Origin of the sequence: Lichenicola sp., assembly GCF_965198575.1 — a bacterium.
GTDB lineage: Bacteria > Pseudomonadota > Alphaproteobacteria > Acetobacterales > Acetobacteraceae > Lichenicola.
In genome coordinates this window covers 92,501-321,139 of the sequence record NZ_OZ240671.1, presented here as the reverse complement: position 1 = coordinate 321,139, position 228,639 = coordinate 92,501, and the positions used below count along the sequence as shown (strand labels likewise).

At 67.1% G+C, this 228,639-nt stretch carries 199 protein-coding genes, 6 tRNA genes, 2 rRNA genes and 1 pseudogene (2 of these 208 only partly in view); 118 read left to right on the top strand and 90 right to left on the bottom strand.

Annotated features, from left to right (window positions below):
- Positions 1-715 carry the end of a phytoene desaturase family protein gene (gene crtI / locus ACOEQ2_RS01645; protein ID WP_419729657.1) on the top strand. The gene continues 782 nt to the left of window position 1, outside the view, so only the last 715 of its 1,497 coding nucleotides appear in the window; its start codon lies off the left edge, out of view; it ends in the stop codon at positions 713-715.
- Entirely contained in the window at positions 712-1,623 is a 912-nt protein-coding gene (locus tag ACOEQ2_RS01640; RefSeq protein WP_419729656.1) for a phytoene/squalene synthase family protein, read from the top strand. The genes crtI and ACOEQ2_RS01640 overlap by 4 nt, the downstream gene beginning before the upstream one ends.
- 135 nt (positions 1,624-1,758) lie before the next feature.
- On the opposite strand, the gene ACOEQ2_RS01635 is transcribed toward ACOEQ2_RS01640, so the two are convergent.
- From ACOEQ2_RS01635 to ACOEQ2_RS01625, 3 genes are read right to left on the bottom strand one after another with little or no spacing between them, the layout of a single operon-like run.
- A complete protein-coding gene (locus ACOEQ2_RS01635; RefSeq protein WP_419729655.1) occupies positions 1,759-2,808 on the bottom strand; it encodes a methyltransferase domain-containing protein in 1,050 nt (349 codons plus the stop codon).
- A 22-nt stretch (positions 2,809-2,830) separates the two neighbouring features.
- A complete protein-coding gene (locus ACOEQ2_RS01630; protein ID WP_419729654.1) occupies positions 2,831-3,520 on the bottom strand; it encodes an aquaporin in 690 nt (229 codons plus the stop codon).
- Between the two features lie 15 nt (positions 3,521-3,535).
- Positions 3,536-4,288 (bottom strand): sterol desaturase family protein, encoded by a 753-nt coding sequence (locus ACOEQ2_RS01625; protein WP_419729653.1) that lies wholly within the window; start codon positions 4,286-4,288, stop codon positions 3,536-3,538.
- Between the two features lie 143 nt (positions 4,289-4,431).
- Between ACOEQ2_RS01625 and ACOEQ2_RS01620 the strand changes: the two genes are divergently transcribed.
- Genes ACOEQ2_RS01620 through ACOEQ2_RS01605 form a run of 4 tightly spaced genes read left to right on the top strand, consistent with a single transcriptional unit; the run spans position 4,432 to position 8,170 of the window.
- On the top strand, positions 4,432-5,007 hold the full coding sequence (locus ACOEQ2_RS01620; protein ID WP_419729652.1) for a TIGR04282 family arsenosugar biosynthesis glycosyltransferase: 576 nt from the start codon (positions 4,432-4,434) through the stop codon (positions 5,005-5,007).
- Positions 5,004-5,729 (top strand): glycosyltransferase, encoded by a 726-nt coding sequence (locus ACOEQ2_RS01615; protein ID WP_419729651.1) that lies wholly within the window; start codon positions 5,004-5,006, stop codon positions 5,727-5,729. Before ACOEQ2_RS01620 ends, ACOEQ2_RS01615 begins: the two co-directional genes overlap by 4 nt.
- A 48-nt stretch (positions 5,730-5,777) precedes the next feature.
- Positions 5,778-7,190 carry a dihydrolipoyl dehydrogenase family protein gene (locus ACOEQ2_RS01610; RefSeq protein ID WP_419729650.1) on the top strand — a complete coding sequence of 471 codons (1,413 nt, stop codon included), beginning with the start codon at positions 5,778-5,780 and terminating at the stop codon, positions 7,188-7,190.
- Positions 7,178-8,170, top strand: a complete 993-nt coding sequence (locus ACOEQ2_RS01605; RefSeq protein ID WP_419729649.1) for a radical SAM protein — start codon at positions 7,178-7,180, stop codon at positions 8,168-8,170. The genes ACOEQ2_RS01610 and ACOEQ2_RS01605 overlap by 13 nt, the downstream gene beginning before the upstream one ends.
- A gap of 216 nt (positions 8,171-8,386) precedes the next feature.
- Here the strand turns inward: ACOEQ2_RS01605 and ACOEQ2_RS01600 are convergent, their stop codons facing one another.
- Together ACOEQ2_RS01600 and ACOEQ2_RS01595 are read right to left on the bottom strand one after the other, a co-directional pair.
- Positions 8,387-8,626, bottom strand: coding sequence for a hypothetical protein (locus ACOEQ2_RS01600; protein ID WP_419729648.1), 240 nt, complete (start codon positions 8,624-8,626; stop codon positions 8,387-8,389).
- 171 nt (positions 8,627-8,797) lie between these two features.
- A complete protein-coding gene (locus ACOEQ2_RS01595; protein WP_419729647.1) occupies positions 8,798-9,103 on the bottom strand; it encodes a hypothetical protein in 306 nt (101 codons plus the stop codon).
- 217 nt (positions 9,104-9,320) lie between these two features.
- Here ACOEQ2_RS01595 and ACOEQ2_RS01590 point away from each other — a divergent pair, with 217 nt between their 5' ends.
- The gene (locus ACOEQ2_RS01590) at positions 9,321-10,583 is read left to right on the top strand and encodes a cation:proton antiporter (RefSeq protein ID WP_419729646.1); all 1,263 of its coding nucleotides are present in this window, start codon (positions 9,321-9,323) and stop codon (positions 10,581-10,583) included.
- Positions 10,580-11,638, top strand: a complete 1,059-nt coding sequence (gene cax, locus ACOEQ2_RS01585; RefSeq protein ID WP_419729645.1) for a calcium/proton exchanger — start codon at positions 10,580-10,582, stop codon at positions 11,636-11,638. Before ACOEQ2_RS01590 ends, cax begins: the two co-directional genes overlap by 4 nt.
- A gap of 306 nt (positions 11,639-11,944) precedes the next feature.
- Here the strand turns inward: cax and ACOEQ2_RS01580 are convergent, their stop codons facing one another.
- From ACOEQ2_RS01580 to ACOEQ2_RS01570, 3 genes are all read right to left on the bottom strand, one after another.
- A complete protein-coding gene (locus tag ACOEQ2_RS01580) occupies positions 11,945-12,319 on the bottom strand; it encodes a hypothetical protein (RefSeq protein WP_419729644.1) in 375 nt (124 codons plus the stop codon).
- A 201-nt stretch (positions 12,320-12,520) separates the two neighbouring features.
- Complete coding sequence (locus tag ACOEQ2_RS01575; protein ID WP_419729643.1) at positions 12,521-13,279, bottom strand: DUF4422 domain-containing protein; 759 nt, start codon at positions 13,277-13,279, stop codon at positions 12,521-12,523.
- Positions 13,280-13,329: 50 nt separating this feature from the next.
- Positions 13,330-14,754, bottom strand: coding sequence for a hypothetical protein (locus tag ACOEQ2_RS01570; RefSeq protein ID WP_419729642.1), 1,425 nt, complete (start codon positions 14,752-14,754; stop codon positions 13,330-13,332).
- A gap of 595 nt (positions 14,755-15,349) precedes the next feature.
- Here ACOEQ2_RS01570 and rfbF point away from each other — a divergent pair.
- The 5 genes from rfbF to ACOEQ2_RS01545 are packed head-to-tail and all read left to right on the top strand — an operon-like array spanning position 15,350 to position 19,835.
- Positions 15,350-16,126 (top strand): glucose-1-phosphate cytidylyltransferase, encoded by a 777-nt coding sequence (gene rfbF, locus ACOEQ2_RS01565; RefSeq protein ID WP_419729641.1) that lies wholly within the window; start codon positions 15,350-15,352, stop codon positions 16,124-16,126.
- 28 nt (positions 16,127-16,154) lie between these two features.
- Positions 16,155-17,261 carry a CDP-glucose 4,6-dehydratase gene (rfbG, locus tag ACOEQ2_RS01560; RefSeq protein WP_419729640.1) on the top strand — a complete coding sequence of 369 codons (1,107 nt, stop codon included), beginning with the start codon at positions 16,155-16,157 and terminating at the stop codon, positions 17,259-17,261.
- A complete protein-coding gene (locus tag ACOEQ2_RS01555; RefSeq protein ID WP_419729639.1) occupies positions 17,246-17,701 on the top strand; it encodes a dTDP-4-dehydrorhamnose 3,5-epimerase in 456 nt (151 codons plus the stop codon). Before rfbG ends, ACOEQ2_RS01555 begins: the two co-directional genes overlap by 16 nt.
- Positions 17,698-18,549 carry an SDR family oxidoreductase gene (locus ACOEQ2_RS01550; RefSeq protein WP_419729638.1) on the top strand — a complete coding sequence of 284 codons (852 nt, stop codon included), beginning with the start codon at positions 17,698-17,700 and terminating at the stop codon, positions 18,547-18,549. Before ACOEQ2_RS01555 ends, ACOEQ2_RS01550 begins: the two co-directional genes overlap by 4 nt.
- On the top strand, positions 18,546-19,835 hold the full coding sequence (locus ACOEQ2_RS01545; RefSeq protein ID WP_419729637.1) for a protoporphyrinogen/coproporphyrinogen oxidase: 1,290 nt from the start codon (positions 18,546-18,548) through the stop codon (positions 19,833-19,835). The genes ACOEQ2_RS01550 and ACOEQ2_RS01545 overlap by 4 nt, the downstream gene beginning before the upstream one ends.
- A 508-nt stretch (positions 19,836-20,343) precedes the next feature.
- Here the strand turns inward: ACOEQ2_RS01545 and ACOEQ2_RS01540 are convergent.
- Positions 20,344-20,412, bottom strand: a tRNA-OTHER gene (locus ACOEQ2_RS01540).
- Between the two features lie 1,724 nt (positions 20,413-22,136).
- On the opposite strand from ACOEQ2_RS01540, the gene ACOEQ2_RS01535 reads away from it, so the two are divergent.
- The 5 genes from ACOEQ2_RS01535 to ACOEQ2_RS01515 all read left to right on the top strand — a co-directional run bounded on the left by ACOEQ2_RS01535 (position 22,137) and on the right by ACOEQ2_RS01515 (position 28,180).
- Positions 22,137-22,667: a hypothetical protein gene (locus ACOEQ2_RS01535; RefSeq protein ID WP_419729636.1), complete on the top strand. Its 531-nt coding sequence runs from the start codon at positions 22,137-22,139 to the stop codon at positions 22,665-22,667.
- 696 nt (positions 22,668-23,363) lie between these two features.
- Positions 23,364-23,522, top strand: a complete 159-nt coding sequence (locus tag ACOEQ2_RS01530) for a hypothetical protein (RefSeq protein ID WP_419729635.1) — start codon at positions 23,364-23,366, stop codon at positions 23,520-23,522.
- Positions 23,523-23,565: 43 nt separating this feature from the next.
- Positions 23,566-24,231 (top strand): sigma-70 family RNA polymerase sigma factor, encoded by a 666-nt coding sequence (locus ACOEQ2_RS01525; protein WP_419729634.1) that lies wholly within the window; start codon positions 23,566-23,568, stop codon positions 24,229-24,231.
- On the top strand, positions 24,225-24,845 hold the full coding sequence (locus tag ACOEQ2_RS01520) for a hypothetical protein (RefSeq protein WP_419729633.1): 621 nt from the start codon (positions 24,225-24,227) through the stop codon (positions 24,843-24,845). Before ACOEQ2_RS01525 ends, ACOEQ2_RS01520 begins: the two co-directional genes overlap by 7 nt.
- The gene (locus ACOEQ2_RS01515; protein ID WP_419729632.1) at positions 24,845-28,180 is read left to right on the top strand and encodes a UvrD-helicase domain-containing protein; all 3,336 of its coding nucleotides are present in this window, start codon (positions 24,845-24,847) and stop codon (positions 28,178-28,180) included. Before ACOEQ2_RS01520 ends, ACOEQ2_RS01515 begins: the two co-directional genes overlap by 1 nt.
- Before the next feature lie 537 nt (positions 28,181-28,717).
- Here the strand turns inward: ACOEQ2_RS01515 and ACOEQ2_RS01510 are convergent.
- The 12 genes from ACOEQ2_RS01510 to ACOEQ2_RS01455 form a co-directional block, all read right to left on the bottom strand.
- Entirely contained in the window at positions 28,718-30,097 is a 1,380-nt protein-coding gene (locus ACOEQ2_RS01510) for a hypothetical protein (protein WP_419729631.1), read from the bottom strand.
- Positions 30,094-30,624 carry a Mov34/MPN/PAD-1 family protein gene (locus tag ACOEQ2_RS01505; protein ID WP_419729630.1) on the bottom strand — a complete coding sequence of 177 codons (531 nt, stop codon included), beginning with the start codon at positions 30,622-30,624 and terminating at the stop codon, positions 30,094-30,096. The genes ACOEQ2_RS01510 and ACOEQ2_RS01505 overlap by 4 nt, the downstream gene beginning before the upstream one ends.
- Positions 30,578-31,063, bottom strand: a complete 486-nt coding sequence (locus ACOEQ2_RS01500; protein WP_419729629.1) for a DUF7665 family protein — start codon at positions 31,061-31,063, stop codon at positions 30,578-30,580. The genes ACOEQ2_RS01505 and ACOEQ2_RS01500 overlap by 47 nt, the downstream gene beginning before the upstream one ends.
- 1 nt (position 31,064) lies before the next feature.
- Positions 31,065-31,553 carry a hypothetical protein gene (locus tag ACOEQ2_RS01495; RefSeq protein WP_419729628.1) on the bottom strand — a complete coding sequence of 163 codons (489 nt, stop codon included), beginning with the start codon at positions 31,551-31,553 and terminating at the stop codon, positions 31,065-31,067.
- A gap of 344 nt (positions 31,554-31,897) precedes the next feature.
- Positions 31,898-32,458 (bottom strand): hypothetical protein, encoded by a 561-nt coding sequence (locus ACOEQ2_RS01490; RefSeq protein ID WP_419729627.1) that lies wholly within the window; start codon positions 32,456-32,458, stop codon positions 31,898-31,900.
- Positions 32,459-32,766: 308 nt separating this feature from the next.
- Positions 32,767-33,552 carry an N-acyl homoserine lactonase family protein gene (locus ACOEQ2_RS01485; protein WP_419729626.1) on the bottom strand — a complete coding sequence of 262 codons (786 nt, stop codon included), beginning with the start codon at positions 33,550-33,552 and terminating at the stop codon, positions 32,767-32,769.
- On the bottom strand, positions 33,549-34,973 hold the full coding sequence (locus ACOEQ2_RS01480) for an MFS transporter (RefSeq protein WP_419729625.1): 1,425 nt from the start codon (positions 34,971-34,973) through the stop codon (positions 33,549-33,551). Before ACOEQ2_RS01480 ends, ACOEQ2_RS01485 begins: the two co-directional genes overlap by 4 nt.
- A 58-nt stretch (positions 34,974-35,031) precedes the next feature.
- Positions 35,032-36,030 (bottom strand): sugar-binding transcriptional regulator, encoded by a 999-nt coding sequence (locus tag ACOEQ2_RS01475; RefSeq protein WP_419729624.1) that lies wholly within the window; start codon positions 36,028-36,030, stop codon positions 35,032-35,034.
- The gene (locus ACOEQ2_RS01470; protein WP_419729623.1) at positions 36,023-36,745 is read right to left on the bottom strand and encodes an amidohydrolase family protein; all 723 of its coding nucleotides are present in this window, start codon (positions 36,743-36,745) and stop codon (positions 36,023-36,025) included. The genes ACOEQ2_RS01475 and ACOEQ2_RS01470 overlap by 8 nt, the downstream gene beginning before the upstream one ends.
- Positions 36,746-36,860: 115 nt before the next feature.
- The gene (locus ACOEQ2_RS01465) at positions 36,861-37,403 is read right to left on the bottom strand and encodes an OB-fold nucleic acid binding domain-containing protein (protein WP_419729622.1); all 543 of its coding nucleotides are present in this window, start codon (positions 37,401-37,403) and stop codon (positions 36,861-36,863) included.
- Between the two features lie 621 nt (positions 37,404-38,024).
- The gene (locus ACOEQ2_RS01460; protein WP_419729621.1) at positions 38,025-38,543 is read right to left on the bottom strand and encodes a hypothetical protein; all 519 of its coding nucleotides are present in this window, start codon (positions 38,541-38,543) and stop codon (positions 38,025-38,027) included.
- A gap of 1,774 nt (positions 38,544-40,317) precedes the next feature.
- Positions 40,318-40,932, bottom strand: coding sequence for a hypothetical protein (locus tag ACOEQ2_RS01455; protein WP_419729620.1), 615 nt, complete (start codon positions 40,930-40,932; stop codon positions 40,318-40,320).
- Positions 40,933-41,559: 627 nt separating this feature from the next.
- Here ACOEQ2_RS01455 and ACOEQ2_RS01450 point away from each other — a divergent pair.
- The gene (locus ACOEQ2_RS01450) at positions 41,560-42,591 is read left to right on the top strand and encodes a hypothetical protein (protein WP_419729619.1); all 1,032 of its coding nucleotides are present in this window, start codon (positions 41,560-41,562) and stop codon (positions 42,589-42,591) included.
- Between the two features lie 68 nt (positions 42,592-42,659).
- Here ACOEQ2_RS01450 and ACOEQ2_RS01445 read toward each other — a convergent pair whose 3' ends face one another.
- On the bottom strand, positions 42,660-43,712 hold the full coding sequence (locus ACOEQ2_RS01445; RefSeq protein WP_419729618.1) for a sugar-binding transcriptional regulator: 1,053 nt from the start codon (positions 43,710-43,712) through the stop codon (positions 42,660-42,662).
- 103 nt (positions 43,713-43,815) lie between these two features.
- On the opposite strand from ACOEQ2_RS01445, the gene ACOEQ2_RS01440 reads away from it, so the two are divergent.
- The 9 genes from ACOEQ2_RS01440 to ACOEQ2_RS01400 are packed head-to-tail and all read left to right on the top strand — an operon-like array spanning position 43,816 to position 53,839.
- The gene (locus tag ACOEQ2_RS01440; protein ID WP_419729617.1) at positions 43,816-45,318 is read left to right on the top strand and encodes an FGGY-family carbohydrate kinase; all 1,503 of its coding nucleotides are present in this window, start codon (positions 43,816-43,818) and stop codon (positions 45,316-45,318) included.
- On the top strand, positions 45,315-46,331 hold the full coding sequence (locus ACOEQ2_RS01435; protein WP_419729616.1) for a thiamine pyrophosphate-dependent dehydrogenase E1 component subunit alpha: 1,017 nt from the start codon (positions 45,315-45,317) through the stop codon (positions 46,329-46,331). Before ACOEQ2_RS01440 ends, ACOEQ2_RS01435 begins: the two co-directional genes overlap by 4 nt.
- 13 nt (positions 46,332-46,344) lie before the next feature.
- Positions 46,345-47,328 (top strand): alpha-ketoacid dehydrogenase subunit beta, encoded by a 984-nt coding sequence (locus tag ACOEQ2_RS01430; RefSeq protein WP_419729615.1) that lies wholly within the window; start codon positions 46,345-46,347, stop codon positions 47,326-47,328.
- Positions 47,325-48,569, top strand: coding sequence for an acetoin dehydrogenase dihydrolipoyllysine-residue acetyltransferase subunit (locus tag ACOEQ2_RS01425; RefSeq protein WP_419729614.1), 1,245 nt, complete (start codon positions 47,325-47,327; stop codon positions 48,567-48,569). Before ACOEQ2_RS01430 ends, ACOEQ2_RS01425 begins: the two co-directional genes overlap by 4 nt.
- Positions 48,570-48,604: 35 nt before the next feature.
- Complete coding sequence (locus tag ACOEQ2_RS01420) at positions 48,605-49,711, top strand: sugar ABC transporter substrate-binding protein (protein ID WP_419729613.1); 1,107 nt, start codon at positions 48,605-48,607, stop codon at positions 49,709-49,711.
- A gap of 5 nt (positions 49,712-49,716) precedes the next feature.
- Positions 49,717-51,279, top strand: coding sequence for a sugar ABC transporter ATP-binding protein (locus tag ACOEQ2_RS01415; protein ID WP_419729612.1), 1,563 nt, complete (start codon positions 49,717-49,719; stop codon positions 51,277-51,279).
- On the top strand, positions 51,279-52,265 hold the full coding sequence (locus ACOEQ2_RS01410) for an ABC transporter permease (RefSeq protein ID WP_419729611.1): 987 nt from the start codon (positions 51,279-51,281) through the stop codon (positions 52,263-52,265). Before ACOEQ2_RS01415 ends, ACOEQ2_RS01410 begins: the two co-directional genes overlap by 1 nt.
- 17 nt (positions 52,266-52,282) lie before the next feature.
- Positions 52,283-53,044, top strand: coding sequence for an SDR family NAD(P)-dependent oxidoreductase (locus ACOEQ2_RS01405; protein WP_419729610.1), 762 nt, complete (start codon positions 52,283-52,285; stop codon positions 53,042-53,044).
- Positions 53,045-53,065: 21 nt separating this feature from the next.
- Complete coding sequence (locus ACOEQ2_RS01400; RefSeq protein ID WP_419729609.1) at positions 53,066-53,839, top strand: SDR family NAD(P)-dependent oxidoreductase; 774 nt, start codon at positions 53,066-53,068, stop codon at positions 53,837-53,839.
- A 111-nt stretch (positions 53,840-53,950) separates the two neighbouring features.
- Here ACOEQ2_RS01400 and ACOEQ2_RS01395 read toward each other — a convergent pair whose 3' ends face one another.
- The 3 genes from ACOEQ2_RS01395 to ACOEQ2_RS01385 form a co-directional block, all read right to left on the bottom strand.
- Positions 53,951-55,327, bottom strand: a complete 1,377-nt coding sequence (locus ACOEQ2_RS01395; protein WP_419729608.1) for a DNA cytosine methyltransferase — start codon at positions 55,325-55,327, stop codon at positions 53,951-53,953.
- Between the two features lie 390 nt (positions 55,328-55,717).
- Positions 55,718-56,242: a hypothetical protein gene (locus ACOEQ2_RS01390; protein WP_419729607.1), complete on the bottom strand. Its 525-nt coding sequence runs from the start codon at positions 56,240-56,242 to the stop codon at positions 55,718-55,720.
- Positions 56,243-56,521: 279 nt separating this feature from the next.
- Positions 56,522-56,830: a hypothetical protein gene (locus ACOEQ2_RS01385; protein ID WP_419729606.1), complete on the bottom strand. Its 309-nt coding sequence runs from the start codon at positions 56,828-56,830 to the stop codon at positions 56,522-56,524.
- 515 nt (positions 56,831-57,345) lie between these two features.
- Here ACOEQ2_RS01385 and ACOEQ2_RS01380 point away from each other — a divergent pair.
- On the top strand, positions 57,346-59,205 hold the full coding sequence (locus ACOEQ2_RS01380; RefSeq protein WP_419729605.1) for a hypothetical protein: 1,860 nt from the start codon (positions 57,346-57,348) through the stop codon (positions 59,203-59,205).
- On the opposite strand, the gene ACOEQ2_RS01375 is transcribed toward ACOEQ2_RS01380, so the two are convergent.
- Positions 59,117-59,449 (bottom strand): hypothetical protein, encoded by a 333-nt coding sequence (locus tag ACOEQ2_RS01375; RefSeq protein ID WP_419729604.1) that lies wholly within the window; start codon positions 59,447-59,449, stop codon positions 59,117-59,119. The two genes, ACOEQ2_RS01380 and ACOEQ2_RS01375, sit on opposite strands and share 89 nt — an antisense overlap.
- On the bottom strand, positions 59,446-64,167 hold the full coding sequence (locus ACOEQ2_RS01370; RefSeq protein ID WP_419729603.1) for a DUF6531 domain-containing protein: 4,722 nt from the start codon (positions 64,165-64,167) through the stop codon (positions 59,446-59,448). Before ACOEQ2_RS01370 ends, ACOEQ2_RS01375 begins: the two co-directional genes overlap by 4 nt.
- A gap of 856 nt (positions 64,168-65,023) precedes the next feature.
- Between ACOEQ2_RS01370 and ACOEQ2_RS01365 the strand changes: the two genes are divergently transcribed.
- On the top strand, positions 65,024-66,574 hold the full coding sequence (locus ACOEQ2_RS01365) for a hypothetical protein (protein WP_419729602.1): 1,551 nt from the start codon (positions 65,024-65,026) through the stop codon (positions 66,572-66,574).
- A gap of 468 nt (positions 66,575-67,042) precedes the next feature.
- On the opposite strand, the gene ACOEQ2_RS01360 is transcribed toward ACOEQ2_RS01365, so the two are convergent.
- The 9 genes from ACOEQ2_RS01360 to ACOEQ2_RS01320 form a co-directional block, all read right to left on the bottom strand.
- On the bottom strand, positions 67,043-69,523 hold the full coding sequence (locus ACOEQ2_RS01360; protein WP_419729601.1) for a S8 family peptidase: 2,481 nt from the start codon (positions 69,521-69,523) through the stop codon (positions 67,043-67,045).
- Between the two features lie 3 nt (positions 69,524-69,526).
- Complete coding sequence (locus ACOEQ2_RS01355; protein WP_419729600.1) at positions 69,527-70,513, bottom strand: AAA family ATPase; 987 nt, start codon at positions 70,511-70,513, stop codon at positions 69,527-69,529.
- A gap of 128 nt (positions 70,514-70,641) precedes the next feature.
- The gene (locus ACOEQ2_RS01350; RefSeq protein ID WP_419729599.1) at positions 70,642-72,024 is read right to left on the bottom strand and encodes a restriction endonuclease subunit S; all 1,383 of its coding nucleotides are present in this window, start codon (positions 72,022-72,024) and stop codon (positions 70,642-70,644) included.
- Positions 72,021-73,502: an N-6 DNA methylase gene (locus tag ACOEQ2_RS01345; protein ID WP_419729598.1), complete on the bottom strand. Its 1,482-nt coding sequence runs from the start codon at positions 73,500-73,502 to the stop codon at positions 72,021-72,023. Before ACOEQ2_RS01345 ends, ACOEQ2_RS01350 begins: the two co-directional genes overlap by 4 nt.
- Positions 73,499-76,951 carry a type I restriction-modification system endonuclease gene (gene hsdR, locus ACOEQ2_RS01340; RefSeq protein ID WP_419729597.1) on the bottom strand — a complete coding sequence of 1,151 codons (3,453 nt, stop codon included), beginning with the start codon at positions 76,949-76,951 and terminating at the stop codon, positions 73,499-73,501. The genes ACOEQ2_RS01345 and hsdR overlap by 4 nt, the downstream gene beginning before the upstream one ends.
- Before the next feature lie 2,036 nt (positions 76,952-78,987).
- The gene (gene tnpC / locus ACOEQ2_RS01335) at positions 78,988-80,547 is read right to left on the bottom strand and encodes an IS66 family transposase (protein WP_419729596.1); all 1,560 of its coding nucleotides are present in this window, start codon (positions 80,545-80,547) and stop codon (positions 78,988-78,990) included.
- A gap of 50 nt (positions 80,548-80,597) precedes the next feature.
- Positions 80,598-80,879: an IS66 family insertion sequence element accessory protein TnpB gene (tnpB, locus tag ACOEQ2_RS01330; protein ID WP_419729595.1), complete on the bottom strand. Its 282-nt coding sequence runs from the start codon at positions 80,877-80,879 to the stop codon at positions 80,598-80,600.
- A gap of 101 nt (positions 80,880-80,980) precedes the next feature.
- Positions 80,981-81,394 (bottom strand): IS66-like element accessory protein TnpA, encoded by a 414-nt coding sequence (gene tnpA / locus ACOEQ2_RS01325; RefSeq protein ID WP_419731106.1) that lies wholly within the window; start codon positions 81,392-81,394, stop codon positions 80,981-80,983.
- 344 nt (positions 81,395-81,738) lie between these two features.
- On the bottom strand, positions 81,739-82,221 hold the full coding sequence (locus ACOEQ2_RS01320; RefSeq protein ID WP_419729594.1) for a hypothetical protein: 483 nt from the start codon (positions 82,219-82,221) through the stop codon (positions 81,739-81,741).
- A gap of 182 nt (positions 82,222-82,403) precedes the next feature.
- Here ACOEQ2_RS01320 and ACOEQ2_RS01315 point away from each other — a divergent pair, with 182 nt between their 5' ends.
- The 3 genes from ACOEQ2_RS01315 (at position 82,404) to ACOEQ2_RS01305 (ending at position 86,484) form a co-directional block, all read left to right on the top strand.
- Positions 82,404-84,581: an AAA family ATPase gene (locus ACOEQ2_RS01315; RefSeq protein ID WP_419729593.1), complete on the top strand. Its 2,178-nt coding sequence runs from the start codon at positions 82,404-82,406 to the stop codon at positions 84,579-84,581.
- Positions 84,578-85,111, top strand: coding sequence for a metallophosphoesterase (locus ACOEQ2_RS01310; protein WP_419729592.1), 534 nt, complete (start codon positions 84,578-84,580; stop codon positions 85,109-85,111). The genes ACOEQ2_RS01315 and ACOEQ2_RS01310 overlap by 4 nt, the downstream gene beginning before the upstream one ends.
- A gap of 677 nt (positions 85,112-85,788) precedes the next feature.
- Complete coding sequence (locus tag ACOEQ2_RS01305; protein WP_419729591.1) at positions 85,789-86,484, top strand: hypothetical protein; 696 nt, start codon at positions 85,789-85,791, stop codon at positions 86,482-86,484.
- A gap of 72 nt (positions 86,485-86,556) precedes the next feature.
- Here ACOEQ2_RS01305 and ACOEQ2_RS01300 read toward each other — a convergent pair whose 3' ends face one another.
- The 3 genes from ACOEQ2_RS01300 to ACOEQ2_RS01290 form a co-directional block, all read right to left on the bottom strand.
- Complete coding sequence (locus ACOEQ2_RS01300) at positions 86,557-86,898, bottom strand: hypothetical protein (RefSeq protein WP_419729590.1); 342 nt, start codon at positions 86,896-86,898, stop codon at positions 86,557-86,559.
- 246 nt (positions 86,899-87,144) lie between these two features.
- Positions 87,145-88,326: a tyrosine-type recombinase/integrase gene (locus ACOEQ2_RS01295; protein WP_419729589.1), complete on the bottom strand. Its 1,182-nt coding sequence runs from the start codon at positions 88,324-88,326 to the stop codon at positions 87,145-87,147.
- A 67-nt stretch (positions 88,327-88,393) separates the two neighbouring features.
- A tRNA-Glu gene (locus tag ACOEQ2_RS01290) sits at positions 88,394-88,469 on the bottom strand.
- 256 nt (positions 88,470-88,725) lie between these two features.
- On the opposite strand from ACOEQ2_RS01290, the gene ACOEQ2_RS01285 reads away from it, so the two are divergent.
- Positions 88,726-89,493, top strand: coding sequence for a MarC family protein (locus tag ACOEQ2_RS01285; RefSeq protein ID WP_419729588.1), 768 nt, complete (start codon positions 88,726-88,728; stop codon positions 89,491-89,493).
- Between the two features lie 27 nt (positions 89,494-89,520).
- Here ACOEQ2_RS01285 and ACOEQ2_RS01280 read toward each other — a convergent pair whose 3' ends face one another.
- Both ACOEQ2_RS01280 and ACOEQ2_RS01275 read right to left on the bottom strand, forming a co-directional pair.
- The gene (locus ACOEQ2_RS01280) at positions 89,521-90,525 is read right to left on the bottom strand and encodes an EthD domain-containing protein (RefSeq protein ID WP_419729587.1); all 1,005 of its coding nucleotides are present in this window, start codon (positions 90,523-90,525) and stop codon (positions 89,521-89,523) included.
- Positions 90,526-90,538: 13 nt separating this feature from the next.
- Entirely contained in the window at positions 90,539-91,600 is a 1,062-nt protein-coding gene (locus ACOEQ2_RS01275) for an SDR family oxidoreductase (RefSeq protein ID WP_419731105.1), read from the bottom strand.
- Between the two features lie 100 nt (positions 91,601-91,700).
- On the opposite strand from ACOEQ2_RS01275, the gene ACOEQ2_RS01270 reads away from it, so the two are divergent.
- Positions 91,701-92,081, top strand: a complete 381-nt coding sequence (locus ACOEQ2_RS01270; RefSeq protein WP_419729586.1) for a winged helix-turn-helix transcriptional regulator — start codon at positions 91,701-91,703, stop codon at positions 92,079-92,081.
- Positions 92,082-92,109: 28 nt separating this feature from the next.
- Here ACOEQ2_RS01270 and ACOEQ2_RS01265 read toward each other — a convergent pair whose 3' ends face one another.
- Positions 92,110-92,670: an HNH endonuclease gene (locus ACOEQ2_RS01265; RefSeq protein ID WP_419729585.1), complete on the bottom strand. Its 561-nt coding sequence runs from the start codon at positions 92,668-92,670 to the stop codon at positions 92,110-92,112.
- A 161-nt stretch (positions 92,671-92,831) separates the two neighbouring features.
- Here ACOEQ2_RS01265 and gluQRS point away from each other — a divergent pair, with 161 nt between their 5' ends.
- The 4 genes from gluQRS to ACOEQ2_RS01245 all read left to right on the top strand — a co-directional run bounded on the left by gluQRS (position 92,832) and on the right by ACOEQ2_RS01245 (position 97,755).
- Positions 92,832-93,719, top strand: a complete 888-nt coding sequence (gluQRS, locus tag ACOEQ2_RS01260; protein ID WP_419729584.1) for a tRNA glutamyl-Q(34) synthetase GluQRS — start codon at positions 92,832-92,834, stop codon at positions 93,717-93,719.
- Positions 93,720-93,751: 32 nt separating this feature from the next.
- Complete coding sequence (locus ACOEQ2_RS01255; protein ID WP_419729583.1) at positions 93,752-95,221, top strand: alpha-amylase family glycosyl hydrolase; 1,470 nt, start codon at positions 93,752-93,754, stop codon at positions 95,219-95,221.
- Positions 95,222-95,330: 109 nt separating this feature from the next.
- A complete protein-coding gene (locus tag ACOEQ2_RS01250) occupies positions 95,331-96,533 on the top strand; it encodes a pyridoxal phosphate-dependent aminotransferase (protein ID WP_419729582.1) in 1,203 nt (400 codons plus the stop codon).
- A gap of 19 nt (positions 96,534-96,552) precedes the next feature.
- The gene (locus ACOEQ2_RS01245; protein WP_419729581.1) at positions 96,553-97,755 is read left to right on the top strand and encodes a pyridoxal phosphate-dependent aminotransferase; all 1,203 of its coding nucleotides are present in this window, start codon (positions 96,553-96,555) and stop codon (positions 97,753-97,755) included.
- 103 nt (positions 97,756-97,858) lie between these two features.
- Here ACOEQ2_RS01245 and ACOEQ2_RS01240 read toward each other — a convergent pair whose 3' ends face one another.
- Both ACOEQ2_RS01240 and ACOEQ2_RS01235 read right to left on the bottom strand, forming a co-directional pair.
- Entirely contained in the window at positions 97,859-99,403 is a 1,545-nt protein-coding gene (locus tag ACOEQ2_RS01240; RefSeq protein WP_419729580.1) for a hypothetical protein, read from the bottom strand.
- An 843-nt stretch (positions 99,404-100,246) separates the two neighbouring features.
- A tRNA-Gln gene (locus ACOEQ2_RS01235) sits at positions 100,247-100,320 on the bottom strand.
- Positions 100,321-100,584: 264 nt separating this feature from the next.
- On the opposite strand from ACOEQ2_RS01235, the gene ACOEQ2_RS01230 reads away from it, so the two are divergent.
- The 3 genes from ACOEQ2_RS01230 (at position 100,585) to ACOEQ2_RS01220 (ending at position 105,339) form a co-directional block, all read left to right on the top strand.
- On the top strand, positions 100,585-101,781 hold the full coding sequence (locus ACOEQ2_RS01230; RefSeq protein ID WP_419729579.1) for a Ppx/GppA phosphatase family protein: 1,197 nt from the start codon (positions 100,585-100,587) through the stop codon (positions 101,779-101,781).
- A gap of 83 nt (positions 101,782-101,864) precedes the next feature.
- A complete protein-coding gene (locus tag ACOEQ2_RS01225) occupies positions 101,865-102,668 on the top strand; it encodes an RlmE family RNA methyltransferase (RefSeq protein WP_419731104.1) in 804 nt (267 codons plus the stop codon).
- 1 nt (position 102,669) lies between these two features.
- Positions 102,670-105,339 (top strand): MGH1-like glycoside hydrolase domain-containing protein, encoded by a 2,670-nt coding sequence (locus ACOEQ2_RS01220; protein ID WP_419729578.1) that lies wholly within the window; start codon positions 102,670-102,672, stop codon positions 105,337-105,339.
- A gap of 188 nt (positions 105,340-105,527) precedes the next feature.
- Here ACOEQ2_RS01220 and ACOEQ2_RS01215 read toward each other — a convergent pair whose 3' ends face one another.
- The gene (locus tag ACOEQ2_RS01215; RefSeq protein WP_419729577.1) at positions 105,528-106,328 is read right to left on the bottom strand and encodes an SDR family NAD(P)-dependent oxidoreductase; all 801 of its coding nucleotides are present in this window, start codon (positions 106,326-106,328) and stop codon (positions 105,528-105,530) included.
- Positions 106,329-106,450: 122 nt separating this feature from the next.
- On the opposite strand from ACOEQ2_RS01215, the gene guaB reads away from it, so the two are divergent.
- Both guaB and ACOEQ2_RS01205 read left to right on the top strand, forming a co-directional pair.
- Positions 106,451-107,959 carry an IMP dehydrogenase gene (gene guaB, locus ACOEQ2_RS01210; protein WP_419729576.1) on the top strand — a complete coding sequence of 503 codons (1,509 nt, stop codon included), beginning with the start codon at positions 106,451-106,453 and terminating at the stop codon, positions 107,957-107,959.
- Between the two features lie 124 nt (positions 107,960-108,083).
- Positions 108,084-109,394, top strand: a complete 1,311-nt coding sequence (locus tag ACOEQ2_RS01205; RefSeq protein ID WP_419729575.1) for an RsmB/NOP family class I SAM-dependent RNA methyltransferase — start codon at positions 108,084-108,086, stop codon at positions 109,392-109,394.
- Position 109,395: 1 nt separating this feature from the next.
- On the opposite strand, the gene ACOEQ2_RS01200 is transcribed toward ACOEQ2_RS01205, so the two are convergent.
- On the bottom strand, positions 109,396-109,851 hold the full coding sequence (locus tag ACOEQ2_RS01200) for a L,D-transpeptidase family protein (protein ID WP_419729574.1): 456 nt from the start codon (positions 109,849-109,851) through the stop codon (positions 109,396-109,398).
- Positions 109,852-110,135: 284 nt separating this feature from the next.
- Here ACOEQ2_RS01200 and ACOEQ2_RS01195 point away from each other — a divergent pair, with 284 nt between their 5' ends.
- Positions 110,136-110,852, top strand: a complete 717-nt coding sequence (locus ACOEQ2_RS01195; RefSeq protein WP_419729573.1) for a response regulator transcription factor — start codon at positions 110,136-110,138, stop codon at positions 110,850-110,852.
- Between the two features lie 201 nt (positions 110,853-111,053).
- Here the strand turns inward: ACOEQ2_RS01195 and ACOEQ2_RS01190 are convergent, their stop codons facing one another.
- A complete protein-coding gene (locus tag ACOEQ2_RS01190; protein ID WP_419729572.1) occupies positions 111,054-111,863 on the bottom strand; it encodes an exodeoxyribonuclease III in 810 nt (269 codons plus the stop codon).
- A 98-nt stretch (positions 111,864-111,961) separates the two neighbouring features.
- Between ACOEQ2_RS01190 and ACOEQ2_RS01185 the strand changes: the two genes are divergently transcribed.
- From ACOEQ2_RS01185 to ACOEQ2_RS01150, 8 genes are all read left to right on the top strand, one after another.
- Positions 111,962-113,023, top strand: a complete 1,062-nt coding sequence (locus ACOEQ2_RS01185) for a dipeptidase (RefSeq protein ID WP_419729571.1) — start codon at positions 111,962-111,964, stop codon at positions 113,021-113,023.
- 208 nt (positions 113,024-113,231) lie between these two features.
- Positions 113,232-114,575 (top strand): Hint domain-containing protein, encoded by a 1,344-nt coding sequence (locus ACOEQ2_RS01180; protein ID WP_419729570.1) that lies wholly within the window; start codon positions 113,232-113,234, stop codon positions 114,573-114,575.
- Between the two features lie 486 nt (positions 114,576-115,061).
- Positions 115,062-116,978 (top strand): excinuclease ABC subunit UvrC, encoded by a 1,917-nt coding sequence (gene uvrC, locus ACOEQ2_RS01175; protein ID WP_419731103.1) that lies wholly within the window; start codon positions 115,062-115,064, stop codon positions 116,976-116,978.
- 81 nt (positions 116,979-117,059) lie between these two features.
- The gene (gene pgsA / locus ACOEQ2_RS01170) at positions 117,060-117,668 is read left to right on the top strand and encodes a CDP-diacylglycerol--glycerol-3-phosphate 3-phosphatidyltransferase (RefSeq protein ID WP_419729569.1); all 609 of its coding nucleotides are present in this window, start codon (positions 117,060-117,062) and stop codon (positions 117,666-117,668) included.
- A complete protein-coding gene (gene mobB, locus ACOEQ2_RS01165) occupies positions 117,554-118,195 on the top strand; it encodes a molybdopterin-guanine dinucleotide biosynthesis protein B (protein ID WP_419729568.1) in 642 nt (213 codons plus the stop codon). The genes pgsA and mobB overlap by 115 nt, the downstream gene beginning before the upstream one ends.
- 176 nt (positions 118,196-118,371) lie before the next feature.
- Entirely contained in the window at positions 118,372-118,839 is a 468-nt protein-coding gene (locus tag ACOEQ2_RS01160; RefSeq protein ID WP_419729567.1) for a hypothetical protein, read from the top strand.
- Positions 118,840-118,863: 24 nt separating this feature from the next.
- A complete protein-coding gene (gene moaD / locus ACOEQ2_RS01155) occupies positions 118,864-119,124 on the top strand; it encodes a molybdopterin converting factor subunit 1 (protein ID WP_419729566.1) in 261 nt (86 codons plus the stop codon).
- Positions 119,124-119,594, top strand: coding sequence for a molybdenum cofactor biosynthesis protein MoaE (locus ACOEQ2_RS01150; protein WP_419729565.1), 471 nt, complete (start codon positions 119,124-119,126; stop codon positions 119,592-119,594). Before moaD ends, ACOEQ2_RS01150 begins: the two co-directional genes overlap by 1 nt.
- Here ACOEQ2_RS01150 and ACOEQ2_RS01145 read toward each other — a convergent pair.
- Positions 119,591-120,832, bottom strand: coding sequence for an adenosylmethionine--8-amino-7-oxononanoate transaminase (locus ACOEQ2_RS01145; RefSeq protein WP_419729564.1), 1,242 nt, complete (start codon positions 120,830-120,832; stop codon positions 119,591-119,593). The genes ACOEQ2_RS01150 and ACOEQ2_RS01145 overlap by 4 nt on opposite strands.
- Before the next feature lie 90 nt (positions 120,833-120,922).
- Between ACOEQ2_RS01145 and ACOEQ2_RS01140 the strand changes: the two genes are divergently transcribed.
- The 5 genes from ACOEQ2_RS01140 to ACOEQ2_RS01120 all read left to right on the top strand — a co-directional run bounded on the left by ACOEQ2_RS01140 (position 120,923) and on the right by ACOEQ2_RS01120 (position 125,642).
- Positions 120,923-122,128 (top strand): aminotransferase class I/II-fold pyridoxal phosphate-dependent enzyme, encoded by a 1,206-nt coding sequence (locus ACOEQ2_RS01140; RefSeq protein WP_419729563.1) that lies wholly within the window; start codon positions 120,923-120,925, stop codon positions 122,126-122,128.
- A complete protein-coding gene (locus tag ACOEQ2_RS01135) occupies positions 122,125-122,787 on the top strand; it encodes an alpha/beta hydrolase (RefSeq protein WP_419729562.1) in 663 nt (220 codons plus the stop codon). Before ACOEQ2_RS01140 ends, ACOEQ2_RS01135 begins: the two co-directional genes overlap by 4 nt.
- Positions 122,784-124,220 (top strand): dethiobiotin synthase, encoded by a 1,437-nt coding sequence (bioD, locus tag ACOEQ2_RS01130; RefSeq protein ID WP_419729561.1) that lies wholly within the window; start codon positions 122,784-122,786, stop codon positions 124,218-124,220. The genes ACOEQ2_RS01135 and bioD overlap by 4 nt, the downstream gene beginning before the upstream one ends.
- Positions 124,217-124,726 (top strand): peptide-methionine (S)-S-oxide reductase MsrA, encoded by a 510-nt coding sequence (gene msrA / locus ACOEQ2_RS01125; RefSeq protein ID WP_419729560.1) that lies wholly within the window; start codon positions 124,217-124,219, stop codon positions 124,724-124,726. Before bioD ends, msrA begins: the two co-directional genes overlap by 4 nt.
- A 70-nt stretch (positions 124,727-124,796) precedes the next feature.
- Entirely contained in the window at positions 124,797-125,642 is an 846-nt protein-coding gene (locus tag ACOEQ2_RS01120) for a hypothetical protein (protein ID WP_419729559.1), read from the top strand.
- Here ACOEQ2_RS01120 and lexA read toward each other — a convergent pair.
- Both lexA and glp read right to left on the bottom strand, forming a co-directional pair.
- Complete coding sequence (gene lexA, locus ACOEQ2_RS01115) at positions 125,639-126,412, bottom strand: transcriptional repressor LexA (RefSeq protein ID WP_419729558.1); 774 nt, start codon at positions 126,410-126,412, stop codon at positions 125,639-125,641. The two genes, ACOEQ2_RS01120 and lexA, sit on opposite strands and share 4 nt — an antisense overlap.
- A gap of 106 nt (positions 126,413-126,518) precedes the next feature.
- Positions 126,519-127,760 carry a gephyrin-like molybdotransferase Glp gene (gene glp / locus ACOEQ2_RS01110; RefSeq protein WP_419729557.1) on the bottom strand — a complete coding sequence of 414 codons (1,242 nt, stop codon included), beginning with the start codon at positions 127,758-127,760 and terminating at the stop codon, positions 126,519-126,521.
- A gap of 271 nt (positions 127,761-128,031) precedes the next feature.
- On the opposite strand from glp, the gene rpmG reads away from it, so the two are divergent.
- Positions 128,032-128,199 (top strand): 50S ribosomal protein L33, encoded by a 168-nt coding sequence (rpmG, locus tag ACOEQ2_RS01105; protein WP_171834051.1) that lies wholly within the window; start codon positions 128,032-128,034, stop codon positions 128,197-128,199.
- 107 nt (positions 128,200-128,306) lie between these two features.
- Here the strand turns inward: rpmG and ACOEQ2_RS01100 are convergent, their stop codons facing one another.
- Complete coding sequence (locus tag ACOEQ2_RS01100; protein ID WP_419729556.1) at positions 128,307-128,633, bottom strand: FtsB family cell division protein; 327 nt, start codon at positions 128,631-128,633, stop codon at positions 128,307-128,309.
- A 219-nt stretch (positions 128,634-128,852) separates the two neighbouring features.
- Here ACOEQ2_RS01100 and ACOEQ2_RS01095 point away from each other — a divergent pair, with 219 nt between their 5' ends.
- Positions 128,853-129,746, top strand: coding sequence for a dimethylarginine dimethylaminohydrolase family protein (locus ACOEQ2_RS01095; RefSeq protein ID WP_419729555.1), 894 nt, complete (start codon positions 128,853-128,855; stop codon positions 129,744-129,746).
- 30 nt (positions 129,747-129,776) lie between these two features.
- On the opposite strand, the gene eno is transcribed toward ACOEQ2_RS01095, so the two are convergent.
- Positions 129,777-131,054, bottom strand: coding sequence for a phosphopyruvate hydratase (gene eno, locus ACOEQ2_RS01090; RefSeq protein ID WP_419729554.1), 1,278 nt, complete (start codon positions 131,052-131,054; stop codon positions 129,777-129,779).
- 198 nt (positions 131,055-131,252) lie between these two features.
- Here eno and ACOEQ2_RS01085 point away from each other — a divergent pair, with 198 nt between their 5' ends.
- Together ACOEQ2_RS01085 and ACOEQ2_RS01080 are read left to right on the top strand one after the other, a co-directional pair.
- The gene (locus ACOEQ2_RS01085) at positions 131,253-131,723 is read left to right on the top strand and encodes a DUF3429 domain-containing protein (protein WP_419729553.1); all 471 of its coding nucleotides are present in this window, start codon (positions 131,253-131,255) and stop codon (positions 131,721-131,723) included.
- Complete coding sequence (locus ACOEQ2_RS01080) at positions 131,720-133,225, top strand: carboxylesterase/lipase family protein (protein WP_419729552.1); 1,506 nt, start codon at positions 131,720-131,722, stop codon at positions 133,223-133,225. Before ACOEQ2_RS01085 ends, ACOEQ2_RS01080 begins: the two co-directional genes overlap by 4 nt.
- A gap of 14 nt (positions 133,226-133,239) precedes the next feature.
- Here ACOEQ2_RS01080 and ACOEQ2_RS01075 read toward each other — a convergent pair whose 3' ends face one another.
- From ACOEQ2_RS01075 to ACOEQ2_RS01055, 5 genes are all read right to left on the bottom strand, one after another.
- Complete coding sequence (locus tag ACOEQ2_RS01075) at positions 133,240-134,616, bottom strand: deoxyguanosinetriphosphate triphosphohydrolase (protein WP_419729551.1); 1,377 nt, start codon at positions 134,614-134,616, stop codon at positions 133,240-133,242.
- Positions 134,617-134,665: 49 nt separating this feature from the next.
- Positions 134,666-135,256 carry a nicotinamidase gene (locus ACOEQ2_RS01070; protein ID WP_419729550.1) on the bottom strand — a complete coding sequence of 197 codons (591 nt, stop codon included), beginning with the start codon at positions 135,254-135,256 and terminating at the stop codon, positions 134,666-134,668.
- Positions 135,257-135,331: 75 nt separating this feature from the next.
- Positions 135,332-137,281, bottom strand: a complete 1,950-nt coding sequence (gene htpG / locus ACOEQ2_RS01065) for a molecular chaperone HtpG (RefSeq protein WP_419729549.1) — start codon at positions 137,279-137,281, stop codon at positions 135,332-135,334.
- A 120-nt stretch (positions 137,282-137,401) separates the two neighbouring features.
- Positions 137,402-138,256: a lytic transglycosylase domain-containing protein gene (locus ACOEQ2_RS01060; protein WP_419729548.1), complete on the bottom strand. Its 855-nt coding sequence runs from the start codon at positions 138,254-138,256 to the stop codon at positions 137,402-137,404.
- 243 nt (positions 138,257-138,499) lie between these two features.
- Positions 138,500-139,453, bottom strand: a complete 954-nt coding sequence (locus ACOEQ2_RS01055) for an N-formylglutamate amidohydrolase (protein ID WP_419729547.1) — start codon at positions 139,451-139,453, stop codon at positions 138,500-138,502.
- Positions 139,454-139,559: 106 nt separating this feature from the next.
- On the opposite strand from ACOEQ2_RS01055, the gene ACOEQ2_RS01050 reads away from it, so the two are divergent.
- Positions 139,560-139,635: transfer RNA gene (locus ACOEQ2_RS01050), tRNA-Val, on the top strand.
- Here the strand turns inward: ACOEQ2_RS01050 and ACOEQ2_RS01045 are convergent.
- Positions 139,614-140,225, bottom strand: coding sequence for a biliverdin-producing heme oxygenase (locus ACOEQ2_RS01045; RefSeq protein WP_419729546.1), 612 nt, complete (start codon positions 140,223-140,225; stop codon positions 139,614-139,616). The two genes, ACOEQ2_RS01050 and ACOEQ2_RS01045, sit on opposite strands and share 22 nt — an antisense overlap.
- On the bottom strand, positions 140,222-140,692 hold the full coding sequence (ruvX, locus tag ACOEQ2_RS01040; protein ID WP_419729545.1) for a Holliday junction resolvase RuvX: 471 nt from the start codon (positions 140,690-140,692) through the stop codon (positions 140,222-140,224). Before ruvX ends, ACOEQ2_RS01045 begins: the two co-directional genes overlap by 4 nt.
- Before the next feature lie 132 nt (positions 140,693-140,824).
- Here ruvX and gatC point away from each other — a divergent pair, with 132 nt between their 5' ends.
- From gatC to ACOEQ2_RS00895, 29 genes are all read left to right on the top strand, one after another.
- On the top strand, positions 140,825-141,112 hold the full coding sequence (gene gatC, locus ACOEQ2_RS01035) for an Asp-tRNA(Asn)/Glu-tRNA(Gln) amidotransferase subunit GatC (RefSeq protein ID WP_419729544.1): 288 nt from the start codon (positions 140,825-140,827) through the stop codon (positions 141,110-141,112).
- Positions 141,112-142,593, top strand: a complete 1,482-nt coding sequence (gene gatA, locus ACOEQ2_RS01030) for an Asp-tRNA(Asn)/Glu-tRNA(Gln) amidotransferase subunit GatA (protein ID WP_419729543.1) — start codon at positions 141,112-141,114, stop codon at positions 142,591-142,593. The genes gatC and gatA overlap by 1 nt, the downstream gene beginning before the upstream one ends.
- Positions 142,590-144,044: an Asp-tRNA(Asn)/Glu-tRNA(Gln) amidotransferase subunit GatB gene (gatB, locus tag ACOEQ2_RS01025; RefSeq protein WP_419729542.1), complete on the top strand. Its 1,455-nt coding sequence runs from the start codon at positions 142,590-142,592 to the stop codon at positions 144,042-144,044. The genes gatA and gatB overlap by 4 nt, the downstream gene beginning before the upstream one ends.
- Before the next feature lie 88 nt (positions 144,045-144,132).
- Positions 144,133-144,225, top strand: a tRNA-Ser gene (locus ACOEQ2_RS01020).
- A gap of 133 nt (positions 144,226-144,358) precedes the next feature.
- Complete coding sequence (locus tag ACOEQ2_RS01015) at positions 144,359-144,742, top strand: hypothetical protein (RefSeq protein WP_419729541.1); 384 nt, start codon at positions 144,359-144,361, stop codon at positions 144,740-144,742.
- 644 nt (positions 144,743-145,386) lie between these two features.
- Positions 145,387-145,932 (top strand): hypothetical protein, encoded by a 546-nt coding sequence (locus ACOEQ2_RS01010; protein WP_419729540.1) that lies wholly within the window; start codon positions 145,387-145,389, stop codon positions 145,930-145,932.
- 127 nt (positions 145,933-146,059) lie between these two features.
- Positions 146,060-146,467, top strand: a complete 408-nt coding sequence (locus ACOEQ2_RS01005) for a hypothetical protein (protein ID WP_419729539.1) — start codon at positions 146,060-146,062, stop codon at positions 146,465-146,467.
- Between the two features lie 9 nt (positions 146,468-146,476).
- Entirely contained in the window at positions 146,477-146,965 is a 489-nt protein-coding gene (locus ACOEQ2_RS01000; RefSeq protein ID WP_419729538.1) for a hypothetical protein, read from the top strand.
- Entirely contained in the window at positions 146,937-148,703 is a 1,767-nt protein-coding gene (locus ACOEQ2_RS00995; protein ID WP_419729537.1) for a hypothetical protein, read from the top strand. The genes ACOEQ2_RS01000 and ACOEQ2_RS00995 overlap by 29 nt, the downstream gene beginning before the upstream one ends.
- Before the next feature lie 4 nt (positions 148,704-148,707).
- Positions 148,708-150,129, top strand: coding sequence for a portal protein (locus ACOEQ2_RS00990; RefSeq protein ID WP_419729536.1), 1,422 nt, complete (start codon positions 148,708-148,710; stop codon positions 150,127-150,129).
- Positions 150,130-150,173: 44 nt separating this feature from the next.
- Positions 150,174-150,803, top strand: a complete 630-nt coding sequence (locus tag ACOEQ2_RS00985) for a hypothetical protein (protein ID WP_419729535.1) — start codon at positions 150,174-150,176, stop codon at positions 150,801-150,803.
- A 125-nt stretch (positions 150,804-150,928) separates the two neighbouring features.
- Positions 150,929-152,302 (top strand): DUF4043 domain-containing protein, encoded by a 1,374-nt coding sequence (locus tag ACOEQ2_RS00980; protein ID WP_419729534.1) that lies wholly within the window; start codon positions 150,929-150,931, stop codon positions 152,300-152,302.
- 84 nt (positions 152,303-152,386) lie between these two features.
- On the top strand, positions 152,387-152,788 hold the full coding sequence (locus ACOEQ2_RS00975; RefSeq protein ID WP_419729533.1) for a hypothetical protein: 402 nt from the start codon (positions 152,387-152,389) through the stop codon (positions 152,786-152,788).
- A gap of 31 nt (positions 152,789-152,819) precedes the next feature.
- The gene (locus ACOEQ2_RS00970) at positions 152,820-153,371 is read left to right on the top strand and encodes a phage tail fiber protein (protein ID WP_419729532.1); all 552 of its coding nucleotides are present in this window, start codon (positions 152,820-152,822) and stop codon (positions 153,369-153,371) included.
- A 26-nt stretch (positions 153,372-153,397) separates the two neighbouring features.
- Positions 153,398-154,039 carry a hypothetical protein gene (locus ACOEQ2_RS00965; protein ID WP_419729531.1) on the top strand — a complete coding sequence of 214 codons (642 nt, stop codon included), beginning with the start codon at positions 153,398-153,400 and terminating at the stop codon, positions 154,037-154,039.
- 36 nt (positions 154,040-154,075) lie between these two features.
- A complete protein-coding gene (locus ACOEQ2_RS00960) occupies positions 154,076-155,983 on the top strand; it encodes a hypothetical protein (RefSeq protein WP_419729530.1) in 1,908 nt (635 codons plus the stop codon).
- 10 nt (positions 155,984-155,993) lie between these two features.
- A complete protein-coding gene (locus ACOEQ2_RS00955; RefSeq protein ID WP_419729529.1) occupies positions 155,994-156,212 on the top strand; it encodes a hypothetical protein in 219 nt (72 codons plus the stop codon).
- 3 nt (positions 156,213-156,215) lie between these two features.
- The gene (locus ACOEQ2_RS00950) at positions 156,216-157,790 is read left to right on the top strand and encodes a phage tail protein (protein WP_419729528.1); all 1,575 of its coding nucleotides are present in this window, start codon (positions 156,216-156,218) and stop codon (positions 157,788-157,790) included.
- A 50-nt stretch (positions 157,791-157,840) separates the two neighbouring features.
- Positions 157,841-158,266 (top strand): hypothetical protein, encoded by a 426-nt coding sequence (locus ACOEQ2_RS00945; RefSeq protein WP_419729527.1) that lies wholly within the window; start codon positions 157,841-157,843, stop codon positions 158,264-158,266.
- Positions 158,266-158,589, top strand: a complete 324-nt coding sequence (locus ACOEQ2_RS00940) for a hypothetical protein (RefSeq protein ID WP_419729526.1) — start codon at positions 158,266-158,268, stop codon at positions 158,587-158,589. The genes ACOEQ2_RS00945 and ACOEQ2_RS00940 overlap by 1 nt, the downstream gene beginning before the upstream one ends.
- A 1,503-nt stretch (positions 158,590-160,092) precedes the next feature.
- Positions 160,093-160,983 (top strand): hypothetical protein, encoded by an 891-nt coding sequence (locus ACOEQ2_RS00935; protein WP_419729525.1) that lies wholly within the window; start codon positions 160,093-160,095, stop codon positions 160,981-160,983.
- A gap of 5 nt (positions 160,984-160,988) precedes the next feature.
- The gene (locus tag ACOEQ2_RS00930) at positions 160,989-161,177 is read left to right on the top strand and encodes a hypothetical protein (RefSeq protein WP_419729524.1); all 189 of its coding nucleotides are present in this window, start codon (positions 160,989-160,991) and stop codon (positions 161,175-161,177) included.
- Between the two features lie 32 nt (positions 161,178-161,209).
- Positions 161,210-162,268 (top strand): hypothetical protein, encoded by a 1,059-nt coding sequence (locus ACOEQ2_RS00925; protein WP_419729523.1) that lies wholly within the window; start codon positions 161,210-161,212, stop codon positions 162,266-162,268.
- Positions 162,261-162,797: a phage baseplate assembly protein V gene (locus ACOEQ2_RS00920; RefSeq protein WP_419729522.1), complete on the top strand. Its 537-nt coding sequence runs from the start codon at positions 162,261-162,263 to the stop codon at positions 162,795-162,797. The genes ACOEQ2_RS00925 and ACOEQ2_RS00920 overlap by 8 nt, the downstream gene beginning before the upstream one ends.
- Positions 162,790-163,158 (top strand): hypothetical protein, encoded by a 369-nt coding sequence (locus ACOEQ2_RS00915; protein ID WP_419729521.1) that lies wholly within the window; start codon positions 162,790-162,792, stop codon positions 163,156-163,158. The genes ACOEQ2_RS00920 and ACOEQ2_RS00915 overlap by 8 nt, the downstream gene beginning before the upstream one ends.
- Complete coding sequence (locus ACOEQ2_RS00910; RefSeq protein ID WP_419729520.1) at positions 163,159-164,265, top strand: baseplate J/gp47 family protein; 1,107 nt, start codon at positions 163,159-163,161, stop codon at positions 164,263-164,265.
- Positions 164,262-165,581 (top strand): phage head spike fiber domain-containing protein, encoded by a 1,320-nt coding sequence (locus ACOEQ2_RS00905; protein ID WP_419729519.1) that lies wholly within the window; start codon positions 164,262-164,264, stop codon positions 165,579-165,581. The genes ACOEQ2_RS00910 and ACOEQ2_RS00905 overlap by 4 nt, the downstream gene beginning before the upstream one ends.
- Positions 165,582-165,671: 90 nt before the next feature.
- A complete protein-coding gene (locus ACOEQ2_RS00900) occupies positions 165,672-166,955 on the top strand; it encodes a hypothetical protein (protein WP_419729518.1) in 1,284 nt (427 codons plus the stop codon).
- A 71-nt stretch (positions 166,956-167,026) separates the two neighbouring features.
- Positions 167,027-167,614 carry a glycoside hydrolase family 108 protein gene (locus tag ACOEQ2_RS00895; protein ID WP_419729517.1) on the top strand — a complete coding sequence of 196 codons (588 nt, stop codon included), beginning with the start codon at positions 167,027-167,029 and terminating at the stop codon, positions 167,612-167,614.
- 30 nt (positions 167,615-167,644) lie between these two features.
- On the opposite strand, the gene ACOEQ2_RS00890 is transcribed toward ACOEQ2_RS00895, so the two are convergent.
- The 3 genes from ACOEQ2_RS00890 to ACOEQ2_RS00880 form a co-directional block, all read right to left on the bottom strand.
- Complete coding sequence (locus ACOEQ2_RS00890) at positions 167,645-168,421, bottom strand: hypothetical protein (RefSeq protein ID WP_419729516.1); 777 nt, start codon at positions 168,419-168,421, stop codon at positions 167,645-167,647.
- Between the two features lie 62 nt (positions 168,422-168,483).
- On the bottom strand, positions 168,484-169,260 hold the full coding sequence (locus ACOEQ2_RS00885; protein ID WP_419729515.1) for a GDSL-type esterase/lipase family protein: 777 nt from the start codon (positions 169,258-169,260) through the stop codon (positions 168,484-168,486).
- Between the two features lie 2 nt (positions 169,261-169,262).
- The gene (locus tag ACOEQ2_RS00880; RefSeq protein WP_419729514.1) at positions 169,263-170,108 is read right to left on the bottom strand and encodes an undecaprenyl-diphosphate phosphatase; all 846 of its coding nucleotides are present in this window, start codon (positions 170,106-170,108) and stop codon (positions 169,263-169,265) included.
- Between the two features lie 119 nt (positions 170,109-170,227).
- On the opposite strand from ACOEQ2_RS00880, the gene ACOEQ2_RS00875 reads away from it, so the two are divergent.
- A complete protein-coding gene (locus tag ACOEQ2_RS00875; protein ID WP_419729513.1) occupies positions 170,228-170,722 on the top strand; it encodes an MlaD family protein in 495 nt (164 codons plus the stop codon).
- Positions 170,723-170,732: 10 nt separating this feature from the next.
- Here the strand turns inward: ACOEQ2_RS00875 and ACOEQ2_RS00870 are convergent, their stop codons facing one another.
- From ACOEQ2_RS00870 to ACOEQ2_RS00860, 3 genes are all read right to left on the bottom strand, one after another.
- On the bottom strand, positions 170,733-171,815 hold the full coding sequence (locus ACOEQ2_RS00870; RefSeq protein WP_419729512.1) for a D-alanine--D-alanine ligase: 1,083 nt from the start codon (positions 171,813-171,815) through the stop codon (positions 170,733-170,735).
- Positions 171,812-172,390 (bottom strand): DedA family protein, encoded by a 579-nt coding sequence (locus ACOEQ2_RS00865; protein WP_419729511.1) that lies wholly within the window; start codon positions 172,388-172,390, stop codon positions 171,812-171,814. Before ACOEQ2_RS00865 ends, ACOEQ2_RS00870 begins: the two co-directional genes overlap by 4 nt.
- 198 nt (positions 172,391-172,588) lie before the next feature.
- The gene (locus ACOEQ2_RS00860; RefSeq protein ID WP_419729510.1) at positions 172,589-174,547 is read right to left on the bottom strand and encodes an AsmA family protein; all 1,959 of its coding nucleotides are present in this window, start codon (positions 174,545-174,547) and stop codon (positions 172,589-172,591) included.
- Between the two features lie 481 nt (positions 174,548-175,028).
- Here ACOEQ2_RS00860 and ACOEQ2_RS00855 point away from each other — a divergent pair, with 481 nt between their 5' ends.
- The 12 genes from ACOEQ2_RS00855 to ACOEQ2_RS00800 all read left to right on the top strand — a co-directional run bounded on the left by ACOEQ2_RS00855 (position 175,029) and on the right by ACOEQ2_RS00800 (position 188,703).
- Entirely contained in the window at positions 175,029-175,448 is a 420-nt protein-coding gene (locus ACOEQ2_RS00855; protein ID WP_419729509.1) for a hypothetical protein, read from the top strand.
- 90 nt (positions 175,449-175,538) lie between these two features.
- Positions 175,539-176,543: a lytic murein transglycosylase gene (locus ACOEQ2_RS00850; protein WP_419729508.1), complete on the top strand. Its 1,005-nt coding sequence runs from the start codon at positions 175,539-175,541 to the stop codon at positions 176,541-176,543.
- The gene (locus ACOEQ2_RS00845; protein ID WP_419729507.1) at positions 176,540-177,454 is read left to right on the top strand and encodes an RlpA-like double-psi beta-barrel domain-containing protein; all 915 of its coding nucleotides are present in this window, start codon (positions 176,540-176,542) and stop codon (positions 177,452-177,454) included. The genes ACOEQ2_RS00850 and ACOEQ2_RS00845 overlap by 4 nt, the downstream gene beginning before the upstream one ends.
- Positions 177,455-177,456: 2 nt before the next feature.
- Positions 177,457-178,725, top strand: a complete 1,269-nt coding sequence (locus ACOEQ2_RS00840) for a D-alanyl-D-alanine carboxypeptidase family protein (RefSeq protein ID WP_419731102.1) — start codon at positions 177,457-177,459, stop codon at positions 178,723-178,725.
- Positions 178,722-179,366, top strand: a complete 645-nt coding sequence (gene tmk, locus ACOEQ2_RS00835) for a dTMP kinase (protein ID WP_419729506.1) — start codon at positions 178,722-178,724, stop codon at positions 179,364-179,366. Before ACOEQ2_RS00840 ends, tmk begins: the two co-directional genes overlap by 4 nt.
- Entirely contained in the window at positions 179,363-180,370 is a 1,008-nt protein-coding gene (locus tag ACOEQ2_RS00830) for a DNA polymerase III subunit delta' (protein ID WP_419729505.1), read from the top strand. Before tmk ends, ACOEQ2_RS00830 begins: the two co-directional genes overlap by 4 nt.
- A gap of 25 nt (positions 180,371-180,395) precedes the next feature.
- Positions 180,396-181,943, top strand: a complete 1,548-nt coding sequence (gene metG / locus ACOEQ2_RS00825) for a methionine--tRNA ligase (protein ID WP_419729504.1) — start codon at positions 180,396-180,398, stop codon at positions 181,941-181,943.
- Between the two features lie 6 nt (positions 181,944-181,949).
- Complete coding sequence (locus ACOEQ2_RS00820; protein WP_419729503.1) at positions 181,950-182,735, top strand: TatD family hydrolase; 786 nt, start codon at positions 181,950-181,952, stop codon at positions 182,733-182,735.
- Between the two features lie 2 nt (positions 182,736-182,737).
- Entirely contained in the window at positions 182,738-183,523 is a 786-nt protein-coding gene (locus tag ACOEQ2_RS00815) for an MBL fold metallo-hydrolase (protein ID WP_419729502.1), read from the top strand.
- A gap of 337 nt (positions 183,524-183,860) precedes the next feature.
- Positions 183,861-185,807, top strand: a complete 1,947-nt coding sequence (locus ACOEQ2_RS00810) for a PrkA family serine protein kinase (protein WP_419729501.1) — start codon at positions 183,861-183,863, stop codon at positions 185,805-185,807.
- 20 nt (positions 185,808-185,827) lie between these two features.
- Positions 185,828-187,123 (top strand): YeaH/YhbH family protein, encoded by a 1,296-nt coding sequence (locus ACOEQ2_RS00805; protein WP_419729500.1) that lies wholly within the window; start codon positions 185,828-185,830, stop codon positions 187,121-187,123.
- Positions 187,120-188,703, top strand: coding sequence for a SpoVR family protein (locus ACOEQ2_RS00800; protein ID WP_419729499.1), 1,584 nt, complete (start codon positions 187,120-187,122; stop codon positions 188,701-188,703). The genes ACOEQ2_RS00805 and ACOEQ2_RS00800 overlap by 4 nt, the downstream gene beginning before the upstream one ends.
- 59 nt (positions 188,704-188,762) lie before the next feature.
- Here the strand turns inward: ACOEQ2_RS00800 and ACOEQ2_RS00795 are convergent, their stop codons facing one another.
- Positions 188,763-189,443, bottom strand: a complete 681-nt coding sequence (locus tag ACOEQ2_RS00795; protein ID WP_419729498.1) for a GntR family transcriptional regulator — start codon at positions 189,441-189,443, stop codon at positions 188,763-188,765.
- A gap of 151 nt (positions 189,444-189,594) precedes the next feature.
- Here ACOEQ2_RS00795 and ACOEQ2_RS00790 point away from each other — a divergent pair, with 151 nt between their 5' ends.
- The 3 genes from ACOEQ2_RS00790 (at position 189,595) to mazG (ending at position 192,731) form a co-directional block, all read left to right on the top strand.
- Positions 189,595-190,539 (top strand): 3-hydroxyacyl-CoA dehydrogenase, encoded by a 945-nt coding sequence (locus tag ACOEQ2_RS00790; protein WP_419729497.1) that lies wholly within the window; start codon positions 189,595-189,597, stop codon positions 190,537-190,539.
- Positions 190,540-190,542: 3 nt separating this feature from the next.
- Positions 190,543-191,865, top strand: coding sequence for an MFS transporter (locus ACOEQ2_RS00785; RefSeq protein ID WP_419729496.1), 1,323 nt, complete (start codon positions 190,543-190,545; stop codon positions 191,863-191,865).
- 62 nt (positions 191,866-191,927) lie between these two features.
- On the top strand, positions 191,928-192,731 hold the full coding sequence (gene mazG, locus ACOEQ2_RS00780) for a nucleoside triphosphate pyrophosphohydrolase (RefSeq protein WP_419729495.1): 804 nt from the start codon (positions 191,928-191,930) through the stop codon (positions 192,729-192,731).
- On the opposite strand, the gene hflX is transcribed toward mazG, so the two are convergent.
- The 7 genes from hflX to dusB form a co-directional block, all read right to left on the bottom strand.
- The gene (gene hflX, locus ACOEQ2_RS00775; protein WP_419729494.1) at positions 192,732-194,096 is read right to left on the bottom strand and encodes a GTPase HflX; all 1,365 of its coding nucleotides are present in this window, start codon (positions 194,094-194,096) and stop codon (positions 192,732-192,734) included.
- A 16-nt stretch (positions 194,097-194,112) separates the two neighbouring features.
- Positions 194,113-194,412: an RNA chaperone Hfq gene (hfq, locus tag ACOEQ2_RS00770; RefSeq protein WP_419729493.1), complete on the bottom strand. Its 300-nt coding sequence runs from the start codon at positions 194,410-194,412 to the stop codon at positions 194,113-194,115.
- Positions 194,413-194,561: 149 nt separating this feature from the next.
- Entirely contained in the window at positions 194,562-195,956 is a 1,395-nt protein-coding gene (locus ACOEQ2_RS00765) for a sigma-54-dependent transcriptional regulator (RefSeq protein ID WP_419729492.1), read from the bottom strand.
- On the bottom strand, positions 195,946-198,141 hold the full coding sequence (locus ACOEQ2_RS00760) for an ATP-binding protein (RefSeq protein WP_419731101.1): 2,196 nt from the start codon (positions 198,139-198,141) through the stop codon (positions 195,946-195,948). Before ACOEQ2_RS00760 ends, ACOEQ2_RS00765 begins: the two co-directional genes overlap by 11 nt.
- 130 nt (positions 198,142-198,271) lie before the next feature.
- Complete coding sequence (gene ntrC, locus ACOEQ2_RS00755) at positions 198,272-199,720, bottom strand: nitrogen regulation protein NR(I) (RefSeq protein WP_419729491.1); 1,449 nt, start codon at positions 199,718-199,720, stop codon at positions 198,272-198,274.
- 71 nt (positions 199,721-199,791) lie between these two features.
- Positions 199,792-200,823, bottom strand: a complete 1,032-nt coding sequence (locus tag ACOEQ2_RS00750; protein ID WP_419731100.1) for a two-component system sensor histidine kinase NtrB — start codon at positions 200,821-200,823, stop codon at positions 199,792-199,794.
- Between the two features lie 167 nt (positions 200,824-200,990).
- Positions 200,991-201,998 carry a tRNA dihydrouridine synthase DusB gene (dusB, locus tag ACOEQ2_RS00745; RefSeq protein WP_419731099.1) on the bottom strand — a complete coding sequence of 336 codons (1,008 nt, stop codon included), beginning with the start codon at positions 201,996-201,998 and terminating at the stop codon, positions 200,991-200,993.
- A 263-nt stretch (positions 201,999-202,261) separates the two neighbouring features.
- Here dusB and ACOEQ2_RS00740 point away from each other — a divergent pair, with 263 nt between their 5' ends.
- Positions 202,262-203,437: a bifunctional 2-C-methyl-D-erythritol 4-phosphate cytidylyltransferase/2-C-methyl-D-erythritol 2,4-cyclodiphosphate synthase gene (locus tag ACOEQ2_RS00740; RefSeq protein WP_419729490.1), complete on the top strand. Its 1,176-nt coding sequence runs from the start codon at positions 202,262-202,264 to the stop codon at positions 203,435-203,437.
- Between the two features lie 714 nt (positions 203,438-204,151).
- Here ACOEQ2_RS00740 and ACOEQ2_RS00735 read toward each other — a convergent pair.
- The 6 genes from ACOEQ2_RS00735 to ACOEQ2_RS00710 all read right to left on the bottom strand — a co-directional run bounded on the left by ACOEQ2_RS00735 (position 204,152) and on the right by ACOEQ2_RS00710 (position 211,202).
- The gene (locus tag ACOEQ2_RS00735; protein ID WP_419729489.1) at positions 204,152-204,754 is read right to left on the bottom strand and encodes a nitroreductase family protein; all 603 of its coding nucleotides are present in this window, start codon (positions 204,752-204,754) and stop codon (positions 204,152-204,154) included.
- A gap of 117 nt (positions 204,755-204,871) precedes the next feature.
- Positions 204,872-205,036, bottom strand: coding sequence for a hypothetical protein (locus ACOEQ2_RS00730; protein ID WP_419729488.1), 165 nt, complete (start codon positions 205,034-205,036; stop codon positions 204,872-204,874).
- Positions 205,037-205,177: 141 nt separating this feature from the next.
- A complete protein-coding gene (locus ACOEQ2_RS00725; protein WP_419729487.1) occupies positions 205,178-206,314 on the bottom strand; it encodes an ATP12 family protein in 1,137 nt (378 codons plus the stop codon).
- Positions 206,311-208,869 (bottom strand): AsmA family protein, encoded by a 2,559-nt coding sequence (locus tag ACOEQ2_RS00720; protein ID WP_419729486.1) that lies wholly within the window; start codon positions 208,867-208,869, stop codon positions 206,311-206,313. The genes ACOEQ2_RS00725 and ACOEQ2_RS00720 overlap by 4 nt, the downstream gene beginning before the upstream one ends.
- Positions 208,870-208,875: 6 nt before the next feature.
- Entirely contained in the window at positions 208,876-209,847 is a 972-nt protein-coding gene (locus ACOEQ2_RS00715) for an RluA family pseudouridine synthase (protein ID WP_419729485.1), read from the bottom strand.
- Positions 209,844-211,202, bottom strand: a complete 1,359-nt coding sequence (locus tag ACOEQ2_RS00710; RefSeq protein ID WP_419729484.1) for a replication-associated recombination protein A — start codon at positions 211,200-211,202, stop codon at positions 209,844-209,846. The genes ACOEQ2_RS00715 and ACOEQ2_RS00710 overlap by 4 nt, the downstream gene beginning before the upstream one ends.
- Positions 211,203-211,329: 127 nt before the next feature.
- Here ACOEQ2_RS00710 and ACOEQ2_RS00705 point away from each other — a divergent pair, with 127 nt between their 5' ends.
- On the top strand, positions 211,330-212,649 hold the full coding sequence (locus tag ACOEQ2_RS00705) for a WD40/YVTN/BNR-like repeat-containing protein (protein WP_419729483.1): 1,320 nt from the start codon (positions 211,330-211,332) through the stop codon (positions 212,647-212,649).
- A 48-nt stretch (positions 212,650-212,697) separates the two neighbouring features.
- On the opposite strand, the gene ACOEQ2_RS00700 is transcribed toward ACOEQ2_RS00705, so the two are convergent.
- The gene (locus tag ACOEQ2_RS00700; RefSeq protein WP_419729482.1) at positions 212,698-212,982 is read right to left on the bottom strand and encodes a hypothetical protein; all 285 of its coding nucleotides are present in this window, start codon (positions 212,980-212,982) and stop codon (positions 212,698-212,700) included.
- A gap of 97 nt (positions 212,983-213,079) precedes the next feature.
- Here ACOEQ2_RS00700 and ACOEQ2_RS00695 point away from each other — a divergent pair, with 97 nt between their 5' ends.
- A complete protein-coding gene (locus ACOEQ2_RS00695; protein ID WP_419729481.1) occupies positions 213,080-214,678 on the top strand; it encodes a glycosyltransferase family 39 protein in 1,599 nt (532 codons plus the stop codon).
- Positions 214,679-214,732: 54 nt separating this feature from the next.
- Here the strand turns inward: ACOEQ2_RS00695 and ACOEQ2_RS00690 are convergent, their stop codons facing one another.
- Together ACOEQ2_RS00690 and ACOEQ2_RS00685 are read right to left on the bottom strand one after the other, a co-directional pair.
- Positions 214,733-214,906 carry a hypothetical protein gene (locus ACOEQ2_RS00690; protein WP_419729480.1) on the bottom strand — a complete coding sequence of 58 codons (174 nt, stop codon included), beginning with the start codon at positions 214,904-214,906 and terminating at the stop codon, positions 214,733-214,735.
- A gap of 150 nt (positions 214,907-215,056) precedes the next feature.
- Positions 215,057-216,439, bottom strand: coding sequence for an NAD-dependent succinate-semialdehyde dehydrogenase (locus ACOEQ2_RS00685; protein WP_419729479.1), 1,383 nt, complete (start codon positions 216,437-216,439; stop codon positions 215,057-215,059).
- 191 nt (positions 216,440-216,630) lie between these two features.
- On the opposite strand from ACOEQ2_RS00685, the gene ACOEQ2_RS00680 reads away from it, so the two are divergent.
- The gene (locus ACOEQ2_RS00680) at positions 216,631-217,287 is read left to right on the top strand and encodes an SCO family protein (protein WP_419729478.1); all 657 of its coding nucleotides are present in this window, start codon (positions 216,631-216,633) and stop codon (positions 217,285-217,287) included.
- The gene (locus ACOEQ2_RS00675) at positions 217,284-217,799 is read left to right on the top strand and encodes a copper chaperone PCu(A)C (protein ID WP_419729477.1); all 516 of its coding nucleotides are present in this window, start codon (positions 217,284-217,286) and stop codon (positions 217,797-217,799) included. Before ACOEQ2_RS00680 ends, ACOEQ2_RS00675 begins: the two co-directional genes overlap by 4 nt.
- Before the next feature lie 103 nt (positions 217,800-217,902).
- Here ACOEQ2_RS00675 and ACOEQ2_RS00670 read toward each other — a convergent pair whose 3' ends face one another.
- From ACOEQ2_RS00670 to ACOEQ2_RS00655, 4 genes are all read right to left on the bottom strand, one after another.
- A complete protein-coding gene (locus ACOEQ2_RS00670; protein WP_419729476.1) occupies positions 217,903-219,828 on the bottom strand; it encodes a CopD family protein in 1,926 nt (641 codons plus the stop codon).
- A gap of 18 nt (positions 219,829-219,846) precedes the next feature.
- Entirely contained in the window at positions 219,847-220,215 is a 369-nt protein-coding gene (locus ACOEQ2_RS00665; protein WP_419729475.1) for a copper resistance CopC family protein, read from the bottom strand.
- A 33-nt stretch (positions 220,216-220,248) separates the two neighbouring features.
- On the bottom strand, positions 220,249-221,220 hold the full coding sequence (locus ACOEQ2_RS00660; protein WP_419729474.1) for a hypothetical protein: 972 nt from the start codon (positions 221,218-221,220) through the stop codon (positions 220,249-220,251).
- A 68-nt stretch (positions 221,221-221,288) separates the two neighbouring features.
- Complete coding sequence (locus tag ACOEQ2_RS00655) at positions 221,289-221,663, bottom strand: hypothetical protein (protein ID WP_419729473.1); 375 nt, start codon at positions 221,661-221,663, stop codon at positions 221,289-221,291.
- 462 nt (positions 221,664-222,125) lie between these two features.
- Here ACOEQ2_RS00655 and ACOEQ2_RS00650 point away from each other — a divergent pair, with 462 nt between their 5' ends.
- The 5 genes from ACOEQ2_RS00650 (at position 222,126) to ACOEQ2_RS00630 (ending at position 225,812) form a co-directional block, all read left to right on the top strand.
- On the top strand, positions 222,126-223,100 hold the full coding sequence (locus ACOEQ2_RS00650; RefSeq protein WP_419729472.1) for a ferritin-like domain-containing protein: 975 nt from the start codon (positions 222,126-222,128) through the stop codon (positions 223,098-223,100).
- Entirely contained in the window at positions 223,097-223,975 is an 879-nt protein-coding gene (locus ACOEQ2_RS00645) for a hypothetical protein (RefSeq protein ID WP_419729471.1), read from the top strand. Before ACOEQ2_RS00650 ends, ACOEQ2_RS00645 begins: the two co-directional genes overlap by 4 nt.
- Complete coding sequence (locus ACOEQ2_RS00640) at positions 223,972-224,457, top strand: copper chaperone PCu(A)C (RefSeq protein ID WP_419729470.1); 486 nt, start codon at positions 223,972-223,974, stop codon at positions 224,455-224,457. Before ACOEQ2_RS00645 ends, ACOEQ2_RS00640 begins: the two co-directional genes overlap by 4 nt.
- Before the next feature lie 413 nt (positions 224,458-224,870).
- Entirely contained in the window at positions 224,871-225,377 is a 507-nt protein-coding gene (locus ACOEQ2_RS00635; protein ID WP_419729469.1) for an SCO family protein, read from the top strand.
- Positions 225,378-225,602: 225 nt separating this feature from the next.
- Positions 225,603-225,812: a hypothetical protein gene (locus ACOEQ2_RS00630; protein WP_419729468.1), complete on the top strand. Its 210-nt coding sequence runs from the start codon at positions 225,603-225,605 to the stop codon at positions 225,810-225,812.
- 467 nt (positions 225,813-226,279) lie between these two features.
- Here the strand turns inward: ACOEQ2_RS00630 and tnpC (ACOEQ2_RS00625) are convergent.
- From tnpC (ACOEQ2_RS00625) to ACOEQ2_RS00610, 4 genes and pseudogenes are all read right to left on the bottom strand, one after another.
- A pseudogene (gene tnpC, locus ACOEQ2_RS00625) lies at positions 226,280-226,924 on the bottom strand (IS66 family transposase); the annotation flags it as partial.
- A 324-nt stretch (positions 226,925-227,248) separates the two neighbouring features.
- Positions 227,249-227,325 (bottom strand) — tRNA-Met (locus ACOEQ2_RS00620).
- Positions 227,326-227,356: 31 nt separating this feature from the next.
- Positions 227,357-227,472: ribosomal RNA gene (rrf, locus tag ACOEQ2_RS00615) — 5S ribosomal RNA — on the bottom strand.
- 138 nt (positions 227,473-227,610) lie between these two features.
- Positions 227,611-228,639: ribosomal RNA gene (locus tag ACOEQ2_RS00610) — 23S ribosomal RNA — on the bottom strand (it continues 1,714 nt past the right edge of the window).

The following is a 228,639-nucleotide window of genomic DNA, read 5'->3' as shown; positions in this document are numbered from 1 at the left end:
CTCCGATGGTCGGCGTCTTGCGGCCGATATCGTGATTGCCAATGCCGATGCGCCGGCGATCTATGCGGAGTTGCTGCCGAAGCTTGCCAGGAAAGTCTGGACCGATCGACGGCTGGCCAGGCTGCATTATTCCATGGGACTGTTCGTGCTCTATTTCGGCACCAACCGCCGTTTCCCCGGGACGGTGCATCACACCATCCTGCTCGGCACGCGGTGGAAGTCGCTGCTCGACGAGGTCTTCGGCCGCGAGGCGAGGTTGCCGGAAGATGCCAGCGTCTATCTGCATCGTCCGAGTGCGACCGATCCGACGATCGCGCCGCCCGGATGCGACGCGTTCTATGTGCTGGCGCCGGTGCCGAACCTGCAGGCGCCGATCGACTGGGCGAAGGCGGCGCCGGTGATGCGCGATCGTGTGCTGCAACTCCTGAGCGAGCGCGAACTGCCTGGACTGCAAAGTTCCATCACAACGAGTTTCTGGATGACCCCGCAGGATTTCGCCACCGACTATCGGAGCATGCATGGCAGCGGCTTTTCGATAGCACCGAGGCTGATGCAGTCAGCCTGGTTCAGGTTCCACAACCGCTCGGAAGAGGTCGACGGCCTGTATCTCGTCGGTGCCGGGACGCATCCGGGCGCTGGCCTGCCGGGGGTGCTCACGTCGGCAAAGCTGGTCGAGGGGCTGCTCCGTGAAAAGCAGCGTGTGTCGCAGCCATGACGCCACTCGCGACCATGACCCGGCATGGCCGGACCTTCAGGCTGGCGGTCCGCGTGCTGCAGCCGTCGCTCTTGCGGGACGTCGCCGAGCTCTATGCATTCTGCAGGACAGTCGATGACCTTGCAGATCAGACAACAGAACATGCCGATGCCAGGATCAAGCTGCTCGCCCTGCGCCGGGCCATACTCGACGGTGAGATGGCGCATCCGGTTGCGGCAGGCTTCCTCGGGGTTGCGCTGCGTCACCAGCTCGACGCAGCCCATGCGGTGCACCTCATCGATACGATGATCGGCGACCTCGGGCCGGTCCGGATGGCCGATGCCGGGGCGTTGCTCCGATACGCCCACGGCGCTGCAGGCACGGTCGGGCTGCTGATGTGCAGAATGCTGGGGGCGACGGACCCGAGGGCGGCCCCGCACGCGCTCGATCTCGGCATTGCCATGCAGTTGACCAATATCGCGCGGGATGTCGCGGCTGATGCGCAATCGGATCGGTTCTATGTACCGGCGAGCTGGTTGCCGTCTGCCCGGTTGGGCGATCCGGAGCACGTTTACAGGGCGGTCATCCAGGTCCTCGATCTTGCAGAGCTGTATTACCGGAGCGGCAGGAAGGGGCTCGGATATCTCCCCTGGCGATCACGCCTCGCGGTTGGCGCGGCAGCATCGGTCTATCGCGAGATCGGCCAGACCATCAGGCGGACGGGACCGGCCTTCCTCAACCTGCCGCGCTGTGTCGTTCCGCAGCGGACGCGTCTGTGGCTTCTCGCCGGAAGCTTTCCGGTGTCGGCGATCAGCCTCCGATGCGCGCGCCATGATCCTTATCTGCATGCGGCGATAAGTCGCGGACCCATAGGCGGATCGGGTTTGCAAGAACCGGCCTACTCCGGAACGGACGCCGCCATGGCGTAGTGGTTGCGGAGCGCTGCCGCGACCTCGAAATCCGCCGGCTGGGTCTCGGCATTTCTCAGGCCGGGCGAGGCCCCATTGGACCGGCGACGGGTCCCGTTCTTGCGCCGCGCAGTCGGCATATTCGGCAAGTCCGGATCAGCAACACGCGCCGGACGCGACGGCCACGGCGTCCCGGCGGAACGGGCTCGACGTGCCGCATCCGGGAAAGATGCCGAAATGGCGCGATGCATCGCCATGGAAATCGAAGTGGGCGGCGAACCGGGTTTCGCGCAGCATCTTCCAGGTGTTTCCGCAGACCGGAAACATGCGGCCGGCCTCGATCGCATGATGGCCGTCGAGCTCGAACACCCGCGGACAACCCGGAACGGTGCCGCGATACACCACGGCCTGGCCATAATCCTCGCACTGCGGCTCGAGCGCCTCCAGCTTGAACAGCCGGTAGGTCGCGGAATGGAAGCCGATGCCGTCGAGCAGCTCCGCGATCCGCTCGTCGCCGATGCCGAGCGGACGGTCGGACACCAGGCGCGGATCGGTGAAGCCGGCAGCCTTTGCAAGACGGTCGAAATCGCCCCAGTAGAGCGCGCCGGACAGGCACTCGCCATGCAGCACCGGATCGGCCAGCAACGCCGGCGACACGCGGCGGTCGGCATAGACGTCGGAGAAATACAGCTCGCCGCCGGGCTTCAGCAGCCGGTATGCAGCGGCGAACACGGCGGCCTTGTCGGCGACCAGGTTGATCACGCAGTTGGAGACGATGACGTCGAAACCGGCCTCCGGGAGGTCGAGATCACCCAGCCGCTCGATGTCGCCGGTGATGAAGGCGACGTTGGAGCGGGCGTAACCGAAGCGGTCGCGGTGCCACTCGAGGTGACGCTCGGCGACCGCCAGCTGCTCCGGCGTGGCGTCGATGCCGGTGACGCGGCCGGTCTCGCCGACCAGCTGCGCCAGGAGGTATGCGTCCTGGCCGGATCCGCAGCCGAGATCGAGAATGTGGGCGCCCGCGATCGCCTGGGGCACCACCAGGCCGCAGCCGTAATAGCGCGCCTTGACCTCATCATGAATGTTGGCGAGTGCGGACCGGATCGCGGCCGATGGCGGCTCCAGGGTGCAGCAGGCATCGGTGCGCAGATCGGTCGACCGCTCCAGCACCTGGCCATAGTAGCTGCGGCTGTTCTCGATGTTCATCGGATGCGGCCTTTGTCGCCAGTCAGACGGGAGCGTCCGGAAACAGATAGGAGGCGAGGGCGGACCCTGCCAGCGCTCCCGCGAGCTGCGCCAGCACGAAGCCGGGCACATCGGCGGGAGCGATGCCGGCGAAGCTGTCGGTGAGCGAGCGGGCGATGGTGATGGCCGGGTTGGCGAAGCTGGTCGATGCGGTGAACCAGTACGCCGCGGTGATGTAGGCAGCGACCGACGGCGCGATCCAGTCCGGCCGGAACCGCGCGGTGCCGATGATGGTCAGGATCAGGCCGAAGGTGGCGACGAATTCGCCGGCCCACTGGCCGATCCCGGTGCGCGGCTTTGGCGAGACCTCGAGGATCGGCATGCCGAACATCAGGTGCGCCGCCCACACCCCGAGGATGCCGGCGCCGAGCTGCACCAGCGCGAACGCGGCCGCCTCGCGCCATCGCAGATCGTGCCGCAACGCCGCGACCAGGCTGACCGCCGGGTTCATCTGCGCGCCGGAAATCGGCGCCAGCATGGTGATGAGCACGAACAGGATCGCGCCGGTGGCGATCGCATTGGCCAGCAATGCGACGCCATCGTTCCCGCCGGACAGGCGCTGCGCCATGACGCCGGACCCGACCACCGCGGCGAACAGCAGGAACGACCCGGTCGCCTCGGCTGCGAGCTGTCGGGCGAAAGGGGCGCGTCGGGTCGTGTCGAGCTCGGGCATATGTCCTGTCCCGCGTCAGGCGTGACGTTCGGGGGAAGGCATCGGCCTGAACGGCGCCAGCAAAGCCTGCCCCAAGGTCACGTCGGACAGCGCTGCCGGGTCATCGATGCCGATGATGATCGCGGTCGGCGGCACGTCCTGCCGGAGCGTGCGATGCAGACGGTCCCACACGCTGAACCCGCTCGACCAGTTGCTGTCGCGTTGCGCGGCGCGCACCGAGTGGTGGATCCCGTGCATGCGCGGCGTCGTCAGCACCCATGACAGGCGGCGGTCCCAATCCGGCGGCAGGCCGAGGTTGCTGTGGTGGAACAGGATCGAGAGGGTGAAGAAGCGCTGCCAGGCCGCCAGCGTGGAGGGCCCGATCCCGCTCGCCCGTACCTGCAGCATGCGCCATGGCAGCGAGACCAGCATGTCGAGCAGGTGGAAGCGGATCGCGGTGGACATGTCCATGTCGGGATCCACGTGGTGCACGCGGTGGAAGCGCCACAGGAAGGTCAGCCGGTGGGTTGCGACGTGCCAGAGGTAGAAGCCGTAATCCATCGCCAGGAACGACGCGACGACACCGAGCCGGCCCGGCAGATGCTGTCCAAGGCCGCGCCGGTGGGCGATGTTGCCGCGGGCGATCCACCGGGTGACAGGGGTCTCGACAAGCGCCACGACGGCCGCCGACGCAGCCCCCATCGCGGCGTTGCGCAGGGTGCGCGGCAAGCCGGGATGGGTGCGGTGACGCAGCGGATGCCGGCGCTCGCCGACGAGGATGCCGATCATGGCAAGAACCCCCGCAACGGCGATCGGAATGCGGGCGCGGCACTGCATCGGTTCGAACGATGCCCGATGGTCGGCCGGACGTCGAGCGCCTATGCGCGGCGTCCAATAGGCGGCGGGCCGTCGAGCGACTATGCTGCAGCGTGATGATCCCGCGTCTCGCCATCTTCGCCCGGTATCCGACCCCGGGCATGGCCAAGACCCGGCTGATCCCGGCGATCGGCGCGGACGCGGCGGCGCGGCTGCATCGCCGGCTGGTGGAGCGAACGGTCATGGCAGCGCGGCAGAGCGGCCTGGCATTCGAGTTGCGGGCGACCGGCGCGTCGATCGAGGCGTTCACCGACTGGCTCGGAGGCGATGTGGCGCTGGTCGAGCAGGGCGAGGGGGATCTCGGCGCGCGGCTCGCACGGGTGCCGGCGCCGGCGATCGTGATCGGCAGCGACGCGCCCGGCCTCACCGCCGACCTGCTGGCGGAGGCGGCGGCAGCTCTGCGGATGCATGCGGCGGTGATCGGGCCGGCGCTCGATGGCGGCTACACCCTGCTCGGATTCCGTGAGCCGGTACCGTTCGCCTTCGAGGGCATGGCCTGGAGTACCGACACGGTGTTTGCCGAAACCATGCACCGGTTGCGGACGCATGGCATCGCGCCGCTGGTGCTGCCGATGCTGGCCGATATCGACAGGCCCGAGGATCTGCTGGACTGGCCAGAGCTGCTGGCGTGAGCGATGTCACGATCGTGGTGCCGATGCTGGAGGAGGAAGCCGTCCTGCCGCGCCTGATCCGGACGCTGGCGGCGCTGCATCCGGCGCCTGCGGAGATCGTCGCGGTCGATGGCGGCAGCACCGATCGGAGCGTGGCACTGGCGCTGGCGGCAGGCTGGCGGGTGATCGGCGCACCGGCCGGGCGCGGCATCCAGATCAATGCCGGGGTGGCGGCGGCGGCATCGCGGATCGTGTGCGTGCTGCATGCCGACACCATCCCCCCGGACGACATGGTCGCGGTGATCGAGCGGACGCTTGCGGACCGCCGTGTGGCGCTGGCCGGCTTCACGCCCCTGATCTGCGGGCCCGACCGGACCCGGTGGGGGACGAGTTTCCATAACTGGATCAAGACCTGGTATGCGCCGCTGCTGATGCGTCCGGACCTGTTCCTGCGCGGCGCCAGGCTGCTGTTCGGCGATCACGCGATGTTCTTCCGGCGCGACGATTTCCTCGGCGTGGGCGGCTGCGATCCGGGCATCCCGGTGATGGAGGAGGCGGACCTGTGCATCAAGCTTTCTAAGCTCGGCCGGGTGCGGCTGCTCGACCGGACGGTGCAGACGTCGGATCGGAGGATCGCCGCCTGGGGACCGATCCGGGCGAACTGGATCTACTTCAAGGTCGGCATGATGTGGGGGCTCGGCGCGCGCGGCCGGCTGGCGCGGCATTATCCGGACGTCCGCTAGCATCCGCTGCCGGCGCAACCGGCCGGCCCGGGCCCGCGTAAGGTCGGCGTGACGGAGCGCTTCGACCTCGTGGTGATCGGTGCCGGCGCGGCGGGGCTGACCGCTGCCGGCGGTGCAGCACTATTCGGGCTGAAGGTCGCGCTGGTCGAGGCGGGCGACATGGGCGGCGAGTGCCTCAATACCGGCTGCGTGCCATCGAAGGCGCTGATCGCTGCCGCAGCGCGGGCCAGTACCGGCCGCTCGGGAGCAAGGCTGGGAGTGGCGCTGGGTGAGCCGGTGGTCGATTTCGCAGCCGTGCGTGCGCATGTCGACCAGGCGATCGCCCGGATCGCGCCGGAGGACAGCCAGGAGCGGTTCGAGGCGATGGGCGTCGCGGTGATCCGCGCGCGGGCGCGCTTCCTGGATCGCTCCACCATACTGGCAGGCAACCGCAGGCTGAAGGCCGGCCGCTTCGTGATCGCCACCGGGTCGCGGCCGACGCTGCCGCCGATCGAGGGTCTGGCCGAAGCGGCACCACTCACCAACGAGACGCTGTTCGGGCTGGAGACCCTGCCGTCGCACCTGATCGTGCTCGGCGGCGGCCCCGTGGGGATCGAGATGGCGCAGGCGTTTCGCCGGCTGGGTGCGGCGGTGACGCTGATCGGCGCAGCACCCTGGCTCGGCCGCGAGGACCGGGAGGCGGTGGCGCTGGTGGTGGAGCAGCTGGGGATGGAGGGGGTGGTGCTGCTGGCCACGCAGGCGATCCGGGTCGAGCGGGACCACGAGGTGAGGGTGCATTGCGCGAACGGCGAGGTCGCGGCCGGAAGCCATCTGCTGGTGGCGACCGGGCGGACGGCCAATATCGAGACGCTGGACCTGGCGGCGGCCGGCGTCGAGACCGGCGCGGACGGGATCGTGGTGGATGCAGGCCGCCGCACCAGCAACCGGCGCATCCTTGCGATCGGCGACTGCCGGGCCGGCCCACGTTTCACCCATGTCGCCGGCTACGAAGGCGCGCTGGTGGCCGCCCGGGTGGCGCTGGGGGTGCGCGGCAAGGTCGACTGGCGGGCATTGCCCCGCGTCACCTACACCGACCCAGAGCTCGCCCAGATCGGGCCCACGCAGGCCGAGGCGGAGGCGCGATACGGCCGCATCGAGGTCACCCGCGAGGCATTCGCGCACAACCACCGGGCGGTGACGGAGGGCGACACGCGCGGCTTCCTGAAGCTGGTGCGGCACCGGGGCAGGGTGGTGGGCGTCACCATCGTCGGCGCGCATGCGGGCGAGTTGCTGCTGCCCTGGGCGCAGGTGATCACCGGCCGCTCGTCCAGCTTCGCGCTCGGTTCCGCGGTGATCGCCTATCCGACCCGCAGCGAGATCGCCAAGGCGGCGGCGTTCGCGACCTGGCAGCCGGCGCTGTTCGGGCGCTGGCCGAAGCGCTGGGCACGGCTGCGCGCGAGGGCGAGATCATGGCGCGTGTGAGCGGCGTGCGCATGATGCCGGCCGGGCCGTCGCCGTTCCGTGTCGAGGCGCGTTCGTTGCCGGCAGCCAAGTTCGTCGATCCGGTGCGGACGGCGGCGGGCGAGGCGCGGGCGATGGTCCCGCTGGTGGGGCTCGAGACGCTCTGGTTCAACACCGGCACGCTCTGCAACCTGGCCTGCGCCAACTGCTACATCGAGAGCACGCCGACCAACGACGCGCTGGTCTATCTGACCGCCGGGGAAGTGGCGCGGTTCATCGACGAGATCGCACGGAACAGGCGAGGCACCCGCGAGATCGGCTTCACCGGCGGCGAGCCGTTCATGAACCCGGACATCATCGCGATGCTGGAGCTTGCGCTGGAGCGCGGCCACGCGGTGCTGGTGCTGACCAACGCGATGAAGCCGATGCGGCGGCGCGAAACCGCGTTGCTGGCGCTGCTGGCCCGATACCACGAGCGGCTGACGCTGCGGGTCAGCCTCGACCATCACAGCCAGGCCATCCATGAGGCGGAACGCGGTCCGGGCAGCTGGGCGGTGGCACTTGACGGTCTGCGCTGGCTGTCGGCGGGCGGCTTCCGGGTGTCGGTGGCCGGCCGGCATCTCGCGCGCGAGCATGAGGCCGACGTACGGGCCGGCTATGCGGCGTTGTTCGCGGCACAGGGGATCCCGGTCGATGCCAGCGACCCGGCCGGCCTGGTGCTGTTTCCGGAAATGGATGCGGCGGCCGACGTGCCCGAGATCACGACGGCCTGCTGGGGCATCCTCGACCGGTCACCGGCCTCGGTCATGTGCGCCGGCAGCCGCATGGTGGTGCACAGGCGGGGCGAAGCGGCGGCGCGCGTGGTCGCCTGTACGCTGATCCCGCACCATCGCGACTTCGACCTCGGCGCCACGCTGGCGGAGGCGGCCGGGCCGGTGGCACTCAACCATCCCCATTGCGCACGCTTCTGCGTGCTTGGCGGGGCCAGCTGCTCCGGCTGAAGCGGCGCATTGATGCATGGGGCATCCTGGCGCCTTGGTTCGATCTGCACGATGGCGGGATGTTGTTGCCCGCGTCTCGGAAGCGGGACGTAGAGGACGGCGACGCTGTAGAGCCAGCCGTGCGGCATGGCGCCCTCCAGGGAGCCGGTACCGGGCGCGTTCCTGGCGGGTCCCGATCGATATGAGCTCGCAGCGGCAATCGCCGGCTTCGGGTCTCTACAGGTTCGACGTCGTCGGAGTGCGCCTGGCCGACGCGGAGGTAGCGGGACCAACGACATCATGCGCGACATCCGCATCGTACAGCACCGGGTCCTGCGCCTGCCTCAGGGCCTGGCTCGCGCCGTGACGGTTCCTGCTCGACAGCAGCCTTGAGGCCTGGGCGATGTCGGTGTCGCTCCGCGTCAGCGGCGTCACTGCCTGCGTGTCGTTGGCGGTGACCGAGGCGGTCTTCAGCAAGCCGTGCGCCTTTGTCGAATTCGCCGTCGATCGGGATCCGCGTGATCCTGGCGGTTGAACCGGAGCCGGTGGGCTTGGTCGGGTCGCTATTGGTCAAGCCCTGCATCGGCTTTGGATCGGCCGCGGCGATCACGCCGCCCGTGTTGTCGTTCTTCAAGCGGCCGTGCGTTGTTACGTAAGAAATACGATGTGTCTTGCCACGCCGGGATTGCCATTCAACATCCCCGGTCGGGCGAGGCCGATAGTCTGGATTTCACGCGCGCCGTCGATCGAGAGCCTGGCAAAAACCCTGGCCGGCGGACCGGCGATGGCGCCCTTCGAGGACGCCGACGATCGCGTCGCCGCGATCGCAGCCGGAAAACCTGCCGTGCGGGCGTGGCAACTTGCGGCGCGTACCGGAAATCTTTCGCATGAAAAGTTTCTGGCTGGATCCCAATGATGGTCGGCCGAGTGCGCCGCACCGTCGATCTGGACCATGAACTGGAGTCCTGATTGCCGCCGCTGTTTCTTGGCATCTGCGCCAGTCCACGGACAGCTCGCGTCCGTTCTGCTGCAGCTGCTGCAGAGGAAGATGCAATCTCGCAGCGACACCATCCCGCTCGTGATGGTCTTGTCGCGGAAGTCATGTTTTGTTTTATCCGGGCACCATCGCGCACCCTGGTTGCCCGACGGCGATCCGCGCTACCACACAGGCATGACGATCCCGGATCCCTGGTTGCTCGCCTTTTCCGTCGCCGTGCTGCTGCTGCTGCTCGGGGCCACCTCCGGTCTGGTGAACTCCGAGCTCTGGATGTCCGAACCGCTGGTCTGCGCGATGGCGGGCATCCTGCTGGGGCCGTTGGTGCTCGGTTTCATCCGGATCGATCCGGGGCAGGATCCGGCGGCGCGCGCGGTGTTCCGGGAGGCCGCGCGGGTGACGCTGGGGGTTGCCGTGCTGGCGTCCGCGATCAGGCTGCCACGCGGCTGGTTGCGCCGCCGGTGGCGCGGCCTGGCGGTGGCGCTCGGGCCCGGCATGCTGCTCATGTGGGCGGCCGGCGCCGCGGTCGCGTGGCTCTGCCTCGGACTGCCGTTCCTGCAGTGCGCCCTCATCGGGGCCATCCTGGCACCCACCGATCCTGTGCTGTCGGCGCCGGTGGTCAGTGGCCCGCTCGCCCAGCGCACCGTGCCATACGACCTCCGCCACGCCATCAATGCCGAGAGCGGCATAAATGACGGGCTGGCGCAGCCCTTCGTCATGATCCCGCTTTTCATCATCCTGGCGCTGCGGCCCGGGGATCATGGCCACGGCATCGGCGACTGGCTGCTGCATGTACTGGTGATCGAGGTCGGCAGCGCCGTCGTGCTGGGTGCGGCGGCCGGCTACGGCGCCTGCCTGTGCATGCGCCGGGCGGCCCGCCATCCCGACACCGAACGCTCCTCGCTGCTGACCATCGCCCTGGCATTGGCGCTGGCGACCCTTGCCGGGCTGCAGGCGATCGGCGGCAACGGCGTGCTGGGCGCCTTCGTGGCCGGTGCGGTGCTGAACGAGAGCTTCAGCACCGAGCATGAGGAGCACCAGGAGCATTTCAACGAGGCCGTCGCCCGTTTCTTCGACCTGCCGATCATGCTCCTGTTCGGCGCAGCACTACCCTGGGCGGCCTGGGTCCAGATGGGGTGGCGCGCGCCCGTGTTCGTCGTGTGCATCCTGCTGTTCCGCCGGCTGCCGGCCTGGATTGCGCTCGGCGGCCTGATGGCCTGGACGCGCCCGCTGTCGCACCGGCTGTTCGCAGGCTGGTTCGGCCCGGTCGGTGCCGCCGCCCTGTTCTACGCCTGCGATGCGCAGGACAGGACCGGGATCGGGTCGTTGTGGCCGGTGGTAAGCCTCGCCGCCGCAGCCTCGGTCGTGGCACACGGCATCACCGCGACTCACCTGTCGGTGTTCCTTCGCCGCAGCCGGGAGCGTGCAGACACGCCATGATCCGCCTCGGCCTGCTCCTGTTGGTGCCGTTGGCGCCGATGCTCGAATACGGGCTCCATGTCCCGCCGATCTGGGTCTTCGTCTGCGGCATTCTCGGCGTGGCGGTGCTGGCCGACTGGATCCGCGCCGCGACCGATCAGCTCGCCGGCCATACCGGCGCGGCGGTCGGCGGCCTGCTGACCATCAGCCTCGGCAGCATCGCCGAACTGTTGCTGGCACTGTTCGTGCTGATGCGCGGGCAGGCGGATGTCGTCCACGCGCAGATCACCGGCTCGATCCTCGGCACCAGCCTGCTCGGGCTCGGGTTGGCGATCGTCGTCGGCGGCTGGGGACGCGAGCGGCAGACCTTCAAGCGCGAGCGGGCCGGGCTGTTGTCGAGCCTGCTGATCCTGGTGGTGATCGCGCTGCTGCTGCCCGCGGTGTTCGACTACACCGGCCGCCGCTTCACCCACGTGGCCGGGATCGGCGCCCGTGACGAATCACTCAGCCTCGCGGTCTCGGTCGTGCTGCTGCTGATCTATGCCGGCAATCTCGGCTACACGCTGGTCACCCATCGCGACGTGTTCGCGTCGGGCGAGCAGGAGGAACGGCCGGACTGGTCGATCGGCCGCAGCCTCGCCGTGCTGGTCGCTGCCACGATCGGCGCCGCGCTGGAAAGCGAGCTGGTCTCCGGCGCGCTGGCCCAGGCGGCCTCGACGCTGCATCTGACGCAGATCTTTCTCGGCGTCATCGTGATCGCCCTGGTCGGCACGATCTCCGACCTGTTCGCCGCGGTCTGGTTCGCGCGCCAGGACCGGATGGGGCTGGTGATGAGCATCTGCATCGGGTCGGCGATCCAGATGGCGCTGGTGGTGGCGCCGCTGCTGGTGATCCTGTCCTGGCTGCTTGGCCGGCCGATGACCCTGGTGTTCGAGGACCCGCTCGACCTGTTCGCGATCGCCGGCACCGCCTTCATCGTCAACGCGATCGCCGGCGACGGCGAGACCACCTGGTTCGAGGGCGTGCTGCTGATCGGCATCTACCTGGTGTTCGGACTGGCGTTCTTTTTCATCTGATCCGGAGCGATCGACGACCAGTCTGTCGTAGAGACATCCAGCCTACCGAGGCGTGACCTGCCGGTATGGGCAGATGCGATCAGTCGAGACGGCTATGGAATTTGCGCAGCCGGCCAGGGTCGGGACACATGGCTTGAATCCCCCCCTTGGCGACGCGGATGTAATTCAGGCTTGGCAACAGCAGGAGCCTGCGTTTGCGCCTGTCGATGACCAACGGGTGACCAGCAACATCATTCATGTGGTGAAGTCGGGTGGCCGGTGGGTAGATGCCCCCGCCTGCTATGGTCCGAGACAGGGACTTTGTAATCAATTCGTACAATGGGCGGCCAAAAGCATCTTGCAGGAGATGTTCATCGCGCCGGCAGCAGCGGGCGAACCGCCTGCCAAAGTCCCGATCGGTAGCACGCACATGAAAGCCCACCGATTGGCGGGCGGCGGAAACGGGGGGCGCTCCTCCAGGCGATCGGGATCAGCCAAGGTGACCGCAATAGCGAACTCCACGCGCTCACCGACGGCGAAGGTCGCAAGCTCCGTTTCGTGCTGATCGGCGGCACCATTGCCGATCGTCGTGCCGCCGAAATCCTGCTCGACGATCTTGCACCGCGCACCATCGTGCTGGCCGACGAGGCCCATGACACCGATGCGATGCGCGACCTGATCCAGCACCTCGGTGCCGTGCAAGACATCCCCTCCACGCCCGACCGCCGCTGGAAAAGCTGATTCTCGCACACGCTCGACAAGAGCCGGATCGCGGTCGAGCGCATGTTCTGCCGCCTCAAGGATGATCGCCGCATCGCCACCCGCTACGACACGCTCGCGACCGACTTTATCAGCGCGGACTTCCTTGTGTCCGCCATCAACTGGTGGTTCTGAGTCCCGGCCCTAGAAGATCCCGGCCTCGGTCCTGACGATGAACCTGTATAGTATCCGGTATCTGCGCCGGTTCTTGGCGAGCCAGACATTGAACAGGCGTTCCGCCAGATAACCGAAGACGCGGATCTGATACCCGTCATAGAACGAGTAGGGTATGATTTTTTCCAGGGCGAACAGGATCGGGAACAGCCAGCTGCAATACTCGTCGATGGCAGCCTTCCTGGCGACGAACATGTTGTGGTGCGACAGAACGTTCGTCTGCATGACGTAATCGAACGCGTCGAGATAGTCGGGCGCCTGGAGTGCCAGCTCCTCCCTCGCGAGAAACAGGTCATGCGGGTGATGCACTTCGGCGTATTGCTGCAGTCCCGACTGCGGGATCTGGGTGTGCGGGATGAGCCACTTCACCGGACTGGGAACGAGGATGTCGCATCCCTGCTTCAGTTCCCAGAAATCATCTACAGAAGCGACATGATGTTCGCCGAATCTGAGCGAGTGGTGCGTGGGCGCGAAATACCGCCGGTGATGTGTCAGGGAAACGAATTCGGAGCGATCGTTCTTCCAGATCCAGTAGAGCGCCGTCAGCTCACAGAAGCTCGGGTTGAGGGCGGAAATCGAATCGCCGGTGTCGTCGCAGACCTGCCCGAACCGAACCGGCGAAAGAGCGGTGCCGGTTTGCAGCGTCAGATATCCAGGTCCCTCGGGGTAATCGCGCCGCGCATTCGTTGCGATATAAATCCGGAGTCCCGGGGTCCCGACGTCTGGCACACTCTTTGTCTCCGGCTACGCTCACGCTACGCTGAAACGGTGTGCGTCATCTAAGTGCTTTTCCCCGACAGCGCAAAGATGCTGCCATGCTCCAACAGGCCGGGGCCCGAGAGCGGCTCCGGTGCAGACCAGGTGACGCCGTCGGTCGAGCAGCTGCGCCGGTAGCCATTGCCCAACGGGTCGAGATAAACGCAGCGGCCAAACGGCGCGATGTCCGCCACGATCGGGCCTTCGAAGGGCTGCCCCCAGGCTGCCCAGTCACCGGTATGCGCCGGCACCCACGGTCCACGCACGGAGTGGGCGGTCAGTGTCTCGATATAGCGCGCACCGCTGCCGAGACGGGCGCCGTACAGGGTGTAAACGCCACCATCGCGCCTGACCGTGGGATCGATCATGTTGCGTGTTGCCGTGCCATCGAGACGCGTCGGGCCCGCGGGGGTGGCGTCGATCGGGGCGGATGCGGGCCAGCTTAAATCGTATAATTCAAAGCCGCGCAGGGCCGTGGCGTTTCTGGACCCTGCGAAGATGGCATGCAGTGAGCCATCGGTGTCGACGAACAGGTCGGGAGCCCAGGCGCCCTCATGGCCGTCGGTTCCGGTCACCGACGCGCAGTCGACGGACTGGATGAAGGTCCAGCTCCACAATCCGCCATTCGATCGGTCCGGGCCGGACGACGTATAGACGTCGAACGATGCGGACGGCGCCAGTCCGTCGACGAGCGTCAGGTTGCTCGCAACCATCACGTACGATCCGCCCCAGCGCAGGACGGACGGATCGCGCAGCACGTGACCGGGTGGCGGCAGCAGATGCGACGGCGTCTCGGTCCAGGACAACCCGTCATCGCTCCGGGCCATCACGAGGTTCTCGTTGCCGGTCCGGTAGGTGCCCTGGAAGCCTGCGAACATCAGGCGTCCCACCGGCCGGACGGTATATTTGGCATCCAGTGCCGAGGCGGCCGCTGCGACCAGCGCGGGCGACGACCCGGATGCAAGCTCGACGAGTGCGGCGATCTCGCCGGTGAACCAGTTCTGGCCCGCCCGGCCGTAGAACGACCCGCCGAGGATGCACCCCTCCGGGCCCAGATCCATCGGACGCAGGAGGCCCGCCTTGGGCTCCGGCAGCGTGGCGGCTTGCCCCGCATCCTTGAGCAGCGCCAGGCTGATCCCGTCCGAGCGCCAGCCGGTGACCTCCCAGGCGCCGTAGGTCGGGTTGCTGGCGACGTCGAGGGCGAGGGCCGGCCCCGCGCTGTCGGCGTAGGTGGTGCGGTTGATCTCGAGTTTTCGCTGCCTGCCGCCGTCGGTGTAGTTCGTGAAGGCGGACAGGTAGGCCGAACCCAGCGCCGAGGCGTGATCGGAGCTGTCGCAGCCCACCAGGTCCCGGGTGACAGAGCTGTCCGCGCCGGCGGCGGGATTGCGGTAGGCGACCAGGACCGCACCAGGTTCTGCAGGCACGCCGGGAAGCTGCAGGAAGCTCATCGAGGCGCCTTGGAAAGACCATGCCGGGTGACCTCGCGGGGTCGTGCCCGCCGCTGCGGATCCGGCTCCAAAGATCGGTCGATCGGCCGCATGGTCCTGGGTGAGGGGCCCGATGGCTCCGGGGCCGGTGCACTGGTTTGCGACGCCTGCCACGCCCGTGCCGTCCGTCGCAGGCATGCCCGCGCTACCGAGGCTGCCGGTATCAGCCTCCCACCAGCCCAGGCAGTCCGGATCCTTTAGCAGGGAGGCCTTGCTCGCAGCACCCGCTCCGGCATCGGGACGGCTCTGTGCTTGCACCGGCTGCGCCTGCGTCACCGGCGATCGGGCCATGAAGAGCAGGGCGGAGACGGCCACGATCGTGCGATGCATCAGGGTCCACTCCGGCGTCCGGGCTGCAAGCCTGTTCGCACCGCCTCGTGCTGGCGGGTCGGTCGTGCCGCCACAAGGCGCGCCGGCGCCGGGGGCGAAATGCGGCAGCGGGCATCCGCTGCACGGGAAGGCCGGCACGTCGCGATGCATGCACCCAAATGACCGGTTTGCATCGCATCCCTGCATTGGTTACGCATGACGTCCGACATTCGGGCGGAGCACTGGCATGAAGGCGGTCATCCTGGCGGGTGGACTGGGAACGCGCCTTGCCGAGGAGACCGGCACCAAGCCCAAGCCGATGGTCGAGATCGGTGGCCGCCCGATCCTGTGGCACATCATGAAGATCTATAGCGCGCACGGCGTTAACGAATTCATCATCTGCCTGGGCTACAAGGGCTACGTCATCAAGGAGTACTTCTCCAACTACTTCCTGCACATGTCGGACGTCACGTTCGACATGGCGAGCAACAGCATGGAAGTCCACAACGCGAAGTCGGAGCCCTGGCGGGTGACGCTGATCGACACCGGCGAAACGACCCTGACCGGCGGCCGGCTGAAGCGCGTCATCCCCTATGTGCAGGATGACGAGATGTTCTGCATGACCTACGGCGACGGCGTCGGTGACATCGACATCACCACGCTGCTGGCGGCTCACCGGTCATCGGGCCTGCTCGCGACGGTTACCGGCACGCAGCCGCCGGGACGGTTCGGCGCGCTGAGCACGTCGCAGGATCTGGTCACCGGGTTCCACGAGAAGCCCGTGGGTGACGGCGGCTGGATCAATGGCGGCTTCTTCGTGCTGTCGCCGAAGGTCGCCGCGTATATCGATGGCGACCAGACCACGTGGGAACAGCAGCCGATGGAGGCACTCGCAAAGAGCGGCCAGCTCGGCCTGTTCCGTCATGAAGGCTTCTGGCAGCCGATGGACTCGCTCCGCGACAAGACGCACCTGGAGCAGCTGTGGGCGTCCGGAAAGGCGCCCTGGCGGGTGTGGACCGCGTGACCGCGGACAATCGACGCGAGGAATGCACATGATCCTGGGTGAGAGCTATAGCGGCCGGCGTGTGCTCGTGACCGGCCATACCGGCTTCAAGGGCAGCTGGCTCTCGGCGTGGCTCCTGTCTCTCGGGGCGGATGTCTGCGGCTACTCGCAGGACATCCCGACCTCGCCGTCGCTGTTCGAGCTCGCATCGCTGTCGAACCGGCTGGAGCACCGCATTGCCGACATCCGCGAAATCGATGCGGTTCGTGACGCGGTGATGTCGTTCCGGCCCGATTTCGTGTTCCACCTGGCGGCCCAGCCGATCGTGCGCACGTCGTACACCGACCCGCTCGAGACCATCACCAGCAACGTCGTCGGCACGGCGAACCTCCTCGAGGCGCTGCGCAGCGTCGACTGGCCGGTCACCGCGATCATCATCACCAGCGACAAATGCTACGACAACGTCGAGTGGGTGTGGGGCTACCGCGAAACCGACGGGCTCGGCGGCAAGGACATCTACAGCGGCTCCAAGGCAGCCGCCGAAATCGTGTTCAAGTCATACTGGCACTCGTTCTTCGGCAAACCGGAGAGCAAGGTCCGGCTCGCGACGGCACGTGCGGGCAACGTGATCGGCGGCGGCGACTGGGCGGCCGATCGCATCGTCGCCGACTGCGTGCGGGCCTGGGGCCGCGGCGAGCGGGTGCAGATCCGCAGCCCGTCCGCAACCAGGCCGTGGCAGCATGTGCTCGAGCCACTCAGCGGTTACCTGGCGCTCGGGGCGCACATCGCCCGGACCGGGCGCGCCGATGGCGAGAGCTACAATTTCGGACCACGCAGCGAGCAGAACCACACGGTCGTGCAGCTGCTCGGCGATCTCGGCCGCATCTGGGGCTTCGAGGGTGCCGACCAGGCATACGAGATCACCGGCAACGTCCCGTTCCACGAGGCCGGGCTGCTGAAACTGAACTGCGACAAGGCACTGCTCGAGCTCGGCTGGGAGGCGAACCTTTCCTACGAGGAATGCATGAGCATGACCGGCCTTTGGTACAAGCAGGTTCTCAAGGATGGCGTGGCGGCAGGCGAACTGATGTTCGACCAGATCGCCGAGTACGAGCGCATCGCAGCCGAGCGGGGGCGGGTTTGGACGCAGGCCTGAAGCTACCGCTGCTGACGACGCTGCGCCGGATCGCGACCCCGAATGGTGACGTGCTGCATGGCATGAAGGCGTCCGACCCGGGCTATAACGGCTTCGCGGAAGCGTATTTCTCGATGGTCCTGCAGGGGGCCGTGAAGGGCTGGAAGCGCCATTTCGAGATGACGCTCAACCTGGTCTGCATCGTCGGCGGGGTGCGGTTCGTGATCTATGGCGACGGCTGGAGCGAGGGAGACGCGCCGGTGCTGGATGCGGTGCTGTCGCCCGGGGAGCCCGAGCTCTATCGGCGCCTGACCGTGCCTCCCGGCTTCTGGGTCGGCTTCCAGGGCCTCAGCGTCGGCGACAACATGATCCTCAATGCTGCGAACCTGCAGCACGATCCGGCCGAGGCGGAGACGGTGCCGCTCGACAGGTTCCCGTGGCCTCCGGAACCCGGGCCATGAGCACCCGCCCGACCGTCCTGGTCGGCGCCGGGGGGATGCTGGGGAGCGCGTTCCGGCGGAACATGCTGCCGGATCCGGTCTGCCTCGGACGCGACCAGCTCGACGTGTCGCAGCCTGGCGTCCTCGTGGACAGGATCGCCTCGCTCGGCCCGTCGCTCGTGATCAACTGCGCCGCCGACACGGATGTGGAACGCGCCGAAAGCGATCCCGGGCCGGCCTACGCCGCCAACGCGCTCCTGCCCGAGCTGCTGGCACAGGCCTGCCGGAAGGCTGGCTCGCGCCTGGTACACTTCTCCTCGACAGGCTGCTACGGCGACTGGAAACGGACGCCCTACAGCGACTGGGATCCGCTCCGGCCCACCACGGCGCACCATGCCTCGAAGGCAGCCGGCGAGGCGGCGGTGCGTGAAGCCTGGCCGGACAGCCTGATCCTGCGTCTTGGCTGGCTGTACGGCGGCGACCCGGGGCACCGGAAGAACTTCGTGTGGGCGCGCATGAACGAGGCCCGGAGCGCGCCGGAGATGTTTTCGGACCCGCACCAGACCGGGACACCGACCTGGGTCGGCGATATCGTCGCACAGACCCTGCGGATCCTCGATGCGGGCCTTTCGGGCACCTACAACTGCGTGGCGGGGGGTGCCGTGACCCGCTTCGACTATGTCCAGCGGATCCTCGAACTGGCCGGGCACGACACGCGGTTGCGGCCGCGGCGGTTCGAGCGGAAGGCGCCGGTGTCGCCGAACGAGGCGGCGGTGAACACCAAGCTCGGCCTGCTGCATCTGGACATCATGCCGCGCTGGGACGAGGCGCTCGCACGCTACGTGGCCTCCCTGGCGGCCGCTGCATGAGTGGCAACATCGTGCTTGGCGCCGGGATTGCTGGCCTGGCCGCGGCGTGGCGCGCGCGCGAGCTCGGTGCCGCGATGACGCTCTACGAGGCGGCGCAGACCGCCGGCGGGCTGCTCGACAGTTTCGAGGTCGAGGGCTGGCGGTTCGATAACGGCGTCCACCTGTCCTTCGCAACGGAGCCCGAAGTCCGCGCCGTCTTCGACCTCACGCCCTACATCGAGCACGACGCCGTCTCGCTGAACTGGGACCGCGAGCGCTGGCTGCGTCACCCGGTCCAGAACAACATGTTCCCGCTGCCCGCCGCCGAGAAGACCGCCCTCATCGCGGGCCTGGTCGAGCGTCCGGAGCTCGAGGTCCGCACCTACCGGGACTGGCTGCTCTACCAGTACGGCGAGGCGATCGCGGAACGCTGGCCGCTCGAGTACACGCGGAAATACTGGACGGTGGACGCGCAGGATCTCGGGATCGACTGGATCGGCAATCGGATGCGCCGTGCCGACATCCGCGAGGTGCTGTTCGGCGCGATGAGCCCGGAGCCCACGAACACCTACTACATCAGCAAGATGCGCTACCCGGTCCGGGGCGGCTATCGCGGCTTCATCGAGCCGCTGATCGAGGGCGCCGACATCCGGGCCGGGCACCGTGCCGTGTCGGTCGATTGGCGGCAGCGGGTGGTCCGGTTCAGCACCGGGGACGAGGTGTCCTACGACACGATGATCAACACCATCCCGCTGCCGGCGCTGGTCGGGATGATGACGGACGTGCCCGCGGATGTGCGCGACGCAGCCGCCACCCTGTTCGCGACCCGGCTCGACCTGATCTCCGTCGGCATCGCACGGCCGGACGTGTCGCCCAGCCTGTGGTTCTACATCTACGACCCGGACATCCTTGCGGCGCGGGTCTATTCGCCGAGCTGGAAGGCCCCTGCGAACGCGCCGGAGGGGCACAGCTCGTTGCAGTTCGAGATCTATTCGTCACCGCGCGCGCCGCAGACCGCAACCGTCGAGGAGATGAAACAGAACTGCCTCGACGCGATGGAGAAGATGGGTCTGGCCCGCCGCGACGAGGTCGTGCTCCTGCACCACAAGTCGTTGCCATACGGCAACGTTGTCTTCGACACGGGCATGGAGGCGCGGCGCGACCTGGTGGTGTCCTGGGTACGCAGCTGCGGCATCGAGCTCGCCGGCCGCTTCGGGGAATGGGCGTATCTCTGGAGCAACCAGAGTTTCATGTCGGGACGCCGGGCCGCGGAGGCAGCGCTGGGGCGTGGTGCCGGAACCGCCTAAAGCGGCAGGTCGAGGTCGATAACACCTGCTCGTCTGCAAGCAGGGAACGCGGCGATCCGGATTAGCGCCAGGCCTGGGCGCACAAGGCTTCCTGTCGAAGCGACATCGCATTCGAAGTAGGATGCGGTAGCGCGGCACCGCTTCGATCTGCAGCTTGGCACGCAGCATGGCCCGGAACGGCAGGCCTTTCTACCCGCAGCACGGGCAGAGACCTGAAGGCTGAGCTCCTGCTCGCCTCAGGTAAGGGCCGGCGGCACCGAGCTACTTGTGACCACACCAAGTCCGTATGTTCGGGAAGTACAAGTAGAAACGGGACTGTCCACAGGGTTCGCTACGCCGTATCGCCCGGGTTTACCGTCAGCCCATGCGGCAATTGGCCATGGATATCAACTGTAGCTGTATGTGTTCTTGGACCCTGGAGCACTCCCTCAACAAGGGAATGCGCGCTGAGGGTCCGCAAGGACCTTTACAAGGTCCAGTGCACGACCAATAAACTCAGTAGAGTCGATGGCGTCCCGTAGGGGATTCGAACCCCTGTTACCGCCGTGAGAGGGCGGTTAAGGATCCAGCTGGCACGGGCGCTTGCCGATAACCCATTGTTCTTAAAGCCTTAGAGTGTCACGGAAGATCATCCTGCATCACAGGGCATCACACGCCTATTGGTCCAGAATTGGACCATTGGACCATGCTGTCGCAGGTGCGCTCTGAGGATTGGCAGCCCGTAGCTTTTTCGGCTTTGGGCACGATTTGCCCCTTGCGCCCCTGGAAATCAGTGGGACCATCATTGGCAGAGGCTCCGGCCCCCCAATGGCGACATCGGCGGGCAGGCAGGCTCCGAAACAACACACGGAGTCCGTCGATGCCTGTTCCACCCAATCCGCCCAGACCTCCTGCGGTGCTGTCGTACACGCAGGCAGCTCATTACCTTGGGCTTTCGTCGGTCGGCGCACTCCGCAATCTGGTCTATCGGAGGTCGGGGCCGCCGTCTATCAAGTTCGGAGTGCGGGCACGCCACTTCCGGGTTAGGGATATCGAGGCTTGGCTCGAGAGCAAGGCGTGCGGCAAGGTTGCCTCAGTGGTCAAAGAGGCGGGTCCTCCGCAGGCGCCGAAACGTCGTGGACGGCCTACAAAAGCCGAGGCGATCGCGCGCCGGATGTAGCGACCTTCAGGAAGGTCGCGCTTTCGATCCACCCCAGAGCTGCCGCCCAGAAGATCAGCGGCCAACCAACCAAACTGCCGTTTTGGATCCAAGGCCTTCTGGCACCGTTGCGATGCGGATGAGTCCATGAAACCAGAGACGGGTGAAGTCGACGCTCTACCCGATCATGCGACCATCCACTCCCAGCGCCCGACCACTCTCCCTACAACCTGCGTCCGTGGGCTGGCGACCGCGACCAGCCGGTGCCTGCCACCTGCCCAAACCACAGCTGCTCCAGTCGTTGCCCGCCGCGCTGCGTCACCAACATCCACCAGCAGCCGATCTCCCGAGTGAATCCCGCACGCCTCACACGCCGCGGGTGCCCGCACCACGACGAGGTCGTCTGCCTGCAGAGATCGGCCCTTGAGCAGGTCGACAGGCACCACCCAGGTCTCCGCCACAGGCCGATTGCGGATTTCTGCTGCACTCGCCGGCGCCCCCGGCCGGAGGTCGATCTCAGGTAGAGATAGATGTTTGCTTGCCCGCCGCCGCTGGGTTGGTTCGGCCGCCGGGGCACGGCGCAGCCGCCGTTTGGGCCAGGGCCCGTCTCCGACCAGCGTCGCCGGGCTGATACCGAGGACGGCAGCAATTCTGTCGAGGCGATCCCCGCGTAGTGTATGAGAGACACCCCGAGTGGCATTACGGACCCCGTCGATACCGAGGCCCGCCGCCACGGACAGGCCTCTGGCGCTCCAGCCGGTCTCATCGAGCGCGCGGAGGAGGCCGTCGGCCAGGCTGGCGACCTTGTCGATCTTGAGTCGCGGCAGGTGCGGTATCCTTCAGGTGATCTAGACGTCGTGCGGGGAAGCACCCGAAACGGAACGGGCATTTCAGCCCTGCCACCGACGTAGCGCAGCGCCAAGTCGTCGATTGCGCGACTTTGCGAGGGAAGCAAGGCCTTTTCAAGGGCTGCGTGCAACGAGCATATGGCGACATGCTGCGAAGGGGCATCCTGTCCCGACGGGCAGACGCAGGCATCGCTGACCGCTCTGGTAGTCCAGGCGGCTATGCTTGTTGACCGCTTCCGAGAAGCGGGTCGCTTGCTTCCGGCCTGAGTATTCTGAGAAGCACTTCTTAGAAACCTGCACACAGGGGCCCAGGTCATGTCCGAGACGATCTCCGTCGGTGCCGACCTCGCATTTTGGCGCGGCCGCATGGGCTGGTCGGTCAAACGTGCGGCGGGCGAGCTGCGGATCCTACAACCGTCAATGAGGAACCTCGAGTCCGGCCGGAAGGCCGCCAGCTCGACGCTCCTCCGGCTGGCAGAGCTCCTGGAGCAACTGGAGGCCGCGCAAGAGCCGTCGGCTGCTCCGGCCGCGCAGAATGCGGTGCGCCCTGTGAAGTCTCGGGTCCCGAAAATGTCGCAGGCTGTGCCGCAGGATCCGTTTGATGCCGCGTTGGCGCGAACCTGCGTGCGGGACCTGCGGCCCGAAGCCCTGGAACTCCTGAAAGCGGCGGTCGAGCGGCGGAACCGCGGCTATAGGGGCGGCCAGTTCGGCGGTCCGGGGGAGGGAGAGAATGTTGCCGAATGGCGGGCACGCGAAACCGCCTGGGACCGAGCAACAAGCAACAGGGCGTTCGGGTCACGCCTGGATATGGTCGCAGAACTCGTTGAGCGTCAGCTTTGGTCATGATCACGCGGCAAGATGCGGCCGCAGGTGTGTATCCGTCTGCATCCTGGGGTGCCACTTTGGTCTGCTTTGCGCTCATCTCGGACGTTCAAGTGCCTCGGACCGTGCCCCGATAGCGGACATGAGCTGAAGCATGATGGCTACCTGTCATGTGGATGATCCGGACCCAAAAGCGGCTGACGAGGCGCCATGTCGTGACGCTTGAAAACGACTCCCGTGACGTCCACACTCTCGGCATGGTTGGGGGGCCAACCCGCGAAGACTGCCCCCCCTCCCAGGTCTAGGCTACAGGTCGGCAGGTACTTCAGGACGGTCGCCACCGCCTGGAGTACCCCGGCCACCGCGCCAAGAAGCGCGATGATCTGCTTGACTGTAAGCCTTCGCGGTTTGCCCATATGGACAATCCCGAGGCGCAGACCCCGCTCGAGGAGCCCTACGGCCCCGAAGGGCGCAGGGCTGCTACGAGAGCGGCGGGATCAGTATGGCAGTCTGCCAAGCCCTTAAACAACCAGAACCAGTTCTGACGCAGAGCTTCCTCCGTCCACCGATCTCGGTGGAGAAGGGGCCGTGCAATCCACCATTGGGTTGACCGCTCCATCTCCCTGGGAGCCGCAATCATGCGGACAAGAGATGTGCCGTGTATAACAAGAGAGAAAAAACGGCCCTGCCGGCGAATCTGCCAACAACGACGCTACCGTCATGTTCAATTTCGACCCACGCTTCCCGTTTGACAACTGCGAAGCGATCGGTGCCCGGCTGATAGCGACGGGTTGTGGTAAAGGGATGGCCGTTGGGCGTCGTGTCGACGAGATCGACCCCGCGTCCGTGATTCACTTTTTTCCGGATTTCTCGCGCTAGGATTCGCTGGTCACCTTGAGGTCCAGATTTGAAGGAGATCCTCATGAGTGACGCGGACGATGAGCCTCCACTGCTGGACGACCACCGCACATGGCGACGGATCGTCAAGCAGGGTCAGCTAACCCGGCTTCCCGAAGGGGTTATCGTCGGTGCGATACGCGCCAATTACCGCTGCGAGGGGGTCGATCAGGATTTCGTCCGCGAGATGATCGTCTTCATTTCCGACCGCATGCTGTCGATCCTGCGGAGCGAGATCTCGACCAAGACATTCCCGGACGGAGGGAACGACATCGTCGAGGCGGTGCATGACGCGATGCTCAAGGCGTTGCTGTCGCCGACGGCGGCCGATGGTGAGGGGTTGCGCAAGTGGTTCAAGCCGACGCTTCGCAATCGGGCGATCGATCACGTGCGTCGGGCGCGCGCGAAGATGAAGCTCATGCCCGACATGGTCGACGACCCTGGCGGCATGGTGGATCCGCGGACCGAGAACTTTTCGGAAGCGGAGCAGGAAGCCGATGTGCAACGCATCCTGAATTGCCTCCGCGGCAAGGGCGTGCGCGACGTGTTCGAGCTCCACATGCAGGGCTACCGTTGCAGCAGCATCAAGGGTGAGTCGATCTCGAGCATCCTCGAGATCGATCCGGACACCGCCTCGAAGAGGCTGGCGTCCGCCAAGCAACAGTTAGAGAAGCTGATCGGAAGATGGTGATGGAAAACAGTCAGCTAGAGGCAGATGAAGTGCTGATCGCGTTCCACAAGGAGTGCGACATCCCAACGCGTGCGGATATTAAGCGTTGGACGCAGGCGCACCCTAGTTTCGCCCGGGACATCCGCGAACACGCGGCCGCCCGGCTGTCGATGATCGCGGACTTGGTTGAGCAGCCCGCCCAACTGGACGACAACATGATCGCGCGCGGCCGTAGCCGGGTCCAGGCCGCCATGTTCGCGGCGGAGTCTGGGGATCGGATCGTCGAGGCAACCGCCGCGTCAGGCCCGACCCTAGACGCCATGCTGAAGTCGGCGGCCCTGTCTCAACCTGAACTCGCCCGCAGGCTGCCGATAAAGCGCGTCGTGGTGGCGGACCTCTTTGCTGGCCGCATGCGCGCCCTACGGCCACGCTTCTCTACGGCGATTTCGCGCGAGCTCGGTGTCTCGGTGGCGGCATTCAATGTCGCCCATGCGCACGCCGCCCGCGTTCCGGCGCTTGGCGGCCGCGCTAAGTCCGTTGGTCAGCCGGTGGCGATCCAGCGGACCTTCGAAGAGATCATACGGTCGTCCGGAATGAGCGAAGAAGAGATCGCCTATTGGCTGGCTGACGACTGATGGACGCTTGGAGCGACATCCGGCTCGCCGCGCGCGACTGCCGCGCCGCCGCGCTAACCAAAACGGGTGCCGCACCGACCGCCCGCGAGCTGGTCGACGGGATGGCCGAACTGCACGACCTGGAGATCGTCGAGTTCGATCCGGGCACGCGGGCCGGCGACAACGTCCTAGGCTTCTTCGAGCGTGGTCCCGGAATCGTCCACGTTGCCAGCGGTCAGGCCAAGGAGAACGAGGTCGTCGTCATTGCCCACGAGCTCGGCCACTTCCGGCTTCACTCCGATCCCAAGAGCGATGTCACCGATGTGTCCATGAGGCTCTCAGGTGAACCGGTGGAAAGTGGCGGCGCCCGCGTCGACGGCTACTCCTCGCGCGAGCGCAAGGAAGTCCAGGCCGACGTCTTCGCGTGCGAGTTCCTGTGCCCTTCGGACCGGCTGAGGGACGAGCTCCTCGCCGGCGCCCGGCCGTCGGCGATCGCGGCCCAGCTTGGCCTGCCGCACAACCTGGTCCTGCAGCAGGCGATCCGGGCCCTGCTGCTTCCACCCCTCTTCCGGCACAAGGTCAAGGAAGACGTGAAGGTCGTCTACGAGCTGGATGCCGATCAGCAGGCGGCCGTCGATTGGTCTGACGGACCCCTCCTGGTCCACGCCGGTCCCGGGACCGGCAAGACGCGCACCCTAGTCGAACGCGTCGCGCGCATTCTGAAAGGGGATACGGCGTCCTCGATCCTCGCGCTCACCTTCTCCAACAGGGCGGCGGAGGAGATGCGCGAGCGCCTGTCGGCGGTCGATGCCGACGCCGCGATCGAAATGTGGGTCGGGACCTTCCACAAATTCGGGCTCGAGCTGGTCACCTGCTACGCGGGCCGTATCGACCGGACCGAGAAGGTCAGGATTTTCGATCCGACGGCGAGCCTTGCACTGCTCGAAGCCAACCTCGAGGTGCTTCCGCTGCGCCACTACCAGAACCTCTTCGAGCCGGCGCTCGAACTCGCCTTCGTGGTGAGCGCGATTTCGAGAGCCAAGGACGAGCTGATCGGTCCGGAGGAATACCTCGCGGCGGCCGAGGCGGACCTCGCGGCGGCGGGCACCGATGAGGCCGCGCGGGAAGTTGCGGAGAAGGCGGTCGAGGTCGGCGAGGTCTACACGATCTACGAGCGCCTTCTCGAGGAGGCGGACGCGGTCGACTTCGGCGACCTAATCCGGCACGCCGTCACACTGCTCAAGGATCCCCAAGTCCGAACGGAGGTGCTAGGACGCTACCGCCATCTGCTCGTCGACGAATACCAGGACGTGAACTTCGCTAGCTCGGCGCTCCTGCGCGCGTTCGCTGACGACTGCCGCGACATCTGGGTGGTCGCCGACCATCGTCAGTCGATCTACCGGTTTCGGGGGGCCGAGCCCTCAAACGTCGAGCGCTTCACCACGGAGTTTGACGGGAAGCGCCTCAGGCTCGGGATCAACTACCGCTCGGGCACGCCGGTGGTCCGCGCCTTCGCCGCCTTCACCGGTGGCATGGCCGGCGGCGCGGCGGCGGAGTGGCAGGCCAACCGAGGCCCGGTCGGCGCGGTCACGCTTGAGGTCTGCGCGACAGTCGAAGACGAGGCCTGCGCGATCCGCGACCGGGTCGAGCGCCTGCGGGCCGCAGGCGTGCCTTACCGCGACCAAGCGATCCTGGCCCGCAGTCATCTGACGCTTGGCCGCCTGACGGCGTTGCTCGAAAGGCTCAACGTCCCCCTCCTGTATCTCGGCGATCTGTTCGAGCGCGGCGAGATCCGCGATCTGCTGTCGCTGGTCGCGCTCGACGCCGAGTTCGGCGGGCTCGGACTCGTCCGGGTCGCGCAGCTTCCCGCATACGGTGCGACCGAGAAGGACGCCCTCGCGGTGATCGCCTGGGCCGGGACGGAGAAGCTGCCGGTCATCCAGGCGTTGCCCAGGGTCGCGGAGATCGGCGGCCTTTCCGACGCGGGGCGTGGCGGTCTCATGAAATTGGGCGCGGAGCTCGCGTTCGTCGGGCCAGGCACGTCGCCCTGGTCGATGCTGACCGGCTGGCTGTTCGAGACCGGCTGCTACCTCGATCCCCTCGTCCGCAGCTCGGGCCCGGCAGACCGTCAGAAGCTTATCGCGATCTACCACCTACTCAAAGTGTGCGGCGAGCACGACGCCGTCAGCAACAGGAGTCGGAAGCGCCTGCTGGAGCGCATCCGCCGCATCGAGCTGTTGAACCAGGACAGCGTCTACCGGACGATATCGGCAGAGGCGACCGACATCGACGCCGTGCGCGTCCTCACCATCCACGGTAGCAAGGGTTTGGAGTTCCCGGCGGTCCATCTGCCCGCGTTGGCGACGAGATACATGCCGGCGGGTCGGAAAGGATCGAGGGCGCCTGCCTTGGCGAAGTATCCTCAGCTGAACATGGCGAAGGACGACCACGACGCCGAGGAGGAATGCCTCTTCTTCGTCGGCCTGTCCCGCGCGCGCGACCACCTGTCACTGACGCGAGCGGTAAAATATACCACGCAGAACGCGTCGGCGTCGAAATTCCTGGACTCAGTCTCGTCGATACCGGCGACGACCCGCACGTTACCCTGCAGTGTACCGCAGCCGGTCGCCCGCCCGCCCGTGGTCGTCGGGAGGCGGACCGGCTATTCTGCCAGCGAGCTCGAAACTTACCTCCGCTGTCCCGCAAGATATCGTTACGAGCAGCTGATGGGTTTGCGCGGCGGCGCAGACGGCACCGCATTCCTAGATTTCCACCGCTGCGTGCGCGGGACGTTGGCATGGATCCAGGACCGTCGCGCCGAGGGCGTCGCGACTAGCGGGGCCGAGGCCTTGACGTATCTCGATGCAGTCTGGACCGAGCGCGGTCCTGTCGGCCACGGTTTCGAGGGATACTACCGACAGGCGGCTAACCGCATGGTCGCAAATGGGGCGGCCTTCATCGCTACCGAGCAGGGCGCATCCGTCGACAGGGAACTCGACATCACGATCGCCGGGCGGACCGTCACGGTGATGCCTGACCGCTTGGTTGACGCCGGCAGTGTGGTCCGCTTACAGCGCATCCGGACCGGCCGGCAGACGAAGGGCGAGGGTGACAAGCCGATTTACGGTGCGTTGCGCCGGGCGGCGCAGCGGCAGTTTCCGGGCAGGACGATCACCATAGGGGCCTATTATCCCAGTGACGGCGAGACGCGGGAGTTCCCGGCTGGCAAGGAGGACAAGGCCGTCAAAGTCTTCGAGGATGCGATCAACGGCATCGAGGCCGGGCAGTTTCCCGCCAAGCCGGACGATCCGCGTTTCTGCCCGAACTGCCAGTGCTACTTTATCTGCGGAATATAGCCTGTCGACGCAGCACCATCGATTACTTGCCTTAGTTCGCGATACGTTTTGGCATAAGCGGTCGTCCGGACCACGTGCCGGTTGAGGTCGGGGGTGCCGTCGTCCCACCACACCAGTCCGCGCTCACCCAACGCGCGCTTAGCATTCGTGGGCGGCGGACCCGCCTTGCTCATCGGCCGCCTAACGCGTCGTGGCCACCTTCCGGCGGGTGGCCATCAACTCCTTGACGAGCCGATCGCGCTCGTCGGTCGGCAGCTCCGGGTCGGATATGCGCTACAGCCTGCCGCGGACCACGAAGTATCGGCCGTCCGCCTCGCGGGGTGGTTCAGTTTCCTCGCCGTCACTCCACCCGCCGGATGACCAGCTTCTCGGCACAGCAAATCAAGCAGATGTCCTTGCGCCGTTCGAACTCGTTGGGGTCCGACAGTTCGTGCGTCTTCTGGCTCGGCGTAAGGCGGTCGATAAGAACGCGGACGTCGTCTTACACAGTCATCCGGCGAAACCAGCCGATGAGCCAGCCGCCTGAACCCTCGTCGGTCAGGCCGCCTCCGCTAGGTTGGCAGGGTCGACGTCGACATGGCCATGGGCGTAGGGCTCGGGCGCGCCAACGAAGGCGACGGTGTCCTCGAGCGCCATCAGCGACCCCGACACCACCTCCATCGCGCCGCCGCCGTGTAGCCGCCGCAGCAGTTCGCCGACTGCGAGCATCGCCGCGGTTAGTCCGACGAAGGGCACGCCGATCGTGCGGGACGCGATCAGTGTCAGGCCACATCCCTCGACCCCTTTGTCCTTCATCGCCTGGTAGGCCGGCATGGTCGAGACGTCGGGGGCGGTCGCCGTTGCCGCGGCGCCTCCCCAGATCATCCCAGCGCGCTTGGGACCGGGGAAGCAGTGCAGCGAGAAATTGCGGAACCCCTGCGTCCCGCCGCCGAGGCCGGCTTCCACCACTAGATTGAAACCCGCGTCTTCCAGCGCCGCGCGGGCAACCGCGTTGTCCACGCCGCATAGTGCGGCGCCGGGCTCGAAGTGGTGGCGCCGGGTCCATTCACCGAACCGCCGCTCCTCGTGCCGGACGTCGAAACCGCGGCGTTCGAGCCAGTCGCCGACCCAGCGGGTCTTCAGCGCGGTAGGCTGCTGGGGCACCGCCAGCAGCGAGGTGCTGTCATTGGCTTCCGACATCCGGTCGAAGTCTTGAAGCATCAGCGTTGTCTGCGCCCCTGCGGGGTATGGCAACGAGGCGAGGCACCAGGCGAAGGCCTGGCCGAGGTTGCCCAGGCCGATCAGCCAGAGCTTGGCGGGAAGGTGGGTCAGCGGCGGTTCGGTAGGATCAGCGTCGGTCCAGGGCGCGCCCGGGTTCCAGATCGATAGGCCCGACGCGCGTCGACCCGCCATGTCATGGTCGCCGGCGTGCCAGGCGAAGACCTCGCCTATGCAGGCGGCTGCGGCCATTGCCGGCGCGAGCGGGATCGCGTTGCAGGCGGCAACCGGGGTCCACGATGCGGGAACGACGCCGCCGCGCCAGCCCGCCCACTGCAAGCGCCAAGCGGGTGCGGGACCGGCCGGCGGCGCGGCGTCGCCGATGATCGCGCAGGGCCAATCGTTGCGTGCGCACCCGACGCAGGTTCCGCCAAAAGCCGCGATCGCGGCGCCTAAGGTCGTCTGGGTCGAAAGGGCCGTCACAATGGGCTGATCGCTGACTCCCTCGACCTCGATGCCGCCGAGCATCGTGCGCCGGGCGGCATTGACCAAAGTAAGCAGCGCGGTCTGGCCGTTCCGGGTTGTTGCGTTCGCCGCGTCCACGATGATCGTCATGCCGAAGCGGGAGAGCATGTCGAGCGCGCCCTCGGCGGTCGCCGCCCGCCCGCTATCCATGAAGTATTTTGCCGTGCGGTGCAGGCGATCGGGATCAGTCGTCATAGGAACTTGCTCCATAAGTCGTTGTGCAGAAAGCGACGCGCGCGGGCGCCAGAGTGGTCGGTCCAGGCGTGGTTACCCCGGTACTCGAAGACGCCGAGCGTCTTGCGCGCCGGCCGACCCGTAGCGAAGTTCGGCACGATGATTGCGATGTGGCCATCGCGCGCGACCATTGGGTTGGTGCGGTCGGCCTCGCTCTGGAAAGCGCTTTTAGGGTGGGTGTGGACGTCGCCGACGACGGTCAGGCCGCGCGCACGGCACATGGACCACAGCGCCGCGAACGCTGGCGCGTGGAGAATGCAGACGCCGGAGCTATAGGCCTCCGGGTCCAGGTCGTCGTAGAAGACGACATCCTGCACCTCGCGGAGGTGGCCTGTGCGGGCGCCGAGAAGGAACGCGCCGGCCTCGTGCCGGCGCCCACCGCGGCGGTCGAGTTCGGCCAGTAGGCTGACCCAGCGTTCGGGCCCGAAGTGAATGCCGCGGTCACGCCGCGACAGTGCCCGTATAATCGCCCTGATTGAGAAGGTCATGGACTTGCTCCAAGTAGCAGATGATGCCGCGGGCTGGTTGCCACAGGCGGTTTGGGTGCTGGTGCACCCAGATGTCGTGCCCGTTCATGGAGGCGCGATCGCACGGGAGGTAGAGGCAAGTACCGCCCCGCCACCCAGGCCGGAAGACCGAGGGCAGGATCAGCTTGCCGCGCGGCCACAGGTGCGCCGCGAGCGGCCCGTCGGTCGCAAGGTTCCAGGGCTGCGCGGTGACAGCGACCTGGGGATAGCCGCTGCATTCGAAGCGCAGTCCGAACTCGGCCGGCGAGTTCGGGCGCGGCGCGGCCGACAGGGCGATAACCAGGTAGGGCCAAGCTTGACAGACGAGGCGCCACCGCCCGTCGAACTGGCCACACCGGAACTCAGGTGCGGCCAGATCGCGCGAGAGCAGCAGTTGGCAGGGGCCGACGGGCGGATTCACCTCAGCCCTCGACGCGGATGTCGGGGACTAGGTCGAAAGACACCTCGCATTGGCAGGGCTTGACCAGCTTATGCAGCGGCATGTCGGTCGGCGGGCGGTCGGTGCCGCCGTAGACCTGCAGGACGTGCTCGGCGGCGTCGCGCTCGGCCAGCTTGAAATGATCGACCGCCCACGCCTTGACGTGGCGCACGCGGACGCCGGGGGCGAAGCTGTGGCGCTTAGTCTGCTCGAGGTAGTGGATGGTGACGTCGATCTTGCGGCAGCGGGTGAGGTGCAGCTTCGCGCCGTGCTTCATGTGGTGCTGGCGCTTAGAGCCGTGCCAGTCGATCGGCTCGTCGTCCTCGTCGTGGAAGAGAATGAACTCCTCGTCGATTTCAATGCCCGCCGCCTTGACAGTGGCGTGGACGATCTCGAGAGAGGCGTTCTCGGGCATGTCGACCTCGACGAGATGGTCGTGACCCTGGACGGTGATAAAGACGGTATGGGACATGGAACTTGGCTCCTGATCAGGCGGCGAACCGGCCGCTTTCAGAAGCTCAAGCGAAGTGGCGCCCCGAAAATGGGGAATGAGTCTTCAGTCAGAGTGCGAAATGCTCTGCGCGCGGTAGTGGATCTCCATCCTCTTCTCATAACCTCGGTCGAGCTCAGCGGTAGCCGCGGCCGTCGGCATCGGGCAGGCGGGATCCGAGCTAGCGAAGGCGACCGAATGCCCGCTGTTCCAGGTTTAAATTCGAAGCAGACATTCCTCCTTCGGCCAACCTACCCACCTATATGCGTGCCGTTGGTGGAGTAAATGTATCGTAGCCAAGTAAAGGGCAAAATTTGCATAATTTTTCAAATTGGCGTTACCGTAGCAGGCCCTTGATATCCCCCTAAAATTATGAGGACGCCGTCTCCAGATCTAAAGAATATCCTCTTTTTATTATGGATTTGTAAGTGAGATACTAAGTCCTGAGCCTTCACTTCAATCCTACATAGGCCGTGTAATCCCTTTACGCGCAATGCTTGCGCATCAAGTCTGATTTGATCAGGTTCTCCTACAAAGAAGTATGTGTATTCTTGATTGATTTGCGTCCAATGTGAAGGTTTGAGCCAGTTACGAAATTGCAAATCTACGTTCCGGAAATCTCTACCAAACAACCGAACAAAGTTTATTGGGTTGTTCAGTTTTAACTTTGGAGCAAGAAGATTTACGCTAGTAGAACCAGATGCGCCATTACAAATTACTGGTGTACTAAACTGTGAGAGATTTTGATAGCTGCTGTAGTGGAACAGATTCTGAGGGCTTAGCAGTCTTTTGGAAAGCCAATCGATTTGCTTTTCTAAGCCAACCGTGAACGCCATTTCGTTCATACGCCAAGACTTTTTCAAAGCACGACTAACAAAGTTCGTCATCAAACTACTTTTCCTTCTCAACATGTTATCAAACAATGGCTTCAGGCAGAAACTAAACTGCCGGCAGGTTGAGCTGCAAATTGGTGTCGCTCATTATCAGACACAGGCGTCTGCACTGGGTCGACAGCAGGGAAAAACGGCGATTGGCGGCTTATGTCTGCTTTCCTTCGCTTTCTGCTCTAAAGCGGACAGGCCGCTTTCGGCCAAGTTCGGTCTTTCGAAGGCTACAAGTCTGCCCCAACTTTTGATGACAGCCAGCCCAGAGCTCAGCTAGACAGAGCTGCCTCCGCAGGAAGGGTTCCGGGCCCCTACTCGTAGAAATCCGGGGCGTGCCTGTATTCCGCCCAATCCTCGGGATCGTGCAGGATCCAGACCATCGCATCGTGGCTCCTCGCGATCTGGCGGAGACGGCGCAGCGACTGCACGGACTGCAGCGTGTTCCAGTCCGACGGCATCGGCAGGTCCGACAGGTAGCCGGACCGCAGATGCGCGCTGTCGGCGGCGAGCAGGATGGTGCGGCTCTGCAGGCGCACCAGCAGGCTCGCATTGCCAGGGCTGTGACCCGGCATGTGCAGGATCACCAGGCTGCCGTCGCCGAAGAAGTCGAGTTCCGGCCCCTCGATCTCGTTCCATTTGAAGCCCCGCGTCGGGGTAATGTCCTCCAGGCGATAGAGCGGCCCGGCCGGGAGCGGCCAGTGCGCGTACTGGAGCTCACCGCTCATGACGTGGAACTCAGCGTGCGGGAACAGATACATCCCGCCGGTGTGGTCCCAGTGCAGGTGGCTCATGATGACGTGCTTCACGTCGCTGACGGCAAAACCCAGCGCCTCGATCTGCCTGTCGACGCGCTGCGCCTGCGTGAGCGATACGCTCAGCTTCCTGCCCATCTCGCCATAGACGGCGATCGGGTCTTCGGCAGCGCCGGGCACCAGGCCGGTATCCATCAGCACGAGGCCGCGCTCGTGTTCGATCAGGAAGCTCGGGCAGGGCAGGGTGATGGCCCCGGACTCGCCGACCACCAGCGCACCGCGGTCGTCCTGCAGCGTGCCACCTTCCAACGCCCAGAGGCGCTTCACGAAACCTGTGGAATTCATGGGACATCGCCTCTGTTACTGTTGTGGACATACTTGTTGCGCAGGCAGGACTCGCGCGACACCAGGGCGCGGTCGAGGTGCATGAAGCGCCCGTTGGTTTCCCGCGTGAACAGCGCAAGCATCACGGCCGACAGGGCCATCGCGCCGGCCAGGACGTACAGGCTTAGCGCGAAGCCGGCCGGGGAGGAATAACCACCGCCCCACTGGATCAAGGCGCCGACCACGATGGTGCCGCAGCCGCCTAGGATCACGCCGCCGATGTTCAGGCCGTTGGCAATCGTGATGGTGCCGCGCTCACAGGAGTCCGAGCCCATCGAGTAGAGCACGGGGTAGATCCCGTTCGTGGCCATGCCTGCGAACAGCTGGATGGCGATCAGGGCAGCGAGGCCGGCGCCTGCGAAGCGGAACAGCAGGAAGGCGACGGTCAGCCAGAGGAACATCAGCACGAGGCTGAACTTGCGGCCATAGAAGTCGGAAATCGACCCCCAGACGATCTGGCCGATGCCGCCGGTGATGGTGAACAGGACGGAATAGGCCGCGACCTTGGCGATCGGGTAATGCACGATGAAGGCGAGATAGGCTGGGAGCCAGAAGCCGAGCCCGTAGAGACTGAAATTGCCGAAACCGGACGCGATGGCGGTGACCAGCACGTTCGGATTGCGGACCGTCCGCCAGAAGGCGCCTGGTGGCGCGCGGTAGGTCTGCTCGTCATCGGCGAGAGGCGGCGCCAGGTTGCGGGCGCGGGTGTCGGTGACGAAGCGCGTGTAATTCTCCGAGGTCGAGAAGCGCCAGAAGAGGAACAGCACCGGCAGCAGGGCGAACGGCAGGATCAGGAAGATGTAGCGCCAGTGGGTGCTGCCGAAGATGCCGAGGACGGCCGAGATCGCGAGGCCGCCGATCAACGAGCCCCAGGGGAACGCCGTGTGGTGCAGCCCCTGCGCGAAGCCGCGCCGCTCGAGCGGCCACCATTCGGCGATGGTGGTGACCTCCGCGACTTCGCCGACGCCGCTTGCCAGGTTCTTGATGAGCTGGAAGACGAAGATGACGGCAAAACTGGTGGTCAGCATGCCGATCCCGGTCAGCACGGAGAAGAAGCCGTAGCAGAGCGCGATCGGCAGATGCCGATATTTGCGTGCCCATCCGCGTCCGCCGCCGACGAGCAGCGGCGAGAACGCGATGCCGGACACGCCGACGGCTGCGGTGAGCAGTCCGGAATAGAGCCCCATCGTCGCAGGTGTCAGGTGGAACTCCTCGACCAGCGAGGGCTGCACGATCGAGAACCATTGGCGCATGTTCGAATTGAGCATGTAGATGACCCAGAGATAGGCCATTGCCACCCAGGATACCCGGGCGCCGATCCGGGTGAATAATCCGGCGGTGCCGGGTGCTCGGGTCGTGGCGACGAGCCCTTCGCTGTTCATGATACTTCTCCCCCTGATGGCCGCTTTGCGGCTCTTTCATGTCGTTGTTCGAGTAGTGCTATGGCTCGAGCAGCAGCTGTGCCGTCTCCTCGTCGGTGATTAGGCCGTTGGCCAAGCTGCCCTGCAGGGCGGCGCGCAAGGCCGGCACCCGCCGCGCGCCGCACTGCACGATGATGGTGCGCGCGGCAGCCGGCACGGTCAGCGGGAACGATGTCAGGCGCGCGTGATGCGGGGCGTCGACGATGCGGCCCTCGGCATCGAAGCAGTAGCCGCGGATCTCGCCGACTGCGCCGAGCTGCAACGCGCGCATGAGCTCTGGCTCGGTCACGAAGCCGTCACGCAGCAGCGGCGCCGCGCCGTCGAAATAGCCGATGCCGGTCATCAGCAGATCGGCATCGCCGACGAGCGCCGCGCAAAGGCGATAGGCAGGCTGGGCCTGCAGAACCCTCTTCGCCTCGATGCTTTCCGCCACGACCGGCATCGGCAGCGGGTAGCACTGCGCTCCGACGCGATTGGCCAGGCCCATGATGCTGTCATAGTGGCTGGCACGCCCCTCCCGGGTCATGTTTCCCATCAGCGACACCAGGCGATGCATCGGCCGGTACATCGAGGCTACGCGCAGGGTCGCGTCGCGGATGACGCGCTGACCGCCGATCCCGACGATCACCGGGTCGGTCTTCAGCAGCAGCGTCTCGAGGCTGCAGGCGGCGGCATCGGCGATCGAGGAGACGTTCTCTCGGCGGTCATCGACGCTCGGCACCACTTCGACGGACGCCAGGTGGAAGCGGTCGGTCAGCTGGTCGGCGAGCGCGATGCACGATGCCAGCGGATGCAGCAGCTGGAACCGGATGAGTTTCTCTGCGGCAGCGGTGGTGATCAGGCGCTGGACCACCTGACGCGACAGGCCGAGGGTGCGCGCGATGTCCTCCTGGCGTTGTCCCTTGGCGTGGTAGAGCCAGGCGGCACGGGCCGCGAGTTCGAGACGCTTGTCGCTCAGGATCTCCGGCGCGCCGGCGCCTGCGATGGAGGTCGGTAGCGGGCCGGGCCTGTCAGCCAAGGCCGAGCATCTCGGCCATCGTCTCGCCGAGGACCCGTCGTCGCACGCCCGGATCCGGGCTGCATCGCTCCATCTTGCGATACTCCCACTCGTAATCGACGAAGGGCGAGTCGGTACCCCAGACGACCTTGTCGGGACCCAGTGCCGCCACCGCGGTGGTGATCTCGAAGATGGGGGCGCGCGAGGTCTCGAGATACAAATTGGGGAGGGCGGCCGCGTAGGCGATGGCCTGCTCCACCGACCAGAAGAAGCCCATGTGCGCCATCAGCAGGCGGACCTTCGGGAAGCGTCGGGCCATCTCGGCGAACTCGGGCGGGCTGTTGTAGAGGTCGCTGGCGCCGTGCGCGATGACCGGGATGCCGAGCGACTGGGCTTCCTCGAAGAGCGGATCGACGAGTTTCGGATCCGACAGATGGAAGCCGTTGAGCGTCGGGTGCAGCTTGAGGCCGCGGAAACCCCAATCTCGCACGCACCGCCGGACCTCGTCAGCGGCGCCCGGTTGCCATGGATTGACCGCGCAATAGGGGATCAGCCTGTCGGGGCAGGTGTCCACGGCGACCTTGATCGCGTCGTTGGTAAAGTTGCCCTCGACGAACGGGAAGATCACGGCGCGATCGATGCCGGCCTGGTCCATCTTCGCAACTAGGTCGGGCCCGGTCTGACGCGCGCCGGGGCGGTCTCCGACGTGATTATGGGCATCGAGGACGAGTGGCATCTGGACACTCCCGCCCCGCTCGTTTGCTCGAGCATGGGCAATTATTCGCTTGGTGGGCAGCCTGCTCCCACCGCCGGAGGGTGTAAAGTCCGACACCGCACTGAGGGCGTCCAGATCAGGAAGAGCACGCCTCCGAGGCTCCATTGCTTGGCTGGCCGCCGTCTCGCTCGAACTCGTTCGGCTTGGGTAGGACCGTGATGCGACTGTATCCCGGGGAAGCCTCGCGTCCGCACCTTGATGCCGCACCCGATCCGCAGGTCCGGCACGTAGTTGTTGCGGACTGGCCATCCGCCGATCCAGCCCCAGGCCCGTCTTGTGGAGCCCGCAACGCCGAATGCGTCGCGCCATCCCCCGGTCTGTGCTGGATCCGGAACGGGTCGTCCTTGTTGCCGATCGACCGCAGCAATGCCGTCAGGTCCTCGAGCCTGCCCGTGACGACATGGACCACCTCGCCCTCGCGTTGGACTTTGCCGTGGCAGGCGATCATCCCGGACAGCAGAACCATGCGGCGATGTTTCTCGAAGCAGTTCGGCCACAGGACGAGGCTGGCGACGCCCGTCTCGTCCTCGATGGTGATGAACATCACGCCCTTGGCGGCGCCCGGCTTCTGCCGCACCAGCATGATGCGGGGCACGCCGATCCGGCGTCCGTCAGGCACGTGCTGCGGCGCTGCGCACGTGATCATCCGACGTGCCTGTAGAACCGGCCGCAGGAATCACACAGGTGACGGCGGAAGCTCAGCCCGATGCTTCGGTAGTCCTTGACTACCGCGCAGCCGTCCCGCATCGGCCGCACCCGGTCTCGATCATGCGATGGCATAGTGCCAGAGTTCCATGATCAGGCATTAGCTATGGCGCGGTGCAACCCTGCTCTGGTTTGCCTCTGCTCTCGTCGGGGGCGTCCTGTAGGCGGCCCTGTCGTCAACAGGGGATGTCATCGACAATTCGTGGCGGAGGCTCTTCAACGTCGTCGTAAACCTCTCCTCGGCCGAGCTTGGACTCGGCAGCATGTTCGCTAGATGCGGGTGCTGAGCCCAATGCCGCGAGCTATGCCGACAGCGTCGACGGCCTGAAACGTCGAGAACCCAGTCTGTTCCGCCACAGTCGGCTCTGTGGACGCAGGGCGCTGCCTTCCCATTGTAGTCAGAGCGCGGGGTATAAACTCCTCCATAGATTAGCTAGGGCGGGTAAAATTGTAGCTGGCGTCCGTACATCAGCGGGGCGGCGGCCCGAGCAGGAGGCGCAGCCTGGCCCGGCAGTGCCGAGCTCACGCGATCGGGTTACGGCAGCACCTCCTCGCACCCATTGGCAAATCGTGCGGGCCCAGTCGAGAGCGCGCACGAAAAGCGGGCGAGTATGCGAGACGCGTTGTTAGCAATTTCCTGCAGGGCTGTCCTCTCGACCACGGAGAGGCTTCTTCCGTGCTCCCAGAACGTACGTCCGCCTCCATCGCGCGAGAGGATCGCACCCCGGCTTGCCGAGATAACTGGTCTGCCCCGATAGGACAGTGCATAGGCGACACTTACATCGTCGCCATGTGAGCGGCACAGGTAGCCCTCGCGAAACCGGCCGCAGTCGCCGTTTGTATCAAACTCAACCCAGAGGGTACTGCTTTTACTGATCCGCGCGAGTGCGACGGCTGGATGCTCGGCATGCGTGGTGGACTCGACCAGACTCACAACGATCGGCGGGAGATACAGGCGCCGTGCTGATTGCAGGCCAGCAACAAACTCGAGCATGTCGGACGTCATTGCGCGAAGAGGCATCCGCAAAATATCGGACGAGAGAAATTGGTTCATTTCCTGGGTGCCTAATTTGTCTCAGAACTGCCTGTGTGGTGGGGATTGCCGACTGGTATGCAGCGCACTCAGCGCCGCTCCTCGCGTAGGTGAAGATCGCGGTGCGCCGAAGGCGTTTCGGCAATCCTAGTGCCTCAAGGGTTTTCTTTGCGCGGGCTGGTAGGCTCAGCAGGCGAGCTAGGCCGAGATGATCCTGGCCACGGTCGGTCTGGACTCTCCTGAGAGCACCCTGGAGCCGCTCGGAGTTCCTCGCCTCGAGGCGGACGTGGAAGGGGTCTGCAATGGTCGTCACGGCTGTCTCCTGTCGCAGGAACACGACGCACTGTCCTGCATCATTATTATAAGGAATTCACGACCTAAAGGAGGACACTCTATTTATTATTGTCAATCCCGAATTCCAATTGATTTCCATATAGACGGAGTCTGCATAGATTCAGACGGATTTCCGGTCGCAGTCTCTAGAAGGGACTGGATATCCAGTGCAGGATGCGCAATGCGGTAGCGCTCTCAACTCCGCATTCCACCCGCCGCTCGAAACTAATTCTCCTCATCAACTCCCACCACATTGATCTCCTCCAGTCGGGAGAGTCAATCGGTTTCGGAGATCCCAGAAAACGATCCAGATGAACTGCGATTACAGTTTTCCTAGTCAGCGTCAAAATGCTTCGCAAGGAAAACCGCTTTTGCTTGTCGCATGATGCCCTGGCGGCGAGACGCCAATTGCGACAGAGCCATGAGTGTTGACAAAAAAGAACGCGAACTCTTTCCTTGTCGCGCGGTGCCCTGGCGGGGGCGCCGAATTACGCCAAGGCCCTGAACATAGACACGAATAGAGTAATCGTTTCCTTGTGGGCGATACCCTGGCAAGGAGATGCCCCCGGCGCTGCAAGCCACTCCGTGTCGAGGATAAAATGGAGTCTTCTTTTCCTTGCAGGGCGATGCCCTGGAGGGGAGACGCGGGATTGCTGCGACGTCCTGGGGGTTGACAAAGATTCTCTCGTTGCAAGTAAAACAGCTGTTACTAAGACAGGCTTCAACCGTGGTCGGCGTGGCGTTGAACCCCATCCGACGCGAAGCCGTTTGCTGGATCAGCCGAGAGATGGCGGCGCGACGCAATCTGGGGCGATACACGGCTGCGATCGAGACAAAGGTGACAAGGATGCGCGCGTATCCGGTTGGGGTGTGTGTCGACAATCGTGGAACGGCTCAGCCCGACCAAGGTGGCTCCGGCGCATCATGCCGCCCCACCCACCCCGGCGGCGGCGCAATTGTTGGATAACCCGGCTCTCGGCTTGTCGCCGCTCGAACTCGCTTGACGCTGTCTCTCGCCGATCCTGTCCCCGCGGGCGATCTCCGGCATCGTCTTCATCGTGGCGGTTTTTGCCCTGCTGCAGCAGGAGGATCTGCGCGCCCGGCTGAGTTACTGGCGGTTGAGCAAAAAATCTTTGGTTCAGTCGACCATCCCATTCCTCAGAACCTGTTCCAAGTGTCAGCGATGGCATCCGGAAACCGACGACATTGGCCGGGACCGGTAGCAGGGTTCACCAACCCGGCGCCGAAATCGCATGAGCCTGGAGCAGTCGCATCAACGGGAGTCCATAACCGCCTGACAAGCCCCACTTCCAGGTCGCACCGTCAAGGGACCGCGACAACCTACTCGAACCCCGGGGCCACCTACGGTTGTGCCCGGTCCAGCGGGTTCCGGCGAGGTTCGGGTGCATCGCGCGATCCCGCCGCAGGCGAAAGTCTGGCTGTTATCCGCCCCTGCGAGCCCCTATGCCGGGTCGTAGCTCTCGACATCCATTGGCCGCTGCCCGACCAGCCACTCCGGCGGCGGCGAGCCTCTCGGCGCGCGGATCACCAGCTTCTCACTGCGGCCACCCTCCATCTCGACCTGCGCCTGCGCGTAGCCGGAGATGAAGGGCTGCACGCTGCTGCAACCCGTGATTCGAGGCTGGCCCCGCCTGATCAGGTGCCCGGTTTCGTCGAGGAGACCGAGTTCCACGCCACGTGCCCGGCTGACAGGGCGCGAGATGTCGTCGAGGAGCTCGTGGAGCGCGTAACTTTCCTTGCTAGAGTGGCGTATTGCGAAACCCAGGACAGGCAGGAAATCCCAGCCCTGGTCGGTGACACCGCTACGGTCATGATCCCATCCCAGGACGCGGTGCGCCGACGTCAGGCTCCCATCCTCGAGCGCGAGGTTGCTCGGAGTGGAGATCATCACAGCCGGCGGCGCGGGAAGGGCTGCTGCATCGGCGATTGCCTTCGCGCGGCCCGCAGTCATTTCGCTGATCTTGCCTATGGGACGACAGATACCGACCACGTGATGCGTGTCGCCGATCTCGAGGTCGATGATACGTCGATCAAGGATAAAAAGCTCGACACCCAAAGGCTTCTCCTGTGTTCGCCGAGCGTTGTGCTCGATCTACCGTGACGGTTATCAGCAGCCCGGCGTTTGATCGCTCGGGTTCCGCTTGTCGCGGTTTGGACTTGTGCATGCTGCTCCAAGCTTGCTGCTGCGCTGTGGGATTACCAACAGCCTGCGCGCATCCGGGCCTGCCGCGCTAGCATCATGGCGTCGGCCTCCACATGCCGGGACAGGTCGACCGACGGACGAACAGAAGGCGCCCGTCCTGGGACATTCGAGCAGGGAACTCCCGGCCGCGGGGAATGGACCTCCTTTATGAGCTGTTGCCATCCGATCCCTGCAGGTTGCTGCGCCGGTGCAGGATACTGCTGGCCGCTCATTTTGCCACGGCGTCGATTTTTGCACGATGTGGTTCAACGACCGGGTCACGTCAGTCACCCGGGTGCGCGCTCAGCGTGATCTGCCTGATCATGAGGAGCGCCTTGCGTTTACCTTACGGTATTTCCCCGGCAACGTCGCGGCGTGGCGACCGTATCGCCGACCTTGAGAGTCTTGATTCCGCAATACCCGATGAGTGTTGCACGGGTTCCGTGCAGTTGCTTGCAAGCGTTAATCCTACCATGGCCTACGGCAAAAAGGAGGCTCAAAATGCTGCGAAATGACGCTCACGACCTGCTGCGGCGCGCTGCATCGGTTCTGGCCTCCGCGCAGTTCGGCCCGCTCCGCCGGAGCACAGCACTTGAATACCGGACTGTTGCTGCGCGCCTCGTAATCGAGCGATCGGCAGCAGGCAGCGGTTGGGCTGGCCCCACGGCCGGGATCGAGAACGGCAACTCCTCGTCTGTCAGGCGAGCCGCATGGTGCCGTCGATGTCACGTCGAGGTTGCCAGCGCGCTGCAGGACCTGCGCCTGCGGACCGGCACTGTCGCTGACGCAGTCGAGCGGATTGCTCTGTGGGTGCCCGAGGCGGAACGTTGGCCGCCACTGCCTCGCGGCGATATTGCGCTGCTGCATCGAGGTCCATCGCCAAGGACGCGGAACGCGAAATCCAAGCGCCGGCATCTTCATGAGCTCCCGCATGCCTGGCTGCAGCAGCTGTGGGACGCTGCTGCCGACGGGCAGCATCGACACCTGAATATTTTGGCGGTCATCCTGGCAACCGGATGCCGACCACTGGAAGCATGCTGGGGGGTTGCCGTGCGTCGGACGGACGCGGGTATCGAGATTCTGATCGCGGGTGCGAAGGTTTCCCCCGGAGCAGGGCAGGCGTGGCGGCGACTGACCGTTGCAGACGACGGCAACGGACCGACTGGGCACCTGCTCCAGATGGCTGACGCGTCAGTGGGCAATCTGGTCCGGTTGAGCGCTGGATGCTCGCCTGCTGCCGCAAGCATGGCCGTGACCGCTTTGGGTCAGGCCCTGGGATTCCCGCGGCGCATCTCGGCCTACGATATCAGGCATCAGCGTTGTGCTGATGTCCGCGCGACGTTTGTCGGTAACCAAGCTCTGGTGGCGGGCTGGTTGGGGCATGCGGGGACTGGGACCTCTCGACACTATGCCGTGGCGACCACAGGAGGCTGCCGCGGCGCCCGGCCAGTCGCGGTCGAGACGTCGGCGCCGGTGGCGGTCCGAGAGCGGCGTCGTCCGGTTGCCGAATGCGCTGCCCCGGAGGTGACCTGACCTGCTGATGCTCCACAGCAGACGCACATGCCGCCACAACAGCATCAGTGTGGTGGGGCCAGAGCGGTTCAGCCGGATCCTGATGGGGGCAAGGCGGCCAGGGCCTGTGCGGCGTCACCGTCGATCACCAGCCCACGAACGATCCCGGTCCGGAGCAGTGCCTGGATCGCCGGGACCTTGTTCATGCCGCCTGCTGCAAGCACCACATCACGTCCACGCAGCTGATCGAAGTCCACGGCCAGGGTGCGCCGGGACAGTTCATGATCTATAGGGTTGCCGTCACGACCGAAAAGCCGACCGAGCGAGTCCGCGACAGCGCCCCTGGCACGCACGCTCTTCAGCTCGGCGGCAGAGAGCATCCCGTGCAGGCGCAGGAAGGCCGTGTCGCGCAGCTCACCCACGCTGATCATGTAGAAATCCGCCGACAGTGCCAGTTCCAGTGCCTCCGCCACCGTCCGTTGCGAGATCAGGACGGCGTGGTCGGCTTCGGAATCGGCGATGAACGGCACCGGCAGGAAATGGCCCTCGCCACCGGTCCGTGCCGCCAGCGCCTGCACCACCTCGAAAGGGTTGGATGCGGAGTTGCGGGTCAGCGAGCCCATCAGCGACACGAAACGTGCCTGCGGGTTCTGCACCCCTGAGAGATGCAGCGTCATCTGTTCCAGCGTGCGTCCCCAGCTCACGCCTACGGTCACCGGGGATCCGCCGGCGAGTTTCCCCTTCAGGAAGTTGGCCGCGGCACCCCCAACTGCACGGCGCGCGATCATCTCCTGGGCGGCCACCAGCCTCGGCTCGCCGTGTCTCTCCTCGAAGCCCATCGTTGGCGTGGCGAGGCAGAAGTCGAGACCGTAACGGCGCGCGATGGCGTCCTCGATGTCGAGGTCGCGGATCGTCTCGTGGTTGATGGTTACGCTGACCAGGCCGCGTTCCCGGGCATCGCTGAGCAGCCGCACAACCCGGGTGCGATGCAATCCGAGCCGACGCGCGACCTCCTCCTGGGTCATGCCGCCGACGTGGTACAGCCACGCCGCCCGCACCATGATGTCGGCATCCGGCTCGTGCGCCAGGTTCAGGGTCATCGTCGGGGATCGTGCCATCGCCGCCAGATTACCGATTGACATCCGTCGCGCCAAACGACGAATGTGCTTTCAAGATCAAATGTCGCCTGTCGCATCAGATGTGCAGAGCATCGGGTGGCTACCGGGCGCGGGTGGATGCGGCTGAATGGCCTATGTGATCGGCATCGATGGCGGGACGGAGAGCGTGCGGGCGACGGTTTTCGACCTTTCTGGTCGCCGCGTCGCCTCGGCCGCCGCACCGTATGCCACGCAGTTCTCTTCCGGCGCGCGCGCCGAGCAGGATCCCGAAACGTGGTGGTCGGCGCTCGGTGTCGCGGTGCGCCGAAGCGTCGAGGAGGCGGGAGTCGGCGTCTACGACATAGACGCACTCTGCGCGACCACCACCTGCTGCACCGTCGTGGCACTGGACGAGGCGGCCCGGCCGTTGCGACCGGCGATCATCTGGATGGACGTGCGCGCCGGAAATGAGGCGAATGCGGTGCTGGCGACAGCCGATGCGGCGCTTTGCATCAACGGCGCCGGTGCCGGGCCGGTCTCCGCCGAGTGGATGATCCCGAAGGCGCTCTGGCTGGCACGGCACGAGCCGAAGATCTTCCGGACCGCCCACACCATCTGCGAATACCAGGACTTCATCACCTGGCGGCTGACCGGTCGTCGCGCCGCCAGCCTGAACAACGCGTCGATCCGCTGGCACTACCGCGCCGATGCGGGTGGGTGGCCGAACAGCCTGCTCGCTGCCCTCGATCTCGGTGAGTTGCGGGCGAAGTGGCCGCAGGAGGTATTGGCGCCCGGCACCGTGATCGGCCGGCTGACCGCGCGCGCCGCCGACCATCTCGGCCTCGCCGAAACCGTGCAGGTGGTGCAGGGCGGCGCAGATGCGTTGATCGGCATGATCGGCTTGGCTGTCGCGAAGCCGGGCCAGCTCGCGCTCATCACCGGATCCTCGCATCTGCAATTCGCGGTGGGCAGCACTGCCGCCCACGTGCCGGGACTGTGGGGCAGCTACGCCGATGCGGTGTATCCCGACCGCACGATCCTGGAAGGCGGCCAGACCTCGACCGGCTCGATCATCGCCTGGTTGCGGCGGCTGACCGGCGACGCGCTCGATCTCGATGCGCTGAACCAGGAGGCGGCCAGGCTTGAGCCCGGCGCCGATGGCCTTCTGGTGCTGGACCATTTCCAGGGCAACCGCACACCGTACACCGACCCGCTGTCACGCGGCGCCATCACCGGATTATCGCTGCACCACACTGCGGCGCATCTGTTTCGCGCCATGCTGGAGGGGATCGGTTTCGGCACCCGGGCGATCATCGACCGTATGGCTGAGGCTGGTTGCGGTGCTGCCGAAATCACTGCCGGCGGTGGCGCCACGCGGTCGCCGCTTTGGCTGCAGATCCACGCCGACACCTCCGGCCTGCCGGTGGTGGTGCCCGAGGTCGCAGAGGCGCCGTCGCTGGGCGCGGCGGTATTGGCGGCGCACGGTGCCGGGCATTTCGCCAGCATCGATGACGGCATTTCCGCGATGGTCCGCCCGGGCCGACGGATCGAGCCGATCCCGGCCAACGTTGACCGCTACGACACGATCTATCGCCGATACTCCGAACTCTATTCTGCCCTGAAGCCGCTCCGCGAGGTCGTTCCGTCATGACGCTTCCGAATACGATGCTGCCGGAGCTCTACCGCACGATGCGGCGCATCCGCACCTTCGAGGAACGCGTGGCCGAGCTGTATGCGCGCGGGCTGTCGGCGGGGTCGATGCTGCATCTGTCGATCGGCGAGGAGGGCGCGGCTGCCGGTGTGGCGGCGGCGATGCGGCCGCAGGACAGCTTCACCACCCATCACCGCGGCCACGGCATATTTCTGGCGCGCGGTGCCGATCCGGGCCGCATGATGGCGGAGATCGGGGGCAAGGAGGCTGGATATTGCCGCGGCAAGGGCGGCTCGATGCACATCGCGGACATGGCGCTGGGTCATCTTGGCGCGAACGCGATCGTCGGGGGCGGCATCCCGCACGTTGTCGGTGCAGGCCTTAGCTACAAGAACCTGAAGCGCGATGCGATCTCGGTGGGCTTCTTCGGCGACGGCGCGATGCAGCAGGGTGTGCTGTACGAGAGCATGAACATGGCGGCACTCTGGGATCTGCCGGTGCTGTTCGTATGCATCAACAACCAGTATGGCATGGGCACGCGCATCGACCGCGCTACCCGGTCGATCGAGTTCGATCGGCGCGCGGAGGCCTTCGGGCTGGCGGCCGCGATGGTCGATGGTGAGGATGTCGAGGCGGTGCGCGAAACTGCGCAGACGCTGGCCGACGGAGCCAGGAACGGCCGCCCCGGTTTCATGGCCGTGTCCTGCTTCCGCTTCTTCGGGCATGGCCGCATGGACAAGTCGCCCTACCGCACGGCCGAGGAGGAAAGCATCGGTCGCAAGCGCGATCCGGTGACCCGAGCGCGCGACACGCTGCTGTCGAGCGGGCAGAGCGACACGGCCACGCTCGATGCCCTGGATGCCGAGGTGGCGCGCGAAATGGACGCGACCATCGATTTCACTGCGGCCGCGGAAGCGCCGGCGAGCCACAGCATGTTCCGCGATGTGTATGGGCCCGGCGAGGCGGAGCCCGAGCCGCTCGCCCATCGCCTCGACCGCATCCTCGCGTCCTGAACGGATCACCAGCATGGCCAGCACCGAGATCACCTATCGCGATGCGCTCCGAAAGGCGCTGCAGGATTCGATGCGTGCGGATGAGACGGTTGTCGTCATCGGCGAGGAGGTGGGCGCCTATGGAGGCGCCTACGGGGTCACCAAGGACCTGATCGCCGAGTTCGGCGCTGCCCGGCTGATCGACACGCCGATCAGCGAGCCGGCGATCGTCGGCGTCGCGGTGGGGGCGGCAATGACCGGGCTGCGTCCGGTTGTCGAGCTGATGTATGTCGATTTCCTGGGGCTGGTGATGGACCAGCTCGCCAACCAGGCCGCGAAGATCCGTTACATGTTCGGCGGCCAGATCGGCGTGCCGATGGTGTTGCGCACGCAAGGCGGCACGGGCCGATCCGCCGGCGCACAGCACTCCCAAAGCCTCGAAGCCTGGATCATGCACACCCCCGGGCTTCGGCTGGCGATGCCGGCGACCGCCGAGGACGCCTACCATCTGCTGCGTCATAGCCTGACTCTGCCGGATCCTGTGGTGTTCATCGAGCACAAGTCGCTCTACACGCGGAAGGAGATGGCAGACCTGGACGCGCCGGGCGTCCCCTGGGGTCAGGCGGTTGTCCGGCGGCCCGGCTCGCACGCGACGCTCGTGACGTATTCGCGCATGGTGCATGTGGCCCTCGCGGCGGCGGAGACGCTGACAAAATCCGGCGTGGAGCTCGAAGTGATCGACCTTCGCACGCTCAATCCGCTCGACATGGACACGGTCATCGCCTCCGTGGAGCGCACCGGCCGTGCCGTGGTGGTGAGCGAGGGGCCGCTGACCGCTGGCGTGGCGGCGGAACTGGCGGCGCGCATTTCTGAAGAGTGCTTCGATTATCTTGAGGATCCGGTGGTCCGCCTAGCGGGGGAGGACATCCCGATCCCGGTGGCGCCGTCGCTCGAAGCGTCCAGCATACCGACGCCGGAGCTGATCGTCTCGACCGTGCAGCGGATGCTGCGCCGATGATCGCCGAATTCACCCTGCCGCGCCTCGGCGAGACTATGGAGACCGGTCGTGTCAGCGCCTGGCTGAAGCAGCCGGGCGAGGCGTTCCGGCGTGGCGAGACCTTGGTCGAGATCGAGAGCGACAAGACCGTGGTCGAGATGCCGGCGCTGGCTGACGGTGTGCTGGCCGAGATCCTCGTCGATGCCGGCGAGGATGCCGATGTCGGTGCCGTGCTGTGCCGATACGAGGATGGCCGCGAGGGTGCCGCAGCCACCCCGCCGGAACCGGAACCGGAACCGGAAGCAGCGCCAGCGACCGCCTCCTTCCCGGCCGCCGCGGCGGTTGCGGTTGAGGTCCACGAGGCGGCTCACCAGGCCGCGCCGCTTGGCTCTGTGCGCGCAACCCCGCTGGCCCGGCGCTTGGCGCGGCAGCAGGGCATCGAGCTGGCTGGCCTGGTCGGCAGCGGGCGGCGTGGCCGGATCGAGGCTGTGGATGTGCAGCCGACGACGTCCGCGGCCGCACCGGGAGGTCGCCTCGAGCGGCGCGACTGGGGGCCAGCGAACGCCTCGAACACGCGTATCGTGCTGCTGCATGGGCTTGCCGCCGATGTGCAGAGCTGGTCGGTCCTTGCCTCCAGCCTTGCCCGTGCCGGCCGGACGTTGACCGCCATCGACCTGCCTGGTCACGGCAATACCACGATGGCCGTGTCCGGGATCGACGACGCCGCCGATGCGGTCTCAAAGTTCCTTGAAACTCTGGGTGACGAGCCGGTCGAGCTGGTCGGGCATTCCCTTGGCGGTGCGATCGCCGTGCGGGCGGCACGGCGCGTTCCGGCCCGGGTACGGCGGCTGACGCTGCTGGCACCGGCGGGTCTCGACCGCGCCATCGACGTCGACTTCATCCGCAGCACCGTCCGGGCGCGCACAGGTGGCGCCCTGCAACACCTGCTGCGCCGCCTGGTTGTGCGCCCGACGGCCCTCACGCCGGTGCAGCTCGACGCGCTCGCCGCCGAGCTTTCGCGTGGGCGGCTGATAGCACTTGCCGACGCGCTGGTCGATGACGGCGGCCAGCAGATCGACATCACCGGGGACCTGCGGGCGCTCGACGTGCCGGTGCGCATCGTCTGGGGGGTGCAGGACCGCATCATCCCGTGGACCCAGGTGGTCCAGGCCGGCAGCCGTTGCGCCATCCACCTGATCCAGGATGCCGGGCATGTGCCGCACTGGGATCAGCCGGGGGAGGTCGCAGCCTTGTTCACCTGACTGAGCAAAACGAAGATCGAGGGAGGAACACAACGATGAGCAACGACTCACGAATTCTGCAACCGACCAGACGCAGCCTGCTGCAGGGCATCGGCTTCGGCGCCGCCGCGGTCGGCGGAGCGCAGCTGGCGCAGTTCGCGTTCGGCAGTACTGCCGCCCAGGCGCAAAGCAACACCAAGCCGGTGAAGCTTGCGGTCGTGGCGCAGCAGATGTCGGCGCAGTCCGATCAGCGCAGCTGGGCCGGCTTCCAGCAATGGCTGCAGGCGACCGGGCTCGACAAGAGCTGGGAGGTCAACATGACCGACGCCAAGGGCGATCCGGGCGCGCTGGTCAGCCAGGTCGAGAACGCCATCACCGCCAAGTCCGACGCGATCCTGGTGATGTACGGCACGCTGACCGCGGCGCACAGCGCGCTCGACGACCTCACCAGCTCGAAGATCCCGTTCTTCAGCCTGGATAGCGGCTGGCAGTCGCCGGCGATCGCCGACATCACCAGCAACAACTGGGTGATGGGCGGCCAGTACACCCAGTACATGGTCGACAGGCTGCTCGGCGAGGGCAAGCAGAAGGCCAACATCTGCGCGGTGATCGCGAATTTCCATCATGGCACACGGAAGCGCGGCAAGGTAATGCGCGCGGTGCTGACCGAGAACGAATGGATCAACCTCGAGGCGGACCGGGTGATCCAGTATTCCGCGTTCTACGAGACGACGCAGAACGTGGTGAATGACTGGCTTGCACGGTATGGCAACGACCTGGACGCCATCTGGTGCCCGTGGGACGAGCCCGGCATGGCGGCGGCCGAGGTCATCAAGTCGCGAAACATGCAGGACAAGGTGTTCGTCGTGTCGGCGGACGGCCAGTCGACCGCGGTAGAGCGCATGCGCGATCCGGCATATCCTCTGAAGGCCACGACTGCACAGGCGTTCGAGGTTTGGGGCGCCTATACCGGCTGGCTGATCAACGAGATCGTCGGCAAGGGACGCAACGCCAAGGAGGTGGTGCCGGTGCCGACGGTCGAGTTCCCTGCACCGCTGCTGGTGAACGGCATCAACATGCCGCCCGAAGGCAAGCCGACTTACGAGGCGACAGACCTCTACTACATCTACCGTGATCGGGCGCTCGCCGGCATGAAGGCCTGACGAGCATGTCGGGGAGTGCTGCGCAACGGACCGCGGAGCTGGCGCCCGCGTCGGCTGCGGCGCCGGGCCGCACGCTGCTGAGGGCGCGCGGCATCGGCAAGAGCTACGCCGACACCGCAGCACTTACCGATGTGGATATGGAGCTGTCTGCGGGCGAGATGCTGGCTTTGGTCGGAGCCAATGGCGCCGGCAAGTCGACGCTGGTGAAGATCGTCTGCGGCGCGGTGCAGCCCGATACCGGCAGTCTTGAGGTCAATGGCAGGGCGGTGCAGTTCCGCCGCGTCGCCGATGCGCTCGGTGCCGGGATCGCCGTCGCGCACCAGCAGGTGGCGATCATCCGGCCGCTGACTGGCGCCGAGAACATCATGCTCGGGCGTGAGCCGTTGCGCGGCGGCCTGATCGACCGCCGGGCGCTGGCTGCGGCGGCGCAAACGCTGGCCGATCGCTTCGGCGTGCAGATCGACCTCTCGGTCGAGTGCGACACGCTGAGCCTGGGCGAGCTCAAGATCCTCGACATCCTGAAGGCGATGGCGTCCGAACCGCGCATCCTCATTCTCGATGAGCCGACCGCCTCGCTCACCCTGGCGGAGACTCAGCGGCTGTTCGCCTTCCTCGCCGAACTGAAACGGCGAGGCCTCGGCATCCTGTTCATCTCGCATCACATGAACGAGGTGTTCGCCCAGTGCGACCGCGTCGTCGTGCTCAAGGACGGCCGCAAGGTACATGACGGCAGCCTGTCCGAGACGACGCTGCCGGCGGTCATCCGGCTGATGGTCGGCCGGGTGATCGAGGAGACCGACTGGACAAGCCACGCGGTGGCCGGGGAGGGGGCGTCGGATGCTCCGGTCTCGATCCGCGGCCTGCGCATCGGCCGCCTGGAGGTGCCGGAACTCGCCGTGCGGCGCGGCGAGGTGGTGGGTGTCGCCGGAGTGCTCGGTGCCGGACAGACCGAACTGCTGGAGTGCCTGGCCGGTGCCACCCGGCCGGCCGAGGCGGGAACGGTGCATCTGGCCGACCTCTCGCGCCTGCCGCGCACTGTCGGCGAGGCGATCGATCACGGCATCTACCTCGTCGCCGATGACCGGCTGCGCAAGGCGATCTTCCGCGGGCTCTCGGTCGAGGAGAACGTGCTGACGGGCTCGCTCGCGCAGATCAGCCGGTATGGTTTCGTGCAGACGACATCGGCGCTGGCGGCGGTGCGCGACATCGTCGCCAGGCTGCGCGTGAAATGCAGCGACCCGGGGCAGGAGATTCTGCAACTTTCCGGCGGCAACCAGCAGAAGGTGGTCTTCGGTCGCTGGCTGGCGCGCATCGGCACGACTGCAGACCCGCCGGTGCTGCTGCTCGACAATCCGACCGAGGGTGTCGATGTCGGCAGCAAGGCCGAGCTCTACGCGCTGATCCGTGATCTCGCGCGACAGGGTGCTGCGGTGCTGATCGCGTCGGCCGAGTTCTCCGAGCTGATCAGCCTGTGCGACCGGGTCTACTGCATTGCGCACGGGCGCCTCGCCACCTGCCTGCCGCGTGCGGATCTTTCCGAGGATCGTCTCCTCATCGAGGTGAACTGATGTCTGCCACCACAACGTCCGCATCCGTGGCGCGCCGGGTCGATTACGGCGCGCTGGCGGCTCGCTACGGAACCGTCGGGGCGGCGCTGCTGATCTTCGTGGTGTTCGCGCTCGCCAGCGGCCGTTTCGTGTCCGCCGCCAATATCGGCAACATCCTGGTGCAGATCTCGGTGCTGATGGTGATCTCGTCCGGTGTCACCGTGGCGGTGGCGAGCGGCGAGTTCGATCTGTCGGTGGGTCAGATCGCCGGCCTGTCCGGGGTGCTGGTGGCCGGGCTGATGGCGTGGTCCGGGCTGCCGATCGCGCTTGCCATCGTGCTGGCGATCCTGGCGGGCGTCGTGCTCGGCGCGATCAGTGGGTTGCTGGTGACCCGGCTGCGCATCCCGTCGCTGATCGCCACCCTGGCGATGGGGCCGATCGCACTCGGGCTGAACTATGCCTATGACGGCGGTGATTCGATCTACACCGAGTTCCCGAAGCCGTTCTACCTGATCGCCACCGGGCATCTGTTCGGGTTGATCCCGGTGCCGATCGTCATTGCTGCGGTCGTGGTCTCGGCCTTCTATATCCTGATCAACCGGACACGCGTCGGCCGCGCGCTGGTCGCCACCGGCTCGAACCTCCAGGCCGCACGGCTGTCCGGCATCAACGTTAATCGCTGCCGGCTGATCGCGTTGACCCTGTCCGCGCTCGGTGCGACGATGGGCGGCATCATGCTGACCGCCCGGCTCGGCACCGGCCAGCCTGGCGCCGGTGAGCCCTACCTGATGGACAGCCTGACCGCGGTGTTCCTCGGCATGACGGCGTTCAAACCGGGACGCGCCACCGTGCAGGGAACGCTGGTCGGCGTGGTGATCATCGGCATGCTGGATAACGGCCTCAACCTGCTTGGCGCGCCGTTCTACCTGCAGAACGAGGTCCGTGGCGTCGTGATGATCGCCGCCGTCAGTCTTGCAGTGCTGCGCGGCGAGATCCGCTTCTTCTGACCCGAGAGGATCCTGACATGACACAGCCTTCGAATGGCCGCGTGGCCCTCGTCACCGGCGCCAGCCGCGGCATCGGCCGTGCGATCGCGCTTGGCCTGGCGCGCGACGGCTTCGACGTGGTGGTGAACGACATCGAGCGGCAGCGGGAGGAGCTCAAGGCGGTCGCCACCGAGATCGGGACGTTCGGTCGCCGCGGCCTGCCGCTGTTTGCGGACGTGAGCGATCGCGGGAGCGTACACGTCATGGTGGATGCGGCGCTGGCACAGGCCGACCACATCGACGTCGTGGTGAACAACGCCGGGATCCTGATCGCCAACACCGTCGAGAACCTGCAGGAGGCGCAGTGGGATGCGGTGATGGACATCAACGCGAAGGGGACGTTCCTGGTCGTGCAGGCACTGCTGCCGCATATGCGCAGGCGGGGTTACGGTCGCATCGTCAACATCGCCTCTATCGGCGGCAAGCACGGCGCCCCCGAGCAGGCGCACTACTCCGCCAGCAAGGCGGCGATCATGGGCTTCACCCGCGTGCTGGCGCAGGAGGTCGGTCAGTTCGGCATCACCGCCAATTGCGTGTGCCCCGGAATCATCGTCACCGACATGGGCCGCACCAACCTCTCGGATCAGTCCAATGTCGACAAATGGGTTGCCGTCACCGCGTTGCGCCGCCTGGGACAGCCGGAGGACGTCGTCGGGCCGGCCTGCTTCCTCGCCTCTGACGCTTCAGCGTTCGTCACCGGTCAGTCGCTCAACGTGTGCGGCGGCATTGTCCTGAGCTGAGCCGGCCGACGGGAGTTCGCGATGTATCTCGAGAAGCTGCGGCTGGATGGCCGCGTGGCCCTGATCACCGGCGGCAGCGGCGGCATCGGCCTTGCCTGCGGTCAGGCACTTGCCGAGGCCGGGGCGCACGTCGTCGTGGCGGACCTCGATGCCACCAGAGCCGCGGTTGGGGTCGATGCGATCGCCGCATCCGGTGGTGCAGCGAGCGGCGTCGTGCTCGATGTCACCCGCAGCGACAGCGTTCGCGACGCCGTCGCAGCTGTGCATGCAGCACACCGGCAGATCGACATCCTGGTCTGCAACGCCGGCATCGTGATCTCCGAGGTTGCTGCGGAGTCTCTTGGAGACGAGGACTGGATGCGGCAGATCGACGTGAACCTGAACGGTGTGTTCCGCTGCTGTCGCGAGACCGGCCGGATCATGCTGGAGCAGGGTCGGGGCGTCATCGTCAATATCGGATCGATGGCGGGATCGATCGTCGTTCGGCCACAGCAGCAGGCAGCCTACAACGCGTCGAAGGCAGGGGTGCATCAGCTGACGAAATCGCTGGCGGCTGAATGGGCGGCTCGCGGGGTCCGCGTGAACGCGGTTGCACCGACCTACATCGAGACGCCGCTGACCCGCTTCGGCATGGCCAAGCCCGCTCTTTATGACCAGTGGCTGGCCGACACACCGATGCATCGTGTCGGCCAGCCGCACGAGATCGCATCGGTAGTGCATTTCCTCGCTTCGGACGCAGCAAGCCTGATGACCGGGAGCATCGTGTACGCGGACGGCGGCTATACGATCTGGTAGATCCGCATCAGATCGGCGCGCTGGCGAGAACTGCACTCGCGTCCTGGTCTGACCACGGCCTCAGTGATCCCGCCGACCTCACCGCTGCCCGCATCCAGACGACCCCACGGATCAGATCGGCCGCGGCTCAACATGCACGGCGAGCAGGCGCTCCAGGATCCAGACGGCGACCGGAACCGCCCAGCTGTTACCGACGAGGCGGTAGCGGTCGCCGTCGTTGATCGGCTTTCCGCCGAGGCGGGGGCCGTCGAACCAGTCATCGTCGAACCCTTGCAGCCGCAGGCACTCGAGCGGCGAGAAGCGACGGACGATGTTCTCCCCATTGCTGTCGTGGACGACGCACGGCATGGCGTTGAGAGCCCAGCCCCCACGTTGCCGCGACTGCAAAGTGGATGCCTGGGCCCCGATGGTGCCGTGCCGCATGTCTGCCGCATAAACCGTGGATGTCGGTTCGTCGTCTGGAACTGTCGCGACCTGATCCCGAGGCAAAGCGTTCCGGGCCCCCTTGGCAGGATTGACTGGACGACCGCCCGCGGCCACCACCGCCGAGAAAGCGTCATCATTTGCCGCATGTCGCCTGATCGTCCTCGTCCCGTCATGATCGGCGAGCCATGCGGAAGCATGCGACCAGTCGAGGTCGGGCTCTATTTCTCCAGCACCGAGCGGAGCACGTCGGGCAGCTGCCTTCCATTTCGCGCCGCGCGCCTGAGAATGCCCCTCCGCGCCTCTGCCGAGAGAGAGTATCTGCTCAGGTCCACGTGCGGATCGAGAATGCTCTGCAACGAGGAAGAGCCGCCGACGTCGCTGGGGCACGCCGAAATGTTGCGCGTCCAGGATCCGCCAAGCGCACGAATACCCGATGACCTGCAGTTCATTAAGAAAACCCTTGTAATCATCACCATCTCCTGACGTCAGCAGGCCGGGCACATTCTCGAACAGAACCCACCGTGGCTGTATAGCGGCAACCGCACGCAGGAAATGAAGTGCGAGGTTCCCGCGCGGGTCGGAGATCCCCAACCGTTTCCCGGCGACCGAGAACGACTGACAGGGCGACCCGCCGACAACGAGGTCGACGTGTCCGCGGAGCAGCGACCAGTCCACCGTGGTGACGTCGCCGAGCCGAGGCACATCCGGCCACCTGTGACGCAGGACGCTGTTCGCCGTCGGATCGATATCCGCGAAACCAACAGGGACGGCGTCGGATCCTATGCGTTCGAACGCCGCAGTCGCGGCCTCGATCCCGCTGAACAGGCTCAGGTATCGGAATTTCCGACTGCCGTCGTTTCTGACGAGCAGACCATCCGCCTCCAGGCGCATCATCCGCTCGAGCGCTCGATCGGCCGTGCTGTATGCCTGCCGGACGGCGCCATCGCCGAGCGCGAACATGGCCCTGGCGTGTTCGCGTTCGGTCAGGGTGAACAGGCGCTGATTGCGGGGGGTGATCACCCGGGCGCCGCCTTCCAGATTCTTGTAGGCGTGCAGGTGCATGAGGGTTGCCTCAGCTGCGCGGACCTGGGTCCACCGAATGCGAGCCCGCCACCTCTTGAGGTCGTCCGCGGTCCAGGCAATAACCATGAGCGACCCCTTCGGTAGTCAGTGACTACCGACAGTAGGCGCATCCAGACACTTCCGCCAGCAAAACGGTTGAACCGTTGCGGCTGGTTGTCCACGCACCATCGACCTACTGGAACCGGCTCTGTCCGATCGTCCGGACGGTCCGGGACGCAGTGAGGTTGAGGCGATCTAAACAGCGCGCGCATGAACCGAGGCTGCGATGATGAATGTCTTCCGGGATCCAGGACGATCAGGACGTACTTGACCCCCCCCGCAGGCAAGCTGCCCTCGAAGCTTCCTATCAAGTAAACCGTAGGATCGGTTTCACGGACGGTTTTCCGCCGACGCGGTGAAGCATGTCGCATCGGCCACCCCCGCAGGGGGCACCACATCGTCAACCTTGCCATGACGTGAGGCCGCTGCTCGCTTCTGAAAACCTCGGCGTCGGGCCAGATCAAGTTTCTCGTTAGTTCTTTCGAGGAGCTTCTCACAAGCAAGCACATATTCCTCGACATGTCCGTAGTCGTGGGGCACGTCTTCCCAGGTGATCTGTAGAAGAAGACGGCATTCCTCGATCTCAACATCAACATTGTGTCTGCTTGGGCCCCACTCGGCAAGCCACTGCTCCGCCTCTTCGGACGACTTTCGCCCAGTGACAACGCTGTGGAAAAGATCCTCAGAAAGCTCCAGCATGTCGGTCTCGATGTTCACCAGATCACCTTCGATGATCGATTGAGTCCGATACTGTGGGAACAAGCTCTGGATCTCTCGTATGAGAAGCAACTCGAATTTTCCCAGTTCTGGATACTCCGACTCTAGGTATTCCAGCAGATCAGGGTTTCTGCTCATGCTACTACTCCGTGGAACTTGTGCCTGTGACGTGAAGCGTGACGGAAGGATGCTCATTGGCAAATGCTTCCGATATTTAGCGCTGTGAAAGCCCTGTCTCCTCATGTTGACGGCATCTGGCGCAGTCTCACCGGCTATGACTCAAAGACAGGGCCGATAACATACGTTGCTATAAAGGAACTGTATGACCTCGTCATACAGTCGACTGGTTCTGCTTCGGCAGCCGCTGCTTGGGACCGACCGGTCACGGCAACTGCATCCCTCTCCGGCGTCGTGTCGTCAGCAGGCTTTGTCATCAACAAGCCGTGCCGGACGTATCTGGTCGGTTTTTAGAGCTGCATTCCGACGACGGACGTTTTTCTGGTTTTCCTCGACCGGGATGATGTCCACTGGCTTCTCGAAGCGTAGAAGAGTCGGCAGGTAACCCCTCGACACAGAGTGGTCGGAGCAAGCAGTGGCGGAGCGCATCTCGGCAAAAGCTGCCCGCCCAGCCGGCGTAAGCAGAGCATCACGTATCGTGAACATCTCGTCGAGGTCCTGCTCCGAGAGTACGCGCCATCCGGAAGTCTCTGCCGTGCTCATGTCCATGCTCTCTCTCGTTGCGTTGGCATGACGTCAAGCCTGACGGATCAATGCCGATATGCAAGAGGTTTCGAAGGCAGTCCGGAAGAAGCTCTGACGTGTTGGTGTTGACAACATGCCGACTGAGCCGGGTCGGTTACAGGGGTTCGCCTCCAACAAGTACGTTCCATGATGAGTAGACACGGAACCTAGCGAAGCATCCGATGACCGACGTGACTCTCGTCGTCCGCGTTTCTCCACGTCGGATGGGACGATCACCCGGGCCTGCGTTGACCGCAGGCGGGCGCTGATCGATCGCTCATCCAGCGCAATTGCACTGGACGGACTTCATCGGCGTCAAACGCTGGCGTTGAGGACACTGCATGAAGAAGCGGCGTGAATGCGTCGGTGGTTGATGAGTCTGGGGCAGGATGTCCCCAAGCTCATCGAGGTGAACAGGATCTGGAAGGTCTTATGCTTGCCCGCGGGACGGCCGCAGCCGACGGATCCTTTCGGTCGGCACGTGTTGCTTAGCGAATGCCGTGCCTAGCTCGGACGATCGACGCGACCAGATCCTCTGGTGGTTGCGGCCCCTGGCGGGCAAGACACTGCCTGTCCTCGCGTCGCTGCATGTCGTCGGCGACAACACGACCAGCACTGCGCAGCGGGTGATCCTCCGCGTGGACGACTACGCCGACCCGGCATACGCCGATCGTGTCGACGACGGGCGGGTCCTTCCGGCAGGTCCGTTCGACTTCACTGCCCGCATCGGGCTGCTGGCGACCCCGTCCGGGCGCCGCCTCAACATGGCGACCCTCGCCCAGGCCATCGCCTTCACCGGGGTCGCCGACGTGAACGTGACAGGCGTGACCATCACGGACGCGCCGACGCTCCCCAGGGGTGACATCGCCTGGTACTTCGGTCCAGCCGCGGCCGCCCCGCTGTATGGGTTCCAGCAGGTGCTGGCGACTGACCCCCGCGTGACGAAGGGGGTGGCGATCCAGAACCCGGGCCACGAGCCCATACCGACGAACGGCATCATGACGACCGAATTCGACACCCCGCTGGCCAACGGCTCCTACCACCTGACGATGTGGACCGAGGATGCCGGGAACTGGCAGAACAAGCCCCCATTGCTGCAGCGGCGCATCGAGGTCAACGGCGCCGTCGTCACCTACCAGACCCTGACCTGGGACCAGTGGGTCTCGCAGGGCTACGTGGCCGGGCGGGCGATCGAGGCAGACCCCACGCAGGCACCGTTCTTCACGGTGAGCGCGCAGCGCGGCGGGATGCTGACGACCGACGTCACCGTGACCGGGGGCATGCTGCGCATCTCCCTGGCTGGCTACCCGGCCGCAGCGCTTTACCTGGCTGCGATGGTCGCCGAACCGAGGGGCCCGGCGCCGACCGCCGCCGGTCTCGTGCAGGCGCAGCGCGCGCTGGCGTTCGCAAGCGATTGGCCGGTCGTGTCGGGACCGCCGACGGCGCCGAACGCGACCGCACTCACCGCCGTGCGCTCCGACGCCTCCGGAACGGCGGTCACCACCGCGCCGGGCGGCTTCGGATACCTGACCATCAACGTCACGTCGCCGTCCGCCGCCAGCGCGTCCGCCACCGTCGCATGGGGCGCCAAGAGTCCGATCGAAGCGCAGGCATGGTGGAACATGTGGCGCTGGCGCCGCGTCGACGCGTCCAGTCAGGGGCTCAAGTTCGACAACGGGATGCTCCGCGGCGACATCGCCACCATCGCGATGAACCCACGGCTTCCGCGGGGCATCATCGTCGCCTTCAACGTCCCGGCCACTACACTGCCCGGCAACTACCACGGCAGGGTCCAGGTCACCCAGGGCGGCAGCAGCGCCAGCGTTCCGTTCTACGTCGAGGTGCTTGCCGCGGTGCGCCCGGCGCCCGTGGCCAAGGTCGGGCCGTTCCTTGATTTCGCCCCACAGTGGGTCAACCAGGTGGTGCCGATGACGGAGGCCCGCCAGCAGGCGGCGTGCGACCTCGGCGTGCTGTCCTGGTTCGGCTTCACGACCGTGGTGCCGCCTTTGGAGGCACCGATCGACAGCGGTACGCTCGCCGCCTACCTGGCCGAGCTCGGTAACGCGGAGCGAACCTACGGGACGGACCTGGTTGCCTATGCGCCCCTCAAGGGCATGGATGTCTCGATCGGCCGGGGCGCTCCCGCCGCCGCGAAGCTGGCCGTGGTGGCGGACAAGGCGTGCAGCCTGACGCCCGGGGAGCGTTGCTCTCGCGCACCAGTCTATCGGCTGGATCGTGAGGCATCCGGACGCGCCAGATGGCAGAGAGCGATCAGCGGACGAAGTTCGCTCTCACGATCTTTCCGGTTGCCGCTTCCAGTTCCACCTCGAAGCCCGGAAAACCGCGTGGCGACCCCCTGAACCCAGCTGGAGTCCCGGCTTTCTTGAAAAGAACAACGACGTTCGAGCCGTCCGATATCAGCTGGATGTCATAGTCGGCGATGTCGTATCCATGCTTCTGGAATTCAGGAACTGCGATCTGAATCGGTTCCAGATATTTCCCGGCGATAGCTGCGATAGCATTCATCCTCGTTCCTTCTCCGTAGGCATAGGCTGCCATCATCACGATTGAAACCGCTGCGAGGATCTTGATGGCCGCGATCATGGCCCCAGGATGCCGACGTTCCCGGTTGCCGGGTCGAACACTTTGAAGGTCCCGCTGGGCGTACCCAGGTAACCCTTGTACCCGGGGCTTCCAGCGGCGTCGGATCGAATGCCCTGATAATCCTGGCTCGAGAAATTGTCGCTGTTGAAGTCGTCCAGGGCCGGGTCGCTCGTTCGGACTGCTTGCCCCGACGCCGCGTCAAATGTCGAATAATCACCATGGGTGTGATAGTCGCCGACGACCGATGTATTCGGTGGATTACCGGCATCCCAGGGATTGACGCCTTGATCTGTTCCCTGAAGCGGGCCGCTATATCCGAACTCTCCTGTCGCATCATGCTGATGTATCAGACCACCATATTCAAGATTATCCTGTATGGACATCGGATTTGCCTTGCCGAGCGCTGCCTGCGCTGCTTCGTCCTGGCTCGCAAACCCGCACGGCCCCACGCACGCCAACCCAAGCGGATCGATCCAACTATTTGGCGCCGGAACATAGGAAGAGAGGTTCAGCCCGCCAGCAAGCCGTATCGGGTCCTGGTGGACGTAGCAGCCTTCGTCAGGCGCGTAGTAGCGGAACCGGTTGTAGAATAGCCCCGTCTCTGCATCCTCGTATTGCCCCTGGAAGCGGATCGGCTGCGCCACTTCATCAACCGCCACGCTTGCCAGCGCGCCCCAGGCTTTGGATCGTGCCTGCCAGACGATGCGGCCATCGTCGTTGGTGACCTCCTGCGGCGTGCCCAGGCGGTCGAGTTGGTAATGGAAGAGCGTCCCCGGCAAGCCCCGCCCGGTGCGCCGGACCTGCACCAGCGGCCGGAAGCTGCCCGGCTCATGCAGGTAGACCGTCGCCAGTGGATCGTCGGCGGTCGTGCTCTCGGCGACCAGCAGGTTGGCGGACCAGACGAAGTCGGTCCGCGTCGCGGTTCCGGGTGCTCCGTCCGCACCATCGTTGGTTGCCGCGGGCGTCAAGGAGATGCTTTCCTTGACCGTCCGTCGCCCGAGCGCGTCGTATCGGAACGACGTCAGCCTCCGCCCGAGGCGGCCGCCCTCCTCGACCTCGGCCAACTGGTTATCGGCGCGGTAGCGATACAGCCGCTCGGCATTGCCGCCGGCACCGCGCACCTCGCGCACCCGGTTGCCGCAACCGTCATACTCGAACTTGCGGTCGCCGCGCAGCAGCAGACGGTCGCCCGTGGCCACACCCGGGGTGCCGGCGCCGCTGTCGCTGCTGGCGCCCAGGATGTTGCCGGCCGGGTCGATCACGAAGCGTTCGGGCAGGTCGCCCTCGACGCCGACCAGGCGCTCGTTGGCATCATACTGGTAGCGCCGCACGCCGCTCCCGAGGTCCAGCGTCTCGATCAGCCGATCGGCGTTGTCCCACCGATACTGCCGCTCGATCACCGGCGGGGCGGTGGCGCTTCGAGCCGTCTGCCGGGTGAGGCGGCCTTGCGGGTCGTAGTCGGACACCGTGGTCAGGGCGCCGGTATGACGCTCGGTCTCGCGGCCCAACGCATCCCGACCGAACGACGCCACGACGCGGCCGTCGAAGTCTATGCGGACGACGTTGTCCTGCGCATCGTAAGCGGTCTCGATTTCCCGCCCGTCGGGGAGCGTGGTGGCGACGCGACGGCCGCGGGCGTCGTGGCGGTGGCGGACCGTGCCGGCCGGGCTTGCTTCTTCCAGCAGCGCGCCATCCGGCCCGTAGGCAAAGCCGATCTCGCCCCAGTCGTTGGCGGCGTGCGTCAGACGACCCGCCTGGTCGTAGACGTATCGGTCGGTGAGGCCGTCGCTGTGTCGACGTTCCAGCAGCCGCCCAAGCTTGTCTCGTGCGTATGTGGCACCGCGGGCCTCGGCATCGTCGTGTGCCGCAAGGAAACCGGCCGCGTCATAGCGGTAGCTTCGTCGGCGGCCATCGAACCCGGTCTCCTCGACCAGCTGGTCGGCCAGGTCGTGGGCCAGCGTGTAGAGCTCGCCCTTCTGGTTGGTCAGCCCAATCAGGTTGAGGTCGGCGTCGTAGCGGTAGCCCAGACTGCTGCCGTCCGGGTTCAGCCGCTGGATCGGGAAGGGCAGGCCGCCATAGCTCCAACGCGTAATCGCGCCGGTTGCCGCCCGGTGACTGGTGACATGGCCCTCCGCGTCGTGGGTCAGTCGGATGATGCCGCCGTCGGGACGCCGGATCTCCAGCAGCCGACCAGCGGCGTCGCTGACGTAGCGGGTTGGTGCCCCAATGCCTCGGCGGCTCTCGCTCAGGCGGCCGAGCGGGTCGTAGCTGAACAGGGTGCGCTGCGCCGCATCGCCGGTGGCCTCCCAGGCGAGCTCGCCGCGTTCGGACCAGCCGAAGCGGCGTAGCGGCCCGAGCGCATCTTGCACCGCCAGCGTCAGGCCGCGCGGGTCGCGCAAGAAGCGACGGGTACGTCCGGCGGCATCGGTGTGGGCTGCGAGGTTCAGCCGGTCGTCCCAGACGAACTGCTCGCTGGCCCCGGTCGGCATGGTGATCTCGAGCGGCAAGGCGATAACCAGCCCGTCCGGTGTGGGCTCCGAATATCGAAGCACCCGGCGCGCACCATCGAACGCCCGTGTCTCGACCACCCGGCCGAAGCGGTCATAAGCGCGGCTGCGCGTAGCCCCATCCGCACGGGTTTCCCCGAGAGGCAGGCCTTCCGGCGAGAGGCGGCGGGTCTCGCGGCGGCCGAGAGCGTCGACGACCGCGACCACGCGGCCCTGGGCGTTCCACTCGTACTGCCAGATGGCGCCGCGCGGGCTGCGCACGGTGGTGCGGCGCGCGCGGTCGTCATACTCCAGCGTGCGGTCGTAGAGCGACAGCCCCTGCAGCACCGCGCTGCCCCAGGTGGCGATGCAGCGCGCGGCCGTGCGCCGGGCGGTGCTGTCCCAGCGGAAGTGGAAGGTGAGCCCGGCCGGACGGCCTTCCTCGACCAGCAGATGGCGCTCGTAGACGTAGCGGAAGCGACTGCCGACCGCATCGCTTGAGGCGGTCATGTCGCCGGCGCGGTCATACTCGAAGGCGATCAGGCTCAGCAGGCCGTTGCCGTCCGGATGCGGCGCGTCGATGCCTAAGATGTGGCCAAGCCCGTCATGTCGCACCAGCAGCTCGCGCCCGGCGCTGTCGCGGATACCGTGCAGGCGGCCAGACCGGTCGCGCTTCAGCGTGATCGTGTTGCCGTTCGCGTCTGCGCTCGACACCAGGTGCCGGATCGCCGGGATCCCGGTCACAAAACTTATGGGAGGGCCAAACCGGAAGCGGATGCCGCTGTAGTCGACGGCCACGACCTCGCCGTCCATTTCGCAGAGCTGGATGCGCTCGACCGGGTCGAAGCTGGGCCTTCCGGGCACTGGCGTGTTGAACACCAGCAGGCGGCCGTCGCCCAGCCGCAATGTCTGCCGGCCGTCCTCGCGCGGCATCAAGGCCATGTCCAGGCTGTGATGCCAGCCATGCCCGAGCTCACCAGCGATCGTCGAGGATGAGACCCAGATCCGCTTGAATACCAGCGGCAGGGGGCCCGGCAGGGTGAAGTCGGTCTGCTCGGTGTACACCACCCCAGTCGCCGGGTTGACCGGGTGACCGACGCACTCGGCGGTGGCGGCGTCCTCGCTGGTATGGCCGCCGGGTGTGTCGGCCTTTGGTGTCGCCTGGTCTGCAGCCGTCCCAGCTTCCGTGCCGGACTTACCGGACCCGCCGACCCCCTTCCCACGATCGGCGTTGACACCAGACGCGGCGGCCTTGTCTTCCGCGGCGCCGCCGGCTGCCGCACCGCCGCCGCTGGTGTTCCGCTTGGCCGCGCGCAGCATCGCCATGTCGAAGAAGTCGCTGCCCAGGGCGACCATCGCCTTTGCGGCCTCGGGCGCAGCGTCGGCGATCCCGGCTGCGCTGTCGGCATAGACCGCGGTCCGCATCGCCTTGGTCAGCCTGACGATCGCCCGCAGCCCGTCCCACCCGGCATAGGCAAATGCATAGCCGACGAACACGGCGTCCAGCGCCTCGCCGATCACCGGGATCGCCTGCACCCCGGCCATCACGCCCATGACCGCGATCGTCTGGGCCAGCGCCGGGCCGGTCAGCATCGCCCGGAGGTGCGCCTGCAGCTCCTTGCCGAGCAGCGGCAGCGCGTCCTCGTACAGGGTCTGCAGGCGCTGCTCGGTCGACCACCCGGCGATGCTGACCGGCCCGCCATGCGCCTGCACGCCACTGCCGGACGACGTCGGGGCCGAACCACCTGCGGCCGCCGCAAGCGCATGCGGAGATCCCGCGGCCGGGGCGGCGGCCAATGCGACCGACGCAGCTGCGCCTCGCTTGGGGGATGATGACACGGCGTGCCGGTCGTGTTTCCTGACCACGATCGCGCGCAGGCGGTGCGTCCGCAGGTGGTGGCGCAGTGTCTCGACGACGTGGTGGGCGTCGTGATGTGCCGACGTCCGGACCGTGATACTGGCGCCGACCGCGATGTCCGGCCGTGCCATCCAGCTCTGCAGCTTCTCGATCTGCCAGCTATCGCTTTTCAGGCTCTCGATCGCCCTGATCGCCAGGCGGTCGTTGCTGGTCTCGGTCGGCTTGTCCAGGACCCCGAGCGACCCGAGGTCGCCCATGCCGTGCGCCGATAAAGGTCCCAGGAAGACGGTGACGTCGCCCGCTGTAAGCTGCAGCACCTGAGCAGGCGGGGCTTTCATGTGGCCTTGCTGCGCATGCGCATGGTCGATCTTCACCTGGCTTCTCTGCCACGGCTGCCGCCCTGGCTCGGGCTGTCACAGCAGCACATGCTTCCCGACTTGCCCAGCACCCTTGCCTGCTCCCTGTAAACGCTGGCTTCAAGCATAAGTCGGTGACGCTGCGGTTCAGCCGATGACAGCCAGCCTGCAGGCGAGCGTGCGACCTCGCAGCGCTTTTCTGGCCAGGCGGCGAAAGCTGTGCCGTCTCCTGAAAGCGGCCGGCCGACGGAACCACGATCGCGGAACGCCTGACTGGCGTGTTTCCGCATCCCTGGCAGCTGGGCCAGATGCTTCGCAGTGGCAACGCCACGACGGTAGCAGCCGACCCGCTCCGGTCAGTCGGACCATACCGCAGGGAGAGCCGCCCACCATGGTGCTCGAGCCATCCAGCCCTGACCTGACGTCCAACCGGTGCCTGGGATGAGGGTGCGTGATCAGGCGAAGCTGATAGAGGCCAAGGTCAAGCGCTCCCGGATGACCCCGGGCTCCTCAGGGAGGGGGCGGTCTGCCGCGCGCACAGGAAGAAGGCATTCTTTTTTACAGAAAGGGCCGAATGACCGGTCGAGACCCTAGGTCAAAAGCCCGACCCGGGTAGAGGCTTGGTTCAGGGCAGATGATCCCGGGGGCGGCCCCCGGTTTTCCTGCTCGGGAGAAGCTGCTGATGAGCGCGTATCTGGCATCCGGCAACGGATGCAACACGGCCCCCGCATCAGCGGCTGGATCTGCTGTGCCTGAGCGTTCCGCCGACTTCGTGTGGCTCGCGCGATATCCCGTCCTCTACATGGCAAAATCCGACGCTGCGTCCAGCCGGCGTGCCAGGCAACGTGAGGACAGGCGGGCCAGATCGGACGCGATGTCCCGTCCGCTCAATGCATCGCCGCCGGGCTGCGACCGCGATCGGGCAGGTCGGCCCCAGCTGAAGCCGTCCTCCGACCCGATCGACCCGTCGCTGCTCGAGATGGTCCGTGCGCGGTCGCGGTCGAGGCGGACGCTCATCCAGCGGCGTCTCGAGGTCGGATACCAGTGGCACGGTGGCCCGGTCGGCCGGAACGACCGCTACCAGCGCCCTCCGTTCGTTTGCCTGGGTCTGCCGTCCTCGGACCATCCCATCCTCCAGTGTTTTGTCAGCAAGCTGCGGCGCGTGCAGGGGCTCCGGATCGGCGACGACAAATCGCAGAGCTACGCTTCGGACAGCAAGCTCTTGGCGCTGGACGCGCCGTATGTGGAGGACAACTCGATCGTGTGCGGCGTGCTCCGCATCGAGCTCGACCGGGTCCTGACCTGGGCCGGGGTTGTGGCCGGCTGCCGGACAGCTGGGGTCCCGCTGCCGAACATCGTCGTCGGCCACGAGGACGCGACGGGGCACGTCTGGCACCCACACCTCCTGTGGCTGTTGCATGACTCCATGCCTCTTCAGGGGGCCAGGAACCGGCGTTTCCTTGGGAAATATCACCGCGGCCTGCGCGGCCTGACGGGGGCGCTTCTTGACCTCGGGGCTGACCCGGGCGGGCTGATGAACAGTCATCGGCACAAGAACGCTGTCTCGCCGCTCTGGAGCCGCCGCGTGCTGGCCGAGCAACCATACGATCTGGATGAGCTGGCGAGGCATGTCGACACCAGCGTCACCATGGCCGAGCTCGGGCAGCGTGCGTTGGCGATCCGGGGCCGGTCGGCGGCCCGTGTCGTGGCCGACCATCCGGACCCGGAGGTCTCCGCCGGCTCGAACGTCGGCTTCCGCCAGCTCGCCATGTGGGCACGCAACGACGTTGTGGTGGCCAGGGCGCTCGGACTGTCGGAGGAAGCGTTCGGGCTGCGGGTTGCGGCCGAGGCCTGCAGGACCGCGTACTCGAGGACCGGGGACAGTCGGCGGGTCGAGACGGTGCTGCTGCTGCGAGCTGCGCGGGTCACGCGGTGGACCTGGAGGACATACAAAGTGCCGGTGAGCAGGCCGAAGTTTTCCGCGACGGCCGCCAGGCTTCGCATCGACGAGGGACGGCGCCACGCCGCCGCCGGCCGTTCGGCCCGAACCGAGGCGACCATCATCGCCGCGGCACTTCGACTGGCTGTTGATGGCCAGAGGCCGACGCAGACGGCCGTGCTGGACGCTGTCGTGCCGACCATTCGCGGGGAGAGGACTGTCAGACGATACTGGCACGCCGTGGAGGCCGCCCTGAAAGCAAGAGAGGATCTCATCTCCCGGGCCGCCACTCCGGGAACGGCGATCAGTCCTTCTGCGGCGCCGAACACAGCCCGGAAGGTAGCGGGCACGCGTCAGGTCAAGCAAAACCTCGCGGCAATCTCCTACCGTTTCCCTGGACCATCTGCCGGAGCCCATACCCAACCGATCCCGGCATTCCTCCTGAGGCAGATCGGCAGGCGCCCGAACATCGAGGCGCCCCCCTGAGCGCACGAGAAAGGCCCCGACGACGACCGACCAGCCCCCGGGACCTTCGCAGCCGAAGGCTTCGTTCGATCCCGTTCCCTTCACCCGGAGGCGGGCTGCGGGGCTCACTGACAGTTCCAGGCCTGATCCGGTGCACAGGTGGGTCCATCAGCAGTGACAGCCGCTCCATGGCCCCTACAGGCCGCTGGCGAGGCTAGCCAGGTCGGAACATCCTGCGGCACATGGACGGCATGAAGACATTCCGGAAGGTAAGCGAACTTCAGCACCTTTTATATGCTGCTGCGAGCGTCCAGCCAAAGCGGACGTTCCTCACGCGAGGCACGATGTCCGGGTGTGGCCGATAGCGGCCTGTCTGCTCTGGAGCGGGTGATGCACGTAAGCGGACGCCTGACGCTTGAATGGCCGACGGCGCAGCACCCATCTCGAGTTCACCTCGATCAAGACTTGGATGCGGCGCCAATTGGGCCATTACACCTGATTGGCGATCGACACCTGCACCGCTACCGGTGTGTAGATGTCTACATCGATGCCCGGTGCTCTGATTGTAACTATCAGCGCGTATCGAGCCAGGGCGTCGAAGCGCTCGAGGTAGGGCTTCTCCTTCCACCATCCGCCGACCGGATAGACGCCGATCGCATCCCTTGCGGCGAGGTCCGCTGCAGTGCCCCGCCACAGGTCGGAGTGAACGGAGCCGACATCGCGCGCCTTCCCGAGCAGCCATTCGTCACCGCCCTGCGATGCTGCGGCGGTCTCTTCCTCCTCGTCACGAGCCGCCTGGTTGATCCGTGAACGGAACTCGGGGAGCGACTCCGTGGCTGTCTTGATACGAAAGCGCAGTCCGTGAGACGCATAGCGGTGGCGCCGCGTCCACCCACGCTCCCCCGGGTTCGGTTCGACGAAATAGGACAGCGTTGCCCGCAGCTCCACCGGCACATTCCCCATCGCGGCCAACTCCCTGCGGGGCCAAGGCAGGGCGTGCAGCTTCATGTCGCGAGTCTTCGGCGCCGCGCTACCTTCCCGTTGGAACGGCTGAAGCTCATCCTCGACCAACAAGGTGAGGTCGTTCCGAGCCGAGCGGAGCGCGCGGTCTAGGTCCGGCACACCGTAGCCGTATCTCCGCATCAGGGCGTGGATAGGGCGCTTGCGGCCGCCGCAAGCGTCGACCCATGCCTGCATGGGCGGCGTCCACTGCGCCGAGTGAACAATGATCCCCCGCACCGTCTCCGGCCACAGCCTGGGCCGTTCCACAAGGATCGAAGCAGCCATGTTCGCCGCCAGCGCCGCGGCGGCACTGGTGTCGCCTAGGGTCGTGAAGTGTCGGGCTTCAGGACGGAAATGTGTTGTCAGCAGCTGCAGGTCGTCGATGTCCTCGCCGGGTAGGCGACCGTCATGGGCCAGGTTCCCGCCCTCGAAGACGACGTCCGGCTTGATCGGCCACTCTACGCCCCACGTCACGGAGGTACGGCTGCGCGGCGCGAGCTCGCCGGCGGGCGCCATGGCGCTCCAACCGGCGAACGAAGGGTCGATGATGTCGACCTTCTCGGTAAATGCGCCGACGGTCAGCGCGTTCCATGCCTGTGCGGGATCGTCCACCGGCTCGATGTCGTTGCGAGCGAGGTGATCAACGGGCATCAAGTCGATGCCGATGTTCCCGGCGGACAAGATGACGAGCCGCCGTTCCGGCTCCTCAAAACAGAGCTGGTCGATTGCCGCCGACCACGATGATGGCCGCCCTCGCGACGAGGAGGCGCTTGATACCGCACAGGTCACGACACGCCGCCGAAAGGGCGCCTCGATCTCCGCGCGCGCGATCGCCTCCCCGGTGATCGCGCCGTACAACTCCGGATCGTAAGCAGGCGTATCCCGCGGTGGCAGGATGCGGACGCTCTCTAGGCTAAATCGGGGCGCTATGGGTTCGGTGCCGGCAAGGATCGGGACAAGGTCGCCGTAGAGGGCCACACCTGCCATCCGCGTCCCGTGCCCTTGCCATGCGGGCGTGTCGTCCGCTCCCCACCCTGGTTCGACCGTGTGCCAGTCCGTGACTGCGAGGTGCGGCTCGATGAGCGGGTGCGCTCGCCGCACGCCGCTGTCGAGCAGGCAGACGGCGACGAGGGAACCGGGGTCTGGTGGAACGATCCGGCCGAGCAGTTCGGCGGTCCACGCCCGCTGCTCCGCACCGCCGAGCCCCAGGAAGAAGGCCGGCGTATCCTTCGCCCGACGTAGCTCCGCCACCACGTCGCTGTGGGCCACAAGGCGGTCCAGGGCCCCGGTTCCCGACAGGACCAGCAGCACCTCCCTCTCCGGGAACTTCACCGCGTGACGTTTCAGTCCAAGGTCCATCGCGCGCGCAAGCTGTTCGAATGCCTTGCGACGCCCCTCCCGCAGCCAGACCTCCCACCAGACGCGCTCGGCGGGATCCCGAGGGAACAGCGTGTCATCGTCGGTGAACAATGATCGAGCCGTACCGAGCCGGACCGTCTCCATACGTGTGACCAGCGGCTCATTGCGCGGGCGCCCGGAGTCGGTCTCCTGGTCGCGGTAGGCCTGCACCTTGCCGAGGTAGTAGTTCTCGGCCCGAACCGGCACGAAAACGGATGCCGTAATGGGGCCGCCCGCCCCGCCATCGCTGACGGTCACGACCTCCATCCCCTGTCGCCGATCCGCAAGTTGATCGATGACGCCGCGTTCACCCCCTGGGATCACCACCTCCAGGTAGTATCCGGGGACGCCGGTGACGAGCGTGAGGTCTCGTTCTCCCATCTGGCGGCGTGCGCCCGCCAGGGCGGCACCGATCGCAGCCTCCAGCGCGGCCGCATGTGCGGCGCGGTCACGGCGCGGCAGCGATGGCGGATCGATCTTCTGCTTGCGGCGGCGGTAGCCCTCGACCATCCCGCCGCCCGCGATGAAGATGTGCGGGTACTCCCGCGGGAACTCGTCCGGAGCGGCCATCGCCTATGTGCCGATCGACGCCCTCCGGCGTTCCTCGATGGCCGCCCCTAGCGCATCCGCGGTCACTCGCCGTCCGCCGGCCAGCACCGCCGCCTTGGCCGCGTCTTCGGCCGCTCGGATTACCTCGGCATGGGACAAGTTCACTGCGGACCGGGCCACGGCGGACCACCCGAGACCCTCTGTATCAAAGTCGCCCAGCCGAGCCCGCAGCAGGCGCTCAATCAGGGAGATGTCCGGTAGGACATATTCGATCACGTCGTCGAACCGGCGGAACAGGGCCGTGTCGAGCAGCTCGGGATGGTTCGTTGCGGCGATGACGAGTCCCTGGCTGTCGTCCTGTTCCAGGAATTGGAGGAAGGAATTGAGCACGCGCCGGATCTCGCCCACGTCCTGCCGCTCGCCGCGCCTAGCCCCGATCGCGTCGAACTCGTCGAAGAAGTAGACGCCTCTGGTGTTCGCCATAGCGTCGAATACCAGCCGCAGCTTGCCGGCGGTCTCCCCCATGAACTTGGTGATGAGGCCATCCAATACGACCGTCAGCAGGGGTAGCTTCAGCTCTCCGGCCAAGGTCGCCGCGGTCAGCGTCTTGCCCGCGCCGGGAGGGCCGATCAGCAACAGCTTGCGCCGAGGCCGCAGCCCATGCTCCCGAAGACGCTCCTGTTGCCGCTGCTCCAGGAGCACGCGGCCGAGCCGAGTCTCCAGTGGCTCGGGCATCACCATATCGGTCAAGCGTTCGGTCGGATAGCGGGCGGTCAAGAGCGAGCCGAGTTCGCCCTTGGGCTGCGCGAGCGGCACTGGGCTGCGACGCCGTTCGACCGACGACCCCTTGGCCTTCGCGTCGTCGATCAGCGTCTTGACCTCGTCCGCCAGCTTGCCGTGCCCCTGCCTGGCCTCATGGGCCGCGAGCTGCATGGCGGTAGACATAAACCGGTCCTCGTCCCCGTCTATGTGGCTCTTGAGGAGGCTGATTATGTGACGGGCGGTCGTCATCTCTCTGACTATCACGGGGCCGGTTGGCGGAAACGAGCGCTGGCTCGGGCAACGTAGCGATGCCGGGGGCACACGTATCGAAGAAACGCCAACGATTCTTCCGGCTTCTTCAGATGGATGGTCAACACCTAGGCGGCTACGGCGCGCATGCGGCGCCGTCGGACGGCGGGCGCATCTTCGCCCTGAGCCGTGGGTGCGGGGGCCTCGCCAGTCTCCGCCGGGTCCTGCGGAACGAGTTCGCCACGGAAGGCGCGGGCGAGGATGCTCTGTTCTAGGCGATCAAGGAGCGCAAGGGCGCGGGAGGCCTCGTTCTCGCACACCTGGGCGGCAGCCTCACTTCGCGAGAGGCGGCTGACGCATTCGGCCTGTTCCGGTAGCCCCGGCGTCGGGACCAGGACCGCTTCCAGTGTCTCAAGGTTGATGTTCTTCTGCGCGGTGGCTGGAGCAAAGGCTGCCAAGTCCTCCTTGGCCGTGCGGAAGAAGTATTCGACGTATTCAGGCAAGCAGAGCCCGCGCATCGCCCGAAACCCGACAACGCTATCAGGGAAGCATGCTTCGATATCGAGAATGGCGGTCTCTGCAATATTGGCAGCTATGGTGATGCACAGGGTGCCCCGTGGCCACAATCTGCTCTGCGCGAGACCGGCTTCGCTGTAGGTCTGCTGGAACGAGCCGAGCCGCCCCCGAGCCGCGCGGACATCGCCGGTCTGAACGAAGGGGTATGGACCGCCATACAGGGCCGGGTAATTGCGCGGGCGATGACGGGACTTGCCACGTGCAAGTTCGCCGAGCGACGGCAGCGGGCGCCAAGCCCAACCTTCGGGCAGGTCGTACGGTCCCTGAGATTCGACGATCGGATGGTTGATCTCGGTGTGATCGTTCGGTGTCCGCCATGTGTCGGTCAGTGTCCCATGGAAAGCGTGCGCCAACGTGGCGGAGAAGTATCGTCCTGCCAGCGGCGCGACGCGTTCGAGGTCGGCGCGGGCGCGGCTTGTGCGGGCGAACAGCGCCTCGACCCGCGCCACGATCCGGCGCTGCTCGGCCAGAGGTGGGACTGGCGGCCGGAGAGCGGCCAGCGCTTGAGCTGGCAGATGCTTGATCGTTGTGCCTGTGAAGTGATCCGCCAGCCGGTCATGCTGTGCCTCATGCCGAAGGAACAACGTAACCCATTCGGGCAGGAGGCGCGCGCCCGGACGAATGCGGTGAATGGCCTTCTGGAACTTCAGGTCGGTGGGACCTCCCCGCCAGATTGCGCAGCGCCCCGGCTCTCCTCCCTCACAGACCAAAACGTCACCGTCGCGAACGGAGAAGCGCACCGCTTCGGCAGCTGTGAACCGCATGCTGTAGAGGTCACTCGTCTCAATGAGGCCCCATCGAATGTTGACGTTCCGAAGATACGGCATTGATTGGCCGGTGATGTTCTTTGCCCGGTCAAGCATCTTCCCAAGTTGAAGTTCCGCGATGTCCGAAAGACGCGGCTTGGACCAGCCTGCTGGGACGCGATCGCTCATTCTGCCGCCGCTGCTAGCACGGAATGGTTACCGAAGTCCCCCGCCAGCGCGTCCACCTCGGCCAGCGCCCGGGCCAGATGGATGCGCATCGCGTCCAGAATATCCTCCGGCTCCTCAAGCGCGTCCTCGCCGGCCTCGTCGCTGCCGCGCAGCCAAGCGATGTCCAAGTTGTCGCCGCGGGCCTCGATCTCGGCGCGGGTGAAGCGACGGAAGCGGCCCTCGGCGCCCTGGTCCTCGCGCGCGGCGGCGCCGTTCGGGTCGTCGCCATAGGCTGTCTCGAACGCTGCGAAGTCCTCCACTTTCAACGGGCGTGTCTTGCCGTAGGCCGGCTGGCCGACGCGCATGTCGTAGACCCACACCGCCGGGGTGTTCGCCTTGCTCACCCGCGCCGGGCCGCGGCGCAGGAACAGGACGTTCGTCTTCACGCCCTGCGCGTAGAAGATGCCGGTGGGGAGGCGCAGGATGGTGTGCAGGTCGGCCACGTCCATCGTCCAGCGGCGCAGCTCCCGTCCGGCACCGTCGGCGAACAGCACATTGTCCGGCACCACGATGCCGGCCCGGCCGCCTGGGCGCAGCGCGCGCACCACGTGCTCCACGAAGGCGAGCTGCTTGTTGCTCGTGTCGGCGGTGATGGTGAAGTCCGGCCGGGCCGGACGGCCGCCGCCCTTCTTGGTGCCGAAGGGCGGATTGGTCAGGATCAGGTCGGCAACACCCAGCGCCTCGCCGTCTGGTCCCATGGCGTCGCCGCCGCGTACGAGGTCGCCGCCGATGCCGTGCAGCATCAGGTTCATGAGCAACAGCCGGTGCGTATCCGACACCAACTCCAGCCCGCGGAACGCCTCCTTCCGTTGGAAGCGCTGGGCGTCGGTCTTCAGCGCGAAGAGGTCGTCGGTGCGGTCCTTGATGGCGCGGTCGGCGGCGACCAGGAAGCCGCCGGTGCCGGCCGCCGGGTCCTGCACCACCTCGCCCGGCTGCGGCTGCAGCAGGCGGACCATGCAGTCGATCAGCGGGCGCGGCGTGAAGTATTGGCCAGCGCCGGACTTCTTCTCCCCGGCGTTCTTCTCCAGCAGGCCCTCGTAGAGGTCGCCCAGCCCCTCCGCCTTGGCGGAATACCAGTCGAGCCGGTCGATCTGCGTGACGAGTTCGTGCAGGTTGGTGGGCTTCCGCAGGCTGGTCTGCGCATCAGTGAAGATGGTGCGCACGGTGCCCGTGCCCGCGGTGCCGAGGCGCAGCAGCAGCGCGCGGTAGTGCGTCAGCAATGCCTCGCCCTGGCGGCTGGTGAGGCTCGCCCAGCGCGCCTCGGCCGGCAGCGCACCCTCTCGCTGCGTCTCGGCCAGCATTTTCAGAAAAAGCAGATAGGTCAGCTCGGTAACATAGGCCTGGTAGGTGATGCCGTCGTCGCGCAGGATGTCGCAGAGGCGCCAAAGCTTCTGGACGATGTCCCGGGTAACGCCTGCTGCTGCTCGCGATTCGCTCATGCCGTATCTTTCCACGCCGCTTCATTGATGTCGCCCAGCAAGCCAGCCAACCGGCCGCCGAACACGCGGTCGAGCCGGGTGAAGCCGCCCGCTGCCGCGCGGAACTGCCCCTGGTCGAGCGCCGCCGGATCGGCGACGCCGATCTCGGCTACCTGCGTGCCGATGCGACGAAGCCAGCGCTGTTGGTCAGGCGTCAGCCCGCCGCGCTTTATGATGGCCTCCACGGCGCGCTGAACGCGGACGGCCCAGGGCTCCAGCGCGTCGCCGAGGGCCACCTGGCGCACAAAACCGATGAGCTTGGCGGCGACGTCCTCCTGCCTGGCTTCGCGCCAGGCAGAGCGCAGCGCCGTCTCGGAGAATCCGGCCTCCTGTAACGCGAGCGCCAGCGAGCGCAGGTCGGCCTGCGTGAGGTCGCGTGGGCGGCGCAGCACGAGCGATAGCGCCGCCAGCCCGTTCTCATTGGCGCGCAGGAACGCGCCGAACGCCTCGAGGTAGTCCTCGGGCCGCCCGGCGGCGCCGTAGCCGATGGTCGTGGCGACGTGCGCGTCCGGGTGGAACGATACCGCCAGCGGCACCGGGCGACCGTCATCGGGCTGCCAGTCCAGGATCGGCCCGAGGCCCGGTCGTGCGGCCACCCAGGCGGCGAGGTCCGCCGGATCGGCCGTGCGCACACGGGCGAGGGTCTCGGACGGCGTCTCTCCCGCGGCGGCCGTAAACTGCTCCGACGCCTGTGGCGAGAGCCAGGCGACGCGCCGGCGCAGGCGGACGAGCAGCTGGTCCCGCACCAGAGCGCGCTGCTCCGGGTCCGTTACCCGCGACAGCTCGTCCAGCAGTTGTGTGAACGACAGCGACGGGTTGACGACCACCGGCTTCATCTCGGTCAGGTCGCCGATCGCCTCGGCCTGGCGCACCGCGTCGAACACGCGGAAGCTCTCCTTGTCGATGCCGGGGCCGCCGATCTCGGGGCAGAGCCGGGTCGCACGGCCGATCATCTGATCGTAAAGGATGCGGCTGTTGACCCGGCGCAGGAAGGCGAGGTTGACGATCTTCGGCACGTCGATCCCGGTGGTCAGCAGGTCAACGGTGACGGCAATCTTGGGCGATGGGTCGTTCCTGTAGCGCCGGATCATCGTCCCGGGACGGTCGATGCTGCCGGTGATCTTGCGGATCAGCGCCTCGTCCTGCGGACCGTGTCGCGCCTCCATTGCGGTGCCCAGCGCGCCCACGACCATGTCGGCGTGCGCGTCCGAGGCGGCGAAGACCAGCGTCTTGCCGGGATCAGCCGGATCGATGTACTCGGCGAGTTGTTCGCAGACGACGCGGGTGAACTCGGCGGTCACGACCCGGCGGTTGAAGCTCTCGACCTCGAAGCCGAGGTCGTCGGGCGCGGTCGTGAGATCGATCGTGCCGGTGAGCGGGTCGAGCAGCGGCAGATCGGACCCCTTGCTGAAGTGGATGCCGTCGCGGGAGAGCTCGGTCTCGATGCGGATCGGCGGCTCCTGGTCCACCAGCCAGCCGTCGATCACAGCCTCGCGTAGGCCGTAGGTGAAGATCGGGCGGCCGAAGATCTCGGTGGTGTGCAAGGCGGGTGTCGCGGTCAGGCCGATGCGGGCGGCGTCGAAGTGCTCGATGACGCGGCGATACTTGCTGACGTAGTCGGCTTCGGAGCGGAACCCGAGCTCGGCGTCGCTCATCTCGCGGTCGAGCGTGTAGCCCCGGTGGCACTCGTCGACGAGCATGAGGTCGTATTGGTCGACCGGCGGTACGTCCTCCGGCGTGGCGGCGAACAGCACGCGCTTCACCAGGCCCTGGATGGTGCAAATGTGGACCTTGGTGTCCGGGTCGGGTGCCGCGTCGCCCAACACCTTGAGGCCGAAGATGTCGGCGAAGGTGCGGGCGCTGACGATGCGGGTGGTGGTGAACGCGTCCTTCGCCTGGTCGCCGAGCGCCGTGCGGTCGACCACGAAGCAGACCCGGCGGAAGCGCCGCGTGTGCAGGAGGCGATACAGCAGAGCCACGGCCAGCTTAGTCTTGCCAGTGCCGGTGGCCATGGCGAGAAGGAGTGCGCGCTGGTCGTCGTCGGCCAGCGCTGTCTCGACCGCCTGAATGCCGCGCATCTGGTAGTCCCGCAGCCCGAAAGCGAAATCGAACGGCAACGATGCGAGCGCTGCGCTGGCCGCCGTGCGATCGATGTCGAGCATGGCCTTCAGCCCATCTGGCGTCGGCCAGTCAGCGAGCGCCCGCCGCCGGTTGGTCGGGTCCCGCGCGTCCCGGTGCCAGATGCCGGACTGCGTCTCGAGCTGCTTAAGGTAGGCACGCCCGTTGGTGGCGAACAGGAACGGGACCCGGTAGGCCGACTCGTTAATGGAGCCGGACTGTGCGAGCCAGGGCCCGCCGTCGGGTAGCAGGATACCCGGCTCGGGCAGGTAGCCCTGGCTGTATCTGCCGGCCTGGTCGACTGCCGCCGAGACATTCCGGCTGCTCCGCTTCGCCTCGACGACGCCGACGCAGGTCAGCCCGACGAACAGGACGTAGTCGGCCGGACCGGTCGCCGTGGGCCACTCGGCGATCGCCCGGTTGCGCCCGGCGACCGGCCGCGCCCCGGCTGCATGCCGCAGCGCCTGCGTGTCTGCCTCCCACCCCCGCGCGCGCAGGCGCCCGTCGATGAGGGACCGGGTTGCCTGTTCGTCCAGGTCGATCGCCTGGGCGGCTTCGTTCGCGGCGCTGGCGAGGAGTTGGAGTGCGGCCGGCCGCGCCACAGCTGCGGCCTGAACCCGCGCGAGTTCTTCCTGGAGCGCCAGGAGCCGGCCTTCCGTCTCGGTCGCGAGCGACTCCCACACCGCCCGTTCCTCCGCCTCGACGGCGGCGCGCTCCTCGGCGGTGCGCAGCGCTCGCTGGACCTCTTCGGCTTGCCGGGCGGCAGCGGCGGCTGTCGCCTCCGCGACCGACAAGGATGCCAGCCGCTGGGACTGTAGCCGCTCGAGTTCATCCCGAAGCGGGGCGGTCGGGTCAGTCGGCTGCCGCGGCGGCTGGAAGGGGCCGGCCCGAAAGGCCCGATCGCTGAAGGTGCGGTGGAACCAGACGGCGAGCTGCCGGGCGACCTTGAGGCCCGTCAACGCCGTCGCGTGGTCGCCCCGGTGCTGGTGGACCGCCTCGTTGCCGGTGCGGCGCAGGTCATGAAACAGGTCGATCACGTCCCGCGAGTAGGCTGTATCGCGGCGGAGCCGACCGAGCAGGTCGGACTGCGGTTCGTCCACCGCCACGAACACACCGGCCCGGGCCGCGACCTGCTGCGCGAGCAACTCGCCGAACTGCCGCAGCTTCATCAGGCAGGTGACGGGGTCATAGGCGAAGTAGCGTTCGGCCAGGGACGCGACGCCAACTAGGGCGTCGTCGTAGGGGGCGAGGAAGCCGAAGTTGGCCGAACCAAGATCACGAACTGCGGTCAAGGCTCGATCGTAATCATACCTGGATCATTGCTGCATGCCTCGCTACTGGACAACACGGTAGCCAACTACGCAAGCAAGAAAGAGATGCTCTACGTATGGGCCCCCTTGAACCTCCGCTACCAGTCGGCTGTTTCAGTCCGGGTCGACTCGAAGTTGACTCACGGAACTCACCTTTTGAAGATGCCTCACAACCGCCGTCGCTAGAAAGCGAGCCAGCCAACGTTCACGGCCATGTCTGCTTCGGAGCACGTCGTCGATTGCATTGAATGTCCGGGATGAGCGCAAAGCTGCCGAATGAAAACTGGGAGCTAGGTCACAACGGCCAAGACTTTGACCGGCCTGATACTCATCACGCCAAAGCTGCGGCCATGGTCGGACGCTTACGCAGGAACCACGCTGGGGACAGCCGCAGCGGCGGGCTACCCCCCCCCAGGCGGCACGCGGGAACGACACCGGCAGCAGCCGCATCGCGTCGGGACCCAGCGGCCTGGCCCGTGACGCGATGAGGAACATCAGGTGGCCGCCGACAATGCCGATCATCGCAGCCGACGCTGCGGTCCCGGTCTCGAGGCCGCTGGCGACACCAAGTGCCCCGAACGTCGCGAGCAGGCCGACCCACGGCCGGATCAGCCGACGCCCTGGACCCTCCAGGGCCCACTTGCCGAGCCAGCGTGGTCGCGCCTGATCGGCCCACACCAGTCGCAAGGACCGGTCGGACGTGGCGCCCACCGGGCGGCCCGGCCCCGGGAGATGAGCCACTTCAGTTGCAAGGCCGCAGGCGAACCCCCGGTTCGGTGAGCACGGACCCGGCCAGCGCAAGCATTAGCATTGCCATCGGTCGGACCAGCGGATCGGCCACCTGTGCTGCAGACAGCAGCGCGAGGCCGAGCGGTGGAAGGCAGTTCAGCAGCAAGGCCCATGGCGGTCCAGGACCAACCGATCCCGCACGGGGGATGGCCACCTACGCCGCCGGACGACCGTTCGTGGTGGAACCCCAACCGTGTTGGAGCGCGGCGATGAGGAACAGGCCGCTGATACCACCCGTCAAATCGATGCCCAGGCTCCGGGTGTTCAGTATAGTCCTCAACATCGTCGTTTTTGGCGCCATCTGTGAAGGGTGGCTGTTCGTCTTCGAAGGCAACAACCAAGTTGCGTAAACGACAGCAGCCGGACCACGCAGATCGCAGAGTTCCGGAACGCCCGTCGACGCAGTAGCGTATGCCGCCGCCCCGCAGGTGACTGATGACAGCCATCGCCACCAGCAGAGGGCTGGCACACGCCAAATTCGTCCGGGCTTGGCGACGGGAGGCTCTATGACATAGGGTACGCTGAAGCGCTGCTTCACCGACGCACGGTTTGCGCCGGAGGTTGACGTTTCCATGGCAGATCCAGCGGCCTGCAAAAGGCTCGCCTATCGGATGTCTGAGGTCAATCCGTCGGGGAACTACCGCAACCGCTTGGCCCGCCGCACGTCGGCGGCTAACAGAGCGCTGGGTCGATCGGTTCTTGCAGCGGGCGATATCGCCAAGCTGCTGGTTCCAGCAGACCATTTTCTCGATCCAGGTGATTTAGCATCGGGCGGCTGGGGCCTGACCGCTCGAGGTAGTCAGAGACTACCCAGGTTCGGGGTAAGCATCCGGGGAGCGCCGCGTCCTCACTTCAAGAGACGAGCGATTCTGTCGCCAGCCTCCAGAGCGTGTGGTCGCCAACGATGTTCGGCTTGTTGGACTTTCTGGTCCTCGAGATCGGCGGTAGAGGGGTGCCACATCTCGCGTAGTCGTCCGAGTGGTAGTGCGTCAGTCTCGCTGTTGATCCCCACGAACACCATTAACGCCGCTGCCAGCTCAGGCCATTCCCCCTCTACAGTATGTTGAAACGCGCTCAGCGTTCTAGAGACTGCAATCACACCGGCTTCGCCAGCTTTTAGCTCGGTCACTGCACGTCTAAGCTCAGCATGGACGTAATCTCGAAACCCAAGGTCCGTACCGTAACTTCCCACGTCTCACCTCTGGCCTCCGGATGATGAAAAACTTTGATCATGCAAGCTTACATGCTTCCCAACTCCAAGGGAGAAGTTCGTCCAGGCGTGACGCGGGATGATCGGCGATGCGGCACAAGACATCAGCGAGCCAAGCCCGCGGGTCAACGTTGTTGAGCTTGGCAGTGATGATTAGCGTGTAAACGTCGGCGGCACGGATACCGCCTCGGTTGGATCCGGCGAACAACCAGGATTTGCGCCCAAGAGCTATCCCGCGCAGCGCGCGTTCCGCCGCGTTGTTTGTCAGGCAGATCCTACCGTCGTCGAGGAACCTGGTGAATTGTGGCCAGCGTTTGAGCATGTAGTCCATCGCTCGGCTGACGTCGTTGTGGCGGGAGAGCCGACTGCGCTCAGTGCGCATCCAGGCTTCCAGCCCTGCTACCAGAGGCACAATCTGCTCTTGTCGTGCCACGTGCCGCTGCTCGGGTATGAGGCCGTTGATGGTGCGCTCGACGTCGAAGATCAGGTCGATCCGTCGCACGGCCTCGATGGCGATCGGCGCCTTCGCCACGTCGGCCAGCACAAAGAACTTCCTCCGCCCATGCGCCCAGCACGCCGCCTCGGCGATCGCACCCGGCACGCGCCCGGGCAGGTAGAGTTCGTTGAACCCGGCATAGGCGTCGGCCTGCAGGATGCCCGCGTAGCCTGCCAGGTGGCGGCGCGGATGCTCGCCGCCGCGGTCCGGTGAGTAGAAAAACACCGCTGCCGGCGGTTCGGGGCCGCCGAACGGCCGATCGTCGCGGACATAGGTCCACAGTCGCCCAATGCTCGTCCTGCTCTTGGCCAGCACCGGCACCGTGGTGTCGTCGCCATGCAGTCGCTCGGCAGCCATCACGTGCTGGCGGATGAGCGCCAGCAACGGCGCCAGGGCTGCGGTGCAGGCGCCGACCCAGCCACCCAGGGTCGAGACATCGAGATGGATGCCCTCCAGGGCGTAGCTCTCGCTTTGCCGGTTCAGCGGCAGGTGCTGGCCGAACTTTGCCTCCAGGATCATGGCCAGCAGCTCGGGCCCGGCGCGGCCCCGGGCGATCGGGTGAAACGGTGCCGGTGGTTGGGTGATGGTCTCGCAGGTGCGGCAGGAGAACTTCTCCCGCACCGTCTGGACGACCTTCCACTGCCGCGGGATCACCTCCAGCGTCTCGGTGATCGTCTCGCCCAGCTTGACCAGCCTGCCGTTGCAGCAGGGACAGGCGGCTGGGCTCGGGATCACCACGCGCTCGCGCGGCAGATGCGCCGGGAGCGGCCCACGCACCGGCTCTGCGCGGACTGGACTTGGCACGAGCCCGGGAGGGTCGACCGGCTCGGCGTCGGCCTCGGCGGCATCCGCCTTCAGTTCCTCGAGCTGCAGCTCCAGCTGGTCGAGCAGCCTGCGGCTCCGCTCCGAGGTCGGGCCGAACCGGTCGCGCTGCAGCTTGGCGATCAGCAGCTTGAGGTGGGCGATCATCGCCTCCGCACCCGTCGCCGGCGCCTCAGCCGCCTGCCTGGCCACACGCTCAGCCAGCAGCGCCGTGCGCAGCGTCTTGATGTCGTCGGGCAGGATGTCGGCGTCGGAGCTCACGCCTACGATTCAACCACACCACTGTCGGCTCGTGTACCGGCTCGATGTCGTCAGCCTGCTGATTCAGGGCGCAAGGTGCGCTGCGGGTGCCGCCAGTCGATCCCCTCCAACAGCATCGAGAGCATCGCAGGCGTTAGCGACACCGCGCCATCCTGCGCCTGCGGCCAGACGAACCGGCCGCGCTCCAGCCGCTTGGCATACAGCGACATGCCGAGTCCATCGTGCCAGAGGATCTTCACCAGATCCCCACGACGCCCGCGAAATACATAGAGGTCGCCGATATGGGGGTCGCGCTCCAACGCCTGCTGCACCTGCAGCGCCAGGCCGTTCATGCCGCGGCGCATGTCGCTGACACCGGCGGCCAGCCAAACCCGAACGCCGGATGGAACCGGGATCATCCGCGCAGGACGGCGACTATCCGTCGCAGCGCCGCCTAGCTGACGGTCTCGTCGACGCGGACACGCACCCCGCCCGGAAACTCGATCTCCATCAAGGCGGGTTTCGCTACTGGTCTTGGCGCCGACGGCCTCGCAGGCCGCGGCGGTTCCTGCTGTGTCTCAGCCGGGTGCTGCTCCTCGACCACGCGGACCGGAACAAGCCGCAAGGCCGATCCAGTTCTCGCCGCTACCGCTCGCTCGCGACGCCAACGGTAGACCAGGCTCGTGCAAATCCCATGGCGGCCCGCAAGCTCGCGCACCTGAGTGCCAGGCACATAAGACTCTGCCACCACACGCGCCCGGAAGGCTGGGTCATGGGCACGGCGTCTGTCGCTGATAATCTCGATCCGCTGCACCGAGGCTGCCTGAGTGGCTGCCACTGTCGCAGCCTCATCTGCTCTGTTCACCATGAGGCTAAGCAAGGCGATCTCAGCTCACGCCAGCAAGACGGCAGTCAGCGGACGGATACGGTTCGGGCTATGGACGTGCGGCCTAACGCGTCGCCGGATCACGATCGCAATCCTGCTGAACGATCATGTCATCCTTCCGGTGGGCGTCGAGGCGCCCCAGCATTGTGATAGGCCAGACCATCCAGACAAGTGCGGCCACCTGGGCATGCCACGCGGCACGTCTTCCGAAGGCGACACCTTCTATGCCACTGCGGGAGCGGGCTCGGGCGTGGTCGGCTCGAGGGATGACATGATCTTCTCCTCTGTGATGACAGCTTGATTCCTCGTGTCAGCCGTGACGGGACTCACTCCGTGAGCCACGTCAGATCCAGGACACCAATTGACGCGACGGGGGAACCCGGAGGGCAGGGCGCCTGACGTGTTCGTCGGTTGACGAACTCCAGCGTGGACTCGAGGCGGGCGAGGGCGCCTCCCAGATCGAGCGCACGATCAGCGGCCCAACTCGTCGACACGGTGTCGTCGCCGTCAGCGGTGCTCGCGACCCACGCCTCGCGCTGGGCGTCCGTGATCCAGTTCAGTGCGATCCGGATCTGGCGCGTGACCAGAGCCGCATCGGCGCCGTCCCAGCTCGGATCATGCACCGCGCGATCGAGATCGACGATCGGCTGGATTTCCACGTCGTCGCCCTGCACGGCCTCGGCACACGCCTGCAGGCAGTGGCCCAGTGGTGTTCGAATCCCGCCGATCCTGTGCGAGAGCATGCCGCCAGATGCGGCGACCTGTGCAAGGCGTTCAGCCAACGGGAACGAGATGACAACCGCGGACATGCACTCCACCCAGATACGGATGACGATATCGTAAACCCGTAAAGCTAATAAATCATTGCAAGTCAGCAAGCTTCGATATAGATCGCCCGAATGGCCATGACCACTCAGCACGCGACGCGGATAACGACGGCCCTGTAAGGCCGTTCATCATCCTGCTTGTTCGCCGTGTCGTGAGGTTTGCCGTGTTCCAGAACGATGACTCCGGATTTTCACCGGACGTTGATGCGATCGTTGACCGTCTGCTGGTCGAGCAGCGCGGTGCGCTCGACGCGGTTGGGGACGACGCTCCGTCAGGGGCCGGGCAGGTAACGCATCTGCCCGAGCCTGCCGAGGAGAGCGATCCGCAGGACGCAATCGATCTCCCGGACGCGGATGACGACGAGATTGTGTCAGTTCAGGACCCGTCGACGGCCGCAGCTGCAGAGCGTGTCAGGACAGCCCTCGCGCGGGCCCCTGGTTTGCGAGATGCGGTGGGGAAACCCGGAGCCGTGGTCGTGCTCGTTGTTGACGACATCTGGGCCGATCACGTCGTCAGGTCCTGGTACCGCAACGTGCACAACACGTCAGTCCCGTCGCGCGATCATTTCCGCGCACGCCGCGAGGGCGGCACGCCGTACGCCATCTCCTGCAAGGCTGGAGAGGCCTTGGGAACGACGCGCGACCACGAGCACCGCCTTGGGGACAGCCTGTCCCTCAGGCGCGGTTCGGTAATTTCGATTGCCGACATCGAGAGCCTGTCGCACGGGATGCGCCTCGCGGTGGACGTCGTCATCCCGATCCCGGTGCTCGACGACGAGGGCATGGCCGCTGTCGTGGGCGCATTCGGTAGCGGTGCAATCCCCACGTTGGATCCGGCGTTTCCGGCGCGTGTCGAGCCGCGGCACCTCGCGCTCGCGGTACGTCCCAACGACAGCCCAGGAACATTCCTGGCGCGTCTGCAGAGGATCGTGGAGGCGGACAGCGCTCGCGTTACCAAGAAGGCGAACGTTTCGCGATGGACGCTCGACAACCTCCCATTGCCGCCGACGGTGGAGGCCTGGGGGCGGCAGCTGGTCACGGATCTGGTCGCGTACAAGGGCGGCCGCATCGAGTGGGATGACGTCGACCGCGGTGCATTGGTATGGGGACCGCCCGGGTCGGGCAAAACGACGTTCGCGACGGCGTTGGCAGCGAGCGCGGGCGTGCCGTTGTTGCTCGGCGGTTATTCTGTCTGGGAGAGCGGCCCCGACGGCAAATCCGACTACACGAAAATCGTCAAATGCATGCGGAAAACGTTCACGGATGCAAAAGCCGCGGCGCCGTGCATCGTTTTCATCGATGAGATCGACAGTTTTGTCGCCCGTGGCGAGGCCGGACACAACGAGTCCTGGTTCCGTCCGCTCCTGAACGCGCTCCTCGCCGAGCTTGACGGGATCGAGGGGCGTGAGGGTGTGGTGGTCGTTGGTGCGACCAATCTGCCTGACGCGATCGACCCGGCGCTGAGGAGGGCTGGCAGGCTGGACCGCGAGCTGGAGCTGTCGCTACCGGACGCGCCGACGCTCGCCCGGATCCTGCGTGAGCATCTCGACGGCGCGGACCTGGACTATGCCGTGGTCACTCGCCGCCTGCCGCGTGCGTCGGGCGCCGATGCCGAACGCCTGGCCCGTGGAGCGCGACGCCGGGCGCGCGCTGCCGGACGGGCGGTCGAGATCGGGGACCTGCTGGCGGAGCTGGCGCCAGACGTGCCGTTGCCGCTGCACTGCCGGAGGCGGATCGCTGTGCACGAGGCCGGTCATGCCGTTGCGGCGGCCGTCGAGAGTCCGGGAATGCTGCAGGGCGTTTCCATTTCAGTGCCGGGCCTGCAGGGCGCGGGAGGACTGACGTGGGGCAGCGAGCCTGGAGCGCTCGTGCAGTCGCTGCCTGACCTCGAGGTGCGGATGCGGCGTCTGCTCGCAGGCCGCGCTGCGGAGGTGCTGGTGCTGGGTGCGCCGTCAGCAGGTGCGGGCGGCGCGCCCAGTTCTGACCTCGCGCAGGCAACGGCAACCGCGGCCTCTATCGAGGCCAGCTGCGGCCTGGGTTCGTCGCTGCTCTACCGCGGCGCCGTCGACGGACGATCTGTCGACAGTTTCCTGGTGCTGCACCGGGATCTGCATGAGCCCGTGCACCACCGGCTTGAGGCGGCATACCTGGCCGTGACCGACTTGCTCCGTTGGCACCGGCTTGCACTGGAGGCGGTCGCCGACGCGCTGCTGCGTAAGGAGGCGCTGACTGGCGCAGACGTCGACAGGCTCGTGGCAGCGCACCCTCCTGGGGAGGGGTCGGTGATGGCGGATGTGCCCAGGATTCCGACGCGGCCGACTCGGGCAGGAGGCCTGCGATGAGCATCTGGTTCACCGCAGACCTGCATCTCGGGCACGTCAATATCATTGGCCTCTGTTCGCGGCCCTTCGCGACGACCCCCGAGATGGATGTCGAGATCATCAGGAGATGGAACGCTGTCGTGCAGCCGACGGACACTGTGTGGGTTGTCGGTGATTTCGCGTGCCGGGCAAGTCGTGCACCGCAGGACTATCTCGCGGAGATGAGTGGCATCAAGCACCTCCTTTTGGGCAATCACGATCATGAGAATACCAGGACTGCCCCCGGCTGGGCATCGGTGCAGCAGCTGGCGGAGATCGTCGTCGAGAGCCAGCGCATTGTGCTCTGCCACTATGGATTGCGGGTATGGCCGAAGTCGCATCGAGGCGCCCTGCATATCTACGGCCATAGCCACGGCAGGCTCCCAGGCGATCGTCAGTCGCTCGACGTCGGCGTGGACTGCTGGGATTTCCGGCCAGTCAGTCTGCAGGAGATCCAGCGGCGGCTGGCGACCCTTCCCCCACGCGGATTTCAGGTAAAGAGCCCCGGATGACGCGGCGGTGAAGAAAGGCACGCTTGGCTCGGACCCGCCCAGGCCTGGCTCGGGTGTCCGGCGTGGGACCTGTTTGCCCGGCCTCTGCTCGCAAGCTCAAGGAAACAGTCCCACGTGGGCCGGTAGCGCCGCGCTGCTGTCGGTGCCGATGTCTGCGTCCAGGCTGAGGATCGCGGATCGGCTCTGCCGGCCGACGCAGCGGAGATCGCCGTGCCGGGCGGGAGCTTGGCCCGCGAGTAGCGGCCCGCGGGCAGGTCCGGCGCCATCGGGACGCTCCCGGCATAGGGAGTCTGCGCGCCTGGCCAGTCGCCGCGGCCATCCAGGATGTCGCCCGGGAAGCGGGCGCGGCGTCGGCCTGTCTGGGGATGCCCGTCTGTCGACCTGCGCCCCGGTGCCGAATAGCGGCTGCGAACCGGAAAACGCCAGAAACGGTCCGTGGCGGCCGGAGACCGCTGAGGTCACCTGATACACGCGTTGTCATCTGCGGGGCTGTACGGGCCGTCCCAGGAGGTCGGAATGTTGATGTTCGGCCAAAACCACGGTCTGCCAAGGGCGCGCAGCCGTCCAGCTTGAGGGCGAGTGCACAGCAGTTCGAACTGGGGTGGGTTGCATAGCCAGGCTGCATGCTGGGGGCGGACGGGGAGCCGGTGTGGTGCCCGGATACGGAGGCAGCGTTCATGGCCATCATGCAGATCTTGAGGGCGGTCGCGGCGGCCCTGGGCCGACTGGTCACCCGTACGGTGGCCGTATCGCGATGGATTGGCGGCCGTCTGGTGCTGACATGCGAGACCGTTGTAGAGCGCGCGGTTGACGTGGCGGCTTCCGCGCTCGACGTCGGCGCGACGGCCTGCAGGTTGGGCGCCGGGATCCTGTTCGAGGTTGTGACGGCGCCGTGCCAACTTCTCGGTACGCTGGCTCGCGACCGCCAGCAGTCGACCGCTCCCGAGGCTGCGGCCTCGGAGGCTATGCAGGTGGCCGTCGCGCAGCAGCAGCGTGCCGACACCGCCGAGGATGCGCGGCAGGTCCTGACGTCGCTGCGGCGAGTTGCGCAAGCGCGTGCGGCCGGTCAGGTGCCGGATCCACTGCATCTCGGTCGCCTGTCACAGCGGCTGATCGAGTACGTGGAGGGTCTCGACCGCGAGGAGTGCTCCGCGCTGGCGCGACGGTCGACGAGCGAACTGCGGGTTCTGGTCTCGGGCAGGAGCCTGCGTCGCGACGTGAGGTCGCAGGATCAGGTCGCGGTGCCTGCGCCAGTCGTGGATCTCGCTGAGACGAGGACCGCGCGGAGGCTGGCGATCCAGGCGGCAATCCGTAGTGGAGCCAATCGGGACAGGACGGTCGACGACGTACTCGCGCGGGTCGCGACAGTTTGACGCCTGCAGAGTGCGAATGAAGGCGGCCGTCGAGGCATCCTCGACGGCCTTCTCGTTTTGCGGATCCCGCGTTCAGGCGGCCCGGCGGAACGCCCGGACAGCGTCAGCCAGAATCCGGCGATCCTCCGTCAGTGCCGCGACCTGCCGACGGAGGATCTCGTTCTCGCTCTCGGCGACCCCCAGGTCTGCACAGGCATCGGCGAGACGCCCGCGCAGATCCTCGTTGGTGCGGGCGAGCGCGTTGGCGCGACCTCGAGCGCCAGCCTCAGCGCATGCTGCGTTATGGGCAGCGCGGCGATCGCCATCCTGTCTGGACAGTGCGTAGGCCAGGATCGCGGCCTGACCCAGGCCGCCGATCGCGCCGCCGACCGCCGATCCGACGCTCTCAGGCGAGTGGCAATCGTGGACCGACATGACGGCTCTCCTGAAACTCTAGGCCGAAAAAAGACCGACAAGCAATATCTCTGTTTTAAACCGAATAAAACAAATGTCAACAGATTACCGCGCGGTAAGAAGCCGATGCTGAAACGTAATCAGTCTGTCGTCGGCCTTAAAGGCGATACCCAGGCTGTATCTGAAACCGAAGAAGTCGTGGAACACGGGATCCAGACCGCCACCCAGCCGTGTAGAAGCCTTCTGTGCTTCACCGCGAGAGCTGCTTCACGATAGTCCGCCTGCCTCTGCCAGTTCGGTCAGGTCCGGCTGGTAGTACCGGTCCAGCGACTTCACGTCCTGGTGTCCGGTAACCCGCTTCAGGTCCAGTGGGTTCGGATAACGCTTTGCCAGCTTGGATGTCGCGATATGGCGCAGGTCATGAAAGCGGAGGTCTTGCAGCCCCGCCTTCGCGATAATCCGGCCGATCCTGACCTTGAAAGCGTTCGGGCCGCCAACAGAGAATACCAGCGCTTCAGCGTCTGGCTTTCTGTCACCGAGCTTCTCGATCAAGGTGGCTGCCGCCTCGGGCATCAGCGGCCGGATCTCCCAGCCTCTCTCTTCCTTTCGACGGGCGGTTTTCAGGTGGCCTCCCGTCTTCGTGCCGCGCTCATGGCGACCACGGACCGTCAGGAGCTTCTTTTCGAAGTCGATGTCCACCCAGCGGAGTGCGATGATCTCCCCCATACGCATCGCCTGCGCCAGAGCCAGTCTCGTGACCAGGACATCATCAGCACACGGCGACGCCGCGACACCCTTAAGGAGGCGTTCTTCCTCGCCCTCGGGCTTCTCCTCGCCCCTGGCCGCGGCATCCCGAAGCTCCTGTTGACGCGGCGCCTCCAGCCGTCGCTCGCGCTTGATGTCGGCACCGTCCGGCCGCTTCACCAGCGCGCTCGACGCCGGGTTCACAGCCAGTGGCACGTCCCATTCGCCGATCGCGTGGTTCAGGATGCGTGCCAGCAGGTTCAGCCGCTTTACAACGGTCGAAGCCGCGTACGCCTTGCCCTGTCGGTCACGGAAGCTCCGGATCGCCGTCGGTGTCAGCCTGGAGAGCGGGAGGCTGCCTATGGTGTCGGTCATGATGGCCGGGACGTGGCCACGGTCCTCCGCGGCGCCGCGGCGTCGGCCGCCGTCCTGCATCTCAGCGGTGACAAACCGTTGGACCAATTCCGCAAGCGTCGTTTGGTCCAGCGACCGCCGGTCGACGAAGGCGCCCTCTCGAACTCGAACCGACGTCTCCTCCAGCCACTCTCTCGCGAGGCGTGACGTGTCGAATGTCCTGGTGACACGGGTGCCGTCGACGAGTTTGCGGGCACGGTACTGCGATGCCCCGCGACAGGCCACGCCCAGCGGCAATGGCCTGCCTGTCGCGGGGTCGAGGGTGTTTTCGATGGCCTTGGGCCTGCCCATGCGTCCGTCCTCCAAAGGAGGATTGGACCATAATTGGACCAGAAAACAAGGATTAAGCGCAGAAGTGTGGCGTCCCGTAGGGGATTCGAACCCCTGTTACCGCCGTGAGAGGGCGGTGTCCTAGGCCTCTAGACGAACAGGACGTAGCCAGTGGCGGAGCATGTAAATCAGCGCCCGGGGCGATGCAAGCCCCCGCGCACCGCCAGCAGCGGCCGCCCGCCGCCCAGGACAGCGCCGGATCATCGTGCAGATGCTGGATGTCGACACGGGCCCGTCACGGGCTATGGTCGATGTGACGAGCCGCCATCGCACGGGGGCGTTTCATACCCGCCGCGTGTCGGCACCACCTGATCCGCGGCCACTGGGGCGCGGGGCAGCACGCGGCGATCGGGAGCAGACATGGCCATCCTGAGTGCCGAGACGGCGAATTTCGCGAGCCTCTCGGGTGCCTTCCTGCTGGCGTTCCCGGCGCTGTTCTCGATCGTCAATCCGTTCGGCGCGGCACTCATCTTCGCCGAGGTCACCGACGGGCGCAGTCCGGCAGAACGCGCCATGCTGGCACGCCGGGTGGCCCTCTACGGGCTGCTGATCCTGCTGCTGTCGCTGTGGATCGGCAGCACGCTGCTGGCGTTCTTCGGCATCACCATCGGTGCACTCCGGATCGCCGGCGGGCTGGTGGTCGCGGTCCGGGCCTGGAGCCTGTTGCAGGCGCCGGAAGCCAACGAGGCCAACAAGGAGCGCCAGGCCTACCAGGACGGCCGCACCGCCAGCGCCGATGTCGCCTCCACGGCATTCTTCCCGCTCACGATGCCGTTCACGGTCGGGCCGGGCAGCATCTCGGTGGCGATCGCGCTCGGCGCCGAGCGTCCGGAGGCGGCGCACGTGATGGACCGCGTCGAGTTCGGGGTGGGTACCTGCCTGGCCGCGGTCGCGGTGTGCCTGCTGGTCTGGATCGCCTATGCAGGCGCCCCGCGATTTGTACGGCTGCTGGGACGCTCGGGTGCCCGCATCGTGACCCGCCTGGTGGCGCTGATCCTGCTGTGCATCGGCGTGCAAATCATGGTGTCGGGGATCCAGGAGATCCTGGTTAGCACCCTTGCCCAGGCGAACCTGGTGGTGTCGGGGGCGGCACACCCGCCGGGCCTGGGGTCGCCAAGGCTGCCGTGACGGCGCCCCCGGACCGCGGCGGGTGGCTCAGGCCGGAAGCTCGGTCGCCAGTTCGGGCAGCAGCCGGTTGATCACGCTGTAATTGACCGCGGTCCAGAACTCCGAGCCGTCGCCGGCGAAACGGTGCTCCGACGCCTCGATCGCCGCATAATCGGGGCTGACCAGGTAGTCCTCGACATCGTTCAGCGAGGCAAAGCCCATGACCGAGACGGCGTCGATCCGGCTGCCCTCCGGATCCTCCTGGGTCGAGCCGATAGTGTGCAGCTGGGCGTAGCGGCGGACGAACTCGTGCGTCGCCCGTTGCGCCAGCACCAGCCTGGCATGCTCGCCCAGCAGCCGGGCCTGGAACTCGGCCCGGCTGAGCTCCGGCCGGCGCATGTGGATCGCGACCAGGCTGACCGCGTCGCGATGCCGGGCGCTCGGGATCAGGATGAACTCGCGGGTGATCTCGCGGGTCACCATCCGGAACGCGACCCGCTCATCCTCGATGATGCGTTGGGCGAACTTCTCCTGCCCGAGCGTGCGTTTGATGTCGGGTTGCTCGGCGTAGGTGATGTAGGCAAGCCCGTCCCAGCGCGGACGCCCGAACGCCGGCACCCGCTTCTCCGGGTCGGACGGGAGCCGGCCGGTATCGTCCACCATCGCGCGGTAGGGTGGCCGGAAGAACGAGGACGGGCCCGAGGCGATGCGATGCAGCTGGTCGTAGCGCAGCACCAGCTCCGACGAGCTGCCGGGCTCGTCCCACGCGAACTTGGGGCCGTGCACCTTGCGCCAGTATTCGTCCCAGTGCTCGAACGCGAGGCCTGGATCAGGCTCCAGCGCCAGCCTGCCCGGATGCAGGTCGGGCCGGCGGACCTCGCGACCCCGGACGTCCTTGGACGCCCCCTCGTCCTGGGGGCGCTCGCCGGGCGGGGTGTCGTCGACGCGGCTGACGAACGTCGGCGTGACGATCAGCGGCCGGGTCGTGGCGGTGAAGGCCCGGCGCACAGGCGCGCGATGCTCGTTGTCGGAGCGGGAGAAGTCGGTTGTCATGGCGAGGGTCCGATCAGGGGATCAGCCGGTCGGCACGCAGCTGCCCGAACAGGTCGAAGAACGCGTCGTCGGTCGGCTGGTAGGCGGTGAAGCCCAGGCGCCGGCTCTTGGACATGTCGGTCACGACCTCCAGCGGCCGGCCGAGATCGGCGTCGGTGTGCCAAGGCGAGGACAGGCGGTCGAGGTCGGGCTCGGCCAGTCCTTCGCGTTCGGCAATCCGCCGCCACACCGGCGCATCATCCGCCATCTGCTCGGCCAGCGGTGTCATGCTGCCGTCGAAGGGTGCGGGCTCCAGGCCAAACCAGGCGGCGATCTGGCCCCACATCCACTGCCAGCGGAAGATGTCGCCATTGACCACGTTGAAGGCTTCGTCATGTGCGGCGGGCGTCGCGGCGGCCCAGAGCAGGTGCCGGGCCAGCTGCCGCGCGTCGGTCATGTCGGTGAGCCCGCTCCATTGCGCCTGGTGACCGGGGAAGCGGAAGGGCCGGCCGGTCTCTCGGCACAACGTCGCGTAGGCGGCGAGCGTCGTGCCCATGTTCATGGCATTGCCGACGGCCTTGCCGATCACCGTATGCGGGCGGTGCACGCTCCAGGTGAAGCCGTCGCGCGCGGCGGCGGCGAAGACCTCGTCCTCCTGCGCATAGTAGAAGTTCTCGACGTCGAGCCGGCCCTGCTCCTCACGGAACGGGGTCTGCGGCAGCGTGCCTTTTCCGTAGGCCTCGAATGGCCCGAGATAGTGCTTGAGCCCGGTCACGAGGGCGACGTGGCGGGGGCCGTTCGGCGCCGGCAGCCCGTCGAGCAGGTTGCGGACCATGCCGGCATTGACCCGGATGTTCTCCGCTTCCGAGTCCTGGCGCAGCCAGGTGGTGATGAACACGGCATCGGGCTGCACCTGGCTGAGTGCCGCCTTGGTGCCCGCGGCATCGAGGAGGTCGGCCGCCAGTGGCAGCACGCCCGGCTGTGAGCCCGGTCGACGCGCGAGCCCGTGCACGGTCCAGCCCTGTTCCGCCAGCAGCGCCGCCGTGGCACTTCCGACGATCCCGCTCGCGCCCACCACCAAAGCCGTTCCGGCCATCATCAAGCTCCTGCGTTGTGTGCCATTGAAGCTGGGCAGCGGCCGCAAACGCTTCTAGACGGCACCAATCAGGAACCTAGGCACCAGGAGGTAACCAGCGATGCAGCCTGGAACGGCCGAGCCGGAATGGCGCGAGGATTGTGCACCACGCCGGGTGCTGGAGGTGTTCACGACAAAGTGGACCAGCATGATCCTGCACACGTTGCACGCCCGCCACGACGGCATTGCGCGCACCGGTGTGCTGCAGCGCAGCCTGCCCGGGGTGTCCAAGAAGATGCTGACCCAGACGTTGCGCGAGATGGAGCGGAGCGGCCTGCTGACCCGCCACGTGCATGGCACCGTGCCGCCGGCGGTCGAATACCAGCTGACCCCGCTCGGACGGCGCTTCGTCGAGCCGGTGGAGCTGCTCTACGCCTGGGGTCGGGCCAATGGCGACGCGCTGGACCAGCTGGCGAGACGCCCCACCTCCCGCCGCTCCTGACGATCCGATGCGCCAGTACGGCGGGATGTCAGCTCTCGAGCACGCTGTCCCAGTAGAGATAGTCGCGCCAGCTCTCATGCAGGAAGTTCGGCGGGAAGGCGCGGCCGTTCTCCTGCAGCTCCCAGGTGGTGGGCTGCGAGGGGGTCTTGCGCGGATGCATGTGGATCTCGCGCGGGAGCCGGTTGCCCTTCAGCAGGTTGCAGCTGCCGCACGCGGTCACGACGTTCTCCCAGGTGGTGCGACCGCCGCGCGAGCGCGGGATCACGTGGTCGAAGGTCAGGTCGTGCGTCGGCAGGCGGTCCGAGCAGTACTGGCAGGAGAAGTTGTCGCGCAGGAACACGTTGAAGCGCGTGAAGGCGGGGCGCCGGGCGGACGGGATGTAGTCCTTCAGCGCGATGACGCTGGGCAGCCGGATCGACAGGCTCGGCGAATGCACCTCGCGGTCATATTCGCTGAGCACCGAGACGCGATCGAGGAACACTGCCTTGATGGCGTCCTGCCAGGACCACACCGAGAGCGGGAAATAGGACAGCGGGCGAAAATCCGCGTTGAGCACGAGTGCCGGGAAGTGCAGGCCGCCGTCAGGCAAGTGCGCATCCTTTCACGGACGGCGCGCGAAACGGCTTGGCTTTCGTCAAACGAAACGCCAGTCGATGTGCGTCGTCGAGAACCTGGAGTTTGTATTGCAGAGGGCACCATGCTCTGCAAGCTGCGCGCCTTTCCGCAACCCTGCCGTCACCAACTTGTCGCATGAGTAGAGAGCCTCCCACCGCCAGCCAGCCGGTCGTGACGCGGTTCGCGCCGAGCCCGACCGGATATCTGCATCTGGGCCACGCCTGGTCGGCGCTGACCGCCTGGAGCCGGGCCCGCGAGGCCGGCGGACGCTTCCTGTTGCGACTCGAGGATATCGATCCGGGTCGCTGCCGGCCGGAGTTCGCAGCCGGGGTGTGCGAGGATCTCGAATGGCTCGGACTGCACTGGGACGGCCCGGCAAGGGTGCAGTCGGCGCATCTGGATGAGTACCGGCAGACGCTGGAGCAACTGGCCGGGCGGGGGCTGCTGTATCCGTGTTTCTGCCGGCGCGCCGACATCGCCGCCGAGATCGCGGCGGCGGGCGCCGCTCCGCACGCAGCGCCGGACGGGTCGGCACGCTATCCCGGCCTGTGCCGCCGGATCGATCCTGTTGCAGCCCGCGCTCGGGTGGAGGCCGGTGAGTCGCATGCGCTCCGGCTCGACATGGCGGAGGCTTGCCGGCAGGTCGGCGGCGGGCTGTCACGGATCGAGGACGGGCAGGGCGCGATCCCCTGCCGGCCGGAGCTGTTCGGCGATGTCGTGCTGGCTCGCAAGGATGCGCCGGCGAGCTACCATCTGTGCGTCACCCACGACGACGCCCGGGCCGGGGTCACGCTGGTCACCCGCGGGACCGACCTCGGCCCCAGCACCGACCTGCATCGCCTGCTGCAGGCGCTGATGGGGTGGCCGGCACCGGTCTATGCGCATCATCCGCTGCTGCGCGACGAGAGTGGCCGCCGTTTCGCCAAGCGCGACCAGGCGCTGACGCTGCGGGCACTGCGTCATCGAGGCATCACGCCCGAGGAGGTTCTGGAGCGGGTCCGGGTCATGGCGAAGCTGGCGTAAGCTGACGTAGTCTGCCCGGCGGAGGACCACGCATGCACGATCTGCCGCCCAATCCCATGCTCTACCAGGTCAACACGCGGGTGCTGATGCGTCGCATCGAAGCCGCACTCGGCCGTCCGGCCGGCTTCGACGACATTCCCGATGCGGCGCTGGCCGCCCTCAGGGAGCTGGGGTTCGACTGGGTCTGGTGTCTCGGCGTCTGGCAGACGGGGCCTGCGGGTCGTGCGATCTCGCGCAGCAATCCGGCCTGGCAGGAGGGGTTCCGGGAGGCGCTGCCAGACCTCGCACCCGAGGACGTCTCCGGCTCTCCATTCGCCGTTGCGCGCTATGCCGCGGCGGAAGAATTCGGCGGCGATGCGGCGCTGGCCCGGCTGCGTGCGCGGGTGAACGCCGCCGGCCTGCGGCTGATGCTGGATTTCGTGCCGAACCACCTAGCGCTCGATCACCCGTGGGTGGCCTCGCGTCCGTCGCTGTTCGTCGGTGGTGGCGAGGCGGAGCTGGCGGAGGCGCCCGCCAACTGGATCCGGCTCGAGAACGGCATCTTCGCGCATGGCCGGGATCCGTACTTCCCCGGCTGGCCGGACAGCATCCAGCTCGATTACGCCAATCCGGAGACGCAGGCGGCGATGGCCGAGACGCTGCTGCAGATCGCCGGAACGTGCGACGGGGTGCGCTGCGACATGGCGATGCTGCTGCTGCCGGACGTCTTCGAGCGAACCTGGGCGGCCCAGCTCGCCGGGCGCAGCGTGGGCGAGTTCTGGCCGGATGCGATCCGGGCCGTGCGTGCCGCCCATCCGGATTTCGTGTTCATGGCGGAGGTGTATTGGGGCCTGGAGCACCGGCTGATCCAGGACGGCTTCGATTTCTCCTACGACAAGGCGCTGTACGATGCGCTGCATGACGGCGATGCCGGTCGGGCGCGCTCGCTGCTGGCGGCCGAACCGGCGGCGCAGGCGCACCTGGTGCGCTTCCTGGAGAACCATGACGAGGCGCGGGCGGCGGCGGCGTTCGACTGGCCACGGCACCAGGCGGCAGCGATGCTCGCCTTCGCGGCGCCCGGCCTGCGGCTGCTGCATCAGGGTCAGCTCGAGGGCCTGCGGGTGCATATCCCGATCCACCTGGATCGTGGTCCGGACGAGCCCGTCGATGAAGCGGTACTGGCGTTCTACCAGCGGCTGCTTCGGGTGCTCGATCAGCCGGTGTTTCGCGGGGGGCGCTACGAGCCGCTGGCCCCGGTGCCGGCCTGGGACGGCAATCCGAGCCACGAGCGTTTCGTCGCGGCGGTGTGGCACGACGAGGCCGGCCCGAAATACCTGCTGGCGGTGAATTACGGACCCGACCGCGGCCAGTGCCGGCTGCACGCGCAACTCGGCGACGGCGCCATCGGCCTGACCGACCAGCTCGATCCGGAACGCTACGAGCGCGACGGCGGCGAGATCGCGCGCTCCGGTCTGTACCTCGACGTCGCCGGCTGGGGCTTCAACCTGTTCAGGATCGACTGATGGTTCGGGTGGGTCCGCCGGGACGCAGCCTTGCCCATGCGGGAGGTTGCCCGCGGCGGGTTCGGCTGTACTGTGACGGCCGCATCACCGGAGCTTCTGGCAGACCATCATGGACCTCATCGCCGCCCGCCTGAACAAGATCAGCCCCAGCCAGACCATCGCCATCTCGACCAAGGCGCGTGCGCTGAAGGCGGCTGGCCGCGACATCATCAGCCTGTCCGCCGGGGAGCCGGATTTCGACACGCCGGAGAACGTCAAGCAGGCGGCGATCCGGGCGATCGAGGCCGGCCAGACGAAATACACCGACGTGTCGGGGACGCCGGCGCTGCGGCGTGCGGTGGCGGAGCGGTTCCGGCTGGATTCCGGACTGGACTACATGCCGGAGGAGATCGTCGTCTCCACCGGCGGCAAGCAGGTGATCTACAACGCGATGGTGGCGACACTCGATGCCGGCGACGAGGCGATCATCCCGTCGCCGTGCTGGGTGTCGTATCCGGATATCGTGGCCCTTGCGGACGGCACCCCGGTGATCGTGCCGTGCGGGCCGAACTCGGGGTTCAAGCTTCGGGCCGAGGACCTCGAGGCCGCGATTACGCCGCGCACGAAATGGTTCTTCCTGAATTCACCGAACAATCCGAGCGGTGCGGCCTATTCGGCAGAGGAGTTGCGGCCGATCTGCGACGTGCTGCTGCGTCATCCGGATGTCTGGATCTTCACCGACGATATCTACGACAAGCTGGTCTATGACGGGTTCCGCCCGGCCACGATCGTTCAGGTGGAGCCGCGCTTGCGCGATCGCACGGTAACGATGAACGGCTGCTCGAAGGCCTACGCGATGACCGGCTGGCGGATCGGCTTTGCCGGCGCGCCGCTGAAGCTCGTCAAGGCGATGGACAAGCTGCAGAGCCAGTCGACCTCGAACCCGTCCTCGATCAGCCAGGCGGCGGCGCTGGAAGCGTTATCCGGGCCGCAGGATTTCATCGGCGAGATGGTCGCGACCTACCAGGCGCGTCGCGACATGGTGGTGGGGATGTTGAACGAAGCCGCCGGGCTCAACTGCCACAAGCCCGAAGGCGCGTTCTACGTGTATCCCTCGATGCAGGGCTGCATCGGCAAGACTAGTGCCGGCGGCACGCTGATTGCCGATGACGAGGCCTTCGTCACCGCACTGCTGGAGGAGCAGGGCGTGGCCACGGTGCACGGTGCGGCGTTCATGTTCCCGGGCCATTTCCGGGTGTCGTATGCCACCGACACCGAGAGCCTTCGGGAAGCTTGCAGTCGTATCCAGCGCTTCTGCGCTGGCCTGCACTGACCGGGCGTACGGAGGCAGCATGCCCGGTCTTGCTTCGCGGCTCGCCACGTCGTCGGCGCCGGCGACCATTGCCATGTCGATCAAGGCGCGTGCGCTGCGCCAGGCTGGCCACGACGTCATATCGCTTGCCCTGGGAGAGCCTGATTTCGCGACCCCGCCGCATGTGATCGAGGCGGCCTACGCGGCAGCGCGCGAGGGCCAGACGAAATATCCGCCGGTGGATGGAACAGCCGCCCTGAAGCAGGCGGTGATCGCGAAGTTCGCCCACGAGAACGGCATCGAATACACGCTGGACGAGGTGATGGTTGCCAATGGCGGCAAGCAGATCCTGTTCAACGCGTTCATGGCGACGCTCGATCCAGGCGACGAGGTGGTGATCCCGGCGCCGTACTGGGCGAGCTATCCGCTGACGGTGGAATTGCTGGGCGGTGTTCCGGTTTTTGCCGCCTGCTCGGAAGTGGACGGCTTCCGCCTGCGACCCGAGGCGCTGGCGGCGGCGATCGGACCGCGCACGAAATGGGTGATCCTGAATTTCCCCAACAACCCGACCGGCGCCATCTGCACCGAAGCCGACCTGCAGGCGCTGGGCGAGGTGCTCACGCGGCACCCGGATGTCTGGATCCTGTGTGACGAGATCTACGAGCATCTGGTCTTCGGCGATGCCGCACATGCCTCGCTGGCGCGGGTGGTACCGTCGCTGCGTGACCGCATCCTGACGTTGTCGGGCGTGTCGAAAAGCTACGCCATGACCGGCTGGCGGATCGGATATGCCGGCGGCCCGGCGGCACTGATCCGGGCGATGCTGGTGATCCAGAGCAACGCCACATCCGGAGCTTCGTCGATCGGCCAGGCGGCGGCGGCGGCGGCATTGTCCGGACCGCAGGACCTGGTGGCGACCATGCGCGACACCTATCGCCGCCGGCGCGACATGGTCGTGGCGGCACTCAGGGCGATCCCCGGCGTCACCTGCGCCATTCCGGAGGGCGCGTTCTACGCCTATCCGGGGATAGCAGGCTGCATCGGTCGCACCAGTGCCGGCGGCATTCGGATCGACAGCGATGAAGATTTCGCCCTGGCCCTGCTGGACGAGGAGCATGTCGCGGTGGTCGCCGGCAGCGCCTTCGGGATCAGTCCGTATGTCCGGCTCAGCGTTGCTTCGGACGATGACAGCCTGGCCGAGGCCTGCCGCCGCATCGCCCGGTTCTGCACGACGCTGCGCTGACACGCAGGGTCGCCTGGCCCGTCGAGGCCGGCCTGGGATCGAGGTCCTTGGGACCGTGATCGGCAGATTGTCGGCGGAACACGATTACCGGCTTCGAGGACGCTCAGCCTTGTCCGGCGTCGCGTTCGGCGAACGCGCGCGCAGCGTTGCTGCACAGGAGCTTCCAGGTGTGCGGCTCGAAGATCTGCGGGTCGTGATGTGGGCCGCCCGAGTAGCCACGCAGAAGGTTGGGTGCGAGCCACTCGACCGCCCCCGACGGTCGACCCTCCACGACACGCGTCACCCAGAACAGCTTGTTGGGGCCGCGGCGGTTGAGCACATCGAGAAACGCGAACGCCTCGTTGACGTCGCCGCGGACGCTGTCCTTCAGCAACCAGATCTTGTCGCCATCCTCGAGATCCTCGATGAACTTGCGGGTCAGGTAGCGGAGCTTCTGCTCGTTGAGCGCGCACGCCTCGGCTTCCGTATCGTGCTCCGGGCCGCGGAACGTGTGGTACCAGAAGTTCTGCTTCCGATCGACCATCATGAATTCCGGGATGATCAGCGGCGGCTCCGGCAGTCGGTAGAGCACGGCATCCGTCGCAATGGTGGATAGCGAGCCGGGGTCGCCAAGACCCGCGAAATCCCCGTCCAGCAGACGCAGCGTGTTGTGGATCTCGCCGGTCCCGCTGAAGCGGAAAAGGCCGAGCGGCTCACTGCCGAAATGCCGCTGCACGAAGCCGAATTCGCAATTCTCGCCCAGGCTCTCGAACATCGCCATCAGGGCCGCGTCATCCGCAGGAGGGATGATTTCCGGGGCTGCCGGGCCCACGTCGCATGCCATCCGGTCGAGCATGAAGGCCGTGGACGACGTGTCCTCCGCGGGAGTGACCAGGTCGATCGTGACCGTGTTGCCGTGCAGCGCCTCGGCCGGGATCCAGTAATCGAGATGACTGCCCATCGCCTTCTCGGGGCCGACGCGGGTCGTGCCCAGCGTCCAGCCGCCGGTGGCGACGGTCAGTTTGCGCGCGCGGTCGCTTCCGCTGATGTCGAAGCTGACCCTTGCATGGATCGGCCGATACGGGAGTGTCACCGTGACGGACAGCCGATGACCGGCATCCACCGCAATGCGGTCGCCTTCGCGCCGCCAGATGCCCGCCAGCAGGCCCGATCCCGCGAGGTCCGCTCCCGCGATGCGCACCACCGGATGCATCGCTCCGGGCTGTGCCGGCATCGTCACCGGCGCCGGGGTCGAGCCGAATTCCGGTATCCTGCATCGCCTGTCCCGGTCGGCGATCTGCTGGCGGATGGCGTCGAGCGTGCGGGCGTGCATGAGGCCCAGCGCTGCCGCCGCCTCGTCATGCGTCGGTCCCGCCGGCAACTCGAGCAGAATGCGCACATGCTGGAGGAGACCGTCCAGGATCGGACCGGGAATAGCCTCCAGCCGATCCGCGAGAAGCGTCCCGCTTTCCGTCAGGAACCAGTCCGCCTGGTGGCCTTCCTCATGCTGCAGCGACAGCCAGAGCAACTGGTCGCATCCGATATACAGCGCAGGCGCGGTCCAGCCGGGGTGCAGGCCCGACGGGTCGCCATGGTGCAGCGGGCAGGCCAGATCGTCGTCGAGCAGGAGGTGGAGCCGGCCATCGATCATGCGGATCGGGTCCGTCACGACCAGACGCCGGAGCGGCCGGCGCGCCGTGACCGTGAGCCTCGGTGCAGGAACGCTCTCGGGGGACATCGCAGCCGCGAAAGGCGGTTCGGGTGCTGCCGACGCAGCAGCCTGACGCGGTGGTGCGAAGAATGCAGGCAGTATCGACTTCATGAACGGTGGAGGCCCTTGCGACGGCAACGTCGTGCGTCGCCCGCTATCGTGGCTAGGGTGTCGGCGAGGGTCGAGGTTGTCACGCCGCCATCGGTCACTCCAAGGGCAATCCATTGTCAGGTGGCTTGCGCATCTCGCAGGCAAAGTCGTTCAGGACGCTACACACATCACCGACATCCGCGGGCTGCTCCGCGCGGTCGCGCGTATCGACGCGCCGTTCCGGTCGCGTTCGGTGTCGTCCGACAGGCGAGCCACGGGCCCGACGCATCGGAAGGCGTTGCACGCGTGGGGTGCCGCAACACGAGGCCGCGGGGTGGCGACGATGCCGTTCCTCCGTGGCGGCGGTGACATCGCGGCAGCATGACAGGTCGCGCCGCGACACCACCTCCTGCACCGGTCGAGGGACCTTGCGGCTCGCGGCGGATCTCTGCCGGCGCTCGCGGAAGCGCTCGAACATGATCTGACGCAGGTCGCTATCGGTCATCCCTAGGTCGGGCGCCTACGTCCACTCCCCGCGATCGATCAGGAGCGGCGGCGTTCAGGCTCGCCTTGATCGTCCTGCCTCGCGTGGCGGGTATGGACGGTGTCAGGCTCACCGGCGGCATCGCGGTGGACACGTCCGTCGTCAGGCCTTCCGGCCGGCCTGATGACGCCGGACGCGCAGCAGGGCCGTCAAGTAGGTGTTTGATTTGGCTGGGGGACCTGGATTCGAACCAAGGCTTTCCGAGTCAGAGTCGGAAGTTCTACCGCTAAACTATCCCCCAAGCGGCGGGCAACCCGACCAAGCGTGCTGCGGTCGCGGAGGTAGCACCGGCTGGGGTGGCTGGCAACCGCGATCACGAACGGACCGCCATCCCGGCCGGAGAAATGGCTTGCCGCTCCGATAGGGGCAGCCGAAGATCAGGTTTCCGTGATCCCACGGAGGGGAGGCGCCGGCAGTGATCGATCATGCCGCTGTCCAATCCTCCCGGAGGCCGACTCCCCTGAGCCCGGCCCCGCTAAGCCCGGCCCCCCTCGGTCCCGCATCCATGCCTCCGGATCCCGTCACGCCGCGCATGGTCTCCCCACCCGCCTACGCGGCATTGGATCTCGGCACCAACAACTGCCGGCTGCTGATCGCCGCACCCTCGCAGAACGGCTTCCGGGTGATCGACAGCTTCAGCCGCATCGTCCGGCTGGGAGAGGGTCTGCACAGCTCCGGGCGCCTCAGCGACGCTGCCATGGACCGCGCCATCGGTGCGCTGCAGGCCTGTGCCGGTCGGATCGGTCGCCGCCGCCTGCGCGGTCTGCGCGCGATTGCCACCGAAGCCTGTCGTCGCGCCGATAACGGTCGCAGCTTCATCGAACGCGTGCGCCACGAGACCGGTCTCCAGATCGACGTGATCTCGACCCGCGAAGAGGCCGAGCTGGCTTTGGAGAGTTGTGCTGCCCTGTTGCAGGCGGATCTGCCCGACACCTCCGGACACCCAGGGCGCGCGGAGCAGGACGGCGCCGCACCAGGCAGCGCCCGCGTTCCGACCGCGGAACCGGACCGGGCACGCAGCCGGGCGCTGATCTTCGATATCGGCGGCGGCTCGACCGAGATCGCCTGGATCCGTGTCGCCGGTGACGGGCGGCCGGGCACGGAAACGGGCAGGGACGGCCGCCCGGAGCTGGTCGGGACCCAGAGCCTGCCGCTCGGCGTGATCACCCTGGCCGAGCGGTTCGGGTCCACCGCCTATAGCCATGTCGGCTACGAGGCGATGGTCGAGCACGTGATCGCCCAGCTCAGGGACTTCGAGGCGGTGCATTGCATCGCCCGGGAGGTGCGACGTGGCGTCGTCCGGCTGCTTGGAACAAGCGGCACGGTCACCACGCTCGCAGGCGTGTCGTTGGGGCTGCAGCGGTATCGCCGTGCGCTTGTCGATGGTGTCGTGCTGTCCCGCAGGGCGGCGCATGACGCGATCCGACTGCTGCGCGATCTTGGACCGGCCGGCCTGGCACAGCATGCCTGCGTCGGCCCCGAGCGCTCGGCCACCGTGCTGCCGGGATGCGCGATCTTCGACGCGATCCACCGCCTCTGGCCGACCGACAGCGTCGTGGTGGCTGACCGCGGCCTCAGGGATGGTATGCTGCTCCGCATGATGCGCGACCGCACCCCGACCACACACCGTATCGCCGCAGCCGACAGCGGCTCCATGCATGTCTCGACGCCACGAGCCGGCGCAATCCGGGCCATGTCCTGATGGCCAAGCGCAGTGGCAGCGGCCCTGGCAACGGTCCATCGGCTCCGGGGCGTGGGCCTTCGACCCCTGGGCGGGTGCCCTCGATCCCCGGGCGGGGGCCGGCGGTGCCGGGTCGGCAGCCAGGCAAGACCGGCGCCAACCGGCCGGGCGCCGCCACCACCCAGGGCGACGCGGCGACCGCACAGACCAGCCGCAGCAAGGCGGTGTCGTTGCGGACCGCGCGCGGGCGCACGACGGCACAGCAGCGCTGGCTGTCCCGGCAGCTGAACGACCCCTATGTCGTGGCTGCCCGCAAGCAGGGCTGGCGCTCGCGTGCGGCGTTCAAGCTGATCGAGCTCGACGACAAGTACCAGCTGATCCGCACCGGCATGCGGGTGGTCGATCTGGGTGCCGCACCCGGAGGCTGGGCCCAGGTTGCGGTGAAGCGCGGCGCGGCCCGGGTGGTCGGCGTCGACCTGCTGCCGGTGGACCCGGTGCGTGGCGCCGAGATCATCCAGGGCGACTTCAACGATCCGGAACTGCCGGCACGGCTGCGCCAGATGCTGGGCGGTCCGGCCGACCTCGTGCTGTCGGACATGGCGCCGAACACCACCGGCCACGCCGCCACCGACCATATCCGGATCATCGGCCTGGCCGAACTGGCACTGTATTTCGCCATGGAGGTGCTGGCGGAGGGCGGCAGCTTCGTTGCCAAGGTGTTCCAGGGCGGCACCGAGAAGCAGATGCTGACGCCGATGAAGCAGGCCTTCGCCACCGTCCGCCACGCCAAGCCGCCGGCCAGCCGCAAGGAGTCCAGCGAGCTCTACGTCGTCGCCACCGGGTTCCGCCCCGAGCGCGCCCAGGTCCTGCGCGACATCCTCCGCAACGCGCTCGCGTCCACTGCCTGACATGACCACGCCGCGATCGGCCGATCTCCGTTCCCGCGATGTCGAGCGGCGACGGCTCGACGAACACAGCCACGGCATGCGCAACTGGCGCCTGTGGGGGCCGTATCTCGGCGACCGCCAGTGGGGCACGGTGCGCGAGGATTACAGCGAGGGCGGTGACGCCTGGACCTACCTGCCACACGACCAGGCGCGCTCGAAGGCGTATCGCTGGGGTGAGGACGGGCTCGCCGGGATCAGCGACGAGACCCAGCGTCTGTGCCTGTCGCTGGCGTTGTGGAACGGCCGCGACCATATCCTGAAGGAGCGGCTGTTCGGGCTGACCGGTCCGCAGGGCACCCACGGCGAGGACGTCAAGGAGCTCTACTGGCACCTCGATGCGCTCCCGTCGCACGCCTACCTGCGCATGCTGTACAAGTATCCGCAGGCCGAGTTCCCGTACGAGCGCCTGGCCGAGGAAAGCCGTCGACGGTCGCGCACCGAGGGTGAATTCGAGCTGTTGGATACCGGCCTGTTCGACGATGATCGCTATTTCGACGTGATGATCGAGTACGCCAAGGCGGCCGAGGCCGACATCCTGATGCGGGTGACCGCCTCCAATCGCAGCGCCGAGCCGGCCGTGCTGCACATGCTGCCGCAGCTGTTCTTTGCCAATCATTGGTCCTGGCGCGAGAACCATCCGAAGCCGTCGATGCGCAATTACGGGCCCAACCGCATCGTTGCCGAGCACCGCATGCTGGGCCACTACACGTTCCATTACGAGGACGGCCCGGAGATCCTGTTCTGCGAGAACGAGACCAACCCGCGCATCATGGGTCTTGATCCGGGCGAGGGGGTGTACAAGGACGGGTTCCACGAGCGGATCGTGCGCGGCGACCAGCACGCCGTGCGCAGCGAGGGGCCGGCCACCAAATGTGCCGTATGGCAAAAACGTGAGCTGGAGCCGGGTGAGTCCTGGACGATGCGGGTTCGCCTGGTGCGCGGCGAGCCGATCATTCCGCCCTTTGCCGGCTTCGACGCGATCGTGGATACCCGCAGGAGCGAGGCGGATCGGTTCTACGCATCGCTGCAGAAGGACATCCCCGACGCCGACGCGCGGATGGTGCAGCGCCAGGCGCTCGCCGGGATGATCTGGAACAAGCAGTTCTATGCGCTCGACGTCTATCGCTGGTTGCGCGGTGATCCGACGCTGCCGCCACCCCCCGCCAACCGCAAGCGGGGCCGCAACAGCGACTGGCGCCACATGAATGCCGCCGACGTCATCTCGATGCCGGACAAGTGGGAATATCCGTGGTTCGCCGCCTGGGACCTCGCATTCCACTGCGTCACGTTCGCGCTGATCGACAGCTCCTTCGCCAAGGACCAGCTGCTGTTGCTGGCGTCGGAAGCATACATGCATCCGAACGGCCAGATCCCTGCGTACGAGTGGAACTTCGGCGACGCCAATCCGCCGGTGCAGGCCTGGGCGGCGTGGCGCGTGTACCAGATCGAGCAGGAACAGAATGCCGGCAGCGGCGACCGCGGTTTCCTGGAGCAGATCTTCCACAAGCTGCTGCTGAACTTCGCCTGGTGGGTCAATCGCAAGGACAACCAGGGCCGCAACGTGTTCCAGGGCGGCTTCCTCGGGCTCGATAATATCGGCGTTTTCGATCGCTCGCGTCCGTTGCCGATGGGCGGCTATCTCGACCAGACCGACGGCACCGCCTGGATGGCGATGTTCGCACTCAACATGATGCGGATCGCGCTCGAGCTCGCCATGCATGACAGCGCATTCGAGGATATCGCATCGAAGTTCTTCGAGCATTTCCTGTATATCGCGCAGGCAATCAACGATATCGGCGAGCGCGGTGTCGGATTGTGGAGCGAGAGCGACAAATTCTTCCACGACGTGCTGAACCTGCCCGACGGCAGCATGCGCGAGCTCAAGCTGCGCTCGATGGTCGGACTGACGCCGCTGTTCGCGGTCGAGACGCTCGAACCGGACATGCTGAAGAAGCTGCCGAACTTCGCCCGCCGGCTGCATCTGTTCCTGAGCCGGCGACCGGATCTGGCCGGCCTGGTGGCGCGGTGGGACGAGCCCGGCATCGGCGAGCGCCGTCTGCTATCGCTGCTCCGCGGCCACCGGATGAAGCGCCTGCTGCTGCGCGTGCTCGATCCGAACGAGTTCCTGTCCGAGCACGGCGTGCGCTCGCTGTCGCGCTACCACGCCGAAAACCCCTACGTGTTCGAGAATGCCGGCGCGCGCATCGACGTCGCCTATGAACCTGGCGAGAGCCGCACCGAAATGTTCGGCGGCAATTCGAACTGGCGCGGGCCGATCTGGTTTCCGATGAACTTCCTGATCGTCGAGGCGCTGGATCGCTTCTATGATTATTACGGCCGCGATTTTCTCGTCGAATGTCCAACGGCGTCGGGGCACTTCCGCACGTTGCACGACATCGCGGATGACATCGCCGAGCGGCTGACCCGGTTGTTCCTGCGTGACGAGGAGGGTCGTCGGCCGATCTACGGCGATTGCGAGAAGCTGCAGAGCGACCCGCACTTCGCTGGCCTGGTGCTGTTCCACGAATACTTCCACGGCGACAGCGGCAAGGGGCTCGGCGCATCGCACCAGACCGGCTGGACCGGCTTGGTTGCCAACCTGCTGGCCCGGCGGCGGGGTATCCGTCGCTGAGGCCGACAACTGTTCGGGATCGCTTCGGTCCTCGGGCGAGATCCCTGACCATGTAGATGCGCTTCAGCCCGGTCTCGTCGACCCGATGGGTCTGGTCCTATTTCAACTCTTACAGGGCAGCCTGCTCGGCGTGATCGAGCATCCTGCTTCCCAGCCCAGAGCCCTTTGAGCTGGCCTCGACCGCCATCCTAGCTGCTGCCGACCAGACGACCGATGCTGTTCGGCACGAGCCTCAGCAACAGCGGGAGCCACCTGGTCTGGCCGGGCAGCGCCATCGGTCGGCGCTGGGCCAGCGCCTTCAGCGTGACCGCCGCAACCGTCTCCGGCGAGAGCTTCCTGCCCGAGGTGTTCGTGGTCATGGGCGTGTCGACAAGCGGTGGAAGCAGTTCAAGGACATGCGTGCCGTTCGGTGCAAGCTGGCGGCGTAGTGCCTCGGCAAAGCCGTGCAGCCCCGCCTTGACTGCGCCATAGGTCGGGGCCCGGGTGGGTGACACCAGCGCATAACCGGACGTCACGAATACGATCGCGGCGAGGTCGGGGCAGCGGCGCAGCACCTCGCCCGTAAGCAGGATCGGCGCCGTCAAATTGAGGGCGACCTCCTGTTCGAGACCCTTCGTGACGTCGATGTCGGTCAAGAAATTCCGCTCGACGAAGGTGCCGGCATTGTTCACCAGGATATCGACCCGGCCGAAACGATCGGTGACGGCGTCGAGCATGGCGATCCGGTCCGCATCGATGGTCACGTCGGCCCGTATCGCCAGCGCGTGCGGGTGGGCTGCGGAGAAGCGTTCGAGAGTGGCCTCCGACCTGCCGCATACTGCGACCTCGTCGCCGGCACTCATGAAGGCCTCGGCCAGCGCGAGGCCGATCCCCGTGGCGCCCCCGGTGATGAGAACGACCTGCTTCATCTGGCTGTTCTGCCCCTCGTTCCTGCAGAAGATCATCCCGAGCACACCTGGTCCGACCGGTCCAGCCGAGGATTCTTGCATCGGCGCGCCCACCGTTGTAGGGGGACCCGCCAGAGGTCGGGACCCGAGGCACGGACGTTGAGCCGCCGATGATCCGCATCGGCCGCGCCACCCGGGCACTCCCTGCCAGGAGAGCGTGCGCCATGGATGATGCCCGGAACAGCTTCGCCCATCCCGGCGCCGGTATGGACGCGCGGATCCGGGAGGCACTGGCCTTCGACGACGTTCTGGTCGTGCCGGGCTATTCCGAGGTGCTGCCGAACGCCACCGACACCCGCACCCGCCTGACCCGCCGGATCAGCCTGAACATCCCGCTGGTGTCGGCAGCCATGGACACCGTCACCGAGGACGCGATGGCGATCGCCATGGCGCAGCAGGGCGGCCTCGGCGTCATCCACAAGAACCTCGATATCGCCGAGCAGGCCGAGCATGTCCGCCGGGTGAAGCGCTTCGAGAGCGGCATGGTGGTCAATCCGGTCACCGTCACGCCACAGCAGACCCTGGCCGAGGTGCGCGCGATCATGGCGCGGGCGCGGATCAGCGGGCTGCCGGTGGTCGAGCCCGGCAATGGACGGCTGGTCGGCATCCTGACCAACCGCGACGTCCGCTTCGCCACCGACCCGACCGCGCGGGTCGAGGAGCTGATGACCCGCGACAACCTGATTACCGTGACCGATGGCGCCACGCCCGACCAGGCGCGCCAGCTGCTGCACCGGAACCGGATCGAGAAGCTGCTGGTGGTGGACGACCAGGGCCGCTGCATCGGCATCATCACGGTCAAGGACATGGACAAGGCGGTCGCCCACCCGCTCGCCAACAAGGACGAGATGGGGCGCCTGCGCGTGGCGGCCGCGACCGGTGTCGGCGAGGACGGGTTCACCCGCGGCCAGGCGCTGATCGAAGCGGGCGTCGACCTGCTGGTGATCGATACCGCGCATGGGCATTCCGCAGGCGTGCTGGCGGCGGTGGAGCGGGTGAAGAAGCTCTCCAACAACGTGCAGGTGATCGCCGGCAACGTGGCCACGCCCGAGGCGGCGCTGGCGCTGATCCGGGCCGGCGCGGACGCGGTGAAGATCGGCATCGGACCGGGCAGCATCTGCACCACGCGTGTGGTGGCGGGCGTCGGCGTGCCGCAATTCAGCGCGGTGATGGAGACGGCGGCGGCGTGCCACGAGCACGACATTCCGGCGATCGCCGATGGCGGGGTGCGGACGTCGGGCGACATTGTGAAGGCGATCGGCGCCGGCGCGGACGTGGTGATGGTCGGCAGCCTGCTGGCCGGGACCGAGGAGGCGCCGGGCGAGGTGTTCCTGTATCAGGGCCGCTCGTACAAGGCCTATCGCGGGATGGGCAGCCTGGGGGCGATGGCGCGCGGCTCGGCCGATCGCTACTTCCAGCAGGAAATCAAGGACACCCTGAAGATGGTGCCGGAAGGCATCGAAGGGCGGGTGGCGTTCAAGGGCGGCATGGCGGCGGTGGTGCACCAGCTGGTCGGCGGCCTGCGCGCCGGCATGGGCTATACCGGCAGCGCCAGCATCGCCGACCTGCAGACCCGGACGCAGTTCCGGCGCATCACCGGTGCCGGCCTGCGGGAAAGCCACGTGCATGATGTGGCGATCACCCGCGAGGCGCCGAATTACCGGCAGGACTAAAGCCGGGCTCTGCCCGGACCCGCCAAAGGCCTCGGCCTCTGGACACCTCTTGTAAGTTGGATTCTCAAGGCTCCGCCTTGAGCGGGTCCAGGGCAGCGCCCTGGCCTGCCTTCCTGGAACACGCATGACCCCCACCGCCCGCCTGGCCGCCGCCATCGACCTCCTGTTCCAGATGGACGCCACGCCGAGACGCCCGGCCGACGCCGTCGCCAATAATTTCTTCCGCGAGCGGCGCTATATCGGCGGTGGCGACCGGCGTGAGGTCTCCACCCAGGTCTGGTCGGTGCTGCGCGCCTGGCGCCGTCTGGAATGGTGGCTCGTCCGGGCCGGCGGCGAAGCGCAGCCACGCCTGCTGATCGGTGCGCTGTCCGTGCTGGAAGGCCGCCCGGTCGAGAGCCTCGCCCGCGCGTTCTCCGGCGGCCGCTATGCCCCCGACGTGCTGGAGCCGTTCGAGGCGCGGGTTTTGCGTGCCCTCGAGGGCCACACGCTGGACCATCCGGAGATGCCCGAGGCCGTGGCGCTCGAGGTTCCCGACTGGCTGCTGCCGCTGCTGCGGGCGCAGTTCGGCGAGCAGACCCATGCCGAGATCGCCGCCCTGACCGCGCCGGCGACGCTGGACCTGCGGGTGAACCTGCTGCGCACCACGCGGGAGGCGGCGCAGGCGGCACTGGCCGGGGAGGACATCGACGCGCAGCCGACCCGGCTTTCGCCCTGGGGCCTGCGCATCACCTCGCGCCAGCCGGTGATGGCGACCAAGGCGTTCCAGGACGGCCAGGTGGAGATCCAGGACGAGGGGAGCCAGCTCGTGGTGCAGGCGGTGGGCGCCGGTCCGGACATGCGGGTGCTGGATTATTGCGCGGGCGCCGGCGGCAAGACACTCGGGCTTGCGATGGCGATGGGCAATCGCGGCCATATCGTCGCCTGTGACGTCTCGGAGTCGCGGCTGGACGGTGCGGTTCGCCGTCTCAGGCGGGCAGGGGTGCATAACGTCGAGCGGCACCTGCTGGTGGCGGGCGACAAGTGGGGCAAGCGCCGCGTTGCCAGTTTCGACCGCGTGCTGGTCGACGCGCCCTGCACCGGCACCGGAACGTGGCGCCGCAACCCGGATGCGAGGCTCAGGTTGACCCGCTCCGATCTCGACGAACTGACCGCCAAGCAGTCGGCGATCCTCGACGCCGCGGCCGGGTTGGTCCGTCCGGGCGGCCGGTTGGTCTATGCCACCTGTTCGGTGCTGGCCGAGGAGAATGCGTCCCAGATCGAGGCGTTCCTGGCACGCCAGCCCGGTTTCTCGGCGCTCGACCTGCGTGATCCGGCGACGTTGGCCACCCCGCTGGCGGCATCGGCGATTTCGCCCGAGACACCGTTCCTGCGCCTGACGCCACGCCAGCACGGCACCGACGGCTTCTTCACCGCGGTGCTGGCGCGCTCGGCCTAGTTCAGCCGGGCACCCCGATAGCGGTCAGGCCTGCGGCCAGGACCTGGAGCAGTGCCGGTCGTTCGAGCGCGATGCAGCCTGCGGTCGGGCCGCCGCCCGGAGTCGCCAGGTGCAGGAAGATCGCCGATCCGCGTCCGCGCGCCACCGGATCATCGTTCCAGCCCAGCACGCCGATGATGTCGTAGAGCTGGTCGTCGCGCCAAAGCTCCTCGTGGCGGCCGGGATGCGGCAGCTGGACCGCGGTGTTGTAATCGGCGTGGCGCGGGTCGTCGCACCAGCCATCCGCCGGCGCCAAGGCCTCTCGGGGCACGGCGCATGTCGGAGCGGCGCCCCGATCCGCCCGGTAGAGCACCCGGCGCAGGATCAGCAGGCCAGCCGGCGTGGCATGATCGCCTTCCTCCTTGTCGCGCCGGATGCCGGCCGCTCCGAGCCACGCAGGAACACGGATGGTCCCCATCCGCAGGTGAGCTCGCGGGAGGTCGTCGGCTTCGATGATGGCGGTGGAGATGGCTCAGCCTTTCGAGTCAGACGGCGTCCGTTATCAGTGATATAGCCCATCTCGACGTCTTCACGAAAATGTGTGCGGAGGGTCTGGCTCGACCTTGCGCGGAGATCCCCGTCACCGCGTTGTGAGGATGACGGATAGTCACGTGTCCGAAACCTTGTTCGGCGCGGAGATGACGACCATTGTGGCCATGACAGCACCCGCTGGCGTGCTGCGGCTCAGGGACGAGGGAATCCATGGCGGGTGAACGCCCAATCTTGATCGTCGACGATGACCAGGCGCTGCGGGAGGCACTGGTCGAACAACTCCAGCTCGAGGGCGAATTCTCGGTAGAGCAGGCCGGGTCGATCGCGGAGGCTGCTGAACTGCTTGCGGTTCCCACGTCGCGCTACGACGCGCTGATCCTCGACGTCACCCTGCCCGACGGCGACGGGCGGGATTTCTGTGCCGAGCAGCGCAAGCAGGGCCGCCGGATGCCGATCATCATGCTGACCGGCTCCGACGACGAGGCCGACGTGGTGCGTGGCCTCGACGCGGGTGCCAACGACTACGTCGCCAAGCCGTTCCGGATCGCCGAACTGCTGGCACGACTCCGCGCGCAAATGCGGATCTTCGAGAACAGCGAGGACGCGGTCTTCACCATCGGGCCGTACACCTTCCGGCCTTCCGCCAAGCTGCTGCAGGAGGTTGCCCGCAACCGCCGCATCCGCCTGACCGAGAAGGAGGCGGCGATCCTGAAGTTCCTGTATCGCGCTGGCACCCGGCCGGTGCCGCGCCAGGTGCTGCTGAACGAGGTGTGGGGCTACAACGCGGCCGTCACCACCCACACCCTCGAGACGCACATCTATCGCCTGCGCCAGAAGATCGAGCCCGATCCGGCGAATGCCTGCCTGCTGGTCACCGAGGGCGGTGGCTACCGGCTGGACCCTGAAGGTGGCGTGGTCGCCGCCTGATCCGCGAAGCCGGCGGGGAGGGTGATCTGCAAGGCGACCGGGATCCGCACCCAACCCGGTGGCATAGGATCATCCGCCGAAGCCGGGAGCGGGGCGGCTCCGTACTTGATCGCCGCATCCATCGTGAATGGTAAGGCAATGTCTGGCATGGGCGAGGTCTCCGGGACGCGGTCCGGATCGTAGCCTGTCCCAGCCCGCTCGCTACAGGTCGATGTCGATGGCGACCGGCACGTGGTCCGACGGGGACGCCCAATCCCGTGCGGCGTCGAGCACGGTCAATCCACGCAGGGCAGGTCCGAGGTCTGCGGACACCCAGACATGGTCGAGTCGGCGGCCACGGTTGGAGGCGCGCCAGTCGCGGTTGCGGTACGACCACCAGGTGTAGAGCTTGGTGTCGGCGGGCACGAACCGCCGCATCGCGTCGATGAAGCCGGTCTCGAGCAAGGCCTGCATCCGCTCGATCTCAGGCGGCGTGTGGCTGACCACGCCGGCGAGCTGCTTGTGGCTCCAGACGTCATGCTCCAGCGGTGCGATGTTGAGATCGCCGACCAGGATGCAGCGCCTCGGCGGGTGGGCGGCGAAGTAGGCCGTCACCTCGTCGAGGAACGCCAGCTTGTGCGCGTATTTCGGGTTCAGCGCCGGATCGGGGATGTCGCCGCCCGCCGGCACATAGAAATCATGCAGCTCGACCGGCCCGCCCGGCGCCTGCAGCGTCACCGCCAGGTGTCGCCGGTCGTTCTTCAGGCACCAGTCCGGCATGCCGCGCTCGGGTGGTCCCTCCAGCGGCGCCAGCGCGAACCGGGACAGGATCGCCACCCCGTTATAGGACTTCATGCCGCGCCGGAGATGATGCGGGTAGCCGAGCCGTGCCGGGGCGTCCTCGGGAAAGAACTCGTCGGGGACCTTGGTCTCCTGCAGGCAGATGACGTCGGGCGAAAGTTCACCGACCAGCTGCTCGAGTTGGGGGAGCCGCAGCCGCAGCGAGTTGATGTTCCAGGTGACGATCCGCATGGCGGTCTGGTCGCGCAGGCGCCGGCCGATGGCAAGAGGGGTACTCCGCGACGGGCGTGGCTTGCATAAAGGGCGGCGCTGGAGTTGCGTCCGTCGCCATGAACGACCTCCCAGATCTGCACGCCACCCTGCTCACCCTCGACAGCCACATCGACATCCCCTGGCCAGACGGCGACGACCCGTTCCTGGATTCGAAAACCCGCCGGGTCGATATCCCGAAGATGCGCGCGGGCGGCCTCTGGGCAGGCTGTTTTGCCGCCTACGTGCCGCAAGGTCCGCTCGATACGGCCGGCCACCAGGCGGCGACCGCCCGCGCCTTCGCGATGCTCGAGCGGATCGCCGGGATGGGGGCGGCACCGGACGGCCCTGATGGTGTCGGTGCCGGGCGGATCCGCACGCGCCTGTGCGAGACGGCCGACGCGATCGAGCAGGCCCACCGCGAGGGCTGCATCGCGATCGTCCCGGCGGTCGAGAACGCCTACGCATTCGGCGAGGATCTCTCGGTGATCGCCAGGTTTCGGCAGCAGGGCGTCCGCTATGTCACGCTGACCCATAACGGCCACAACCTGGTCGCCGACAGCGCCATCCCGCGACGTGACCTGGGCGACGCCGAGACGCGGCATGGCGGGCTGAGCGGGCTCGGACGCGACGCGGTGGCCGAGATGAACCGCCACGGGATGCTCGTGGACGTGTCGCATTTGTCGCGGGACGCGATGCTGCAGGCGACACAGGTCTCGTCGACCCCGGTGGTGGCGACGCACTCCTGCATCCGCGCGCTGTGCGACCACCGGCGCAACCTGGACGATACCCAGCTCGACGCGCTGCGCGCCACCGGCGGCCTGATCCAGATCACCGCGATGCCGGGCTTCCTGTGCCCGCGCGGCGAAAGTCGGCGTGGCGGCGAGGCCGCGGTCGCGGATTTCGTCGATCACATCGACTACGCGGTGGCCCGGATCGGCGTCTCCCATGTGGGCATCAGCTCCGACTTCGATGGTGGTGGCGCGATCCGTGGCTGGAGCAATGCCTCGGAGAGCCCGAACGTGACGTCGGAGCTGGTCCGGCGCGGTTATTCCGCTGACGATATAACAGCGTTCTGGAGCGGTAACTTCCTGCGGCTACTGCGCCAGGCCGAGGACCGGAGCCGGGAGCCGGCACCTTAGATCCTGCGTTTCCCGGGCTGTATCAAAACTTGGAGTAAAAACCAGACACACGGCTCATTATAGAGGCGTGATAATCATCTCATCTTCGAATTAACAGTCTAAATACTGAGAGTAGCGGTTATGGAGGACGGGGATGGGCGAGGTCGCCGATCCGGCCGGGCTCCACAGGTGCAGCGTCCGGCATGTTCCAGGCTCCTTTGGAGGCTCCATGTCCGATACGGTGCAATCCACTAACGCTTATGGCTCGTACGATGTCAGCCTGAGTGGCAACACGGTCACCTTCGACGAGCTCTTCACTCCGAACATCGCGGTGGCGTTCGCAGCCCTCGAGAGCGTGCAGGGATTCCCGTTCGGATCGACGATCTCGCTGGTCCCGGAGACCGGTGGCGGCTTCCAGGTGGTCGGTAGCGGGGTGTTCATCGGCATCCAGACCGGCGACCTGTTCCCCGGCTACACGCTGTCATCGCCGGTCACGGTGACCATCCAGGAGATCCCGAACGGGCTCGGCCTGTATTTTACCGAGAGTGCGACGTGTTTCACCGCCGGGGTGATGATCGAGACCGCTTCCGGTCCGCGTGCCGTCGAGACGATCGAGGTCGGCGATGCGGTCTGGGCGTTCGGTCGCCTGGCCCCGGTGACCTGGACCGGCTCGCGCAGGATCCGCGTCGCGGACGTTGCCCGCCCCGAGATGTTCATGCCGATCCGGATCCGCCAGGGTGCCGTTGCGGAGGGCCTGCCGGTGCGCGACCTGGTCGTCTCGCCGGACCATGCGATCTGGATCGACGGCAAGCTCATTCCCGCCCGCATGCTGGTCAACGGTCGCAGCATCGTCCAGGACCAGGTCGCGGAGGTGACGTACTACCATGTCGGCCTCGAAAGCCATGACCTGCTGCTGGCGGAAGGGCTGCAGGTGGAGTCCTACCTCGACGTCGCCGGTCTGCTCGCAGCCGAGGGCGAGGGTGTCACGGCCCTCCGCCAGCTGGCAATCGAGCTGCCTCCGGCCGTCGCGGTCTATGAGGCGCACGGCTATGCGCCGTTGAGCCTGGCTTCGGACCAGGTCCAGCCGGTCTGGCAAAGCCTTGCCGAGCGCGCCCATTCGCTGTTCGTGGCTGCCAACGACGCGCTGCCGGCTCCGGCACAGCCGGCCGAGCCGAGCTTCGACATCGTCGTCGACGGCGACACCTATCATGCGGTGCTGGTCGCGACGGAGTCGGGCGCGTCGATCTTCCGGTGCAGCCTGCCGGGCGGGGCCCGCAGCCTGACGATCACCTCGCAGGCATCGTCGCCATGGTCGAGCCGACCGTGGCTCGAGGATCGCCGGCTGCTGGGCGTCGCGATCTCGTCCGCAAGGGTTCTGCATGACGATGTCATGACCGAGCTTTCGCTGGTCGGGCCCGCGTTCGGCAATGGCTGGTATGCGCCTGAGCAGGGAGCCGTGCCGTTCCGCTGGACCAACGGGGCAGCGACCCTGCATGTCCCTGCCGGTGCCAGCTCAATCGAGCTCTCGGTCGTGGCTATCGCGAGCGTCGACCGGATCGCCGCCGCAGCCTGACGTTCGTCAGCGAATCGGCATGCCAGGAGGCGCCCGGGAAGCCGGGCGCCTCTTTTCATGACGAGGGCGTAGATATCCGGGACGGCTGGCGCATGCTCCGTAACCTGTCAAACTGAACAAACCGGGATCGTCGGCGCGGCCACGGCCGGATTTTGTCCACGCCCGGCATTGACTCCAAGCTTTTCCAACGAAATGGCCGATTATGTTAACGCCGTGACAGGCGTGTAATTTTCAAATCGTGCAGGAACAACAGGTTACGGCGGGTGCCTACAATCTGGGCAATCTGATACGACCCTAGGGCGACTGCGCCCGCGGGCAATCTGTCAGAGCTTCACCCACAGACTTATCCACAGCGCCGGTGGAGAACCCTGCTGGCGAAGCAGGCGAGCAAAACCCTCCACGGTGACCGTTTGCGGCTACGCTTGCAGCCACCGCCGCACTATTTGAGGCGGCATGACGGAGACCAACACGACGGATACCCCGCTGATGGCCGGCGACGCCGCAGACACGCGCGCCCGGCCGGTGCAGATCGGGGTGGGGGTGATCGAACGGGCGCTCCTGACGATGCCGCTCTCGCCGGGCGTCTATCGGATGCTCGATGGCAAGGGCGACGCGCTCTATGTCGGCAAGGCGCGCAGCCTGAAGAAGCGGGTGTACTCGTACACCCAGGTCGGGCGGCTGCAGGAGCGGCTGCGGCGGATGGTGAACGAGACGGTCTCGATGGAGATCGTCACGACGCACACCGAGGCCGAGGCGCTTCTGCTCGAGGCCAACCTGATCAAGCGGTTGAAGCCGCGCTACAACATCGTCCTGCGCGACGACAAGAGCTACCCGTGGCTGATGATGACCGACGGGCACGCCTTCCCGCAGATCACCAAGCATCGCGGCAAGCCGGGCAAGGGGGCGAGCTACTGGGGCCCGTTCGCGTCCGCCTGGGCGGTCAACCAGACCGTCACGGCGATGCAGCGGGTGTTCCTGCTGCGCTCCTGCAGCGACAGCGTGTTCAGCAACCGCACCCGGCCGTGCCTGCTGCACCAGATCAAGCGCTGCTCGGCACCCTGCGTCGAGCGGATCGACAGGGAGGGCTACGACCGGCTTGTGGGCCAGGCGCGGGCGTTCCTGTCGGGCAAGGCCGGCAGCGTGCAGAAGGAGCTCGCGGTCGAGATGGAGACCGCGTCGGAGGCGATGGAGTTCGAGCGCGCGGCCGCCCTGCGCGACCGGATCCGCGGGCTGACCCACGTGCAGGGCAGCGGCATCATGAATCCGGCCAGCATCGAGGATGCCGACGTCATCGCCATCCACCTGGCGGCGGGCCAGGCGTGCGTGCAGGTGTTTTTCATCCGCGGCGGCCGCAACAACGGCAACCGCGCCTTCTTCCCGGCCAACACCAAGGGCGAGGAGGCCGGCGAGGTGCTGTCGGCGTTCATCGCGCAGTTCTACGACGACAAGCCGCCGCCGCCGCTGCTGCTGCTGAACTTCGCGGTGTCCGAGCCTGAGCTGATCCAGGAGGCGCTGAGCCTGAAGGCCGATCGCAAGGTGGAGCTGGCGGTGCCGGTGCGCGGCGAGAAGCGGCAGGTCGTCGAGCACGCCGCGACCAATGCGCGGGAAGCCCTGGAGCGCAAGCTGGCGGAGGGCGCCGGTCAGGCGAAGCTGCTGGATGGGGTGGCGGCGCTGTTCGGCCTGGCCGGGCCGCCGGAGCGGATCGAGACCTACGACAACAGCCACATCATGGGCACCAACGCGTACGGGGTGATGGTGGTGGCGGGGCCCGAGGGCTTCACCAAGCAGGCCTACCGCAAGTACTCGATCCGCGGCCCGATCACCCCGGGCGACGATTTCGCGATGATGCGCGAGGTGCTGGAGCGGCGTTTCGGGCGGGCGCTGCGGGAGCAGGCGGCGCGGCAGGAGGAGACCGGTGAGGCGCCGAGCCGTCCGGACTGGCCGGATCTGCTGCTGATCGACGGTGGGCTCGGCCAGTTCAGCGCGGTGCGCCAGGTGCTGGACGATCTGGGCGTTACCGACGTCAAGCTGGTGGCGATCGCCAAGGGTCCCGACCGGGATGCCGGGCGCGAGTGGTTCCACACCGGCGACGCTGCCCCGTTCCAGCTGCCGCCGCGTGATCCGGTGCTGTATTACCTGCAGCGGCTGCGCGACGAGGCGCACCGGTTCGCCATCACGACCCACCGGGCCGGTCGCTCGAAGGCGATCGTGCGCAGCGAGCTGGACGAGATCCCCGGCATCGGGGCGGCCCGCAAGCGCGCCCTGCTGAACCATTTCGGCTCGGCGCGCGGGGTGAAGCAGGCCGGCCTCAGCGACCTGGAGAACACGCCGGGAGTCAGCCGCGAGACCGCCCGCTCGATCTACGGCCACTTCCATCCCGGGTGGCGGGAGGAGCCAGGTTGAAGGTGCCGGCCGGAGTGCGTGCCGAGGTATCGGCATGGGACCGGCTGCGATAGACTGCGCGCTCGCAGACGGATCCGATCGATGCTGAGCGACCTGCCGAATGTCCTGACCCTGTCCCGGATCGCCGCCATCCCGGTGCTGGTGGCGCTGGTAGCGCTGCATCGCCCGTATGCCGATTTCGCGGCCTGCCTGCTGTTCATCGCCGCCGGCATCACCGATTACCTGGACGGCCACATCGCCCGCGCGCGGCACCAGTTCTCCGATCTCGGCCGGATGCTCGACCCGATCGCCGACAAGCTGCTGATCGGCGCATCGCTGATGGTGCTGGCGGGGTTGGGCCGGCTGCCACTGTGGGGGCTGTACCCGGCGATCGTGATCCTGCTGCGCGAGATCCTGGTCAGCGGGCTGCGGGAGCATCTGGCCGGCCGCCGGGTCAGCCTGCCGGTCACCAGGCTCGCCAAATGGAAGACGGCGTTCCAGATGGGGGCGCTCGGCGTGCTGCTGGCCGGTGACAGCACAGCGCGGCTGCTCGGCATCGGCTGGCTGCCCGTGGGGATCATCGGCGCGGTGATGCTGTGGGTCGCGGCCCTGCTCACCCTGGTGACCGGCTGGGACTACCTGGTGACCAGCCTGCGCCATGTCGGCAAGGCCGATGCGGGCTCGGTGCCGCCCGGTCGGGCGGTTCCCTGACGCTGCGCGCGCTGGGCATCGTCGGGCGTTCGGGCAGCGGCAAGACCACACTGATCGAGCAGCTGCTGCCGCGACTGCGCGCGCGCGGGCTGCGGGTCTCGACGGTCAAGCACACGCACCACGCTGTAGACCTCGACCTGCCGGGCAAGGACAGCCATCGGCACCGGGCGGCCGGGGCGGAGGAAGTCCTGCTGGTGTCCGACCGCCGCTGGGCCCTGCTGCGCGAGACGCCGGACGCGCCTGCCGACCTGCCGTCGCTGCTGCACCGCCTGGCTCCGGTCGATCTGGTGCTTGTCGAAGGGTTCGGCGCCGTTCCTGGGCCACGACTCGAGCTGATCCGTGGAGAGATCGCCCTCCGTGCAGGCAAGCGCCCGCTGTTCCATGATGACCCGGGAATAAGCGCGCTGGCGGCGGACGTGCCGGTGCCGGACTGGCACGGCCCGATCCTGGACCTCAACGACATCGAGGCGATCTGTGTCTGGATTGCCGCGCTGCCGCATCCTGTGGCGCACGCTCCCTTGAGCTAGAGGCCCGGTTGAGGGCAAAGTCCGGCGCGGGCGGCATTTGGAGCCGCAGGGGGACGACAATGCGGCGCTCGGCTGTGCTTGGAACGTTATTGCTTCTGAGCGGCTGCTCGGGCCTGGGCAAGTTCTTCACCGATACGGAGCGGCTGCCAGGACAGAATCCGAACTCCACGACAGGGGTGAGTGAGAACCTGCAGCGCTCTCGTGGCATCGAGCCGGTGGAGCGGCCGATCGAGCCGGAGCCGGGCAATGTGTGGCCGGGTCCGCCGCAGCCGCTGCCGACCCTGAGCGATGTGTCGCGCAATGGCGGCCAGACCAACGGCGTGCTGCTGGGTGGTGCGGGCTTGCCGAACGGCGGCACCATGAGTGCCGGCGAGCAGAATTCGATCCGTGGCGGCGCCGGGATCGACCAGGACGGGTTCGGCGGCGCCGGTGGCGGACCCAGCGGCGGCCAATCGGGCGGAGGCTTGTCCGGTGGCGGGCTGTCGGGTGGCGGGTTGTCGGCGACGGTGCCGGACCCATCCACCAAGTTCCACAGCAAGGGCGTGGACAGCAGCGGCAAGATCGTGATCCCGAACGGCGACGGCACCAGCACCGTGATCAGCCCGGATGGCAGCGTGCAAACCGTAAAGGACGCCCCCAAGTAGGACCCGTTCGACAGGGTCCCCGGGATGGCGTCCGTCCAGCTCCTCTATTTCGCGTGGGTGCGCGATCGCCTGGGTCGCGCCGGCGAGAGGGCGTCCCTGCCTCCCGAGGTGCGTGATGTGCGCGGCGTCCTGGCCTGGTTGCAGGCACGCGACCAGGCCTTCGCGGCAATCGTCGCGGAAGGGCGTCCGGTGCGCATTGCCGTGAACCAGGAGTTCGCCGGCCCGGACCACCCTGTGGCCGCGGGCGACGAGATCGCAGTCTTCCCCCCGGTCACGGGCGGCTGATGGCGACGGTCCGGGTGCAGCAGGCAGCCTTCGACGTCGGCGGCGAGCTTGCGGCGCTTACGGCTGCAGGGGGTGGCGCCATCGGCGGTATCGGCTGTTTCGTGGGCCTGGTGCGGGCCGATCCGGACGCACACGGTCGGGCGCTCCAGGCGCTGACGCTCGAGCATTATCCGGGCATGACCGAAACGGCGATCGCCGGCATCGCCGCGGCCGCGGAGCAGCGCTTCAGGCTGCTCGGCTGCACCGTGCTGCATCGGATCGGCCGGCTGCCGGTCGGCGAGGGCATCGTCCTGGTGCTCACGGCTGCCCCGCACCGGGCAGCGGCCATCGATGCCACAGCGTTCCTGATCGACTGGCTCAAGACCCGGGCGCCGTTCTGGAAGCGCCAGGACTATGCGGACGGAAGCTCCGAGTGGGTCGAGGCGCGGACTGCCGACGACGCTGTGGCGGCCCGCTGGGACCTCGCCTAGCCCGCCCTGCCGAGGGCCTGGTGGATGGCCCGGGTCAGCGTCGCCAGCTGGTCCGTGGTGATGGTGAAGGACGGCGTCAGATAGACGATGTCGCGGAACGGCCGCACCCACACGCCCTGGGCCACCAGCCGCGCCTTCAGGGCATTCATGTCGGCGATGCGGTCCAGCTGCACCACGCCGATCGCGCCCATCACACGGACGTCGACTACTCCCGGAAGGATGCGACACGGCTCCAGCTGTTCGGCGAGCAGGGACGAGATCGTCGCCACCTGGCCGAGCCGGTCCTCGCGCTCGAACAGGTCCAGCGAGGCGTTCGCAGCAGCGCAGGCGAGCGGGTTCGCCATGTAGGTCGGGCCGTGCATCAGCGCGTGGGTGGGGTCGTCGGAGAGGAAGGCCTCGAACACGTGCCGCCGGGCGACTGCCGCCGACAAGGCCATGGTGCCGCCGGTCAGCGCCTTAGACAGGGTGACGATGTCCGGCACGATGCCGGCCTGCTCGCACGCGAACATACTGCCGGTGCGGCCGAAGCCGGTGAAGATCTCGTCCAGGATGAGCAGCAGGCCGTGCCGGTCGGCGAGCCGGCGGAGTCGGCGCAGCATTTCGGGCGCGTGGAAGCGCATGCCGCCGGCGCCCTGCACCAGTGGCTCGACCAGGATCGCCGCGATGCCGGTGCGGTTGGTGGCGAGGAAGCCGTCCAGTTCCGCTTCCGCTGCGTCGTCGTGCGGCAGCGAGACCAGATGGTGCTGCGGCAACACGCCCTGGAACAGGCTGTGCATGCCTTCCTCGGGGTCACACACGGCCATGGTGGCGAAGGTGTCGCCGTGATAGCCGCCGCGGAAGGCCACGAGCCGGGTGCGGCCGCGTTCGCCGCGGTTGAGCCAGTACTGCACCGCCATCTTGATCGCCACCTCGACCGCGACCGATCCGCTCTCGGCAAAGAACACCGCCTCGAGGTCGCCGGGCAGGAGCGCTGCCAGCCGGTCGGCCAGCCGGAGCGCCGGTTCATGCACGAGGCCGCCCAGCATCACGTGCGGCATCCGGGCGAGCTGGTGGCGCACCGCCTCGGCGATATGCGGATGGTTGTAGCCGTGGCAGGCGGTCCACCAGGACGCGATGCCGTCGATCAGCACGCGGCCATCCTCGAGGCCGATCCGGCAGCCATCGGTCCAGGCGGCGTGCAGCGGCGGAAGCGCGGTGCGCATCTGCGTGTAGGGGAGCCAGAGGGTGCCGTGGGTCATGCCGCTTGATGGCACCGGATCGGCGGTCGGCGCCAGGGCGTGTCGGTGGATGTTGACCGGACCGGTCGGCGGCGGCAGGAGTGCGGCCTGATGTCATGTCTCGATCCGATGCTCGACGCCGCGCTGCGGGAGCTTGGCCGGCAGCGGCAGCTGCGCACGCTGGTGCCCGGCAGCCCGTCATCCGGCCATGTGATGCGCGGCGGCCGGATGCTGCTGAACGCCTCGGCCAACGACTATCTCGGGCTGGCGCAGCACCCGCTGCTGGCCGAGCGCGCGGCTGAGTGGGGCGCCAGGCATGGCACCGGGGCCGGCGCGTCGCGGCTGGTGACGGGCACGTTCGAGCTGCACCGGCGCGTCGAGAGCCGGCTCGCCGCGTTCAAGCAGACCGAGGCGGCGCTGCTGTTCGCATCCGGCTGGCAGGCCAATGCGGCAGTGCTGCCGGCGCTGCTCAAGGTGGCGCGGGCCGGCGCAGGCGCTGCGCCCACGGTGTTCGCCGACCGGCTGATCCACGCCAGCCTGCATCACGGCATCCAGGCGGCCGGGATCCGGCAGGTGCGCTTCCGCCACAACGATCTCGAGCAGCTCGAGGCGATGCTGGCCGACCATGCGGGCCAAAGCGGGCAGTGCTTCATCGTCACCGAGAGCGTGTTCAGCATGGATGGCGATCGCGCCGACATCGGCCGGCTCCGGGCGATCGCCGCGCGGCACCGGGCCTTCCTCTATGTCGACGAGGCCCATGCGACCGGCGTGCTCGGGCCGGCGGGCGCCGGGCTGTCGGTCGAGGCGGGCGGCGTCGACCTGGTGATGGGCACCTTCAGCAAGGCGTTCGGCAGTTTCGGGGCGTATGTCGCGGGTTCGCAGGTGCTGTGCGACTACCTGGTGAATGCCTGCTCGGGCTTCATCCACACCACGGCGCTGCCGCCGCCGGTGCTGGGGGCGATCGATGCGGCACTCGACCTGGTGCCCGGAATGGATCCGGATCGCGCGAGAGTGGCGGCGGCGGCGGACCGGCTGCGGGCGGCGCTGCTCGAATTCGGGATCGACACCGCAGGATCGACGACGCAGATCGTTCCGGTGCTGGTCGGTGACGCGGCGGCAGCCCTCGACCTGGCGGCGGCGATGGAGCGGCTGGGGGTGCTGGGCGTCGCCATCCGGCCGCCGACGGTACCGCCTGGCCGCAGCCGGATCCGGCTTGCCTTGAGTGCTGGCCACGATGAGGCGGACCTGGAACGCATCATCGCAGCGCTTGCCGCCGGGCTCGTGGAGACCGGACTTTCGCCAGGCGCCGGCCGATGACCCGGCAATCGTTCCTCTTCGTGCATGGCTGGGGCTTCGATGCGGGGGTCTGGGATGCTGTCCGCAGGCTGCTTCCCGAGGCCAGGACCAGCGTGGTCGAGCTCGGCTACCTGGGCGGGAGGCCGTGCGACTTGCGGGATGTGTCCGTCCCCGAGGGTACGGTCGCCGTTGGGCACTCCGGCGGCGTTCTCGATCTGCTGCTCGATCTTCCGGTGGCGTGCCGCGGGCTTGTCGCGATCAACGGCTTCACCCGTTTCGCCGCGGCGCAGGACTTTCCGGAGGGAGCACCGGTGCGCGTGCTCGACCGAATGGTGAAGCGGTTGGCGATCGACCCGGCAGCGACCGTGGCGTCGTTCCAGGCTCGCTGCGGGATCGATGTCCGAGGGCCGGATAGGGAGCGGTATTCCGATCTGGATGCTGGGCGCCTCACGGCTGGGCTGGTGCGGCTGCGCGACGGCGATGCGCGTGGTGCTCCGGCGACCTTCGGCCTGCCGGTGATGGCGCTCGCCGCTGCCGACGATCCGGTGGTGCCCGCTGCCCTGACCAGCGCCTGCTTCGACCGTGCCTCGATCGTGTGGAGCGATGCCCCCGGCCATGTGCTGCCGCTGAGCCGGCCGGACTGGTGCGCCGACCGGCTGCGCGCGTTCGCCGCGACATGACCATCCGCTCGATCGGGGCCAGCTTCGGGCGGGCGGCGGCGTCGTACGAGGGGGCTGCCACGGTGCAGCGCCTGGTTGCGGAGCGGCTGGCGAACCGGATCATGGCATCGGGTCCGCTGTCCGGGGGCGAGCATCCGCGCATCCTGGAAATCGGCTGCGGCACCGGCCTGCTGACCCGGGCGCTGCGCCGGCGGATGCCCGCCGCGACGATCATCGCCACCGACCTGGCACCCGGGATGCTCCCGGTCACCCGCCGCTCCATGGCCGGCGACGATCGGCTGCAGGTGCTGGCAATGGACGCGGCGCTGCCGGCGGTATCCGGTGAGTTCGACCTGGTCTGCTCGAGCCTGGCGCTGCAATGGCTGCCGGACCCGCCGGCCGCCCTTGGCGCGCTCTGCAGGCTGCTGCGACCGGGTGGACGGCTGCATGTCGCAACCCTGCTGGCCGGCACCCTGGCGGAATGGCGTGCGGTGCGGGACGCCGAGGCGATGCCTGATCCGGGGCTGCAGTACCGGTCTGTCGAGGACATGCGCTGCGAGTGCGGTGGAGAGTGGGAGAGCGAAAGTATCGCAAGCGCGTATCCCGACGGAGTGTCGTTCCTGCGTGCGCTGCGGGCGATTGGTGCGGACCGGCCTGCGACCGGCGTCAGGCCGGTCGGAGCCGGCCGGATGCGCCGCGCGTTGCATCGGTTCGAGGCCGAGCACGGGGCCGTTGCCTCGTATTGCGTGGGGTTCGGACACCTGCGACGGCCGGTGCGGCCCGGGGTGTTCGTGACCGGCACCGATACCGGGATCGGCAAGACGCTGGTTTCGGCTTGCCTGGTCCGCGCGTGGGGCGCCGAGTACTGGAAACCGCTGCAGACCGGTCTGGATCAGGATCCGGGGGACAGCGCCGTGGTCCGGGAGTTCGGAGGCGATGGCGTTCGGATCCATCCGCCGGCGCTCGAACTGCAGGCACCGTTGTCGCCGGAGGATGCGGCTGCCCTTGAACGGGTCGCGTTCGACCCCGGGGTCGTGCGCCTGCCGGACGGCGAGGGTCCGCTGGTGGTCGAGGGGGCAGGGGGCGTGCTGGTGCCGATCGGCGGGGGCCTGATGATGACCGACCTGATCATCCGGCTCGGCCTGCCCGTGGTGCTGGTCGCGCGCAGCGGCCTGGGGACCATCAATCACACCCTGCTGAGCCTGGAGGCGCTGCGACGGCGCGGCATCAGCGTCGCAGGCGTGGTGCTGAACGGGCCGCCTTCACCGGGCAATCGTGCAGCGATCGAGCGGCATGGTGATGTCAGGGTGATTGCAGAGATCCCGTGGCAGGCCGGCCTCGACCAGGGGGCGGTGACCCGGCTGGCGATGTCGATGCCTGGCCTCCCGGAGGCCCCATGGAAGATCGTGCCGGACGCCGCCATATCTTCGACAGTTGGAGGGACCTACACATGACCGAAGAACGTGCCGTGCTCGCGGGTGGCTGCTTCTGGGGCGTCCAGGATCTCATACGCCGGCAGCCCGGTGTCATCAGCAGCCGCGTCGGCTACTCCGGCGGCGAGGTGGCGAACGCGACCTATCGCAATCACGGGAACCACGCCGAGGCCGTCGAGATCGTCTTCGATCCGGCGAAGACCAGCTTCCGGGCGCTGCTGGAATTCTTTTTCCAGATCCATGATCCGTCGACCCGTGACCGCCAGGGCAACGATCGCGGCGCCAGCTACCGGTCGGCGATCTTCTACACGAGCGAGGAGCAGCGGCGGGTTGCTCTGGATACCATCGCCGATGTCGACGCGTCCGGCCTGTGGCCCGGCAAGGTGGTGACCGAGGTGGCGCCGGCCGGCCCGTTCTGGCAAGCCGAGCCGGAGCATCAGGATTACCTGGAGCGGATCCCGAACGGCTACACCTGTCACTTCGTCAGGCCGGGCTGGGTGCTGCCGAGGCGAGCGACCGCCGCCTGAATTCCCGCACCGGCACTCATCGGCGAAAAGGCTTCGGGAACCGGCCTCGGGCGTCGCCTGTTCAGCCGTCATGAGTGTGACCCAGCCCCTGCCGATCCTCGCCACCGCAGCCCAGGCTTACAGGCTGCTGTGGCGTTTTCGAGTGCTGCACGCCAAGGCGATCTGGCCGCCGGTGGTATTCCTGGTGACGGCCGAGTTCCTGTATCACCGGGTCGTCGGCAAGGCACACGGCCTCTCGGGCAAATTCGATGCCGTGCTCGCCGCACATTGGTATGTGGTGGCGGGCGCCGCGGTCGCGTGGCTCCTCGGGCTCAAGTTCCTGCTGTCATTCAGCATCTCCTGGCGCCGCCACATCCTGCTCGATGAGCCGTTCGACCCGTTCTTCTTCAAGCGGCCGTTCTGGAGATACCTGGGCTTCCTTCTGCTCACCTATGCCTGGGGGGTCCCGCTGGTCGGGCTCTCCGGCCTGGCTGCAATCCTTGTTGCCGGCGGGCACATGCCGCGGGGCGGGGAATTGGTCGTTCTCGTGCTTCCTGCAGCAGCGGTCGCGATCAGCCTGTGGGCGATAATCCGCCAGGTGCCGTTCTTCACCGTGCTGGCCCTGGACCCTCCGCAGCCCGGGTGGCGCAAGAGCGTGAACGTCATGGGCGGCAACGCGGGGCGCTATGCGATCGTGTGGATCATGGTCATGTTGCCGGTGGTGCTGCTCAATCTCGGGCTCGATACCGGGCTGCAGCTGGCGAATGCCGACCCGCACCATGTCGCAGTAGCGCTCGGCGAGTCGGCGTTCCGGCAAGCGATGCTGTTCCTGCACTTCTCGCTCGGAGCGTCGATCGGGGCGTGCACCTACATGACGACGCTTGCCGGCGGCCCGCGGGCGCTTCCGCTAGGCCAGCCGGTAGCGGTGCGCGCCTAGTTGTAGCGGCGCAGCAGGCCGACCAGGCGGCCCTGCACACGGACGCGGTCCGATGGCACGATGCGGGTCTCGTAGCGCGCATTGGCCGGCTCGAGCGCCACGGCACTTCCACGTCGACGCAGACGCTTCAGGGTGACCTCCGCATCGTCGATCAACGCCACCACGATCTGGCCGTTATCGGCGTTGTCGGATCGCCGGATGATGACCGTGTCGCCATCCAGGATGCCGGCCTCGATCATCGAATCACCGGCGACCTCGAGCGCGTAATGCTCACCGCTGCCGATCAACGCGAGCGGCACCTCGACATGGGCGCCGGTGTCCCGGAGCGCCTCGATCGGCAGGCCTGCCGCGATCCGCCCATAGAGCGGGAGCTGGATCGCACCGACGCCGGCGGCTGCAAGCACTCCAGGCAGCCTCTGGCTGAAGTCGCCCTTGATGACGTTCGGCAGGAACGGAGCCTGGCCCGGATCGAGATCGTCCGTCGGGAGGTGATGCCCGTCGGCAGGAAGCCCCTCGGCGCCTGCGGGAGGCGTTGCCACCACACTCGTCGGGCCAGCCTCGGGCAGACGCAGCACCTCCAGCGCCCGCGCCCGGTGATGCCGACGGCTCAGGAAGCCGCGCTCCTCGAGTGCCGAGATCAGGCGGTGGATTCCCGACTTCGACCGCAGGTTCAGCGCGTCCTTCATCTCGTCGAAGCTCGGTGAGAAGCCGGTCTCTTTCAGATGGCGGTCGATGAAGCTGAGCAACTCGTGCTGCTTGCGTGTGAGCATCGTGACGTCCTAGCCGGCCGCTGCATCTGCACCCGCACGCCACGCGCGGAACAAATAGGCAACCTGAGCGTGTGTTCTAGATTGGTTCATGTTCCCTGGTCAACCGTCAGATGCCGAGTCGGTCCAGGCGCAGGATCTCGACCTCGCTGCCGGCATCCGCCGCTGCAGCATGCGGCGCGCGCAGGATCAGAGCCTCTGACGCGGCCAGGCGCCGGAGCATGCCGGAATCCTGGCGCGGGAACGGCGTCACCAGGAATCCCCCGGGGGTGCGCGTGAGGGACCCGCGCAAATGGTCGGCGCGGTGGTCGTTCGCTTCGAGGGGTGTCGCCAGCACGGCGCGCTCACGTTCCAGGCCGCCCAGCCAGCCATCGGCCGCACCGCCGGACAGCACCTGCAGCGCCGGCATCAGGAACAAGAGCCCGCAAACCAGCGCCGAGACCGGATTGCCGGGCAGGCCGAGCACCGGGATGCCGGCCTCGCCGGCGCCGATACGGCCGTGCATCAGCGGCTTGCCGGGCCGCATGGCGATCTTCCAGAAATCCACCTCGAGCCCCCGCTGGGTCAGCGCTGCCTGCACCAGGTCGTAGTCGCCGACGCTGGCGCCTCCGATCGTCACCAGCATGTCGATGCCGGCGAGGCCGTCGGTTGCGCGGGCGATGGCGTCGGCATCGTCACGCACCAGCGGCAGCAGCACCGGGATGGCGCCGGCGGCCCGCACCAGGGCGGCCAGCATCGGAGTGTTGGAGTTGGTGACGCCGCCGGCGGGGATCGGCTCGCCGGGCAGGGCCAGTTCATCGCCGGTGGCCAGGAGGGCGATGCGTGGACGGCGATGCACGGTGATCCAGGCATGGTTGCCGGCAGCTGCCACGCCGATATCGCGTGCGCCCAGCCGGCGCCCGGGCTGCACGACCAGGTCGCCCTTGGTGAAATCCTGGCCACGGGGCCGGATGTTGCGGCCGACCGACACCGGCTCGCGTACCATGATGTCGATGCTGCCGTCCGGCATCTCGAGTCGGTCGGCATTTTCCTGGATCAGCACGCAGTCGCTGCCGTCCGGGATCGCGCTGCCGGTGAACAGGCGTATGCAGGTTCCGGCCGCGACATGGCCGCCGAAGGGATGGCCTGCCGGGGCCTCGCCGATGAGATGCAGGCGGCTGCCGGAAGTGGCATCGGCGCTGCGCACCGCATAGCCGTCCATCGCGGATATATCAGAAGGTGGATTATCCAGCCGTGCGTGCAGGGGGGCGGCCGCGACCCTGCCCCAGGCTTCGGTAAGCGAGACCGTCTCGGCCGGAACCGGACGCAGACGCTGCAGAACCCGGCTTCTCGCCTCATCCACACTCAACATGCTGCTGTACGCTCCTGCCCGGCTCGACCCCGCGGCGGCGGCGCCACCAGGGTATCGGCATGGCTTAGCCGAGCCTGGGCGTGTTGTCGCACCAGCGGCGCATGGGGACGCGTGCAACAGGACGCTTGACCTCGGGGCGCGGGATGAGCATTTTCCCGCCCCTTATACCAATGCTGCGACCAGCGCCCTGGCGGCTTCCTTTTCGGAATGCCGGCCGCGGAGCCGGGCCGCGACGGCGGCAGGCAGAGCCAGACGCAGAGGCACAGGACCCATGGCGAAGAGCAACACCATCCAGATCAAGCTCGTGTCGAGCGCCGACACCGGCTATTTCTACGTCACCAAGAAGAACGCGCGCGCCCAGACCGGCAAGCTCGAGCTGAAGAAGTACGATCCCGTTGCGCGCAAGCACGTGGCGTTCCGCGAAGCCAAGATCAAATAGCGCCGATCTCGCGCCGCATCGGCGCGGGACCTGGTTGATAGAGAACAGCGCGATCCGGGCTCCGGTCGCGCTGTTTTGGTTTCCGGGCTCACCGCCCGGGCGGTCGCTCAATACAGCTTGTTCTTGCCGTAAGGCACGACGATGTCGGTCGGCTCGGCCAGGTTCAGCATGGCGCGAGAGCGCTCGTCGAGGGTATCGGCGTCCAGCCCCTTGTCGCGCAGGCCGGAAACGCGCTGGTTCCAGGCCGCATTCTCGAACAGGGCGGCCTGCTTGGCGTCGTCGGCCTGCTGCAGGAGCTGCAGCTGGGCTCGGTAGCTGCGCAGGCCGTGGTCGCCCTGGGTGGCGTTCCAGCCAAAATAGCCGACCAGCGAGAGGAACAGCACGGGCGGAATCACCGCCTTGACCTTGCGCTTGACCGCGCGTCCGAAGCTCATCTGCTCTCTCACTCCACAAGCCGGCGATGCGGCACCGGGCGACGCCGTGGCACGACGCGGCGGCTCGGCGCCCCCTCTCGTGGAGCGCCTCCCTGGCGCCCCTGGCGCGGGGCGCCTCCTTGGCGCTATGTCCGCACGGCGGAACAGGCGAATGCAAGAGGTCTGTCGCAGTTGTCGGCTGTTTTGGCCGCTTTCTCATGTCCAGCAACGGAACCTCGCATGACGCCCACCTACCTTCTGGTCGAGCCGAGCCATTACGAGGTCTCGTATTCGATCAACCCGTGGATGAAGCCGGGGGTCTGGTCGGAGCATCCCGAGCAGCATCTGGCCGAAGCGCGGGCCGCGTTCACCGCGCTGAAGATCGCCCTGCGGGATGCCGGCGGCGAGGTGCGTGTCACCGACGGGGCGCCGGGACTGCCGGACATGGTGTTCCCGGCCAATGCGGGCATCGTCCTCGATCGCAAGGCGCTGGTGGCTTCGTTCCGCCATCCGCAGCGGCAGGGCGAGGAGGCGGTCTTCAAGAGTGTGTTCGAGCGGTTGCAGGCGGAGGGTGTTCTCGACCAGGTGGAGAGCCTGCCGGCGGGCATGTTCCAGGAAGGTGCCGGCGACTGCATCTGGGATCGCACCCGCTCACTCGCCTGGACCGGCTATGGGCCGCGCTCGAGCCCGGAGGCACCGGCCCACATAGCGCGGGTGTTCGATATCGACATCGTCCGGCTCGAGCTGGCGACAGAGCAGTTCTATCACCTCGATACCTGCTTCTGCGTACTGCCGCATGGCGAGGTGTTCTACTATCCGGCGGCCTTCACCAAGGCTGGGCTCGGGCTGATCCGCGACGTGGTGCCGGCCGATCGGCTGATGGAAGCCACTGCGGACGATGCCGCCCGCTTCTGCGTGAACGCGGTGGCGATCGACCGCACCATCGTGATGGCGCAGCCGACCGCCCGGCTGAAGCAGCGCTTCGCCGAGCGGGGTTACATGGTGAAGGAGGTCGGGCTCGCGCCGTTCATCCTGTCCGGCGGTGGAGCCTACTGCATGACGCTGAGGCTGGACCTTGCGACCCGCGGCCATAGCGCCGGCGTCGACCAGGATCTGGACCCGAGCGAAGCCTGAGCCACCGGCGGCCCAGGCTTCGCCTGCGGATCAGGCGCGCAGGATGGTGCGGCCGGCGTAACGTGCCGCACCGTCCAGCTCCGCCTCGATGCGGATCAGCTGGTTGTACTTGGCGGTGCGATCGGAGCGCGACAGCGAGCCGGTCTTGATCTGGCCGCAGTTGGTGGCGACGGCGAGGTCGGCGATGGTGCTGTCCTCGGTCTCGCCAGAGCGATGGCTCATCACCGCGGTGTAGCCGGCCTTGTGGGCGATCTCGACGGCCTCGAGCGTCTCGGACAGCGTGCCGATCTGGTTCACCTTCACCAGGATCGAGTTCGCGGTCTTGGCGGCAATACCGCGGCGCAGGCGCTCCGGGTTGGTCACGAACAGGTCGTCGCCGACCAGCTGGATGCGGCCGCCCAGCACGCTGGTCAGGTGTGCCCAGCCTTCCCAGTCATCCTCGTCCAGCGCGTCCTCGACCGACATGATCGGGTAGCGGGCGCACAGGTCGGCGATGTAGGCGACCATCCCGCCGGCATCGAGCGACTTTCCTTCACCTTCAAGTTCGTATTTGCCGTTCTTGTAGAATTCGGTGGCAGCGCAATCGAGCGCGAAGGTGACGTCGTCACCGGGCTTGTAGCCGGCCTTCTCGACCGCCCGGGTGATGAAGGTCAGGGCCTCGTCGGCGGATTTCAGGCCCGGCGCGAAGCCGCCCTCGTCGCCGACATTGGTGTTGTGGCCGGCGTCCTTCAGGCCCTTCTTGAGCTGGGCGAAGATCTCCGAACCCATCCGGATCGCCTCGGCGACGGTGGCGGCGCCGACCGGCTGGATCATGAATTCCTGGATGTCGATCGGGTTGTCGGCATGCTGGCCGCCATTCACGATGTTCATCATCGGCACCGGCAGGGTGCGGGCATAGACGCCGCCGACATAGCGATAGAGCGGCACCTGCAGCTCTTCCGCGGTGGCCTTGGCGACGCCGAGCGAGACCGCCAGGATCGCGTTGGCGCCGAGGCGGGACTTGTTGGGGGTGCCGTCGAGGTCGATCAGCGCGTTGTCGATCGCGACCTGCTCGGAGGATTCCACGCCGGCCAGCGCCTCGAGGATCTCGCCCTCGACGAAGCCGACAGCCTGCAGCACGCCCTTGCCGCCGTAGCGGGACGGGTCGTTGTCACGCAGCTCGGCCGCCTCGTGCGCGCCGGTCGAGGCACCGGAGGGGACGGCGGCACGACCCTTGGCGCCGGAGGACAGCTCGACATCGACCTCGATTGTGGGGTTGCCGCGACTGTCCAGGATCTCGCGCGCGACAATGTCGACAATGGCGCTCATGCTGTCTCACCCTTTGTTCCGGACCGGGCGTGGTGTCGCACCGGGGTTGTTCCGACGGGCCCTTTTGCACCACCTCGCCCCGCTTTCCGCAAGTCCGGGTTTCCGCAAGCCAGGCGGCGCGCATCGGTCCCGGACATTGCGCGCGCGGCGCTCGGCTGCGAGCTTGCACCGCTTCAGCACCCTTGAAGGAACCGCACGATGAAACGGCTGCCGTTGCTCGCGATCGCCCTGGGAGTTGGCGGGCTGGTCCCGTTCCTGGCCTGCGCCGTGGGGATCCTGTTGTTCAGTGGCCAGGTTCCGGCGCCGCGGCTGGTGCTGGCGATGATCGATTACGGCGCGGTGATCCTGTCGTTCCTGGGGGCGGTGCATTGGGGACTGGCGCTCGCCGGCGACCCTTTGGGCACGCCGATCGCGGCTGGGGCTGTAACGCACCGGCTGACGCTGAGCGTGCTGCCGGCGCTGGTCGGCTGGGCGGCGCTGCTGATCCCGCTGGTGGCTTCCCCGGTGCTGGCGCTGGCGGTGCTGCTGCTCGGGTTCCTGCTGACGACGCTGGTCGAGGCCCGTGCGTCCCGGGTGGGACTGATCCCGCCGGGCTACATGGCGCTGCGCTGGCTGCTGACCGCCGTGGTCATGCTGTGCCTGGCGGCGGCGATCCTGGCGCGGCTGTGAGCGGGCATTCCCTGCCGGATCTGCAGGTGCGGACCGAGGCGGGCGTCGTCGAAGGCCATCTCGCCCGGACAGCGATGGGGCCGGTGGGGGTGTGGCGCGGCATCCGTTACGCCGAGGCGCCGCGGTTCGAGGCACCCCGGCCACCGGCGCAGTGGACCGGTATCCAGGGCGCGCGGGCGTTCGGTCCCGCCTGCCCGCAAATGGTGCCGGGACTGTCGCGGCCGTTCGGGGCGTCGGGCGACCATCCCGACGAGGCTTGCCTGGTGCTGAACATCTTCTCGGCCGGCACCGACGCGCCGCAGCGGCCGGTGATGGTCTGGATCCATGGCGGCGCGTTCGTGCTCGGCTCGGCCGACATGTACGACGCCACCCATTTCGCGGCGTCCGACGAGATCGTCGTGGTGACGATCAACTACCGGCTCGGGCTGCTCGGCTTCCTCGATCTCGGCCATGCGCTGGACGAGCCGCGCTGCCCGGGCAATCTCGGCCTGCGCGACCAGATCGCGGCGCTGCGCTGGGTGCGGGACAACATCGCGGGCTTCGGGGGCGACCCGGACAGGGTGACGATCGCCGGCGAGTCGGCAGGATCGGTGTCGGTGTCGCTGCTGATGCTGTGCCCCGATGCGCTTCCGCTGTTCCATGGCGCGATCATGCAGAGCGGCGCGCTCACCATCACCCACGAGGCGGCGCGGGCGGAGGCGCTGGCGCATCGCTTCCTGGTGCTGCTGGGCGAGCCGGCGCCGTCGCTGGAGCTGCTGCAGGCGCTGCCGGTGCGGCGGCTGCTCGAGGTGCAGCGGGCGGTGCAGCAGGAACTCACCGCCGAGGTCGCGGGTCTGCCGTGGTTCGACGGCTCGCTGCTGCCGGCGAGCCTGGCCGATGCGGAGCGTATCGCCACGCCGCCGATCCCGCTGCTCGCCGGCACCAACCGGGACGAATACCGGAGTTTCGAGATCCTGCCCGGCGGCGTGCGGCAGCGGCAGCGCGACAAGCTCGAGCAGATGCTGCGCCGGCGGCTGGGCGAAGGGGAGGTGGATGCGATCCTGGAGGCCTACCCGATGACCCGGCAGGGCAGCCTGCAGCTTGCCACCGACATCTATTTCGGAATGCCGACGCTGCATTTCGCGGAACGTCACGCGACCCTGCATGCGGGTCAGGCGGGGACCTGGTTCTACCGCTTCGACATCGCCCACCCGCTGCTGGGCGCGGCACATGGGCTCGACCTGCTCTATCTGTTCGACATGCACGGGCTGTTGCCGGCGGCGTTGCGCGGTGGACCGCTTGCCGGAACACGGGCGGCGCTGGCCGGCAGGATGCGCAGCCACTGGATCGCGTTCGTGCGTGATGGCCAGCCGAATGCCGACTGGCCGCCGTTCGAGCCGAGCCGACGCACGACCAAGCTGTTCGATCGTGTCGACCGTCTCGCCGACGATCCGCATGCGCTGCGGCGCTCGGTCTGGCCGTTGACGGACCAGGAGGCCGAGCCGGCCTCGATCATGAGCTGACCGGTCGGGCAGCTTCAGCCTCGGCCGCGGATCACCTGGGCCAGTTCGGAAGCGCGGTTGTCGGTCAGGCTGGAGAGGAAATCGTTGATCAGGCGGTAGCTGTTCTCCAGGCCGCTGGAGGCGGTCGGCGCGGAGTCGCCCATCAGGCCGAGGATCCGCGACGCGCGATAGGAGAGGGCTGTGCCGCTCCCCTGGATCAGGAGTTCGCGGGCGGCGTCGGAGCAGGCGTCCAGCAGGGTGTCGACGGCCGCGTAGGCGCCGATCTCGATTTCCATCTTGCGGGTGTGGGTGAAGATCCGGTCGCGGGCCAGGCTCTTGGCGGCGTTGATGCCGCTGGCGACCGTCTCGCCGCCGGCTTCAACCAGGCTGGAGCGGAACACGCCGCCGAGGATGGCGGGCTGGTTGGCGAAGAAGCTGGCGACGCACTCCTCGATCAGCAGGTCGACCGCCTTGCCGCGCAGCCAGCGGACGCGCTGGCGGTCGGAGCGATCGTGCCGGAACTGCTCGAATTGCGCGCGCAGGGTTGGTGGCAGCAACGCGAGCAGCAGCTCCTCCACCTCGAAGGTGTGCAGGATGCCCATCTCGATGCCGTCCTCGATGTCGATGATGGCGTAGCAGATGTCGTCGGCGGCCTCGACGAAGTAGGCCAGCGGATGGCGGCAGAACACGCCCGGCTCGACCTCCAGCAGGCCCATCGAGTGGGCGATGGTGGCGAACACCTCGCGCTCGGAGTCGAAGTAGCTGAACTTGCCGGGGCGGTAGCGGGGCGCGTGGGTGGCGGACCAGGGGTATTTGATGAAGCTGCCCAGCGTCGCGTAGGTCAGCCGCAGGCCGGCGGTGTCGACCAGGCTGGTCAGCAGCCGGAAGCCCTGGGCGTTGCCCTCGAAGGTGGTGAGGTCCTGGATGCAGGGCTGCGCCATGCCGGCGAAGAAGGCGGCGTCGTGCTTGGCATACCAGTCGCGGATGGCGAATTCGCCGGCGTGGCCGAAGGGCGGGTTGCCGATGTCGTGGGCGAGGCAGGCGGCCTGGACGATGGCCGCGACGTCGGCGGCGACCACGCCGGGTGGCAGCAATCCGTCGGCGTGCAGGCGCTTGCCGGCCAGTTCGCCGAGCGAGCGGCCGACGCAGGACACTTCGAGGCTGTGGGTCAGGCGGTTATGCACGCGGTCGTTCTGCGGCAGTGGGTGCACCTGGGTCTTGCGGCCGAGCTTGCGGAACGGCTCGGAGAAGATCAGCCGGTCGTGGTCCTTCTGGAACTCGGACCGTGCGGTGTCGAGGCGGGGCCGCGGGGCGCCCGACAGTCCGGGGCGTTCGGCGCCGAGCCGGGTGTCGTCGAGCAGACGGTTCCAGCGCATGCAGGGCTCGGTGGCGATGGGGGCGGCATCGATCATGATGGGCAGTGTCTGCGACAGGGCGTCCGACGGCAAACCGGCTGCCGTTTCAGAGGAGGTCGCCGGACTGCAGGAGGGTGACGCCGAGCGCCTGCAGTCGATCCCGCGCCTCCTCGGTGCTGGTGCCGCCGTCGGGACGGGGCATGCCGATCGCGCGCGTGGCGTCCTCGATGACGAAGGTCTCGAAGCCGGCCCGGACAGCATCCTCGGCGGACCAGGCGACGCAGAAATCGGCGGCCAGTCCGCACAGGAACAGCCGTCGGGCACCGCGATCGGCGAGCCACCCTTTGAGGCCGGTCGAGGTGAGGCGGTCGTTCTCGAGGAACGCGGAGTAGCTGTCGAGCTCGGGACGCCAGCCCTTGCGGATGATGAGCTCGATGCGGTGGCTGTCGAGGTCCGGGTGCAGCTCGGCGTTCGGGGACCCCTGGATGGCGTGGTCGGGCCATAGGACCTGCAAGCCGTAGGGTAGCGGGATTGCGTCGTTAGGCTGCCGGTTCGTATGCGTGCTGGCGAAGGAGGAGTGGCCAGGTGGATGCCAGTCCTGGGTGGCGAAGGCGTGGCGGAAACGGGTGTCCAGCAGGCGGTTGATGGTCGGGATCACGGCGTGGCCATCCGCCACCGGCAGTTCGCCGCCGGGCATGAAGGTCGGCTGGACGTCGATGACACCGAGGAAATCGGTGTGCGGGTCCAGCTTCAGCCCGGCGGCGGGCAGGGTTCAGATGTCCTGGGCGGGGAGCGCCAGACCTGCGACCAGGGCGTCGGCGACGCGGCGGGCGAAGGCGGCGGGCTCGGCGGGCACTTCACCATCTTGCACGCGGGCCAGGTCGAACAGCACGTGCGCCACCTCGTCGACGGGCTCCCCGCGACCGACCTTGGCAGCCAGGCCGCGGATCAGCGCGTGATGCGGGTTGATTTCCAGGATCGGCGCCGAGCTCGGCATCTTCTGGCCGCTGCGACGCATCAGGCGCTGCAACTGCAGGTCGGGGCCGGACTGCGACGCCGCGAGGACGACGGCGCTCTGGACCAGGCGGTCGGTCGAGCGGACGTCGGTGACGGCAGCGCCGAGTGCCTGCTTCAGGGCCGGCAGCAGGGTCGCGATATCGGCGCCTTCGGGACGATCGGTCTCGTCGAGCGGGATCTTGGACAGGTCGGCGAGGCCCTGGGTGACGCTCCGCAGGGGCTTGTCGTCGAACTTGTCCAGGCGCTCTGGCCAGAACGCATCGACGGAGTCCGACAGCAGCAGCACCTCGATGCCGCGGGCGCGGAAGCCCTCCAGCTGCGGGCTGCTGGCCAGCGCGTCATGGCTGTCACCGACCAGGAAGTAGATCGCCTCCTGCTCCGGCTTCATCCGGCTGACGTACTCGGAGAGGGAGGCCAGGTTCTGGCCGGGACCGGCATCCGGTGCGACCGGCGCCGAGGTCAGGAAGCGGATCAAGCCGGCGACTTCGGTGCGGTGCTCGGAGTCCTCCCAGACGCCTTCCTTCAGGACGGGGCCGAAATTCTCCCAGAAGCCGGCATAGGCCTCGGCATCCTTGGTCTTGTTGCGCAGCTCGGTGATGACGCGGTTGGTGACCGCCTTGCGGATGCGGGCCAGCACCGGCGTCGCCTGCAGCATCTCGCGCGAGACGTTGAGCGGCAGGTCCTCGGTGTCGACGACGCCCTGCACGAAGCGCAGCCACGGCGGCAGCAATGCGGCCTCGTCGGTGATGAACATGCGGCGGACATGCAGGCGCACGCGGCTCTCGCGGGTGGACTCGACCGGCTCGAACGGGCGCATGCCGGGGACGAACAGCAGGGCGGTGAATTCGAGGGTGCCCTCGGCGCGCCAGTGCAGCGTGGCCCAGGGCTTGTCGAACATGTGGCCGAGATGCTGGTAGAACTCGGTGTACTGCTCCTCGGAGACCTCGCTCCGGGACTTCCGCCAGAGTGCGGTGCCCTCATTGGCGGCGGTGTCCTGTCCGTCGCGGCGGATGGTGATCGGCCAGGTGATGTGGTCGGCCCATTTGCGGACGATGGTTTCCAGCCGGTACGGCTCGAGGAACTCCTCCGCGTCCGGCTTGATGTGCAGGATGATGTCGGTGCCGGCCGTGTCGCGCGTGGCGGGGGCGAGGGTGTAGCTGCCCTGGCCCTCGGACGACCACTTCCAGGCATCCGGTTCGCCGACGCGGCGCGAGATCACCTCGACGCGGTCGGCGACCATGAAGGCGGCGTAGAAGCCGACGCCGAACTGGCCGATCAGGCTGGGGCGGTCCTCGGGCTTGGCGTCGGCGAGGCTCGCGGTGATGTCGCGGCCGAAGGCGCGGGTGCCGGAGCGGGCGATGGTGCCGAGATTGCGGGAGAGCTCGTCGCGGCTCATGCCGGTGCCATCGTCGGTGATGGTGAGCTGGCGTGCCTCCTTGTCCGGATTGATCCGGATCGCGGCACCGTCGGGGAGCGCGCGGGCGGGGTCGGTCAGGGCCTCGAAGCGGCGACGGTCGGAGGCGTCGGCGGCGTTGGCGACGAGCTCGCGCAGGAAGATCTCGCGCTCGGAATAGAGCGCGTGGACGACGAGATCGAGCAGACGTCCGACCTCGGCGCCGAACTCGTGGCGCTCCTCGGTCGGTGATGCGCCGGAAGCCGGCGGATCGATGGGGCTGGTATCGTGTGCGGAGTCCTGGTCGCTCATTGTGTCCTGCCTCGTGACCTGTGACCGGCCCTGTTCGAGCGGGCCTCTGTTCCGCGCGATATGCGCGGGTCCGGGACGTGATTCAACCGGCGCAATCGATCGGGGCCGCTTCCGGCGCCATCACTCACGCATGCCGGCTGGCGGCAGCGACGCCAGCGACACCGGCCGCGCCCGGTAGGCCGACAAGCCGCGGCCGCCGTTGCCGGCCGCGAAGATGGTCTGCGCCGGCACGGAGGGGCGCTCGCGGATGATGTGGCCGAAGCCGCCTAGCGGCCGCGCGCTCGGTGGCTCGGCATCACCGGACTGCGGGCCGCTCGGCGCGGCCTGTGTCGTGCGGGCCTCGGCGACGCCATGGTGCGGTGGTGCAGAGGCTCCGTTGCGATCGAGCGGCTCGGCCCAGGCATCCAGAACTTTTCGCTGGTAGTCGCTGCCGAGGTTCGGCGTCTGGGAATGATACGCGGCGGCGGCATGCGGCCAGCTTCCGGTCTGGTGGAACAGGTCGGTCAGGAAGCGGGCGGCGTAGAGCGCGTTGGCCGCGGGATCGAACGCCTGTTCCAGGCTGCTGAAGCCGTCCGGGTGGAACATCAAATTGATCTGCGTGCAGCCGACATCGATCGACCGGATACCGGCGTTCTGGAACTCATGCGCGGCAGTCACGGCCTCTGCCTTGGAGGCGTAGAAGTGGCCTATGCCCTCGGCGTTGATGGTCCAGGGCCAGGCATGCACGGCATCGGCCTGACGGTCGTAGCGGCCGGTCTCGACGCGGCTGATCGCGCCCAGGAGTTGGTCGGGTACACCAGTCGCTCGTTCCGCCGCGGTCGTTGCCGCCTGGCAAAGGTCGCTGCCCTGAATCGCCCAGGGGGTGGCGCCAGACGGGTTCGTCGTCGCGCGGCAAGGCGCGGCTGCGACACAGACCAGTGCGAGCACGACCGGGCTAAGGTGGGCCTTTCGGGCGGGTTGGCGGGGACGGACCATGCCCCTGGTATGCAGGCCAGACCTTCACAAAGGATGAACGGGCTCGGGAACATGAACCGCGTTGCGAGAGATTCTCATGTTGCGTCGCAAAAACAGTTTGACCGGGGGCGTGCGTGCGACTAAAAGGAACTTGCGGCGCTGCTTAGGCGCGCTGCTTCTTGGACGTTTCCTCCCTAAACTTGGCGGTGCTTCGGCACCGCCTTTTTTTTGGCCGGGGCCTGACCTGCGAAAGCAGCAGCAGGGTCAGGGGATCAGCGTCCGGCTGGTGTCGGCGAGGACCCTGACGAGCTCGGACATCAGCTTCCTGATGCGGTCGAAGCCTGGGAGTTTCTGGTAGGATTTCTGCTCGAGGTAGAGGGCGCGGCTGATCTCGATCTGCAGCGTGTGGATGCCTTGGCGCGGCCGTCCGTAATGGCGTGTGACGTATCCGCCGGCGTACGGGTCGTTGCGACGGACGCGGAACCCCGCGGCTTCGAGAAACCGGTGAGCGGTCTGGATCAGGATGGGTGCGCAGGAGGTCCCGTAGGCGTCGCCCAGGACGAAATCGGAGTCGAGGCCGGCAGCCCGCGGGTCGCCGCGCTCGCCGGGCATCGAGTGACAGTCGAGCAGGGTGCAGCACCGGAAGCGGTCGAAGGTCTCGCGGATCAGCTCGGCCAGTGCGGCGTGGTAGGGGTGCCAGCACCCATGCACCCGGGCCTCGGCTTCGGCGAAGCTCAGCGGCATGGCGTAGATCGGTTCGCCGGAGGAGACCAGGCGGGCGATGGTGCCGAACCCGGCGAGAACCCGGGTGGTCCGGGTGTTGCACCAGGCTGGCAGCTTCTCGGCGAACATCGCCGGGTCGAGCTCCCAGGGCTCCCGGTTGGCGTCGCAATAGACACGCGGGAAGTCGGCGGCCAGGAGGGGCACGTGGTGATCGGGCGCGTCGGCGAACAACTGGTCGACGAAGCAGTCCTCGCTCCGACGCAGGGTGGCGAAGTCCAGGCGAGAACTCTCGATGAAGGCGCGCGGATACACGCTCCCCGAATGCGGCGAGGACAACACGAGCGGCGACCCCGGATCGATCGGGCGGATCACGTGGTACGGAAGTTGGGCGAGCGCCTCGACGGGTCGCAACAGGCTCGGCCTCGTGGTGTCATGGTCGTCGCCCGGAGAGGCCGGGCAGGGGGAGGCTCGGATGATCTCGGACCGCGCCCTCATGTCACCTACGGAGGTCTGCTGCAACGACCTCTCCGACGAGATGATCTGCTCCTGCAAAGCCGGCTTGCGGAACCGCGGAAGCGCTTGTAGAAGCGCCGCAACGGATGGGCGCGTAGCTCAGCGGTAGTAGCACTACCTTGACATGGTAGGGGTCACAGGTTCAATCCCTGTCGCGCCCACCATCCGTTCCCGGCATCAGCCAGTCTTGCAGTCGTGCAAAGATGGCGTTTGCGGCTCCCATCGCCCGATCGTCGGTGTCGGGATCGGATACGCGCTCGAGAGCGTCGCAGATTTCGCGCCAGCGCTCACCGGTCCCCTCACCGTAGACGTTGAAATAGTGGCACGCATCAGCCGGGATTGCCGGGTTGCGCTGCATGTGCCGCCCGATCAGCCGCCCGCCGAGCGTGCTGCCCTCGACCACGTAGAGTGCCCCCATCGCTTCGGGTCGACCGGTCAGGGCAGGTAGCCCGGCGATCGCTGAGAGTGCGGCGATCTCGTGCTCCCGCATCCCACAGGTGAGCAGGTCGTGACGCAGGGCGGACAGCTTGCTCCGGCCCTCGGTCAGGGCGGCGGGAAGGGTGGCCGCGAGGGCCGGCTCGATCGCCCGGTGGAAGCCATGGAAGCGGGCCAGCAGGCGTGTATAGCCGGGAAGGTCGATCGGCCGGTCGATCAGGTCGAGCGCCTGGTCCAGCGCGTCATGGGCCGGTCGGGTCTCGCGGCGGAGGCGGTCCCGCAGATTGGTCCGTTGGGTTGGTTGCTCGGGGTCGGTCATGAGGCGCTCCGGCTGGCATCCAGGGCGGCCTGCAGGATGTAGGACGCGGCCAGCTTGTCCACCACTTCGGCGCGCCTGGCCCGGGTCATGTCGAGGTCGGAGATCAGCATGCGGTTGACCGCACTCGACGACAGGCGCTCGTCCCACAGGGCGGCGGGCAGGCCGGTGGCCTCCGACAAGCTGCGCAGCCAGTCGCGGGCCGCCTGTGCGGCCGGGCCGAAGCTGCCATCGAGGGAGAGCGGCAGGCCTGCAACCAGGCCGCCGACCTGCTCGCGGAGGCCGATGGCGCGGATCTCGGCGGCGGTGGCGGCGAGCTTGCCGCGCTTCAGGGTGGCGTAGGGCGAGGCCAGCATCAGCGACACGTCGGAGAGCGCCAGGCCGATGGTGCGCGCACCCAGGTCGATGCCGAGCAGGCGGGCGTTCGCGGGGAGAGCCGCGCGCAGTTGCAGCATGTTGAACAGAGGCATCGGGAAGGGTTATGGTCCCAGCCCACCCGCGCTGCCAGTGTTCTGGATGCCCCGCGAGCGGATTTGCCTTGGCCCGAGGCGGATCGGCGGCTGGCGGGATGGGTGTTTCTGCAACGATCGAAGGCTTGCCCGATGTCGCTTGACCCCGCGACCGTCCGACGTATCGCCAAACTGGCCAGGATCGGCCTCGACGACGGCGAGGTCGCTCGTCTGCAGGGAGAGCTCGGCGGCATCCTGGGCTGGATCGAGCAGCTGTCCGAACTCGATGTCGAGGGGGTCGAGCCGATCAACGGGGTCGGCCAGGCGGCGCTGCGGATGCGCGAGGACGTTGTCACGGTCTCGGATAATGCGGAGGCGGTGCTGTCGAACGCGCCGGATCGCGCCGGGGCGTTCTATTCGGTGCCGAAGGTGGTGGAGTGATGCTGACCGATCTGAGCCTGGCTGCCGCACTGGCGGGGCTTGAGCGCCGGGAATTCTCCTCGGAGGAGATCACGGCGGCGCATCTGGAGGCGATCGCGGCGCTCAACCCGCGGCTGAACGCATTCATCACGGTGACGGCCGAGCAGGCGATGCAGGCGGCGCGGGCGTCGGATGCGACGCGGGCGCGTGGCGAGGCGGGGTTGCTCGAGGGCGCGCCGATCGCGATCAAGGACCTGTTCTGCACGGAGGGTGTGCGCACCACGGCGGCGAGCCGGATCCTGGGCGACTTCGTGCCGCCTTATGAGAGCACCGTCACGGCGCAGCTGAAGGCCGATGGCGCGGTGTTTCTCGGCAAGACCAATCTCGACGAGTTCGCGATGGGATCGTCGAACATGACGTCGGCGTTCGGTGCGGTGGAGAACCCGTGGAAGCGGCGCGGCGACGATGCGGCGCTGGTGCCGGGTGGATCGTCGGGCGGATCGGCGTCGGCGGTGGCGGCGCGACTGGCACTTGCGGCGACGGGCACGGACACCGGTGGGTCGATCAGGCAGCCGGCGGCGTTCTGCGGCATTGCCGGGATCAAGCCGACCTACGGGCGCTGCAGTCGCTGGGGGGTAGTGGCGTTCGCGAGCTCGCTCGACCAGGCCGGGCCGATGGCACGCACGGTCGAGGATTGCGCGATCCTGCTGCGCTCGATGGCCGGGTTCGATGCCAAGGACAGCACCAGCGTCGACATTGCGGTGCCCGATTATGCGGCGTCGTGCGGTCGCAGCCTGAAGGGGATGCGGATCGGCATTCCGGCGGAATATCACGCGGCGGGCATGCCGGCGGAGATCGAGGCGATCTGGCAGCAGGGGATCGACTGGCTGCGGGATGCCGGATGCGAGATCGTGGATGTGTCGCTGCCGCACACGAAGTATGGGCTGGCGACGTATTATATCGTGGCGCCGGCGGAATGTTCCTCGAACCTGGCGCGCTATGACGGGGTGCGGTTCGGTGAGCGGGTCGAGGCGGAGCAGCTCGGCGAGCTGTATGAGCGGACGCGGGCAGCCGGGTTCGGGGCCGAGGTCAAGCGGCGCATCATGATCGGGACGTACGTGTTGTCGTCCGGGTACTACGACGCGTACTACCTGCGGGCGCAGAAGGTGCGGAGTTTGATCCTGCGCGATTTCACCGAGGCGTTCGGGCGGGTCGATGCGCTGCTGACGCCGACGGCACCCTCGGCGGCGTTCGCGCAGGGCGAGAAGATGGACGATCCGGTGGCGATGTATCTGAACGACATCTTCACCGTGCCGGCGAGCATGGCGGGGATCCCGGGGATCTCGGTGCCGGCCGGGCTCGACAGTTCCGGGCTGCCGCTGGGGCTGCAGCTGCTGGGGCGGCCGTTCGACGAGGAGAGCCTGTTCGCGCTGGGGTCTGCGCTGGAACAGGCGGCCGGGTTCTCGCACCTGCCCACCGTGCGGGCGGGAGCTGTGGCATGAGCTACGTGATCGAGGGGCGTACCGGGCCGTGGGAGCTGGTGATCGGGCTCGAGGTGCATGCCCAGGTGGTAAGCGAGGCCAAGCTGTTCTCAGGCGCTTCCGCGACGTATGGCGGGGCGCCGAACAGCAAGGTGAGCCTGGTCGATGCGGCGTTTCCGGGGATGCTGCCGGTGATCAACCAGGCGTGCGTGGCGCAGGCGGTCCGGACCGGGTTGGGGCTCGACGCGCACGTCAACCTGGTGAGCCGGTTCGACCGCAAGAACTATTTCTACGCGGATCTGCCGGCTGGATACCAGATCAGCCAGTTCACCCATCCGATCATCGGCGCCGGGCGGATCGAGATCGAGCTCGGTGACGGCAGCCGGCGTGAGATCGGGGTGACGCGGCTGCATCTGGAGCAGGATGCGGGCAAGTCGTTGCACGACCAGAACCCGACGCGGTCGTATATCGACCTGAACCGGGCTGGCGTCGGGCTGATGGAGATCGTCAGCGAGCCGGACATGCGTAGCCCCGAGGAGGCTGGCGCGTACGTGCGCAAGCTGCGGACGATCCTGCGGTATCTTGGCACCTGCGACGGCAACATGGAGGAGGGGTCCATGCGTGCCGACGTCAATGTTTCGGTGCGCAAGCATGGCGAACCGTTCCGGACCCGGTGCGAGATCAAGAACGTCAACTCGATCCGGTTCGTGACGCAGGCGGTTGAGATCGAGGCGCGGCGGCAGATCGAGGTGTGGGAGAGCGGTGGCACCGTCGACCAGGAAACGCGGCTGTTCGATCCGCAACGCGGCGAGACGCGGTCGATGCGGAGCAAGGAGGATGCGCACGATTACCGCTACTTCCCGGATCCGGACCTGCTGCCGCTGGTGCTGGACGAGGATTGGGTGGCGGGGTTGAAGGCCGAGCTTCCCGAGCTGCCGGATGCGAAGCGGGCGCGCTTCGTGAGCCAGTACGGGATCCCGCCCTATGACGCGGCGGTGCTGGTGGCCGAGCAGGCGACGGCGGATTTCTATGAGGTGGTGGCGACGGGGCGCGATGCGCGGTTGGCATCCAACTGGGTGATCGGCGAGCTGTTCGCGGGGCTGAACCGGACGGGGCGGACGATCCTCGATAGCCCGGTGACGGCAGCCAACCTGGGCGGGCTGCTGGATCTCATGGCGGACGGCACAATCAATGGCCGTATTGCCAAGGACGTGTTCGAGGTGATGGTCGAGACCGGGGATGCGCCGGCCGACATCGTCGAGCGCAAGGGCTTGCGGCAGGTGGTTGATACCGGCGCGATCGACGCGGCGATCGAGGCGGTGCTGGTGACACACGCCGACAAGCTCGCCGAGTATCGCAGTGGCAAGGACAAGCTGTTCGGGTTCTTTGTCGGTCAGGTGATGAAGGGGATGGGTGGCAAGGGCAATCCGGCGCTGGTCAACGAGGCGTTGCAGCGGCGTCTGGCGACGTGAGGATTGCGGGCGGCGGTCGATTTGACGGCGGCGCGGCCAGGCCGTAGAACCGGCCTGCAAACGCCGTGTGATGAGCACGCTCTTCGGCGGAGGGGTGGCCGAGTGGCTGAAGGCGGCGGTTTGCTAAACCGTTGTACGGTGTCAAGCCGTACCGTGGGTTCGAATCCCATCCCCTCCGCCAAAGTTTCCTTTTCCGGTCAGAACCTGCCGTGAGCCTTCTGCAGACTGTGCGGGCGGTCTTACCTGCTGGCCCAAACAACGGTAGATGGGCGTGCCTGTGGGCATGATTGCCCGGGATGCTCTGCGAGATACAGATGATCCAGAGACGATTGCTCGCTGCGGCACTTTCAATCCTGGTGACGGGTGCGGTTGCCGCCGCCCGGGCCGATGACGATAGCACAAGCGGTCGGGGCCAGCTGGACAAGATCCTGGCGGTGCTCCGCCTGCATACCGAGGCGGCAAGCAAGGCATGCCTGTCGGCAATGACCGAGGTGCACGAGACCGAGAAACAGGTCGCCGCACACCAGAACGACGCCGCCAATCACACCGACCTCGATATCGCCCACGACGTGCTGGAGTCTGACTACCAGAACAGCTCACAGATTTGCGGTGCCGACGCAGCGCGAGTCTGCCGCAACGGCGCGACCGGGCCGCTTGCCGCACCGTGCGCGGCGATCCAAACCGTCCCCCCACAGTAGGTCCGCCGGCTGCCGGTCCTTCGAGCCGCAGCAGGGTGCCTCGCAGCCACTAACAGTTCGAAGACGTTGCTGTCGTAATCGCACAAGGTCGCACCGTAAGCGATTGCCGCCATGACGATCGTTACTGCATGACGACAGTCGAACACCGGCGATTACATTTCGAAAACCTTGTCCCAACCATCAAGTTAAGTAAATATTGCGTCAGCCGCGGTAAAAACTTCTTGTACGGTCCCTAACGTTTTGTCAGTCTGATGTTCGCTCATAGCAGAGGCGGATATCACACATGCCACGAGCACTTCATTGGACGCCCGATCAGGATGCCCGTCTGACGGCCATTCTCGACAAGCGTGGCGCCACGTTGCGCAAGGCGGCGCTCCAGCTTGGTGTAAGCCGCAGCTTCGCCCAGCGTCGCGCAAAACTGCTGCATCAGAAAACAACGCGATCACCCTGTTCGCGCGACCGCGAGGACGCCGGATCCGCACCCTTGCGCGCCGGACATCCGATCACCTGGAGTGCGATCAGCTTCCATCCATCGGGTATCGCCGGATCCGGAAGCCGCAGACGATGACAACCGTTGCCCTGCCGACGCCGCCAGCGACTGGCAAGAACAAGTGGCATTCAATATACCGGAGGCGGCATCTATCATGAAGATCGAGCGTCTGTCTGCTAATCCACAAAACGGCTTGCGTGTCTCCATCGGCTGCCTGCCGATGTCCGGTCGCGCAGCCCGAGCGACACCCGAGCGTCTGGCAAAGGGTCAGGACGCACGGGTGCAGGACAATGTGCAACGAATGGTCGGAGCCTTGGCAGCGCTCCTGCCGAATGGTGCTGTCGAGCCGGTGCGTGCGGCGGCGGCCGAGCGATGGTACCGGGACTATGTCATGGGGGTTGTTGGCGCTCGTGATCCGGAAGCCAGCCGCTCCGGCCGAGCCCCGGATATTCATGCTGCCATGCTTGCCCGATCGGCTGCGATCGGACGCTGTCGCGCGGTGCGGGAAGGGCTCGGGCTTTGTTCGGAGTTACGCCTGAAGCTGCTTCTGGTCGACGAGCTTTCCTTCTCCGCGATCGCTGCGATATTGCTTCCCGGTGATTCGAGCGGCCGGAAAAAGATCGCGGCCCAGATGTCGTTTCTGCTTGAGCAGCTGGCCGAACAATATGCATCGATCGATGGTCGACATATCAAACAGTAACGTTCCGGTAAGATAACGATTGACGGCTGGCCCGGCCTGGACTATAAGTTTCTCATACTGGAATTGTTGAGCCCGCCGGGGAAACCCGGCGGGTTTTTTATTGAACTCCGATCATGGGTGCAATTCGATGTTCGCGAACTCGGCTAAGATCGTGTGTGGGGACGTTGTTGCCTGCGGAGCATCGGTCTATGTCGTGCAGGAGACGGTCGAGGACGAACTGACCCTGCTCCGCGTGGAGCGCCAACCGGGCACCCAGCACCGAGCTGATGTCGCACCCGCGCAACTCTCCGACATGGGGCTGAGTGGGCTTCCGCTGCAGCACGTGGTGATCCGCTGCGTGCCGATCCGCCGCTTCGGTTTTGCCAACCTGACGCGCCTGGGCGTCATTCCGGACACGCTCAGATCATCGATCCAGGCTGCCTTGAAGCGTGAACAGGCAGTCCGCCGGTTCGAGAACGGGCCGTCAGTTCGGAGCAACCTGACCGCCTGCACGTCGTCCCGGGGGCGACGGATCAGCGCGGTTCGTTATGCCTGAGGAAGACAGATGGTCTATAGTCCGCATGGTTTTCTCACAACCCATGCCGCGTCCGACATTGCCGGCCATCGGGCGGTGTGCGAATGCTTCTTGAACACGCTCGGGAAGACCGGAAACGCATCTGCTGCCTGTCGCGCCAGCGGCCTGAGCCGCCGTCAACTCAACATGCTGAAGCAGCGCGACCCGGTGTTCGCGACGGCTTATTCGGAGGCGCTGGACGAGGCTGCTGACGTGCTCGAGGCAGAAGCCTGGAGACGGGCACTGGAAGGCATCCCGCATCCGGTCATGAAAGCGGGGCAGCCGGTCTTCGATCAATCCACCGGCGAGGCGGTTACCGTCCAGCGCTATAGCGACCCGCTGCTGGTCCTGCTCCTGCGTGGCTGCAAGCCTGCCAAGTTCGCACAACGAACAGCCGCTTCCGGCGCGGCGCCTGACCCGTATGCCGCCATCAGGGAGATCGCCGCTGACGATGATCCACCGCGGGCATCGACCCGCTAGCAGCCAGGGCGGCAGGGCGGCGCTCAGTCCGGCGCAATGGGCAATCTACGAGGCAGGCTGGGATGCGACGGCGCGGTTCCGGGTCGCGGTCTGCGGGCGGCGGTTCGGCAAGGCTCTTGCGCTGGACACACCGCTCGCCTCGCCGGACGGCTGGACGACAATGGGCGAAGTGGAGGTCGGAACTCGCCTGTTCGACGAGCACGGGCGCATTTGCGCGGTGACGTATGCAACCGACATCATGATCGGGCGCCCGTGCAACCGCATGGTGTTCGACGACGGCAGCGTGATCGTCGCCGATGATGAGCATCTCTGGCCGGTGCGACAGGGATGCGCGCAGATCGATACGTTGTTGACCACCCGCCAGATCGCGCTCGCGATGCGGCAAGGGGGAGGGTTCACTATCCTGGACCGGCTGCTATCCGGTGCCACGGACACGGTGCATGGAATACGGTCGGTGCAGGCGGCGCGGACCCGCCCGGTGCGGTGCATCCAGGTTGATAGCCCGTCGCGCCTTTACCTATGCGGACACTCGAAGGTCCCGACGCACAATACCTTCCTGATGGCAGAAGAGCTGCGCCGGGCGGCCCGGCTGGCGGTTGCCGGCAATGTCGGGACCGAGAACGAGATCTGGTATGGCGCGCCGACCTTCCTGCAGGCCAAGCGGGTCATGTGGGGCCGGTTGAAGCGGACGATCCCGAGAAGCTGGATGGACGGGGCGCCGGCTGAAACCGACTGCAGCATCAGGTTGCGATCGGGCCACGTGATCCGACTGATCGGGCTCGATGCTTCGGAGAACCTGCGTGGTTCCGGCCTGTGGTTCTTCGGCGGCGATGAATGGGCTGACTGCCGGCCGTCGGCCTGGCTGGAGGTGATCAGACCCATGCTGTCGACAGCGCGTGGACATGCATTGTTCATCGGCACACCCAAGGGGTTCGATCACCTGAGGGACGCCTATATCCTCGGCCAGCCTGGTGGTGATCCGAGTTACCGGTCGTTCCTGTTCACCACCGCAGAGGGTGGACACGTTCCGCTATCCGAATTGCAGTCCGCGGAGAAAGAGCTCGATCCGCGGGTCTTCCGACAGGAATATGGAGCCAGCTTCGAGACCTATGCGGGAAGGGTTGTGTACGCGTTCTCGCGCGCGGAAAATGTGAGACGCTGCGCGTATGACCAGTCGGTTCCGTTGCACGTGGGGATCGACTTCAATGTCAATCCGATGTCGGCTACGGTTTGGCAGGAAGACGGCGATACGACGCGGCAGATCGACGAGATCATCCTGCCGACCTCCAATACCGACGAGATGGCAGACGAGATCGCTAAACGTTTCGGGCGCGAGGGATTCGAGCCGGGGCGGCGGCTGGTGGATCACATCACCGTCTATCCGGATCCGGCCGGGGCGCAGCGACGCAGTTCGGCCGGCGGCAGGACCGATATCGGTATATTGCGGGAAAAGGGGTTCGTAGTCTCCGCGCTCCGGGCACATCCACCTGTTCGCGATCGGATGAACGTCATAAACCGGCAGTTCCGAACGGCCGACGGTGCCATCCTGGCGACCGTGGATCCACGTTGCCGGCAATCGATCGAGGCTTATGAACGGCTGATCTATCGAGAGGGCAGCAACGAGCCAGACAAGACGCAAGGGTTCGATCATCTGGTCGATGCGAGCGGCTACTACCTGTTCGGCAGGCGTGCGGTGAATTCGGTCACCGCGTCGGCCAACGCCTTCATGGAGCGATGAACGCATGGATTGGCTTGCATTGCAGGCACGCATGCCGCGCGACGCGTCAATGCCTCGGCGCAGCGCGCGGCTGGCGGCGCTGGAGGCGGTTCTCGAAGGCCGGCAGTATGACGTACTGCCTTATGCGTTCTCCAAGGAACGCAGCGATGCCGGCGAATATGTGCCGCTCGACGAACGACGGCCGTCGGTGCGCACCGGGCTTTGCCGGGTCGTCGTGGAGGATTCCGTGTCTCTGCTTTTCAGCGAGGGGCATTGGCCGTCCGTCACGGCCACCGACAGCAAGACCGCGACGGCCCTGTCCGAGCTGATCCGCGAGACACGCCTGAACGAGATCATGCTCGAGGCGGCGACCCGGGGTTCCGTCGGATCGGTAGCGATCCAGTTGCGGATCATCGAGAGGCGTCCGTATTTCGAGGTGCTATCGACGAAGTATCTCACGCCGGTCTGGCGCAGCGACAAGCCGCGCGAGCTGCTCAGCGTCACCGAGTGCTTCAAGGTGGCCGCCGCGGACCTGGTGGCACAAGGCTACGCGGTCGACTTGGGCTCCGGGCCGTACTGGTTCAAGCGGGTCTGGGACGACACCGCGGAACGCTGGTTCCTGCCGGTGCCGGTCGGTGTCAATCCGTCACTGATGCCGCCCGATCCGGGCCGCACCGTCCTGCACGGGCTCGAGTTCGTGCCGATCGTGTGGATCCGCAACATCTCCGGCAGCGGTGGCCATGATCCGGATGGGCCGGATGGCACCTGCACGTTTGCCGCCTCGATCGACACGGTGATCGAGGCCGACTACCTGCTGTCGCAGGCCGGGCGCGGATTGAAGTACGGCTCCGATCCGACGCTGGTGCTCAAGGACCCGTCGGGCGGCCTCAACCTCGGCGGAGCGGTGCGCTCGGGCGGGGCGGCCTCGGCACTGACGTTGCCGCCCGAAGGCGACGCCAAGCTGCTCGAGATCAACGGCAACGCAGCGGCGGCGGTCCTGGCCCACGTGCAGGAGCTGCGGGCGATCGCGCTCGAGGCCATGCACGGCAACCGGGCGCACGGTGACCGCATGGGAGCGGCACAGAGCGGTCGAGCCATCGAGCTGATGTGCCAGGGGCTGATCTGGCTCGCAGACCGGCTCCGCATCTCGTACGGCGATGCCGGCCTGCTCGCCCTGATGAGCATGCTGTGCAAGGCGTCCAATTGTATCGCGGGCGGCCTCGAGGTCGCCGGGGGAGCAGCTGAAAATCTCGATGCAGGGGGACTGAAACTGGTCTGGCCGAGCTGGTTTCCGGCGAGTTTTGCCGACCGCCAGGCACAAGCGAGCAGCGTTGTGACGTTGCTCGGGGCTGGGGTGATCGACCACACGCAGGCACTCGCCATCGTTACCCCGCTCTACGGGCTTGGGGGCACCGGCCCGCCGGTCGAGGTCGGCACCGACGTCTAGCCGCCTCGCCCAACAACTTCTGCCACCAGGGACCGTGCCGTCATGTGACGGCGCGGCCGGTGGCGTTGAGAAGGACCTGTCCGCGGATGACAGAAAGCAGCCCAGAAGGCCTCCAGCCGGTCCAGTTGCAGGAACTCGTATTGCCTGCAGCGCCGGTGGTGGAGGTCGTGACGCCGGGAGCCGAGGCGACCGAGGTTCCGCGCGAGATCACCGAGTATGAGAGGGAGCTCCGCCTCGAGGTGGCGCGCTACCGCGAGCAGGCGCAGACGGCCGTCGGCGAGCGGGATACCGCATGTGCGGCGGCGGTACGCGATCGCGACGACACGATCGCAACGGTCCGTGCCGATGCAGGCAAGCGGGTGCAGGAAGCGGAGTTGAAGACGCAGGCAATTCGGTCTGGGATTGTCGATCTCGATGGGCTCCGGCTGGCGAATCGCGAGGGTCTCAGCCTCAGCGAAACCGGCGAAGTGCTGGGTGCTGAAGCCGTCGTCGCCTCACTTCGGCAGCAGAAACCGTATCTGTTCGCTGCAGACAGGACCGGCACCGCCACGGGTACCACGGCACAGCTGCAGCGTCCGCCATCACCCGCACAACCGAGCGTGGTGGATGCGCGCAGCCTGTCACGGGAGGCTTGGCATGCCGAACGGGATCGCCTGATCGCCAGTCCCCGCTGATCGGGGCGGGATCGTTCCAATCCCACTGCAGACATGACCCGGTGCAGGCCGGCTCGACGGAAGATTGCCCGCGCGTCCGCCAACGTTCGCGCAGGGCGCGCACCAACAGAAGGTGAAACCACCGCATGCCGATCCAGAACTTCCCGTCCCAGCTGCAGCCGATCATTCAGCAGGGCTTCCTCGCCCGCGAATTCCAGGACGGGCTGCAGTCGCGTCTTGGTTTCCGATCCATCGCCGACCGTGAAGTCTTCCCCAACCGCATCGGTGAAAGCGTCACCAAGACCCGCAAGGGCCTCAAGGCGCCGGTCAGCACGCCGATGTCTCCGACCAACAACACGAACTTCGATAACGGCATGACGCCGTCGGCCTGGACGATCGAGCAGTACACGCTGACCATCAACCAGTATGGCGACACCATCGATCTGAACATGGTCAGCGAGGGAGTCGGCATTGCCAGCCAGTTCCTGGCGAATGCGCGCACCAACGGCGTACAGGCGATGCAGTCACTGGACCGGATCGCCCGCAACGCGCTCTTCGGCGGCGCTTCGGGCGGCGTCGGCGGTTATCTCGGGGGCAATACCCGCGTCACGACGACGTTGGGCAGTGCGGGCAAGACGATCACCGTGGACGACATCCGCGGCTTCCAGAACGTCATGAACAGCAACGGCCAGGTGATCGCGGTCGGCACCACCAGCGGCATGACGGTCACCGTCGGGAGCAACGCCTACACTTTGGTGACCAGTGTGGCGGACTCGATCAACGTCTCGACTGCGCCGAACGGCACGTCCGGCAGCCTGACCTTCTCGACCAATATCGCCGTCTCGGACGGAACGGTGACGCAGGCCGTCATCGCGGCAACCGCTCCCCTGGTGATCCGCCCGAATGGACGGTTGAGCACGGCCGGCCTGGTGGCGCCGATCGGGACCTACGGTGCCAACAGCTATATCCCGGGCGACACGCTGGGGATCCAGACAGTGCTTTCCGCGGTTGCCGCATTGCGCATGAACAACGTGCCAACGGTCGGTGGATCGTACAACTGCTATCTCGATGATCAGCAGATGCTCGGGCTGTTTCGAGACGGCGATTTCAAATACCTGTACCGAGGCGCTTACGGAACCGAGACCTATCAGGCCGGCGCGGTGGTCGAGCTGCTCGGCGTCCGCTTCGTGCCGACGACCGAGGCACCTCAGCAGACGACGCTCGGCGCAGGTGCCATCCACCGCGCGATCGTATGCGGGCAGGGCGCGCTGATCGAGGGCGACTACGCCGATACCGGTCATAGCGACATTCCGGATGCCGAGAAGTCGCTCCTCGAGCGGGTCGACAACGTCGTCATGGTCACCCGCGAGCCGCTCGATCGGCTCAAGCAAATCATCGCACAATCGTGGTACTGGATCGGCGGCTACGCGCTGCCAACGGACGCAACCGCCAGCACGACGATCATCCCGACCGCGACCAACAGCTACCTGAAGCGCGGTGTGGTGATCGAGAGCCTCTAGCTGCGGGCATAGCTTCCGGGAGCAGGGTTGGGTGCCGGAGTGCCGGCGCCTGGCCTGCGTTGTGGCCGATTATGGGAGAATGGTGTGTCTGGCTCGTCAAGTCTTGCGACGACACCGTTTACCGACGCCGAACGTGTCGATATACGCCGGTTCTGCGGCTATCCGGCTTACGGGGCAGGCAGCAGCGGCTTTCAATCCTGGCGGTTCTTCGAGGCGTACGGAACCCTCGAGTTTCGATTGACCAACTTGGCGCCGAGCGAATTCCAGGTAGTACGGCAGTATCTCTTGACGCTCTACAGCATGGAGCAGGCGGTACCCTCGGCATCGACCAACATGGACACTGATCAGGCGGCTGCATGGAAGCATAACAAGTCGGAGATCGTCGAGCGGGCGAGGCTGTTCGATGACTGGTGCCGCCGCCTGATTGCCTTTCTCGGCATACCGGCGGGACCGTCATTTCGCTCAAGTGCAGCAATCATCATCTAGCTCGTCTTCTTGGCGACGTTTAGGGACCGACATGGCAATATTCTTCAGTGGCTGGCTGGGTTATGGGACCACGGTAACTGCCGGTATTCTCGCAGAGCCAGCCGATCCATCCTACCTCAGGCGGCCGATCGTGCTCGGCGACATGAACGCCGGCATCGTCGGCGATGTCGGCAGCGGCACGGTCGGACCGGCCTCCATGGCGTGGGGCCCGATCGGCTTCATGGCTCTGTTCGACGCGCAGAGCTCAGGGAACATGCTGCTCTGGCTGCCACTGCCGGCACCGATCGTGGTCCAGACCGGCAATACCATCACCACCGGTAACGGCGGCAACAGTTTCAGCTTCAATGAATTGCGGAGCAACGTGGGTGCGACCCGGCTCTGGCCATCGGGCAGCATCGTGGCGACCACGGCCGACGGACGCCCGCTGACGGCGGGTGTGCCTCTGCAGGCGACGGGCGGCCTGCTGTCGGCGCAGGCTCTGGCCTTCGGCAGCACGGTCAAGATGGCATCCTTGCCGCAGGCACAACCGACTACAGGCACGGGGCAACTCTGGAATAATGGCGGCGTGATCTCCGTCGCGTAACTTCATCAGAATGGGGGGCATAACGCTTGCTGCAGAGCATGATCAACGCGAGGATCGCGTTGGGATTGGCGCGCGCCGCATCCATTGTCGGCGCGAGCCATCTGCTTTATCGACCCACGAGCGCCACCACCCCGGTTGCAGGAACGCCTCTCGCAACTCTATTCTGCGCGTTCGACGTACGGCCGGATTTCAGGCTGATATCGACTGCTCAGCCTGGTCACAGCTATGCATCGTTGCTGGCGGATCCAACGATGGTCCAGCAGGGCGACTATCTGGTCGGCGACGAGATCCACTTCGTTGCCAAGGTCGAGCCCTTGCGCGCCGCTTTGTGCGTGTTGTGCGATCAGACCGTCGATTTCCTGAACACGGCGGTCGCGACGACGGCGGGAAGCAACGGCTACGGTGGTCGTACCAGCGATACGGATCTCGTCGTCGCACAAGGCTGGCCGGTCAGCATGGCAGCGCGGAACCGGGCAGGGCAGGACATCACGAAACTGCCGAGCGACACGAAGGCCGCCTATTATGAGGTTCTGGTACCTCCCATCCCCAACGTGTTCCTGACGTTCGGAATGCGGCTGCAAGACGTCAACCTGCAGAGCTACGAGATCATCAGTGCGGAGCTCTCGCCGTTCGGCTGGAGGCTCGTAGCGGGGCTTGCGACGACCTAGAAAGTCTATCGCCTTTCAAGAGGAGACGATGCGGGCATGGCGGATATCTCCGACGTGGAGACAGCACTTGTCGGCCTCATTGAGGGGGTAATCTACCCGGGCGGACTGACGCAGCCAAGCGTGAGCGGGACGGTCGTTAAGATCTATCGCGGATGGCCGGCCAACCAGGCGCTCAATAGCGACTTGTCCAACGGCTACATGACGGTGACGGTGTTCAGCCGGCAACACAGCACGCGCGATACGTCACGGTATCCGCGGGTCTGGAGGACGATCTCGGAGATCTCCCCAACCCTGACGGTCGATGTGGTGGGCGACGTCGTCTCGTTCGGCGGGACCGGAGGTGCGGGACAGTCGGCGGGGCTGACAGTGAACGGCGTCGCCTACGCGGTGACACTGACTGCGTCCGACACTTCGGCAACGGTGGCCGCCGCATTTGCCGGTCTGGTGCCTGGTGCGGTGGCGGCGGGTGCTTCGGTCACGGTTGCAGGCGCTCTGCTTGGCGCGCGGGTGGTCGGCAGCGGCACGGCAACCATGGAGACCCGCCGGCAGGAGCAGGGCATCATGATCGCCGTGTGGTGCCCGACGCCGGCCGGTCGGGATCTCCTCGCTTCATCGATCGACAACAGCTTGTCCGGAACTGATTGGCTGACCCTGTCAGACGGCACATCCGCGCGTTTGCAGTATCACGAGACGTTCGAGACCGATCTCTCCGAGAACGCGAACCTTTATCGACGTGACCTCGACTACAAGATCGAATACGCGACCACGGCAATTATGACCGGCGCGCAGATGCTATTCGGGGTCGGCACCCTCGGGGGAACCGGCCCGGAGGTCGGCTTCAGCTGCCTGGTGCCGCCGCCCATGCTGGTGATACCGCCGCTCGGCGCGGTGCGATTCGATGCGTGGTACGATCCGGGCAATCCGATCGATCAGGAATGTGCAGCAGCACTTTCGCCACCCGCGTTCAACGGTCGGCTCCCGCCCAATGCCGTGGTGGTGAATGGCGTGGCATCGTGGCCGTTGGCGACCCAGGCGACAATCGATGCGGAGATTGCCGCGGCTCTGCTTTCCGGCCTGTCGTTCTGGGCCTTCGACAGCTACCAGCCCGGCGACACCTTGAGCCTCGCGCTGCAATTCTACCTCAGCAGCACGATGCGTGGCCGGCTGAATTTCTGCATGCTTGGTCAGACCTCGAATTGGGGAGATGGCGGCCAGGACCAGCCGTCGCTGCTGCGCGACATTACGATGATGACGCAGCCGGGTTATATGACCGTACTCGGCGGTCGGCCGCTGTATTTGGTCCTGGATTCGGCTGCCTCGCAGAACGCCGGCCTGCCCGTCGGCGGAGTTCCCGCAGCGATTGCGTTCGTGCGCCAGCAGGTCCTGGCGGCCGGCGGTGGCGATCCGTATGTCGTCTGGTTGTCGGGTGCCGCGTTGGCGGACTATTCCAATGTCAGCGCGGCGCAAGTCGTCGGTGCGGACGCCTGCGGAGCTTACGCAACGCCACGGCTCAACGGCACGGAGCAGCCTTTCGTGGCGCTCGCGAACGCGGCGACGCTGGACTGGTCGGCGCGGGCCCTGACAGGTTTTCCGATGATCCCGACAGCCATGTGCGGATGGGATCAGCGACCGCTGATCGAGACACCGCAGCCGTTCTACCCGATCCCGTCGGGTCTGGGTCCGAACAACTACTATGACCTCGCGGATAGTCCGGCGATCGGGGCGCACGTCGTGGACATGGTGAACATGATCGTGGCATCGCCCGCCGCATGTCCGGCACAGGTCGGGTTGATCTATGCCTGGAACGAGCTTGCCGAAGGCGGCTGGCTGATGCCGACCTTCAGTGCGGAGGGACCCGATGCGGCGCGTGTCGCCGCTGTCGGCACTGCGCTGGCCGTCGCAGTACGCCAATCGATCGTGCCTCGAATCGACCTCATCAATTGACGGGATGCGCATGACCATACCCACACCTTCCGTGCTGCCAAGACTTGCAACGTCGGCCACGCCCGCGATGTTGATCGTTCTGCATGCTTTCGGCCGCTACGGGCGTGGCGACAGGATCGAGGATCCAGTAACGATCCGTGCGATTCTTGCCGGTGGCAACGCCAACCTTGTTGTCGTATCGGCTCCACTGCCCGCGATCCCCGCAACCGTGCCGACGGCGGAGCACTGAGAAATGGCACAGATTACCCAGGCAGGGGCCCTCAACACCGCAGCGTTGGTGGTTCCCGACCTCTACGTGCAGATCGCGTCGCCACAGACGCTTGCGCTGAACGGTGTGGCCACCGACCGTATCGGACTCGTCGGTACGGCCTCATGGGGACCGGTCAACCAGCCGGTTGTACTCGGGAGCCTCTCCGACTATGTGGCCGCGTTCGGCCCGGTGATCGCGCGACAGTACGATCTCGGTACGCCGCTCGTCTGCGCCCAGCAGCAGGGTGCCGCAGCTTTTGTCGGTGTGCGCGTCACCGACGGCACCGACCTTGCCGCGAGCTACGCCTTTCTCTACGCCGCCGGTGGCTATCCGATGGTGCTGACGGCGGTATGCTCGGGCTCCCGGGGAAACCTGATCAGCCTGGCCCTTTCGCCAGCCTCGAGGCCGAGTGCGTGGAAACTGACCTTGCAGATGCCGGGTCAGCTGGCGGAGGTGTTCGACAATATCGATGCCAGTGCGGGGCCGCCGGTATTCTGGACCAATCTGATCGGAGCTGTGAACAACGGCACCAGCGCCACGCGCGGGCCATCGGCGCTGTGCGTCGCGAGTTTGGGTGTCGCAACGGTGACCGCGCCGGTCACGATATCCAATCAGCAGCTTCTGAGTGGAAGCGACGGGGCTGGAGCCGTCACGTCGGCGACGATTGTGGGAAGTGACGGCCTATCCAGAACCGGTATGTACGCATTGCGTGGACGTGGCTGCGCACTCGGCCTGCTCGCCGACTGCGAGGATCCGGCGCAGTGGACGGTCCAGAGCGCGTTCGGCCTGTCGGAGGGGATCTACATGATCCTGGTGGGAACCAGCGGCGACTCCATCGCCTCGGCGGTGCAGGCGAAGCAGCAGGTTGGGCTCGACAGCTACAGCACGAAGCTGATGTTCGGTGACTGGTTGTTCTGGTACGATCAAACCAATTTCCAGACTCGCATCGTCAGCCCGCAGGGGTTTGCCGCGGGCTGCCTGGCGAACCAGTCGCCTGAGCAGTCCAGTTTGAATAAAAGGCTTGTAGGTATTGTCGGCAGCCAGAAAAGCGGGCTGGCGTCGAGCGGTCAGGCGCTCACCTACTCGACTGCGGAACTGCAGACGCTCTTCGAAGCCGGGATCGACGTGATCTGCAACCCGGCGCCTGGCGGGGCCTACTGGGCGGTGCGGTGCGGACATAACAGTTCCAGCAATGCCGTGATCAGCGGGGACAGCTATACCCGGATGACGAATTTCATTGCCGAGACACTGGCGGCAGGAATGGGCGGCTATGTCGGCAGCGTGATCAACTCGACGTTATTGTCGAATATCCGGGCGACGCTGCTCGGCTATCTGTCGAACCTGCTGCAGCAGGCGATCCTGGGCAGCCTCGATGGCAGCCTGCCCTATGCAGTCGTCTGCGATGGATCGAACAATCCACAGACGCGAACGTCGCTCGGCTACGTGCAGGCCGACGTGCAGGTCCGTTACCAGGGCATCAACGAGAAGTTCATCGTAAATCTGCAAGGCGGCCAGGGCGTGACCGTCACGACGGCAAGTGCCAGCGGCCAGGGCTGACCTCGAAACCGCGTCGCGTTTGATCCCTGTTCTTTCGAGAGGAATTCGGTTTGGCCAACCCGTATAGTATAGGACGCGACTGTCAGGTCGTATTGCTGTGGAATGGCGTGCGGCTGGATCTGCGTGACGTCACCGGCTTTCAGGCGGCGCAGGAGGTGCGCCAGCAACGTTCCGATCCGCTCAACAGCGTGCCGATCGAGTTCAATACGCCAGCCGGTTGGCGCGGGCAGTTCCATGTCGATCGCGGCTCCTCAGCGCTCGACGACCTGATCTCGGCGATCGAGGCGGCATTCTGGAATGCCGGTGTGATCGGCTCAGGCACCGTCTATCAATACGTGTCGGAGGCGGATGGATCGACCAGCACGTATGAATTCATCGGTGTGTCGTTGACGCTGACAAGTGCCGGCATCTACCAGGCGGAACACATCGTCAAGCAGACGATCGGTTTCTATGCCAGCCAGCGGAACCGCCTCTGATGACCCTGCCAGCAGAAATCGACAGTGGCGACGGGCGCCGCTTCGGGCTTCGCGAGGCGAACCCGGGAGACATGCTGGATCTGATCGAGGCGGCGGGGACGGCGTCCTCGTCATCGGCGTGGATGCGGTACGCGTTGATGATCTGTTCGGTCACCGCGATCGACGGCAAGCCGGTGATGATGCCGGTAGTCAAGGAGGCCGTACGCGATCTCGGGCGTCGTATCGGTAATACCGGCATGGATGCCCTCTCGAAGGTGCATTATCCGGACGAGGATACGGATGCCAAGCTTGCGGCCAGCGAGCTCGATACCGCAAAAAACTGAGCAGGCACGCTCTGCTTCGCCAGATCCTGTTTCTGGTGAAGGGGGGTGTGCCCTGGTCAGAAGTGCTGCGGATGTCCGAGAGCAGGCGGCTCGCATGCTGCGTGGCGCTTGGTGAACTCGATGGACAGGTCTTCGATTGGGTTTCCTTTACCTGGTCCGGAGCGACCTGAGCCAGCCGCCGACTGCAAACCAAGGAGGCCGGAAGGTGATCGTGTCGCACCGTATTGCGCTGTCGCTGGTCGGCCAGGAACAGCCAGATCCGTGGCTCGATAAATCGGATACCGCGATGACGCGGATGCTCCGGCCGAAGGCGTCCGAGACCCGCGAGCAGATTGCGGGGCTGGCGAAGGGGACGCGTTCGCTGCGCGACGCCCTCCGGCGGGCCGCATTGCCGATCGTGCGGGCGCCGACAAGTGCGGTCTCTCGCCAAGGCTTGCCGGCAGCGCCCGGAATTTCGGAACGCCTTGCGAGCCTCGGCGGCGGCGTGATGCGCGGCGGTCCGATCCGGCCCAATCCACCACCTGCCTCGAGGCTCGCGGCTGGAGGGCTGGCGGCTGTTCCGGGAAGCCTGGCGCCGAAGCAGAACCTGTCGGCGCAGAAGCCGTCGCATCTCCGCATCCAGGCCATTGCCGGGCTCCCTGGCGCGGCTCCCTTGCGATCCCTTGACCGCATGACACGCGCCACAGCGAGCTCGAATGTACTTTCGTTGCCAACAGGGGCTCTACCAGCAGGGGCTCCGGTCAGGTCCTCTCGACCGAAATCGGACGGTACTCCAGTCCTGGGAGTGGGGCGCACGACGGACGCCGCACGCCGGGCAGCCACGGACAAGCCCGGGACCTTGCTCCAGGTCTCATCATCGGCAAGGCGCCGTGATCTTGCTGCCGCCGCAACAGCGCCGCGCGATGCCGGATCGCTACCACCGCTCTCCCGGTCCGCACGCGCGCCGGTCGCTGCATCGGGACGTCAGTCGGCGCAGCACTGGGAAGGAGGTCGCGCACCCGGACTTGCTGAACACCGCGTGACTGCCGGAGCACTCGCCGCTCGAGCCGCGCTTTCCGGCGCAGTCGCAGCATCAACGTGCTCGACCGGCCTGTCGGGATCGCGGACATCCGACACGACCATCGCGGGTCGCTCCTCAATCGACGCGGGTGGCGCCTCCATCGCCGGGACTGGTCGGCAGGGCGATCTGCAACGCCAGGTCATCCCGCCGGCAGCCATGGCGCGGAGATCGGCCGGCACCGCTTCTCCTTCCCCGGCGCGAGCGGATGAGACGTATCAGCCGCCCGGATCGCCCGGAATTCGGGCCGATCAGGGCAACGGTCAGGGAACGGCGGCAGGCGCATCGATGGTGGTCAACCTGACGGGCAACGTCGTCATCGACGGCAGACGGTTGGGGCTGCTCACGGCAGCGTCACAGGCGCGGGATGCATCGCTTCCAGCGCACGGACAATCCCGGGTCAATCTGCGAGCCGTGCCGATCTATTCCGGCGCGCAGATCCCGAGATGAGCGGCTTTCTCGGGCCGCTCACCGGCAACATCGAATTGCTGATCGGCCGTCCGGCTCCGTTGATCATCGGCACGCTGCTTCTGCAGGACCACGAAGTTCCAGGCCGGATCAGCATCGGCGGCGCCCAGGCCGTCACCATCCACAAGCTACCGGGTGGCGGACGGATCATCGACGCGATGGGGTCCGACCAGGGCAGCATCAGCTGGCACGGCCTGTTCATCGGTCCGACCGCCGCCGGACGGGCCCGCGCGCTCGACATCATGCGGCAGCAAGGCTTTCCGCAGGTTCTCAGTTTCGGCGACTATACCTTCAACATCGTCATCGTGCATTTCGAGTACGATTACCGGGACCGCGGCGCGGTGATCTCCTATCGGCTGAAGAGCGAGATCATTCCGGACGCTTCCGGCGATGACTCAGGCAGCGCCGATCTCGGCTTTTCGATCCAGGACGATCTCGGTACCGGCCTCGGCGTGCTGCAGACCGGTGCCGCGGCAGCACTCGCGTATGCCGCACTGAGCGACCGCAACGGCGCAGCACAACTGACGGCAACCGCAAGTGCCATGGGTTTGGCAACAACCGGGCTTGGTGCAGCACTGGTGGTTGCCGATGCGGCCGCGAGCGGTGGTAGTGCCGGCTATGGCGGCGTGCAGACCGGCCTGTCCTCGGCGGGAGAAACCATTGCGAGCACGATTGCAGGATCGTCGATCGCAGCCCCCGGTGCCGGCACCGGCGGTCTTACCTTCGCCACCGCGGCAGGCCTCTCGCTTGCAGCCGGGCAAGCGGCCGCGATGGCGGCGCTGGTCAGGGCCGGCAGCAATATCAATCGAGTTGGGGCCAATCTCGCAGTATCGGGGGGCCCACTTCCGCAACCTTACGTCAATGCCTGAGGTCGATGATGCAGACAGTGCAGGTTGCGGGAACCGATCTCTTTACGGTCGCCGCTCAGCAACTTGGCGATGCGACGCAGTGGTATCGGATCGCCGCCCTCAACGGATTGTCTGACCCGATGATCTTCGGATTGGTGACGTTGCAGATCCCCGACTTCGACGCGAGTGCGTCCGGTGGACTGCCGGCGCAATGATACAGCCCGTCAGCGGAGTCAGACGGCCGCGCATGCGGCTGATACTGAACGGCGCGCCCGTCGCCGCATGTCGATCTGCCGAGATTGTCAGCCCGCGGAGCTCACAGGCCGCGCGCTTCCACGTCCAGGCGAGCCTGAACCAGATCAACAGGGTTCTCGGAGTCGCCTGGGCCGATCAACAGGCGCTGGATGTCGCAATCGATTTCGGCTTCCTGCCCGTTGGTGCCGCAGAAGGCGAGCTGGATTGGATCCGGATGCTCACCGGAAGCGCCGACCGCCTCCGGCTCGACCCGGTTTCGGGCGTCGCATCGCTGGATGGTCGTGACCATGCCGGCCGGCTGATCGATCTTCCGCTGCAGGAGGGCTTTCTCAACAACACCTCTTCCGAGATCGCGAGCGCACTCGCATCCCGTTGCGCGCTGCAGGCCGACGTCGACCAGACCTCGAGACTTGTCGGACAATACTATCAGATCCAGCACAGCAAGTCGGCACTTGGGAGTTTTTCCCGGCACGGCAACGGCTGGGACCTACTTGCGGAACTTGCCGATCTCGAGGGCTACGAGATGTGGGTCGATGGCACCACGCTGCATTTCAAGCAGCCGGCGACCGGAACCACGAATCTCTACGAGGTCGGGTATGCGCCGCCGGGAGCGCAGTCCGGATCGCCGGGTCTCACGATTTCCGACCTCGGCATGGAGCGCGCTTTCGGATTGTCGGATCCGGTGCAGGTCAGGGTGTCCAGCTGGAACAGCCGCCAGCGCCGCCAGGTGACTGCGACATATCCAGCCACGGTTTCTGGCGCCGTCCGGCAGTTCCAGGTGATCCGGCCGAACCTCGTGCAGGACGACGCCGAGGCTCTCGCGCGAAACAGTTACGCGAGGCTTCGGGCGCATGAGCGTGTCATTACCGGTCGCATGGCAGGCGAGCTGACACTGACGCCGCAGCATCGTCTCAGGCTGTCCGGTACCGGAACGAATTGGGACCAGATCTACACGATCGACCGGATCGAGCGAGAGATGTCGCTGCAGCACGGCTTCGTCCAGCACGTCACGGCGCGGATCGACACGGATGGGGAAGCTGTTGATGGCTGATTGGCTCGAGACGATCAAATACCATGCGGCCACCCAGGTCGGCGCGATCGGCCAGCCGCGGCATGCGCTGGTGACCAGCGTGGACGCAGTGGCGCATGCGGTAAAGGTGTCGATCCAGCCGGAGGGGATCGAAAGCGGCTGGATCCCCGACAGTGCGATCGCCGCGGGCGGCTTGTGCATTTCCTGCCCGGCGGAGATCGGCAGCCAGGTTCTGGTGGTGCCGGTGGAGAGCGATGCGGAGCACCCGATCGTCATCGCCCGGCTGTTCGACGTCACGACCACGCCGCCGGTCAGTCCGGCAACAGGAGCGCCTGTCCAACCCGGCGAGATCGGCATCTTCCTCGCGACCGGCACCTATCTCCACCTCACGAGCGACAGCATCTTCATGCGCGGGAAGGTCGTCATCGACGGCAGCCTGAGCGTGAACGGCGACGCGGTTGCCTCCAGCGTCAGCCTGGCTCATCACCAGCATGCAGGCGTCCAGCCCGGCCAGGGGCGGTCGGGTGCGCCGGTGCCGACAAATGGCTGATCTTGCGCACAGCTTCGGCGCGGATCTGCAGATCGGGTCATCCGGCGATCTCGCACTTGTCGAGGACGATCTCGAAACCCAGCAGCGCGTGCTGCATCGGCTGCTGACCAGCCAGGGGACTTATATCTGGCAGCTTACCTACGGCGCCGGTCTGCCCGGCCTCGTCGGCAGCATCGCCTCGCAGCAGCGGATCGCCGCGATCATCCGTGCACAGATGGCGTACGAGACGTCCGTCGCCGCGACACCCGAGCCGACGGTCGTACTGGCCGCCGAAGGGTTCGGCGTGGTCATCGCGACCATCACCTACACCGACGCGACATCCGGCAATGCGCAGGTCCTCAGTTTACCGATCGGTGGTTAGATGCAGCTGTCCCTCCAGAACTTCTCGACGCTCGTCAACACGATGGCGGCGACGGTGCAGGGTTCGTGCGCAAGCCTGATCGACCTTACGGTGGGTTCGGTGCTGCGCGCGATGCTCGAGGCGTCGGCATCGGTTGCGTTGTGGCTGCAATACCTGCTGCTGCAGGTGCTGACGATGACCCGGCTTGCGACCAGCATCGGCAGCGACGTCGATAGTTGGGTGCAGGATTTCGGCCTGACGCGTCTCCCGGCTGCACAGGCGACGGGGCAGGTGACGCTGTCCTCGTTCAGCCCGGCGTCGCAGGGTGCCACGATCCTGAACGGCGTGACCGTCCGGACCAGCGATGCAGGGCAGAGTTTCGCCGTGATCAATGGTCCCTATGCGCGTGCCATCGGTGCGCCGAGCGTCACGGTGCAGGTACAGGCGGTGACGCCCGGGCTTGCCGGCAACATCCAGTCCGGCGCCGTCAATGTTCTCGGAACGGTGGTTCTCGGGATCGATACGGTCTCGAACGCGAATGCCTTCAGTGGGGGTGCACCGGCCGAAACCGATGCGGCGTTGCGCCTCCGTTTCACCACGTTTCTCAACACCCGCTCGCAGGCGACGATGCAGGCCCTGGCCTATGCGATCGCCTCGGTCCAGCAGTCGCTGACCTATACGATCCAGGAGAACGTGACGGCCGCAGGGGTTTTTCTGCCCGGCAACGTTCATGTCATCGTCGATGACGGCAGTGGGACGCCCCCGGCCTCGCTGATCGCCCTGGTCGCCGCTGCCCTGGACGCGGTGCGGCCGGTCGGCACCACGATCACGATTGCGCCGCCGACCGTTCTGGTGGCCAACCTCGACGTGGTGGTGACGGTCAATACCGCAACCGTCCCGGCCACCGTGCAAACCGAGATCGACGCGGCACTGGTTGCCTATGTGAACGCGCTCGGCGTCGGCCAGGCGCTGCGTTTCTCGCGTCTTGCCGGTCTCTGCTACGACGTCGACGCCGGCATCACCAACGTCCTGAGCGTGCTGCTCGATGCCGCGTCCGCCGATGTCGGTGGCCAGCCCGGGAGCGTCGTACGCGCCGGGCTCATCAACGTGACGGCCACCGTCGGATGAGCGGGTCCGGCAATACCGGCGTGGGCTCCGTCGGCGACATGGTCGCGCGGATGCGCACCGTCATGCCGGCCGCATGGTTTCCCATGACCGCACCCGGCGCGGATGTGAGTGCCACTCCGGTTCTGGACGGGCTGCTGTCCGGCACCGGGTGGGCCTGGTCGTATTGCTACGCGCTCACTCTCTACGTCATCCAGCAGGCGCGGCTCGCAACGGCGACCGGCGGCCTCTTGGACATGATCTGCAGCGACTTTTTCGGCACCCTGCTGAAGCGGCTCGCGACCGAGACCGACGACGCCTTCCGCGACCGTATCCGCGCCAACCTGTTGATCCCGCGAGTCACCCGGGCGGCCGTGTCGGCGGCGATCGCCACCCTGCTCGGTCAGGTGCCGGAGATCTTCGAGCCATCCCGCGCCGCGGATACCGGGGGCTATGGCAGCAGCGCGGTCCCCGCTGCCGGTGGTGGTGGCGGCTATGCCGCGGCCGGAATCGCTTTCGGATCCAGCGAAATGCCGTTCCAATACCGTGTGACCGTGTGTGCAGGCTCGAGCCGAACCACGCGCGCCTCGCAGGCGAGCTACATCGACGGCACCGGCGCAATGCAGATCGCCGGACGCTACGTCACGCGATACACCGTCCCGGCCAGCGGCGCGGCAACCCCGTTGATCGAGCCTCGCGGCTTCAACCTGATCAAGGACAGCGTCGGCTGGAGCGGTTGCGTGGCGGCAGCGACCGGTGCCGGCGCGCAATGGGCGCTCGAGGGAGCGGCCGCCGATGCGGTGTGGGCCGGGCAGCCGGTGCTGCAGGTGAGCATCATCCGAGGCGGCAGCATCACCGGACCTGCGGCTGTCGTCGCGTCGGACGGCAATGCGGTGACCGGATCAGCCTGGGTGATGCTGCCGAGCGACCCCGACCTGCTCGTCTTCAGCCTGCGGATCAGCGATCCCGATCGCGCCGGAAGTGCCGTCATCCAGCCTTCGAGGCTGGGCATGGCCGGCAAGTGGCAGCGGATCACGGCGACCCTGCCTACGGCTCTTCCCGGCGCCGGCAGCGGTAAGCGTCGGGTATCGATCATGCTGATCGGTGCCGCGATCGGGCCTGTCAGCGCTCCGGTGCTGACGCAGTGCTGGCAGATCGAGCCGGGGACCACGGCCAGCAGCTACATTCCAAGCGCCCGGCAGATCGGCATCCGTGAGGCCGATAGCCTGGTGGCAGTGACGCCCGTGTCCAGCCTGCCGGTCGAAACCTCCAGTCTGTACGAGGCGATCGGCCGGGCTGCCCCCGCCGGCAGTGTTGCCTGGACCGCCGTCTCCGGCTGATCCGGCCTCTCGCCCGGCTCCTTCCACGATCACTGCACCCTTGCGGCCCGCGTCTCCCCGCGTGGTTCGTGCCAACCGGAGTACGGATGCTTGGATCGTCAAATCGTCTATGTCGGGGCGGTGCCGCTCGACACCGATCAGCTGCTGCAGGCGCGCAACGCAATGGTTGCCCTCGGCTACCTCGCCAAGATGACCATCGGTGACGGCACCGCCTATGCCGATGGCCTGGCCTGCACCCCGGGCGGCGGCCTGACCGTGGCGATTGCGCCAGGCAGCATGACACTGCCGACGACGATCGATGTCGCCTCGTATGGTGCGTTGCCGCCCGACGGCGACCTGCTGCTGAAGGTCGGCATCAACACCGCATCCACGGCGCTGACACTGCCCGGAACCGGCACCACGGTAATCTCCGGCTGCGTGGTCGAGAGCCAGGCCGGCAGTGCCGCGGTCGCATATTACAACTCCGCAAATCCGACGCAGACGCTGATCGGCGCGCAGGGCAACGGCCAGGCGCAGGCGACGGTGATCCAGGCGCGGGTGTCGTTCGCAGCGACGGCGCCAGGCAGCGTACCGTCCGGGTTCATGCCGCTGTGGCAGATCGTCGTGCCGCCCTTGGCCGTGGCCGTGACGGCGGCGATGATCACCGCCGCCGCAGGCGCACCGTTCATCGCGGTGAAGCTGCCGCAGGCCGCACCGATCATCTCGCCCGCCTTCCTCGGCAACCCGACCGCGCCCACGGTTGCCGTCGGCGACGCCAGCGCCAGCCTGGCCACCACGTCCTTCGTCAGCGCGGCGGTGCAGCGCAACCGCGCCGCCTGGGGATCCGGCGGAACCTATAGCTGGAGCTGCCCGGCCGGCGTTTCGAGCATCCTGGTGCGGGCCTGGGCTGCCGGTGGCACCGGTGGCGCTTCGGCTTCCGGATATCCCGGCGGCGGCGGCGGCGGCGGCGGCTACATCGAGGTCCTGATTCCGGTGACCGCAGGCATGACCTATGCGCTGCAGATCGGCAGCGGCACCAGCGGCTCGACCACGACCAGTTTCGACCAGCGCGTCATCATGAGCGGCGGCGGCAGCGGCCAGTCGGGAGGCAACGGGCAGTCGGGCACGGGCGGCGTTCCGGGCGCGCCGGTCAGCAACAATCTCAATTCCGTGGCCTCGATCGGCGTCAGTGGCGGCCAGTCCGGCTACCAGCTCGGCGGCATCTCGGTCGGCGGCGCCGGTGGGGCCAGCTACGGCGTGCAGGGTGCGACCGCAAGTATCGGCGGGATCGCCGGGATCGCTGGAACGTGGCCGGGCGGCGGCGGCTCCGGCGGTGCGACCGGAACCGCCGGCCGTGGAGCCGACGGCTTCATGAGCATCGAGTGGAACGGCTGACGATGAAGCCCGCCAGACCGCCGCTGCCCGTCCCCGCGACCGCGCACCCTCAGGCGGAGACGGTGCCCGACTTGGATTTCCAAGCATGCAGCGTCTTCACGCGGATGGAGGAGGGCGGCTACGTCGATGACCCGCGCGATACCGGAAACTGGACCGGCGGCGCCGTCGGAGCAGGCGTGCTCATCGGCTCGAACATGGGGGTCGGCGCACCTGCGCTGGCGTCATGGTTGAAGACGACCGCGATCGGCGTCGACACGATGCGCGGCCTCTCGCTGTCGATCTACGGCGCGATCGCCAGGGCGCATTTCTGGAACCCGATGTCCTGCGCCGACATGCCACCCGGGATCGACCTGATGCTGTTCGATTTCGGCTGGAACCGCGGTCCTGGAACGAGCATCCATCTCCTGCAAGCGGCACTCGGCCTGCATCAGGACGGTGTCTGCGGCCCGGTGACGGTGCGTGCTGCGCACATGCGGCCGACGACGTCGTTGTTGCAGACGCTGGCCGACGCACAGATCGGCTCCTACCGATCGCTGCACAACTTTGCCATCTACGGCGGCGGCTGGCTCGCCCGCAGCAGGCGTCGTCATGCGGCATCGATCGCGCGCACCGTGGCCGCCGCGCCGGTCACGCGAACCGCCGGGACAAGCCTTGCCTGAACGCCCGATCCGGTTCCGGTGCCCCGGACGTCAGGCTGCGCGGTCGATGTCGATCATCGCTCGGCCGGGCTGCAGCCGGTCCGCGGGAGCACCGTGATAATCCGAAGGGCCGGTATGGGTGAGGCGGCCACCCGTATCGAGCCAGACGCGCCCGCCCAGCCGCCGCCAGCGATGGCAGAAGGTGAAGTCCTCGCTCATGTAAACGCCGGTTTCGGCGTCGATCAGGCAATCGAACAGCGCATGATTGTCCCACGGCGCCTGTCCCCCGGCCGAATAGGCGTGGATGTGGCGGTAGCGTGTTTCCGGATGTGCTGCAGCAAGGGCAGCCAGCGTCGCCCGCTCGATGAGCATGAAGCCGGTGCCGGCGAACGTCGCGGTAGCGAAATCCCCCTCCCATTCGACCCGCCCGGCCGCCTCAAGCTCGCCGACATAGTGCAGCCCGGCAGTTTCTGCTGCCTCGCCGCCGGCCACTCGCTCGCGTGACGCCCGGTCCCAATGATACGCCTTCAGCGGGTACACCCCGGCCGCGATCGGCTTGCCTGCACGAAGCAGCCGGAACACCTGCTCGGGCTCGAACGAGATGTCGGCATCGACGAACAGCAGATGCGTCGCCAGCGGATGCGCCACGAAATGCCCGACCAGCGTGTTGCGGCAACGCGTGATCAGCGCGTCCTGCCCGAGCAGCGCCAGCGTCAGGTCGAGCCCGGCCGACGGTGCAGCCGCCATCAGGGCGCAGACCGACTGCATGTAGCCCTGGCCGACGACGCCGCCATAACAGGGCGTCGCGAGAAAGATGTGTGGACGCATCGCGCCATTCGCTCCCGGAACTGCCGCAGACTAGCGCCGCCCGGGTTTCACAATGGTTAACGTCAGTGGTGCGGGTGGTCGCCCAGCATCCGCGCCACGTACGGCTCGATCGCCTGTGCGATCTGTTCCTGCGTCTGCGCCGTCGGATGCAGCGGCGGGTCCGGCGGCGTCAGATGCGGGTCGAGGAACTTCGCCGGATCCACCACCCCGTCATGGCGAAACAGGTCGCCGACATCGACGAAGCTCAGATAACCAGGTCCCGATGCGGCATACCGGCGCAATTCCCCATTCAGGCGCGCCGTATTCTCCGTGACCCAGGCCGAGCGGATCGACGGCAGCACCCCCAGCAGCAGGATGTGCGTCGCCGGCAGGCGCTGATGGATCTCGGCCAGCACCGCCTGGATACCGGCAAGGGTCTGTTCGGCGTCGGTATGGATGTGGCCGAAATTATTGGCGCCGATCAGCAGGATAACCCCACGGGGGGACACCCCGTCGAGCTCGCCATGCTGCAGCCGCCAGAGCAGATGGCAGGAGCTGTCACCTTTGAAGCCGAGATTGACCGCATGTCGATCGCCATAAAAGCGCTGCCAGACGGCTGCGAACTGCCGCCACGGCTGCGGCCCGTCGAGCTCCCAGTTCTGGGTGATCGAGTCGCCGATCCACAACAGGTCGATCGGCCGACGCTTCAGCTCCGCCTGCTTCGCCTCGAACCGGGCATGCCACCAGCCGAGATCCATGCGCGAGATCGGCGTCGTGGCGAGGTTGGCCGGTGCCGCACCGCAGAGCAGGCCGGTCGCCAGAGCCAGGGCCACCAGCCGACCCCAACCATTCCCAGCCATCCTCAGAACACCCGCAGCGCGACGAAGCTGCCGGCGCCGGCGATGATGCTGTAGATCGCGAACGGGCTGAGCGCCCAGTTATCGTGCTCGCGGAAGTAGCGCATCAGGAACGCCGTGCTGGCCAGCGCCGTGATCCCGGCCACCAAGGCTCCGAGCAGCGCCGGCTGCAGGGCCGCGAACCCGACATGCGCATGGTGCAGCTTCAATGCCTGCGAGGCGGTCGCCGCCAGGATCACCGGCAGCGCGATCAGGAACGAGAACCGCGCCGAGGCCTGGTGATCGATGCCGCGCAGCAGACCGCCGGTCATGGTGGCGCCGGACCGCGAGATCCCCGGCAGGAACGCCAGGCACTGCCAGCACCCGACGATCAGCGCGTCGATGATGGTGAGCTCGGCGATCGGCCGGTCCGCCCTGCCGGCGGCTCGCCCGCGCAGCCGCTCGCCCGCGAACAGCATCAGCCCGTTCAGCATCAGGAAGATCGCGGCGATCGAGGGCGTTCCGAACAGTGCGCGCAGCAGGCTCTCGAAGGCGAAGCCGATCACCACCGCCGGGATCGTCGCCACCACGATCAGCAGCAGGATGTGCCGGCTCTCACGCACATGCAGCGGATCGGCCAGACCCAGCACGCCGGCGCCGATCGCCAGCCAGTCCCGCCAGAAATACAGCAAGAGGGCAGCCGCGGTGCCGACATGCAGCATCACCAGGAACGGCAGGAAGGTGATCCCGCGCTCGTCGAGGGCCCAGTGCAGCAGGGCCGGCAGGATCACCGCGTGGCCCAGGCTGCTGACCGGGAACAGCTCGGTCACCCCCTGGAGGAAGGCGATGATGAGCGCCTGCAGTGTCGTCATGCGATGGGTCCGGTCGAGGAAGCGAGCACCGGGGAGTGCCGCATAACGAGGCGGCCCGCAAGCATCGGCGGCCGACCCGGGCTCTTGCGGCAGGCTGGCCGGAACGCTACTGCAGCCGAATGACCATGACGACGGATGCGCCGCAGATCTCCCGCCATGGCTTCGCTTCGATCGCCGCCAGTGCCGCGGTGCTGGCGATCGCACTCGGCTTCTATGGCTATGCGACCGCCACCGTCAGCCGGGGCCGCGGCGATGGCTACCCCTTGATGGCGACGTTCCTGTCGTCGAACGGCCTGCAATCCGGTGCCGACGTCATGCTGGCCGGCGTCCCGGTCGGCAAGGTGACCGCGATCACCCTCGACGATCGATCGATGATGTCGCAGGTGCAGTTCCGCATCCAGGACGGCCTGCGACTGCCGGCGGATAGTCGCCTCTCGATCGGCAGCAGCACCATGACATCCGGCAACGCGCTGATGATCAGCCCGGGCAAATCCGCGCAGTTGCTGGCACCCGGCGGACTGATCACCGACACCTGCGAGCCGAGCAACCTCGAGCAGCAGGTCAGCCAGTACATCTTCGGCTCCGGCGGCGCTCCGACCAATTGCCCCGGCTAGAGGTCGCCGCTCAGTCGTTGAGCGGATACGACGCCATCAGTCGCCGCTGCAGTCTCCAGTAAGAGAACAGCTCGCGCACCCCGCTCGGCCGCGCTCCCCGGGCCCGCATCATCGCCCCGAATTCGAACGCCCGGCGATAATGCCTGAACTGGTCGAGATAGGCCGCGCGCAACGTCGTGCCCGGATCCCAGATGTGGGTCGCCTCCGAACCCACGCCGTTGATCTCGATGATCCGGAACCGTTCCCCCGCCCGCAGCGCCGCCGAGCTCTCGAAACGCACATCGAGCCGGCCGAAATGGAAGTCGGGGATGTCCTGCATGATCGCATCGACCCGTGACGTCAGCGCCCGGGTGATCTCGTTGGCGCCGTCGCTGAAGATCGAGCCCTTGCAGTGGTTGCCGGCGAACACCAGCCGGAACCGCTCGCCCGCCGCCAGCACCTCGTCGAGCCGCCCGGCCAGCCGAGGCATGTAGAGCTCCGGGATCAGTCGCGACCGCTCGTCCTGCAGGATCAGCTGGCGGATGCTGGAATGCCCGTCGCCGGTCAGGATCGGAGCCTGCTTCAGGGTGAGCGAGGTGACCTCCCCGATGGCTGCACCCGGCGCCCGCATGTAGAAGATCCCGGCCTCGCCATCGAACGGCACCAGCTCCTGCAGCACGAGCGCCACATCGCGCGGGAACGCAGCCAGGCTTTCCGCCAGTGCACCCGGCGTTTCCACCAGGCGCACGCCGGTGCCGTTGCAGCCGATATCCGGCTTTACCACCAGCGGCAGGCGGAGACCCGCGGCGTCCAGCGCCTGTTGCGCACGGGACAGATCGTCGGTGCCGGTCTGGAACACCACGTAGGGCGCGATCCAGGCGCGTGCTTCCGGTCCGGCCTGGTCCAGCAACGTGCTCTTGCGCTCGCCGCACAGACCGCCGGTCTCGACGCCCGGGTTGGCCGCGGTCGGCAGCGTGAAGCTCCGGTGCCGCAAGCCCAGCAGGATCCAGAACAGCACCACCGGCGTGTAGAAGATCCATCCCGGCCAGAACTCGAAGGAGGACAGGGTGCGCGGCCGTGTCGCGGGCGCCAGGGCCGCCAGAAGATCGCTCATTCAGGGTCTCTCTGCAGCCTCGCGACGAGACGGCCGATCAGCACGATCGCCACCACGAACACGGCAATACCCGCCCACCGCCAGGCTCCGAAATGGTCGATCAGGAACTGGCCGATATGCCGTGAGACGATGAACAGCAGCGTCGTCCAGATCGAGGTCGCCAGGATCGCCGCCAGCGCGAAGCGCCGGAAGCTCGCATGCAGATATCCGCAGGTGGTGTAGGTCGGCAACCGGGCGCCCGGCACGAAGCGGCTGATGAACACCACCCGGAAGACGCGCTTCTCGATCCAGTTGCGGCCACTCGAGCGCTTCTGCTCCGGCAGGAAACGCAGCGCCCATGGCCAGTGCGAGGCCAGGCGACCCAGGCCATACAGCCCGAGGTCGCCAAGGACGATCCCGGCATAGAGTGCGGCAAGCGCCAGCATCCAGTTGAGCTTGCCGTCCTGAACCTGCATGGCAGCGAGCACGGTCGCCGCGTCCTCGAGGATGAAGGTCCCCACGATGATCGCGACCACCTGCAACAGCGGGTGGGCCCCGGCCGACTTGAACAGGCCGGTCACGCTGAGGGCAAACACGCCTCAGGCCGTCCGGATCGTCGTGAGCGCTGGACTGAGAGGCAAGGCGTGACGTCTCCGGCAGCGCTCGTGGAACGGAGGCAGGCCGCCCCCGCTATCGCCCAGGCGGACCGTTCCCCGGCCCGGTGGCATAGGGCTGCCCTCGTCCCGCGTCACCCCCTATAATTGCCACCGAATGTGTGCCCGGTGGCGCCCGTCTCAACGCCGGTGACGTTTTGCGGGCACGACGGCGCTCGGTGCCGCCGGATGGGTGCGCGTATCCTGCAACGCACCGGCGCAGACCCCGGCATCCCCGACCCCGAACTGGATCGTCGGCAGCAAGGCCAGCGGCGCCAACACGATGCCGAGACCGGTCGCCGCACCGGCACGCGCGACGACTTCGGCTCCGGGCATGATGCCCGGCTTGCCGAGCTTGCCGATGATGTTGATCGGGCCGGGCAGGGACCCCACGCTGAAATGCGTCGACCGGGTGGTCAGGCTGTAATCCAGCGTCTGGTTCCGGAAGTCGACCGTGCCCTTGCCGACCGAGCGCGCCTCGGACGTCTGCAGCAGGAAGGTGTTGGTCGACAGGATGCCGTCCTTGAGTGGCATGTCGAGCACGAAGCACTGCACCGCCGCGCGGCTCGGCAGCCCGATCGCCGACAGGATCGCGTTCCCGACCTCCAGGCCCGCGATGTCCGGCAGCAGCGCGCTGATGTCGCCGCCTCCCGACATCACCAGCGTCAGGCCGCCGCTGCCGTTGCCCAGCATGGTCGCGATCGAGTTGCCCTCGGTCGTGAGGTCGGCCTTGCCGCCGATCACGCCCTGGCCGTGGAAGGTGTGCGTCGCCTGCAACAGCCGCGACAGGTCGACACGGTGGAAGTCCACATGCATCCGGGTCTTCAGCGAGCTCCCGACCGGGTCCAGCGACGCACTGCTGAAGATGGTGCCGGTGCCGACCTTGAAGTCGAGCTGCTTCAGGTCGATGTCGCCGTTCCGGATGTCCAGCCTGGCGACGATGTTGTCGAGCGGGACGTCGCGGTTCTCGATATGGTCGCCGCGATACGCCAGGTGCACGTCCGCAGCCTTGATCTTCGGCATGTTGATTGGCGTGGTCGGCAGCACGTCGCCGTTGCTCGCCGCCTTCGACGACCCCGCCTTCGACGCCGCCTTCTGCGCAGGGGCGGCGGCACTGCCATGGCCTGCACTGGTTCCGATGAACCCGCCCAGGTCGGCCAGGTCGACGTTGTGCGAGAACAGCTCCGCGTCGATATCGGGCACCTGCTTCGGCAGCACGGTGATCGTGCCGTTCAGGTCGCTCGATCCGACCTTGCCCTTGAAGTCCCGGAACACGATCCGCTGGCGGCTGTAGTCGAGGGCGCCGGTCACGCTGTAGGGCGGCGTCTGCGGGATCGGCACCCCGGTCAACGGGAACAGCAGCGACATGTCGGGCCCGGCGAACACCAGCTTCAGGCGTGCCCCCCCGAAGGTCAGCGGCTGCTCGATGGTGCCGGCCAGCGACACGTGGGTCGGGCCGTTGGCCACCCGCAGGTCGATCGGATACGGCCTGGCCTTGTCCCGCAGCGACAGGATCGCGCCACCGACGAAGTGCCCGGTGATCGGCTGCCCGGCATAGGTTCCGGTGGCATCTGCCACGATGTGCCCCTGGTCGGCAGGGATCGGCCGCACGGCCGGGTCCGGCGTGCCCTCGGTGGCGACCGTGATGTTGAAGTTCGCCTTCAGCTTCGGATCATCGACATGGACATGCCCATCCTCGATCCGCAGCACGCCCAGCAACGGCTGCGACGAGCTGCTGCTCTTGGAGCCGGTCTTGCCGGAAGACCCGATGGTCCAGTTGTTGGTGCCGTCACGCTGCGCCAGCGCGTCCACCACCGGATGATCCAGATCGACCAGCGGCAGCACGATCTGGCGATGCCGGATCAGTGGCAGCAGCTCGACATTCACGGTCAGGTGGTCGGTCGTGGCCAGCGGCTTCGGGAACTGGTCGGTTCCGGCGACGGCGACCCCGTCCGCGGTGATCCCGGTCACCGAACCCAGACGCACATGCAGATGCTGGATCGTGACCTTGCGGCCGACGGCTGCCGTGGCCTGGCTGTCCACCAGCGGGATGAACCAATCCCATGACCAGAACAGGATCAGGAGGATGATCAGGACCACGATCGCGCCGAGGGTGATCAGGCCCCTGTGCCTCGAGACGCCAATCGGCCTCGAAGCTCCGTTCGTGCGTGCCTGTTTCGCCACTGCCAATCCCACCCTGTGGGCCGCGCAACGCTCCGGCGGCACAGCTGGTTGCGCCACGACATCGTCCCGAGAACGCTGCTGACGTCGCGTGTTCGATCGGTTAGCCTCGAACCGTTCCCTGTTCGGATTGAGATCATTGGCCAACCAGAAGAGCAAGATGGCGTCCAGCCCGGTCCCGGCGACGACCACAGGGACCAGCAAGACCTCGGGGATCAAGAAAGTCGAAGGCGCCGCGACGACCCCGCGTGCCGCAAAGACCCCAGGCAATGCGACGACCCCGCGTGCCGCAAAGACCCCAGGCAACGCGACGACCCCAGGCGCCGCAAAGAGGCCGGCGACCGATACCGCCTCGGCAGTCAGGACCGGCGCCGGCAGTCGGGGACCCGGCAAGCGAGCCGTGGCAAAACCTGTCATCCAGGCGGCTGATGTCGCGGAGCCGGTGGCGGCCGAGCCTCGCGAGCCGGCGAGCAAGCCGCGCTCCATCGCACCGGCCGGCGACATGGCAGCGCCCGCTCCGACGGCTGGAATCGCGACACCGGTCGTCCTCACCAGCGTCACCGGCAGCCCGATCCGGGCGATCTCGTTGCTGTTCGATCCGGACTGGTATCTGAAGACCTACCCGGACGTCGCGGCCGCGGGTCTCGATCCGATCCGCCACTTCTTCGAGGACGGGGCGCGTGAAGGCCGCAATCCGAACGCCTTCTTCAAGACCGAGTGGTATCTCGCGCAGAACCAGGACGTCGTCGCCTCCAAGGTGAACCCGTTCCTGCATTATCTCCTGTATGGCGCCCGCGAAGGACGCAAGCCCGGTCCCTGACGTCCCTGACGTCGCTCAGGTCGCACCCGCGGGGCCCGGCAGCCCGGCACGCGTTGTGCGGTGATGGAGCGTGTGCCACAGGTACCCGCCATGAAAACCCGCCGCGCCCTGACCTCCGCACTCGTCTCGATCGGCGCCCTGAGCCTGACCGCGCCATTCGTGCCCGCGGCATTCGGTCGCACCCGGTCGCCTCCGGGCTCCGGCTCCTACGCCGCTTTCCTCGAGGGTGTCCGCGCCGAAGCCGCCAGCCATGGCGTGCCGGGCTCGGTGCTGGATGAGGCGCTCGCCCTGTCGGCGCCGAACGCCCACGTGCTGGAGCTCGATCGGCATCAGCCCGAATTCACCCTGACCTGGGCGCAGTATCGGGCCCGGGTGATCGGCCCCCAGCGGCTGGCCGGGGCGCGCAGTTCCTACCAGGCCGAGCTCGCGCTGCTGACCGACATCTGGCGGCGCTACCGGGTCGACCCGCGCATCGTCGTCGGCATCTGGGGCCTCGAATCCAATTTCGGCACCAAGATCGGCACCTTCAACGTCGTCGATTCGCTGGCCACCCTGGCCTATGACGGCAGGCGCGCCAGCTTCTTCCGGTCCGAGCTGATGAACGCCCTGCGCATCCTCGGCAACGGCGACGTGACGCCGTCGCGGATGATCGGCAGCTACGCCGGCGCCATGGGCCAGCCGCAATTCATGCCGAGCTCCTACCTGCGCTACGCCGTCGACTACACCGGCGATGGCCGCCGCGACATCTGGACCAGCCGCGCCGACGTGTTCGCCTCGATCGCCAACTATCTCGGCAAGTGCGGTTGGGTGGAGGGCCAACCCTGGGGCCAGCCGGTCACCCTGACCGCGCCGATCGACCCCGGCCAGGCCGGTCGGCAATCGATGCGTTCGCTCGCCCGCTGGGACGCCGCCGGGGTGCGGCGCAGCGATGGCGGCCGATTCTCCCAACCCGGCGTCGAGGGTGCGCTGCTGCTGCCCGATGGCGCCGGTGGCGATGCCTTCATGATCTACGGCAACTTCAACGTGATCCGGCGCTACAACCCGTCGGACTTCTATGCTCTCGCGGTCGGCCTCATCGGCAACGCGGCGGCGTGAGCTTGCGTCGCCGGACCCGGATCGTCCCGCTGGCGGTGATGATCGCCGCCGGCATCGGCATCGCCGGTTGCCAGCGCCGCGCCGCAGCGCCGCACCCGGTTGCCGCTGCGCACTACGTGGTCGGCAGCGCCTGGCAGGGCGACGGCGGCGCCTGGTTCTACCCGAAGGAGCAGTTCGACTACCACGCGACCGGCCTTGCCGTGGTGCAGGGGCCGCATCCGTCCAGCCTGACCGCCGACGGCGAGCTCTTTGATCCCGAGGCGCTGGCCGGCGCGCATCAGACGCTGCAGCTGCCGGCGATCCTCTCGGTCACCGACCTGGAGACCGGCCGCAGCATCCAGATCCGGCTGAACGATCGCGGACCGGCCGCGCAAGGCAGGCTGCTCGCAGTCACACCGGCCGCAGCCCGCCTGCTCGGCATGCATCCCGGCACGCCGACACGGGTGGCGATCTCGCTCGATAGCGGGCCCAGTCGCCAACTCGCCTCGCAGGTGCCCGGCAGCAACCAGCTGCCCATGACCGCCGCCCCGGTCGAGGCGGTGCAGGAACAATCCCTCGGGCCGCCCGGTTCGCCCGCCTCTGCGCTACCGCAGACCACGATCGGCGCTGCCTCGCCGGCGGGGCCCCAGGCCGGCGACTCCGCACCGGTTCCCGACCGGCTGCCTCCGCGCGTCACCCAGGGCATCGCCGACCCCGGCATGTTGTGGATCGATGGCGGCCAGTTCAACCAGCGCAGCTATGCCGACCAGGTCGCCGCCGAAATCAACGGTGCGGTCAGCAGCGACGGGCAGGGGCGGGAGGTCGTGTATAGCGTGCGCGAAGGACCGTTCCAGCGCACCCCGGACGCCGATGCGGCTCTGGACCAAGCCCGTCGTGCCGGGGTAACCGGGGCGCGTATCATCGTCGAATAGGGATCGAAGTGCCTAGCAGAAGGTTCTTGCTGACCGGTGCCGGCGGCATCGCGCTCTCCTCCTCGCTCCAATTCGGCGCCCTGGCCCGGCCGCATCATGCGGGCGCGACGGCGGCGTCGAAGGCCGCTCCGGGCGCCGGCTCCGACGATGATTCCGACAGTTCCGGCAGCACCGCTGGCGCGCCGTCGAGCCCTGCCGATACGCCGGTCGGGCCGCTCGATACCGAGGCGCGCTGGGCCTACATCGCCGATTTCCAGACCGGCACGGTGATGCTGCAGAAGGCCGCCGACGAGCGCATGCCGCCCTCGTCGCTGACCAAGCTGATGACCGCCTACATCGTGTTCGGGATGCTGAAATCCGGCCGGCTGCATCTCGACCAGATGCTGGGCGTCAGCGAGAAGGCCTGGCGCATGCAGGGCTCGAAGATGTTCGTGCCGCTGGGCGGGCAGATCGCCGTGCAGGACCTGATCCGCGGCATGCTCATCCAGTCGGGCAACGATGCCTGCATCGTGCTGGCCGAGGGCATTTCCGGCTCCGAGGACCAGTTCGTGGCCCTGATGAACAAGACCGCGCCCACCATCGGGCTGACCAACTCCAACTTCGAGAACGTCACCGGGTGGCCCGCTCCGGACCATTACATGTCGGCCCACGACGTGGCGACGCTGGCGCATCGCCTGATCGCCGACTTTCCCGACTATTATCATTTCTTTTCCGAACACGACTACAAGTTCAACAACATCAACCAGGGCAACCGCAACGTGCTGGTCGATAAGGGCCTCGCCGACGGCCTGAAGACCGGACACACCGACGCCGGCGGCTTCGGCCTCTGCGCCAGCTCCGATCGCGGCGGCCGGCGCATCGTCATGGTGGTGAACGGCCTGCCCTCCTCGAAGGCGCGTGCGGCGGAAGGCGAGCGGCTGCTCGGCTGGGCGTTCGCCAACTTCGAGAACGCCCGCGTGCTCACCCGCGGCCAGGTGCTGCAATCGACACCGGTCTGGCTCGGCGTGGCACCCACGGTCGATCTCTGCGCCGGCGCCGACCTGGTGCTCACAGTCCCGCATGGCTGGCAGAGCCGCGTGAAGGTCGCCCTCGACTACCAGTCGCCGGTCGCCGCTCCGATCCGTCGCGGCGAGCAGGTCGGCCAGATCACCATCTCCGGGGCCGGTGTGAACGACATCCAGGTGCCGCTGGTGGCCAGCGATAGCGTCGAGCGCAAGGGACTGCCGGCCCGGGCAGTCGCTGTGCTGGCGCATTATGTCGGCGGGAAGTGACCGAACCCTTAACGCGCGGCCTCTTCATCACCCTCGAGGGCGGTGAGGGCGCCGGCAAATCGACCCAGGCGCGGCTGCTGGACGACGCACTCGCCCGCCGCGGCCGCAAGGTGCTGCGCACCCGGGAGCCGGGTGGCGCGCCTGGCGCCGAGCAGCTGCGCGAGTTCCTGCTCAAGGGCGACCACGGCCTCAGCCTGCGCGCCGAAGTGCTGCTGCACTTCGCCGCCCGGCTTGACCATATCGAGCGCACCATCCGCCCCGCCCTGGATGCCGGTCAGGTCGTCATCTGCGACCGCTTCTTCGACTCCACCCTGGCCTACCAGGGCTACGGGCTCGCCCACGGCGACCCGGCGCTGCTGGAATTCATCGCCCGCCTGATCGACCTCACCGGCCTGATGCCGAACCTCACCCTGCTGCTGGCGGTGCCGCGCACCCTGGCCCGCACTCGGATGCAGCAGCGCGGCGGTGGCTCCGACCGCTATGAGCGGCTCGACGAGGCCTTCCACCTGCGCGTCGCCGACGGGTTCCGCCGCATCGCCGACCAGGCACCCGGCCGCATCGCAACCATCGATGCCGGCGGCGACGTCGAACAGGTGCAGCAGGCCCTGCTTACCGAGATCGATCGGCGCCTCCCGGCATGAGCTCCCAGGAGGCCCACCCGTCGCCCCGCGAACAGGACCAGCTGATCGGCCACGCCGACGCCGAACACACGCTGCTCGCCGCCGCCCGCAGCGCCCGCCTGCATCACGCCTGGCTGCTCACCGGGGCCGCCGGCATCGGCAAGGCCACGCTCGCCTTCCGCTTCGCCCGCTGGCTGCTGGCCGCCCAGGATCGTCGGTCCTCCGGAGACAGCCTGTTCCTCGATCCCCGCGATCCGGTGTTCCGCCGCGTTGCCACCGGCAGCCATTCCGACCTGATCACCGTCGCCCGCGGCTATGACGAGAAGCGCCAGCGCCATCGCGGCGAGATCGTCGTGGAGGATGTCCGCCCGGTCGGCGAGCTGCTCCGGCGCACCGCCGCCGAGGGTGGCTGGCGCGTCGTGATCATCGACGGTGCCGAGTTCCTCAACCGCAACGCCATGAACGCGCTGCTGAAGCTTCTCGAGGAACCGCCGCCGCAGACCGTCCTGCTGCTCGCATGCGCCGCCCCCGGACGCCTGCTGCCGACCATTCGCAGCCGCTGCCGCACGCTGCGCCTCGCATCCCTCGACGACGACGCGATGCGCCAGGTCCTGCTCGCGCACCTCCCGAACCAGGACCCGTCCGAACGGGAGGCGCTGATCGGCCTCGCCCGCGGGTCACCCGGCCAGGCCCTGGCACTGGCGAGCGAAGGCGGCATCGCGCTCGACGGGCTGGTGCGCGAGCTGATCGCCTCCGGTGGCGCCAGTGGCAGCCGTGCCTACCAGATGGCCGATGCGGTCATCCGCCAGGAGGGCGGCTTCGCGACCTTCCTGACCCTGCTCGGCGACGCCATATCCGTACGGGTACGCGACGCGGCCCGCCTGGCCCCGGGTGCCGGCGATCCCGGCGACGACATCGCGATCTGGCAGCAGATCCGCCGCGTTCAGGACGAGACCGAACGGTTCAACCTGGACAAGCGGCAGGCGCTGCTGTCTAGCCTGAACCTGCTGGCCAGTCTTTCCTGAACCCGGCTTTTCCTGACGGCGGACGATGACCAAGCGCTTCACCATCACCACACCGATCTATTACGTGAACGGTGCGCCGCATATCGGGCACGCCTACACCTCGATCGCCGCCGACGTGATGGCGCGCTGGAAGCGGCTCGACGGGTACGAGGTGTTCTTCCTGACCGGCACCGACGAGCACGGCCAGAAGGTCGAGCAGGCCGCCCTTGCCGCAGGGGTGCCGCCGCAGGACTTCACCGACCGCGTCTCCGCCGATTTCCGCGCCATGGCGGGTGCGATGAACATCTCGTACGACGATTTCATCCGCACCACCGAGCCGCGCCACACCGAGGCCTGCACGGCACTTTGGCGCCGCCTGCAGGAGGCCGGTCAGATCTATCTCGGCGCATACGAGGGCTGGTACGCCACCCGCGACGAGAGCTTCTACGGCGAGGACGAGCTCGTGCTGCGCCCCGATGGCGTGCGCGTGGCTCCGACCGGTGCACCCGTCGAGTGGGTCACCGAGCCCTCCTACTTCTTCAAGCTGTCCGAGTGGCAGGACCGTCTGCTCGCCTTCTACGAGGCGCATCCCGAGTTCATCGGGCCTCCGGGCCGACGCAACGAGGTCATGAGCTTCGTCCGCCAGGGCCTGAAGGACCTCTCCATCAGCCGGACCAGCTTCCGATGGGGCGTGCCGGTGCCGGGCGACCCAGCGCACGTGATGTATGTCTGGTGGGACGCGCTGGTGAACTACATCACCGCGCTGGGCTACCCCGACGAGACCGCCCCGCTCTGGCGCTTCTGGCCCGCCGACCTGCACCTGGTCGGCAAGGAGATCGTCCGCTTCCACGCCGTGTTCTGGCCGGCCTTCCTGATGGCCGCCGACCTGCCGTTGCCGCGGCGCGTGTACTCGCATGGCTGGTGGACCATCGATGGCGAGAAGATGAGCAAGTCGGTCGGCAACGTGGTCGATCCGCGTGACCTGGTGGCCGAGTTCGGCATCGACCCGGTGCGCTTCTTTCTACTGCGGGAAGTGCCGTTCGGCGGCGACGGCGATTTCAGCCGCCGCGCGCTGATCTCGCGGCTGAACGTCGAGCTCGCCAACGACCTCGGCAACCTGGCCCAGCGCACCTTGTCGCAGCTTGCCCGCAACACCGAAGGCCGCCTGCCACCGCGTGATCCCGCCACCGAGGAGGATGCCGCCCTGCTGGCCCAGGCGCACGCCCTCCCGGCGACGCTGCGCGAGATGATCGACCGCCAGGCGCTGCACGAGGCGCTGGAGGAGATCTGGAAGCTGGTGCGCGCGAGCAACGGCTACATCGACCGCCAGGCCCCCTGGGCGCTGAAAAAGACCGACCTGGCCCGCATGGGCACCGTGCTTGCCGTGCTCGTCGACGTGCTGCGCCACCTGGGCATCCTGCTGCAGGCGTTCATGCCCGACAGCATGGGCCGCCTGCTCGATCAGCTCGGCGTTCCACCCGACCACCGCCTTATCGCCGATCTCGACACCCCTCTGCCGGAGGGCACAATCCTGCCTCCGCCCGCAGGGATCTTCCCGCGCCACGTCGAGCCGGCTCCCGCTGCGGATGGTTGAGCCGCGATGCTGATCGACAGCCACTGCCACCTGGACCATTTCCGCGACGAGGAGCTGCCGGAGCTGCTCGACCGTGCTTCGGAGGCCGGCGTGACCGGAATGGTCACCATCGGCACCAGGCTGTCTGCCGCCCCGGTCAATCGCGGCCTGACCCGCCACGCCCGCCCCGGCCTCGCGATCTGGTGCACCATCGGCACCCACCCCGACCATGTCGACGAGGAGACGCTGCCTGACCCCGCCGAACTCGCCGCCCTGGCCGCATCGCCGGAGATCGTCGGCATCGGCGAGAGCGGGCTCGACTACTTCCACGGCAAACCCGAGATCCGCGCCCTGCAGCAGGCGAGCTTCCGCGCCCACCTGCGTGCCGCCCGCCTGGCCGACCTGCCGCTGGTGATCCACGCCCGCGACGCCGACGCCGATGTGGCCGGGATCCTGACCGAGGAGCACGCGGCCGGCGGCCCGTTTCGGTTCCTGCTGCACTGCTTCAGCTCCGGTGCCGAACTCGCTTGCACCGCCATCGCACTCGGCGGCAGCATCAGCTTCTCGGGGATCCTGACCTTCCCGAAATCGACCGGCTTGCGCGACATCGCCCGCGAGGTGCCCGCCGACCGCCTGCTGGTGGAAACCGACGCGCCGTTCCTCGCTCCCGTCCCCAGGCGGGGCAAACGCAACGAGCCGTCCTACGTCGCCCACACGGCTGCGACCCTGGCCGGCCTGCGCGGCCTGACCGACGACGCCCTCGGCCGGCTGACCACCGACAATTTCCATCGCCTGTTCAGCCGGACCGCCTGACCATGCGCGTCACCATCCTCGGATGCGGCGGGTCCGCCGGTGTGCCGATGCTGGGCGGCGCCGATGGACGTGGCGACTGGGGCGTGTGCAACCCCGCAGAGCCGCGCAACCGCCGCAGCCGAACCTCCATCGTGATCGAGGGCGATGACGGACGCTGCCTGCTCGTCGACACCTCGCCGGACCTCAAGAGCCAGCTGCTCGCGGCGGGTATCCCCCGGATCGATGCGATCTTCTACACCCATGCGCACGCCGACCATGTCGCCGGGCTCGACGAGACCCGCAGCCTGAACCGTATCGTCGGTCGCCCGATCGAGGTGTTCGGCACGGCACCTGTGCTGGCCGAGATCGCGTCGCGGTTCGAATACGCCTTCCGCCCCTGGTCGCCGCCGAGCTTCTTCCGCCCGGTGCTGCTGCCGCGCAGCGTGGCGCCGGGGGAGACCATCGAGATCGAGGGCATGCGCCTCGCCGTGTTCGAGCAGGATCACGGCAACAGCACCACGCTCGGCTTCCGCATCGGCGATTTCACGTACTCGACGGACGTCGTCCGCCTGACCGACTCGGCACTCGCGACCATCGAGGGCACGCGGACATGGCTGGTCGATTGCTTCCACCGCAGGCCGCATCCGGCTCATGCCAGCCTGGACCTGGTGCATGGCTGGTCGCGCCAACTCGGCGTCGAGCGGACCGTGCTCACGCATATGGGCACCGATCTCGACTGGTCGTGGATGCAGGACAACCTGCCGCCCGGCCTGGAGCCTGCGCATGACGGGATGGTCCTGTCGGTCTGACACGGACCAACGGATCGCGCCGAACCTGACATCAAAGTGTGTGCTTATCGTGCCCACTTCTTCAGGTTGCAGCGGTCCGGCCCGCAATTTAGTTGAAACATGAGCTTGGGCAGCTATAGCCTTGCATCAGGGCGTCGGGACCACGCTTCCGGCGCATGAAGCTTGATGCTGACGCCAACCGACATTGGACGGAAGCGGCCGGATTTCCGGCTCCTCATCCGCCAGTGTCCTGACAGGGAGGAACCTGATCGAAAATCGGCAGAGCTGAGCAGGCACGCTCACATTCTCCCGCTTGGTGATCAGACTGACCAGCCTCAGCTTATTGGAGGAGTTCGCCATGGCACCGCTCGACGACGTCTTCACGCTGGCGACCGCGATGCGCGACGAACGTCGCGAGACCGAGATGAGCCTCAGCGAGTATCTCGAGCTCTGCGCCACGGACCCGACCTGCTACGCCTCCGCCGCCGAACGCATGCTGAAGACCATCGGCGAAGCCGAGACCGTGGACACGTCCAAGGACGGACGACTCGCTCGCGTCTTCATGAACCGCACCATCCGGATCTACCCGGCCTTCGCCGACTTCCATGGCATGGAAGAAACCATCGAGCGGATCGTGGGATTCTTCCGCCACGCCGCGCAGGGACTCGAGGAGCGCAAGCAGATCCTGTATCTGCTGGGGCCGGTCGGTGGAGGCAAATCCTCACTCGGCGAGCGGTTGAAAACGCTGATGGAGCGCGAGCCGATCTATGTGCTGAAAGCCGGCAAGCAGCTCAGCCCGGTGTTCGAGAGCCCGCTCGGTCTGTTCGACATCGATCGCATGGGGCCGAGCCTGCTGTCGCGCTACAACATCCCGAAGCGCGCACTCACCGGCATCGCGAGTCCCTGGGCGTTGAAGCGGCTCGAGGAGTTCGACGGCGACATCTCGCGTTTCCGCGTGGTGAAGCTGCACCCCTCGAAGCTGCGCCAGATCGCCATCGCGAAAACCGAGCCCGGTGACGACAACAACCAGGATGTGTCGGCGCTGGTCGGCAAGGTGGATATTCGCCAGCTCGAGAGCCACAGCCAGAACGATCCCGACGCCTACGGCTTCTCCGGCGGCCTCAACCGCGCCAACCAGGGCATTCTCGAATTCGTCGAGATGTTCAAGGCGCCGATCAAGATGCTGCATCCGCTGCTGACCGCGACGCAGGAAGGCAACTATGTCGGCACCGAGAATATCGGATCGATCCCGTTCACCGGAATGATCCTGGCGCACTCGAACGAGGCCGAGTGGCAGACCTTCCGCAACAACCGCACCAACGAGGCCTTCCTCGACCGCGTCTGCGTGATCAAGGTGCCGTACTGCCTGCGCGCCACCGAGGAGACGCGCATCTACCAGAAGTTGATCAGCAGCTCGGCCCTGGGCGGCGCTCCCTGCGCTCCCAACACGTTCGAGATGCTCGCGCGCTTCGCGGTGCTGTCGCGCCTGAAACCGCATCCGAATTCGTCGCAATACGCGAAGATGCGGATCTATGACGGCGAGAACATCCGCGAAACCGATCCCAAGGCCAAGACCATGCAGGAATATCGCGATGCCGCCGGCGTCGACGAAGGCATGGACGGCATCTCCACGCGCTTCGCCTTCAAGGTGCTGTCGGCAACCTTCAATCACGACCCGACCGAGATCGCAGCCGACCCGGTGCATCTGATGTATGTGCTCGAGCAGGCGGTGCGACGCGAGCAGTTCCCGGCCGAAATCGAGGCCTCGTATCTGGCGGCGCTGAAGTCCGAGCTCGCCGGGCGGTATGCCGAGTTCGTCGGCAACGAGATCCAGAAGGCCTATCTCGAGAGCTACCACGATTACGGCCAGAACCTGTTCGATCGCTACCTCGACTACGCCGATGCCTGGATCGAGGACCAGGACTTCAAGGATCCGGACACCGGCCAGATGTTGAGCCGCGACCTGCTGAATGCCGAGCTGACCAAGATCGAGAAGCCGGCAGGCATCGCGAACCCGAAGGATTTCCGCAACGAGGTCGTGAAGTTCTCGCTGCGCGCCCGCGCACAGCATGGCGGCCGCAACCCGTCCTGGACGTCGTACGAAAAAATCCGCGACGTCATCGAGAAGCGCATGTTCAGCCAGGTCGAGGACCTGCTTCCGGTGATCAGCTTCGGATCGAAGAAGGACGGCGATACCGAGACCAAGCATGGACAGTTCGTCGAGCGCATGGTCGCGCGTGGCTACACCGAGCGGCAGGTACGCCGTCTCGTGGAGTGGTACATGCGCGTCAAGCAGTCGGCCTGAAGACGGGTGGCCTGAACCGCGTGGATATCATCGACAGGCGTCCCAACCCGCATGGGAAGAACATCGAGAACCGCCGGCGTGTGCTCAACCGGGCACGCGACGCGGTGCAGCGGGCCGCACGCGACGCGGTAGCCTCCGGGAAACTGCGCGAGGTGGGCAACGGCGGCGCGATCTCGATCCCGTCCGACGCGCTGCACGAGCCTTCGCTGCACCGCGTGTTTTCCAGCGGCGTCCGCGATGTCGTCCTTTCCGGCAACAAGGTGTTCTCGCCAGGCGACCGGCTGCAGCGACCGCCTGCAGGCAGCGGGCGTGGCGGCGCCGGGCCGGGCGAGGGGGGTGAGGAGGGCGGGGCCGAGGACAATTTCCGCTTCGTGCTGACCCGCGACGAATTCCTAGACGTGTTCTTCGACGATCTCGAACTACCCGACCTGGTGAAGCGACAGATCGCCACCACCGACACGATGAGCGTGACGCGCGCCGGGCTCAGCAGCGACGGGTCGCCATCGCAGCTGGATCTCGGCCGCACCATGCGCCACTCGATGGCGCGCCGCATCGGCCTGCGCCGCCCGAAGCCGGATCTCGTCGCCGAGCTGGAAGCCCGGATCACGGCCCTCGAGGCGCACCCCGCGGCCGAACAGTCGGAAACTCTCGCAGCCCTGAAGGCCGAACTGGTCGTCGCACTCCGGCGCATGAATCGCGTGCCGTGGATCGATCCGGTCGACCTGCGCTACCGGCGTTTCAGCATGACGCCGACGCCATCGACGCGCGCGGTGATGTTCTGCCTGATGGACGTGTCCGGCTCGATGACCGAGCGCATGAAGGACCTGGCCAAGCAGTTCTTCCTGCTGTTGCACGTCTTCCTCGAGCGCCGCTACAAGCGTGTCGAGCTGGTGTTCATCCGCCATGCCGAGGTGGCCGAGGAGGTCGACGAGGACACCTTCTTCCACGATCCGCGCACCGGCGGCACCGTGGTCTCCTCGGCACTGGTCGAGATGCTGCGCGTGCAGCGCGAGCGCCATCCGGCGGAGAGCTGGAACATCTACGTGGCGCAGGCCTCGGACGGCGACAATTCCGGCGCCGACACGCCGAAATCATGCGCGTTGCTGCGCGACCAGATCCTGAAGCTGGTGCAGTACTACGCCTATATCGAGATCGTGGGCTCCGGTGCGGTGATCCGCGGCGAGACCGACCTGTGGCGTGGCTACAAGACGGTCGCCGAGATCGATGACCGGCTCACTATGCGTCAGGTTGCCGACAAGCGGGACATCTTCCCGGTGTTTCGCGATCTCTTCGCCAGGCGATCGGAAACCGCATGAGCCCGCTCGACATCATCGGCACGGGAGGCGCTGCGGCCGGGCAGGGGGGTGATGCGGGGAAGCTGCTCTATAGCGGGTCGGAATGGACGTTCGACACGCTCCGCCGATCCTATGACGCAATCGAGCGGATTGCCCTCGACGAACTCAAGCTCGACGTCTATCCGAACCGCATCGAGGTCATCACCTCGGAGCAGATGCTCGACGTGTACACGTCGCACGGCATGCCGCTGATCTACAAGCACTGGTCGTTCGGCAAGCGTTTCGTCGGCCATGAGAATGCCTACAAGCGTGGCCTGATGGGGCTCGCCTACGAGGTGGTGATCAATTCCGATCCCTGCATCAGCTATCTGATGGAGGAGAACAGCGCCACCATGCAGGCGCTGGTGATCGCCCACGCAGCCTTCGGCCACAACCATTTCTTCAAGAACAACCGGCTGTTCCGTGAATGGACCGAGCCATCCGGGATCCTCGACTATCTGGAATTTGCCCGCGGCTACATCGCGCGTTGCGAAGACCAGTATGGCGTGCATGCGGTCGAGCGCATTCTCGATGCAGCCCACGCGCTGCAGAACCAGGGCGTGCATCGTCATAGCGGCGCCCGGGTGATGGACCTGAAGGGCGAGCAGCAGCGCGACCGCGACCGGCGCGAGCACGAGGACCGCGTGTTCAACGATCTCTGGCGCACGGTGCCTGGATCCCGCGCCGAAAAAGCGCTCGACAACGCTGCCGAACGACGCCGCCGGCTCGGCCTGCCGGAGGAGAACATCCTCTATTTCCTGGAGAAGAACGCACCGCGCCTGGCGCCGTGGGAGCGCGAGGTCATCCGCATCGTGCGGCTCATCGCACAGTATTTCTACCCGCAGCCACAAGCCAAGATGATGAACGAGGGCTGCGCCACCTGGGTGCATTACCGCATCATGCAGCGCCTGCACGACAAGGGTCAGATCGACGACGCGGCCTTCCTCGAGACCATCCACTCGACCACCAACGTCATCAGCCAACCCGGCTTCGACACCGGGGGCGGACCGAACTTCAACCCGTACGCGCTCGGTTACGCGATGATGACCGACATCGCCCGGGTGTGTGAGGCGCCGAATGAGGAGGACCGCGCCTGGTTCCCCGACATCGCCGGCAACAACGACGCGATCGGCACGCTGAAGCACGCCTGGTCGGAATATCGCGACGAGAGCTTCATCCAGCAGTTCCTGTCGCCGGCGGTGATGCGCCAGTTCAAGCTGTTCAGGCTGCGCGACGACGCCGAGAAATCGTACCTGCTGGTCGACGCGATCCACAACCAACAGGGTTACCGCGACATCCGCCGCAGCGTGGCCGCGTCCTACGACCCCGGCACGTTCTACGTGGATATCGAGATCGTCGATGTCGACCTGACCGGAGACCGCTGCCTGAAGCTGCAGCATCGAACCGATCCCGGCCACTTGCTCGACGAGAAGGATGCACGCGCATCGCTCAAGCAGCTGGCCGATCTCTGGGGCTACGAGGTTAAGCTGCTGGAGATCGACCGCCAGACCGACACGGTGCTCGCCACCCATCTGGCATCGCCGCCACGCACCGGCACCTAACTCTCTCAGCTGCCGAGTTGGCATAATATCTATTATGCGGTAACCGTCTGTCGGTGGGTTCAGGTGTAGAAGGCCTTCAGGAACCGGTCCCGCGCTCTTTCCAGATGAGCGCGCATCGCCGCCTCCGCAGCCACCGCATCTCGTGCCGCGAAGGCAGACATGATCCGCGAATGCTCGACCAGCGCGTCCTGCGTCACCGCCGGCAGTCGGCGCAGCCGGAACAGACGCAGATGGATCGTCTGCCGCGCCAGGATCCCGGTCAGCAATTCGTTGCCCGCGGCTTCGCTGATCCGGGCATGGAAGACAGCATCCTGTTCGGCAAACCGCGTGTAGGCCGCCTGCCCCGCCGCCGATGACGGTTCGGCCATCGCCTCCGCAAGCGCCGCCAAAGCGCTGATATCGGCGTCAGGCATGAGCCAGGCGGCCTTCGACGCACCGGCGGGTTCGATCAGGAGCCTCAACTCGCACATCTCGTCGAACTGCCGACGCGTCAACTGCTCAGCGGCCCGGTAGCCCGACAGGTGCAGCTTGGCCACCAGGCCCTGATCCTCGAGCCGGATCAGCGCCTCCCGGATCGGCGTCTGCGACACGTCGAGCATCCTGGCCAGTGCGTCGACCCCGATCCGCTCACCTGGCTTGATCTCCAGCGACATCAGCCGTTCCAGCAGGAACTCATAGACCTCGCCGGATAGCCGCATCGGCTTCGAGGTCGCCCCGAGCGGGTTCTGTCCAGCCTTCAATCCATCCTCGGTCCCGGCTGCGCCGGCAGCCTGATCAGGTTCCGGCCTCTGCTTGACACGGTTGCCCGTCGCCAGCAACGTCCGACCGCACCATGGAATCCGATCGGATCGGATTCTTCGGGCGCGGAAGCGCCGTCAGATGGAGAAAAGCATGACTCAGATCGCGCTCGTGGGATGCGGTCTGGTTGGCGGATCCTGGGCACTGGTCTTCGCCCGCGCCGGCCTCGATGTGACCCTCTACGATCCCTCGCCCGCGTCCATCGACGCTGCGATGGAGGTCGCCCGGACGTCCGCCGCGGCTCTGGCCGCCGAGGGCCTGCTGAATGGCCAGACCCCGGCGCAGATCATGTCCAGACTGAAGCCGGCGTCGAGCCTTGCCGAAGCCGTGGCGTCCGCCGACCACATCCAGGAGAGCGCTCCCGAGCGGCTGCCGATCAAGCAGGCGCTCTACCGGGACCTGGCCGGGCTCGTGAAACCGGACGCGGTCATCGCCAGTTCGACGTCGGGTCTGCCGGCATCCTCCTTTACCGCCGACATCCCCGGCCGCGAGCGCTGTGTCGTGGCCCACCCGATCAACCCACCGCACCTGATCCCGCTGGTCGAGATCATCCCCGCACCCTGGACCGACCCATCGGTGGTCGAGCGCACCGACGCGCTGATGCGCCGCATCGGTCAGGTTCCGATCCGATTGAGCCGTGAGGTGCCGGGCTTCGTGGTGAACCGGCTGCAGGGCGCGATGCTCGCCGAGGCCTTCCGCCTGGTCGAGGACGGCGTCTGTTCCTCGACCGACATCGACGCCGCGGTCGCCGACGGGCTCGGCCTGCGCTGGTTCTTCATGGGCCCATTCGAGACCATCGACCTGAACGCACAAGGCGGCATCGCCGACTACTGCGCCAAGCTCGGGCCGATGTATTACGACCTGGCGAAGGAGCAGGCGGCCCCCCGCCCGTGGAGCGACGCGCTGGTGGCACGGGTCGAGACCGAGCGCCGCGAACGCACATCGGCGCCCGGCCTGGACGCCCGCAAGAGCTGGCGCGATCGCTGCCTGGCGCGGCTCGTCGCGGCCAAGCGCGCCATCCTGCACGAAGAAACCTGACCGATGCCCGACGCGATCCCGGATCACCTAGCGCAGCAACGCGGCACCCTCGACGCGGCCGCCGCCCACCGCATGAGACGGCGCGCCTCCGTCGGCAGCCTGATCGGCACCACGATCGAGTGGTACGAGTATTACATCTACGGCGCCACCGCGGCGCTGGTGTTCCCACACCTGTTTTTTCCGAACCACGACCGCCTCGTCTCGCTGATGCTGTCCTTCGCTTCGTTCGGCGTGGCGTTCCTGATCCGCCCGATCGGGGCTGCGGTCTTCGGCCATTTCGGCGATCGGATCGGCCGCAAGACCATGCTGATCGTGACGCTGACGATGAGCGGCCTCGCAACGCTCCTGGTCGGCGTGCTCCCGAGCTACGGCTCGATCGGCATCTGGGCGCCGATCCTGCTGGTGACGCTGCGCCTGGTGCAGGGCTTCGGCGTCGGCGGCGAGTGGGGTGGTGCCGCCCTGATGTCGCTCGAATGGGGCGACCAGACGAGACGCGGCGCTGCTGGAGCCTGGCCCCAGCTCGGCACCTCGATCGGGCTGATCCTGTCGACCTCGGCGGTGATGGCTTCGACCGCGCTGACCGGCTCGCACTTCCTGACCTACGGGTGGCGCATCCCGTTCCTGTTGTCCGGCATCCTGATCGTCATCGGCCTGGCGGTGAGGCTCTCGATCGCCGAGACGCCCTCCTTCGAACAGGTCAAGGACACCGGCCTGGTCGCCGAAAGTCCGATCCGTGAGGTCTTGCGGTCCTACTGGCGCGAGGTGGTGCTGATCGCCTTCCTGCGCATGTCGGAGCAGATGCCGTTCTACATCTTCACCGCCTTCATCTTCGACTACGCGACCCACACGGCGCACGTCTCACGCACCTTCGTACTGTCCGCCACCCTGGTCGCCGCGGTCCTCGACCTGATCCTGCTGCCGATCTGCGCGATCGGATCCGATCGGATCGGCAGGCGGCGGATGTACTATATCGGCTGTGTCGTGCTGATCCTGATGGCGTTCCCGTATTTCTGGATCCTGGACAGTGGCAACCCGCTCTGGATCTTCCTGGCGATCAGCGTCTCGCTGGTGCCGCACTCGCTGCAATACGGCGCCCAGGCCTCGTTGATCTCGGAGCAGTTCCCGGCCCGCATCCGCTATACCGGCGCCGGCCTCGGCTACCAGATGTCCTCGCTGGTGGCTGGCGGACCGGCTCCGCTGGTGGCGTCAGCCCTGCTCGCCATCTTCGGCACCGGCTACGCGGTCGCTGGCTACCTCGTGGCAGGTGGCCTGGTCGCGGCCGGTGCGTTGCGCCTGATGAAGGACCGGAGCGCCACCACGCTCTAGTGCCGGGGCGCGCAGCCGGGCAGGATCGCCGTTACCCTGTCACGTCGGAAAGATCACCCGCGATGAATGCTGCCGACGAGCTGACCCGGCTGCTTGGGATCATGCAGGCCCTGCGCCACCCTGACACCGGCTGCTCGTGGGACCTGGCCCAGGATTTCGACAGCATCGCGCCCTACACCATCGAGGAGGCCTACGAGGTCGCCGACGCGATCGCCCGCCGTGACTGGGCCGGGCTGACCGACGAGCTCGGCGACCTGCTGCTGCAGATCGTCTATTACGCGCGCATGGCAGAGGAAGCCGGGCGCTTCGACTTTGCCGCGATCGCCCGGGGCATCGCCGACAAGATGGTGCGCCGCCACCCGCACATCTTCACCGACGCCACGCCCGAGGCAGCCCGCATCCAGGCTGCCTGGGAGGACAACAAGGAGACCGAGCGACGCGCCCGCGGCGAGCATGGCGCCCTGGCCGGTGTCGCTGTCGGGCTCCCTGCCCTGGCCCGCAGCATCAAGCTGACTGCCCGCGCAGCACGCGTCGGTTTCGACTGGCCGGATGCCGCGCACGTGCTGCTCAAGCTGGACGAGGAGCTCGCCGAACTGCGGGCCGAACTGCCTGCGCACCCGCAAGCTCCCGATCGGGCACGGCTGCAGGACGAGCTCGGCGACGTGCTGTTCACCGTGGCCAATCTCGCCCGCAAGCTCGATCTCGATCCGGAAGCCTGCCTGCGCCACGCCAACGACAAGTTCCAGCGCCGCTTCGACGCCATGGAACGGATCATCGAGGGCCAGGGGCGGTCACTGCGCGAGACCGGCCTCGACGAGATGGAAGCCGGCTGGCAGGCGGTGAAGACCCGCGAACGCCAGGCCTGACTAGCCCGGCCCTCCGTCGAAACGGGCCCGATCCGCCGGCAGCAGCCGCACCGTCAGGTTGATTTCCACCTCGTCGTCATGCCGCTCGATCACCTCTCCATGTGCATAGAGCCAGGCCAGCTTCGCGCCGTCCTGGACGTCGAGCCGATACGCGACCTGCTCCATCGCCGCCACCAGGTGCTGGTCGATCGAGCCGCGCAGATGGTCCAGCCCCTGGCCGGTGATCGCCGAAATGATCTCGGCGCCCTCGCGCAGGCCGCCGTCGAGCCGGACGCCCTCGGCCAGAGCCGCCGCATCTGCGCCGTCGAGCAGGTCGGCCTTGTTCATGACCTCGATCACCCGGTGCGGCCAATCGCCGTCCAGCGTCCCGTCATGCACCATGCCGTTCAACACGGCGATCACGTCGCCGCGCTGTGCCGCGCTGTCGGGATGGGCGATGTCGCGCACATGCAGGATGATGTCCGCCTGGGCCACCTCCTCCAGCGTCGCCCGGAACGCGGCCACCAGCTCGGTCGGCAGCTCGCTGATGAACCCCACCGTGTCCGACAGGATCACCCGCCGCCCGGAGGGAAGCTGCAGCCCGCGCATCGTCGGATCCAGCGTCGCGAACAGCTGGTCCTGCGCATGCACTGCAGCGCCTGTCAGGGCGTTGAACAGCGTCGACTTGCCGGCATTGGTGTAGCCAACCAGGGCCACCACCGGGAACGGCACCCGCCGGCGGGCGTCCCGGTGCAACCCGCGGGTGCGCCGCACCTGCTCGAGTTCGCGCTTCAGCCTGACGATGCGATCACCGATCAGCCGGCGGTCGGCCTCGATCTGCGTCTCACCCGGGCCGCCGAGGAAGCCGAACCCGCCGCGCTGCCGCTCGAGATGGGTCCAGGACCGCACCAGGCGCGAGCGCTGATAGTCCAGATGCGCGAGCTCAACCTGCAGCGACCCCTCGCGGGTGGCGGCACGCTCGCCGAAGATGTCCAGGATGAGCCCGGTGCGGTCGATCACCTTGCAGCCGAGTACCCGCTCCAGGTTGCGCTGCTGCACCGGACTGAGCCTCGCATCGATGATGGTGACGGCAACCTCGTCCGCCTCCACTGCCTGCTTCAGCTGCTCGAGCTGCCCGGTGCCGAGCAACGTCGCAGGACGCCTGGCACGCAACGGCAGCACCGCCTGTCGCACGATCACCAGCCCGATCGAGGCAGCCAGCCCGACCGCTTCCTCCAGCCGGGCCTCCGCCGCACGAACCTCGTGACGATGTGGCTCCCCGGAATACGCATCGCCGGTGCCGGTCTCCGCGTGACGCTCGGAGCGCTCCCACGGCAAGATGACGGCGGCGCGGATCGGCCGGGTGCCTGCCGCCGAAGACGCCATGATCAGGCGGTCACCGTCAGACGGCACCCTTCATCAGGCTGGTCTCCTGCTCGGTTTCCGGGCCGCCGGCGCCGGCATCCGCCTTGTTCTGGTCGAACAGCGCGATCGGGGCGGCCGGCATCACCGTGCTGATGGCGTGCTTGTAAACCAGCTGGGTATGCCCGTCGCGCCGCAGCAGCACAGAGAAATTGTCGAACCAGGTGATGATGCCCTGCAGCTTGACGCCATTGACCAGGAAGATCGTCACCGGCGTCTTGGAGCGGCGGACATGGTTCAGGAACACGTCCTGAACGTTCTGCGAGTTGTCCTTAGCCATGGCTAAAGCCCTTTTTTCTTATTGTTCCGGCGGCTGCCATGACCGGATCCGACATGGCAGCTGGACCATTTGGCCACCTAACTAGCAGCGCGGCAGCGCTATCGCAAAACCCGCGCTCGCAAGACCCGTGCCGCCGTGGCCTGCTGTCTTCAGATGGGCACGCGGTCCTCGGAATTGACCCCCAGCTGCTTCAACTTGCGATGCAGCGCGCTGCGCTCCATGCCGACGAAGCCCGCTGTCCGGCTGATATTGCCGCCGAACCGCAGCAGCTGCGCCTGCAGGTATTGGGTCTCGAACAGGTCGCGTGCCTCACGCAGCGGCAGTCCCATCACATCCGCCGCCGGATCGAACTTGAGCAGTGCTGGCGCACCCTGGCCGATGCTCGGCGGCAGCATCTCGGCCCGGATGGTCTCGGCGCCGCCCGGCACCATGATCAGCAGCCAGTCCATCAGGTTCCGCAGCTCGCGCGAGTTGCCCGGCCAGTCGTAGCTCTGCAGCGCCGCCAACGCATCCGCCGAGAGCTCGCGGCCGGGCAAGCCGGCAGCCTCGGCCGAACGCGCCAGGAACAGCCGGGCCAGGTCGGGGATGTCCTCGCGGCGCTCACGCAGGCTCGGCACCCGCAGCGGCACCACGGCGAGCCGGTAATACAAATCCTCGCGGAACCGGCCGGCGGCGATCTCGGCCTGCAGGTCGCGGTTGGTGGTCGCCAGCACGCGCACGTCGACCTTCACCCGGGTGGCACCGCCCAGCCGCTCGAAGGTCTGGTCCTGCAGCGCGCGCACGATCTTGCCCTGCGTCTCGGTCGGCATGTCGGCGACCTCGTCAAGCAGCAGCGTGCCGCCATGCGCCCGCTCCAGCAGCCCGGTCCGGCGCGCAGCCCCGCTGCCATCGGCCGATCCCTCGATCCCGAACAGCTCCTCCTCGAATCGGGACGGCGCCAGCGTCGCGCAATTCAGTGCGACGAACGGGCCGTCCGCACGGCGCGACCGCGCATGGATCATCCGGGCCGCCACCTCCTTGCCCGACCCGGCAGCGCCGGAGATCAGCACCCGCGATCCGGTCGGCGCCACCCGGTCGATCTGAGCACGCACCGCGACGATCGACGGGCTCTCCCCGTGCAGCGTGCTTTCCGGGCCCGCCCGTAGCCGCAGCTCGGCGTTCTCGCGCGCCAGCCGGGCGGCTTCCAGCGCACGACGCACCACCACCAGCAGCCGGTCGGACTGGAACGGCTTCTCGATGAAGTCGTATGCGCCATGCTGCAGCGCCGCCACCGCGGTCTCGATGGTGCCATGCCCCGAGATCATGATGGTCGGCACCGCGGGCTCCTCGCCCTGCATCGCCTGGAGGATGCCGAGCCCGTCGAGGCGAGACCCCTGCAGCCAGATATCCAGCACCACCAGCGAGGGACGCCGCGCCCGGAAGGCGGCGATCGCCTGGTCGGAATCTGCCGCAAGCCGGGTATCGTAGCCCTCGTCCTGCAGGATGCCCTCGATGAGAAGCCGGATATCCGGCTCGTCATCGACGATCAGGATCTCATGCGGCATCGGAAAGCTTCACCGGAAAGATCAACGTCGCAACCGCTCCCATGCCACCGCTCCGATCGTCGAGCATGACTGAACCCCCATGGTCCTCCATGATCTTTTTGACGATGGCAAGCCCCAGCCCGGTGCCTTTGGGCTTATGCGTCACATATGGCTCCGTCAGCCGCGCCCGGTCTTCGGTCGGCAGCCCGATCCCGTCATCGGCAACCGAGATCCGGATGTCGCGGGCGCTGGTCTCCAGGCTGAGCCAGATGGTGCTGATGCTCTCCCCGCCCGGAGTCGGGAGGCTATCCGGCGCGTGATCCGCCTCTCCCACCTCGACCTGGAGCGGAAGGTCGATCTGCTTCGGCCGCATGGCGATGCCGTCGGCGGCGTTCTGCAGCAGGTTGGTCAGCGCCTGGCCGATCAGCCGGCGGTCGCACGGCACCACCGGCCCGCGATCCGGCAGCGACACCACGAAGCCGATCTCCGGATGCGCGCTCTTCTGCAGGATCAGCGTCTCGCGGGCGATTCGCGACAGGTCCTCCGGCCGGATCATCGGCTGCGGCATCCGTGCGAAAGCGGAGAATTCGTCCACCATCCGGCCGATATCGCCGACATGGCGCACGATGGTGTCGGCGCACTGCGCGAAGGTGTCCGGATCGGTGGTGATCTCGCGCAGGAAGCGCTTCTTCAGCCGCTCGGCCGACAGCATGATCGGCGTCAGCGGGTTCTTGATCTCGTGCGCGATGCGGCGCGCCACATCGGCCCAGGCGGCCTTGCGCTGCGCCGATTGCAGCTCGGTGATGTCGTCGAACGTCACCACGTAGCCCTCGGTCACCGCGCCCCGCATCTCCGGCCCGATCCGCACCAGCAGCGTACGCCGGCTGGACGCGGCGCCGTGCTGCACCTCGGCCGTCTGCGCCCGCTCCGGCTGTGCACCGGCGAGCGCCAGCAACGGCCCGAATTCCGGCACCACCTCGGCCAACCGCTGACCCACGGCATCCGCGAGGTCGGTCTCCAGCAGGGTGCCGGCCGCCCGGTTCGGCAGCTCCACCCGCTGGTCGGCATCGAGCCCGATGACGCCCGCGGACACGCCCGACAGCACCGCCTCGGTGAACCGCCGCCGCTCGTTGATCTGGCTGTATGCGGCCATCAGCTCGCGCCGCTGCGCCGAGAGCTGGTCGGTCATCCGGTTGAAGGCGCGCGACAGGCCGGCAACCTCGTCGTCGCGGTCGGCTTCCGGCACCCGCACCGCAAGATCACCACCCCGCACCCGCTCGGCCGCCAGGATCAACAACCCCACTGGCCTGGCGATCTGGTTGGCCAGCACCAGCCCGAACAGCACCGCGGCGGCCAGCACCAGCAGTGCCACCAGCGCGAAGATCATCACGAAGGTGAGCTGCAGCACAGACCGGCTCTGGTCCAGCCGCTTGTAGTCGGCGACCACGCTCTGGGTGTGGTGCATATGCTCCAGGATCACCGGATCCACCGGCCGTGAGATCACCAGCATCAGCGCCGGGTTCGGGTCGTCGCCGATGCCGATCACCGCACTCACCGTCTGCCCGTCCGGGCTGTCCAGGATCGCCACGTCGCCCGAGCGGGCCAGCATCGTGGCCGACGTCGGCGGCAGCGTGACGCCCAGTCCGCCGAGCAGCCCGGTCGACACCACAACCTCGTTGGTGCGCGGGTCGTAGATCGCGGCTTCGTTCAGGTTGCGGGTGTTCTTCTCGTCGACCAGAACGCTGCCGAGCGTGGAGGGGTCGATATATTGCAGCGTGCCGGCCTGGTTGAGGTCGTTGGCCATGGCGATGGCGTCGGCGCGGATGTTGTTGTTGTGCTCCTGCAGGTAGCCCTGGCTCGCCTGCACCGCCTCGTCGAGTGCGGTACGCACCCGGTCGCTGAACCAGATCTGGATGCCCAGATGGAAGAACACGGTGGCGAACACGCCCACCACGATGGTGGGTGCGACCGCCACCACGCCGAACAGCATCACCAGCCGGACATGCAGCCGGGCGCCGGCGAGCCCGCGCTTGCGGTCCGCCACCACCCGACCGAGCCTGCCGACGAGCGTCGCCGCCAGCAGCAGCAGCACGATCAGGTTGCCGATGAACAGGCCGGCCTCGACATGCGGCCGATGGATCAGCGACATGCCGCGCGACAGCACCGCGAAGGTGGCGATGCCGAGCGCCAGGGCGATCGCCGCCATGGTCAGCGTCGCCACCCGGCCGAGCAGCACGTCGGCAAGCCTCGAACCCCGTCGGGAGCCGCCGCCACCGGGCTGCGTGCGCCTGCCCAGGATCCGGCCCAGCCACGTCCTCATCGGGTCGGACCGCGCATCAACCGACGCCTCGCACCACCGGGATCTCGAGGTCGCGGATCTTCTTGCGCAAGGTGTTGCGGTTCAAGCCCAGCATCGCCGCCGCCTTGATCTGGTTGCCCTTGGTCGAGGCCAGCGTCATCTGGATCAGCGGCCGCTCCACCTCCGCGATCACCCGGTCATAGATGTCACGCATCGGCATCCCGTCCTGGCTCGAGGCCAGATACTGGCGGATGTGCCGCTCGACCGCCTGCGCCAGCTTCTCGTGCTCGTTCGACACCACCGCCGGATCGTCGTGCATCGCGTTCTCGGCGAGCTCCAGGCCGATCACGTCGCCGCTGATCACCTCCTGCGGATACAAGGCTGCCAGCCTGCGCATCAGGTTCTCGAGCTCGCGCACGTTGCCCGGCCAGCGATGCGACTGCAGCCGCTCGATGGCCTCGTCCGACAGGCTCTTCGCGCCAAGGCCGGCCTGCTGCACCTTCTCCAGGAAGTGCCGCGCCAGGATCGCGATGTCCTCGGCCCGCTCGCGCAACGGCGGCAGGCGGATCGGCACAACGTTCAGCCGGTAGAACAGGTCCTCGCGGAACGACCCGGTGCGGATCAGCTGGCGCAGGTCGCGATGGGTGGCCGCGATGATGCGCACGTTCGCCTTGATCGGCAGCCTTCCGCCGACGGTGGTGAACTCGCCCTCCTGCAGCACCCGCAGCAGCCGCGTCTGGGCCTCGGGCGGCATGTCGCCGATCTCGTCGAGGAACAACGTGCCCCCGGACGCCTGCTCGAAGCGTCCCTGGTTGCGGTTGGTGGCGCCGGTGAAGGCGCCGCGCTCATGCCCGAACAGCTCGCTCTCGATCAGCTCGCGCGGGATCGCCGCCATGTTGATCGCCACGAACGGACCGCCCCGGCGCCGGCCGTAATCATGCAGTGCCCGCGCCACCAGCTCCTTGCCGGTGCCGCTTTCGCCGCTGACCATCACCGTCAGGTCGGCCGTGGTGAGCCGCGCGATGATCCGGTAGATGTCCTGCATCGCGACCGACCGGCCGATCAGCGGCAGCCGCTCCTCGCCATCCACCGGGCCGTTCTGGTCGATCGAGGCCGGCTGCGGTGCCGCCAGCGCCCGGCCCACCACCGACAGCAGCTCCTTCAGGTCGAACGGCTTCGGCAGGTACTCGAAGGCGCCGCGCTGGGCTGCCTTCACCGCCGTCATCAGCGTCGATTGCGCGCTCATCACCACGATCCGCAGTTCCGGGCGGATGCGCTTGATGCGCGGGATCAGGTCCAGCCCGTTCTCGTCCGGCATCACCACGTCGGTGATCACCAGGTCGCCCTCGCCATCCTCGACCCAGCGCCACAGCGTTGCGGCATTGCCGGTGGTGCGCACCTGGTAGCCGGATCGCCCCAGCGCCTGGGTGAGCACGGTCCGGATGGAGCGGTCGTCATCGGCGACCAGAACGGTGGGCAACGTCATCGGAAACTTGACACTCTCTACACTACACCGGCGCCGATGCGGGCGCCTTCAAGGCTCTGGAAAAGGGCCGGCTACAGCTCGCCCTCGTTCTCGACCAGCACCGGCAGATGCAGCCGGACGTCGGTGCGCCCCGGACGGCTGTCGATCTCGATCAGCCCGCCATGGTCGCCGATGATCTTCGCCGCCAGCGCGAGCCCGAGGCCGGTGCCGGTCACCTTCGTGGTCAGGAACGGCTCGAACAGATGCGGCCGGATCGCCTCGGAGATCCCCGGCCCGGTATCGCGCACCGTCACCACCAACGGCAGGTGCATGCGCTGGTCCGAGCCCGGCACCGCCAGCCGGATGCTGTGCCGGTAGCCGGTGCAGAGCGTGATTTCGCCACTGCCGGTATCGGCGGTGATCGCCTCGGCGGCGTTCTTCACCAGGTTCAGCAGCACCTGCACCAGCTGGTCGCGATTGCCCCAGACCGGCGGCAGCGACGGGTCGTAGTTCTCGACGAACCGGATGTGGGCGGCAAACCCGCGCTGGGCCAGCAGCCTGACATGCTCCAGCACCCGGTGGATGTTCACCGGCTTTCGGTCGATCGGCTTCTCGCTGAACATCTCCATGCGCTCGACCAGGGCGCGGATGCGGTCGGCCTCGTCGCGGATCAGCACGGCGAGCTCGCGGTCGCCCTCGATGACGGTGCTCTCCAGAAGCTGGGCCGCGCCGCGGATCCCCGATAGCGGGTTCTTGACCTCGTGCGCCAGGATCGCCGCCATGCCCGACACGCTGCGGGCGGCGTTGCGGAACGTCATCTGCCGGTCGAGTGTGCGTGCCGCCGATGCGTCGTGCAGGGTCAGCGCCAGGAACTCCGGGTCGTCGGTGACCGGGGCGCCCTGGACGGTGATGCCGGAGCGGCTGAGGCGCGGACCTTCCAGCATCAGCTCGTGCTCGACGATGGTCACGCCGGTCGCCCGCACCTGCGCGATCAGCTGGAACAGCGGATGGTCGCCCGGCAGCAGGTCGGACAGGCCGAGCTGGGCCAGCTGGGATTTCGACATGCCGAAGAACGGCTCTGCCGCGCTGTTGGCGTAGCGGATGCGGCATGCGGTATCGAGCATCAGCACCGGCACCGGCAGGCTGTCCAGGATCGCGGCCGGTCCGGGCCCGCTGCCGGCCCTGCTGGATACCGGGGCCGGTACTGCACCACGAACCGCGATCCCGCCCGCACTGCCCTGGTCGCCGGCCCCTGGTCCGGGCGCCGGGGGGCGCCGGATCGCCGCCACCCTCATGCTGCCCGATCCTGTTGCAGCATCTGGTCCTGCAGCTCGTGTCGGTCCTGCAGCGGCACGGACCGGCCGCGTCCGGCGCCGCTCTCGATCTGCCGGTCATAGAACGCGCCGATCGCCTCGAGTGCCGCCGCAACCTCCTCGATCCGGTTGAAGCCGGCACGGAAGATCGCCGATCCGGGCAGCCCGGCCGAGTACCACGAGACGTGCTTGCGGGCCAGCCGAAGCCCCGGATGGCTGCCGAAATGCGACAGCATCGCCCGGTAATGCTCCAGCACGATCGCCTTTTCCTGCGACAGATCCGGATCCGGCAACGCCTCGCCGGTGCGCAGCGCATGCGCCACCTGCGCCGGAAACCATGGCCGGCCATAGCAACCGCGGCCGATCATCACCCCGTCCGCGCCGGACAGCCGCAGCGCCTCGCGCGCATCCTCGACGCTCAGGATGTCGCCGTTGACGATCAGCGGCAGCCGGGTGGCGTCGCGCACCTGGCGCACGAAGGCCCAGTCCGCCCGGCCGGTATAGAATTGCTGCCGGGTGCGGCCATGCACCGTCACCATGCGGATGCCGGACTGTTCGGCGATCGACGCCAGGCGGGGCGCGTTCAGGCTGTCATGGTCCCAGCCCATCCGCATCTTCAGCGTGACCGGCACATCGACCGCCCGCACCGTCGCCTCGAGCAGACGGCCGGCCAGCTGCTCGTCGCGCATCAATGCCGAGCCGGCCTGCTGGCCGACCGCCACCTTCTTCGCCGGGCAGCCGAAATTGATGTCGATCAGGTCGGCGCCGCGATCGACCGCGATCCGCGCCGCCTGCGCCATCGCGTCCGGCTCGCAGCCCGCCAGCTGCACCGCGTTCGGACCGTCGCCCTCGGGCATTTCCGTCATCCGCAGCGTCGCCGCGTTCTCGTGCAGCATAGCCCACGAGGCGATCATTTCCGACACCACCAGCCCGGCCCCGAGCGAGCGCGCCAGCCTGCGGAACGGCAGGTCGGTGACCCCGGACATCGGCGCCAGGATGACCGGCAGCTCGATCAGCACGCCGCCGAGGTCGATCGGCGGCAATCCCCGGGCGTCGGCTGCCACGGAACCGTGCTGTCCCCCGCCATCTGTCTTGTTTTCGGATGCATTGCCCATGATTTGGGCAAAATACGCTGAAGCCGGTAGGCGACGCAATCGCCACCCTCGGGGCCGAACATAGTCGCACCACCGGCTTGCCCGATGCGACCGCCATATTGACCTGCCCGGCGCCGCGCCGCATTGCTCCGGCCATGCGTATTGCCGCCCTCCTCCTGGCCGCGGGCACCGGCCGCCGTTACGGTGCCGCCACCCCCAAGCAGTTCATCGCCCTCGGCCGCCGTCCGGTCATCCGGCACGCCGCGGAAGCGCTGCTGCCGCATGTCGCGTTGTTGCAGCCGGTCGGTGACGCCGCCCTGCTCGACCCGGCGCTGCACGGGCTGTCGTCATCCAGCCCGGATGCCGCGCCCGTCCTGGCGTCGATCCCGGGCGGCCCGACACGCCAGGCCAGCGTGCATGCCGGCCTCGAGGCGCTGGACGCCCTGCCAGCGGACCTCCGCCCGACGCATGTGCTGGTGCATGACGGCGCCAGGCCCTACGTGCCGGCCGCGCTGATCGCCCGGGTGATCGCGGCCCTCTCCGAGCATGACGGCGCCATCCCGGGCATCGCCGTGGCCGACACCCTGAAGCGCACCCGGGACAGCCTCATCGTCGAGACGGTCGACCGGCACGCGCTGTTCCGCGCCCAGACCCCGCAGGGCTTCCGGTTCGAGCTGCTGCGCGACCTGCACCGTCAGGCCGCCGCGAACCCCGGCTCGGAGCTCACCGACGACGCCGCCCTGCTCGAGCATGCCGGCCACACGGTGGCGCTGGTGCCGGGCTCGGAAGACAACATCAAGCTGACCTATGAGGAGGACCTGGTGCGACTCGAGCGGCTGATCGGCCCTGCCCTGCTGCCGCGCACCGGCACCGGCTTCGACGTGCACGCCTTCGAGGAGGGCCGTGCGCTGATCCTGTGCGGCATCACCGTGCCGTTCGAGCGTGGCCTGGCGGGTCACTCCGACGCCGATGTCGGCATCCATGCGCTCTGCGACGCGATCTATGGCGCGCTGGCGGAGGGCGATATCGGCCGGCATTTCCCGCCCAGCGAGAATACCTGGAAGGACGCCGACAGCGCCCGCTTCCTGGTGCATGCCGGCGAGCGCATCGCAGCACGGGGCGGGATGCTGGTGAATGCCGACGTCACGCTGATCTGCGAACGTCCGAAGATCGGCCCGCATGCGACGGCGATGCGCGAGCGGTTGGCCGCACTGCTGGGCGTCGAGCTCGACCGCATTTCGGTGAAGGCCACCACCACCGAGCGGCTCGGCTTCACCGGCCGCGGCGAAGGCATCGCGGCACAGGCCTCGGCGACCGTGCTGGTGCCGTAGAGCCGGAGCCGGTCGTCACGGAACGACGTCGGGATACCCACGACTCATTCCGCTTGCGGAACTGGAATATCTGAGTACCGGCAGACCATACCAAGTTCTCGAACAGCGGCGTGGTGGAGGGCCGATCGGGCTTGCCGCTGGAGACCGCGCTCGGCTGCTTGACCGGGCTCCAGATCAGTCCGATCAGCGCATCGAGGTCGAGCTGAGACGCAACCATTTCGGTGCGCTCGGCCCTTCCCGGCGCCGAATTCTGCGATGATCATGTTCATGTCGGCGTCGCATTCCGCCGAATTTATCACCTTCATCCCGGCCAGGAATGTCTTGTTCGAAGACGGGTCCTTCAGGGTTTCGGCGACGTAACGTCCTGGTCCGGTCGGCGATCACCATGATGGATTGCTGTAAATCCTCTGGACCGATCTAAAAGAATCATGCCGAATCGTGCCGCGTGCCCGGGTCCAGGAGTCACGAAACAAGTTGGTCATGTATCGGCTCTGTCGGTTGAACGTGATCCTCGGTGCCGTCAGGCTGGCGCTGCGATCGTCCAGACCAAAACAATGGGACCACAGGCCTTTCGTCGTGAACGGCTGCTGGATCGTCCTCGCGCCGAGTTGGTAGTGCGTCATCTCGGGTGGAACCCGCGGTGGCATGCGAGCGGCAGCGAGACTTCCGTCGCCACCGCCACCGGGCTCCGTCGGTCGCGTATCCGCGGCGCGCTTACACCTCGTTGCGGAAACGGCCTTCCATGACGAACTGCTCGACCGCGACACGACCATTCGGGACCTCGCGCTCCTGCATCGCTGCCGGCAGCAGCGACTTGTCACCGGGGCGGCCGATCGCGATCGCCGCCTCGATGCGGTAGCCCTGCGGCACCTGCAGCTGGGCGAAGGCGGTGTCCATGTCGAAGCCGACCATCGCATGCGCGGCCCATCCGGAGATCGAGGCCTGCAACGCGAGGTAGGCCCAGCCGGCGCCGGCATCCAGCGAATGGCTGTGCGACGGGATCTCGCGGTCCTTGCCGGGCGGCAGCAGCGTCGATTTCGACAGCAGCACGACGAGCGCTCCCGCCTGCTTCGCCCATGACCGGTTGTACTCGTTCAGCAGCCCCAGGAAGCCGTCCCAACTCGGGGTGTCGCGGAGCGCATAGACGAAGCGCCATGGCTGCGAGTTGTACGATGACGGCGCCCAGCGCGCGGCCTCGAACAGCGTCAGCAGCACCGCTTCAGGAACCGCTTCGCCGGTGAAGCTGCGCGGCGACCATCGTTCCAGGAACCGCGGATCGATCGGATGATCGGCAACGCGCTGATTGGCAGTGGTCATGCTTGGGGTTCCTCGCACAGGGTCGCCGGAGAGACGTCCTGGGCGACGGGTCCGTCCAAGTTGACCCGGCCCGGCCCGGACCGCAAGCGTCGCCCGGATCCGGCCAGCCGGTCCGGTTCAGGCGAGCGAATACACCACCACCGCGACCGGCATCCCCAGCAGCAGCAGCCAGGAGGTCATCGCGAACCGCGCCGCCAGGATCGCCACCCGGCGCTTCAGGCGTCTGCTGCCCGTCATCATGCTGCCGCCGACAATCCCCGAACCCGCCAGCACTTCATCCATGGTCGCATCCTCTCGGTGATGATGCAGACCTAGCAAGAACCTGCTGCGGAAGATGTAACCAACGGTCACGTGCGGTGCGCGTCTGCAACAGTGCAGATCGTCACTAACGACATGATGAACGCAACATACGACCCGCAGATATTATTCCGGTTCCGCAACAGGCGGCTGTCCTGAAACGGCGCGGCGTGACAGCGGGCCGGGCACTGTCGGGCCGTGGCTGAACCGCCCGGACTCCGTCGGGCCGGCGTCGTCATCATCCCAGGGCTCGGCCTCGACAGCATCCACGCGCGCCGCCGGTGGGCCCTGCCGCGAGGCATCCCGCAACCGTGCAAGCGCATCGGCAGGCCCCCGCAGCAGCGCCTCGACCCGCCCGTCCCCGAGATTGCGCACCCATCCCGAGAGCTCGAGGATCCGTGCTTCCTGCGCCAGCCACGCCCGGTAGCCGACGCCCTGCACCCGACCGGCGATCAGCCAGCGCTCGGTGATCGCGGCGATGTCCGTCATGCGTGTCCCCTCCTGGCCTTCCTGTCGGCTGAGCAGCAGGAAGCGCGCAGCCTCCCGCGTGTCGCGCAGCACGGCCGCATGGCGTTCCAGGGTCTCGTCGTCCGGGCCCCACTGCTCGAGCTGGTACTGCTCGTCGAGCAAAGCGAGCCGGACGGCCTCGGTCGCGTCCAGCGCGCCGTCCGCCACCGCCAGCCCGAGCACCAGGCTGCCGAGCGTCGGCACCAGCACGCCGAGCGCAGTCAATCCCGCATCGTCCTGCGCCTCGAGGGCCCGGGCGAGCGCCCCCACCGCGTCGGCCATGGGAGCCACCGGCATCACCCCGCCGACAACCGGCAGGCGGGCCGCGTGCCGGTTGGCGCACCAGTCCAGCCAGGGCTGCCACGCGGCCGCCTGGCACTCCACGAGTGCTTGCGGATCCCCTGCCCGGTAGCTCAGCAGGTCGCTCCCGGCATAGCCGAGCAGGGTCTCGATGACCGGCCGACGGTCAGGCGCCACACGCTGCTGCCGGGTCGCCGCCAGCCGGGTGAGCGCCAGGCTGTCCGGCCCGAACACCCCTCCGGGCGCACCACCGGCCTCCGACCATTCCTGGGCCACCGCGCGGGCCAGCATCTCTGACATCACCCGGAGCGGCTCCCCGCCAGCCACCCGCAGCGGCTGGCGATCCAGCATGATCCGGTAGCCGTCGCCGTCCGGTTCGTGCACCGCCTCACGCCACACCCGTCTCGTCACGGCTCCGGTCGATGCGTCGATCGCCGGGCCGGTCGCCCCGGTCAACGCAGCAGCCCGAGGCCGCGCAGGATGTCGAGCGGCTTCGGCAACTTGTGCGGCCGGTCCGCCGAATGGGCGTCTTCGGGCGGCGGCTGCGGTCCGGGATTGCCGAAGCGCGCCGCCGCGAGAGCCGGTCCGCACAGGTCGGGCGCCGGACCGCCGGGCCCGATGGTCAGCGCAAAACGACCGCCCGGAGCCGCCGGATCGAGTGCAGCCTGGGGATCGTCGAGGCGTCCGCCGACATGCACCGGCAGCGACGCCCCGGCCACGCCGATCGACAGCCGCGGCATCAGATGCAGGTCGAGCCGGCCATCCGCCAGCACCACCGTGCCATGGCCGCCGACATCGAGCCGCTTCGTCTGCAAGGCCAGCGGCGAGAGCGTAGCAATACCACCGGCTACCGACGCCGGCAGCGCCAGGCAGCGCAGCTCGGTATCGCCTCCGGACGGCATCCCCACCGACCGGCCGACCAGGCCGGCCAGCGACGCGTTCGCCACCGACCCATCCACCAGCGAGGCGCCGAACCGCCCGGACATGCTGCCGAGCAGCGCCTCCCGCGTCGGACCGGCCGCGTGCAGGTCCGCCACCAGCTCGAGCACGCCGTGCAGCACCGGTGGTCGGTCGGCCAGCGACGCCAGGGTCTCGGCCCGGATCATCGAGGGCTGCAGGGTCAGCGACACCTGGTCATCGGCCGCATTGGCCTGCAGCCGGCCGGCGATCGGACCGGCGGGACCCGTCACCGAGAACGGGACCAGGCTCAGCCGTCCATCCTGCACCGAGAGCCCGGCCTTCAGGTCGTGGTAGGTCTGCCGGCCCAGCATGACGTCATGCGCACCGAGCTGCACCGCCAGGTCGGCCAGCTTCAGCGCGTCGAACGGAACCACATGACTGCCTGCGTCGCCGGTCGCGTCGGACGGTCTTGCGACCGGTCCGGACGGTGCGATGGGGCGCGCACCTGTCTGCGGTGTCACCGCCGGTCCGCTGCTCCAGCCTGCCCGCAGCGCATCGACATCGACGTGGGTGGCATCGATCGAGGCGGTCAGCGTCGGATGTGCCCCCCCGAGCCAGCTGCCCGAGCCGGTCATGCCGACCTGGCGCGAGTCGAGCTTCACGCCGGACAGGGTGATCGGCTTGTCCTGCAGCAGCTGCAGGTGTCCCGACACCGCGAGATCGGTCAGGTCCGGGCCGCTCGCCAGCAGCTGCCGCAGCGAGGGCGCCCTCACCTCGAGCTGGAGGTCCGTGTTGTTGCGAGCAACGCTGCCGCGCAGTTGCGCCGAGGCCTTCCCCACCGTCATGGCCAGATCCAGGGTCGCCGGATCAACCGGAACGGTGTGGTCGTCCGCGCGGTGCGCCCAGCCCTGCCACCCGGCGAGGGTGCCGGCGGTGCCATGCAGGCTGAGCGGCTGGTCGCGCCAACGCCCATCCAGCGACACCGATACCGGCGACGTCCGGTCCCTGGCATCCACCGACAGCGATCCGACCACCAGCGACGCCAGCAACCGCCCGCCGCGGCCCCCGGCATGATCGGCAAGGCTGGCTGCCGGCAGACCCGACGCCCTGAAGGCCAGCGAGCCGAACTCCGGCTGCCCGTGAGGTGCGTCCGCACCTGCCGCATCGACCACATGCGTCCGCAGCGACACGCCTTGCGCCGCTGGCAGCTTCGCGTGCGGGAACAACGCGTTCAGCGCGTCGAGCCGGTCGGTGCCGGCATCCACGTCGAGCACGTAGCCGCGCTCGCGTGCGGGATCGGTGAAGCTGCCATCGACGGTCAGCCGCGCGATATCGTGCCCGTCCAGCTGCTCGGTCGCCGCCACATGCAGCGGCCAGGGCGTCCCGGCATCGACAGTGTTCTTCGGGTCGAGCCGGTCCAGCCTGCCGGTTCGGGCATCGATGAGGAACCCCGCCCCGCCATGCATGCCCGCGAGCGTGATCGCCGGATGGTCGCCGTCGAGGCCGCTGCCATCGCCGCGCAGACCCTCCGCGGCGCCGCTGGAACCGTGCAGCTCATCCTTCCAGGCGACACTGCCATCCAGCAGCCGCGCGCTGCCGACCTGGATCTGCCACGGTGCGGAGTGGCTGCCGACCGGCCCCGACGGCTCGCCCTCCGGACGGACCTGCTTGTGCAGCTGCCAGTTCGCCGTACCGTCCGGGCGACGTTCGAGCAGGATCGCCGGATGGTCGAGCGTCAGGCCCTCGAGGCGCAGCACGTGACCGAGCATCGGCAGCAGCGCCAGGTGGGCGTGCAGCCCATCCGCGGTCAGCATCTGCGGGCGCTGGCCGCCGTCCCAGTTGGCGAAGCTGACCTGGGTCGCGTCGAGCGTCGGCACCGGCAGCAACTGCACATGCAGGCTGCCCAGCGACAGCTGCCGGCCGGTCTGCCGCAGCACGTCGCGCTCGACGGATTGCCGCAGCTGCTCCGGATCGAGCCGCGACTGCACAAGCAGCGCCACACCCACCACGACCAGCACCAGAAGCAACACCAGCAGCAGGAGCGGACGGACCAGCCGGCGGAAACCGTTGCCGCGCGTGTCCGCCGTGGCCACCCCGCGTGAAATCGCCATGCGCGTCTAGCTCCGCCTCGCTGCCGGGGTCCCGCCCGCCTCGAAACCGAGGGTGCGGAAGGTCTCGCGCATGTGCGGCGACAGGTCGGCATGCACGATCAGCCGCCCGCCTGCAGGATGCGGCAGGTCCAGGGTGCGCGCATGCAGGTGCAGCTTGTCCTCGAAGCCGTCGAGATGCGCCGCCTCGCCGCCGTATTTCGGATCGCCCAGGATCGGCGTGCCCAGCGCCTCGCAATGCACGCGAAGCTGGTGCGTCCGCCCGGTCAGCGGCAGCAGTTCGAGCCAGGACATTTTCCGCGCCGCCGCGTCACGCACGACGTACTCGGTGATCGCGTACGCGGCATCCTCCTCGCCGCGGTCGGCGGCAATCGTGAGTGCGCCCGGCCCGGCACCCAGCCTCGCCAGCGGCATGTCGATCACCCCCTCGGTCGGGCTCGGACGACCCGCCACCACCGCCCAGTACAGCTTGCGGACATCGCGAGTGCGGAACGACGCTGCCAGCTTGGCCGCGGTGCCTGGCGTGCGGGCCAGCAGCAGCAGCCCGGAGGTGTCGCGATCGATCCGGTGCACCAGCCGCGGCCGGTGCTCGGAGCCGTCACGCAGCGCGTCCAGCATGCCGTCGACATGGCGGGTGATGCCCGGACCGCCCTGCACCGGCAGCCCCCACGGCTTGTTCAGCACGATCACCTGGTCGTCGCGATAGACCACCATGCGCTCGAGCTCGCGGGCGTCCTGCGGGTTCACCGTGGTGACGATCGGCGCCGGCTTCGAGGCGTTCGGGATCGGCGGCACGCGCACGACCTGGCCCGGCATCAGCCTGGTCGAGGTCTCACAGCGCTTGCCGTCCACCTTGACCTGGCCGGTGCGGCACAGCTTCTGCAGCGCCCCCTGCGTGAGATGCGGATAGTGACGACGGAACCAGCGATCCAGGCGGATCTCGGCTTCGTCCTCGGTGACGGGAAGATTGACGACGCTCATTCCGGAGGGCTCTCCCGCAGTCGCGCCCAGGTGTCCAGTCTTCGCGTCACCTCGCGCTCGTAGCCGCGCCCGGTCGGATTGTAGAACCGCTCGCGCTTCATGCCGTCCGGGAAGTAGTTCTGGCCGGAGAAACCCTCCTCGGTGTCGTGGTCGTAGGCGTAGCCCTGGCCGTAGCCGATCTCCTTCATCAGCTTGGTCGGCGCGTTCAGGATATGCGCCGGGGGCGCCAGGCTGCCGGTCGCCTTCGCCGCTCGCATCGCCGCACCATACGCCTTGTACACGGCGTTCGATTTCGGTGCGGTGCCGAGATAGACGACCAGTTGCGCCAATGCGAGCTCGCCCTCGGGACTGCCCAGCCGCTCGTAGGTCTCCCAGGCGGCGATCGCCTGCAGCTGGGCGTGCGGATCGGCGATGCCGATATCCTCGACGGCGAAGCGGGTCAGCCGGCGGGCGATGTAGCGCGGATCCTCGCCGCCGGTCAGCATGCGGGCGAACCAGTATAGCGCCGCATCCGGATCCGAGCCGCGCAGCGATTTGTGCAGCGCCGAGATGAGATTGTAGTGCTCCTCGCGATCCTTGTCGTACAGCGCCGCACGCTTCGCCAGCAGCGTCGACAGCGCCGCCGGGTCCAGCCGGGTCGGATCCTCGAGGCTGAGCAGCTGCTCGACCATGTTCAAAAGGTAACGCCCGTCGCCGTCCGCCATTGCCCTGAGCGTCCCCCGGCCATCGCTCGTGAGCGGCAGAGGATGGCCGGCTTCATGTTCGGCGCGGCCGAGCAGCGCCTCCAGCGCGTCGTCATCCAGCCGGCGCAGCACCAGCACCTGGCAGCGCGACAACAGCGCACCGTTCAGCGCGAAGGAGGGATTCTCGGTGGTCGCTCCGACCAGCACGACGGTCCCGTTCTCCACGACGGGCAGGAAACCGTCCTGCTGGACACGGTTGAAGCGGTGGATCTCGTCGACGAACAGCAGCGTCGCCTCGCCGGATGCCGCCAGCCGACGCGCCGCCTCGTCGAACGCGCGCTTGAGGTCGGCCACTCCCGAAAACACCGCCGAGAGCTGGGTGAAGCGCAGCCCCGCCCGCTCGGCGAGCAGACGCGCGATGGTGGTCTTGCCGACGCCGGGACCGCCCCACAGGATCAGGCTGGCGAGCGAGCCGCGCTCGAGCATCCGCCTGAGCGTGCCTTCCGGTCCGAGCAGATGCGGCTGCCCCACCACCTCGTCCAGGGTTGCCGGACGAAGACGGTCGGCAAGCGGTCGCGTGGCGGCGGCGGGTGACGTATCCACCGGGCTCGGGCCATCGTCATCCCCGAACAGGTCGGATACCGGTGCGGCTTTGTCACGGGTCTGCTTCATGCGGCTATCATAGAGCGTGCGGCGCCGGCCCGGAACTCGCACCCGGGAACTCGCACCCATGGACTTGCCCCCGTGGACTCGCCGGGGGTGCCGCCGCAGTACTCGCACCGCCTCGAAGGAGAGATGCATGCCGAACCCGCAGGATCTGTTGCCGTCTCGTCGCGTGGGCGCCGCCCTGGTGGCGTTGCTCGGCCTGGGTATCGGCCTGTGCGGGCGACCGACCGGCGCGGCAGCCCAGGTCCTTCCCGTCCCGCATGGCGGGCACGAGCACCCTCCGGCAATGACGGTGTCGCCGCGGACGCTGCATGCGGTCGCTCCCGCGCCTGCGCCCGCATCCACGGCGCCGGCCGCCCCGGCGCAGATCCCTGTCCCGGCCGCCGGGTCGCCGTCCGCCGCCACGCCGCTCGCGCCGTCCGAGGATCCGCTCGTCACGCCGGCACGCATGGTCGAGCATCCGGATCACATGCCGATGGAGAGCGTGGCCGTCGCCGGTCGCCGGCTGATCGCAGGTGGGCTGAATGGCGTGATCATCCTGTCCGACGACAACGGCGCGACCTGGCACCAGGTCGGCCTGCCGGTCAGCACCACCATCACCGGGATCAGCTTCACCAGCGACACCACCGGCTGGGCGATCGGCCATTCCGGCGCCGTCCTGCACACGCTCGATGGCGGCGAACACTGGACGCTGGTGTATGACGGCATGAGGGCGGCACAGGCGACGCTGGCTGCCGCACGCGCCGCCAATGCCGCCGACAGCGTGCGCTCCAGGAAGATCGATGCCGCGCAGAAGCTGATCGCCCGGGACAAGAGCCGCCCGTTCCTGCTCGTTCAGGCCGCCAGCACCGGCATCACCCGGCTGGTCGGCAGCGACAACCTGTCGGTCGAGACCGATGACGGCGGCCGCAACTGGCGCCCCTGGTCGGATGCGATCGACAATCCCGATGGCCTGCCGACCTACGGCATCGCCCAGCTGCACGGCATCACGGTGATCGATGGGGAGCGCGGGCTGCTGCTGGCGGGGCGCCCGGAGGACGGGCTGCGGGCGCTGAAATCACCGTTCGACGGGACATGGTTCGGCGTGATCGACGGCGGTGCCCAGGGTGTCGTGATCTTCGGCCAGCAGGGCCATGTCTACAGCGCCGATCTCGCAGGCGACTGGCAGCCGGGGCACGAGCTCGCCTGGCGCCGGATCATCGATCCCTCCACCAACACCCTGACCGCCGGCTTGCAACGCCAGGACGGCAGCGTGCTGCTCGCCGATACCTCGGGCGCCACCTGGTGGATCCACGGCAAGCCGGAGGATGCGCGGCTGGTCGCGGGGCCGGTCGGGGCGACCTTCCCGATCCTGGCGATGGTGGAGGCGATGGACCGGTCGCTGATCCTGGCCGGCCCCGGCGGCGTGGTGCGCATCCCGGCCCCACCCGCACCGGCGCCGGCCTCGCCCTGAGGCTCCGGGCTAGACGCTCCGGCCGCATGCCGAAATCGACTCGGCCGCTTAATGGACCCGCCCGTATGACGGAGCACCGAGCCCGGGGCAGCTGCACGGTGAATTGACCGCCAGCTGTTGCGGCGTCTGGCAGACATAGACGCCGGCGTAGCAGGTGTAGCCGTAGCCCGGTGCCGCGCCCGCGCTGCCGGTTGCGGGGACCTCGACCACGCATCCGCCAAGCATCAGCCCGGCCGAACCGAGCGCCAGCAGGCTGCGCACCAGGCGTCTCGCAGCCCTGCCCTGCGCCCGGCGACTTGCCGCATGGCCGCTTCTGCGGATTTGGTCGGTCATGATCCGGTTACTCCCTTGCGAGGATAATTGGTCCCGCCTTGCTGCCGCCCCAATCGCGGCCGCATCCTTGCCTCGCCAACACGAGCTGGAACACACGTTGAGCCTCACCGTTCCGCGACCGACATCGCTCCGCCCGGGCCCGCACCGGGTCCCGGCACCCAATCAAGCAACGGCTTTCCCGCCCACCCTGGCCGCACCGGTCTGGCGTCACCTCGAGCTGGTGCTGCCGCTCGTGCTGGTCTGCCTGGTGGCCCTGGTGGCCCGGCTGTATGGGCTGGATGGCAAGCCGTACTGGATGGACGAGATCACCACCCTGCGACGGTCCTCGCTCGGGCTGGGAGCCTTGGTGCGCGACTCCCTGTCGTTCCACCATCTGCCGCTGTATTTCGTGGTCACCTCCTGGTTCGTGCCGTTCGGACTCAATGAGAGCGTCATGCGGCTTCCGGCGGCGGTCTTCGGCGCGGCATCCTGCGGCGTGCTGTTCCTGCTCGGCCGCAGTCTCGGCGACTGGCGCAGTGGCCTGGCCGCCTCCCTGCTGCTGGCGCTCGCCCCGTTCCAGGTGCAGTACGGCCAGGAGGCGCGCTCCTACACGCTGGTGACGACGCTGATCCTGCTCGGGCTATGGGGGCTGGCGTTGCTCGCGCGCGATCCGGTTGCCGCGGCGGAACCTTTGCGTCGTCGGGGACCGGCACGGACCGCCTGGTTGCTCTACGGGATCGGCACCGCGGGCGCGCTCGACACCCTCAGCGTTGCCAATTTCTGGTTCCTCGCCGCCAACCTCGGAGCCGCCTTCATCGCATTCCGCTCGGCCTCGGTGCGCCGGAGCTTCGTGCGCAACTGGATCGTCGTGCAGCTGCTGGTGCTGTCGGTATACCTGCCGTTCCTCGCCGGCATGGTGGTGTTCACCCACGGCAACATGGGTTCCGGCCTCGACTGGGTGCCGCCGCTCAGCCTGCGCAACGTCTGGACCACGCTGCAGACCGTGTATCTGATGCGGATCTCCAGCCTGATCGCGTTCCGGATCTTCCCGAGCCACCTCGGCATGCTCGGGCTGCAATGGTTCGGCTGGATCGTGGCGGCGCTGGCGCTGACCGGCCTCGTCTCCGGCGTCCGGCGTGGACTGGTCGGTGGCGTGATCGCGATCGGCCTGTTCACCTTGCCGATCGGCCTGGCCGCGTCCGCCGTGGTCTCCTCGATCTGGATGCCGCGCTACCTGCTCTGGAGCGGTCCGGTGTTCTTCCTGCTGGCCGGGCTCGGGCTGGTCCGGCTGCCGGAGCGCCTGCGCACGCCTGGACTGGCGCTGCTCGCGGTGCTCGGCGTGGTGAACCTGCTGCCGTACTACCAGACCGAGACCAAGCCGCTGTGGAACCAGGCTGCCGCGGAACTGCTGCAGGACCGCCAGGATGGCGACCTGCTGATCACCGACGATCCCGGCACGGTGAACATGATGAACGTGTATCTCGCCCGCACCGGCCATGCGCTGAAGCCGGGCGATTGGACCACCGATGTCGCGGAGGCCAAGGCGCGTCACGCTGCCGGGGCGCGTGTCTGGGCGGTGCACGGCACGGTCGGCCAGAACGATCCCTACCAGCTGGGCAGCTTCCTGGAGACGCTGGCGCCACTCGGCCCGGTCGCGTCGGCGCATCAGGTCGGGATCGACATCACCATGCTGCTGTTCGCCCCCGACGGGACCTGAGGCGTAAAGCGTTCGGGCTAGCCGTCTGCAGCGATCGAGCGGCCGGCGGCCCGGTCAGGCCGGCCGCAGCGGGTCTGGCTCGACCGGCGCATCAAGCCGCATCAGCGGTCCACCGCCATCGTGCCCGGCGGCCAGGGCCACCCGGATGGACCGGTCGAGCACGTCGCGGAGCATGATCGCCTCGCCGGGGGTCATCTCGATGCACGGGCCGTTGGTCCGCAGGAACACCGCCCCAGGTGCCGGCGTGATGATGACGCTTTGTGGCTTGGCCAGCTTCTCGTCCTCGATGACGTCCAGGCTTTGCCGTATAACGATTTTATGACGCTTTGTCCATTGCAGAACATCACCGCCCGGCTCGGATGTCCCGATGCGTCGGTGTCAACCTGCCCGCGTCCACACGGTCTGCGCGTTGACGAACTCCCGGATGCCGAAGTGCGAGAGCTCGCGCCCATAGCCGCTGTTCTTGACCCCACCCACCGGTGTGCGCGGGTTGGACGCGGTGAAGCCGTTGATGAACACGCCGCCGGTCTCGAGCCGCCTGGCGATCCGCGCCGCCTTCCCGGTATCCGCCGTCCAGAGGTTGCCGCTCAGGCCGTAGTCGCTGGCGTTGGCAAGCTCGATCGCGTGCTCGGTGTCGCGTGCCAGCACCAGGGCGGCCACCGGCCCGAACACCTCCTCGTCGAACGCGGCCATCCCCGGCGTCACGTCACCCAGCACCGTCGGCTCGTAGAAGAAACCCGGCCCGTCGATCATGTGTCCGCCCGCCAGCAGCCGGGCCCCCGCCGCCACCGATCGCGCCACCTGGTCGTGCACGCCGTCGCGAAGGTCGGCGCGGGCGATCGGGCCGATCGTGCTGGCCTCGTCGGTCGGGTCGCCGGCCTTGATCCCACGCACGGCGTCCAGGAACAGCGTGGTGAACCGCTCGGCGATCGGCGCCTCGAGGATCAGCCGCTTCGCCGCCAGGCACACCTGGCCGGCATTGGCGAAGCGCCCGGCGATGGCGAATTTCACCGCCTGCTCGATATCGGCGTCCGCCAGTACGATGAACGGGTCGGCGCCGCCGAGCTCGAGCACCGATTTCTTGAGGTGCTTCCCGGCGATCGCAGCCACCGCGGCACCGGCGCGCATGCTGCCGGTGAGTGTCACGGCCGCGATCCGCCGGTCGGCGATGACAGCCTCGATCGCGTCCGTGCCGACGTTCAGAACCGAGAACACCCCGTGCGGCAGGCCCGCCTGCTCCCACATCTCCTGCATGAGGTATGCGCAAGCCATGACGTTGGGCGCGTGCTTCAGCATGAAGCCGTTCCCGGACAACATGATCGGCACTGCCGCGCGGATCGTCTGCCAGAACGGGAAATTCCACGGCATGATGCCGAGCACGGTGCCGATCGGCAGGTACGAGACATGCACCTGGTCGTCGCCCTCGACGCCGACCGGCTCGTCCGCCAGCATCGCCGGACCATGCTCGCCGAACCACGCGGCGGTGGCGGCACATTTCTCGATTTCGGCCGCCGCCTCCTTAAGCGTCTTGCCCATCTCGGCGGTGATCACCGCGGCCACCGCGTCGCGGCGCTCGCGCATGATCGCGGCCAGCCGGCCATACACCGCCGCCCGTCGCCCGACCGGCACGTCGCGCCACGCGCGAAACGCGCGATCGGCATCCGCGAGCAATTGTCCAACCGCCGCGACATCCTGGAACGCGAAGCGCTGGATGTCCTCGCCCGTGGCGGGATTGCGCGAGATCGCAGCCTGATCCGACATGCAAGGCGTCTCCTTGTTTAACGACGTCTGACGTCCGACGCACGTCTGCGTTCACGCAGAAGCGTCGGCGATGCAAATGGACGTGTCCGACGCTGGGCTTCAGGCATGCGCCTCACCAGCTTGACGACCACGCGCTCTACCTGCTCCGGCTGCCGGGGCGATTGCCATCACCCGCCCGAAAGGTCACCCACGTGCCCCGAAGCGACAGCCGGACCAAGCCCGTCAACAGGGGCATCCCGGCGCCGAGCCTGCTGCTCGTGTTCATCCCCATCATCCTCGTGATCCTGGGACTGTGCGTCACCATACCCTATCTCGAAACGCCGCTGCCGCCGATGGCGATGGAGGCGGCGGTGGGTGGCCCCTTCGAATTGCGGGACGGGTCCGGCCAGGTGGTCACGGACCGAAGCTGGCCCGGCAAGTTCCTGCTGATCTATTTCGGCTACACCCACTGCCCGTCGGTCTGCCCGACCACGCTCGCCAATATCGGCGGCGCGCTCGACAGCATCGGCAAGACGGCCGACCGGGTGCAGCCGCTGTTCATCACCATCGATCCGGCCCGCGACACCTCCAAGGTGGTCGCCGAGTATGCGCAGATGTTCTGGCCGCGACTGGTCGGGCTGACCGGAACCTCGTCGCAGATCGCGCAGGCGGCGAAGGAATACGACATCTATTACGCGCCGCATCGCGACAGCCCGACCGGCAGCGACTACTCCATGGATCACACCTCGGTGGTCTATCTGGTGGCGCCGGACGGCCGGATCGCCGCAACCATCGATGCCAGCAGGAAAGCCCCGCAGATGGCAGCCTCGATCACCAGCGCCATGAACGCGACCAGGTCGCCTGCATGAACCGGACACGTGCTGCCGTTCTGCTGACCGGCCTTCTCCTGTCCCCCGCAGCACTCGCGGATGCGCCGGGAGTTTCCGTGCAGGACGCGTGGTCCCGCGCGACGATGTCGACGGACACCGGCGGCGTCTATTTGACCATCGTCAACCACGGCGCCGCGGACGATGTATTGGGCGTCGCAACGCCGATCGCCAGCACGGTGCAGCTGCACACGATGACGATGACCGGCAACGTCATGCAGATGCGCCCGGTCGCCCACCTGCCGATCCAGGCCGGACAGACCATCCAGCTCGACCCGAACGGCATCCACATCATGCTGACCGGCATGGCCCACCCGCTGCATCGCGGCGAGACCTTCCCGATCACCGTGCGGTTCCGTCATGCCGGCGCGGTCACCACCACCGTGCGTGTCGCCGGACCGGGCGCCATGAGCCCGGCCGCGTCGACGCCGGCGCCGGGGATGTCGCCGGGCATGAACATGAACATGCGCATGCCGATCACGCACGGCGGCTAGAGCGTCATCCGATCGGCCGTGCTTACCGATCGGATAGGGATGCTGGCCGGACCGATGAGCCAGCGGTTTCTTCCGGACAATCGCGATCGGGAACGCCCTGGTCTCACATCGGCATGTGACCCATCCCGCCCGGCGGATCCGGAGCGGGCAGCGGTTGCTGCCGGATGGTGTCGATCGCGGCTTTCGTCCGCGCAACCAGGTCTCCGGGCGGGCTCTCCGGGGGCAGCATCTCGCGCAACGATCCCCGTGCGTCGATCAGGAACTGAGTCCCCGGGAGCGTGGTCCGATTGACGCCGAGAAGGATGGCGTAGGCCTGCAGGATGGTCTCGTCGTCGGCGATGCAGGTGGTGGCGTCGGGACGCGCCGCCGGGTCGGAGGTCACCCGGACCGTCACCAGCCCCGCCGCGGTGACATCCGGCGCCTGCCCGATGACCAGTCGCACGATCGTGCCGCGCAGGTCGGAGAGCGTCTTCACGGCACCTCCGGCACACGTCGCCTGCCATGACGGCGCCCGCACCGGCATCGGCCTGCGCCCCGCGGCGCGCCGGGCTGACCCGATGTTTCGCGCCCGGATGAAGTCGATCAGCGCCCAGCGATCGTCGGGCGATCGTGACGCGAAGCCGGGCATCGCCATCCCGCCATCGGGTGCCGCGATCCCGTGCGTCAGCACCCAGAACAGCGCGCCGTCGGTGTAGGTCCAGAGGTGGCTGGTGTTCAGGTCGGCGGCCGTCGGCGGCGCCGGGACCGGTTCGCTGCCGCCATAGCCGCCGTCGCCGTGGCATGACTCGCACGCCTGGCGGTAAAGGCCGGCACCCTGCACGATGCTTGGGGCCGAGAAGCCGGTTGGCGAATGGTAGAAGCTGGTGGGTGATGCCGGTATGAAGAGCGGGCCGAGCCCCGGCACTGCCAGCACCGTGATCACCAGGGCGGCAAACTGCACCGCCGCCCGTCGCCACCCTGCCCCGAGCAGCGCCACCACCGCAAGAATGATGGCCGCCGCAAGTGCGATGACGGCGCGCCAGACCTCGCGGGCGAGTCTGGCATCGGCATCGACCCTCAGCAGGCTGAACTGCCGGCTGAACGGCCAGACCGGCTGCTCGTGCATCCCCGGCGCCAGGCTGGACAGCACGCCCGCGGCCAGCAGCACGGCCAGGCCGAAGCCGCTCTGCACGCCGACGCTGGCAACCAGTCGCCGTCGCGCCTGCTCCGGGTCGCCTGCCATCAGTGCCGGTGCCAACCGGTAGCGGTTGAGGCACGCGAACCCGAGCAGTGCTCCGAAGATCAGCAGCTTGATGCAGGCGATCCAGCCATAGGCGGTACCGAGCAGCGCCGGGATCGAGCCGACCAGCACCCAGGCCTGGAAGCCGGCGGTGATCGCCACCAGACCGACGCACCATTTCCCCAGGACCGAGAACGAGCGTGCGGCGGTGGCGCCGGCGCGTGGTGGCGTGATCCTGACCGCGAGCAGGAACGGCAGCAGCCCGCCGAGCCACGCCCCGCCGGCCAGCAGATGCATCGCGTTCGACAGCAGCAGCAGGCTCGGGCCGTGCTCCATCGACATCGCGTGACCATGTCCGGCCTGCAGCAGCAGCGCCGCGGTCGCCAGGATCAGTGCAACCGTCCGCCGGATCGGCGCATCCCCGCGACCGAGCGTGGACAACGCCGCCACGAGAGCCGCCGCCTGCAACGCGAGGATATGGCCGAAGCTGGTCGAGACCAGGACCGTCGGCACCGCATCGACCGTCTGGCCGAGGCTGTCCGCATCGGCCATCAGCCCGGCCTGGATCACCAGCCAGCCGGCACCTGCCAGCAGCGCCAGGGCCAGGCTTGCCCGGATCAGCGCGAGCATGCGGCGGTCGAGTGCTGCCTGCGCCTCGGGCGGCGTCAACGAACGGGCCCGCCTGAGCACCAGCGTCCAGAACAGCAGCGCCCCGAACGCCGAGAACAATGCGGCGTCGAACAGCCCCCGGACCACCGCGAGCCAGCCCCCGCCGGTGATCTCGAAGCTCGGCGCGGCGCCGTCAAACACGGGCGCGGGCTGCGACCATCAGGGTGCCACGGTGAAGGCGAACGTGCCCTGGGTGTGATGGGTATCGGTGGCGGTCACGTGCCAGCTCACCTCGTAGCGCCCGGGCGCCAGCGGCTTCAGCCCGACCGCCAGGTGGGTGTCGCCCTGCTGCAGATGCACCTGGCCGTCATCGACCCGCGCGCCCTGCGCATCGGTGACGGTGATGCGGCTGAATTTCGGCTCGACAGCTTCGGTGAAGTTGATCAGGACCTCGGTGGGCGCGGTCCTGATGGTGCTGCCGACGGCCGGCGTCGCGGTCGTCGGGAAGGCGTGGGCGGAGGCGGCCAATGGCGCCGCGATGATGACGACGGCGCACAACATGCTGGCCGTGCCGGGACGCTTGCTCATGACGATGTCCTCAGGGATGCAGGAACTCATGGATCAGTCGAAGATCGGCTTGCCGAGGCTGTGCGGCAGCAGGTCGTCGAGGAAGACATGCACCAGGGCGACGGCGCCGACATTGGTGCCGGCCGCCTTGTTCACCGGGATCAGCGCCTCGACGCCGAGTTCGCCCCAGCCCGCCAGGTAGATCACCCCCGGCGCCACCGTCCATGTGGTGCCCTGGGTGCTGGGCGAGGAGGCGGGCGAGGTCCAGTCCAGCTCGACCACCGGGATCATGTTGGCGAGGAAGCCCGGCAATTTGTAATCGTGCACCTGCGTTTGCAGGTACGGGATGCTGTACTGGAGCGAGAGCGAGCCGGACCAGGCGTTGTTGTTGCCGGTGTTGAACTGGCTGACCACGCCCGCACTGGAGGCCGCGTCGGCGTTCGGGTTCACGGGCGTGGATACCTTCAGCCCCTTGTCGGCGATCGTGTAGGACAGCTCGCCGGTCACCGCGAACGGCTTCAGGACGCTCCCGGGCAGATCGCCGAAGCCCTTGCCGAAATAGAAATTCGGCGTGGTCGAGCCGTAATGGTCGGCGCCGATATGGACGGTGCCGGATCCGCCGAGCTCACGGGTGATGCCGAGCGAAACGACGAGCTCGTGGTCGGCATTGGTGATCGCCTGCCACTTGCCGGTGATGAACAAATTCTCGAACCCGGCCTCGGTCTTCGAGCCGTTGGTCTGGATCACGTCGTAGCCGTCATTGAGGATCAGCGCGGTGTTCTCGGTGATCGTCTTGTCGAACTCGAAGCCGTAATCGAACTCGTGCGACGGGCCGGTGCCGCCATCGGCGCCGCTCCGGGAGAAGGTGAAGGCCGGGGCCGAAATCTCGTCGCCGACCCCCGGGTCGTCGAAGGTCAGGGTGACGGGAAATACGCGTGCGCCGGCGACGACATGCGCCCACGCGTCAGGGGACAGGGCCAGCAACCCGGCACAGCCGAAGGTCGCTGCAGCAAGAACTCGGTTCATCAGGGGGAGAATCCTGGCGGGAGAAAAGCCGAGGCGCCGGGCATGATGCCGGCGCCGGATCGTCGTTCTCAGGCCAGGTCGGGAGGGTCCCGGGCACGCCATGCCCATGCGGTGGCGGCGGGCGGGGCACGCGCCGGTGGCAGCAAGATCCTTTCGCCGCCGATCGGCAGGCGTGGCGGTGGCAGTCCGCTACCGGGAAGCAGGATGACCGCCGGGAGCTCGAGCGCCAGGTCCAGCGGTCGTGCAGCGTGCAGCGGGTGGTGCCGGTGCGCCGGAGGCGTCTGGGTCGTCGTCCCGCTCATGCAGAGCACTGTCGCAGCATCGACACGCGACAGGGCGGCGGCATCCGAGCGGTCCGGCAACACCAGCGAACTGACGGCGAGCTGGCCGACAAGTGCCACCACCGCGAACAGCGCCCGCAGCAACGGCACTGAAACGCGCATGGAGGGGGCGTCGGACGACATCGCGCGGACGATACCAGAACGCATCAGCGTGCCAACCCGGATCGGCCCGGCGCCACGGCGCATCGCATGCCGCAAGCGTGACCGGGCGCCTGCCTGGCCGCCTGGCCGCGGGACCATCCGGTGGATTTTCGGGGGCTCGGTGTTGTCCTATGCTCCTCTTGTGAGCATCCCTTGTCCCGATGAGTTCGTCCGCTCGAGGCTCCGACCGATCCGGGCGGCGGTCACGGTGATGGCGCCTTCCGACCGGAGCCCACGGGTGAGCGGCGAGCCGGACGGCGGGAGGCTCGCGGCATCGGCTGCGACGCGTGCGCCATCGGCCGCGTTTGGACCACACGGGCGGCGACACGCCCCGCCTGCGGCGCAATCCGCCACCCCTGTCGCGGCGTTGCCGCATGCCACGACATTGTGGAAAATACGTCCCTGCCTTCGAGGACTTCCAGCATGACGACAGCAGATCCCGTCACCATCTCGCCTCGTGGTGTCGATGCCGCCACCATCCGGCAGGCCGATGCCGTGGCGCGGCACTGGAGCAGCCCGCATCAGGGCCGGCTCGTGCCGGGCAGCGAGGCGCACAAGCAGGCGATGTGCCGGATGTTCCACGAGACCTTCAATCCGTACAAGCCGTCTGTGATCGACTGGCCGAAGCTGGATCAGGCCACCCTCGCCCGCATCGTCGCCCTGCCGATCTGGGATATCGCGGTGCAGACCGAAGGCAAGGCACGGATGCGCATGGCCGCCTACGCCGCCACCATCCGCGATCCTGAGATGCGCGACACCATCGCCCGCAACGGCTGGGAGGAGAACCGCCACAAGGAGGTGTTGTCCAAGCTGGTCGCGGCCTACGACATCCCGCTTGCCCCGGAGCCGCCCTATATCGAGCCGCGCGATCCGGAATGGGCCTACATGGTCACCGGCTTTTCTGAGTGCATCGACAGCTTCTTCGCGTTCGGGCTGTTCGCGATGGCGCACCGCTCCGGCATCTTCCCGCCCGAGCTGATCGACACCTTCGAGCCGGTGATGCAGGAGGAGTGCCGGCACATCCTGCTGTTCGCGAACTGGCTCGCCTGGCATCGCCGCACCATGCCGATCTGGCGGCGGCCGTGGTTCGAGTTGCGTGTGGCGGCAGTCTGGGTGTTTCTCGGCTGGGAGCGCATCGGGTTGGCCAAGTCGATGGACGCGGACGGCAAGGAAGTTGCCCAGGACAACAACTTCACCGTCAACGGGACGAAGGCGGTGGCAGACGTGGAGATGAGCGTGCCCGAGCTGATGGCGCTGTGCCTGTCCGAGAATGACCGCCGTTTCGCCGGCTACGACCGCCGGCTGTTGCGCCCGACCACGATGCCGAGCCTGGTGCGGTTCGCGCTGCGCTTCATGCGGCGGAAACGCCGGTCCTCGAGCCAGGCGGTGCCGGCATGAACGCCGTGACGCCCCGGCTCAAGGCCGGTTCGGAGGAGCACAAGGCGTTCTTCTGCAAGCAGTTCATCGACACCTACCAGGATTATGACCCGGAAACCCTGCCCTGGCCGGAACTGACGGAGGTCGAGCTCGCCCGCCTGCGCGGGGTGCCGTTCTGGCAAGAGGTCTATCACACCGAGCGGCGGGCCGGCGCGATCGTGGACGCGTTCACGCCCCAGGTGACGGACCCTGTGGTGCGCGAGGCGGTGGCGCTGCAGGGCCTCGAGGAACGCCGCCACGCCGACCTGATCCGGGTGATGATCGAGCGCTACGGGATCGACGCGCACCAGCAGCCGATGGAGGCGTTCCCGGCCGATCTGGAAACCGCGTTCATCGATTTCGGCTTCGGCGAGTGTCTCGATGCGTTCCTTGGTTTCGGCGCCTTCAAGACTGCGCGCGAGTCGAAATTCCTGCCGGAGGGCATGTTCGACATCTTCGACGTGCTGATGTTCGAGGAGACGCGGCACATCGTCTTCTTCATCAATTACATGGCCTGGCGGGAAAAAGGCCGTGGCCTCGGCGCTGCCCGTCGTGCGCTGAAATCGACCCGGTTCTACAGCCGCGCCGGCAAGCGGCTGTTCGGGATGGTGAAGCGTGGACAGGAGCCGAATGATGGCAAGGATTTCGCCGTCACCCAGGCCAACATGTTCCTCGACGGCTTCTCGTTCCGCGGCTTCGTCGAGGACTGCTACCGCGAGAATGCCCGCCGCATGAGCGCCTTCGATCCCGAGCTGATGCAGCCCAGGCTGTTGCCTGCAATGGCGGATCTTGCGGTCAAGGGCCTTCGGGTGTGGGACCGGGCTCGGCCGCATCTGCGCAGCACACCGCGTCCGTGAAAGTCGGCTCCAGCCTGCTGGCCGGGCTGGGGCTGATGCTGGTGCTGGCTGCGTCGCGGGCGAGCGCCGCGCCGGCGCCGATCTGTACCGCGTCCAGCCTCACCGCGGTCGCTCCCGCCCTGGTGCTGACCGACCCGTGGATCCGGACGATCCTGCCCAGCCTGCCGGCAAGCGGCTACTTCACGCTGGCGAACCAGACCGACCAGGATGCGACCCTCATCGGTGCGTCCTCGCCTGGCTGCGGCATGCTGATGCTGAACCGCACCGAGCGCCACGGCGACAATGACGCGATGGTGGATGTCGATGCGGTCACGATCCCGGCGCATGGCAGCGTGTCCTTCGCGCCGGGCGGCTATCACCTGATGTGCATGGATGCGGCCGCCTCCATGCAGCCGGGGAGCAGGATCCTCATCACCCTGAGGTTCAAGGACGGGCAGCGCCTCAGCCAGCTCTTCCCGGTTCGCGATGCGAGAGGCCGCTGAACCCTCCCCCGATGCACCCGCAGCCCTCCCGCTGCCGGGGCGATGATCCTGGTCGGCTGCCGGGCCTTCGTGGCGGCTGCGGCACGGCGCGGACCAGCATACGGGTGCGCTGCCGGCAACCAGTCCGCGTCCGGTCGCATCTCTGTTCCTGACCACGCGCGTCGGGCTCCGTCGTATTCCCGCACTCCGGAATTGGCTCGGTCGGCGGCAGCCGGTTAGGATGGCGGCAGGCTGGACGGAGCCGCAGGCCCCTGCCAGCCAAGGACGAAGGAGGCAGATGCGTGGCCCGGCGACGCGACGACGAGCGACGTGCAGCGATCCGTCAGCGCGACCGCCGGGGGATGGCCGCGGCCATTTTTGGAGTATTGGTCCTGCTGGCTTGTGCTGCCGGCTTCCGATCGCTGCTGGCATCGGTGTCGTCCGTCTCCGTGGGTGGCCCCTTCACGCTTGTCGATGATCAAGGACGCACGCGCCACGGCGACAGCTTCCGCGGCCGCTACATGCTGATCTTCTTCGGCTATGCGAATTGCACCGACGTGTGCCCGCAGACCCTGACCGAGATGTCCGAGGCGCTGGGCACCGTCGATCCGGACGCACGGCGGATCCAGCCGCTCTTCATCACCATCGACCCCACGCATGACACGCCGCAACGGCTGCGCGCCTACACCGCGGCGTTCTCGCCGACCCTGATCGGCCTGACCGGAACGCCTTCCGAACTGGGGGCCGTCGAACGCCGGTTCCACGTCGTGGTCGAGCCGGATGCCTCCAACGGCCGGGACGGTTTCGACCATAGCGCGTTGATCTATCTGGTTGGGCCCGACGGGCAATTCATAGCGCCTTTCCCGGCGGCTTCAGGCCGCACGGTCCTGCAGGCAGCACTCCGCCGCTACGTGCCGGCATCTGCCGACCGCCGAAGCTGACGCGGGGTGTGTGCCGATCGGGAAAGATCAGGTGGAAACCTATAGTTGAGTGATCCAGCCAGCATCGTAAGCGATCGATCTCGACACGTTGACGCGGAGGCTTGGGGATGATCGGCGGAAGAGGCTCTGGCCCCCATTCTTATTCCAAGGTTCGAGTTCTCAAGACCGTTCCGGTGTGGCAGCGTCTGGTCCGTGTCATGCCAACGCACCCCAAGGGAGCACGTCATGTCGATCATCAGGAAGACGTTCATGCTCCTTGCGGTCTCCGCAGTGATCGTCGGGCTCTCGCTGGCTTGGTTGGGCACCTTCCCTCGGTGGCTGGCGGGGGAGGCCAGCAGCGGGCAGATGGTCAAGCTTTCGGTCCTCTCGTCCTTCGGATTGGTTTCGCTTTCCCGGGCCGCCACAATGTTCCGGAAGCAACGCTCGACAAGCTGACTTGCCCGTATGCAGTTGACGACTACACGCTGACATCCGCTTCCGTTTCTGGTCTATCCGTAAGCGAACGGCATCAGCACCTTGACATGCTACCGCTGGATCCAGAGCATTAAGGATGCGCCGCCTTGTCTTGTAGCGAAGCTTCCAGTCAATCCCGCCTTGTCGCCGTAAAATCGTGATCGCGGAGATAACTTGGGATTTGGTCATGTCGAACGACATGCCCTTTATTGAAGGCTGCTATAGGCTCAAGGGGAGCCTTGGCAGGTAGTAACGGCGTTCAAGTGCGAGAGAGTATTACAGGTTGAAGTTCGTGATGGACTGACCTGGAAGAGCGGCGTCACCGGAATGAATGTGATATTTCCGGAAGCCGCGGTCATGAACTCCAGTGTCCTGCTCGAACTGATATCCTCCTATCTAGGGATCGACAATTGGCTGGAGGTTACAGGGCCTGACTCGATGGCGCTTCGTTAGGAGGCGGCAACGGCTGCTTGCTGCGGATCTCCGGTGTAACCCGCTTGACCTGACCAGGGCAGCAGGTCATCGAGAGGGCTTGCCTGATGGCCGTTGACCATCATCGTCAGGCTGTCGCGCAACCATGCAAAAGGCTCAAGGCCATTGAGCCTGGCGTCTCGACCAAGGGACGCCACGATCGCCCAGCGGCCAGCACCACCCTCGCTGCCAGCGAACAAGCTATTCTTACGGCCCAGGGCAATCGGTCGGATCGCCCGCTCGACCGGGTTCGTGTCCAGGTCGATGCGCCCATCATCCAGGAACCGGGCCAGCGCGGACCATCACCCCAGCGCGTAGCGGATCGCCTCGGCCAGGCGCGAGCGACCCGGCAGACGCGAGAGCTGCAGGTTCAGCCAGGCCTGGAGAGCCTCGACCAGCGGCCTGGTGTGTTTCTGGCGAACCTGTAGCCGCTCGTCCGGCGGCCGCCCCCGGATCGTCGCCTCGATCTCGTAGAGCTCGCCGATCCGCTGTACCGCCTCGGTGGCGATCGGCGAGCCCGCCTCGTGAAGCTCGAAGAACTTCCGCCGGGCATGGGCCCAGCACGCGGCAGGGGTGACGGTGCCCTTGTCCGCCAACGCCTCGAACCCGGCATAGCCGTCCACCGGCCGCCTTCATCGAGGCGTGGAAGCATGCCCAGGTCGATGCGTCAGCCGGACGCGCCGCGGTTGGCAGCGAATTGCTGAAAGTCGAGCGCAAGCTCAAGGGACTGATCGATGCGATCTCGGATGGCTTCCGCGCGGCCGGGCTGCAGGATCAGCTGACGACGCTGGAGACCCGTCGGCTCGAGCTCTCCGTCAAGCTGGAAGCAGCTGGCAATATAGCTGCGATGCTGCAGCTAGCCAGATCGTCGGAGCGTACAACGCAAAGCAGCGGCGTCTCCCTTTCGGGAGACGCCGCTTTCGAGCTTGGTGTGTGTTCGCCGAAGGTGGTTGCGGGGACAGGATTTGAACCTGTGACCTTCAGGTTATGAGCCTGACGAGCTACCGGGCTGCTCCACCCCGCGTGGGTGATGGTGTTGTGTGGTGTGTTGGAAGACCTGGCGGCGACCGACTTTCCCGCGTCTTAAGACGCAGTATCATAGGCGCTGGGGGTTTTCACGGCCGAGTTCGGGATGGGATCGGGTGGATCATTCCCCGCCATGGCCACCAGGTCGTCCAGCACACCCGGGTGAGCCGGTGTGTAGGACGTGTGGGGTTGGTGCGTGCGTTTGTATGTGTGTGTGGTGTCGTTGTGGTGTTGTGGATGATTTCTATGCATGTGGTTTTGGCTCGTTTGACGGAGCCGGATGTGGTTTGAGCCTATTGGGCGATTAGGACCAGTTAGCTGAGCGCATTACTGCGCGTATACATCTGGCCTATCAACGTGATGGTCTATCACGGCCCTCGGGGAGACCTGGTTTTGAGGTAAGTTTCTCGCTTAGATGCTTTCAGCGATTATCTCGTCCGCACGTAGCTACCCGGCCATGCCGCTGGCGCGACAACCGGTGCACCAGAGGTGCGTCCATCCCGGTCCTCTCGTACTAGGGACAGCTCCTCTCAAGTCTCCAACACCCACGGCAGATAGGGACCGAACTGTCTCACGACGTTCTAAACCCAGCTCACGTACCACTTTAATCGGCGAACAGCCGAACCCTTGGGACCTGCTCCAGCCCCAGGATGTGATGAGCCGACATCGAGGTGCCAAACCTCCCCGTCGATGTGGACTCTTGGGGGAGATCAGCCTGTTATCCCTAGAGTACCTTTTATCCGTTGAGCGATGGCCCTTCCACGCGGGACCACCGGATCACTATGGCCGACTTTCGTCTCTGCTCGAACTGTCGCTCTCGCAGTCAGGCGGGCTTATGCCATTGCACTCAGCAGCCGATGTCCGACCGGCCTGAGCCCACCATCGCGCGCCTCCGTTACACTTTGGGAGGCGACCGCCCCAGTCAAACTGCCCACCATGCAGGGTCCCGGACCGGGCTGACCGGTCGCGGTTAGACATCAGAAAAATTCAGGGTGGTATTTCAAGGATGGCTCCACCTGAGCTGGCGCCCCGGCTTCAAAGCCTCCCACCTATCCTACACAGCATTTTCCTGATGCCACTGCAAAGCTACAGTAAAGGTTCATAGGGTCTTTCCGTCTGACCGCGGGTACCCCGCATCTTCACGGGGAATTCAATTTCGCTGAGCCGATGCTGGAGACAGCGGGGAAGTCGTTACGCCATTCGTGCAGGTCGGAACTTACCCGACAAGGAATTTCGCTACCTTAGGACCGTTATAGTTACGGCCGCCGTTTACCGGGGCTTCAATTCAGTGCTTGCACACCTCCTCTTAACC

What these genes read in the sequence shown, in the direction of transcription:
- tnpB (WP_419729595.1), bottom strand. Translation starts at nt 80,879, where the DNA reads ATGAACGGCCTGGCGCTGCAGGTGCAGCAGGCGTTGGAGCGCGACCCC.
- ACOEQ2_RS01490 (WP_419729627.1), bottom strand. Translation starts at nt 32,458, where the DNA reads ATGACGAACTTTGTTAGTCGTGCTTTGAAAAAGTCTTGGCGTATGAAC.
- ACOEQ2_RS01510 (WP_419729631.1), bottom strand. Translation starts at nt 30,097, where the DNA reads ATGACGACTGATCCCGATCGCCTGCACCGCACGGCAAAATACTTCATG.
- ACOEQ2_RS01640 (WP_419729656.1), top strand. Translation starts at nt 712, where the DNA reads ATGACGCCACTCGCGACCATGACCCGGCATGGCCGGACCTTCAGGCTG.
- ACOEQ2_RS01470 (WP_419729623.1), bottom strand. Translation starts at nt 36,745, where the DNA reads ATGCCACTCGTCCTCGATGCCCATAATCACGTCGGAGACCGCCCCGGC.
- ACOEQ2_RS00730 (WP_419729488.1), bottom strand. Translation starts at nt 205,036, where the DNA reads ATGGATGAAGTGCTGGCGGGTTCGGGGATTGTCGGCGGCAGCATGATG.
- ACOEQ2_RS00875 (WP_419729513.1), top strand. Translation starts at nt 170,228, where the DNA reads ATGACCATGACGACGGATGCGCCGCAGATCTCCCGCCATGGCTTCGCT.
- ACOEQ2_RS01420 (WP_419729613.1), top strand. Translation starts at nt 48,605, where the DNA reads ATGAGCAACGACTCACGAATTCTGCAACCGACCAGACGCAGCCTGCTG.
- ACOEQ2_RS01570 (WP_419729642.1), bottom strand. Translation starts at nt 14,754, where the DNA reads ATGAGCTTCCTGCAGCTTCCCGGCGTGCCTGCAGAACCTGGTGCGGTC.
- ACOEQ2_RS01480 (WP_419729625.1), bottom strand. Translation starts at nt 34,973, where the DNA reads ATGAACAGCGAAGGGCTCGTCGCCACGACCCGAGCACCCGGCACCGCC.
- ACOEQ2_RS00815 (WP_419729502.1), top strand. Translation starts at nt 182,738, where the DNA reads ATGCGCGTCACCATCCTCGGATGCGGCGGGTCCGCCGGTGTGCCGATG.
- ACOEQ2_RS00710 (WP_419729484.1), bottom strand. Translation starts at nt 211,202, where the DNA reads ATGAAGCAGACCCGTGACAAAGCCGCACCGGTATCCGACCTGTTCGGG.
- ACOEQ2_RS01460 (WP_419729621.1), bottom strand. Translation starts at nt 38,543, where the DNA reads ATGAACCAATTTCTCTCGTCCGATATTTTGCGGATGCCTCTTCGCGCA.
- ACOEQ2_RS00685 (WP_419729479.1), bottom strand. Translation starts at nt 216,439, where the DNA reads ATGTCGGATCAGGCTGCGATCTCGCGCAATCCCGCCACGGGCGAGGAC.
- ACOEQ2_RS00910 (WP_419729520.1), top strand. Translation starts at nt 163,159, where the DNA reads ATGCAGCTGTCCCTCCAGAACTTCTCGACGCTCGTCAACACGATGGCG.
- ACOEQ2_RS01255 (WP_419729583.1), top strand. Translation starts at nt 93,752, where the DNA reads ATGCACGATCTGCCGCCCAATCCCATGCTCTACCAGGTCAACACGCGG.
- ACOEQ2_RS00830 (WP_419729505.1), top strand. Translation starts at nt 179,363, where the DNA reads ATGAGCTCCCAGGAGGCCCACCCGTCGCCCCGCGAACAGGACCAGCTG.
- ACOEQ2_RS00660 (WP_419729474.1), bottom strand. Translation starts at nt 221,220, where the DNA reads ATGAACCGAGTTCTTGCTGCAGCGACCTTCGGCTGTGCCGGGTTGCTG.
- ACOEQ2_RS01365 (WP_419729602.1), top strand. Translation starts at nt 65,024, where the DNA reads ATGTCCCGTCCGCTCAATGCATCGCCGCCGGGCTGCGACCGCGATCGG.
- hflX (WP_419729494.1), bottom strand. Translation starts at nt 194,096, where the DNA reads ATGGCGTCTTCGGCGGCAGGCACCCGGCCGATCCGCGCCGCCGTCATC.
- ACOEQ2_RS00675 (WP_419729477.1), top strand. Translation starts at nt 217,284, where the DNA reads ATGAACCGGACACGTGCTGCCGTTCTGCTGACCGGCCTTCTCCTGTCC.
- ACOEQ2_RS01345 (WP_419729598.1), bottom strand. Translation starts at nt 73,502, where the DNA reads ATGAGCGAATCGCGAGCAGCAGCAGGCGTTACCCGGGACATCGTCCAG.
- guaB (WP_419729576.1), top strand. Translation starts at nt 106,451, where the DNA reads ATGGATGATGCCCGGAACAGCTTCGCCCATCCCGGCGCCGGTATGGAC.
- ACOEQ2_RS01630 (WP_419729654.1), bottom strand. Translation starts at nt 3,520, where the DNA reads ATGCCCGAGCTCGACACGACCCGACGCGCCCCTTTCGCCCGACAGCTC.
- ACOEQ2_RS00870 (WP_419729512.1), bottom strand. Translation starts at nt 171,815, where the DNA reads ATGAGCGATCTTCTGGCGGCCCTGGCGCCCGCGACACGGCCGCGCACC.
- uvrC (WP_419731103.1), top strand. Translation starts at nt 115,062, where the DNA reads ATGGCCGGCGACGCCGCAGACACGCGCGCCCGGCCGGTGCAGATCGGG.
- ACOEQ2_RS01605 (WP_419729649.1), top strand. Translation starts at nt 7,178, where the DNA reads ATGGCGCGTGTGAGCGGCGTGCGCATGATGCCGGCCGGGCCGTCGCCG.
- ACOEQ2_RS01625 (WP_419729653.1), bottom strand. Translation starts at nt 4,288, where the DNA reads ATGATCGGCATCCTCGTCGGCGAGCGCCGGCATCCGCTGCGTCACCGC.
- ACOEQ2_RS01535 (WP_419729636.1), top strand. Translation starts at nt 22,137, where the DNA reads ATGTCCGAGACGATCTCCGTCGGTGCCGACCTCGCATTTTGGCGCGGC.
- ACOEQ2_RS00790 (WP_419729497.1), top strand. Translation starts at nt 189,595, where the DNA reads ATGACTCAGATCGCGCTCGTGGGATGCGGTCTGGTTGGCGGATCCTGG.
- ACOEQ2_RS00960 (WP_419729530.1), top strand. Translation starts at nt 154,076, where the DNA reads ATGGCGGATATCTCCGACGTGGAGACAGCACTTGTCGGCCTCATTGAG.
- ACOEQ2_RS01515 (WP_419729632.1), top strand. Translation starts at nt 24,845, where the DNA reads ATGGACGCTTGGAGCGACATCCGGCTCGCCGCGCGCGACTGCCGCGCC.
- ACOEQ2_RS01305 (WP_419729591.1), top strand. Translation starts at nt 85,789, where the DNA reads ATGGCCATCATGCAGATCTTGAGGGCGGTCGCGGCGGCCCTGGGCCGA.
- dusB (WP_419731099.1), bottom strand. Translation starts at nt 201,998, where the DNA reads ATGTCCGGGGTCACCGACCTGCCGTTCCGCAGGCTGGCGCGCTCGCTC.
- ACOEQ2_RS01395 (WP_419729608.1), bottom strand. Translation starts at nt 55,327, where the DNA reads ATGCACCTGCACGCCTACAAGAATCTGGAAGGCGGCGCCCGGGTGATC.
- ACOEQ2_RS01435 (WP_419729616.1), top strand. Translation starts at nt 45,315, where the DNA reads ATGACGCTTCCGAATACGATGCTGCCGGAGCTCTACCGCACGATGCGG.
- ACOEQ2_RS01180 (WP_419729570.1), top strand. Translation starts at nt 113,232, where the DNA reads ATGTCCGATACGGTGCAATCCACTAACGCTTATGGCTCGTACGATGTC.
- ACOEQ2_RS01620 (WP_419729652.1), top strand. Translation starts at nt 4,432, where the DNA reads ATGATCCCGCGTCTCGCCATCTTCGCCCGGTATCCGACCCCGGGCATG.
- ACOEQ2_RS01385 (WP_419729606.1), bottom strand. Translation starts at nt 56,830, where the DNA reads ATGGACATGAGCACGGCAGAGACTTCCGGATGGCGCGTACTCTCGGAG.
- ACOEQ2_RS01415 (WP_419729612.1), top strand. Translation starts at nt 49,717, where the DNA reads ATGTCGGGGAGTGCTGCGCAACGGACCGCGGAGCTGGCGCCCGCGTCG.
- ACOEQ2_RS01220 (WP_419729578.1), top strand. Translation starts at nt 102,670, where the DNA reads ATGACCACGCCGCGATCGGCCGATCTCCGTTCCCGCGATGTCGAGCGG.
- pgsA (WP_419729569.1), top strand. Translation starts at nt 117,060, where the DNA reads ATGCTGAGCGACCTGCCGAATGTCCTGACCCTGTCCCGGATCGCCGCC.
- ACOEQ2_RS01295 (WP_419729589.1), bottom strand. Translation starts at nt 88,326, where the DNA reads ATGGGCAGGCCCAAGGCCATCGAAAACACCCTCGACCCCGCGACAGGC.
- ACOEQ2_RS01375 (WP_419729604.1), bottom strand. Translation starts at nt 59,449, where the DNA reads ATGATCGCGGCCATCAAGATCCTCGCAGCGGTTTCAATCGTGATGATG.
- ACOEQ2_RS00850 (WP_419729508.1), top strand. Translation starts at nt 175,539, where the DNA reads ATGAAAACCCGCCGCGCCCTGACCTCCGCACTCGTCTCGATCGGCGCC.
- ACOEQ2_RS01250 (WP_419729582.1), top strand. Translation starts at nt 95,331, where the DNA reads ATGGACCTCATCGCCGCCCGCCTGAACAAGATCAGCCCCAGCCAGACC.
- ACOEQ2_RS00645 (WP_419729471.1), top strand. Translation starts at nt 223,097, where the DNA reads ATGAACGCCGTGACGCCCCGGCTCAAGGCCGGTTCGGAGGAGCACAAG.
- ACOEQ2_RS00920 (WP_419729522.1), top strand. Translation starts at nt 162,261, where the DNA reads ATGGCTGATTGGCTCGAGACGATCAAATACCATGCGGCCACCCAGGTC.
- rpmG (WP_171834051.1), top strand. Translation starts at nt 128,032, where the DNA reads ATGGCGAAGAGCAACACCATCCAGATCAAGCTCGTGTCGAGCGCCGAC.
- ACOEQ2_RS01545 (WP_419729637.1), top strand. Translation starts at nt 18,546, where the DNA reads ATGAGTGGCAACATCGTGCTTGGCGCCGGGATTGCTGGCCTGGCCGCG.
- ACOEQ2_RS01140 (WP_419729563.1), top strand. Translation starts at nt 120,923, where the DNA reads ATGTCATGTCTCGATCCGATGCTCGACGCCGCGCTGCGGGAGCTTGGC.
- ACOEQ2_RS01150 (WP_419729565.1), top strand. Translation starts at nt 119,124, where the DNA reads ATGGCGACGGTCCGGGTGCAGCAGGCAGCCTTCGACGTCGGCGGCGAG.
- ACOEQ2_RS00925 (WP_419729523.1), top strand. Translation starts at nt 161,210, where the DNA reads ATGCGGCTGATACTGAACGGCGCGCCCGTCGCCGCATGTCGATCTGCC.
- ACOEQ2_RS01275 (WP_419731105.1), bottom strand. Translation starts at nt 91,600, where the DNA reads ATGGCCGGAACGGCTTTGGTGGTGGGCGCGAGCGGGATCGTCGGAAGT.
- ACOEQ2_RS01075 (WP_419729551.1), bottom strand. Translation starts at nt 134,616, where the DNA reads ATGATCGATGCCGCCCCCATCGCCACCGAGCCCTGCATGCGCTGGAAC.
- ACOEQ2_RS00970 (WP_419729532.1), top strand. Translation starts at nt 152,820, where the DNA reads ATGGCAATATTCTTCAGTGGCTGGCTGGGTTATGGGACCACGGTAACT.
- msrA (WP_419729560.1), top strand. Translation starts at nt 124,217, where the DNA reads ATGACCGAAGAACGTGCCGTGCTCGCGGGTGGCTGCTTCTGGGGCGTC.
- ACOEQ2_RS00810 (WP_419729501.1), top strand. Translation starts at nt 183,861, where the DNA reads ATGGCACCGCTCGACGACGTCTTCACGCTGGCGACCGCGATGCGCGAC.
- htpG (WP_419729549.1), bottom strand. Translation starts at nt 137,281, where the DNA reads ATGAGCGACCAGGACTCCGCACACGATACCAGCCCCATCGATCCGCCG.
- ACOEQ2_RS01355 (WP_419729600.1), bottom strand. Translation starts at nt 70,513, where the DNA reads ATGACGACCGCCCGTCACATAATCAGCCTCCTCAAGAGCCACATAGAC.
- ACOEQ2_RS00995 (WP_419729537.1), top strand. Translation starts at nt 146,937, where the DNA reads ATGATCCACCGCGGGCATCGACCCGCTAGCAGCCAGGGCGGCAGGGCG.
- bioD (WP_419729561.1), top strand. Translation starts at nt 122,784, where the DNA reads ATGACCATCCGCTCGATCGGGGCCAGCTTCGGGCGGGCGGCGGCGTCG.
- lexA (WP_419729558.1), bottom strand. Translation starts at nt 126,412, where the DNA reads ATGCTCACACGCAAGCAGCACGAGTTGCTCAGCTTCATCGACCGCCAT.
- ACOEQ2_RS01550 (WP_419729638.1), top strand. Translation starts at nt 17,698, where the DNA reads ATGAGCACCCGCCCGACCGTCCTGGTCGGCGCCGGGGGGATGCTGGGG.
- gluQRS (WP_419729584.1), top strand. Translation starts at nt 92,832, where the DNA reads ATGAGTAGAGAGCCTCCCACCGCCAGCCAGCCGGTCGTGACGCGGTTC.
- ACOEQ2_RS00950 (WP_419729528.1), top strand. Translation starts at nt 156,216, where the DNA reads ATGGCACAGATTACCCAGGCAGGGGCCCTCAACACCGCAGCGTTGGTG.
- ACOEQ2_RS01245 (WP_419729581.1), top strand. Translation starts at nt 96,553, where the DNA reads ATGCCCGGTCTTGCTTCGCGGCTCGCCACGTCGTCGGCGCCGGCGACC.
- gatA (WP_419729543.1), top strand. Translation starts at nt 141,112, where the DNA reads ATGCTGACCGATCTGAGCCTGGCTGCCGCACTGGCGGGGCTTGAGCGC.
- ACOEQ2_RS00940 (WP_419729526.1), top strand. Translation starts at nt 158,266, where the DNA reads ATGACCCTGCCAGCAGAAATCGACAGTGGCGACGGGCGCCGCTTCGGG.
- ACOEQ2_RS00705 (WP_419729483.1), top strand. Translation starts at nt 211,330, where the DNA reads ATGCCGAACCCGCAGGATCTGTTGCCGTCTCGTCGCGTGGGCGCCGCC.
- ACOEQ2_RS01070 (WP_419729550.1), bottom strand. Translation starts at nt 135,256, where the DNA reads ATGCCCGGCGGCGAACTGCCGGTGGCGGATGGCCACGCCGTGATCCCG.
- ACOEQ2_RS01205 (WP_419729575.1), top strand. Translation starts at nt 108,084, where the DNA reads ATGACCCCCACCGCCCGCCTGGCCGCCGCCATCGACCTCCTGTTCCAG.
- ACOEQ2_RS00905 (WP_419729519.1), top strand. Translation starts at nt 164,262, where the DNA reads ATGAGCGGGTCCGGCAATACCGGCGTGGGCTCCGTCGGCGACATGGTC.
- ACOEQ2_RS00765 (WP_419729492.1), bottom strand. Translation starts at nt 195,956, where the DNA reads ATGCCGCATGAGATCCTGATCGTCGATGACGAGCCGGATATCCGGCTT.
- ACOEQ2_RS01400 (WP_419729609.1), top strand. Translation starts at nt 53,066, where the DNA reads ATGTATCTCGAGAAGCTGCGGCTGGATGGCCGCGTGGCCCTGATCACC.
- ruvX (WP_419729545.1), bottom strand. Translation starts at nt 140,692, where the DNA reads ATGCCTCTGTTCAACATGCTGCAACTGCGCGCGGCTCTCCCCGCGAAC.
- ACOEQ2_RS00650 (WP_419729472.1), top strand. Translation starts at nt 222,126, where the DNA reads ATGACGACAGCAGATCCCGTCACCATCTCGCCTCGTGGTGTCGATGCC.
- ACOEQ2_RS01485 (WP_419729626.1), bottom strand. Translation starts at nt 33,552, where the DNA reads ATGAATTCCACAGGTTTCGTGAAGCGCCTCTGGGCGTTGGAAGGTGGC.
- cax (WP_419729645.1), top strand. Translation starts at nt 10,580, where the DNA reads ATGATCCGCCTCGGCCTGCTCCTGTTGGTGCCGTTGGCGCCGATGCTC.
- ACOEQ2_RS00955 (WP_419729529.1), top strand. Translation starts at nt 155,994, where the DNA reads ATGACCATACCCACACCTTCCGTGCTGCCAAGACTTGCAACGTCGGCC.
- ACOEQ2_RS01505 (WP_419729630.1), bottom strand. Translation starts at nt 30,624, where the DNA reads ATGACCTTCTCAATCAGGGCGATTATACGGGCACTGTCGCGGCGTGAC.
- ACOEQ2_RS01430 (WP_419729615.1), top strand. Translation starts at nt 46,345, where the DNA reads ATGGCCAGCACCGAGATCACCTATCGCGATGCGCTCCGAAAGGCGCTG.
- gatB (WP_419729542.1), top strand. Translation starts at nt 142,590, where the DNA reads ATGAGCTACGTGATCGAGGGGCGTACCGGGCCGTGGGAGCTGGTGATC.
- ACOEQ2_RS00740 (WP_419729490.1), top strand. Translation starts at nt 202,262, where the DNA reads ATGCGTATTGCCGCCCTCCTCCTGGCCGCGGGCACCGGCCGCCGTTAC.
- rfbG (WP_419729640.1), top strand. Translation starts at nt 16,155, where the DNA reads ATGATCCTGGGTGAGAGCTATAGCGGCCGGCGTGTGCTCGTGACCGGC.
- ACOEQ2_RS01350 (WP_419729599.1), bottom strand. Translation starts at nt 72,024, where the DNA reads ATGAGCGATCGCGTCCCAGCAGGCTGGTCCAAGCCGCGTCTTTCGGAC.
- ACOEQ2_RS01270 (WP_419729586.1), top strand. Translation starts at nt 91,701, where the DNA reads ATGCAGCCTGGAACGGCCGAGCCGGAATGGCGCGAGGATTGTGCACCA.
- ACOEQ2_RS01525 (WP_419729634.1), top strand. Translation starts at nt 23,566, where the DNA reads ATGAGTGACGCGGACGATGAGCCTCCACTGCTGGACGACCACCGCACA.
- ACOEQ2_RS01190 (WP_419729572.1), bottom strand. Translation starts at nt 111,863, where the DNA reads ATGCGGATCGTCACCTGGAACATCAACTCGCTGCGGCTGCGGCTCCCC.
- ACOEQ2_RS01095 (WP_419729555.1), top strand. Translation starts at nt 128,853, where the DNA reads ATGACGCCCACCTACCTTCTGGTCGAGCCGAGCCATTACGAGGTCTCG.
- ACOEQ2_RS00700 (WP_419729482.1), bottom strand. Translation starts at nt 212,982, where the DNA reads ATGACCGACCAAATCCGCAGAAGCGGCCATGCGGCAAGTCGCCGGGCG.
- ACOEQ2_RS01005 (WP_419729539.1), top strand. Translation starts at nt 146,060, where the DNA reads ATGTTCGCGAACTCGGCTAAGATCGTGTGTGGGGACGTTGTTGCCTGC.
- ACOEQ2_RS01495 (WP_419729628.1), bottom strand. Translation starts at nt 31,553, where the DNA reads ATGTCCCATACCGTCTTTATCACCGTCCAGGGTCACGACCATCTCGTC.
- ACOEQ2_RS01145 (WP_419729564.1), bottom strand. Translation starts at nt 120,832, where the DNA reads ATGACCCACGGCACCCTCTGGCTCCCCTACACGCAGATGCGCACCGCG.
- ACOEQ2_RS01310 (WP_419729592.1), top strand. Translation starts at nt 84,578, where the DNA reads ATGAGCATCTGGTTCACCGCAGACCTGCATCTCGGGCACGTCAATATC.
- ACOEQ2_RS01320 (WP_419729594.1), bottom strand. Translation starts at nt 82,221, where the DNA reads ATGTCCGCGGTTGTCATCTCGTTCCCGTTGGCTGAACGCCTTGCACAG.
- ACOEQ2_RS01425 (WP_419729614.1), top strand. Translation starts at nt 47,325, where the DNA reads ATGATCGCCGAATTCACCCTGCCGCGCCTCGGCGAGACTATGGAGACC.
- ACOEQ2_RS00630 (WP_419729468.1), top strand. Translation starts at nt 225,603, where the DNA reads ATGTCGATCATCAGGAAGACGTTCATGCTCCTTGCGGTCTCCGCAGTG.
- ACOEQ2_RS01390 (WP_419729607.1), bottom strand. Translation starts at nt 56,242, where the DNA reads ATGAGCAGAAACCCTGATCTGCTGGAATACCTAGAGTCGGAGTATCCA.
- ACOEQ2_RS00935 (WP_419729525.1), top strand. Translation starts at nt 160,093, where the DNA reads ATGAGCGGCTTTCTCGGGCCGCTCACCGGCAACATCGAATTGCTGATC.
- ACOEQ2_RS01230 (WP_419729579.1), top strand. Translation starts at nt 100,585, where the DNA reads ATGCCTCCGGATCCCGTCACGCCGCGCATGGTCTCCCCACCCGCCTAC.
- ACOEQ2_RS01410 (WP_419729611.1), top strand. Translation starts at nt 51,279, where the DNA reads ATGTCTGCCACCACAACGTCCGCATCCGTGGCGCGCCGGGTCGATTAC.
- mazG (WP_419729495.1), top strand. Translation starts at nt 191,928, where the DNA reads ATGAATGCTGCCGACGAGCTGACCCGGCTGCTTGGGATCATGCAGGCC.
- ACOEQ2_RS00735 (WP_419729489.1), bottom strand. Translation starts at nt 204,754, where the DNA reads ATGACCACTGCCAATCAGCGCGTTGCCGATCATCCGATCGATCCGCGG.
- ACOEQ2_RS00930 (WP_419729524.1), top strand. Translation starts at nt 160,989, where the DNA reads ATGATGCAGACAGTGCAGGTTGCGGGAACCGATCTCTTTACGGTCGCC.
- glp (WP_419729557.1), bottom strand. Translation starts at nt 127,760, where the DNA reads ATGTTGAGTGTGGATGAGGCGAGAAGCCGGGTTCTGCAGCGTCTGCGT.
- ACOEQ2_RS00980 (WP_419729534.1), top strand. Translation starts at nt 150,929, where the DNA reads ATGCCGATCCAGAACTTCCCGTCCCAGCTGCAGCCGATCATTCAGCAG.
- ACOEQ2_RS01055 (WP_419729547.1), bottom strand. Translation starts at nt 139,453, where the DNA reads ATGAGGGCGCGGTCCGAGATCATCCGAGCCTCCCCCTGCCCGGCCTCT.
- ACOEQ2_RS01000 (WP_419729538.1), top strand. Translation starts at nt 146,477, where the DNA reads ATGGTCTATAGTCCGCATGGTTTTCTCACAACCCATGCCGCGTCCGAC.
- ACOEQ2_RS01100 (WP_419729556.1), bottom strand. Translation starts at nt 128,633, where the DNA reads ATGAGCTTCGGACGCGCGGTCAAGCGCAAGGTCAAGGCGGTGATTCCG.
- hfq (WP_419729493.1), bottom strand. Translation starts at nt 194,412, where the DNA reads ATGGCTAAGGACAACTCGCAGAACGTTCAGGACGTGTTCCTGAACCAT.
- ACOEQ2_RS00990 (WP_419729536.1), top strand. Translation starts at nt 148,708, where the DNA reads ATGGATTGGCTTGCATTGCAGGCACGCATGCCGCGCGACGCGTCAATG.
- ACOEQ2_RS00720 (WP_419729486.1), bottom strand. Translation starts at nt 208,869, where the DNA reads ATGGCGATTTCACGCGGGGTGGCCACGGCGGACACGCGCGGCAACGGT.
- ACOEQ2_RS01530 (WP_419729635.1), top strand. Translation starts at nt 23,364, where the DNA reads ATGTTCAATTTCGACCCACGCTTCCCGTTTGACAACTGCGAAGCGATC.
- ntrC (WP_419729491.1), bottom strand. Translation starts at nt 199,720, where the DNA reads ATGACGTTGCCCACCGTTCTGGTCGCCGATGACGACCGCTCCATCCGG.
- ACOEQ2_RS00885 (WP_419729515.1), bottom strand. Translation starts at nt 169,260, where the DNA reads ATGGCTGGGAATGGTTGGGGTCGGCTGGTGGCCCTGGCTCTGGCGACC.
- ACOEQ2_RS01135 (WP_419729562.1), top strand. Translation starts at nt 122,125, where the DNA reads ATGACCCGGCAATCGTTCCTCTTCGTGCATGGCTGGGGCTTCGATGCG.
- ACOEQ2_RS01445 (WP_419729618.1), bottom strand. Translation starts at nt 43,712, where the DNA reads ATGTCAATCGGTAATCTGGCGGCGATGGCACGATCCCCGACGATGACC.
- ACOEQ2_RS01595 (WP_419729647.1), bottom strand. Translation starts at nt 9,103, where the DNA reads ATGGTCCAGATCGACGGTGCGGCGCACTCGGCCGACCATCATTGGGAT.
- ACOEQ2_RS01520 (WP_419729633.1), top strand. Translation starts at nt 24,225, where the DNA reads ATGGTGATGGAAAACAGTCAGCTAGAGGCAGATGAAGTGCTGATCGCG.
- ACOEQ2_RS01120 (WP_419729559.1), top strand. Translation starts at nt 124,797, where the DNA reads ATGAGTGTGACCCAGCCCCTGCCGATCCTCGCCACCGCAGCCCAGGCT.
- ACOEQ2_RS00890 (WP_419729516.1), bottom strand. Translation starts at nt 168,421, where the DNA reads ATGCGTCCACACATCTTTCTCGCGACGCCCTGTTATGGCGGCGTCGTC.
- ACOEQ2_RS01360 (WP_419729601.1), bottom strand. Translation starts at nt 69,523, where the DNA reads ATGGCCGCTCCGGACGAGTTCCCGCGGGAGTACCCGCACATCTTCATC.
- ACOEQ2_RS01590 (WP_419729646.1), top strand. Translation starts at nt 9,321, where the DNA reads ATGACGATCCCGGATCCCTGGTTGCTCGCCTTTTCCGTCGCCGTGCTG.
- gatC (WP_419729544.1), top strand. Translation starts at nt 140,825, where the DNA reads ATGTCGCTTGACCCCGCGACCGTCCGACGTATCGCCAAACTGGCCAGG.
- tnpA (WP_419731106.1), bottom strand. Translation starts at nt 81,394, where the DNA reads ATGGTGAACAGAGCAGATGAGGCTGCGACAGTGGCAGCCACTCAGGCA.
- ACOEQ2_RS01015 (WP_419729541.1), top strand. Translation starts at nt 144,359, where the DNA reads ATGATCCAGAGACGATTGCTCGCTGCGGCACTTTCAATCCTGGTGACG.
- ACOEQ2_RS01200 (WP_419729574.1), bottom strand. Translation starts at nt 109,851, where the DNA reads ATGGGGACCATCCGTGTTCCTGCGTGGCTCGGAGCGGCCGGCATCCGG.
- ACOEQ2_RS01300 (WP_419729590.1), bottom strand. Translation starts at nt 86,898, where the DNA reads ATGTCGGTCCACGATTGCCACTCGCCTGAGAGCGTCGGATCGGCGGTC.
- eno (WP_419729554.1), bottom strand. Translation starts at nt 131,054, where the DNA reads ATGAGCGCCATTGTCGACATTGTCGCGCGCGAGATCCTGGACAGTCGC.
- ACOEQ2_RS00915 (WP_419729521.1), top strand. Translation starts at nt 162,790, where the DNA reads ATGGCTGATCTTGCGCACAGCTTCGGCGCGGATCTGCAGATCGGGTCA.
- ACOEQ2_RS01405 (WP_419729610.1), top strand. Translation starts at nt 52,283, where the DNA reads ATGACACAGCCTTCGAATGGCCGCGTGGCCCTCGTCACCGGCGCCAGC.
- ACOEQ2_RS00655 (WP_419729473.1), bottom strand. Translation starts at nt 221,663, where the DNA reads ATGCGCGTTTCAGTGCCGTTGCTGCGGGCGCTGTTCGCGGTGGTGGCA.
- ACOEQ2_RS01060 (WP_419729548.1), bottom strand. Translation starts at nt 138,256, where the DNA reads ATGGTCCGTCCCCGCCAACCCGCCCGAAAGGCCCACCTTAGCCCGGTC.
- ACOEQ2_RS00715 (WP_419729485.1), bottom strand. Translation starts at nt 209,847, where the DNA reads ATGAGCGTCGTCAATCTTCCCGTCACCGAGGACGAAGCCGAGATCCGC.
- ACOEQ2_RS01440 (WP_419729617.1), top strand. Translation starts at nt 43,816, where the DNA reads ATGGCCTATGTGATCGGCATCGATGGCGGGACGGAGAGCGTGCGGGCG.
- ACOEQ2_RS01085 (WP_419729553.1), top strand. Translation starts at nt 131,253, where the DNA reads ATGAAACGGCTGCCGTTGCTCGCGATCGCCCTGGGAGTTGGCGGGCTG.
- ACOEQ2_RS00785 (WP_419729496.1), top strand. Translation starts at nt 190,543, where the DNA reads ATGCCCGACGCGATCCCGGATCACCTAGCGCAGCAACGCGGCACCCTC.
- ACOEQ2_RS00750 (WP_419731100.1), bottom strand. Translation starts at nt 200,823, where the DNA reads ATGCTCGATACCGCATGCCGCATCCGCTACGCCAACAGCGCGGCAGAG.
- ACOEQ2_RS01195 (WP_419729573.1), top strand. Translation starts at nt 110,136, where the DNA reads ATGGCGGGTGAACGCCCAATCTTGATCGTCGACGATGACCAGGCGCTG.
- ACOEQ2_RS01045 (WP_419729546.1), bottom strand. Translation starts at nt 140,225, where the DNA reads ATGACCGACCCCGAGCAACCAACCCAACGGACCAATCTGCGGGACCGC.
- metG (WP_419729504.1), top strand. Translation starts at nt 180,396, where the DNA reads ATGACCAAGCGCTTCACCATCACCACACCGATCTATTACGTGAACGGT.
- ACOEQ2_RS00820 (WP_419729503.1), top strand. Translation starts at nt 181,950, where the DNA reads ATGCTGATCGACAGCCACTGCCACCTGGACCATTTCCGCGACGAGGAG.
- ACOEQ2_RS01185 (WP_419729571.1), top strand. Translation starts at nt 111,962, where the DNA reads ATGAACGACCTCCCAGATCTGCACGCCACCCTGCTCACCCTCGACAGC.
- ACOEQ2_RS00800 (WP_419729499.1), top strand. Translation starts at nt 187,120, where the DNA reads ATGAGCCCGCTCGACATCATCGGCACGGGAGGCGCTGCGGCCGGGCAG.
- ACOEQ2_RS00880 (WP_419729514.1), bottom strand. Translation starts at nt 170,108, where the DNA reads ATGACGACACTGCAGGCGCTCATCATCGCCTTCCTCCAGGGGGTGACC.
- ACOEQ2_RS01280 (WP_419729587.1), bottom strand. Translation starts at nt 90,525, where the DNA reads ATGACAACCGACTTCTCCCGCTCCGACAACGAGCATCGCGCGCCTGTG.
- ACOEQ2_RS00665 (WP_419729475.1), bottom strand. Translation starts at nt 220,215, where the DNA reads ATGAGCAAGCGTCCCGGCACGGCCAGCATGTTGTGCGCCGTCGTCATC.
- ACOEQ2_RS01635 (WP_419729655.1), bottom strand. Translation starts at nt 2,808, where the DNA reads ATGAACATCGAGAACAGCCGCAGCTACTATGGCCAGGTGCTGGAGCGG.
- rfbF (WP_419729641.1), top strand. Translation starts at nt 15,350, where the DNA reads ATGAAGGCGGTCATCCTGGCGGGTGGACTGGGAACGCGCCTTGCCGAG.
- ACOEQ2_RS01010 (WP_419729540.1), top strand. Translation starts at nt 145,387, where the DNA reads ATGAAGATCGAGCGTCTGTCTGCTAATCCACAAAACGGCTTGCGTGTC.
- moaD (WP_419729566.1), top strand. Translation starts at nt 118,864, where the DNA reads ATGGCGTCCGTCCAGCTCCTCTATTTCGCGTGGGTGCGCGATCGCCTG.
- ACOEQ2_RS01285 (WP_419729588.1), top strand. Translation starts at nt 88,726, where the DNA reads ATGGCCATCCTGAGTGCCGAGACGGCGAATTTCGCGAGCCTCTCGGGT.
- ACOEQ2_RS01215 (WP_419729577.1), bottom strand. Translation starts at nt 106,328, where the DNA reads ATGCAAGAATCCTCGGCTGGACCGGTCGGACCAGGTGTGCTCGGGATG.
- ACOEQ2_RS01450 (WP_419729619.1), top strand. Translation starts at nt 41,560, where the DNA reads ATGCTGCGAAATGACGCTCACGACCTGCTGCGGCGCGCTGCATCGGTT.
- ACOEQ2_RS00760 (WP_419731101.1), bottom strand. Translation starts at nt 198,141, where the DNA reads ATGGCGGCGATCGCCCTGGCGCTCGGCATCGCCACCTTCGCGGTGCTG.